The organism is Streptomyces vastus, assembly GCF_039532825.1.
In the GTDB taxonomy this organism is placed as follows: domain Bacteria; phylum Actinomycetota; class Actinomycetes; order Streptomycetales; family Streptomycetaceae; genus Streptomyces; species Streptomyces vastus.
In genome coordinates, this window is sequence record NZ_BAAASJ010000098.1 from 1,651 (window position 1) to 191,072 (window position 189,422).

General features: G+C 70.1%; 175 protein-coding genes and 6 pseudogenes. 90 read left to right on the forward strand and 91 right to left on the reverse strand.

The window, feature by feature from the left end:
• Both ABD357_RS30630 and ABD357_RS44890 read right to left on the reverse strand, forming a co-directional pair.
• Positions 1–1,428 (reverse strand): vanadium-dependent haloperoxidase (locus ABD357_RS30630; protein ID WP_344394261.1); only part of this gene is annotated, 1,428 nt, incomplete at its 3' end.
• Positions 1,425–1,940, reverse strand: a complete 516-nt coding sequence (locus ABD357_RS44890) for a thiamine pyrophosphate-dependent enzyme (RefSeq protein ID WP_425585068.1) — start codon at positions 1,938–1,940, stop codon at positions 1,425–1,427. The genes ABD357_RS30630 and ABD357_RS44890, both read right to left, overlap by 4 nt.
• Before the next feature lie 244 nt (positions 1,941–2,184).
• Between ABD357_RS44890 and ABD357_RS30635 the strand changes: the two genes are divergently transcribed.
• The 6 genes from ABD357_RS30635 to ABD357_RS30660 all read left to right on the forward strand — a co-directional run bounded on the left by ABD357_RS30635 (position 2,185) and on the right by ABD357_RS30660 (position 8,470).
• The gene (locus ABD357_RS30635; protein ID WP_344394262.1) at positions 2,185–3,282 is read left to right on the forward strand and encodes a sugar ABC transporter substrate-binding protein; all 1,098 of its coding nucleotides are present in this window, start codon (positions 2,185–2,187) and stop codon (positions 3,280–3,282) included.
• A 126-nt stretch (positions 3,283–3,408) separates the two neighbouring features.
• Positions 3,409–4,185, forward strand: coding sequence for an ATP-binding cassette domain-containing protein (locus tag ABD357_RS30640; protein ID WP_344394428.1), 777 nt, complete (start codon positions 3,409–3,411; stop codon positions 4,183–4,185).
• Positions 4,182–5,462 (forward strand): sugar ABC transporter permease, encoded by a 1,281-nt coding sequence (locus ABD357_RS30645; RefSeq protein WP_344394263.1) that lies wholly within the window; start codon positions 4,182–4,184, stop codon positions 5,460–5,462. The genes ABD357_RS30640 and ABD357_RS30645 overlap by 4 nt, the downstream gene beginning before the upstream one ends.
• Positions 5,463–5,475: 13 nt before the next feature.
• Positions 5,476–6,681, forward strand: a complete 1,206-nt coding sequence (locus ABD357_RS30650; protein WP_344394264.1) for an ROK family protein — start codon at positions 5,476–5,478, stop codon at positions 6,679–6,681.
• A 285-nt stretch (positions 6,682–6,966) separates the two neighbouring features.
• Positions 6,967–7,935, forward strand: coding sequence for an endonuclease/exonuclease/phosphatase family protein (locus ABD357_RS30655; RefSeq protein WP_344394265.1), 969 nt, complete (start codon positions 6,967–6,969; stop codon positions 7,933–7,935).
• Positions 7,936–8,038: 103 nt separating this feature from the next.
• Positions 8,039–8,470, forward strand: coding sequence for a nuclear transport factor 2 family protein (locus ABD357_RS30660; protein ID WP_344394266.1), 432 nt, complete (start codon positions 8,039–8,041; stop codon positions 8,468–8,470).
• Positions 8,471–8,497: 27 nt separating this feature from the next.
• On the opposite strand, the gene ABD357_RS30665 is transcribed toward ABD357_RS30660, so the two are convergent.
• Both ABD357_RS30665 and ABD357_RS30670 read right to left on the reverse strand, forming a co-directional pair.
• Positions 8,498–9,604, reverse strand: coding sequence for an NAD(P)/FAD-dependent oxidoreductase (locus tag ABD357_RS30665; protein WP_344394267.1), 1,107 nt, complete (start codon positions 9,602–9,604; stop codon positions 8,498–8,500).
• Positions 9,605–9,866: 262 nt separating this feature from the next.
• Positions 9,867–11,474, reverse strand: a complete 1,608-nt coding sequence (locus ABD357_RS30670; protein WP_344394268.1) for a hypothetical protein — start codon at positions 11,472–11,474, stop codon at positions 9,867–9,869.
• Positions 11,475–12,014: 540 nt separating this feature from the next.
• Between ABD357_RS30670 and ABD357_RS30675 the strand changes: the two genes are divergently transcribed.
• From ABD357_RS30675 to ABD357_RS30685, 3 genes are all read left to right on the forward strand, one after another.
• Positions 12,015–12,680 (forward strand): nucleotidyl transferase AbiEii/AbiGii toxin family protein, encoded by a 666-nt coding sequence (locus tag ABD357_RS30675; RefSeq protein ID WP_344394269.1) that lies wholly within the window; start codon positions 12,015–12,017, stop codon positions 12,678–12,680.
• Positions 12,681–12,754: 74 nt separating this feature from the next.
• Positions 12,755–13,585 (forward strand): hypothetical protein, encoded by an 831-nt coding sequence (locus ABD357_RS30680; protein ID WP_344394270.1) that lies wholly within the window; start codon positions 12,755–12,757, stop codon positions 13,583–13,585.
• A gap of 56 nt (positions 13,586–13,641) precedes the next feature.
• A complete protein-coding gene (locus ABD357_RS30685) occupies positions 13,642–14,007 on the forward strand; it encodes a PH domain-containing protein (RefSeq protein WP_344394271.1) in 366 nt (121 codons plus the stop codon).
• Here ABD357_RS30685 and ABD357_RS30690 read toward each other — a convergent pair.
• Together ABD357_RS30690 and ABD357_RS30695 are read right to left on the reverse strand one after the other, a co-directional pair.
• Positions 14,004–15,131 (reverse strand): beta propeller repeat protein, encoded by a 1,128-nt coding sequence (locus ABD357_RS30690; protein WP_344394272.1) that lies wholly within the window; start codon positions 15,129–15,131, stop codon positions 14,004–14,006. The genes ABD357_RS30685 and ABD357_RS30690 overlap by 4 nt on opposite strands.
• Before the next feature lie 52 nt (positions 15,132–15,183).
• A complete protein-coding gene (locus tag ABD357_RS30695; RefSeq protein ID WP_344394273.1) occupies positions 15,184–15,642 on the reverse strand; it encodes an ATP-binding protein in 459 nt (152 codons plus the stop codon).
• An 86-nt stretch (positions 15,643–15,728) separates the two neighbouring features.
• Here ABD357_RS30695 and ABD357_RS30700 point away from each other — a divergent pair, with 86 nt between their 5' ends.
• Entirely contained in the window at positions 15,729–16,553 is an 825-nt protein-coding gene (locus ABD357_RS30700; protein ID WP_344394274.1) for a helix-turn-helix domain-containing protein, read from the forward strand.
• On the forward strand, positions 16,550–16,789 hold the full coding sequence (locus tag ABD357_RS30705) for a DUF397 domain-containing protein (protein WP_344394275.1): 240 nt from the start codon (positions 16,550–16,552) through the stop codon (positions 16,787–16,789). Before ABD357_RS30700 ends, ABD357_RS30705 begins: the two co-directional genes overlap by 4 nt.
• Here ABD357_RS30705 and ABD357_RS30710 read toward each other — a convergent pair.
• Together ABD357_RS30710 and ABD357_RS30715 are read right to left on the reverse strand one after the other, a co-directional pair.
• Positions 16,691–17,255 (reverse strand): annotated as a pseudogene (locus ABD357_RS30710) (MFS transporter); the annotation flags it as partial. The gene ABD357_RS30705 and the pseudogene ABD357_RS30710 overlap by 99 nt on opposite strands.
• Positions 17,240–17,362 carry a hypothetical protein gene (locus ABD357_RS30715; protein WP_344394437.1) on the reverse strand — a complete coding sequence of 41 codons (123 nt, stop codon included), beginning with the start codon at positions 17,360–17,362 and terminating at the stop codon, positions 17,240–17,242. The gene ABD357_RS30715 and the pseudogene ABD357_RS30710, both read right to left, overlap by 16 nt.
• Positions 17,363–17,514: 152 nt before the next feature.
• On the opposite strand from ABD357_RS30715, the gene ABD357_RS30720 reads away from it, so the two are divergent.
• Positions 17,515–19,602, forward strand: a complete 2,088-nt coding sequence (locus tag ABD357_RS30720) for a hypothetical protein (protein WP_344394276.1) — start codon at positions 17,515–17,517, stop codon at positions 19,600–19,602.
• Positions 19,603–19,834: 232 nt separating this feature from the next.
• Here ABD357_RS30720 and ABD357_RS30725 read toward each other — a convergent pair whose 3' ends face one another.
• A complete protein-coding gene (locus tag ABD357_RS30725; protein ID WP_344394277.1) occupies positions 19,835–20,749 on the reverse strand; it encodes an SMP-30/gluconolactonase/LRE family protein in 915 nt (304 codons plus the stop codon).
• Between the two features lie 36 nt (positions 20,750–20,785).
• Here ABD357_RS30725 and ABD357_RS30730 point away from each other — a divergent pair, with 36 nt between their 5' ends.
• Entirely contained in the window at positions 20,786–21,298 is a 513-nt protein-coding gene (locus tag ABD357_RS30730) for a glutathione peroxidase (RefSeq protein ID WP_344394279.1), read from the forward strand.
• A 77-nt stretch (positions 21,299–21,375) separates the two neighbouring features.
• On the forward strand, positions 21,376–22,242 hold the full coding sequence (locus ABD357_RS30735; protein WP_344394280.1) for a MerR family transcriptional regulator: 867 nt from the start codon (positions 21,376–21,378) through the stop codon (positions 22,240–22,242).
• A gap of 151 nt (positions 22,243–22,393) precedes the next feature.
• Here the strand turns inward: ABD357_RS30735 and ABD357_RS30740 are convergent, their stop codons facing one another.
• On the reverse strand, positions 22,394–24,457 hold the full coding sequence (locus tag ABD357_RS30740) for an MFS transporter (protein ID WP_344394281.1): 2,064 nt from the start codon (positions 24,455–24,457) through the stop codon (positions 22,394–22,396).
• Positions 24,458–24,679: 222 nt separating this feature from the next.
• On the reverse strand, positions 24,680–27,727 hold the full coding sequence (locus ABD357_RS30745; protein WP_425585071.1) for a D-alanyl-D-alanine carboxypeptidase: 3,048 nt from the start codon (positions 27,725–27,727) through the stop codon (positions 24,680–24,682).
• Between the two features lie 543 nt (positions 27,728–28,270).
• Here ABD357_RS30745 and ABD357_RS30750 point away from each other — a divergent pair.
• From ABD357_RS30750 to ABD357_RS30760, 3 genes are all read left to right on the forward strand, one after another.
• On the forward strand, positions 28,271–29,029 hold the full coding sequence (locus ABD357_RS30750) for a GOLPH3/VPS74 family protein (RefSeq protein WP_344394283.1): 759 nt from the start codon (positions 28,271–28,273) through the stop codon (positions 29,027–29,029).
• 483 nt (positions 29,030–29,512) lie between these two features.
• Complete coding sequence (locus tag ABD357_RS30755) at positions 29,513–30,385, forward strand: helix-turn-helix domain-containing protein (protein WP_344394284.1); 873 nt, start codon at positions 29,513–29,515, stop codon at positions 30,383–30,385.
• A gap of 200 nt (positions 30,386–30,585) precedes the next feature.
• Entirely contained in the window at positions 30,586–30,777 is a 192-nt protein-coding gene (locus tag ABD357_RS30760; RefSeq protein WP_344394285.1) for a DUF397 domain-containing protein, read from the forward strand.
• 131 nt (positions 30,778–30,908) lie between these two features.
• Here the strand turns inward: ABD357_RS30760 and ABD357_RS30765 are convergent, their stop codons facing one another.
• Positions 30,909–31,763, reverse strand: coding sequence for a hypothetical protein (locus ABD357_RS30765; protein WP_344394286.1), 855 nt, complete (start codon positions 31,761–31,763; stop codon positions 30,909–30,911).
• 82 nt (positions 31,764–31,845) lie between these two features.
• Here ABD357_RS30765 and ABD357_RS30770 point away from each other — a divergent pair, with 82 nt between their 5' ends.
• A complete protein-coding gene (locus ABD357_RS30770; RefSeq protein WP_344394287.1) occupies positions 31,846–32,631 on the forward strand; it encodes an SDR family oxidoreductase in 786 nt (261 codons plus the stop codon).
• 167 nt (positions 32,632–32,798) lie between these two features.
• Positions 32,799–34,373, forward strand: a complete 1,575-nt coding sequence (locus tag ABD357_RS30775) for a sodium:solute symporter family protein (RefSeq protein WP_344394288.1) — start codon at positions 32,799–32,801, stop codon at positions 34,371–34,373.
• 8 nt (positions 34,374–34,381) lie between these two features.
• Here ABD357_RS30775 and ABD357_RS30780 read toward each other — a convergent pair whose 3' ends face one another.
• Entirely contained in the window at positions 34,382–35,497 is a 1,116-nt protein-coding gene (locus ABD357_RS30780) for an ADP-ribosylglycohydrolase family protein (RefSeq protein ID WP_344394289.1), read from the reverse strand.
• Between the two features lie 272 nt (positions 35,498–35,769).
• Here ABD357_RS30780 and ABD357_RS30785 point away from each other — a divergent pair, with 272 nt between their 5' ends.
• Positions 35,770–36,312, forward strand: a complete 543-nt coding sequence (locus ABD357_RS30785; RefSeq protein WP_344394290.1) for a DUF2165 domain-containing protein — start codon at positions 35,770–35,772, stop codon at positions 36,310–36,312.
• Positions 36,313–36,385: 73 nt separating this feature from the next.
• Here ABD357_RS30785 and ABD357_RS30790 read toward each other — a convergent pair whose 3' ends face one another.
• From ABD357_RS30790 to ABD357_RS30800, 3 genes are all read right to left on the reverse strand, one after another.
• Positions 36,386–36,949 carry a hypothetical protein gene (locus ABD357_RS30790; RefSeq protein WP_425585072.1) on the reverse strand — a complete coding sequence of 188 codons (564 nt, stop codon included), beginning with the start codon at positions 36,947–36,949 and terminating at the stop codon, positions 36,386–36,388.
• A gap of 41 nt (positions 36,950–36,990) precedes the next feature.
• Entirely contained in the window at positions 36,991–39,576 is a 2,586-nt protein-coding gene (locus ABD357_RS30795) for a bifunctional FO biosynthesis protein CofGH (protein WP_344394292.1), read from the reverse strand.
• A gap of 77 nt (positions 39,577–39,653) precedes the next feature.
• Positions 39,654–40,499: an LLM class F420-dependent oxidoreductase gene (locus ABD357_RS30800; protein WP_344394293.1), complete on the reverse strand. Its 846-nt coding sequence runs from the start codon at positions 40,497–40,499 to the stop codon at positions 39,654–39,656.
• Positions 40,500–40,726: 227 nt separating this feature from the next.
• Between ABD357_RS30800 and ABD357_RS30805 the strand changes: the two genes are divergently transcribed.
• On the forward strand, positions 40,727–42,238 hold the full coding sequence (locus ABD357_RS30805; protein WP_344394294.1) for a CehA/McbA family metallohydrolase: 1,512 nt from the start codon (positions 40,727–40,729) through the stop codon (positions 42,236–42,238).
• Positions 42,239–42,288: 50 nt separating this feature from the next.
• Positions 42,289–42,684: a nitroreductase family deazaflavin-dependent oxidoreductase gene (locus tag ABD357_RS30810; protein WP_344394295.1), complete on the forward strand. Its 396-nt coding sequence runs from the start codon at positions 42,289–42,291 to the stop codon at positions 42,682–42,684.
• Positions 42,685–42,979: 295 nt separating this feature from the next.
• Here the strand turns inward: ABD357_RS30810 and ABD357_RS30815 are convergent, their stop codons facing one another.
• From ABD357_RS30815 to ABD357_RS30830, 4 genes and pseudogenes are all read right to left on the reverse strand, one after another.
• The gene (locus ABD357_RS30815; protein WP_344394296.1) at positions 42,980–44,698 is read right to left on the reverse strand and encodes a cellulose-binding protein; all 1,719 of its coding nucleotides are present in this window, start codon (positions 44,696–44,698) and stop codon (positions 42,980–42,982) included.
• 364 nt (positions 44,699–45,062) lie between these two features.
• Positions 45,063–45,277, reverse strand: a pseudogene (locus tag ABD357_RS30820) (hypothetical protein); the annotation flags it as partial.
• Between the two features lie 122 nt (positions 45,278–45,399).
• Positions 45,400–46,044: a CBS domain-containing protein gene (locus ABD357_RS30825; protein WP_344394297.1), complete on the reverse strand. Its 645-nt coding sequence runs from the start codon at positions 46,042–46,044 to the stop codon at positions 45,400–45,402.
• A 116-nt stretch (positions 46,045–46,160) separates the two neighbouring features.
• Entirely contained in the window at positions 46,161–46,583 is a 423-nt protein-coding gene (locus tag ABD357_RS30830) for a hypothetical protein (protein ID WP_344394298.1), read from the reverse strand.
• Between the two features lie 95 nt (positions 46,584–46,678).
• On the opposite strand from ABD357_RS30830, the gene ABD357_RS30835 reads away from it, so the two are divergent.
• The 3 genes from ABD357_RS30835 to ABD357_RS30845 all read left to right on the forward strand — a co-directional run bounded on the left by ABD357_RS30835 (position 46,679) and on the right by ABD357_RS30845 (position 47,919).
• On the forward strand, positions 46,679–47,317 hold the full coding sequence (locus tag ABD357_RS30835) for a LysE family translocator (RefSeq protein WP_344394299.1): 639 nt from the start codon (positions 46,679–46,681) through the stop codon (positions 47,315–47,317).
• Positions 47,318–47,392: 75 nt separating this feature from the next.
• Positions 47,393–47,623, forward strand: coding sequence for a hypothetical protein (locus ABD357_RS30840; protein WP_344394300.1), 231 nt, complete (start codon positions 47,393–47,395; stop codon positions 47,621–47,623).
• Positions 47,620–47,919, forward strand: coding sequence for a type II toxin-antitoxin system PemK/MazF family toxin (locus tag ABD357_RS30845; RefSeq protein WP_344394301.1), 300 nt, complete (start codon positions 47,620–47,622; stop codon positions 47,917–47,919). The genes ABD357_RS30840 and ABD357_RS30845 overlap by 4 nt, the downstream gene beginning before the upstream one ends.
• Positions 47,920–47,943: 24 nt before the next feature.
• On the opposite strand, the gene ABD357_RS30850 is transcribed toward ABD357_RS30845, so the two are convergent.
• The 4 genes and pseudogenes from ABD357_RS30850 to ABD357_RS30865 all read right to left on the reverse strand — a co-directional run bounded on the left by ABD357_RS30850 (position 47,944) and on the right by ABD357_RS30865 (position 53,366).
• A complete protein-coding gene (locus ABD357_RS30850) occupies positions 47,944–49,401 on the reverse strand; it encodes an aldehyde dehydrogenase family protein (protein WP_344394302.1) in 1,458 nt (485 codons plus the stop codon).
• A gap of 91 nt (positions 49,402–49,492) precedes the next feature.
• Positions 49,493–51,220, reverse strand: a pseudogene (locus tag ABD357_RS30855) (N-acyl-D-amino-acid deacylase family protein); the annotation flags it as partial.
• A 151-nt stretch (positions 51,221–51,371) separates the two neighbouring features.
• A complete protein-coding gene (locus ABD357_RS30860) occupies positions 51,372–52,490 on the reverse strand; it encodes an LLM class flavin-dependent oxidoreductase (RefSeq protein ID WP_344394303.1) in 1,119 nt (372 codons plus the stop codon).
• 99 nt (positions 52,491–52,589) lie between these two features.
• The gene (locus tag ABD357_RS30865) at positions 52,590–53,366 is read right to left on the reverse strand and encodes an SDR family NAD(P)-dependent oxidoreductase (RefSeq protein WP_344394304.1); all 777 of its coding nucleotides are present in this window, start codon (positions 53,364–53,366) and stop codon (positions 52,590–52,592) included.
• Between the two features lie 309 nt (positions 53,367–53,675).
• On the opposite strand from ABD357_RS30865, the gene ABD357_RS30870 reads away from it, so the two are divergent.
• Positions 53,676–54,419: a hypothetical protein gene (locus tag ABD357_RS30870; protein WP_344394305.1), complete on the forward strand. Its 744-nt coding sequence runs from the start codon at positions 53,676–53,678 to the stop codon at positions 54,417–54,419.
• Positions 54,420–54,470: 51 nt separating this feature from the next.
• The gene (locus ABD357_RS30875; RefSeq protein WP_344394306.1) at positions 54,471–55,283 is read left to right on the forward strand and encodes a hypothetical protein; all 813 of its coding nucleotides are present in this window, start codon (positions 54,471–54,473) and stop codon (positions 55,281–55,283) included.
• Positions 55,284–55,405: 122 nt separating this feature from the next.
• Here the strand turns inward: ABD357_RS30875 and ABD357_RS30880 are convergent, their stop codons facing one another.
• From ABD357_RS30880 to ABD357_RS30890, 3 genes are all read right to left on the reverse strand, one after another.
• Positions 55,406–56,152 carry a helix-turn-helix transcriptional regulator gene (locus ABD357_RS30880; protein WP_344394307.1) on the reverse strand — a complete coding sequence of 249 codons (747 nt, stop codon included), beginning with the start codon at positions 56,150–56,152 and terminating at the stop codon, positions 55,406–55,408.
• Between the two features lie 415 nt (positions 56,153–56,567).
• A complete protein-coding gene (locus ABD357_RS30885) occupies positions 56,568–57,470 on the reverse strand; it encodes an LLM class F420-dependent oxidoreductase (RefSeq protein ID WP_344394429.1) in 903 nt (300 codons plus the stop codon).
• A gap of 20 nt (positions 57,471–57,490) precedes the next feature.
• Complete coding sequence (locus ABD357_RS30890) at positions 57,491–58,723, reverse strand: amidohydrolase family protein (RefSeq protein ID WP_344394430.1); 1,233 nt, start codon at positions 58,721–58,723, stop codon at positions 57,491–57,493.
• Positions 58,724–58,988: 265 nt separating this feature from the next.
• Here ABD357_RS30890 and afsR point away from each other — a divergent pair, with 265 nt between their 5' ends.
• On the forward strand, positions 58,989–61,949 hold the full coding sequence (afsR, locus tag ABD357_RS30895; protein ID WP_344394308.1) for an SARP-family global regulator AfsR: 2,961 nt from the start codon (positions 58,989–58,991) through the stop codon (positions 61,947–61,949).
• A gap of 229 nt (positions 61,950–62,178) precedes the next feature.
• Positions 62,179–62,391 (forward strand): regulatory protein AfsS, encoded by a 213-nt coding sequence (gene afsS / locus ABD357_RS30900; RefSeq protein ID WP_344394309.1) that lies wholly within the window; start codon positions 62,179–62,181, stop codon positions 62,389–62,391.
• A 232-nt stretch (positions 62,392–62,623) separates the two neighbouring features.
• Here the strand turns inward: afsS and ABD357_RS30905 are convergent, their stop codons facing one another.
• Positions 62,624–62,827, reverse strand: a complete 204-nt coding sequence (locus tag ABD357_RS30905) for a hypothetical protein (protein ID WP_344394310.1) — start codon at positions 62,825–62,827, stop codon at positions 62,624–62,626.
• Between the two features lie 157 nt (positions 62,828–62,984).
• On the opposite strand from ABD357_RS30905, the gene ABD357_RS30910 reads away from it, so the two are divergent.
• Complete coding sequence (locus ABD357_RS30910) at positions 62,985–63,620, forward strand: hypothetical protein (protein ID WP_344394311.1); 636 nt, start codon at positions 62,985–62,987, stop codon at positions 63,618–63,620.
• 3 nt (positions 63,621–63,623) lie between these two features.
• Here the strand turns inward: ABD357_RS30910 and ABD357_RS30915 are convergent, their stop codons facing one another.
• The gene (locus ABD357_RS30915; protein WP_425585085.1) at positions 63,624–65,258 is read right to left on the reverse strand and encodes a fatty acid--CoA ligase family protein; all 1,635 of its coding nucleotides are present in this window, start codon (positions 65,256–65,258) and stop codon (positions 63,624–63,626) included.
• A gap of 196 nt (positions 65,259–65,454) precedes the next feature.
• Here ABD357_RS30915 and ABD357_RS30920 point away from each other — a divergent pair, with 196 nt between their 5' ends.
• Genes ABD357_RS30920 through ABD357_RS30930 form a run of 3 tightly spaced genes read left to right on the forward strand, consistent with a single transcriptional unit; the run spans position 65,455 to position 67,849 of the window.
• Positions 65,455–66,615, forward strand: a complete 1,161-nt coding sequence (locus tag ABD357_RS30920) for a lipid-transfer protein (RefSeq protein ID WP_344394313.1) — start codon at positions 65,455–65,457, stop codon at positions 66,613–66,615.
• A 17-nt stretch (positions 66,616–66,632) separates the two neighbouring features.
• Positions 66,633–67,079 carry a Zn-ribbon domain-containing OB-fold protein gene (locus ABD357_RS30925; protein WP_344394314.1) on the forward strand — a complete coding sequence of 149 codons (447 nt, stop codon included), beginning with the start codon at positions 66,633–66,635 and terminating at the stop codon, positions 67,077–67,079.
• A complete protein-coding gene (locus ABD357_RS30930; protein ID WP_344394315.1) occupies positions 67,076–67,849 on the forward strand; it encodes an enoyl-CoA hydratase/isomerase family protein in 774 nt (257 codons plus the stop codon). The genes ABD357_RS30925 and ABD357_RS30930 overlap by 4 nt, the downstream gene beginning before the upstream one ends.
• A 15-nt stretch (positions 67,850–67,864) precedes the next feature.
• On the opposite strand, the gene ABD357_RS30935 is transcribed toward ABD357_RS30930, so the two are convergent.
• The 3 genes from ABD357_RS30935 to kbpA all read right to left on the reverse strand — a co-directional run bounded on the left by ABD357_RS30935 (position 67,865) and on the right by kbpA (position 72,436).
• A complete protein-coding gene (locus ABD357_RS30935) occupies positions 67,865–68,401 on the reverse strand; it encodes a hypothetical protein (RefSeq protein WP_344394316.1) in 537 nt (178 codons plus the stop codon).
• Between the two features lie 673 nt (positions 68,402–69,074).
• A complete protein-coding gene (gene afsK / locus ABD357_RS30940) occupies positions 69,075–71,471 on the reverse strand; it encodes a protein serine/threonine kinase AfsK (protein ID WP_344394317.1) in 2,397 nt (798 codons plus the stop codon).
• A gap of 221 nt (positions 71,472–71,692) precedes the next feature.
• Complete coding sequence (gene kbpA / locus ABD357_RS30945; protein ID WP_344394318.1) at positions 71,693–72,436, reverse strand: AfsK-binding protein KbpA; 744 nt, start codon at positions 72,434–72,436, stop codon at positions 71,693–71,695.
• A gap of 100 nt (positions 72,437–72,536) precedes the next feature.
• Between kbpA and ABD357_RS30950 the strand changes: the two genes are divergently transcribed.
• Positions 72,537–73,184, forward strand: a complete 648-nt coding sequence (locus ABD357_RS30950; protein ID WP_344394320.1) for a TetR family transcriptional regulator — start codon at positions 72,537–72,539, stop codon at positions 73,182–73,184.
• A 178-nt stretch (positions 73,185–73,362) separates the two neighbouring features.
• Here the strand turns inward: ABD357_RS30950 and ABD357_RS30955 are convergent, their stop codons facing one another.
• Both ABD357_RS30955 and ABD357_RS30960 read right to left on the reverse strand, forming a co-directional pair.
• Positions 73,363–73,875, reverse strand: coding sequence for a nitroreductase family deazaflavin-dependent oxidoreductase (locus ABD357_RS30955; protein ID WP_425585075.1), 513 nt, complete (start codon positions 73,873–73,875; stop codon positions 73,363–73,365).
• The gene (locus ABD357_RS30960; RefSeq protein ID WP_344394321.1) at positions 73,875–75,065 is read right to left on the reverse strand and encodes an acyl-CoA dehydrogenase family protein; all 1,191 of its coding nucleotides are present in this window, start codon (positions 75,063–75,065) and stop codon (positions 73,875–73,877) included. Before ABD357_RS30960 ends, ABD357_RS30955 begins: the two co-directional genes overlap by 1 nt.
• A 166-nt stretch (positions 75,066–75,231) precedes the next feature.
• Between ABD357_RS30960 and ABD357_RS30965 the strand changes: the two genes are divergently transcribed.
• From ABD357_RS30965 to ABD357_RS30985, 5 genes and pseudogenes are all read left to right on the forward strand, one after another.
• A complete protein-coding gene (locus tag ABD357_RS30965) occupies positions 75,232–76,407 on the forward strand; it encodes a thiolase C-terminal domain-containing protein (protein WP_344394322.1) in 1,176 nt (391 codons plus the stop codon).
• 36 nt (positions 76,408–76,443) lie between these two features.
• Positions 76,444–76,560, forward strand: a pseudogene (locus tag ABD357_RS30970) (HNH endonuclease); the annotation flags it as partial.
• A gap of 24 nt (positions 76,561–76,584) precedes the next feature.
• Positions 76,585–77,151 carry a hypothetical protein gene (locus tag ABD357_RS30975; RefSeq protein ID WP_344394323.1) on the forward strand — a complete coding sequence of 189 codons (567 nt, stop codon included), beginning with the start codon at positions 76,585–76,587 and terminating at the stop codon, positions 77,149–77,151.
• Positions 77,152–77,311: 160 nt separating this feature from the next.
• Positions 77,312–77,581, forward strand: a complete 270-nt coding sequence (locus ABD357_RS30980) for an XRE family transcriptional regulator (RefSeq protein WP_344394324.1) — start codon at positions 77,312–77,314, stop codon at positions 77,579–77,581.
• Positions 77,582–77,770: 189 nt separating this feature from the next.
• Positions 77,771–78,196 (forward strand): pyridoxamine 5'-phosphate oxidase family protein, encoded by a 426-nt coding sequence (locus tag ABD357_RS30985; RefSeq protein WP_344394325.1) that lies wholly within the window; start codon positions 77,771–77,773, stop codon positions 78,194–78,196.
• A 15-nt stretch (positions 78,197–78,211) separates the two neighbouring features.
• Here ABD357_RS30985 and ABD357_RS30990 read toward each other — a convergent pair whose 3' ends face one another.
• Positions 78,212–79,081, reverse strand: a complete 870-nt coding sequence (locus tag ABD357_RS30990; protein WP_344394326.1) for a GNAT family N-acetyltransferase — start codon at positions 79,079–79,081, stop codon at positions 78,212–78,214.
• A gap of 126 nt (positions 79,082–79,207) precedes the next feature.
• Here ABD357_RS30990 and ABD357_RS30995 point away from each other — a divergent pair, with 126 nt between their 5' ends.
• Positions 79,208–79,864 carry a pyridoxine/pyridoxamine 5'-phosphate oxidase gene (locus ABD357_RS30995; RefSeq protein WP_344394327.1) on the forward strand — a complete coding sequence of 219 codons (657 nt, stop codon included), beginning with the start codon at positions 79,208–79,210 and terminating at the stop codon, positions 79,862–79,864.
• A gap of 36 nt (positions 79,865–79,900) precedes the next feature.
• Here the strand turns inward: ABD357_RS30995 and ABD357_RS31000 are convergent, their stop codons facing one another.
• The 4 genes from ABD357_RS31000 to ABD357_RS31015 are packed head-to-tail and all read right to left on the reverse strand — an operon-like array spanning position 79,901 to position 81,624.
• Entirely contained in the window at positions 79,901–80,086 is a 186-nt protein-coding gene (locus ABD357_RS31000) for a type II toxin-antitoxin system Phd/YefM family antitoxin (protein WP_344394328.1), read from the reverse strand.
• A 32-nt stretch (positions 80,087–80,118) separates the two neighbouring features.
• The gene (locus ABD357_RS31005) at positions 80,119–80,724 is read right to left on the reverse strand and encodes a GNAT family N-acetyltransferase (RefSeq protein ID WP_344394329.1); all 606 of its coding nucleotides are present in this window, start codon (positions 80,722–80,724) and stop codon (positions 80,119–80,121) included.
• 31 nt (positions 80,725–80,755) lie between these two features.
• Entirely contained in the window at positions 80,756–81,175 is a 420-nt protein-coding gene (locus ABD357_RS31010) for a Zn-ribbon domain-containing OB-fold protein (RefSeq protein WP_344394330.1), read from the reverse strand.
• On the reverse strand, positions 81,175–81,624 hold the full coding sequence (locus ABD357_RS31015) for a DoxX family protein (protein ID WP_344394331.1): 450 nt from the start codon (positions 81,622–81,624) through the stop codon (positions 81,175–81,177). The genes ABD357_RS31010 and ABD357_RS31015 overlap by 1 nt, the downstream gene beginning before the upstream one ends.
• 139 nt (positions 81,625–81,763) lie before the next feature.
• Between ABD357_RS31015 and ABD357_RS31020 the strand changes: the two genes are divergently transcribed.
• The 7 genes from ABD357_RS31020 (at position 81,764) to ABD357_RS31050 (ending at position 88,843) form a co-directional block, all read left to right on the forward strand.
• Positions 81,764–82,153, forward strand: coding sequence for a cupin domain-containing protein (locus tag ABD357_RS31020; protein ID WP_344394332.1), 390 nt, complete (start codon positions 81,764–81,766; stop codon positions 82,151–82,153).
• 182 nt (positions 82,154–82,335) lie between these two features.
• Positions 82,336–83,550: a flavin-containing monooxygenase gene (locus ABD357_RS31025; RefSeq protein WP_344394333.1), complete on the forward strand. Its 1,215-nt coding sequence runs from the start codon at positions 82,336–82,338 to the stop codon at positions 83,548–83,550.
• A gap of 520 nt (positions 83,551–84,070) precedes the next feature.
• On the forward strand, positions 84,071–86,296 hold the full coding sequence (locus ABD357_RS31030) for an acetate--CoA ligase family protein (RefSeq protein WP_344394334.1): 2,226 nt from the start codon (positions 84,071–84,073) through the stop codon (positions 86,294–86,296).
• Between the two features lie 193 nt (positions 86,297–86,489).
• On the forward strand, positions 86,490–87,374 hold the full coding sequence (locus ABD357_RS31035; RefSeq protein WP_344394335.1) for an enoyl-CoA hydratase/isomerase family protein: 885 nt from the start codon (positions 86,490–86,492) through the stop codon (positions 87,372–87,374).
• Positions 87,375–87,466: 92 nt separating this feature from the next.
• Positions 87,467–88,087, forward strand: coding sequence for a flavin reductase family protein (locus ABD357_RS31040; protein ID WP_344394336.1), 621 nt, complete (start codon positions 87,467–87,469; stop codon positions 88,085–88,087).
• Between the two features lie 91 nt (positions 88,088–88,178).
• Complete coding sequence (locus ABD357_RS31045) at positions 88,179–88,448, forward strand: hypothetical protein (RefSeq protein ID WP_344394337.1); 270 nt, start codon at positions 88,179–88,181, stop codon at positions 88,446–88,448.
• Positions 88,445–88,843: a PIN domain-containing protein gene (locus ABD357_RS31050; RefSeq protein WP_344394338.1), complete on the forward strand. Its 399-nt coding sequence runs from the start codon at positions 88,445–88,447 to the stop codon at positions 88,841–88,843. Before ABD357_RS31045 ends, ABD357_RS31050 begins: the two co-directional genes overlap by 4 nt.
• Here ABD357_RS31050 and ABD357_RS31055 read toward each other — a convergent pair.
• Complete coding sequence (locus tag ABD357_RS31055; protein WP_344394339.1) at positions 88,830–90,158, reverse strand: MFS transporter; 1,329 nt, start codon at positions 90,156–90,158, stop codon at positions 88,830–88,832. The genes ABD357_RS31050 and ABD357_RS31055 overlap by 14 nt on opposite strands.
• 71 nt (positions 90,159–90,229) lie before the next feature.
• Here ABD357_RS31055 and ABD357_RS31060 point away from each other — a divergent pair, with 71 nt between their 5' ends.
• Complete coding sequence (locus ABD357_RS31060; protein WP_344394340.1) at positions 90,230–91,234, forward strand: GlxA family transcriptional regulator; 1,005 nt, start codon at positions 90,230–90,232, stop codon at positions 91,232–91,234.
• Between the two features lie 27 nt (positions 91,235–91,261).
• Here the strand turns inward: ABD357_RS31060 and ABD357_RS31065 are convergent, their stop codons facing one another.
• From ABD357_RS31065 to ABD357_RS31075, 3 genes are read right to left on the reverse strand one after another with little or no spacing between them, the layout of a single operon-like run.
• Positions 91,262–92,311: a Zn-dependent alcohol dehydrogenase gene (locus tag ABD357_RS31065; protein WP_344394341.1), complete on the reverse strand. Its 1,050-nt coding sequence runs from the start codon at positions 92,309–92,311 to the stop codon at positions 91,262–91,264.
• Between the two features lie 9 nt (positions 92,312–92,320).
• The gene (locus ABD357_RS31070; RefSeq protein ID WP_344394342.1) at positions 92,321–93,487 is read right to left on the reverse strand and encodes an acyl-CoA dehydrogenase family protein; all 1,167 of its coding nucleotides are present in this window, start codon (positions 93,485–93,487) and stop codon (positions 92,321–92,323) included.
• 24 nt (positions 93,488–93,511) lie between these two features.
• Positions 93,512–94,426 (reverse strand): SDR family NAD(P)-dependent oxidoreductase, encoded by a 915-nt coding sequence (locus tag ABD357_RS31075; protein ID WP_344394343.1) that lies wholly within the window; start codon positions 94,424–94,426, stop codon positions 93,512–93,514.
• Positions 94,427–94,524: 98 nt separating this feature from the next.
• On the opposite strand from ABD357_RS31075, the gene ABD357_RS31080 reads away from it, so the two are divergent.
• Positions 94,525–95,451 (forward strand): cyclase family protein, encoded by a 927-nt coding sequence (locus ABD357_RS31080; protein ID WP_344394344.1) that lies wholly within the window; start codon positions 94,525–94,527, stop codon positions 95,449–95,451.
• A 453-nt stretch (positions 95,452–95,904) separates the two neighbouring features.
• Here the strand turns inward: ABD357_RS31080 and ABD357_RS31085 are convergent, their stop codons facing one another.
• From ABD357_RS31085 to ABD357_RS31100, 4 genes are all read right to left on the reverse strand, one after another.
• On the reverse strand, positions 95,905–96,462 hold the full coding sequence (locus ABD357_RS31085; RefSeq protein WP_344394345.1) for an ATP-binding protein: 558 nt from the start codon (positions 96,460–96,462) through the stop codon (positions 95,905–95,907).
• Between the two features lie 486 nt (positions 96,463–96,948).
• Positions 96,949–97,824 (reverse strand): acyl-CoA dehydrogenase family protein, encoded by an 876-nt coding sequence (locus tag ABD357_RS31090; RefSeq protein WP_344394346.1) that lies wholly within the window; start codon positions 97,822–97,824, stop codon positions 96,949–96,951.
• Positions 97,825–97,833: 9 nt separating this feature from the next.
• Positions 97,834–98,988, reverse strand: coding sequence for an acyl-CoA dehydrogenase (locus ABD357_RS31095; protein ID WP_344394347.1), 1,155 nt, complete (start codon positions 98,986–98,988; stop codon positions 97,834–97,836).
• A 15-nt stretch (positions 98,989–99,003) separates the two neighbouring features.
• Positions 99,004–100,197, reverse strand: coding sequence for an amidohydrolase family protein (locus tag ABD357_RS31100; RefSeq protein WP_344394348.1), 1,194 nt, complete (start codon positions 100,195–100,197; stop codon positions 99,004–99,006).
• 158 nt (positions 100,198–100,355) lie between these two features.
• On the opposite strand from ABD357_RS31100, the gene ABD357_RS31105 reads away from it, so the two are divergent.
• The gene (locus ABD357_RS31105; RefSeq protein ID WP_344394349.1) at positions 100,356–101,873 is read left to right on the forward strand and encodes a class I adenylate-forming enzyme family protein; all 1,518 of its coding nucleotides are present in this window, start codon (positions 100,356–100,358) and stop codon (positions 101,871–101,873) included.
• Here the strand turns inward: ABD357_RS31105 and ABD357_RS31110 are convergent.
• Both ABD357_RS31110 and ABD357_RS31115 read right to left on the reverse strand, forming a co-directional pair.
• Positions 101,857–102,369, reverse strand: a complete 513-nt coding sequence (locus tag ABD357_RS31110) for an EF-hand domain-containing protein (protein ID WP_344394350.1) — start codon at positions 102,367–102,369, stop codon at positions 101,857–101,859. The two genes, ABD357_RS31105 and ABD357_RS31110, sit on opposite strands and share 17 nt — an antisense overlap.
• A gap of 255 nt (positions 102,370–102,624) precedes the next feature.
• Complete coding sequence (locus ABD357_RS31115; RefSeq protein ID WP_344394351.1) at positions 102,625–102,999, reverse strand: STAS domain-containing protein; 375 nt, start codon at positions 102,997–102,999, stop codon at positions 102,625–102,627.
• Between the two features lie 438 nt (positions 103,000–103,437).
• On the opposite strand from ABD357_RS31115, the gene ABD357_RS31120 reads away from it, so the two are divergent.
• Both ABD357_RS31120 and ABD357_RS31125 read left to right on the forward strand, forming a co-directional pair.
• Positions 103,438–104,019, forward strand: coding sequence for an RNA polymerase sigma factor (locus ABD357_RS31120; RefSeq protein WP_344394352.1), 582 nt, complete (start codon positions 103,438–103,440; stop codon positions 104,017–104,019).
• A 122-nt stretch (positions 104,020–104,141) separates the two neighbouring features.
• Positions 104,142–105,431 carry an MDMPI N domain containing protein gene (locus ABD357_RS31125; protein ID WP_425585086.1) on the forward strand — a complete coding sequence of 430 codons (1,290 nt, stop codon included), beginning with the start codon at positions 104,142–104,144 and terminating at the stop codon, positions 105,429–105,431.
• A gap of 21 nt (positions 105,432–105,452) precedes the next feature.
• Here the strand turns inward: ABD357_RS31125 and purU are convergent, their stop codons facing one another.
• Together purU and ABD357_RS31135 are read right to left on the reverse strand one after the other, a co-directional pair.
• Positions 105,453–106,346 carry a formyltetrahydrofolate deformylase gene (purU, locus tag ABD357_RS31130; protein WP_344394354.1) on the reverse strand — a complete coding sequence of 298 codons (894 nt, stop codon included), beginning with the start codon at positions 106,344–106,346 and terminating at the stop codon, positions 105,453–105,455.
• A 152-nt stretch (positions 106,347–106,498) separates the two neighbouring features.
• The gene (locus ABD357_RS31135) at positions 106,499–106,999 is read right to left on the reverse strand and encodes an SCO4402 family protein (RefSeq protein ID WP_344394355.1); all 501 of its coding nucleotides are present in this window, start codon (positions 106,997–106,999) and stop codon (positions 106,499–106,501) included.
• A 118-nt stretch (positions 107,000–107,117) separates the two neighbouring features.
• On the opposite strand from ABD357_RS31135, the gene ABD357_RS31140 reads away from it, so the two are divergent.
• A complete protein-coding gene (locus tag ABD357_RS31140; protein WP_344394356.1) occupies positions 107,118–108,404 on the forward strand; it encodes an ABC transporter substrate-binding protein in 1,287 nt (428 codons plus the stop codon).
• A gap of 103 nt (positions 108,405–108,507) precedes the next feature.
• On the opposite strand, the gene ABD357_RS31145 is transcribed toward ABD357_RS31140, so the two are convergent.
• Positions 108,508–110,562 (reverse strand): hypothetical protein, encoded by a 2,055-nt coding sequence (locus ABD357_RS31145; protein WP_344394357.1) that lies wholly within the window; start codon positions 110,560–110,562, stop codon positions 108,508–108,510.
• A gap of 148 nt (positions 110,563–110,710) precedes the next feature.
• A complete protein-coding gene (locus ABD357_RS31150) occupies positions 110,711–112,096 on the reverse strand; it encodes an NsdA family TPR-like regulatory protein (protein ID WP_344394358.1) in 1,386 nt (461 codons plus the stop codon).
• A gap of 324 nt (positions 112,097–112,420) precedes the next feature.
• Here ABD357_RS31150 and ABD357_RS31155 point away from each other — a divergent pair, with 324 nt between their 5' ends.
• From ABD357_RS31155 to ABD357_RS31165, 3 genes are read left to right on the forward strand one after another with little or no spacing between them, the layout of a single operon-like run.
• A complete protein-coding gene (locus ABD357_RS31155) occupies positions 112,421–113,092 on the forward strand; it encodes a bifunctional DNA primase/polymerase (protein ID WP_344394359.1) in 672 nt (223 codons plus the stop codon).
• 36 nt (positions 113,093–113,128) lie between these two features.
• A complete protein-coding gene (locus ABD357_RS31160) occupies positions 113,129–113,920 on the forward strand; it encodes an ABC transporter ATP-binding protein (protein WP_344394360.1) in 792 nt (263 codons plus the stop codon).
• Positions 113,917–115,524, forward strand: coding sequence for a transporter (locus tag ABD357_RS31165; protein WP_344394361.1), 1,608 nt, complete (start codon positions 113,917–113,919; stop codon positions 115,522–115,524). The genes ABD357_RS31160 and ABD357_RS31165 overlap by 4 nt, the downstream gene beginning before the upstream one ends.
• Positions 115,525–115,590: 66 nt before the next feature.
• Here ABD357_RS31165 and ABD357_RS31170 read toward each other — a convergent pair whose 3' ends face one another.
• Both ABD357_RS31170 and ABD357_RS31175 read right to left on the reverse strand, forming a co-directional pair.
• Entirely contained in the window at positions 115,591–116,451 is an 861-nt protein-coding gene (locus tag ABD357_RS31170) for an alpha/beta fold hydrolase (RefSeq protein WP_344394362.1), read from the reverse strand.
• Positions 116,452–117,128: 677 nt separating this feature from the next.
• Positions 117,129–117,821: an iron-dependent transcriptional repressor DtxR gene (locus ABD357_RS31175; RefSeq protein WP_344394363.1), complete on the reverse strand. Its 693-nt coding sequence runs from the start codon at positions 117,819–117,821 to the stop codon at positions 117,129–117,131.
• Positions 117,822–118,128: 307 nt separating this feature from the next.
• On the opposite strand from ABD357_RS31175, the gene ABD357_RS31180 reads away from it, so the two are divergent.
• A complete protein-coding gene (locus ABD357_RS31180) occupies positions 118,129–118,884 on the forward strand; it encodes an SIS domain-containing protein (RefSeq protein WP_344394432.1) in 756 nt (251 codons plus the stop codon).
• A 51-nt stretch (positions 118,885–118,935) separates the two neighbouring features.
• Here ABD357_RS31180 and ABD357_RS31185 read toward each other — a convergent pair whose 3' ends face one another.
• The 3 genes from ABD357_RS31185 to ABD357_RS31195 all read right to left on the reverse strand — a co-directional run bounded on the left by ABD357_RS31185 (position 118,936) and on the right by ABD357_RS31195 (position 122,792).
• Positions 118,936–120,336 (reverse strand): PAS domain-containing protein, encoded by a 1,401-nt coding sequence (locus ABD357_RS31185; protein ID WP_344394364.1) that lies wholly within the window; start codon positions 120,334–120,336, stop codon positions 118,936–118,938.
• Positions 120,337–120,530: 194 nt separating this feature from the next.
• Entirely contained in the window at positions 120,531–121,355 is an 825-nt protein-coding gene (locus ABD357_RS31190) for an endonuclease/exonuclease/phosphatase family protein (RefSeq protein ID WP_344394365.1), read from the reverse strand.
• Positions 121,356–121,691: 336 nt separating this feature from the next.
• On the reverse strand, positions 121,692–122,792 hold the full coding sequence (locus ABD357_RS31195; protein WP_344394366.1) for a citrate synthase 2: 1,101 nt from the start codon (positions 122,790–122,792) through the stop codon (positions 121,692–121,694).
• A 316-nt stretch (positions 122,793–123,108) separates the two neighbouring features.
• Here ABD357_RS31195 and pdxH point away from each other — a divergent pair, with 316 nt between their 5' ends.
• Entirely contained in the window at positions 123,109–123,783 is a 675-nt protein-coding gene (gene pdxH, locus ABD357_RS31200) for a pyridoxamine 5'-phosphate oxidase (RefSeq protein ID WP_344394367.1), read from the forward strand.
• 39 nt (positions 123,784–123,822) lie between these two features.
• On the opposite strand, the gene ABD357_RS31205 is transcribed toward pdxH, so the two are convergent.
• From ABD357_RS31205 to ABD357_RS31250, 10 genes are all read right to left on the reverse strand, one after another.
• Positions 123,823–124,428: a TetR/AcrR family transcriptional regulator gene (locus ABD357_RS31205; protein ID WP_344394368.1), complete on the reverse strand. Its 606-nt coding sequence runs from the start codon at positions 124,426–124,428 to the stop codon at positions 123,823–123,825.
• The gene (locus tag ABD357_RS31210; RefSeq protein ID WP_344394369.1) at positions 124,416–125,150 is read right to left on the reverse strand and encodes an enoyl-CoA hydratase family protein; all 735 of its coding nucleotides are present in this window, start codon (positions 125,148–125,150) and stop codon (positions 124,416–124,418) included. The genes ABD357_RS31205 and ABD357_RS31210 overlap by 13 nt, the downstream gene beginning before the upstream one ends.
• A gap of 87 nt (positions 125,151–125,237) precedes the next feature.
• Complete coding sequence (locus tag ABD357_RS31215) at positions 125,238–126,371, reverse strand: acyl-CoA dehydrogenase family protein (protein WP_344394370.1); 1,134 nt, start codon at positions 126,369–126,371, stop codon at positions 125,238–125,240.
• An 8-nt stretch (positions 126,372–126,379) separates the two neighbouring features.
• On the reverse strand, positions 126,380–128,287 hold the full coding sequence (locus ABD357_RS31220; protein ID WP_344394371.1) for an acetyl/propionyl/methylcrotonyl-CoA carboxylase subunit alpha: 1,908 nt from the start codon (positions 128,285–128,287) through the stop codon (positions 126,380–126,382).
• Positions 128,288–128,300: 13 nt separating this feature from the next.
• Entirely contained in the window at positions 128,301–129,899 is a 1,599-nt protein-coding gene (locus ABD357_RS31225; protein ID WP_344394372.1) for an acyl-CoA carboxylase subunit beta, read from the reverse strand.
• A complete protein-coding gene (locus ABD357_RS31230) occupies positions 129,896–131,629 on the reverse strand; it encodes an acyclic terpene utilization AtuA family protein (protein WP_344394373.1) in 1,734 nt (577 codons plus the stop codon). Before ABD357_RS31230 ends, ABD357_RS31225 begins: the two co-directional genes overlap by 4 nt.
• Positions 131,626–132,423, reverse strand: a complete 798-nt coding sequence (locus tag ABD357_RS31235) for a TIGR03084 family metal-binding protein (protein WP_344394374.1) — start codon at positions 132,421–132,423, stop codon at positions 131,626–131,628. The genes ABD357_RS31230 and ABD357_RS31235 overlap by 4 nt, the downstream gene beginning before the upstream one ends.
• 189 nt (positions 132,424–132,612) lie before the next feature.
• Positions 132,613–132,957 (reverse strand): hypothetical protein, encoded by a 345-nt coding sequence (locus ABD357_RS31240; RefSeq protein ID WP_344394375.1) that lies wholly within the window; start codon positions 132,955–132,957, stop codon positions 132,613–132,615.
• Positions 132,958–133,128: 171 nt separating this feature from the next.
• A complete protein-coding gene (locus ABD357_RS31245) occupies positions 133,129–134,097 on the reverse strand; it encodes an EamA family transporter (protein ID WP_344394376.1) in 969 nt (322 codons plus the stop codon).
• 144 nt (positions 134,098–134,241) lie between these two features.
• Entirely contained in the window at positions 134,242–134,502 is a 261-nt protein-coding gene (locus ABD357_RS31250; RefSeq protein WP_344394377.1) for a GntR family transcriptional regulator, read from the reverse strand.
• A 162-nt stretch (positions 134,503–134,664) separates the two neighbouring features.
• Between ABD357_RS31250 and ABD357_RS31255 the strand changes: the two genes are divergently transcribed.
• Together ABD357_RS31255 and ABD357_RS31260 are read left to right on the forward strand one after the other, a co-directional pair.
• Positions 134,665–134,970 (forward strand): hypothetical protein, encoded by a 306-nt coding sequence (locus tag ABD357_RS31255; protein WP_344394378.1) that lies wholly within the window; start codon positions 134,665–134,667, stop codon positions 134,968–134,970.
• Positions 134,970–135,275, forward strand: coding sequence for a hypothetical protein (locus ABD357_RS31260; protein ID WP_344394379.1), 306 nt, complete (start codon positions 134,970–134,972; stop codon positions 135,273–135,275). The genes ABD357_RS31255 and ABD357_RS31260 overlap by 1 nt, the downstream gene beginning before the upstream one ends.
• Positions 135,276–135,346: 71 nt before the next feature.
• Here the strand turns inward: ABD357_RS31260 and ABD357_RS31265 are convergent, their stop codons facing one another.
• Positions 135,347–135,709: a hypothetical protein gene (locus tag ABD357_RS31265; protein ID WP_344394380.1), complete on the reverse strand. Its 363-nt coding sequence runs from the start codon at positions 135,707–135,709 to the stop codon at positions 135,347–135,349.
• A 98-nt stretch (positions 135,710–135,807) separates the two neighbouring features.
• Positions 135,808–136,293 (reverse strand): ester cyclase, encoded by a 486-nt coding sequence (locus ABD357_RS31270; RefSeq protein WP_344394381.1) that lies wholly within the window; start codon positions 136,291–136,293, stop codon positions 135,808–135,810.
• Positions 136,294–136,368: 75 nt separating this feature from the next.
• On the opposite strand from ABD357_RS31270, the gene ABD357_RS31275 reads away from it, so the two are divergent.
• The 6 genes from ABD357_RS31275 (at position 136,369) to ABD357_RS31300 (ending at position 142,226) form a co-directional block, all read left to right on the forward strand.
• Complete coding sequence (locus ABD357_RS31275) at positions 136,369–136,836, forward strand: MarR family winged helix-turn-helix transcriptional regulator (protein ID WP_344394382.1); 468 nt, start codon at positions 136,369–136,371, stop codon at positions 136,834–136,836.
• A gap of 224 nt (positions 136,837–137,060) precedes the next feature.
• Complete coding sequence (locus ABD357_RS31280) at positions 137,061–138,869, forward strand: ATP-binding protein (RefSeq protein ID WP_344394383.1); 1,809 nt, start codon at positions 137,061–137,063, stop codon at positions 138,867–138,869.
• Complete coding sequence (locus ABD357_RS31285) at positions 138,866–139,288, forward strand: roadblock/LC7 domain-containing protein (protein ID WP_344394384.1); 423 nt, start codon at positions 138,866–138,868, stop codon at positions 139,286–139,288. Before ABD357_RS31280 ends, ABD357_RS31285 begins: the two co-directional genes overlap by 4 nt.
• On the forward strand, positions 139,285–139,641 hold the full coding sequence (locus tag ABD357_RS31290) for a DUF742 domain-containing protein (RefSeq protein WP_344394385.1): 357 nt from the start codon (positions 139,285–139,287) through the stop codon (positions 139,639–139,641). Before ABD357_RS31285 ends, ABD357_RS31290 begins: the two co-directional genes overlap by 4 nt.
• The gene (locus ABD357_RS31295; protein WP_425585080.1) at positions 139,622–140,908 is read left to right on the forward strand and encodes a cytochrome P450; all 1,287 of its coding nucleotides are present in this window, start codon (positions 139,622–139,624) and stop codon (positions 140,906–140,908) included. The genes ABD357_RS31290 and ABD357_RS31295 overlap by 20 nt, the downstream gene beginning before the upstream one ends.
• Positions 140,909–140,975: 67 nt before the next feature.
• Entirely contained in the window at positions 140,976–142,226 is a 1,251-nt protein-coding gene (locus tag ABD357_RS31300) for a cytochrome P450 family protein (protein ID WP_344394386.1), read from the forward strand.
• A 12-nt stretch (positions 142,227–142,238) separates the two neighbouring features.
• Here the strand turns inward: ABD357_RS31300 and ABD357_RS31305 are convergent, their stop codons facing one another.
• Positions 142,239–142,604, reverse strand: coding sequence for a hypothetical protein (locus ABD357_RS31305; RefSeq protein ID WP_344394387.1), 366 nt, complete (start codon positions 142,602–142,604; stop codon positions 142,239–142,241).
• A gap of 21 nt (positions 142,605–142,625) precedes the next feature.
• Positions 142,626–143,852: a helix-turn-helix transcriptional regulator gene (locus tag ABD357_RS31310; RefSeq protein WP_344394388.1), complete on the reverse strand. Its 1,227-nt coding sequence runs from the start codon at positions 143,850–143,852 to the stop codon at positions 142,626–142,628.
• Positions 143,853–144,002: 150 nt separating this feature from the next.
• Between ABD357_RS31310 and ABD357_RS31315 the strand changes: the two genes are divergently transcribed.
• The 6 genes from ABD357_RS31315 (at position 144,003) to serC (ending at position 149,416) form a co-directional block, all read left to right on the forward strand.
• Complete coding sequence (locus tag ABD357_RS31315) at positions 144,003–144,176, forward strand: hypothetical protein (protein ID WP_344394389.1); 174 nt, start codon at positions 144,003–144,005, stop codon at positions 144,174–144,176.
• A gap of 129 nt (positions 144,177–144,305) precedes the next feature.
• A complete protein-coding gene (locus tag ABD357_RS31320; RefSeq protein WP_344394390.1) occupies positions 144,306–144,470 on the forward strand; it encodes a hypothetical protein in 165 nt (54 codons plus the stop codon).
• Between the two features lie 65 nt (positions 144,471–144,535).
• Entirely contained in the window at positions 144,536–146,113 is a 1,578-nt protein-coding gene (locus ABD357_RS31325; protein ID WP_344394391.1) for an asparagine synthase-related protein, read from the forward strand.
• A 28-nt stretch (positions 146,114–146,141) separates the two neighbouring features.
• A complete protein-coding gene (locus tag ABD357_RS31330) occupies positions 146,142–146,672 on the forward strand; it encodes a GNAT family N-acetyltransferase (protein ID WP_344394392.1) in 531 nt (176 codons plus the stop codon).
• A gap of 134 nt (positions 146,673–146,806) precedes the next feature.
• On the forward strand, positions 146,807–148,075 hold the full coding sequence (locus ABD357_RS31335) for an MFS transporter (protein WP_344394393.1): 1,269 nt from the start codon (positions 146,807–146,809) through the stop codon (positions 148,073–148,075).
• 222 nt (positions 148,076–148,297) lie between these two features.
• Positions 148,298–149,416 (forward strand): phosphoserine transaminase, encoded by a 1,119-nt coding sequence (gene serC, locus ABD357_RS31340; protein WP_344394394.1) that lies wholly within the window; start codon positions 148,298–148,300, stop codon positions 149,414–149,416.
• A gap of 84 nt (positions 149,417–149,500) precedes the next feature.
• On the opposite strand, the gene ABD357_RS31345 is transcribed toward serC, so the two are convergent.
• Entirely contained in the window at positions 149,501–150,109 is a 609-nt protein-coding gene (locus tag ABD357_RS31345) for an SMI1/KNR4 family protein (protein WP_344394395.1), read from the reverse strand.
• 140 nt (positions 150,110–150,249) lie between these two features.
• Positions 150,250–150,693 (reverse strand): annotated as a pseudogene (locus tag ABD357_RS31350) (ATP-binding cassette domain-containing protein); the annotation flags it as partial.
• Between the two features lie 130 nt (positions 150,694–150,823).
• Here ABD357_RS31350 and ABD357_RS31355 point away from each other — a divergent pair.
• The gene (locus ABD357_RS31355) at positions 150,824–151,615 is read left to right on the forward strand and encodes a TetR/AcrR family transcriptional regulator (RefSeq protein WP_344394396.1); all 792 of its coding nucleotides are present in this window, start codon (positions 150,824–150,826) and stop codon (positions 151,613–151,615) included.
• A 31-nt stretch (positions 151,616–151,646) separates the two neighbouring features.
• Complete coding sequence (locus tag ABD357_RS31360) at positions 151,647–152,051, forward strand: PPOX class F420-dependent oxidoreductase (protein WP_425585081.1); 405 nt, start codon at positions 151,647–151,649, stop codon at positions 152,049–152,051.
• Between the two features lie 38 nt (positions 152,052–152,089).
• On the opposite strand, the gene ABD357_RS31365 is transcribed toward ABD357_RS31360, so the two are convergent.
• Positions 152,090–153,076 carry a WD40 repeat domain-containing protein gene (locus ABD357_RS31365; RefSeq protein ID WP_344394397.1) on the reverse strand — a complete coding sequence of 329 codons (987 nt, stop codon included), beginning with the start codon at positions 153,074–153,076 and terminating at the stop codon, positions 152,090–152,092.
• A gap of 120 nt (positions 153,077–153,196) precedes the next feature.
• Here ABD357_RS31365 and ABD357_RS31370 point away from each other — a divergent pair, with 120 nt between their 5' ends.
• Together ABD357_RS31370 and ABD357_RS31375 are read left to right on the forward strand one after the other, a co-directional pair.
• Positions 153,197–153,868 (forward strand): SGNH/GDSL hydrolase family protein, encoded by a 672-nt coding sequence (locus ABD357_RS31370; RefSeq protein WP_344394436.1) that lies wholly within the window; start codon positions 153,197–153,199, stop codon positions 153,866–153,868.
• A gap of 72 nt (positions 153,869–153,940) precedes the next feature.
• The gene (locus ABD357_RS31375) at positions 153,941–154,528 is read left to right on the forward strand and encodes a Uma2 family endonuclease (protein ID WP_344394398.1); all 588 of its coding nucleotides are present in this window, start codon (positions 153,941–153,943) and stop codon (positions 154,526–154,528) included.
• 79 nt (positions 154,529–154,607) lie between these two features.
• Here ABD357_RS31375 and ABD357_RS31380 read toward each other — a convergent pair whose 3' ends face one another.
• Complete coding sequence (locus ABD357_RS31380) at positions 154,608–155,603, reverse strand: aldo/keto reductase (protein WP_344394399.1); 996 nt, start codon at positions 155,601–155,603, stop codon at positions 154,608–154,610.
• A gap of 349 nt (positions 155,604–155,952) precedes the next feature.
• A complete protein-coding gene (thpR, locus tag ABD357_RS31385) occupies positions 155,953–156,522 on the reverse strand; it encodes an RNA 2',3'-cyclic phosphodiesterase (protein WP_344394400.1) in 570 nt (189 codons plus the stop codon).
• Positions 156,523–156,637: 115 nt separating this feature from the next.
• Between thpR and ABD357_RS31390 the strand changes: the two genes are divergently transcribed.
• A complete protein-coding gene (locus ABD357_RS31390) occupies positions 156,638–157,225 on the forward strand; it encodes a Uma2 family endonuclease (protein WP_344394401.1) in 588 nt (195 codons plus the stop codon).
• A 13-nt stretch (positions 157,226–157,238) separates the two neighbouring features.
• Here the strand turns inward: ABD357_RS31390 and ABD357_RS31395 are convergent, their stop codons facing one another.
• Positions 157,239–158,615 (reverse strand): MFS transporter, encoded by a 1,377-nt coding sequence (locus ABD357_RS31395; protein WP_344394402.1) that lies wholly within the window; start codon positions 158,613–158,615, stop codon positions 157,239–157,241.
• A gap of 44 nt (positions 158,616–158,659) precedes the next feature.
• Positions 158,660–159,097 carry a MarR family winged helix-turn-helix transcriptional regulator gene (locus ABD357_RS31400; protein ID WP_344394403.1) on the reverse strand — a complete coding sequence of 146 codons (438 nt, stop codon included), beginning with the start codon at positions 159,095–159,097 and terminating at the stop codon, positions 158,660–158,662.
• A gap of 155 nt (positions 159,098–159,252) precedes the next feature.
• Here ABD357_RS31400 and ABD357_RS31405 point away from each other — a divergent pair, with 155 nt between their 5' ends.
• Positions 159,253–159,435, forward strand: a complete 183-nt coding sequence (locus ABD357_RS31405; protein ID WP_344394404.1) for a ribbon-helix-helix protein, CopG family — start codon at positions 159,253–159,255, stop codon at positions 159,433–159,435.
• Positions 159,436–159,439: 4 nt separating this feature from the next.
• Here the strand turns inward: ABD357_RS31405 and ABD357_RS31410 are convergent, their stop codons facing one another.
• Positions 159,440–159,811, reverse strand: a complete 372-nt coding sequence (locus tag ABD357_RS31410; protein WP_344394405.1) for a DUF2530 domain-containing protein — start codon at positions 159,809–159,811, stop codon at positions 159,440–159,442.
• A gap of 152 nt (positions 159,812–159,963) precedes the next feature.
• On the opposite strand from ABD357_RS31410, the gene ABD357_RS31415 reads away from it, so the two are divergent.
• The gene (locus ABD357_RS31415) at positions 159,964–162,360 is read left to right on the forward strand and encodes an HAD-IC family P-type ATPase (protein ID WP_344394406.1); all 2,397 of its coding nucleotides are present in this window, start codon (positions 159,964–159,966) and stop codon (positions 162,358–162,360) included.
• 13 nt (positions 162,361–162,373) lie between these two features.
• Here ABD357_RS31415 and ABD357_RS31420 read toward each other — a convergent pair whose 3' ends face one another.
• The 3 genes from ABD357_RS31420 to ABD357_RS31430 all read right to left on the reverse strand — a co-directional run bounded on the left by ABD357_RS31420 (position 162,374) and on the right by ABD357_RS31430 (position 168,044).
• Positions 162,374–163,300, reverse strand: a complete 927-nt coding sequence (locus ABD357_RS31420; protein ID WP_344394407.1) for a hypothetical protein — start codon at positions 163,298–163,300, stop codon at positions 162,374–162,376.
• A 173-nt stretch (positions 163,301–163,473) separates the two neighbouring features.
• Positions 163,474–166,668, reverse strand: a complete 3,195-nt coding sequence (locus tag ABD357_RS31425; RefSeq protein ID WP_344394408.1) for a sacsin N-terminal ATP-binding-like domain-containing protein — start codon at positions 166,666–166,668, stop codon at positions 163,474–163,476.
• Positions 166,669–167,120: 452 nt separating this feature from the next.
• Entirely contained in the window at positions 167,121–168,044 is a 924-nt protein-coding gene (locus ABD357_RS31430) for a DUF3027 domain-containing protein (RefSeq protein ID WP_344394409.1), read from the reverse strand.
• Between the two features lie 399 nt (positions 168,045–168,443).
• Here ABD357_RS31430 and ABD357_RS31435 point away from each other — a divergent pair, with 399 nt between their 5' ends.
• From ABD357_RS31435 to ABD357_RS31450, 4 genes are read left to right on the forward strand one after another with little or no spacing between them, the layout of a single operon-like run.
• Complete coding sequence (locus tag ABD357_RS31435) at positions 168,444–169,877, forward strand: MFS transporter (RefSeq protein WP_344394410.1); 1,434 nt, start codon at positions 168,444–168,446, stop codon at positions 169,875–169,877.
• Between the two features lie 43 nt (positions 169,878–169,920).
• Positions 169,921–170,427, forward strand: coding sequence for a hypothetical protein (locus tag ABD357_RS31440; protein ID WP_344394411.1), 507 nt, complete (start codon positions 169,921–169,923; stop codon positions 170,425–170,427).
• Positions 170,428–170,446: 19 nt separating this feature from the next.
• Positions 170,447–171,115 (forward strand): futalosine hydrolase, encoded by a 669-nt coding sequence (locus tag ABD357_RS31445; protein WP_344394412.1) that lies wholly within the window; start codon positions 170,447–170,449, stop codon positions 171,113–171,115.
• Positions 171,105–171,956, forward strand: coding sequence for a 1,4-dihydroxy-6-naphtoate synthase (locus ABD357_RS31450; RefSeq protein ID WP_344394413.1), 852 nt, complete (start codon positions 171,105–171,107; stop codon positions 171,954–171,956). Before ABD357_RS31445 ends, ABD357_RS31450 begins: the two co-directional genes overlap by 11 nt.
• Positions 171,957–172,139: 183 nt before the next feature.
• Here ABD357_RS31450 and ABD357_RS31455 read toward each other — a convergent pair whose 3' ends face one another.
• Positions 172,140–172,523, reverse strand: a complete 384-nt coding sequence (locus ABD357_RS31455) for a cold-shock protein (protein WP_344394414.1) — start codon at positions 172,521–172,523, stop codon at positions 172,140–172,142.
• A gap of 185 nt (positions 172,524–172,708) precedes the next feature.
• Between ABD357_RS31455 and ABD357_RS31460 the strand changes: the two genes are divergently transcribed.
• Positions 172,709–172,957, forward strand: coding sequence for a hypothetical protein (locus ABD357_RS31460; protein WP_328769722.1), 249 nt, complete (start codon positions 172,709–172,711; stop codon positions 172,955–172,957).
• A 5-nt stretch (positions 172,958–172,962) separates the two neighbouring features.
• Here the strand turns inward: ABD357_RS31460 and ABD357_RS31465 are convergent, their stop codons facing one another.
• Positions 172,963–173,586 (reverse strand): HAD family hydrolase, encoded by a 624-nt coding sequence (locus ABD357_RS31465; protein WP_344394415.1) that lies wholly within the window; start codon positions 173,584–173,586, stop codon positions 172,963–172,965.
• Positions 173,587–173,708: 122 nt separating this feature from the next.
• Here ABD357_RS31465 and ABD357_RS31470 point away from each other — a divergent pair, with 122 nt between their 5' ends.
• Positions 173,709–174,701 carry a FecCD family ABC transporter permease gene (locus ABD357_RS31470; RefSeq protein ID WP_344394416.1) on the forward strand — a complete coding sequence of 331 codons (993 nt, stop codon included), beginning with the start codon at positions 173,709–173,711 and terminating at the stop codon, positions 174,699–174,701.
• Positions 174,698–175,780 (forward strand): FecCD family ABC transporter permease, encoded by a 1,083-nt coding sequence (locus ABD357_RS31475; protein ID WP_344394417.1) that lies wholly within the window; start codon positions 174,698–174,700, stop codon positions 175,778–175,780. The genes ABD357_RS31470 and ABD357_RS31475 overlap by 4 nt, the downstream gene beginning before the upstream one ends.
• Before the next feature lie 21 nt (positions 175,781–175,801).
• Here the strand turns inward: ABD357_RS31475 and ABD357_RS31480 are convergent, their stop codons facing one another.
• The gene (locus ABD357_RS31480) at positions 175,802–176,860 is read right to left on the reverse strand and encodes an HAAS signaling domain-containing protein (protein ID WP_344394418.1); all 1,059 of its coding nucleotides are present in this window, start codon (positions 176,858–176,860) and stop codon (positions 175,802–175,804) included.
• 658 nt (positions 176,861–177,518) lie between these two features.
• Here ABD357_RS31480 and ABD357_RS31485 point away from each other — a divergent pair.
• Positions 177,519–180,023, forward strand: a complete 2,505-nt coding sequence (locus tag ABD357_RS31485) for a helicase-associated domain-containing protein (RefSeq protein ID WP_344394419.1) — start codon at positions 177,519–177,521, stop codon at positions 180,021–180,023.
• A gap of 524 nt (positions 180,024–180,547) precedes the next feature.
• On the forward strand, positions 180,548–180,748 hold the full coding sequence (locus tag ABD357_RS31490; RefSeq protein WP_344394420.1) for a hypothetical protein: 201 nt from the start codon (positions 180,548–180,550) through the stop codon (positions 180,746–180,748).
• Here the strand turns inward: ABD357_RS31490 and ABD357_RS31495 are convergent.
• A pseudogene (locus ABD357_RS31495) lies at positions 180,726–182,077 on the reverse strand (TIGR00645 family protein). The gene ABD357_RS31490 and the pseudogene ABD357_RS31495 sit on opposite strands and share 23 nt — an antisense overlap.
• Before the next feature lie 229 nt (positions 182,078–182,306).
• On the opposite strand from ABD357_RS31495, the gene ABD357_RS31500 reads away from it, so the two are divergent.
• The gene (locus ABD357_RS31500) at positions 182,307–183,950 is read left to right on the forward strand and encodes a DNA repair helicase XPB (protein ID WP_344394422.1); all 1,644 of its coding nucleotides are present in this window, start codon (positions 182,307–182,309) and stop codon (positions 183,948–183,950) included.
• Positions 183,951–183,983: 33 nt separating this feature from the next.
• Here the strand turns inward: ABD357_RS31500 and ABD357_RS31505 are convergent, their stop codons facing one another.
• Positions 183,984–184,184, reverse strand: a complete 201-nt coding sequence (locus tag ABD357_RS31505) for a hypothetical protein (RefSeq protein WP_344394423.1) — start codon at positions 184,182–184,184, stop codon at positions 183,984–183,986.
• A 395-nt stretch (positions 184,185–184,579) separates the two neighbouring features.
• On the opposite strand from ABD357_RS31505, the gene ABD357_RS31510 reads away from it, so the two are divergent.
• Positions 184,580–186,667, forward strand: coding sequence for a HelD family protein (locus ABD357_RS31510; RefSeq protein WP_344394424.1), 2,088 nt, complete (start codon positions 184,580–184,582; stop codon positions 186,665–186,667).
• 25 nt (positions 186,668–186,692) lie between these two features.
• Here ABD357_RS31510 and ABD357_RS31515 read toward each other — a convergent pair whose 3' ends face one another.
• The 3 genes from ABD357_RS31515 to ABD357_RS31525 all read right to left on the reverse strand — a co-directional run bounded on the left by ABD357_RS31515 (position 186,693) and on the right by ABD357_RS31525 (position 189,264).
• Complete coding sequence (locus tag ABD357_RS31515) at positions 186,693–187,454, reverse strand: YqeB family protein (protein WP_344394425.1); 762 nt, start codon at positions 187,452–187,454, stop codon at positions 186,693–186,695.
• A gap of 138 nt (positions 187,455–187,592) precedes the next feature.
• Positions 187,593–188,282 (reverse strand): copper homeostasis protein CutC, encoded by a 690-nt coding sequence (locus ABD357_RS31520; RefSeq protein WP_344394426.1) that lies wholly within the window; start codon positions 188,280–188,282, stop codon positions 187,593–187,595.
• A 76-nt stretch (positions 188,283–188,358) separates the two neighbouring features.
• A complete protein-coding gene (locus ABD357_RS31525) occupies positions 188,359–189,264 on the reverse strand; it encodes a DUF3800 domain-containing protein (protein WP_344394427.1) in 906 nt (301 codons plus the stop codon).
• Between the last annotated feature and the right edge of the window lie 158 nt (positions 189,265–189,422).

The following is a 189,422-nucleotide window of genomic DNA, read 5'->3' on the forward strand; positions in this document are numbered from 1 at the left end:
GGCCTCGCGCAGGACCCCGATGGCGATCTCCTCGCCCAGCCGGACCGCCTCGGTGTAGTCGGTGCGCCAGTGCACGCCGGCCATGTTGCGGCCGGTGGCGACGTTGGCGGCGACCTTGTTGAGCTCGCCGCCGACGGTGAGCCGGTCGACGTCCGGACCGGTGTACGGCTCCAGAGCGGTGCCGTCGGTGCTGGGCACCACCGGGTCGGGCAAGATGTGCGACTCGTCGAACCACGCCTTGAGCATGGTCACGCACGCACCCGCCACCGTGGCGTGTCCGGAGCCGTACGAGGGATGGGTCGGGCTGCCCTCGGGAAACGCCTGCGGCAGCAGGTAGCTGCCGTACTTCTCGAAGACCCGCTTGACGGCGACGGAGTCCAGCACCCCGGAGTCGATGGGGTACTCGCGCTGCCCGCGCAGCTGCTGGTGGACCCGGCCGCCGAACTCCTCCGGCCGCAGCCGCCGGTGCACGTACCACTTCTGGAACCACACCGCCTTCAGGGCGCGGGTGGCCACCTCGGTGACGAGCGAGAGGATGTGCGGGCCGCCGTACGTCCCGAAGCCGATCTGGTTGCGGGAGAAGTTGTACGGATTGCCCGCGTCGACCGGAGCGTTCAGGCCCATCAGGATGAGGGCGGCGTTGAGGTACGCCTCGTACAGCGCGTCGAAGTGCACGTAGTGCGCCAGATCGCGCGGCGTCTGGATGTACCGTCGGGTCGCGAAGTCCCGCTCGTCCGGCTCGGGTTCGGAGCCGTTCTGCACCTCCAGCCAGTCGCCCCAGGTGGTCAGGTGGTCGACCGGGCGGACCAGGGTGTCCTGCCGCTGCGGGACCAGCAGCGTGCCGTACGGGATGTCCTTGAGCAGGAACTGCGAGAGATACGGCCCGACCAGGTCGCCGCGGGTGTCGCCGCGGAAGATCGTCTGCGGGGTGACCAGGCCGTTCTGCTTGGGTGCCCGGAAGTCCTCAAGACCGCTCAGTTCGGTGGCGGCCTCGGCGACCAGTTCGCTGTCGCCGAACCGGGTGAACAGCACGTCACGGCACAGCGCCATCCAGTACAGCTCGACCGCCTCGGCCGAGTTCTGCGCGCTGTCGATACGCGGCGCAGGCGGTACGGACAACGCCTGAGCGTCCGGGCCCTGCGGGTCGAAGGCCAGTCCCGCCTGCGGGTTGACCAGCTTGCGGGTGTCTCCGAGCGGGATCCGCTCGAAGTCCTCGTAAGCGCCGGTGGCCAGCGCCCGGCGCAAGAGGTTGTAAGCGGCCGGGTCGACCTCTCCGTACTTGTTGTGCGGTAATGCCTTGGAGTAGTTGGCGACGAACGGGTGGTCCGTCTCCTCCCCGTTGGCGGTGTGGACCGGTACGTGGCGCTGGAACTCGGCCTCGGCGGCCCGGATCCGCGCGTCGCGCGCGGCAAAACGACGGTCACTCATATGAATCCCCCGTGTTCCCCCGTGAGTTGTGCGTGGAACGGCTCTCCTTTCCCTTGGAGACGCCCGGGCACGTAGGACTGTTGCGAGGAAACGAGCAATCGCGAGAATTTGCACATATGTAGCATGAACCTCCGCCTCCATATCAGACCGGGCACGGGCGATGACGGCCGGAGGAGACGTCGAAGCGGTCGCGCCCGTCTGTCGGGAGTTCTCAGTCCCGGACCGAACCGGGTGAGCCGCCGAGCAGCAGTGGTCACACGCTGGGCATCTCGGCCACCGGCACCTCGATCAGTGAGGGGCCCGGTTCGGTGAGGCAGTCCTTGAGAGCCGCTGCGAGCCGCTGCGAGCCGCGCCGGGGCCTCGGCCCGGACAGCGGGCACCGAGAACGACTCCGCGAGGCGTACGAAGTCGGGGCTGGACAGGTCCCTGCCGATGAACCGGCCCTCGAACTCGTCCCCCTGGATGCGCCGGACGTTGCCGTAGGCGTTGTCGTTGGAGACCACCGCCGTCATCCACAGGGGGCGGCGAGGCCGCCACGTTGCGACAGCGTCACCTAATTGTTATGGCGGATGACAAATAGCGCCTCCCGCACTCTGGCGCACGGGTTCCAGAGCGCCGTAAGTTCCCGCTCACAACATTCAGCCGGGCGGATCACCCGACACCCGGCAATTCCGCCGAGAGCGCGCTTCTCGCCTTCCTTCTCACCACCCTCGTACGTCCGGTCGTCCGGCCGTAACACCAGAAAGGACCCTGCCCATGCGCAAGGGACTCCTCCTCACAGCCGCCTCGGTGGCGCTCGTCAGCTCGCTCACCGCCTGTGGTGGCTCCTCGTCGAGCGACAGTGACTCCGGCTCCGGCTCCGACGCCAAGCCGAAGATCGGTGTGATCCTCCCGGACAGCAAGTCCTCGGCCCGCTGGGAGACCGCAGACCGCAAGTACCTCTCCGAGGCGTTCAAGGCGGCGGGCGTCGAGTACGACATCCAGAACGCACAGGGCGACAAGCAGGAGTTCCAGACCATCGCGGACCAGATGATCACCAGCGGCGTGAACGTTCTGGTGATCGTGAACCTGGACAGCGGCACGGGTAAGGCGGTTCTGGACAAGGCCAAGGCACAGGGCGTCGCCACGATCGACTACGACCGGCTCACCCTCGGCGGCTCCGCCCAGTACTACGTGAGCTTCGACAACACCGCGGTCGGCAAGCTGCAGGGTGAGGGCCTCAGCAAGTGCCTGACCGACATGAAGGCCGAGAAGCCCATCGTCGCCACGCTCAACGGCTCCCCGACGGACAACAACGCCACTCTCTTCGCCGAGGGCTACAACGGCGTCCTCGACCCGAAGTACAAGTCGGGCGAGTACGTGAAGGGCCCGGACCAGTCCGTCCCGGACTGGGACAACGCCCAGGCCGGCACCATCTTCGAGCAGATGCTCACCAGCGAGCGCCAGATCGGTGGCGTGCTCGCCGCCAACGACGGTCTCGGCAACGCGGCCATCGCCGTCCTGCGCAAGCAGAACCGCAACGGCGAGGTCCCGGTCACCGGCCAGGACGCCACCGTGCAGGGCCTGCAGAACATCCTCGCGGGCGACCAGTGCATGACCGTCTACAAGGCGGTCAAGAAGGAGGCCGACGCCACGGCCAAGCTCGCCATATCCCTCGCCAAGGGCGAGAAGGGCGAGACGAACGCGACCGTCGAGGACCCCGAGGGCAAGCGCAAGGTCCCGTCCGTGCTGGAGACGCCGGTGGCCATCTACAAGGACAACGTCAAGGACGTCGTGGACGACGGCTTCGTCACCAAGGAAGAGCTGTGCACGGGCAAGTACGCCGCCCTGTGCACCAAGGCCGGCATCCAGTAGCCCTGACCGGCCGGCCGGACCGTTACCCCTTGTCCGGCCGGCCCGACCGCGGGCCCCGGGGCTCCCACCCCCCGGGGCCCGCGACCTCACGACCGTAAGGAGCCGTCTTCCATGACAGCGTCTTCCATGACAGCGACCCCGATCCTTCGACTGCGCGGGATCGACAAGAGCTTCGGCGCCGTGCAGGTACTGCACGACGTGTCCTTCGACGTCCACCCGGGGGAGGTGACCGCCCTGGTCGGAGACAACGGCGCAGGCAAGTCCACCCTGGTCAAGTGCATCGGCGGGATCCACCCGATCGACGGCGGCGAGTACTGGTTCGAAAATGAGCAGGTCCAGGTGCACAGCCCGCGTGACGCGGCGGCAATGGGCGTCGAGATCGTGTACCAGGACCTGGCGCTGTGCGACAACCTCGACATCGTGCAGAACATGTTCCTCGGCCGCGAGAAGCGCCGGGGACTCGTCCTGGACGACGCGACGATGGAGGAGATGGCCGCCCAGACCCTCGAAGGGCTGTCGGTCCGCACCGTCAAGTCCATCCGCCAGCAGGTCTCCAGTCTCTCCGGAGGCCAGCGGCAGACCGTGGCCATCGCCAAGGCCGTGCTGTGGAACAGCAAGGTCGTCATCCTGGACGAGCCGACCGCTGCGCTCGGTGTCGCCCAGACGGCACAGGTCCTCGAACTGGTCCGGCGGCTGGCCGACAACGGCCTCGCCGTGGTCCTGATCTCGCACAACATGAACGACGTCTTCGCGGTGTCCGACCGGATCGCCGCCCTCTACCTGGGCCGGATGGCCGCCCAGGTCAGCACGTCGGACGTGACGCACTCCCAGGTCGTCGAACTCATCACCTCAGGCCGCAGCGGGGACCTCGGCCTCGCCCACAGCAACGGAGCCACCGCATGACCGCCGCAGTCGCCCCCGAGAAGCCGGAGCTGCCGCGCGGCCCCGGTACGTCGAAGAAGAACGGAGCGGCCGGGACCGCGAGTCTGCGCTCGGTCGCCCGGAACTACGTCGAGCGGGTACGGGGCGGCGAGTTGGGCGCCCTCCCCGCCGTACTCGGCCTGATCGTCCTGTGCGTGTTCTTCGCCGCCCTGCGCCCGGTCTTCCTGTCCGAGCTGAACTTCGCCAACCTGCTGACCCAGGGCGCGGGCAGCATCGCCATCGCGATGGGCCTGGTCTTCGTCCTCCTCCTCGGCGAGATCGACCTGTCCGCGGGGTACGCCAGCGGGGTCTGCGCCGCCGTCCTGGCCATCCTGCTCACCGACCACGGATGGCCCTGGTACGGCGCGGCCGGCGCGGCGATCCTCACCGGCACGGTCATCGGCCTGCTGCTCGGCGTGCTGGTGGCGAAGGTCGGCATCCCCTCCTTCGTGGTCACCCTGGCCGCCTTCCTCGGGTTCCAGGGCATCGTGCTGATGCTGCTGAAGGAAGGCACCAACATCTCCATCCGGGACCAGACGATCCTGGCCGTCGCCAACAACAACCTCTCCCCTGCGCTGGGTTGGGTACTGCTCGCCGTCAGTGTCGGGGCGTACGCGGCGATCCAGCTCCGGCAGAACCGCAACCGCCGGCGGCGCGGGCTCGCCACCGCTCCCTTCACCCTGCTCGCAGTCAGGATCGGCGGCCTGGCCGTGCTCGGTGCGATCGCCGTCCACCTGCTCAACCAGGAGCGCAGCCGCAACGTCATCGTCGACTCGCTCAAGGGCGTGCCGATCGTGGTGCCGGTCATCGCCGTCCTGCTCGTCGCCGGTACGTTCCTGCTCCAGCGCACCTCGTTCGGCCTGCACATCTACGCGGTGGGCGGTAACGCAGAGGCGGCCCGCCGGGCCGGCATCAACGTGGCGGCCATCCGGATCTCCGCGTTCGTCATCTGCTCGTCCCTGGCCGCGGTCGGCGGCATCATCGCCGCGTCCCGGGGCAACTCGGTCGACCCCAACACCGGTGGCAGCAACGTGCTGCTGCTGGCGGTCGGCGCCGCCGTGATCGGCGGGACGAGCCTGTTCGGCGGGCGGGGCAGGGTCGTTGACGCCGTGCTCGGCGGCATATTGGTCGCGGTCATCCAGAACGGCATGGGCCTGATGGGGTACAGCTCAGGGGTCAAGTACGCTGTCACGGGTTCGGTTCTGCTGGTGGCCGCAGGCGTGGATGCGCTGTCCCGTCGCCGGGCCGTACAACGATGAGGTCTGTGGCTCCATGAAAGCCGGTCCCTCGCAGGAGGAGATTCGCCGGCACAACCTCGGCACGTTGCTCCGTCATGTGCACATCGGCGGATCCATGTCGCGGGCCGTCCTGGCCGAGCGCATGGGACTCAACCGCAGCACCATCCTGGGTCTGGTGAGCGAGTTGGGCTCGGCCGGCCTGGTCCGTGAGGAACTGCCCCGTGAGACCGGCAGGGCCGGCCGGCCGTCCCTGGTCGTACGGCCCGAGTCCGACCGCGTGTACGTCCTCGCGTTCGACGTGGGCGTGGACCGGCTGGCCGTCGCGCGCATCGGCCTGGGCGGGGTCTTCCTCGACCACAGGGAGATCCCCGTACTCCCCGGCAGTCGCGACGCCGGCAAGGTGGCCGAGGTCCTCGCCGGCTCCGCGCTGGACATGGTGGGCACGGCACCGCACGGCACCTACTGCGTCGGCGTGGCCGCCGCCGTGCGCGGGATGGTGCGCCGACCCGACGGCCTCGTCCGCGCCGCCCCCTACCTCGGCTGGGAGGACGAGGAGTTCGGCGAGGACCTCATGCGCCGGCTGGGCCTCGGCCTTCCCGTCTCGGTGGGCAACGAGGCCAGTCTCGGTGCGCTCGCGGAGCACCTGCGCGGTGCCGGCACCGGCTGCCAGGACCTCGTGTACCTGCATGGCGACATCGGCATCGGCGGCGGTGTCATCACCGGTGGCCAACTGCTGGGCGGCGACTCGGGATACGGCGGCGAGATCGGGCACATGGTCGTCAACCCGCGCAATGGCAGGCCCTGTGGCTGCGGGGCGCGCGGCTGCCTCGAAGCCGAGGCAGGGGAGCGCGCCCTGCTGGAGGCCGCGCAGCGCGACCCGTCGGCCACCGGCCGGGAAGCCGTACGCGCCGTCGTCGAAGCGGCCGACCGGGGCGACATCACCGCCCGCGCCGCCCTGCACGACGTCGGCGACTGGCTCGGCATCGGCGTCGCCAACCTGGTCAATGTGCTCAACCCGCGCACGGTCATCTTCGGTGGGACGCTCCGCGAGGTGTTCCTCGGCTCGGCCGCCCAGATCCGCAGCCGTATCAACCGCCTCGCCCTCAGGGCCTCCCGCGAGAGCCTGCGGCTGCGCGTGGGGGAACTCGGCGACGACGCGGTGCTCATCGGAGCCGCCGAACTCGCCTTCTCCGAGATCCTGGTCGGCCCTCTGGAGACGCTGGCCCGCGCCGGCGCATAGCCGGTACGGCGTCGCGACCGGCACGAAGGCCGGACCGCGGCGCCCCGCTCGACGGCCAGGTGCAGCCTGGTGTCAGACGGAGGAAGCCGTCGGGGTGGGCTCCCTCTCCGGGACGGACGGGCCGGCGATGCCGCTCTGAGCGGCCGGCGCCTTCTCCAGTCGCCGGATGTGGCGCGCACGCGCTGACGCTATTCACCGGGTCCCGTCAGCGGGCCCCGTCCACGGCGGGAAGCGGAGGAACCGCCCCGCCGCGATGCGCGTCCTCCGTCCGAGCAAGGAGGGCATGTGGTTTCACAAGTGGTGCGGGCCGTACGGGGAGAGCTACGAAGCGTGCGGCGGTGGGAGTACGGGCTCGTCGTGTGTGCCGTCGGTGTCGCCGGGCTGCTGGTTCTGCACTCCGCCGTGCCCAACCGGGTCGGGCGTCTCGGGAGCGTCCTTGAGACGTTTCTTCCGTGGCTGGGTGTGGCCGTGCCCCTGCTGGGCTGCCTCGCGCTGCTGAAGCGGTCGGTGGTGGGCCTGCTCGCCTGTCTGGCGCCCACACTTGCCTGGCTCTGGATGTTCGGCGCGCTGTGGTTCGGCTCGTCGCCGGACTCGCACGACCTGACCGTCGTTCAGCACAACGTGGCCGACGACAACTCCGACCCCTCCGGCACCGCACGGGCGCTGCTCGGCGCGCGCGGCGACCTCGTGGCCGTGCAGGAGCTGACGCCCGCGGCGCGCGGCGCGTACGAGGACGTCCTGGGCGGCTCCCTCCCCCACCGGGCGGTCCACGGCACGGTCGCGCTCTGGTCCGCGTACCCCCTGTCGGACGTACGGGCCGTGGACATCCGGCCCGCGGGCTTCCCGGACGGCTGGCAGCGCGGACTGCGGGCCACGGTCGCCGCACCCGAGGGAGAGGTCGCGGTGTACGTGGCCCATCTGCCGTCGATCCGGCTCGGCGCGACCGGCCTGGCGTCGGCGGCCCGCGACGAGAGCGCGGCGCTGCTCGGGGCGCGGATCGCGGACGACCCGGCCGAGCGGCTCCTGGTCGTGGGCGACCTCAACGGCACCGTGCAGGACCGGGGGCTCGATCCGCTCACCTCCCAACTGTCCGCTCCCGACTCGGGTTTCGCGTTCAGCTGGCCGGCGTCCCTGCCGGTGGCGCGGATCGACCACGTGCTCGGCAAGGGGGTCGAGGTGACCGAGGTATCGGCCCTGGGCTCGACCGGGAGCGACCACTTGCCGGTGGTCGGCCGCGTACGTCTTGACTCATGACGACGATCCCGTGGCTGCCCAACCCACCGAACTCACCGTCCCGTTCCAGTTCTTACCTCCGACGTAATCGACGCTCCGTCGGCGCCCCGGCAGGCTTGGCCCCATGACAACAGCCACCACGCACACCACCACCGCTGACGCCACCCGAGCCACCGTCCAGAAGTACCTCGCCCTCCGCCTAGCCGGGGACACCGAGGGGCTCGCCGCGCTCTTCGCCGACGAGGTCGACTGGCTGCTCGCCGAGAATCCCGTGGTGCCCTGGATCCGGCCCCGCTCCACCGCAGCCGAATGCGCCGCCCAGTTCACGGAGTTGACCGAGCACACCGTGCCCGAGGACGCCCACGCGTCCGTCGACACCCTCCTCGTCGACGGCACCGACGCCGTCCTGACGGGTCACCTCTCGGGGACCGTCCGCGCGACGGGCAAGTCGTTCGCGGGCCCCTTTGCGCTGCGCCTCACCGTCGAGGGCGGCCGGATCACCCGGCACCACCTGTACGAGAACAGCGTGTCGATCGCGGTGGCGTGCACCCCCTGACGACGCGGGCGGCAACCGGCCAGGGGCTCAGGCCGCTGTGTACCCCAACTGCCGTCGCATGTACGGGGTCATGAGGTTCTTCGCCTTGGCCAGAGTGCTGGTCCGGCCGCCGAGGACCGCCGTCTCGCCGCCCGGTACGGGCAGCATGGTCACCCCGTCCGCCGAGCCGAAGGGCACGATCAGCGGCGTGCGGTGGATCGGCCGGTAGAAGCGGGGCTCCTTGCGATGCTTGCCCGAGCTGTGCAGGTACATACGGATGTTGTGGGCGGCGAGGTCCGCCTGGGCGAGCGCGGCGGGGGTGAGTTTGAGCTCGCTGATGTTGTTCACGTCACCGACCGCGAACACGTCCTTCCACCCCTCGACCCGGAGCGACTTGTCGACCTTGACCTGCCCGGCCGCGTTCAGCCAGTCGCCGTGTCCGGCCAGCCGCAGCCAGAGCGTGTTGGGGGTCGTGCCCGTGGTCCAGAAGGAGAGGTCGGCGTCGATGATGTTCCCGCGGGCGTCGCGGTAGGTGCCGAAGTCGTTGCCGGGGGACATGAAGGAGTCGAGCCGTACCTCCACATCGTGCGACTCCAGCCAGGCGAGGGCCTTGCGCGCGGCCCGCGCGCTGCCCGTGGAGTGGAGCAGCGCAGGGCCGGAGTGGGCGAGCGTGACCCGGGCGTCCGGCCGGGCCAGCCGGATCTCGGCGGCGAGTTCGACACCGGAGGGCCCGCCGCCGACGACGAGGGCGTGCTGGGCGGTCGCGATGTTCTGCTGGTGTTCGGCGAACGACTTGGCCGCCTCTTCGGGGGTGGTGCCGGTGAAGCGGGCCGGTTCGGGGTAGTCGGCGCCGGTGGCGATCACCACCACGTCGTACGGCAGCCGTTCACCGGTGGCGAGCGCCACCTGCCGTTCGGTGGTGTCGATGCGGACCACCTTGCCCACGGCGACCCGGCCGTTGGTGAGCAGCCGGTCGTACGGAATGAAGGGCGCCCCCGTCCACTCCGGATCCACGCCCGCGCGCAGCGAGGCGACGCGGTGGAAGAAGACCTCCTTGCGGTCCACCAACGTGACGCGCGCCTGCCCGTCCAACCGTTTCGCCAGACGGACGCCCGCATAGCCGCCGCCGATCACCACTATGTCGCGGTCACGCACGCCGAATCTCCTGTGCCTTGTGGGGGGAAACGAGGGCCGCGACGCATGCCGCCGCGTTTCGGCCACTCGACTGTTGGCGAGCCTATGACTTGAAACTTAAAGTTGCGGTCTTGTGTTGTGCGAATTCTGTGAAGTGACGGGACGAAGGGGCTGATGTATGGGCCGTCGCCAGCAACGGTCCTGACGAGTGGACAGGTTCCGCCGTTTCGGGCCCCCGGCCGGATCGGACCGCAATGCTCGCTGGGCACGTTTGTCTGCGACGTCAGACCCTCGGCTCGAGGGGCTCGATCGGCTCGATCGGCTCGAGGAGGTCCGGCAGGGTCGGATATCCCGGGTAGCTACTCTCGCTCACCACGTACGTGCAGTTGGTGTACGTGTAGCCGGGATCGATGCTCATGCCGTCCGCTTCGTTCGTCACGTCCTCCGCGTCTGCGTCCGCGTACTTGATGAGCGTGTGGTAATTGCCGGCGGGGAGGCTGAGATAGTCGGTCGGGTAGGCGATGCTGCTGTTCGAGCAGGCGCTGCCCTGGGCCTCCGACTCACTGGAGTACTCGGTGCAGTCGCCGCATGCCGCGAGGGTGATGCGGCCGGTGACCGGGCCGGTGTAGAGGAACTCGACCGCGGTCGGGGCGTCGTTGCTGATCTCCAAGGGCATCTTGGCGCCGCCCGGACTGCGGGACGGCGGCAGCTTCCGGCCCGCCTCGGGCCGCTCCTCGGCGATCTCGGCGGCGATGGCGATCTGCCGGGCGCGCTTCGCGTTCTTGTTGTCCTCGTACTTGTCGGCGAAGGCGTTGAGAGTCTCGGCCGCCGCGCCGAACTTGTCGTCCTCGAACTCGTCGACCCCGCAGGCGTAGGCGCCGGACTCCACCGCGTCGACGGCGTCCGTGCGCAGCCCGTCACCAGGGCTGCCCGCGGGCAGGTCGACCATGGTCTGGCTGATGGCCTGCAACTCCTTGCTGGCCGGGCACGGGTCGTTGCCCTTCAGCGCCTTGGACCGGTTCGCGATCTCCGCGCTGACGGCCGGTCCGACCTTGGCGGCCTGCGCCGAGTCGGGGAACGTTTTCAGGAGGTCGGCCAGTGCGCCGCCGTTCGCCTTCGCTTCGGTCACGGCGTCGGCGCCGAGGTTCGTGACGCCGCACTCGTAGAGCGAGGTGGCGAGGGGCTCCTCGGGCCAGTCGGCGAGGGAGCCGAGCCGCTGCTTGCCCATCGTGTCGGGCAGCTTCCACAGATAGCGCAGCGGTTCCAGCGCCTCGCAGTACTGCTTCTGGCGGTAGGGCGCGGCGACGGTGTCGTAGTACCGGTCGAGGCGGTCGGGGATGCGCTGTGCCGCGCGGGTGCCGGGATGGTCGTCGCCGAGCGCACGGTAGGCCTTCAGCGCCCGCTCGTAGTCCTGCTTGGCCTCGGCGAAGCCGCCGTCCCGCTGAGAGGCGGCGGTGACCAGCCGGTCCGTCTTGGCGAGCCGGTCGAGGAGCATCTGCTGGTACGCCTCTTCCCGCGCCGCCTCGTACCCCACCGCGCCACCGGCCGGCACGGCGAGCAGCACGAGCCCGAGCCCCGCGGCGACCGTCGACCGCCACGGCAACGTCAGCCGCGTACGGCGCGCCAGCCACGCCCCGTGGGCCGCGGCCAGCACCAGTACGAGGCCGTACGCCCACACCGCCCCGCCCGGAACCCCGTCCGGGTCGGCGGGCAGCGCGGCCACCAGCAGCCAGCCGGTCGCGATCCAGCACAGGGCGGCCTGCGGCCAGCGCTGCAGGAGCACGTACCCGAGCCCGAGCCCGGAGAGGTTGAACAGCCCGGCTGCCGCGGCCCGCCACGGGTCCGCGGGCACGGCGTCCTCGGGCTCGTCCTCCGGCAGCGTGTAGGTCAACCACTCGGAGGCCGGCGGGACGGGCGGCGGACTGTCGGGCAGCGGGGGCTGGGGCGGGGGCGATGACGGGGGCTCGGGCGGCGACGGAGGTGCTTCCGGCACGGACGACGGGGGCTCGGGCGGCGACGGAGGTGCTTCCGGCACGGACGACGGAGGCTCGGGCGGCGACGGAGGTGTTTCCGGCGCGGACGACGGTGGCTCGGGTGATGCCGGAGGTACGTCGGGCGGAGGCGGCGCGGGCGGCGGAGGCGACGACGGGGGTGCGGGCGGCGACGTGGACTCCGGCTCCGGTCCGCTGCCCGACGGCTCTCCCGTGCCACCGATACCCGACGGCTCTTCGGACCCACTCATACCGACTCACTCCCCCAACTGCCGTACAGACGGGACCTCTTGCTCCATCGCAGGCCCCCTATGCTCCCGCAGGTGACTGGGGACGGGTCCCGAACGTACGGAAGAAATGCTGAACGGAATGTGACGGCACGATCACTCTCACGCATGCCGCGGAGCGCACACCCGAACCCCCCGGTCGATAATCGGTGCATGGCCCACCCGTACCGTCGCCTGCTCGCCGATGTGCTCACCGCGGGCGCCCCCTATCCGCTCGCACTCACCGGCGGGTACGCGGTGCGGGCACACAGGCTGGTCGAGCGGCTCAGCCAGGAGCTGGAGTTCGCCACAGAGAGTCCTGAGGCCTTGGAGAAGATCGCCGCCGATGTGGCCGCGGCGCTGGAGGAACGGGGCTGGGAGGTAAGGGCCTTGGAGGCGGAACCGCTCGCCGCACGACTGATCGTCGCCGAGCCGGGCACGAGCGAGGAGTGCGAGGTCGACCTGTACAAGGAAGCCCTCTGGCATCCGCCCGTGCAGACCGAGTACGGACTGACTCTCTCCCTCGAAGACGTCGTCGGAACCAAGGTCCGCGCCCTGGCCGACCGCGGCCTCGCCCGCGACCTCGTCGACGTACACGCCGCCGCGGACCACTGGACCCGCCCCGAACTCGAGGAACTGGGCCGCCGCCACGCCCCCGACACCTTCGACCTCAGCGATCTCCAAACCCGCCTGGTCGGCGCGGAGTTGATCGACGACAGACAGTTCGCCGCCCACGGACTCGACAACGAGGCGATCACACACCTGCGCCGCTGGGCTCAGGAGTGGGCGGACGACATCGCGGAGCGGCTTCTGGAGATGGGCATCCCGGAAGACGAATGACCGTACCGAATGCGACTACTGGACCCCTCAGGCAAAGCCCGACGACGGCCGGGTGTCAGGGATAGCCTGACGGCATGACCGATGCCGCAGACGCGTCCTCCGTTCCGGCCACGGACGAGCTCCACAGGTTGTCGCCCCGAGACGAGTCCCGCGTCGCCCTGGCCCTGACCCTCCGTCAACTGGCGGACGCCGTCCTCGATGCCATACCGGTCGAGCCCGACCCGGAGCCCGGCGACCTGCTCCGCACCGCGCTGCGGCTCCAGCGCCGCGTGGAGGACGTGGTACGCGAGGCGGTGGTCGCGGAACGCGAGCGTGGCACCACGTGGTACCAGATCGGCGAGGCCGCCGGCATCACCCGGCAGTCCGCCCACGAGAAGTGGTATGGCGACGTCCATGCCTGGGCGGCCACAGGGCGCAGCGCCCTCCCGCCGCACCTGAAGACCCTCGATGTGGCGGCGGAGGCGGACGCCCGCTACGCCGCCCTGCGCCCGGACCGCCCGCACGCGATCACGTCAGGTCTGGACGCGGTCCGCTTCCCCGGCTCCCACGCGTACGAGGCCAGCCTCCGCACCCGCGGCTCCGCCCTGCACATCCGCCGCATGGACCTGGACGCGCAGGCCGACAAGCTGAACGACGAGTACAGCACGCTGCACGCCCAGGGCCCCGCGGCCCCCTCGTCCACCGACGGTGCCCCCCTCACGCTGCTCACCGCCCACCGCGGCCATGCGAAAGCGGTACGCGCCAACCGGCTCGCCCTCGCGACCGTCCACGACGAGATAGCCACCGTCTACGATCAACTCGTCACCGCCGAACCCTCCCTGGCCGAGGAACACCGCACCCAGGCCGACTGGCACCGCAACGCTTCCGAGCAGACCCGCGCTTATGCCGACCTCCTGCGACACTGAAGAGCAAGCCGGCGGTACGCGAACCGCCAACTTCGCCATCCGATGGGGGACTTCACATGGCACTGTTCGGAAACGCCCACACCGTCGACCCGGGGAAGGCTCAGCACGAGTACGGGCGACTGCTCGGGCAGGATGAGCAGGTGTACGCCGCGTACCTGCTGATCCGCGACACCATCCTCTTCACCGACCGCCGCCTCATCCTCATCGACAAGCAGGGCATCACCGGCAAGAAGACGGAGTACCACTCCGTCCCGTACCGCAGCATCACCCACTTCTCCGTCGAGACCGCCGGCCACTTCGACCTCGACGCCGAGCTGAAGATCTGGATCTCCGGCACCCCGGCGCCAATCGAGAAGACCTTCACCAAGGGCGTCGACATCTACGAAGTCCAGGCGATCCTCACGCAGTTCGTGGCGCGCTAAGGGCTGCGCTTCAGGCTGACGATCACCGATCTGCTCGTGGAACTGCCGTCATGGGCGGCTTCAGCGGAGCCGACGCCGAGGATCTTGTCGGTCCCCGGGACCGCCGCGATGGCGTTCAGCCGGAGCGACTGCTGTGAGCCGGCCTCGATCCAGTCGGCGCTCGGCAGCTCCGACAGCGAGATCCCTTCGCAGTTGCCGCCCGCGGTGAGGTACCGGCCGGCGCTGAGCACCACCCCGCGCTCACCGTCGCGGACCCAGCGGCCGCGATCGGAACACGCTCCGTGCGAGTTCGGCAGCTTGATCCAGCCGGTGCCGTTCCAGCGCGACCGGATGGCCTCCGGTAGGGGGTCGCCTTCGTCGTCCTCGGAGATGGAGGTGTGGTCTCCGTAGACACGTATGTCGTCCTTCGCCAGCGCGACGACCTCGGTGAAGTAGGCCAGCTGCTCGGGCGCAGGGACTGTGTAGTGGTACTCCGGCGTCGGTACGGGCTTCCAGGCGCGGCCGTCCCAGTGCACGGTGGCGGGCTGGGCGCCCGGCAGCCCCAGGCCCTCGTCGGGACCGTGCGGGTGGTGGTAGCCGACCGCCCACAGGTCGTCGGACGCGACGCCGTCGAGTGAGGTGACGGAGACGGGCAGGTCCATGGCAGTCCAGCGGGCGCCGTCCCAGTGGGACGTGCCGGCCTCGCCGTCGAGGACCCAGATGTCGTCCGCTGCGAAAGCCCGCACATCAGCGACCGGGTGGCCGTCGGGCAGCTCGGGCAGCGCCGTCCAGCGCGTGCCGTCCCAGCGGGCCATGTGCGGCGCTCCCCCCTCCTCCATGCTCGCCGTGAGCAGGATGCCGCTGGAGCCCACAGCGTCGAGGCGCACATGCTCGAAGAGGTTGCTGCCGAACGACGCCGGCATGGGACGCCGCTGCCATCCGGTTCCGTCGTCGTGCAGGAGGAAGCTGTCGCCCGCCACCCAGATGTCGTCGTCGGCGGTCGCCATCACGTCGTACAGCTCGCCCGTCTCTTCGAAGACCTTGTCGTACTTCCAGGTCATACCGGAGTCGATCACGGCGCGAAGGCCTGCCACGGTGACGAACAGGAGCAGCATCGCGGCGAGCGCCATGTTGACCTTGAGCATGCGCATGTTCACGTACGGGTAGAGCGGTACGGCAGCGCAACAGTTGCGCCCTTTACGCTTTCTGCACCTGAGGTCGGCCCTCCCGCACGGCGGGCCCGAACTCACACCAGACGATCTTCCCCGGGTCCCGCTCGGCCACGCCCCACTTGTCCGCCACCGTCGACACGAGCAGCAGGCCCCGCCCCGACTCGCCCTCGGACGGCACGACACGCGGCTCCCCGTCGCCGCTGTCGTGGACCTCCACGCGGAGCACTCCGTCGCCGTACGGGAGCAGGCAGAGCCGAAAGCCCCGGCCCGGGGGTACGCCGTGGACAAGGGCATTCGTCGCGAGCTCGCTGACGCACAGCAGGACATCGCCGTACGTCGCTTCCGGTACGCCCCAGTCCTTCAGCGCGGCCTTCGTGAACTCTCTTGCCGCCGGGATCGATTGGCGTTCCCGCCGGTAGAAGCGTTCGCGGGGAGCGGGTGAGTTTTCGTTGTTCACAGGACGAGTGTCACGCTCTGTGTCCATGATGGAGCAGTGCGTGGGCTCGTACGGATTTCTTGTACGGGCCTGTCGCAGTGAACGTACGTACCGCGGTGGGGAGTTGGACCTGTATGAACTCCAGGACGCGTTCGCGCAAGAACGCCTCGGCGATGAAGATGGTCGGCGCGCAGTTGGCTGTGCTGAGGCGGGCGGCCGGTTTCACCCAGCGCACGCTCGCCGAGCGGGCACGGGTGGACGAGGAGACGATCGCGTCGATCGAGCAGGGCAGACGGCCACTGAAGGGGGACTTCGCGGAGCAGCTGGACAAGATCCTAGACACGAAGGGGGTGTTGGCCGCGGCCGTGGACAACATGCCCGAGGTGGACCTCATCCCGCGCTTCGCCGAGGAGTTCGTCGACTACGAGCAGCAGGCGATCGCGATCTCCTCCTACCAGAACCAGGTGCTGCCCGGTCAGTTGCAGACGACGGCTTACGCCCGGGCGGTCTTCCGCAGCCGCGTTCCCGTCTACGACGAGGACGAGATCGAGCAGAAGGTCGCGGCGCGTATCGAGCGTCAGCAGATTCTGCACCGCAAGGTGCCGCCGACCACCAGCTTCGTGATCTGGGAGGCGGTGCTTCAGGACTTCTTGGGCGGCAAGGAGGTGTATGTGGAGCAGTTGCGGCGCCTGCGCGAGTACGCCGAACGGCCCGGACTCGCCCTGCAAGTCTTGCCGTTCGGGCGCACCATGCACGCTGCCCTCGACGGCCCCTTCGTCCTGCTGGAGACGCCCGATTACCAGCGCCTCGCCTACAGCGAAACCCAACGCGGCAGCCAGTTGGTCGGTGATCCAGACGAGGTGGCGATCCTCGCTCAGAAGTATGCGATGCTGCGGACGCAGGCCCTCAACACCGAGGACACCAGGAGCCTGTTGGACCGTCTGCTGGGAGAGCAATGAGCAGCGCACTGCACTGGTTCAAGTCGACCTACAGCGGCGACGAGGGCGGCGACTGCCTCGAAGTCGCCTACGCATGGCGGAAGTCCAGCTACAGCGGCAGCGAGGGCGGCGACTGCGTCGAGGTAGCCACCCACCCCTCAGCCATCCACATCCGCGACTCCAAGACCCCCGACGGCCCGCTCTTCACCGTCACCCCCGCCACCTGGACGTCGTTCCTCACGCTCGCCCGCGACTGACAGCGACAGCGCAACCGTCACCGCGATCGACGCGACGGCCATCACCACCATCGCCGTTGCAGGCGAAGTCAGTTGAGCCACCGCCCCCGCCAGCCCGGCGCTCACCCCCTGCATCGTGAGCATCCCGGCGGAGTGCAACCCCAGGGCGTGACCGCTGAGTTCGGGCGGGGTGAGGGCCATCAGCTGTTCCTGCTGGACCAGGCTCGCGCCGAAGCCGACGGAGGCCACCGCCACCACAACCGCCGCCACCGGCACCCCCGGTCGCAGAGCGAACAGCAGGTACGGCGGAGCCAGGAGCAGGAGCAGCGGGATGCCGAGCCGGGGCCCACTCGGGGCGGGAGAACGCGGCCGACCGTCACATCCCCGGCGAACATCCCGAGCGCCGCACAGGCGAAGAGCAGGCCCGCGTGGTCGGGGCGTACGGGACGTACAGCGACTCGCAGCCGACGATCATGCCGTTCGGGAGCCCGTGATCGTCGCGCGGGGCGGCAGCCGGTCCGCCGACGGCCCGAACATGCTCAGCGCCGAGAGCAGGGGCGAGTCGGTGGCCGCGTACACCAAGGTGTGTTTCACCGGCAGAGGGCAGCCCTGAGCCAGCTCTTCCAGCTTCCTCCTGAGGCGGTTCTCCTCCATCCGCTGATGCACAGACTGGAGTGGGCGTACCTGATGGCTTGCCGACCCGGAATGGGGCATTCGCGGCTAACCTTCCCTCAAGGGGGAGCCGCATGGTCGAGAAGGCACGGGCGGAACATCCACAACAGGCCCGATTGTGGGCGACATTCATCTTCGCGGCCACCGTGGCGCTCGCTGTCGCCGCTGTCGCTGCCCCGTGGACGCCGTGGCGGGACGACGACTTCGGCCGCGCGCCCTGGTGGGTGTGGGGCCCGCTGGTGGCGGCGGCGGTGCTGTTCGTGGCGGGGATGGGGGAGCGGAAATACACGGCGTGGGCCGGGGTGGCCGGCTGCGCGGCCGTGGCGGTGGGGGTCGTGAGTTTCCTGGCCTGGCCCCGCGAGAAAGTCGTCCTGGACGGGCGGCGGCCTGATCAGATCAGTGCCCGGCCCTCGTACGAGGACGTGCCGCCGGAGGAGTGGCACACGGTGTACTCGGCCGAACCGCCGGCCGCGCCGCTGGCCTGTTCCCTGGCCGCCGCCGTGGTCCTGGTGCTGTGTGTCGTGATGCTGGTCCGCCGTCGGCGTCCGCGGACAGCCCCCGCCCCCGACCCCGACCCCAACTCTGGTCCTGGACCTGGACCTGGACCTGGTCCCGAGGACTATGAACGTCCTTATGCGACCGGGGCAACACTGCGGCGGCACGCCCGCCGGGCTATGGCCGCGGGGGTCGCCGGAGTGCTCGTGGGCGGGTTGCTGGGAGCGGGGACCGCCTTCGGGGCCAGCGGACTCCAGCGGGAGCGGAGGGAAGCACTCGGGCCCTGGTGGGGGCAGCTCGCCGACTCCGTGACGGTGCCGGAGGACAGGCTTCACAGGGGGGCGGCCGAATGGGACGGCAGGAAAAAATTCGTCCAGCTGCCGGAGCGGCCGGAGCGCGTGGCGTGGCAGCGCGACTTCAAGGGGCCGGTGACGCTCAGCATGTGCGGCCGCGGCGAGCGGGCACGCGGCACCCTCGTCGCGCTGGAGGAATCCTCGCGGCGCTCCGTGATCGTGGGACACGACGCGCGGGACGGCACCCGGCGGTGGTCCCTCACCGTACGCCGTCAGGACACCGCGGAGCTGACCCAGGTGGCGGTCAGCGAGGGGTGCTCCGTGCTGGTACTGATCGGCACCGTCGTGCTGGCCGTCGACGCCTACACGGGGAAGGTCGAGGGCAGTTCGGTGCTTCCACAGGCACGCCTGGCCACATGGCACTTCATCACGCCGGCCGCCCAGAAGTATCCGTGGCCGCGGCTGGTCAGCCTGTCCGACGCAAAGTACGCGCATCTGACGACCTGGGACGATGCGATCGTGGCCGTACGGCGCAGCGATGCCGAGCCGGTGGCCAGGGCCGACAGGCGGTACGGAAGCTGCATCCACCTCGTCGACTACTACCGCCATGCGCCCGAATCCGGGCAACTGCTCATGGACGACTGTGCGGACCGGTCCGTCTTCGCCGTCCTCCCCGAGCCGGAAGCCCCGGCAGAGCTGCGGACAGAGCGGCCCCCGGCGTACCAGCCTCCGCCTCTGCAACCACTGCTCGCCCACGCGGAGATGCCCGTACCGGCTCCCCCGCGAGGCTGCCGGAGCGGACCCCTGCGGATCCTGTCGGCCTCGGTCACCACCCTGGTGGAGACCGCGTGGGACTGCGCCGGTAAGGCGTACCGGGCGCGGATCAGCCTCTCGGACAGCGACAGAGCACAAGACCAAAGGTGGGCGAAGTCGCCGGTGGCGGATGCGGCGCCCGACGCCACGTTCGTCCGCAGTGACGGGGTGCACCATCTGCTGGAGGTGTGGGGAGACACCGTGAAGATGGTGCACGGCGACGATTTCGACGCGCGGTGGACCGTGGTCCCCAGGCGTGGCGACCCGGTCGCCGGCCTCGCGGACAGCGACGTACTCTTCGAAGCCCGGCGCGGGCGGGATGCCGGACGCAGAGACCTCTACCAGCCGATACTCGCCCTCACACAGTCCGGGACCCTGGTCTCCCTGGCCGCGCACTACGAAGGACCGGGCAAACAACCCGTATGGGTCACCGCTTCCAGCGATGTCGCTCGCCAACCCTGCACCGGGAAGCGAGGGCTGCTGGCCGACAAGATCTCCGGTACGGCCCTCGTGCTGTGCACCACGAACGGGCGCACGCACGTCACGGCCGTCACCGGCTAGAGGCGGAGACTGGCGCGGTAGCTATCTTTCCGTAAGCGTTCCGGGCGCTTTCACGGGAGACGAGGGCGGGCGGCAGCCCGCCGCGGTCGGCGGTGCGCCGGCGCAGGCGGCCTGCCGCGTCGCGGTAGTGGGACAGCCGGCCTCCGCCACCACCTCGTCCCGTCGTGATCCAGCCCTCGAAACCGCTCGCGGGCCCGAGCTCTCCGTGAGCCCGCTCGGCTTCGACGTCCCGTCAAAGCCGCGCAGCGCCCGTAACCGACATCACCAGCGAGTACAGCGAGGTCGTGGCCGTGATGAACATCCGGTTGTTCTTCGGGCCGCCGAACGCGATGTTGGAGACCGTCTCGGGGATCAGCAGGCGGCCGATGAGGGTGCCGTCGGGGTCGTAGCAGTGGACGCCGTCGTCGCAGGCGGCCACCCACAGGCGGCCCTCGTCGTCGAAGCGGATGTTGTCGAAGACCCCGCCGCCGGGGCGGCACTCGGCGAAGACCTTGCCCTCGCCGAGCGTGCCGTTCTCGTGGACGTCGAAAACCCGGACCTGGTTGAGGCGGGTGTCGGAGACGTACAACTGCCGTTCGTCCGGGGAGAGTACGAGCCCGTTCGGGCCGCGGAAGCCGTCGGCTGCCAGGGTCACGGAGCCCGTGGCCGGGTCGAGGCGGTAGACGTTGCAGGCGCCGATCTCGCTCTCCGCCCGGTGCCCCTCGTAGTCGCTGAGGATCCCGAAGTCGGGGTCGGAGAACCACAACATTCCGTCGGAGCGTACGACGGCGTCGTTCGGGCTGTTGAGCCGCTTGCCGTCGTAACGGTCGGCCAGGACCGTCACCCGTCCGTCGTGCTCGGTGCGCGTCACCCGCCGGTTGCCCTGCTCGCACGAGACGAGGCGGCCCTGGCGGTCGACCGTGTTGCCGTTGCTGTGGCCGGCCGGTGTGCGGAAGACGCCGACCGTGCCCGTCGTCTCGTCCCAGCGCAGGAGGCGGTCGTTGGGGATGTCGCTCCAGATCAGCTGGCGCCAGGCGGGGAGGTAGAGCGGGCCCTCGGCCCAGCGGCAGTCGTCGTACAGACGCTCAAGGCGCACGTCCCCGAGCGTGCAGCGGCCGGTGCGGAAGCGGTCGTCGAGTGTCTCGTAGATCCCATTCACTCTCGTCACGCGGGCGACCTTACCCAGCCCGGTTAGCATCCGGGCATGACCAATAACGAGCCGGACCAGACTGATTCCGTGTACGACGTCGACATCGCATCCCTCCAGGGCGGCTCCGCCGATCTGGGCCAGTACAAGGGCAAGGCCGTACTCATCGTGAACGTGGCCTCCAGGTGCGGGCTCACTCCGCAGTACGCGGGCCTCGAGCGGCTGCACGAGCGATACGCCGCGCAGGGCTTCACCGTGCTCGGGGTGCCCTGCAACCAGTTCATGGGCCAGGAGCCCGGCACGTCCGAGGAGATCGCGGAGTTCTGCTCGGCGACGTACGGCGTGACCTTCCCGATGACCGAGAAGGTCGAGGTGAACGGGGACGGGCGCCACGCGCTGTACGAGCGCCTCGTGGCGACCGAGGACGCCGAGGGCCACAGCGGCGACATCCGCTGGAACTTCGAGAAGTTCCTGCTCGGCCGCGACGGCACGGTCCTCGCCCGCTTCTCGCCTCAGACGGAGCCGGAGTCCGCGGATGTCGTGGCAGCGGTGGAGAAGGCTGTCGCGTAACGCCGCTTGACCAATCGCGCTTGACCTTGCCCCTGGGGCAGGGATCACCGTCCTCGTCACCGGGCGGCAGTCGCCCGGTGACGGAGGATGGTGCCGTGGACGAGGACCTGCTGACGATCGGCGCGTTCGCCGCCCGCGCGCGGCTCTCGCCGAAGGCGCTGCGGCTGTACGACCGCCTGGGGCTGCTGACCCCGGCGTACGTCGACGAGACCAGCGGTTACCGCTACTACCGCCACAGCCAGGTCGAACGTGCCCGCCTGGTGTTCCTGCTGCGCCAACTCGACATGCCGCTCGCGCGCATTGCCGAAGTGGTGGCGGAGGCAGACGGGGTACGGGCCGCGGATCTCGTCGCCGCGTACTGGGCGGACGTCGAGGAACGCCTCGCCGGGCAGCGGACACTCGCGCACTATCTCCGTGGACGGCTTTCCGGAAGGAGTTCCGAGTTGTACGCGAAGTTCGAGGTCCACACCGTGGACGTACCCGAGCAGTGGCTCATCACGGAGAAGCGGCACACCGTCGAGGACGAACTGCCCACCTGGATCCCGGCGTCACTGGGGCGGCTCGAGTCGGCCGCCGAGAAGTGCGGCGGGATGACGGGCGCGCCGTTCGTCGTCTACCACTCCGAGGTCGCGGACGTGAGCGACGGCCCCGTCGAATCCTGCATACCCATAGCCGACCCGGAGGCGGCACGTGCCTGGGCCACCGAGCACGCACGAGCATGGGGCGCGACAGCCCGCCTGGAGCCCGCACGCCGCCTCGCCTACACCCGCATCACCAAGGCCCAGGTCGCCGCTCCCCAGATCCACGCGGCATTCGAGGCCGTGGAGGCGTGGATGGAAGGGGAAGGCCTGGACTACGCGGGCCCTTGCCGCGAAATCTACTTCGCGGACTGGGACAAGGCGGGCCCAGAGGACGAGGTATGCGACGTGGCGTTCCCGATTTAAGGACTCGGGGAACAGGTTCAAGCACGGGGTGACGGATTCAAGCACCGGGTGACGGACGCGCCTCCTAGGTGCCCCCTAGGGGGCGCGGGGCGGTGACATTGTGCGGCTCCGCCGCGTGGGCGCGACGAGCCCCCCACCGGAACGCACGCATTCACCGGAACTGCGGAGCAACACCCCCAACCCCGAGGAGCGACTCCCGCAGCTCCTCGGGGCACCCCGTGCCCCGAGGCAGCTGGTACCGCGCCGCCAGGCGATAGGTACCGGCACGCGGAGCCACCAGCTCCGTCCACTCGTCGCCCTTCGCGTCCTCCTCCGCCTCCATCAGGCAGCCGGCGACGTTCTCGAACGTCTTCGGGGCGTCCTCGTCGACCTCCCGCAGCCGTTTGGATTCCTCCGTCTCCTGGGGCGGCTCGACGCTCTTGCCCTCGGCGTCGACGAGGCCGAGCCACGGCGAGTACGGGACGCGGATCAGAACCCGCCCCGCCTCCCTCACCCTGATCGTCATCTCGTCCTGTCCGGCGCGCTCGACGACGGCGGGCGGGTCGGCGAGCGGCGTGGGATCGGTGACCTTGAAGAGCTGCCAGTTCGCGTCGCCCCAGACCTGCTTCAGATACGGCTGGCCGCGCTGCACAAGCTCGCGTTCGCGCTCGCCGCCGTCCCCGTCGGGCTCGTCCTTGGGCAGGACGACGTAGTGGACGGCCCAGCGCTGGAGCCACTCGTGGTAGTTGGCGGAGTTCAGGGTGTCGTCGTAGAAGAGCGGGTTGCGCTCCATGTCGGCCTGCCGGTTCCAGCCGCGGGCGAGGTTCACATACGGGGCGAGCGCGGACGCCTCGCGGTGCGAGCGGGCCGGTACGACCTCCACGCGGCCCTTCTCGGCGCCCACCTCCTGGAGCTGGTCCACTATGGGGGCGAGCTCACGCGCCCAGGATGCGGCGGGCGTCGCGTTCACGGTGTCGTCCACCGCCTTGAAGCCGATCCACGCGACGAACCCCGCGGAGGCCACGACAAGCGCGTACCACCTGCGCGAGCGCGGCATCGTGAACGGCAGCGCCGCCAGCAGTACGACACCCGCGAACAGCATCGCGAGCCGTGTGATGTTGGAACCGATCTGCGAGCTGATCAACCAGACGAGGACCACGGAGAGCCCGTACACGCCGGCCGTGATCCGGACCGTCTTCCACTCCCTCGGAACGAGGAAGTAGACGAAGCCCGAGAACAGGAAGGGCAGCACGACCGACCCGAACAGCATCGGCTGCGTACCGGAGAACGGGAAGAGCCACGCCGAGACGCCCACGACGGCGGCGGGCGCGAGGCCCAGCGCGTAGGCGCCCGGGCGCCGCTTCTGCAGGAACAGCGCCACGGCGACCAGCCCCACGAAGAGCCCCGCCACGGGCGACGCGGCGGTCGCGATCGCGGCCACCGGAGCTGCGCACAGGGCCTTGGCCCAGCGTTTGTAGCGCCAGCGGTGGGGCCAGCAGAAGACGACGGCGGTCGCGCCCAGCGCGAAGACCATGCCGAGACCGAAGGTCACGCGGCCGGACACGGCGTTGCAGAAGAGTGCGAACACTCCGATGAGCGCGGGCCCCCGCAGATCCCTTACGGCCCTGCTGCGCATGAGGATCAGCGTGAGCAGGCCCGCGGAGACCGTCCCCGCGATCATCATCGTCGGACGCACACCGAGCACCGACATGAGATACGGGGACACGACGCTGTACGAGACGGGGTGCATGCCCCCGTACCAGGCCAGGTTGTACGCCGAGTCCGGGTGCCGCCCGACGAACTCCGCCCAGGCGTCCTGCGCCGCGAGGTCGCCACCGCTGTTGGCGAACGTGAAGAACCAGACGACGTGCAGCACACCGGCGAGGGCGGTGGCGAGGGTGACGGGGTGGCGGAGGAAGCGGGGGAAGGAGGTGGGGGGCGCGGGGTGCGCGGGGGTCTCGTCGGACTCACGACGACTTTGACGTGCTGCGCGGCTGTCGTCGCGGGCCTCTTGAGGGGCTCCGCGGGTGCCGTCGCGGGCCTCGTCGCTGCCGTCGTCGCGGGCTTCTTGACGCGCGTCACTGCCGCCGTCGCGAGCCCTTTGACGCGCGTCACAGCCGCCCTCGTGGGTCTCGTCGCGGCCGTCCGCCTGCCGCGCGCGCTCGTGTATTCGCGAGCCGGATCCTCCTCGGCTCGGCTCGGCGTCTTCGGCGTGCGTCGGCTCCGCTGTCGCCACGTGAAAGGCACTCCCCGTGTCCCATTGTTCGCTCTCGGCCGGGCCCCGCGACCGGCGAGCTGCCCCGATCCTTGCGACGCTAGCACGCACCCCGCCGCGGGTCGCCCGGGCGGGATACGGCACGTACGTCGCGCTGTGTCACCGGGACGCACGTGCCGTCAACTCACCTATGGGACCCGCCGGCCGCCCAGCCGGCTGCCCGTCCTGCTGTCCCTCCGGCCGTCAGCTCACGCGGGTGAGCTTGGAGCCGTAACCCGGTTCGGTGAGGTCCGACTGGAGGGCCACCGGGACCTCGACGGCGTCGCCCGTGCCGTCACCGACGCTCAGCGCGCCGACCTTCGTTCCCGCCTTCGCCTCGTGCGGGATCTCCGTACCGTCGTCGCTCAGGTCCAGCTCGACGGTCTTGCCGGCCCAGCCCACGGCGGAGACGTCCTGCGTGACGACGACCGGGGTCCGGCCGCCGAGCCCGTCGTCCACGTACCCGACGACGTCGCCCTTCTTCAGGATCTTCGACGAGGTCAGCGCGTCCTGGGCGGCGACCATCGCGGTCTTGCTGACCGCGTTGACGGTGTCGATGATCGGCGGCTGGTGCTGGCCGAGGATCGCGCCGACGACGGTGACGATCTCACCTTCCACGTCCTCGGTCGCGGCGAACAGCAGGTTGCCGCCGGCCTTGGTGGTGGAGCCGGTCTTGATGCCGATGGCGTTGTCGTACGGGACGAGGCGGTTGTAGTTCTGCCATTCCCGGCCCGAGGGGTCCTTCCAGGTGGGCAGCTTGGTGATGTCCGTCAGCGCCTTCATCTGGACCAGCTCGTTGCCGAGCTTCACCTGGTCCTCGGCGGTGGAGACGGTGGACTCCTTCAGACCGGACGGGTCGGTGTACTTCGTGTTCTTCATCCCGAGGTCCGCGGCGGCGTCGTTCATCTTCTTGACGAACGCCTCCTCGGAGCCGTTGGAGTCCCAACGGGCCAGCAGCCGCGCGACGTTGTTCGCGGACGGAATCATGATGGCCGCGAGCGCCTGCCGCTGGGTGAGGGTGTCGCCCTCTTTGATGGTGTTGAGCGTGGACTCGCCGTCCTTGTCGTAACCGCCCTCCGTCTCGGCCTTCGCGTCGACGGGGATGTTCTTGCCCTCGTCGCCGGGCTTCAGCGGGTGATCCTTGAGGATCACGTACGCGACCATGGCCTTGGCGACGGAGCCGATGGCCACGGGCTTCTGCTGGCCGAAATTGTCGACGGTGCCGATGCCGTTGACGTCCATCCAGCCCTGGCCCTCTTGGGGCCACGGCAGGGTGACCTTGTCGCCCTCGAAGGTGTACGACTTGTCGGCGGTCAGCGCGAGGGCGGGCGTCGGCAGGGGCCGTACCGCCTGCACCACCGCGAACACCACGGCCAGCAGGATGACCAGCGGCGTCCAGATCTTGACCCGCCGCACGATCGTCCGTACCGGCGTCTCCCGAGGCGGCGGCGTGTTCGTCAGCTCCGCCAGCAGGTCGAGCGGCGGCTTGGGCGGGAGAGGCTGCTGCGCGGTCCGCTCCGGCCCGACCTGCGCGATAGCGGCAGTCTCGGCGGCGGGCGGAACGGCGGGCTTCTCCTCAGGCGCAACGGCCGGCTTCTCCCTGGGAGGAGCCGGTCCATCAAGCGGCTTGAGCGCCACGAACTTGCTGGTGCGCTCGGATTCACGCTCGGCGGCAGCGGGCTTCTCGTCCGGCTTGGCATCGCCCACCTTGAGGGTGGTGGTGGGCTGATCGACAGCGGGCGCCCGCACCTTGAAGGCGGCGGTGGGCTGGTCGACGGGACGCTTGGGCTCGTCCTCACCAGCCCCTGTGCCGGGCTCGCCGTCGACGTCCCGACCGGCAGCCGGGGCGTCACCGCCACCGGCACGAGGATCACGCTTCGCGTGGGCGTCCTCGGCGTCCTGGGCGGGCGCGGAGTCGGCCTCCGCGTCGGGGCCGGGGTCGGGAGTGGCTTCGCCGCCGGGAACGGCGTCCGCCTCCGGCTCATCCGCGTCTGCGCTACGACCACCGGCCGGGGTGTCCTCGCCCGAGGGCTCGGCCTCCTCTACGCGCTCGGCGTCGGAGCCGCCCGCACGGCTGTCGTCCTCCACGTCACCGGCAGCACCCTCCGCAGCAGCGCCGGAGACAGACTCCACGTCAGCGTCCTTGAGGGCGGCCGAGACGGCATCCCCGTCAGGGCCGGCGTCCGCCTCTTCCTCGTCAGCACCGGAGCGGCGGCCCTCGGCCGGGGTGTCCTCGCCCGAGGGCTCGGCACCCTCTACGCGCTCGGCGTCGGAGCCGCCCGCACGGCTGTCGTCCTCCACGTCACCGGCAGCACCCTCCGCAGCAGCGCCGGAGACAGACTCCACGTCAGCGCGCTTGAGGGCGGCCGAGACAGCTTCCCCGTCGCCGCCAGAGACGGCGTCCCCCTCAGCCTCCCCCGCACCGGTGCGGCGGCCACCCGCCAGGGCGTCCTCGCCCGAGAGCTCGGCGCCCTCCGCGTCACCAGACGCGTCCTCGCCGGAGGCGGCATCCGTCGCCGACTCCTCCGCACCAGAGCCGCGGCCACCCGCCAGGGCGTCCTCGCCCGTGGACTCGGCGCCCTCCGCGTCACCAGACGCGTCCTCGCCGGAGGCGGCATCCGTCGCCGACTCCTCCGCACCAGAGCCGCGGCCACCCGCCGGGGCGTCCTCGCCCGTGGACTCGGCCGACCGCGGGTCGGCACCGTCCGCCGCCTCGTCGTCCGGCCGCTCGGCATCCTCCGCACGCCGGGCCTCGGAGCCGCCGGCGTGGCGGTCCTCCCCGGCGTCACCGTCGACTGCCGTGCCGGAGGCAAGCTCCGCGTCAGCGTCCTCGGCCGAGGTGGCCGAGGACGCGTCGCCGGGGGCGTCGTCCCCCGCGACGGCTTCGTCCGGCTCGGAGTCCGAACCCTCCGCGGAATCCGAACCTGCCTCCGAGTCCGTACGCGCCTCCTCGGCGCCGACCCCCGCCTCCGGAGCCGTACCTTCATCGCCCGAAGCCGCCGCGTCCCCGTCGCCCTCGACGTCGCCGTCACTCTCCGCCCCGGCCCGCGACTCACGGTCGTCCGAGCCCGAACCGGAACCCGAGCCCTCAGCCCCGGTATCCGCCCCCGCGACCCAAGCCGCCACAGCGTCCCGCAGCCGGGTGTCACCCGGCTTGGAGTCCTTCGCCGCGGGCTCCGAACCCTCCGCGGCATCCTCCGCTTCCGAAGCAGCCGCAGAGTCCTCCCGCCCGGGGGAACCCTCAGCAGTCAAGACCTCCGCCCCTGCCGTATCCGACGCAACCGACCCTGATGCGTCCGTACCCGAGGCACCGGAGGCCGACACGTCCGCAACCCCACGCGTGGAGAACACCGCCGTGGCCGTGTCCACCCTCGCGACGGCCACCGCCTCACGGGCGACCGCGAGCCGCGGATCCGCCCCCGGCGCGGGACGCGCGTCCGAGCCACCCCCACCAGAGCCTCGAGAGGCAGGGCCCGGAACCGGAGCCGTGCTCCCCGACGTCGGTTCTGCCGACGACTCGTGCTGCTTCGACCTGTCGGGGGACTCGCCCGTCACCGATGCCTCCTCCATGCGCCACTCACCGTGCGCCCAACCGAACCATGAACCGTTGAAGAGCCGCCAACAGACGCCCGGAATCGATGTCCGAACCATGTACCAGTGTCCTGTGTGCGGGCTTAACCCCTGCGGTAGACGAGAACGACATACCTACCGGTTCCACTACATTCCGGTCACGCACCCTCGACAGACCGATGTGAGAGGGGTCACCCTGTCATTCATCCACGCGGGGAGGCATGGATGGGCAGGAGCCGCAGAACACTTCCGGAGGAGCTTCTGCTGCTGGCGCTGGACCCGACCACGGGTACCACCGCACAGCCGCAGTCGCTCGACCTTGGTCTGGCCGGAGCACAGCTAGTGGAGCTGGCGCTGGCCGGACGGATAGCCCCAGACGGGGATCGTATCGCCGTGGTAGCACCACGGCCGACCGGAGATCCGACTTTGGACTGCGCGTTGGAGTTGCTGCGAAGGCGTGGCGCTCCCGTGCGTGCCGTTCACTGGATTGGCGGGCCCCGACTGGGGCTGCGCCAGACATATCTCTCGCATCTGGAGCGCTGCGGCATGGTCCATGCCGTCGCGGGACAGATGTGCGGGGTGCTTCCGACGACTCGCTACCAAGCGACGGACACGGAGATCAGCCGGGAGATCAAGGCCCGGCTGGACAGTGCGATCCGCACCGGCGTACCGCCGGACCCGCGGACCGCCGCACTGGCCGCGCTGGCGCACGCCGTCGGCCTGGGCAAGCACCTCTACCCGGGGAACGAAGGGCGCTCCTCGCGCTCCCGCCTCCGGGACCTGATCAGGCACGACCCCATGGGCGGCCTCGTGGCACACGCCGTGATGGACGTCCAGAACGGTGTGGCCGCACAGCCACGCCGCAGCCCGGCCCCATCGCCCGGCCGCCAGGCCGCCGCCGGAGCCAGGCCTGCACCGGAACCCGCACGGGGCGTTCCGATGCAACCGCGCCGAGGATCCATGGCGCGCGCCGTGGCCCACTGAGCCGCTGTTCCACGGCACAGCAAGGCAACACGGCAAGAATGCAGCACAGCACCACCACCGTCAGCGCCGCACCGCAAGTCCCCAAGACCCGGTTCGGGAGCCGCTGAGCCGCGCGGGGTGGCAGGCCGTACGTCCGGACGACGACACGGCCCGCCGCCCCGCGCGGCCATGTGTCCGCGTACGTACGGACAATCGCGAAACGAGTCCGGCGAGAGTCCGGTGCGCTTCCCCCCGAGCCCCGAACCCCGAGCCCCGAAAGGAGGCCGCAGGCCACTTAGGGGCCCGGGGCTGTGACGTATGCGGCTCCGCCGCGATGGGAGTCCCCCTGCGAGCGCCCAGCCACGACGCACCCGCAGGTGGCGCACGGGCACTTCCAGCGGAGCGCTTGCGCTGTTTCCCAGCGCTGGCAAGCACCTTGGTGGCAATCTGCTCAACAGCAGACACGCAAAGTACAGGCCGTACGCAGCCGGAGGTGCACGTCCCGTGGCGTCCAATGTCAATCCCACCGTCAGGCGACGCCGGCTGGGCCAGGAGCTGCGCCGGCTCCGCGAGCTCAAGGGCATGACCGCCGAGGAGGTCGCCGAGCGCCTGCTCGTCTCGCAGTCGAAGATCAGCCGCCTGGAGAACGGCCGGCGCAGCATCAGCCCGCGCGACGTCCGTGACCTGTGCGGGGTGTACGAGGTCGAGGACCAGCGAATGGTCGACGGCCTGATGGAAATGGCCAAGGCCTCGCGCCAGCAGGGCTGGTGGCACGCGTTCGGGGACATCCCGTACAGCGTCTACATCGGCCTGGAGACCGACGCCGAGTCACTGCGGGTCTACGAGCCCCAGATCGTCACCGGCCTGCTCCAGACCCCCACCTACGCCGAGGCCATCGTCCGCGGCGGATCCCCCGAGTCCTCGGACGCCGAGATCGAAAAGCGCGTCCAGGTCCGGCTGCGGCGGCAGGAGCGCATCAACGCCGACAAGGATCCGCTGCGCCTGTGGGTGGTGCTGGACGAGGCGTCGCTGCGCCGCGTGGTCGGCGACAACAACGTGATGCGCGAGCAGTTGGAGCACCTCAACGAGATGGCCCAGCTCCCCCATATCACCGTGCAGATACTGCCGTTCGACGTCGGTGCGCACTCCGGTCTGGCGGGGCAGTACGCGATCCTGGAGTTCGCCGACGCGGCCGATTCGAGTGTGGTGTACATCGAGGGTGTCACCAGCGACCTGTATCTGGAGAAGGCGCCGGACGTGCAGAAGTACAGCCTCATGTACGAGCATCTGCGGGCCCAGGCGCTCAACCCCGAGCAGTCGCGGCAGATCATCGCCGACATCGCGAAGGAGTACGCCCGCGGAAGCGGTCTGGACTGAAAGGGCGCAGGATATACCAAAGCGCGCCCGAGCAGAAGGTTCGGATGGAATATGCCACCCGGACGAGTGAACAGCTCCTCCGGGCGAGGAAGTTGGCGAGTAGCGTCGATCACGCCACTCGATCAACAAAGTTGGCGCGAACTGCGCTGTGGCCCCAATGGCCCGGTGACCTCGGCCAGCGATTCACCATCGGAGCGAACATGGCAATTCTGCAAGGCGCCACGAAGACATGGACGAAGTCCTCGTACTCCTCCCCGAACAGCGCGTGCGTCGAGGTCAAGTCACCCACCCTCTCGGCCCTCGCCGTCCGTGACTCCAAGGCCCCCGAGGGCCCGACCCTGGCCTTCCCGGCCCAGGCATGGAGTGTCTTCGTGACATCGGTCAAGCAGTGAGACCCGAGGGTCCCTGACTCTCGGCCGCCCACTGGCCGAACCAACTCCATAAGGAACCACAGCAAGAGCCCTCTCGACTGGCCGCCGTCACCAGCCGAGGGGGCCGCACTTTGGCCGGTACGCCCGGCAGCTCACCGCAGGCGATCCACGTACCGATCCGTCCCCGGCACCGTAGGAATGAACGGAGCCACCAACTCCACCTTCCCCAGCCCCGCCTCCGCCACCGGCTCCTCCAGCCCCGTGAAGTACCCCTCCCAGCACTCCCTGGGGTCCACCTCCAGGAACCACAGCAACGTCAGCCGCGTATCGACCCCTTCGACCTGCTTCACATACGACATACGGTCGCTGGGAAGCGGAGTCGGCCGGAAGATCGTGACCATCGCGGCGGGCGAGCCCGCGAGCCGCTTCGGCAGGTGCCGGGAGCGCAGCCACTCCAGCAACTCGGCCCGCCGTTCCTGCCCTTCCGCATCGATGACCTCCACGACCAGCCCCGCATACGGATGGTCCAGCGCGTGGAAGTCGCGCGGACCCGCCGCCCCGTCCCGGTACACCGTCGCCTCGTGGTCCTGGAACGCCGTGAAGACGTGCGTACGGTCCTGATAGACCCGGCCGTCGCGATTGAGCCGCTTGTTGATGCCGACGGTCCACTTCATGTGGTCGTCGTAGCGGCCGTCCGTGACCCAGTACGTGGAGATGTAGCAGCCGGCGGTGACCGGCTGGGCGACCGCCGACTTCTCGGGATAGCGCAGGAGTTGGAGGTCGCGGGTGGCGACCCAGCGGCGGCCCGCGTACATCCAGGGCATCGCCATCGCGCCGGCGTAGTAGTGATCATCCTCGTACCATCGGTTGTACGCGTACTCATGGCCCGGATGCGGCTCGACCATGGTGATCAGGGCATGGCCCGGGTGGACGCCATACGGGCCCACGGCGGCCAACTCCGCGTACACCTCGCTGCGGGTCCCCTCGCTGCGGGTCTCCTCACTCATGCCGCTCCCCTTCCTTCCTCCGGCGGACGCCCATACTCTGACGCTCCGTCAGACAATCCGCCAGAGTCAGGGAGGCCTCGGTATGTCACTGCTCGCGGGCAGAACCGTGATCGTCTCGGGAGTCGGCGCCGGGCTTGGTCATCAGGTCGCGGCGGCGGTCGTACGGGACGGGGGCAACGCCGTGCTCGGGGCGCGCACGGAGGCGAATCTCGCCAAGTCGGCGGCGGAGATCGATCCCGACGGCACGCGCACCGCCTTTCGCTCGGCCGACATCACCGACGAGGGGCAGTGCGAGGCGCTGGCCGCGCTCGCGGTCGAGCGGTTCGGGCGGCTCGACGCCGTCGTTCATGTCGCCGCCTGGGACAGCTACTTCGGCGGCCTTGAGGACGCGGACTTCGCCACCTGGCAGTCCGTCATCGACGTGAACCTGCTCGGCACGCTGCGGACGACCCGCGCCTGTCTGCCCGCACTGAAGGACCGCGGCGGGTCCGTGGTCTTCATCGGGACGCAGTCGGCCGTCGCCGCTCCCACGCAGGTCAGGCAGATGGCGTACGCGGCCTCGAAGGGCGCGCTGACGTCCGCGATGTACTCCCTGGCAAGGGAGTTGGGGCCGCACCGGATTCGGGTGAACACCGTGCTGCCGGGGTGGATGTGGGGGCCGCCGGTCGAGGCGTATGTCCAGTTCTCGGCGCATACCGAGGGAGTGCCGGAGGCCGAGGTGCTGGAGCGGCTGACCTCTCGTATGGCGCTCCCGGAGCTGGCTACGGACTCAGACGTGGCCGACGCCGCGGTGTTCCTGGCATCGGACCGGGCGCGGGCGATCACCGGGCAGTCTCTGCTGGTCAACGCGGGGGAGCTGATGCGCTAGCCCCTTTCTTGCGCCCCTTTCGACGCGTTCAGCCACATGAACCGAGGTCAGTAAGCAGAACTATTTTACCTCCTCTTGACGGTACGGGCCGTTGTCGCCGCCATGTCAGCGAACTGACGATGAGCGGGCGCTTCACGACCCTGAGAGGGACCCTAAGAGGGGGGCATATGAACGGTCTCGACTGGACCGTGCTGATCGGCTACTTCGGTGTGATGGTCGCGATCGGCGTCTGGTCCCACAAGCGCGTCGGCAACGTCAGCGACTTCTTCACCGCCGGCGGCAAGATGCCGTGGTGGCTGTCCGGCATCTCGCACCACATGTCCGGCTACAGCGCGGTGATGTTCACGGGCTACGCGGCCATCGCCTATACCTACGGCGTCACTTCCTACGTCACCTGGTCCTTCCCCATCGCCATCGGCATCGCCATCGGCGCCCGCCTCTTCGCGCCCCGGCTCAACCGGGTGCGCGCACGGCTGCATGTGTCGTCGCCGCTGGAGTATCTGAAGAACCGTTACAACCTGCCGACGCAGCAGGCCCTCGCCTGGTCCGGCGTCCTGCTGAAGATCGTGGACGTGGGTGCCAAGTGGGCGGCGATCGCCACGCTGTTGTCGGTGTTCACCGGGGTCTCGCTCAACATGGGCATCCTCATCACCGGTGCGGTGACGGCCGTCTACTGCACCGTCGGCGGCCTGTGGGCGGACGCGCTGACCGAACTCGGGCAGTTCATCATCCAGTTCGTCGCCGGTATCGCGATGCTGATCGCCGTCATGGTCGAGCTGAGCGGCTTCAGCACGCTGTGGAGCGTCTGGGACGAGCCCGCGCTGGACGGGCACACCAAGCCGCTGGCCGGCCCGTACATGATGGTCTTCCTGATCGCGTACCTCTTCATCAAGACCTTCGAGTACAACGGCGGCATGTGGAACCAGGCCCAGCGCTACATGGCCACGGACTCCGCGAAGTCCGCCACGCGCTCGGCCTCCCTGTCCGCCGTGCTCTGGCTGGTCTGGCCGCTGGTGCTGTTCTTCCCGATGTGGGTGGCGCCGCTGATCATCCAGACGGACGTGCCGGCCGACTCGTACGCGCTGATGGCTGAACAGCTGCTGCCGCACGGCCTGTTGGGCCTGGTGATCGTGGGCTTCTTCTCGCACACGATGGCGATGTGTTCGTCGGACGCCAACGCGATCGCCGCCGTCGTCACGCGCGACATCATGCCCGCCGTCTCGCGGAAGGTGCGCGAGTGGGACACCCGGACGGGGCTGCTGGCCGCGCGCTGGGCCACGCTGCTGTTCCTCGGTCTGTCGATGGCCATCGCGACGCAGGTCAACTCCGACTTCTTCGGCGACATCATCACGGTCGTCATCAAGTGGGTCGCCGGTCTGATGGGCCCGATCGCGATCCCGCTGATGCTGGGCCTGCTGCCCTGGTTCCGCAAGAGCGGCCCGACGGCCGCGCTGATCAGCTGGGGCGTCGGCCTCGTCACCTTCTGGCTGGTCAACTACCCGATCCACTGGAACGTCGACGGCGGCGTCCCGCTCCAGTACCAGGTCTCGGTCCCGCTCGCCGTCTCGCTGGTCCTCTACATCCTCATCGGGTACGTGAAGCCGGAGGACACCCCGGAGCGCGACGCCGTACTCGCGAAGATCAACAACGATGACGACGGCGGCCCGGGTTCGGCGACTGCGGCGATCCCGACTCCGGCGGGGGCGGCTGACGACGTGGTGGGGGCGCCGGTGAAGGACTGAGAAGTCCCCTAGACCCGCGGATACCGGGCCAGCCACCCCGGCGACGACCCCGCCGGACCGTGCAGCGCGGGCCCCTGGGTCATCTCCATCGCGAAGTCGTCGGCGAGGACGAGCATCGTGGGGCGGCCCTCCAGTTCGGCGAGCCAGGCCGGTGGGAGGGCCGTCTCGCCGTGCAGGGCGCCGAGCAGGGCGCCGGTGAGCGCTCCGGCGGCGCCCGAGGGGCCGCCGTGGTTCACCGAGAGGCACAGCCCGTGCCGGGTGTCCTCGCCGACCAGCGCGCAGTACACGGCGACCGACAGCAGCCCCTCCGCCGTACCGGCCCCGGCCAGCTCCTCGATCCGGGCCGGCGTGGGCATGCCCTGTCGTACGGCACCCAGCGCGTACTGGAGAGCGTCGGTCACCGGCTGCTGCCCCGGCCAGTCGGCGAGCAACTGCAGCGAGCGCTGTACGGCGGCGTCGAGGCTCTCGCCGCGGGCCAGTCCGTGCACGATCAGGGCGTACGCGCCTGCCGACAGGTAGGCGGTGGGGTGGCCGTGGGTCTGCGCCGCGCACTCGACGGCGAGCTGCATCACCAGCTGCGGCTCCCAGCCGACGAGCAGCCCGAAGGGCGCGGAACGGGCTGCGGCCTCGGCGCCCATTTCCTCCAGGTTCTTGGGGGCGTCCAGGGTGCCCATCACGTCGTCGGCGAGGCCGATCAGGCAGGCGCGGGCCGGGTTTCGGCGTGCGTACAGCCACTCCTCGCGGGCCAGCCAGCCGTCCTCCTTGCGGCGCTCGTCGGGGCCCCAGTCGTGCTGCGTGGCCGCCCATCTCAGATACGCGCGGTGCAGGTCCGTCGGCGGGTGCCAGGCGCCCGTGTCCCGGCGGACCTGGGCACGGATGAGCCCGTCGAGGCTGAAGAGGGTGAGCTGGGTCAGATGCGAGACGGCGCCGCGGCTGCCGTGGCCGAAGGGCAGGTCGATGACACCCTCCGGGCCGTACTCCACGCGAATCTCGTCCACCGAGAGGCCCCCGACCGGCGAGCCCAGCGCATCACCGAGGGCCGCGCCCAGCAGGGTGCCCCGCACCCGGCTACGGAAGTCCTGCTGCTCGGCACGCCCCCAGACGGCACCGGATGTCGCACCCACCGAGGCCTCCTGAAGATCCCGTCCCGTACGGCTGCCGTCCCGTACGGCAGACAGCTCAGCACTGTAATCGAACGGGAACAGTCGGTTGAGGGCCGGAACGGTTTACGAATTCTGGGCGGGAACGTGCAGCAGTGCGAGGTGCGCGCAACCCAGTGGGAAGACGGCGGAAGCGGGGAATAGACGAGAGGCCAACGCCCTTGTTCCTCAAGGGACTTGACCCATCACAGCGGGACTTTCAGGGGGATTCCATTGGGGACTTCAGGGGGACTTTCATGACGAAGACCGGAGGCGGACGGGCACTCCCCGTCACGGCGGCCCTGCTCACCGGCACGGTCGCCCTCTACATGGCGCTGGTCGCGTTCGGCAACATCACCGACTACGGCACGAACCAGCAGTTCGTACGCCATGTCCTGGCCATGGACACCACCTTCAAGGACGACGACCTGATGTGGCGTGCGATCGAGTCCCGCACCCTCCAGGACATCGCCTACGTCGCCATCATCGCCTGGGAGACCCTGGCCGCCCTCGTCCTCATCACCGCCACAGCCCTCTACGGCACGGGCCTGCGCAGCATGGACCTCACCCGCGCCCGCCGCGCGAGCACGGCCGGCCTGCTCATGACGATGCTCCTCTTCGGCGCCGGCTTCATCGCCATCGGCGGCGAGTGGTTCTCCATGTGGCAGTCGGAGGACTGGAACGGCCTGGACGCGGCCCTCCGGGTCTTCGTACTGAGCGGGGTTGTGCTGCTGGTGGTGCATCTGCCGGGGGCGGCGGGGCGTGCGACGGGGGGCGGTGACGTCAGCCGAACGAGGTGACGTTGGGGTCACACAGCCCCGCCTCCGCCCAAGGACACCGAGCGATAACCGGAACTGCTCTTCCGCCGGACGCCTACTCGACCACCGAAACCGTCGTCCCCGTCGCACCGAAATCCCAGATGGCGTCCCCGTCGGCCGCGCGCACGCGGATTCCCCCCGTCTCGACTCCTGCGGCGGGCGGCGGCGACGAGCCGTCCTCGGCGTTGGAGAAGGCGATCGAGACGCCGGAGCGGGTGGAGAAGTAGACGACGTTCTCGATCGGCACCCCGTCGTAGCCGGTCGCGGAGGCATTGCGGAACGTGACCGTGTACGTGCCGGGCAGTGGGCTCACCGAGCCCGGCCACACCGTGAACGTACGGCGGGCGTCCTTGCCGGAGTCGACCAGCCATACCCGCCGCTGGCCGAGGGAGTAGACGATGCGCCGCCCCGTGCCCGAGCCGTCCGGAACCGCCACCGGTGCGGACGGGCTTGCCGAGGCGGAAGGACTTGCGGAAGCCGTCGGCTTCGGCTGGGCCGCCTGCTCGGCGCGTACGGCCAGGACGGCGACCACCACGACGGCACCGAGGGTCAGCGCGGTGACCCAGGCCCATGGGGACAGCCGTCGTCGAGGCGGCCTTCGTCGGGTGGGCACGGGCACGCACCTCCTCCCCCTGCTCGGTGGGACAGCTCAGTCCCGTCTCAGTCCAACACCGGCAGCAGCTCCGGCAGATGCCCGTCCGAAGCCGACGCCGCCCGCTGCCGTTCCTCCGGGACCTCCCCGTACAGCGTCGTGCGCGGACGCGCCGGACGGCCCGCCGCCTCAGCCACCGCGATCAGGTCCTTGATGGATTTGTACGAGCCGTACGACGAGCCCGCCATACGCGAGATGGTCTCCTCCATCAGCGTGCCGCCGAGGTCGTTCGCGCCCGAGCGGAGCATCTCGGCCGCCCCTTCCGCCCCCAGCTTCACCCAACTCGTCTGGATGTTGGGGATATAGGGGTGCAGCAGCAGCCTCGCCATCGCCGTCACCGCGCGGTTGTCGCGCATGGTCGGGCCGGGGCGCGCGATGCCCGCCAAATACACGGGCGCGTTGGTGTGGATGAACGGCAGCGTCACGAACTCCGTGAAACCGCCCGTCTGTTGCTGGATCCGCGACAGAGTCCGGAAGTGGCCGAGCCAGTGGCGGGGCTGGTCCACATGCCCGTACATCATCGTGGACGAGGAGCGGATACCCAGCTCGTGCGCGGTCGTCACCACCTCTATCCAGGTCGCCGTGGGCAGCTTGCCCTTGGTCAGGATCCAGCGGACCTCGTCGTCGAGGATCTCGGCGGCCGTGCCGGGGATGGAGCCGAGGCCGGCCTCCTTGGCGGCGGCCAGCCATTCGCGGATCGACATCCCGGTACGGGTCGCGCCGTTCACCACCTCCATCGGCGAGAAGGCGTGAACATGCATCCCCGGGACGCGCTCCTTCACCGCCCGCGCGATGTCGAAGTACGCGGTGCCGGGCAGGTCGGGGTGGATCCCGCCCTGCATACAGACCTCGACTGCCCCGACGTCCCACGCCTGTTGGGCGCGATCGGCGACTTGTTCCATGGACAGCGTGTAGGCGTCGGCGTCCGTGCGGCGCTGGGCGAAGGCGCAGAAACGGCAGCCGGTGTAGCAGACGTTGGTGAAGTTGATGTTCCTCGTCACGATGTACGTGACGTCGTCGCCGACCGCCGACCTGCGGACGTCGTCCGCGATCCGGGTGAGGGCGTCCAGCGCCGGGCCGTCGGCGTGCAGCAGGGCCAGCGCCTCGTCGTCGGTCAGGCGCGTCGGGTCGTCGGCCGCCGTGGCGAGCGCCGCCCGTACGTCCGTGTCGATCCGCGACGGCACCATCCCGGGCGCCGCCGCCTCCCGCAGCTCCTCCCAGTCGCCGTACACCTCGTCGAAGTCGTTCCGGCGGTCGCCCGTACGCCCCTCGGTGTCGATGGTCCGGTGCAGATCCGTACGGCCCGACGCGGTGAACGCCTCGTCCGGCTCCTGCCACGGGTGGCCCTGGACGACGGCGTCGGGATTCGCCAGGCCGGTCTCCGGGTCGGCCAGGGCCCGTACGTGCGGCAGCAGCCGGGGATCCAGCCAGGGCTCGCCGCGCTGTACGAACTCCGGGTACACACACAGCCGTTCACGCAGTTCGAAGCCGGCCGCCGACGACTGCTCGGCGAGTTGGTCGATCTGCGGCCAGGGCCGCTCCGGATTGACGTGGTCGATGGTCAGCGGTGAGACGCCACCCCAGTCGTCGATTCCGGCGCCGATGAGCCGCCCGTACTCGAAGTCCACGAGATTGGGCGGCGCCTGGAGGCAGGCGGAAGGACCCATGATGTGCCGTGCGACGGCCACCGTGGCGACGAGATCGTCCAGCTCGGCGTCCGGCATCCCGCGCATCGCCGTGTCCGGTTTGGCGCGGAAGTTCTGGATGATCAGCTCCTGGATGCCGTGGTAGGCCCGCGAGACCTTGCGCAGCGCGAACAGCGACTCGGCGCGTTCCTCGTACGTCTCCCCGATCCCGATCAGCAGACCGCTGGTGAACGGCACGGACGACCGCCCCGCGTCCTCCAGCACCCGCAGCCGCACCGCCGGTTCCTTGTCGGGCGAGCCGTAGTGCGGGCCGCCCGGCTCGGACCACAGCCGCGTGGCGGTGGTCTCCAGCATCATGCCCATGCTGGGCGCGACGGGCTTGAGCCGCTGGAAGTCGGTCCACGACATGACACCGGGGTTGAGGTGCGGCAGCAGCCCCGTCTCCTCCAGGATCCGGATGGAGATGGCGCGGACGTACGCGATGGTGTCGTCGTACCCGTGCGCGTCCAGCCACTCCCGCGCCTCGGGCCACCGCTCCTCGGGCTTGTCGCCGAGGGTGATCAGGGCTTCCTTGCAGCCGAGTTCGGCCCCGCGCCGCGCGATGTCGAGCACCTCGTCCGGCGACATGAACATCCCGTGCCCGGCCCGCCGCAGCTTGCCGGGGACGGTGACGAAGGTGCAGTAGTGGCACTTGTCGCGGCACAGCCGGGTGAGCGGGACGAAGACGCTCTTCGAGTACGTGATGACGCCGGCACGTCCCGCGGCCTCCAGGCCCGCGTCCCGCACCCGCCCGGCCGACGCCGCCAGGTCGTTCAGGTCCTCGCCGCGCGCCTGAAGCAGCACGGCCGCCTCGGTGACATCGAGCGCGACGCCGTCCCGGGCGCGTTTGAGGGCCCTCCGCATGGCGTTCGCGGTGGGCCCGGTTCCGGAGCTCGCGGAAGTCGTCATCCTTCGAGCATACGGTCGCATTGATCAGGCACTCCTGGGGCCGTGTCACAAGTAGCGCGGCCCGGCCCCATACCCCACTACACGTACTTCGCGTAGTCGTCCAGCACGCGCAGTACCTCCGCCTCCCCGGCCGGCGGCAGTTGCAGCACGACTTCCTCGATGCCGAGGTCCGCGTAGTGCGCGAGCTTGCCGGAGCTGGGCAGCACGGCGTACGGCACGACCTGGAGCGCCTCGGGGTCGCGGCCCGCCTCGGCCCAGGCGGACCGCAGGACCGGCATCGACTCGGTCAGCCCGCGGCCACCGATCGGCAGCCAGCCGTCCGCGTACTCGCTGATGTGCGAGAAGAGCTTCGGCCCGGCCGCTCCCCCGATCAGCGTGCGCGGCCCGACGACCGGCCCGCGCGGCTTCTGTACGGGTTTGGGATAGGCGTAGCTGGCGCGTACAGACCCGAAGTCGCCCTCGTACGGGGTCGGTTCCGGCGACCACAGCGCCCGCATCAGCGCCATCCGGTCCCGGCCCAGCTCCCGCCGCGTACGCCAGTCGACGCCGTGGTCGGCGGCTTCCTCCACGTTCCAGCCGAAGCCGATGCCGAGCGTGAAGCGGCCGCCGGAGACGTGGTCGAGGGTCGCGATCTGCTTGGCGAGGTCGATGGGGTCGTGCTGGGCGACGAGGGTGATGCCCGTGCCGAGACCGAGCCCCGTGGTGACCGCCGCCGCCTGGCCGAGCGCGACGAAGGGGTCGAGGGTGCGGCCGTACTCGGGCGGCAGCTCACCGCCCGCGGGGTACGGCGTCGTCCGCTCGACCGGGATGTGCGTGTGCTCGGGGAGGTAGAGCCCGGCGAAACCGCGCTGCTCCAGCTCGGCGGCGAGCCGGGTCGGGCTGATCGTCTCGTCGGTGAGGAAGATCGTGGTGGAGATCCGCATGAGGCCTTCCTAACCCGACAAACGCCTGGAGTCCATACCGGCCGGTCGGACGCGCCCACGACGCGTGCCTCCAAAGCACCTCGGAAACGCCTCGGAAGCCATGGGAAGCGCTCCCCGGAAGCGCCGATGAAAGCTGCCGATTCCCTTCCCTTGCACAGGAGTTCACGGCTCAATACGAAGCTGGTACGTGTCATCCCCTGCCACACCCACACCTTGGGAGCAGCAGCATGTGCGAGGACGACCACGGAATCGGCAGACGTGCCCTGTTCGTGACGGGAGCCGCCGCCGCGCTTACGTTGGGAAGCGTGAGTTTCCCGAGCGAGGCCGCCGACGCAGCAGCGGACCACGAGACGAGGACGGTGCGCGGCACACTGCCCACCGGCTCACCCGACTTCGTGTATCTGCCGGTCGAAGTTCCCGACGGCGTACGGGAGATCAAGGTCGCGTACACCTACGAGAAGCCTTCCGTTCCGGCCGGCACCGCGGGCAACGCGCTCGACATCGGCATCTTCGACCAGCGCGGCACGGAACTGGGTGGCAAGGGCTTCCGCGGCTGGTCGGGCGGGGCACGCACGGAGTTCTTCATCCGCGCCGACGACGCCACGCCCGGCTACATCCCCGGCCCGGTCCGCGAGGGCACCTGGTACATCGCGCTCGGCCCCTACACCGTGGCCCCGCAGGGACTCCCGTACGAGATCACCATCACGCTCACCTACGGCGAACCCGGCGCCGTGGTGAAGCCGAAGTACCCGCCCACACGCGCCAAGGGCAGGGGCCGCGCCTGGTACCGCGGCGACTGCCACCTGCACTCCTGGTACTCGGACGGCCGCCGTACCCCCGCGGAGATCGCGGCCCTCGCCCGCGAGGCCGGACTGGACTTCATCAACACCTCCGAGCACAACACCCATGCCGCGCACGCCCATTGGGCCGACGTGGCGGGCGACGACCTGCTGGTGATGATGGGCGAGGAGGTCACGACGCGTAACGGCCATGTCGTCGCGCTCGGCACGGACCCCGGGACGTTCATCGACTGGCGCTACCGCGCCCGCGACAACCGTTTCGGCAAGTACGCGCGCGAGATCCGCCGCTCCGGAGGCCTGGTCGTGCCCGCCCACCCGCACGCCACGTGCATCGGCTGCAACTGGAAGTTCGGCTTCGGCGAGGCGGACGTGGTCGAGGTGTGGAACGGCCCGTACGGGCCCGACGACGAGGTCTCTCTGGCCGACTGGGACGGCATGCTGGTCGCGTCGGTCCGGGAGGGCCGCGGCTGGATCCCGGCAATGGGCAACAGCGACGCCCACCGCCCCCCTGACCCCGTCGGCACCCCGCAGACGGTCGTCCTCGCCGACGACCTCACCCGCGAGGCCATCCAGGAGGGCCTGAAGGCGGGCCGCTCCTACATCGCCGAGTCCAAGTCGGTCTCGCTCGGCTTCACCGCGTACGGCCCAAAGGGCGAACACGCCGGTATCGGCGGCCGTTTGAAGGTGGACCGCGACGACCCGGTCACAGTCCGCCTGGAGGTCTCCGGCGCGCCCCGCTGCACGGCCCGCTTCGTCACGGACCAGGGCGTCCTGCACACCAGCCCCGTCCTGCCGGTCTCGGGCTCCGGCACGGTGGAGTGGCGTACGACGGCCCAGTACGCGGCGTACGTACGGGCGGAACTGCGCCACGAGGCGGCGGTGGCACCGCTGCCGGGGGCACTGGCGGCGTTCACGAACCCCATCTTCTTGGGGCGGTAGGGGGCGCCTGGGAGACTTCTCGGGTCACCGACGAGAAGGACCAGGGCCTTATGTCGCGCTTCCACGATCTCAAGTTCCGCGCCGTCACATCGCTCCAACGATGGGTCGCCAACCCGCTGTCCAGACGACTGCCCTTTCAGACGCTCCTCGAGACCACGGGGCGAAAGTCGGGACAGCCGCGCCGGACCCCACTCGGCGGAAGCCGGGTCGGGGACCAGTTCTGGATCGTCTCCGAGTACGGCGAGAAGTCGCAGTACGTACGGAACATCCAGGCGGACCCGAGAGTCCGGGTCCGCATCAAGGGCCGTTGGCACCACGGAACCGCGCATCTGCTGCCCGAGGACAACGCGCGTGCCCGTCTCAGGTCTCTGCCGCGGATGAACAGCGCAGCGGTGCGGGCGGTCGGCACGAATCTGCTGACGGTGCGGGTGGATCTGGAGGATTGAGGGGCTGTTGAACCACGGGCCTGCGGATCTACCACCTGTGGATCACGGAAGTAGTAGACGACCGTCACCCCCAAACCCGGCGTGTGCGTGCACACGACGGTGATCGCCTCGGCTGAAGTCGTGCCGGTGGGCCGCCCCACGGGTCGGGACCGGTGCCGAGGCAGGCCAGGTCCAGGTCAACGACCCGGGCCTTGTTTGTTTCCTGACCGCCGACGCCGGCGCGGAGGCCGACGGCCCGGCGCGCACGCCACGGGTGGGTGGCGTTGCTGCCGGGCCGTCAGTCACTCACGCGGTCTCACTTCCCGTGCAAACCCCTGCGGCGACGTCCGCGAAGCACCAGCGCGCCGCCGGCAGCGATGACCAGCAGGCCACCGAGGGCGCTGTACGTGACAACAGCGTTGTTCGCCCCGGTGGAAGCCAGGTCGCCGGACGTGCTGCTCGGGGTCGGCCGGCCGACGGGTGCGCCGTTCTCCGCCTGCGCACGGGTGCCGGTCGTGCCGGCGGCGGAGACAACCGGCGTGGGGACGGTCGGCGTGGGGGCGGGCGACGGCTTGTCAGCGCCGGCAGTCCCCGACGCGGGCTTCAGCTGAAGAGTCGTGATCGAGTACGGCGGCAGCTTCTGTGCGACCGCCGTGCCCCGCTTCGCCGTCGTCAGGGCGGTGTCTCCCTTGGCATACGAAACGGTCGTGACCGCCCCTGCGGCCGGGGTGAATCCGGCGTACGAGAGCGACACCTGCGCCGCGTTCTTCGGGCTCTTGTTGATCAGCATGACGTTCAGACCGCCCTTGCTGCTCCGCACCGCGTGCACGGCAACCGACGAGTTGCGCGAGGACGACTTGACCATGGTGTCGCCAGGCTGCGCCAGTGCGGTCAGCGAGCGGATGCCCCAGTAGGTGGGGAAGGGTGTGTCGCGCGGCGGTTCGCACTTCCCCCCGGCGCAGGTTCCGGCGGAGAGCACACCCCCGTCCTGGTAGTCGGTCTCGCCGTGGACGGTGGTGGGTGCTTGGTCCGTGCCGTTGTGCAGGTTCCACCAGTCCACGTGGGTGGCGCCCTGCTCGAACCAGGTCATGTAGGTGTCCGACGCGAACAGGGCCGCGGCCTGGCTGGTCTGGGCGGGCGAACCGACGGCGCCGTTCTCGGTGACCGCGATCTCCACCGAAGCGGCGCGCGAGCCCGTGTACTTGGCGATCAGCGAGCGCAGCGAGGACCTGACACCGGCGATCCGGGTGGGGGTGTTCAGCAGGTCGTCCGTGGTGGTGCCGCCCGGATACCAGTGGACGATGACGAAGTCGATCGAGCTTCCCGCGATGGAGAGCACCGTGTTGTTCCAGTCGGCGGTGTCACCGGGAGCCTTCTCCGCATCCGGCCAGTAGCCGGGGGTGGTGAGCACCGCTCCGATCTTCACCTTCGGGTCCACGGCCTTCATCGCCTTCGAGTAGGCGACGAGGTTCTTCCCGTACTCCTTCGGGCTCTTGTCGGCGTGGTTGTCGGTTTCCCAGCCCTTGCCGTCGCCGTAGTGCCCGTTGCCGTAGACCTCGTTGCCGATCTCCCAGTACTTTACGCCGTAACCTTTGTCGACGTTGGCGTACTTGACCCAGTCGGCGGCCTCCTGGGGGGTACCGGAACCGTAGTTCGCGGTCAGGATCGGCTGGGCGCCGACCCTCTTCGCGGTGGCCATGAAGTGGTCGAAGTCGGTGTTGGAGGGGATCCAGCCGCTGCCGTCGCCGGAGGTGTGGGTCTTCCAGTGGTATACGTCCGCGCCGGAGCCGCCGGGAAAGCGCAGCTGCCGAACTCCCGCGGCCTTCATCAGCGATGACACCTTGGCGTCCCCCATGTGCTCGTCGCCGAAGCCCGTGTTGAGGCCGACACCACTGCTGGGCACCGTGCCCAAGGAGGTACCGGCATCCACACTGATGCCGACGGTCGGCGCGGCGCCCGCGCTGGGCGCCAGGGCGCCGACACCGGCCGAGGCGGCGAGCACCGCCACCGCCCCCACGACAAAATGCCGGAGCATCCGGCTACGGCGGGGCGTGCGACCCCGAGGCATCGGCTGCTCGGCGGATCTCGGGTCGTCTTGTGACACGTGGGGCTCCGATCGGGTGTTGACACAGAAGGCGTAGCGCCGCTGACCACGGCTCGCCCTCGTCGGTACACCCCTAAGTGGCCAGTCAGAGCGGAAAGGTTGCCATCTCAATCATTTTTCGCCGAGACGCGGTTTCACCGTCTCACCGGACCCGGTGACCGGGTGACCCCGTGGCCCGGTGCCCCGGTGACACGCCCGGGCTCCCTTTCCACCTCGACGGCGCGAACCATCACATGCTTCCGGCCGCACACCGCCCCGCGTTGGCCGAGCGGCTGAAGCCGCACAGGAAGCACAGGAAGCGGTGCGAGGAGGACGCGAAGATGGCTTGGCTGACCAGCGCCCGTACAGCTGCTCCAGCACGCACACCACGTAGGCGTCGCGGTCCACCGCGCCCTGCGGCAGATCCTTGTTCGCGTACACCGCCTTGCGCCAGTACGGCGGCACCACCTTGTCGTCGACCTCCCGCATCAGCAGCGGCTTCTTGGTCACCTGGCGACGGCTGAGCGCGGGCTCGGCCTCCTCCAGCGGGGCCTCGCTCATCCGCTGAGAGTGATCGTGGGTGGGCAGGGGCGGTCTCGTGCCGGTATCTGCTCGACTGCACCTGGTGGTCGGCCCTCCCGGGGGCAGAACACTCAGCCCGCCCGGGCGGCGGCGAGGTGGGCGTCCACGGCGACGACACCGTCGACGCCCTGGCAGAGGCCCACGACGACCGGGACGAGACGCGGTTCCGGGACGTGTCCCCGAAGGGTGACGACCCCGTCCCGGACCTCGACCGCGACGGTGCCCTCGTCGAGGCCGAGGATGCGCCCCAGGACGTCCTGCTCAACCTCGCTGCGGACCTCGGCGTCGGCGCGGATGAAGGCATCGAGCAGGTCGCTGCGGGTGACGATGCCGGTGAGGAGCCCGTCGTCGCCGACCACCGGCAGCTGCTTGACGTGCCGCCTGCGGAGTTCCCGCGCGGCCCGGGGGATCGTCCAGTCGGCGCGGGCGGTGAAGACGGGGCTGCTCATGAGCGCGCCCGCGGTTCGGGCCCGGGCCTTGCCCCAGGAGCGCTCGTCGTTCCCGTCCTGACCCTGCGGATCGGGCATGCCGGTCTCGTGCCGCAGCACGTCGGACGCGGACACCACGCCGACGGGAGCGCCGTCGTCGTCGACGACCGGGGCCGCGACGATGTCGTTCGCGTCCAGCAGGGCGGCGACCTCCTGGAACGGTGTGCTGGGGCGGAAGGTGACGACTTCCTCGGTCATCACGTCACCGACCGTGCGGCGGTACAGCATGGCATCGGCCTCCTCCGCTATGCGACGGGGCGGCCGCGGCCGGACCGCCCGGGCAGACCACGCGCGGCGCGCCGGCTTCCGCACCCCTGCCGGCTCGTCCACGCCGTCTTCCCTATTTATGACAGCACCGCGCCGCTCCGGCGACCAGTGACGTCGGCCTGGTGCGCGTGCATCGGGTCCCTCCCCGGCAGGTCCAGACGTACGTAAGCCAGCAGTGTCCCGCGTTTGTACTCCTCCCAGCGGTCCAGCCCGAGGGAGCGGAACGGCGGCTCCTGCCACGGCCTCAGCGCGTCCAGATGTTCCAGCAGGCGCCGCAGGAAGTCCCGTACGGACGGCTCGTCGTGCGGCTGCCAGGACAGGTCCCGCTCCCAGGACTCCTCGGCGAGCGCCGCTTCGATCGAGGCGTACTCCTCCTCCGTGGTGAGGTCGTAGAACGGCTGCTCCAGGATCATGCGAGCGAGGCGCTCGACTTCGCTCTCCCCCAGTTCCCGGCTGAACTGCACGCAGTAAAGGACCGCTACGACCACCCCGAAGTGCATGCGCGCAGTATGACGAACGGCGCCGGCCGCGTCGTCCGGCCGCCCCCTGAGAAAAGGGGATGCACTGGTAGGCCCTCCCTGTGTTGCATGGCCCCATGGTGTCCACCGACCGACTGCTTGCCTTCGCGGCCATGTCCTTCCTGCTGATCGTCGTGCCCGGTCCGAGCGTGCTGTTCGTGATCGGGCGGGCGCTGGCGCAGGGGCGTCGCGCCGCGCTGACAACCGTCGTGGGGAACACGATCGGCGCGTACGTGCTCGTCGTGGCCGTGTCGCTGGGTATCGGTTCCCTCGTGGAGCGCTCCGTCCTGGTCTTCACGGCGCTGAAACTGGCGGGTGGCGCCTACCTCGTGTACCTGGGGGTGAAGGCGTGGCGGCAACGGGGTTCGCTGCAGGCCGCGTTCTGCGGTGACGCGGCCACGGCCGACGGTCTGCGCACGCTGTGGGAGGGGTTCGCGGTGGGGATCGCCAACCCCAAGACCATCGTGTTCTTCGCCGCCGTACTGCCACAGTTCGTCGACCGCGCCCAAGGACACGTCGTGGCCCAGATGCTGCTGCTCGGCCTGGTCTTCAACGTCATCGCTCTGGCGTCAGACAGCGTGTGGGGGCTGGTCGCCGCCACCGCCCGGGAATGGTTCGCCCGGTCACCGCGGCGGCTGTCCCTGGTCGGCGGTGTGGGTGGGCTCACCATGGTGGGCCTCGGGGTCACCGTCGCGGCGACGGGGCGCAAAGAATAGCTGCCTCGCCGATCCGGTCAGGCCGGACGTCCTACGTCGGCCATGCCGTGTGCATGAGGAGAGTATGATGCCCACATGACGATCAACATGACGATGAGTCTGCCCGACGACGTAGCCGCGTTCGTGAAGGCCAAGGGGAACGCCTCCGCGTACACCGCCCGGATACTGCGCCGCCAGATGCTCACCGAACAGTTGGAGAAGTCCGCGCGAGTACGAGCCGAGGCGGGAATAGTGACTACGGCCGCTGAGCCCGCCGAGAGTGAGGAAACCACGCTGGAACGCTGGGCGCGGGTGGCGGGTCGGTGAACCGCGGACACGTCTACCAGCTGTCCTTCGCCGGTGGCCCCGCCCACGTCCTGGTGATTTCGTCCGACGCCCTCAACGCACAGAACAAGACCGCGACCTGCGTACTGATCTACCCGCAGCAGGTGCGCGAGGCGACGCTCGTCGACATTCCGGTCAGCGCCCCCTCGTCGGGCACGATCGTGCTCGGCGAGTTTCGCACCTTGTCCGCCCCTCGCTTCACCGAAGACCTGGGGCCGGTGGACGAACGTGTCATGGAAGCCGTCGAGATCGGACTCCGAGCCGCCTTCGACCTGTAGCGCGGTCGGGTGGCGCAGCCTGCGTCACCCCGGCCAGACGATCGCCTGCAGTTCGCTGTACGCGTGCAGGGCGTACGACCCCACGTCCCTCCCCACTCCGCTCTTCTTGAAGCCCCCGAACGGCGCCTCCATGTTGCGGCCGACCGTGTTCACGCCAACGCCGCCGGCCCGCAGCGACCGCGCCACGCGGAACGCTCTCGCCACGTCCCCCGACCAGACGTAGTCGATCAGGCCGTAGTCGGAGTCGTTGGCGAGGGCGACGCCCTCTTCCTCCTCGTCGAAGGGGATGACGACCACGACCGGGCCGAAGATCTCCTCGCGGGCGACCCGCATGTCGTTCGTGCAGTCCGCGAGGAGCGTGGGAGCGACGTAGAAGCCCGTGTCGTACGCCGGTCGCTCGCCGCCCGCGACCATTCGCGCGCCCTCCTTGCGGCCCAGCTCGACGTACGACTCGACCCTGTCCCGGTGCGCCGCCGAGATCACCGGGCCCACGACCGTGCCTTCGGCTCGCGGGTCGCCCACCTTCAAGTAGCCCGCGTACGCGGCGAGTTGGTCGACCACACGGTCGTACACCGCCCTCTGCGCCAGGACCCGCGTCGGTGCCGTACAGATCTGGCCGCTGTAAAAGGAGAACGTCGTCCCGATCCCCCGCACCGCCGACGCCACGTCCGCGTCGTCGAAGACGATCGCCGCGCCCTTGCCGCCCAGCTCCATCAGCTGGCGTTTCATGTCGCGCCCGCACACCTCGGCGATGCGCTGCCCGACCGCCGTCGAGCCGGTGAAGCTCACCATGTCGACGTCGGGCGAGTCGACCGCCGCCTCGCCGACCTCCGCCCGCGAGCCCGAAACGACGTTCACGACACCCGGCGGGACGCCCGCCGCCTCCAGCGCCTGAGCCATCCGGTAGACGGAGAGCGGGTCCTGGGGCGCGGGTTTGACCACCACCGTGTTGCCCATCGCCAGGGCTGGAGCGATCTTGCCGGCCGGGTTCGCCCAGGGGTTGTTGTACGAGGTGATGCAGGTGACCACGCCCACCGGCTGGCGTACGGCCAGCGCGCCCATGACGGCCGCCTTGCCGAACGGGCCCGCCTCGTTGATCTGCGGGACCAGCGCCTCCTCGACCGGCTCCAGCGCGCCCTTCGCGTACCGCCGGAAACGGGCCGCACCCACCCCCACCTGCATCCCGCGCGCCGTCCCGGTCGTGGCACCGCTCTCGGCCTGGGCGAGTTCGGCGTACGGGACGAGGTTGCGCTGGATGATGTCCGCCGCCCGGTCCAGGATCGCCGCGCGCTCGGAAGGGGACGTACGCGACCAGGGCCCGAAGGCCTCGCGGGCCGCGGCTGCCGCCGCGTGCACCTGATCCCGCGAGGCCTCCGGCGCCAACCCGACGACCCCCTCGGTCGCCGGGTCGATCACCTCGTAGTGACCGCCGTCCGGCTCGACCCACGAACCGCCGACGAACAGCCGCTGTCCCTCGGTCACCTTCGGGTCACCCGCTCTTGTCGTTCCGGGTGCCGTGACCGACCCGCTTTTCCGGCCGGGGGTCCGGGGGTTGTCCTCCGGGAGAATGCAGCGTACTCACCGTCCGCGTGTCCCGACCGGACCGCAGCACCTTCCCCGGCACCGCCCCCGTCACCCGGTCCCCGCGGATCGCCTCCACCCCGTTCACCCAGACCGCCGTGATCCCGATCGCCTTGGAGTCCAGCCGCGGGCTGTCTCCCGGCAGGTCGTGCACCAGCGTGGCCGTACCGGCGGCGATGCGTTCCGGGTCGAACAGGACGAGGTCGGCATGCCATCCCTCGGCGATCCGCCCGCGTTCCCGCAGGCCGAAGAGCTGGGCGGGATCGTCAGTGAGCATCTTCACCGCCTGCTCCAGCGTCGCGAGCTTCCGTCCGCGCAGACAGTCCCCGATGAACCGCGTCGTGTACGGCGCCCCGCACATCCGGTCCAGATGCGCCCCAGCATCGGACCCGCCCAGCATGACGTCCTCGTGCTGCCAGGTCTCGGCGCGCAGCGCCCAGGAGTCGGGGTCGTTGTCGGTCGGCATGGGCCAAAGGACCGTACGCATCTGGTCGTTGGCGCAGATCTCGACGATGCACTCGAAGGGTTCCTGGCCGCGTTCGGCCGCGATGTCCCGTACGACGCGGCCGGTCAGCCCCTCGTTCTCGGGACTGTACGTGTCCCCGATGACGTACCGCCCGAAGTCGGCGAGCCGGCGGAAGACACCCGCCTCCTTGCTGTCCGCGCGACGCAGCATCTCGGTCCGTACGTCCCGGTCGCGGAGTTTCGCGATCCGCTCGGGCACCGGCAGACCGAGGATCTCGCCCCAGCCGGGGATCAGGTTCAGTGCGCAGAAGGTGCCGAGCGACATGTTCATCGGGGTGAGGATCGGCATCGTCAGCGCGATGATCCGGCCACCGGCCTTACGGGCGCGCTCACTTGCGGCCAGTTGCCTCGGCACGCGGTCGGGGACGGCCGCGTCGATGGTCAGGACGTTCCAGTTCAGGGGACGGCCCGCCGACGCGCTCATCTCCACGAAGAGATCGATCTCGTCGTCGCTGAACTGGTCGAGGCAGCCGGCCACGATGGCCTCCAGCTGCGTGCCCTCGTGTTCCGCGACGGCACGGGACAGAGCGAGCAGTTCGGCCGGTTTCGCGTGCCGCGAGGCGACGGGTTTCCCATCGCCGTCGGAGTGCGTGGACGACTGGGTGGTCGACAGCCCCCAGGCGCCCGCATCCATCGACTCATGGAACAGCCGTAGCATCTCCGCCAGTTGCCCGTCGGAAGGCTGCCCGCCCACCGCGTCCGGCCCCATCACATACCGCCGCAGCGCGCAATGCCCCACCATGAACCCCGCGTTGACGGCGATCCGCCCCTCGAGAGCATCGAGATACTCCCCGAACGTATGCCAACTCCACGGCGCCCCCTCCTCGAGGGCCACCAGCGACATCCCCTCCACCTTGGACATCATCCGCCGCGTGTAGTCGGCGTCTTCGGGCCGGGAGGGGTTCAAGGGGGCGAGGGTGAAGCCGCAGTTGCCACCCGCGACGGTAGTCACACCGTGGTTGAGGGAGGGAGTCGCGTACGGGTCCCAGAAGAGCTGAGCGTCGTAGTGGGTGTGGGGATCGACAAAGCCGGGGGCGAGAACGAGCCCGCCGGCGTCCTCGGACGTACGAGCCTCCTCGGTGACCGCTTTGCCGATGACGGCGATACGACCGTCGCGTATCCCCACGTCGGCGGTGTACGCGGGCTTTCCCGTCCCATCCACGACGGTCGCGCCCTTGATCAGGTGGTCGAGCATGACGCATACCTCCTACAGCCGCTCAGGTCCGCTGTGAAAACTCGGTGTGGTGCAGCGCCCCTTTAGGGGCGCGGGGAACTGCGCGACCAGCCACAGACGGCCCGCGCCTGAAGGACGACCCGCAGGTCTCCGGCTCAACCCAGCGGAGCGATCACGCGCCGGCGCGGAACCGCGAGGTCCGATGAACAGGATCCGTATCGATCTTCGGAATCACGTGCTCCCCGACGAGCCGAATCGTCTGCAGAGTGTCCTCACGCGAAATCCCGATCGGCAGCCCGAAGGACAGCTGATCGGCCCCCGCCTGCTCCCACCGCTTGCACTGCATCAGCACCTCGTCCGGATCCCCGCAGATCAACAACTCCTCAGCGATGAGATGCTCGACGATCTCCTCGTTGAACTCGGGAAGCGTCTCCGGCCACACAGGGAAACCCTCCGGCCGAGGAAACGTGTCGTGGTACCGGAAGACCAGCGACTGCAGATAGTGCAGGCCACCGCCGGCGGCAATCCGCACCGCCTCCGCATGCGTAGGCGCACAGACCGCGGTGGACGTCACCATGACGTTGTCGTTGACAAACGCACCCACCGGCTCCGCCTCGACGATCGCCGTCTTGTACTGCTCCAGCACCCACTCCATGTCGGAGACCTTCTGCACGCTGAAGCCGAGCACACCCAGGCCCTTACGGGCGGCCATGGCGTACGAGGGCGGGGACCCGGCCGCGTACCACATGGCAGGGTGCGCCTTCCCGTACGGCTTGGGCAGCACCTTCCGCGGCGGCAGCGACCAGTGCTTGCCCTGGAACCCGACGTACTCCTCCTGGAGCCACATCTTCGGGAACTCGGCGATGGTCTCTTCCCAGATCTCCTTGGTGTAGTTCATGTCGGTGACGCCGGGGATGAAGCCGAGGATCTCGTGCGAACCCGCGCCCCGCCCGCTGCCGAACTCGAAGCGGCCTTCGGAGAGATGGTCGAGCATCGCGACCTTCTCGGCGACCTTCACCGGGTGGTTGACCTGGGCGAGGGGATTGAAGATCCCCGAGCCCAGATGAATCCGCTCGGTAGCGTGCGCCAGATACCCGAGGAAGACGTCGTTCGCCGAGAGGTGCGAGTACTCCTCCAGGAAGTGGTGCTCGGACGCCCAGGCGTACTTGAAGCCGGACTTGTCCGCCTGGATGACGTACTCGGTCTCCTCCATCAGCGCCTTGTGCTCGGCGAGCGGATCGGTCTCGGCCCGCTTGCCCACGTATCCCTGTACAAAGAGCCCGAATTCCAAGGAGGTTCACCGTCCCCAACATCGGTATCTGACGTTGCGTCAGATCTGCTTCGCCGACTGTCGCACCGCACCCGCGAAGGGTCAATAGCTGACGAGGCGTCAGAGAACGCTGACTCCCGCCAGCCAGCCTCCGTCGATCACGAACGGCTGCCCCGTGATGTACGAGGAGTCGTCACCGGAGAGGAAGAGCACCAGCCGCGCCACCTCCTCCGGCTGCCCGACCCGCCCGAGCGGCACGAGCTTGCGGTACAGCCGGTCGATACCTTCGGCGGCCTTCTCCGTGTCCGCGCCGGGATCGAGCTGGGCGGGATTGCTCATGGCGGTGTCGATCGCGCCCGGGCAGACGGCGTTGACGCGGATCCCCTTCCCGGCCAGCTCCAGCGCGGCCACGCGGGTCAGCCCGACGATCGCGTGCTTGGTCGCCGCGTACGCACCGACCCAGGCCATGCCCGTCATCCCCGCGTACGAGGCGGTGTTCACGATCGTGCCGCCGCCCGCCGCCTCGATCTCGGGCGCGACGGTCTTGATGCCGAGGAAGACCCCGACCTGGTTGACCTGCACGATCTGCTGGAACTCCTCCAGCGGCGTGCTGACCAGCTCGTTGAAGCGCAGGATCCCGGCGTTGTTGACCAGCCCGTCGATCCGCCCGTACGCCTCCTTGGCCGCGGCCACCGCGGACCGCCAGTCGGCTTCCTGGCTCACGTCGAGGTGCACGTACCGCGCGCCCAACTCCTTGGCCAGCGCCTCCCCCTGATCGTCCAGTACGTCGCCGATGACGACTTCGGCGCCCTCCGCGACGAAGAGCCGCGCCTCCTGCTCACCCTGGCCGCGTGCGGCACCGGTGATGAGGACGACGCGTCCGTCGAGCTTGCCCATGGGTTTCTCCTTCAGTAGTGGAGGACGCGCGTTGACTGCATTCCTGATGCTTCGTCACACACATGGCGACGATCCCCATGGTCTTAGCTGACGGGCCGTCAGGCAAGAGTTGGCGGCTCCGGTGGGGACAGCACAGCGCCCGCCGAGGCAAGGGGTGACGGCGTTCGAGGCGTGTGGCAATGGACACGCCAAGTGACCGGCCGGTAGGGACATTTGACTCTGTCGGGGCCACGAAGCGAACGCCAATATTTCTCAACGGGAAGGCAAAGGAACTCCCAATAAATCCCCCCCTCAAAGAGAGATCAGAGCGTGGCCAAGAGGCGATTCAAGAACAAGAAGGTCCGGTATGTAGCGATCGGAGCAGCGATCACGACGGGCGCTGCCGTCGCCACGGTGTTACTGCCGTCGGCCAACGCGGCCGAGGAGAAGACGCCGGAGCAGATCCTCAGGATGTGCGAAAGGACCCAGGTCCTCAACGGCAAGAAGCAGTCCCTCGAAGACTTTGGCGGCCATGGGATCGCCGGCCCCGGTTTCGAGTCCGACACCTGCGATTTCGTCGAGACGAACTTCGAGACCTTCGACGGCCCCAAGCAGAAGGTCACGGTCGACTTCCCGAACTGCGAGCCGAACGCCACCGAGCCCGCGAAGGTCGACGCCACTTGGAAGGCGACCGTGGGTCAGGGCGAGGGCAAGTACACCGCGACTCAACAGGGCGCCGGTGGAGGGCTCTTCGGCGCCCTGAGCGGGTCCTGGCTCAAGCACAAGGGAACGACCGACCTGACCCTCAAGACGGTGACCGCCGGTGACAAGGAAACGAGGGAGGTTCCGGTCGGCAAGGTTCTCCACATGGAGTTCACGCCGAAGATGCAGCGCATGACGGGTGTGTGGCGGGTCCGTATCGAGGCCCGCGAGCAGGGCACCGTCATCCCCGCAACCCCGGAGCAGCAGTACGAAGCGGAGGAAGTCGTCGAGGGTCCCGTCACCCTGCCCGGAGCGGCCGGCGCTCCCGGAATCGCGGACGGGACGCCCAAGGCCGTCCTGACCGACTGCTGACGGACGCCCGTAACCCAACCCCCCGCACTTCCCCCCTCAAGGAGACGCACCATGACACGCAGCAGCCGCAAGGGAAATCACCGGAGCAGGAAGAAGCGCATCACCTTCATGCTGGCTCCAGTGGTGGCCGCCGGGGTGGCCGTTCCGCTGATGTACTCGGCGGGTGCCGCCACCCCCTCCGAAGTGTCCAAGGACTGCGCGGAGAACTCCGACAAACTGGAGAACTGCGAATTCGTCGACGTCCAGTTCAAGAGGAACAACCTGGGGCCCAACAAGCGCGTTTCCACCCCCTCCGACAACTGTGGAGCCACGACCGCTCTCGAGAAGAACTTCTCAGTGTCCACGTCGGTGGTCAGGTCCATCACGCTCGAAGACGGGTTCGTCGCCTCCGCCGACTCCAAGCTGGGGAACTCGTTCTTCGAGATCGGCGCCAAGTTCAACACGACGGAATTCAACCTCGAGCGTGACGACACGGGCACCGGCTTCGATTTCTCCAGGACCGACAAGGTGCAGCCCGACCACATCGGCTTCTTCATGTGGTCGGAGAAGCGCACCGACGTGAGCGGGTACCTCAAGGCCACGTACAAGGAGGAGCAGGACGGCCAGAAGGTCTTCTTCTCCCCCAGCGAGGGCGCCAAGACCGTGCATGTCTTCTATCCGCAGATCCTGCAGAACGGCGTCCCCGACGGCCGTCTCTGGCTGCGCAACGTGAAGTGCGGTACGCCGCAGGCCGAGGAAGTCCTGGGCGGCAGCAGCCCGCAGAGCGCCGAGATCCGCGCCGAGTCGCAGCAGCCCGGATTCGGCGAGGGCGGCGCGAATGTCACGGATGTCGAGATCCCGCTGTCCGAGATTCCGGCGCCGTAACTCTTCGGGCGGACGGCCGTAGCCGACGGTGCCGGCATCACGTCCGGCACCAAGCCCCCGCTCGCGCGGGGGCTTCTTCCGTGTCTGTCACGTCGCCCGTGCCCATCACGTCGACGGCAGCGTCAGCGGGCCGCGGACCCCAGGCTGTCGCCGTTCCTGGCGCCCAGCCAGCGCAGCACCGCGTCCGTACTCCCCCGGGCATCCAGCTTGGCGTAGATGTTGCTGAGGTTGTTGCGGACCGTCTTCTCGGTCAGCCTCAGCCGCACCCCGATCTCCTGCGCGCCCAGGCCGGTCGACAGTAACTCCATGATCTGCCGCTCGCGGGGCGAGAGCAGGGCCCGCAGCCGTTGCAGGGCGTCGTCGCGCGGGACCGCCATGCGCTGGGCGCACTCCCTGAGCGCCGCGCACGCCAGGGGCGAGAGATAGGTGTGCCCGGTCGTGGCGGCCACGACCGCCGCGGAGAGCATGCAGGTGCAGTAGTCGCCCTCCGCCAGGTAGCCGGCTCCGCCGCGGAAGACGTCGACGATCACGTCGGGGTCGCGCTCGGGGCTGATGACGATTACTGACGCGTTCATGTCACCCATGGCACCGAGCAGCCTCGGAAAGGCGTCCGCGGGGTCCTCGCAGGGCAGCACGACGACGTCCACGGCCTCGTTGTCCCCGTCACGGGCACGGTCGCGCAGGAAATGGTGGGGAGCCGGGGAGTGCAGCACCCGGCCCACGTACGGATCGTCCGGGGCCGGCCAGTCGTCATGCGGCCAGCCCTCCTCGGCGCAGGCCAGGACGACGGTCAGTCTCCGGGACGAATCGCCAGCTGCAGGGGGATAGGAGGCGTGATTCGCCGTGCTGACGTGCCTGGAAGATCGCATTTCGCGGGCCCTTCCGCCGAAGTCATGACGTCTCTACGTACGGGACTCGGGGCGGGCCTGTTCAAATGTTCAAAGAAATTGCTGTCATGCTGTCAGACAGGCCGTCGGGGAGGGGCGGGGCGCCTACAGGGGTGGTGGGTTCGGTTTGTTGGCGACTGCGGGTGCGTTGTGGTTGCTCGCGCCCCGCGGCGGAGCCGCTGATGTCACAGCCCCGCGCCCCTTGGGTGCGTGGTGGGTGCGGGGCCGCGGGCCGGTGCATCAGCCCGTCGCAGGCCGGGCATACGGCCCGGTGTCTCGGTACACCGTGCGGGTGACCAGAGACAGAACCTGAGCGACGGGCACACGACGCACCGGCCCACGCCCCCTCCCGCCGGTGGAAGGGGGCAGGTAGTTGGGGGTGCGGGCTTTTTCGGGATCAAAGATGCGGAGCTACCTCCGCTCCGAACGTCCCCATCTGGTCCGTTAGTTCGCTTCGGCTTCGGGAGCGGAAGCGGATCTGGATCTGGTGTACGCCCATCGCCTGGTAGGCCCGCAGTGACTCGGCCAGTGCTTCGGGGTGGCCGGAGAGGGTGCGGCGGCCCACGTCCCAGGCCGGGTCCCCTACGTACAGCGGCTCGGTTATGGCGCCGACGACGGCGGGCTCGGTGATGCCTGACTCCTCCCGTATGCGTTTCAGCCGGGCGATCTGGTCCGGCAGGCGGTCCCGGGGGTCGCCCTGCGGCAGCCAGCCGTCGCCCTTGATCGCGGCCCGGCGTACGGCGGCGGGTGAGGAGCCGCCGACCCAGAGGGGTACGTGGGCCTGCGTCGGCCGGGGCCGCTGGCCGAGGCCGTCGAAGTCGTACAACTTCCCGTGGTGCTCGGGGAATTCATCGCGGCCGAGGGCAGACCGCAGCGCGTCGATGCTCTCGTCGAGCACGGATCCGCGCCGTTCGAAATCGACGCCCAGCGCCTCGAACTCCTCCTGTACGTGGCCGGCGCCGACTCCGAGGATCAGGCGGCCGCTCGAAAGGTGGTCGAGGGTCGCGTACTGCTTGGCGGTGATGAGCGGGTGGCGGAGCCCGACGACGGCGACATGGCTGAGCAGCCGTACGCGCTCGGTGACCGAGGCCAGGAACGCGAGGGTGGCGACCGGGTCGTACCAGACGGTGCTCATCGCGGCCGCGAGGCGGCGTGGGATGGCGACGTGGTCGCAGCTCGCGAGGTACGCGAAGCCGGAGCGGTCGGCTGTGCGGGCGATCTCCACGAGGTCGTCGGGGCCGGCCGCCGCCTCCCAGGCCTCGGCGTAGATCGTGCTCTGCGACTGGACCGGGAGTTGCATCCCGTACAGCAGCGGGCTGCTCAACGGGCACCGCCCGGTCCGGCCCAGAGCCCGTCCTCAGTCAGCCCCAGCAGCTCGATCGCGTTCCGCCGTACGATCCGGTCGACGACGTCCGCGTCCAGGTGCCCCATCTGCGCCTCGCCGACCTCGCGGGACTTGGGCCAGGTGGAGTCGGAGTGGGGGTAGTCGGTCTCGTAGAGCACGTTCGGGACGCCGATCGCGTCGAGGTTCTTCAGGCCGAAGGCGTCGTCGAAGAAGCAGCCGTAGACGTGCTCGGCGAAGAGTTCGGAGGGCGGGCGGTGGACCTTGTCGGCGACTCCGCCCCAGCCGCGGTTCTCCTCCCAGACGACGTCCGCGCGCTCCAGGATGTACGGGATCCAGCCGATCTGCCCCTCCGCGTACATGACCTTGAGGTTCGGGAAGCGTTCGAACTTGCCGCTCATCAGCCAGTCGACCATCGAAAAGCAGCAGTTGGCGAAGGTGATGGTGGAGCCGACGGCGGGCGGCGCGTCCGCGGAGGTGGAGGGCATCCTGCTGCTGGACCCGATGTGCATGGCGATGACCGTGCCTGTCTCGTCGCAGGCGGCGAGGAACGGGTCCCAGTCGTCCGTGTGGACGGACGGCAGTCCGAGGTGCGGGGGTATCTCTGAGAAGGCGACGGCGCGTACGCCGCGCGCGGCGTTGCGGCGCACCTCCTGCGCCGCCAGCTCGGCGTCCCAGAGAGGGATGAGCGTGAGCGGTATCAGCCGTCCCTGCGCCTCGGGGCCGCACCACTCCTCGACCATCCAGTCGTTGTACGCGCGCACCCCCAGCAGACCGAGCTCGTGGTCCTTCGCCTCCGTGAAGGTCTGGCCGCAGAAGCGGGGGAAGGTGGGGAAGCAGACGGCGCTCTGGACGTGGTTGACGTCCATGTCGGCCAGGCGCTGCGGGACGTCGTACGAGCCCGGGCGCATCTGCTCGTACGTGATGATCTCCAGCTTGATCTCGTCGCGGGGGTACCCGACGGCGGTGTCGAGGCGGGTGAGGGGGCGGTGCAGGTCCTCGTAGACCCACCAGTCGCCGATGGGGCCGTCGTCGCCGGGACTGCCCATGACGGGGGCGAACTTGCCGCCCAGGAAGGTCATTTCCTTGAGCGGTGCGCGGACGACACGGGGTCCTCGGTCCTGGTACTTCGACGGGAGCCGGTCCCGCCAGACGTTGGGGGGCTCCACTGTGTGGTCGTCCACCGAGATGATCTTCGGGAAGGTCTCCATGGTCTCCATGGGGTCTTACGGTAGCGCTGATCTGACGGTGCGTCAGCTCCCTGTTCGTCGGCTACCTGGCCGGGCCGCCCCTGTATCCGTTCGCGGTGATCGGTCTCTAGGTTGAGGGGACCGTGTGGGGGCCGTGTGAGACGTTTCAGTTCATGGCATGTCCGCCTGTGATCGGCGTCTCCCACGGCTGACGTATCCGGCGTACACAAGGCAAACTGGCCTGGTTGTCATGACAGTTCGACAGGGGTTCGGCAGGGGGACAGCGATGGACGGTGTACCGCGAGTAGAGCCGCTGGAGCAGAGGCGCCGCGAGGAATCGGCCGCGCCGCTCCGCTTCAGCCTGCTCGGCCCGGTACGCGCCTGGCGCGGTGCGGAGTCCCTGCCCACCGGTTCACCGCAGCAGCGCGCGCTGCTCGCGGCACTGCTCCTGCGCGAGGGCCGTACGGCCACGGCTTCCGAACTGATCGACGCCCTCTGGGGCGAGGAGCCCCCCTCCCAGGCGCTGGCCGCGGTCCGTACGTACGCCTCCCGCCTCCGGAAGGTCCTCGGCTCCGGAGTCCTGGTCAGCGAATCGGGCGGGTACGCGATCCGCTCGCTCGGCGAGGGCGCGCTGGACCTGGGCCTGGCCCAGGAACTGGCGGCGGACGCGGAGAAGGCCCGTACCGCCGGGGATCTGTGCCATGCGCGCGTCCTGCTGAACAAGGCGCTGAGCCTGTGGGACGGGGAGGTGCTGGCGGGCGTTCCCGGTCCGTACGCGGACACGCAGCGGACGCGACTGGAGGAGTGGCGGCTCCAACTCGCCGAGACTCGCCTCGACATGGATCTCGAGCAGGGCTGCCATGCGGAGGCCGTCTCGGAGTTGACGGCTCTGACAGCGGCCCATCCGCTGCGCGAGCGCCTGCGGGAGCTGCTGATGCTGGCGCTGTACCGCAGCGGGCGCCAGGCGGAGGCACTCGCGGTGTACGCGGACACGCGGCGCCTGCTGGCGAACGAGCTGGGCGTCGACCCGCGGCCGGGATTGAAGGATTTGCAGCAGCGGATCCTGCAGGCGGACCCGGCCCTGGCGGAACCGTCGGCGCCGGTGGAGGAGCCCGCGGCTGCGCCGGTGAAGCCGGCGCAACTGCCTGCCACCGTCTCGGACTTCACCGGCCGGGCGTCCTTTGTCGCCGAGCTGAGCGAGGTGCTGTCGGCGGCGTCCGCGGCCGAGGGCCGGGTGATGGCGGTGTCGGCGCTGGCCGGCATCGGGGGCGTGGGGAAGACGACGCTCGCGGTGCATGTGGCGCACCAGGCGCGTTCCGCGTTCCCGGACGGGCAGTTGTACGTGGACTTGCAGGGGGCGGGAGCGCGGGCTGCTGAGCCGGAGACGGTGCTTGGTGCCTTTCTGCGGGCGTTGGGGACGGCGGACTCCGCCATCCCGGATTCGTTGGAGGAGCGGGCGGCGCTGTTCCGGTCGGTGCTGGACGGCCGGCGGGTGCTGGTGCTGCTGGACAACGCGCGGGACGCCGCCCAGGTACGTCCACTGCTGCCCGGGACGGAGGGCTGCGCGGCGCTGGTCACTTCGCGCGTACGGATGGTGGATCTGGCGGGCGCGCACCTCGTGGACCTGGACGTGATGTCCCCCGAGGAAGCGCTGTTGCTGTTCACGAAGATCGTCGGCGAGGAACGGGTGGCGTCGGAGCGGGAGGCCGCGCTGGACGTGGTGGCGGCATGCGGGTTCCTGCCCCTCGCCATCCGGATCGCCGCATCTCGGCTGGCTGCCCGTCGTACGTGGACGGTGTCGGTTCTGGCGGCGAAACTGGGCGATGAACGGCGGCGGCTTGATGAGCTGCAGGCCGGGGATCTGGCGGTGAAGGCCACCTTCGAGCTGGGGTACGGGCAGTTGGAGCCGGCGCAGGCTCGGGCGTTCCGGCTGCTGGGGCTGGCGGACGGGCCGGACATCTCGCTGGCTGCGGCTGCGGCGGTATTGGACCTCCCCGTCGAGGAGACGGAGGATCTGCTGGAGTCGCTGGTGGATACGTCGTTGCTGGAGTCTGCGGCTCCTGGGCGGTATCGGTACCACGACTTGGTGCGCCTCTACGCGCGTGCATGTGCGGAGAGGGATGAGCAGCCGCCGAGCGAGCGGGAGGCGGCGATGTCGCGGCTGCTGGACTTCTATCTGGCTACGGCGGCGGGGGTTTACGCGATCGAGCGGCCGGGGGATCGGCTGGTGGATCACCTGGAGCCGACGGAATACGCGGGGCTGCGGTTCACCGAGGGCGCCGCCGCCCTGGACTGGCTGTACACCGAGGCGGCTTCCCTGTTGGCCTGCGTACACCAGTGCGCGGGCACGGACAGGCTGCGGCGTGCGGTCGACCTCCTGTGGATGGCCAAGGACCTGACCGAGTCGGGCGCGAACTCCCACCAGTACGAGACAACGGCCAGAGCGGCGTGCGAGGCCACACGGGCTGCGGGAGACGTACGTGCGGAGGGCAGAGCGCGTACAACCCTCAGCCAAGTCCTCCTGGTCTCCGGACGCATCGAGCAGGCGGCGGAACAGGCCGAACTCGCCATGGAACTCGCGGCCTCCGCGGGGGACATCACCGCGAGGAGCTGGGCGGCCAACGACCGGGGCTACATCTTTCTGCGACAGCAGCGGTACGTGGACGCCAAGACTTTCTTCGACCAGGCGATAGAGGGCTACCAGACGGTCGGTAACAAGCTCAACGAAGCAGTCGCCCTGCTCAACCTCTCCCGAGCCAACCTGGGGATGGGCAACGTCGCGAAGGCGGTCGAGATCGCGCGGCGCGCGCTCGCGGCCCACGTCGAGTTGGGAAGGCCGATGCGCCTCGGCAACGGGCATTACAACCTGGGCATGGCTCTGGCCGGGGCCGGACGTCACGCCGAGGCGCTCAGCGAGTTCTACGACGCCCTGAGCAATTTCGCCGATCATCGACAGCGGCTCTGGGAGGGAACCACCCACTTCCGGATCGCCGAAGTACATCTCGCCCTCCGTCGCCCCGCACGAGCGGCCCAAGCGGCTGAACAGGCACTCGCCATGGGCTGCATCGGCGGCGACTGGATGCGGGGCAACGTCCTGACCCTCCTCGGGCGGGCGCTGTCCGCTCTGGGGCAGGCGGACCGGGCGCAGGCATGCTGGCGGGAGGCTCTCAACCTCTACGAAAAGAACGGCGTCGCCGAGGAAGCCGACGAGGTACGCGCGTTGCTCAGGCCCACCGCGGCGGCCTGATCGTGCCTGAGCGTCAAGAGGCGCTCCAGTGTGTTGCGGGCGTTCAGCATTCGTTTATCGCCGCAAGGCACTGTCATATCTGTCACACCGTCGCGTCGGGGGGCAGACGGTCTGACGAGGAGCCCGACCGGGGGATACGGCTCCACGACGCCCGTCCGGTGGCCCTCGGGGGAGCATCCGGGCGGGCGTTCCTCACTCCGCACTCACCAGAGAAGAGGAAGTTGAGCACATGACCGACAAGGCCAAGGACACGGACCTCAAGCCTCAGGACAACACGCCGCCCAGCGAGCCGGTAGGCAAGGAAACCTTCACCACGCTGGACAACACTCCGCCGAGCGAGCCGGTGTCAGACGGGGGCGCCACGACCCAGGACAACACCCCGCCCAGCCAGCCGGTGTCGGAAGGCGACACCAAGCCCCAGGACAACACCCCGCCGAGCTGACACTTCAAGTAGCCCACTTCCCGACGGGGATCGGCCGCGGCGGCGCGGAGGGGGAGCCGCCGTGGCCGAGGCGTGTCCGATGGGGGCCGAGCCGGGTGGGCTCGGCCCCCATCGGCATGCTCGGCCGACGCCCCACTACAGCCCCTCACCGCCACCCGCCCCCTGCACAGCTTCTTGATGTCGCCCCCGTCCGAGGTGTAGAGCACGACGTTCCCGGCCTGCCGCCCCGCGATCACCGCCAGCGCAGTGCGAGGCCCTGTCCCGGGCAGCGCTGCGCACCGAGGGCCTGGCCGTCGAGGTCGAGGGCTACGCCTACCACGGCACCCGCGAGTCCCACCGCCGCGACATCACCCGCTTCAACGAGGTCCTCCAGTGCCCAGAGGTCCGCACTCTCCTCCGGTTCACCGCCGAAGATGTCTTCCACCGGCCCACTCACATGATCGAGGGGATCCGGGCCGCCCTCGCCCGTCTCCGCCCCGGAGTCGCTCAGCCGAACAGATAATGGAACGAACCCCTCCGTCACTGTCCACGTCCCAGTACCGAACGATGCGGACGCAGGGCATCGCAGAGTACGCAAGGCATCAGGAGGCGACATGGACAAGCGCAGGATCGCCAGGAGCGCGACAGGCGCCGCCGTCACAGCGCTGGCGCTCGGGGCGCTGCAGGGTGCCAGTGCCGCCGGGGCCGACGGCGAAACCAAGGAGGGCGGCGGCGCCCCGGCCGCGCTCGAGCCGGCCAAGGTGTGCATCGGTACGCAGCCGGAGGGGCGGCTCCCCAGTTGGGGGCCCAAGGGGAGCCGCCCCGACGACACTCCGCTGTACCGGGTGTTGGCGTACATCGACAGGATGGGTAAGGCGCACCCGGGAATCTTCACCGGCTTCTCGGTCGACGACGCCAACGGGGCCGCGAACGTCTACCGTGTCCCCGGCAAGGAAGCCGAGAAGTTCGACGCCGACATCTGCGGTGCCGCCGAGAAGGGCGTCACGGTGCGGCTGTACGACACCGAGGTCACCGAGACCGAGCTCAAGGAACTCGTCGATCGCATCGGCGGTGACATGGACCGCTGGAAGGGCACCTTCATGATCTGGACGGTCGGCATGAACGCCCACTCCGTGGTCATGGGCGTCTCCGATCCCGAGAAGGCCGAGCCGGTCCTCCGGGAGGCTTACGGGGAGGAGACCATGCGGCACATCAAGATCGAACGCTCCGGTCAGCCCACCCTGCTCTGAACCTCACACCTCCCGCGCTCTCCCCCGCAGCTCCCCCTTCACCACTTTCCCGCTCGCGTTCCGCGGCAGCTCGCCCACGAACTCCACCGACCTCGGCACCTTGTAGTTCGCCATCTCGCGCCGGGACCAGGCGATCAGGTCGTCCGCGGTCGCCACGGACCCCGGTCGGCGTACGACAAAGGCCTTGCCGACTTCTCCCAGCCGCGCGTCCGGCACCCCGATCACCGCCGCGTCCGCCACATCGGGGTGCAGCATGAGCAGTTGCTCGATCTCCGCCGGGTATGCGTTGAAGCCGCCGACGATGAACATGTCCTTGATGCGGTCGGTGATACGGAGGTTGCCCGCGGAATCCAGGACGCCGACATCCCCCGTACGCAGCCAGCCGTCCGGCGTCAGCACGGCGGCCGTGGACTGCGGGTCCTCGAAGTAGCCCCGCATGACGTTGAAGCCGCGGACCAGGACCTCCCCCGGGGAGCCGGGCGGTGAGGCCGCTCCGGTCGGTCCCACCACCTTCACCTCCGTGTCCGGGATCGCCCGCCCCGACGTGGACGCGATCACCGCCGGCTCGTCCCCGCGGCGGCACATCGTGACGATTCCGCTCGCTTCGGAGAGTCCGTACGCGGTCAGGACCGTCCCGACGCCGAGTTCCGTACGGAGGCGTTCCACCAGGCGTAGTGGCACGACAGCCGCGCCCGTCACCACCAGGCGCAGGGCCGAGAGGTCGTACGCGTCGCGGGACGGGTGGTCCAGGAGGGACTGGTGGAGCGTCGGCGGGCCGGGGAGTACCGAGATCCGTTCCGACGCGATGTTCGCCAGCGCCGTGTCCACGTTGAACACCGGCTGCGGGATCATCGTCGCGCCCCGCATCAGGCAGGCGATGACGCCCGCCTTGTAGCCGAAGGTGTGGAAGAAGGGGTTCACGATCAGGTAGCGGTCGCCCGCACGGAGCCCGGCCAGTTCGCTCCACACCTCGTACGCCCGCAGCGTCTGCGCATGCGTGATCACCGCGCCCTTGGGACGGCCGGTCGTACCCGAGGTGAAGATGATGTCGGAGGGCGAGTCGGGAGCCAGGGCCGCCGAGCGTGCCCGTACCTCCGGCTCGCCGACGCCGTCTCCGCTCGCCAGGAAGTCCTTCCACGTACGGAAGTCGGAGGGTGCATCGTCGGACAGCACCACCACCTGCTCCAGGTGCGGCAGTCCGGGGAGAGGTCCATTGCCCGGCCCTTCCGAACCCGGACCCTTCGGCCCCGGTCCCTCCGAAGCCGCTCGCCGCAACGACGCCACATACGACGTCCCCAAGAACGTCCCCGTCACAAAGAGCAGCCGCGCTCGGCTGCGCGCCAGCACATACGCCGCCTCTGCCCCCTTGAAGCGCGTGTTCAGCGGTACGAGCACCGCCCCGGCCGACACCGCGCCCAGCGCCGAGACGATCCAGTCCAGCGAGTTCGGCGCCCAGATGGCGACGCGGTCGCCGGCCTGGACACCGTTTGCGACGCAGGCGGCAGCCGCTCGCTCCACGCGTGCGCCCAGCTCCGCGTACGAGATGCGTGTACGCCCCTCCACGACCGCCTCGGCGTCGCCGTACCGGTCGGCCGCCGCGTGGACCAGCCCCGGGATGCTGCCCCACGCCCCGCGCATCAAGTCTCCGCGCACCAAGTCCTCGCGCATCGCAAGCCTCCCCAATACCCACAGGCGTACCGGCATACCGACGTACCACTAGCTGACTACCCGTCAGATTAGCTGTACCCTGACGCACTGTCAGCAGTCCGGACCAGTCCGGACCAGTGCGGACCAGTGCGGACCAGTGCGACTCCAGCAGCGGAGGTGCGTGCCCATGGCAGGACTCACGGCGGGGCTCAAGGACGCGACCGCCATCGTCGGGATCGGTCAGACCGCCTTCGCCAAGCAACTCCCGGAGTCCGAGAAGACCTTGGCCTGCCGTGCCGTTCTCGCCGCCCTCGACGACGCCGGGATCCCGCCGAGCGAGGTCGACGCCCTCGCCTCGTACACGATGGAGGAGACCGACGAGGTCGAGCTGGCGAAGGCGATCGGCGCCGGTGATCTCACCTTCTTCAGCAAAGTGGGATACGGCGGGGGCGGTTCGTGCGCCACCGTCGCCCATCTCGCCGCCGCCATCGCCACCGGGCAGGCCTCCGTCGGGGTCGCCTGGCGGTCACGCAAGCGGGGGTCGGGCCCGAGGCCCTGGAAGAACACGACAGCCCAACTGCCCACGCCCGCCCAGTGGACCCGCCCCTTCGGCCTCCTGCGCCCGGCCGACGAGATCGCCATGCTCGCGCGCCGCTATATGCACGAGTACGGCGCGACCCGTGACCACCTCTTCAACGTCGCCCTCGCCTGCCGCAACCGCGCCAACCAGAATCCCGCCGCGATGATGTACGAACGCCCGCTGACCCGCGAGATGTACATGACCTCCCGCTGGATCAGCGAACCGCTCTGCCTCTTCGACAACTGCCTTGAGACGGACGGGGCGTTGGCCTGCGTGATCGTGTCGAAGGAACGGGCCCGCGACTGCCGGCCCACACCCGTGTACGTCCACTCCGCCGCCCAGGGCCTGCCCGCCCAGCACCACGGCATGGTCAACTACTGGAACGACGACCCACTCACCGGGCCGGCCTGGACCGCGGCCCGGCACCTGTGGAAGCAGGCGGACTTCGGCCCCCATGACGTTGATGTCGCGCAGATCTACGACGCTTTCACGGCACTCATCCCGCTCTCCCTGGAGGGCTACGGCTTCTGCGGTCGCGGCGAGGGCGGGGCCTTCACCGAGGGCGGTGCGCTGGAAATCGGCGGACGGCTGCCGGTCAATACGAGCGGGGGCGGGCTCTCCGAGGCGTACGTCCATGGCTTCAACCTCATCAACGAGGGCGTGAAGCAGTTGCGCGGGACGAGCACCGCCCAGGTCCCGGACGCCTCGACCTGCCTGGTCACGGCGGGTGAAGGCGTCCCCACCTCCGCGATCCTCCTACGGAACTGAGGAGTTGGGAGTTGACGATGCCATTGCCGGGAGAGCGCCAGTCCCTCCTGTCCCCCGTCCTCGACGACGACGGCGCCCCCTTCTGGGAGTACGCCGCCCAAGGCGAACTCCGCGTCCAGTCCTGCGCCGACTGCGGCGAACTCCGGTTCCCGCCCCGGCCCTGCTGCCCCCACTGCCAGTCCTTCGCGAGCGAGTGGCGGCTGATGAGCGGGAAGGGTCGGATCTGGTCGTACGTCGTCCCGCATCCGCCGCTCCTTCCGGCATACGCGGAGCTGGCCCCGTACAACGTGATCGTCGTCGAGCTCGCCGAAGCGCCGCACATCCGGCTCGTCGGGAACGTGGTCAGCGGCGCCGACGCCCCCCTGGGCTCCCTTCCGCCGGAACGGATTCGGATCGGGGCGAAGGTACAGGTGGTGTTCGAGCGGACGGCCCGCCTGCCTCAGTGGATCCTGGAGCGCCCATGACCGTACGTCTCACCACCGACAAGGACACCGGCGTCGCCGTCGTCACCCTCGACCGGCCCGAGCGGCTGAACTCGATCGACCTCGCCATGGCCGCCGAACTCACCGCCGCCTGGCGGGAGTTCAGGTTCGACCAGTCCGTACGTTCGGTCGTCGTCACGGGGGCGGGCGAGCGGGCGTTCTGCACGGGGCTCGATCGTGACGCCGAAGTGCCGCAGCCCGGCTCCCCGTACATGGTGGACGAGCCACTCACCATGACCGGGCCGAAGGCGAACGACCTGTGGAAGCCCGTGATCGCCGCCGTGAACGGGATGGCCTGCGGAGGCGCCTTCTACCTGCTGGGCGAGGCCGAGTTCATCGTGGCCGACGAGCACGCCACCTTCTTCGATCCGCACACGACGTACGGGATGGTCAGCGCGTGCGAGTCGATCTACATGGCGCAGAGAATGCCGTTCGGGGAGGTGGCGCGGATGGCGTTGATGGGGACGGCGGAGCGGATCTCAGCCGGGCGGGCGTACGAGGTGGGGCTGGTGTCCGAAGTCACCGCCCCCGGCGAGGCACTCCAGGCCGCCGTACGGTGCGCCGAGGTCATCGCCTCCTACCCGACCGAGGCTGTGCAGGGCACGGTACGAGCCGTATGGGCGGCGAAGGAAGCGGCGCGCGCTCAGGCGCTCACGCACGCGCCGCACCTCATCGCGCTCGGGAACCTGCCTGCGGACCGCCAGGCGGAGCTGTTCACCGCCCGGCGGGCCGGTGGGTACCGCGTCCGATGAGGAGGCGGGTGTCAGTCAGTTCGCGGGTGCGTCCTGGTCGGCCACGCAGCGGTCGACCCGCGTCGCGACGCCCGGACCGGACAGGTCCACCTGTACCGTCGCCGTCTCGTTCGCGGCGACGAACTCGTCCGCGCTCCCCAGCTCCACCCGGTCGGAACCGGCGTCGAGGAAGTCGACCGTGACGGTGAAGTAGGCGCCCTCGGCGTTCGGGTTGGTGACCTCGACCGTCGCGTACGCATCGGTCGGCGTCGCGCAGTCGATCAGCTTCACCGTGGCGTCCTGAAGCGTCGTGGTCGCATCCGAGGAGCCGCTGTCGTCGTACGTGTCGTCGGTGTAGTCGTCGTCATCGTCGTAGTCGCGATACGTCCCCGCTCCCGAGGTCCCCCCGCTCGACGACGAACTGTCGTGAGACTGGCTGGAGCTGCTGCAGCCGCCGCCACCTCCGCCGTCCCCGCCGCTGCGGTGACCGCGTCCCGTCGAGAACCCGGTGAGGGAGAGCACCACCAGTGCCGCCACCGCTGTGAACTTGAGCCTGCGTCCCCGTAGTTGCATGTCGTCACTCTATGCAACGCATGTCACGGGCATGTCACCGGGTGGTGATGGGCACGTACGGAGCGTAGCAACTGGGGCGCGGCCCCGGCGGGGGCGAGGGTCAGAGCCCCGGCGGGGCGAGGGTCAGAGCCCCGGCGGGGCGAGGGTCAGAGCCCCCGGCGGGGGGTCAGAGCCCCCGGCGGGGTCCAGGGGCAGAGCCCCACGGGGCTTGGGGCGCTGCCCCAAGAATTCAGCCCGGGTCCGCGGCAATCCAGCCCCTCCGGCGTTTGAGGAGCGGGGGTCCGGGGGCTGGCCCCCGAACGGGGTCCGGGGCGCAGCCCCGAAAGAGGCCGGGGGCGCGCCCCCTGGCGGGGTCCCGGGCGCAGCCCCGAGGGTGTCCCGGACGCAACCCCCGGCGAGGCCCCGGACGCAACCCCGAGGATGTCCCGGACGCAACCCCCGGCGAGGCCCCGGACGCAACCCCGAGGATGTCCCGGACGCAACCCCCGGCGAGGCCCCGGACGCAACCCCGAGGATGTCCCAGACGCAGCCCCCTGGCGAGGTCCCGGACGCAGCCCCGAAACGGGGTCCGGGGCGGAGCCCCGAGGGGGGCCTGGGGCGCAGCCCCCCAGCGGAGCCGGGGCCGGCCCCGGGATGGGACGGGTAGGGGCGGCGGGGGCGGAACAAACCCCCGTCAAGCCGTCCGTGCCGTCCCCGTCCCCTTCTCCGCATCCAGCGCATACACACACCGGTCCTTGCTGCACGCGTACACCACCCCGTCCTTGACGACCGGAGCACCCGTGATCTCCCCGCCCGTGGCGAGCTTCCAGCGCAGACGGCCGTCGTCCGCCTTCAGGGTGTAGAGGAGATGGTCCGTGGAGCCGAAGTGAATACGGCCGTCCGCGACCGCGGGAGCGCCGACGAGGTCGCCGCCCGCCTGGAAGCGCCACTTCGGGGTGCCCGTGACGGCGTCCAGGGTGTAGAGCCCCTTGCCGCTGCCCACGTGGACGTGCCCGGCCTCGACGAGCACGGGGTCGATCGAGGCACGGGACTCGGTGGCGATACGCCAGCGGTCACGGCCGTCCGTGGCGTCGAGGGCGTACACCGTGCCGAGGTAGTCGGCGAGGTAGATCCCGCCGCCGGTGACCGCCGGGCCGGGCGCGAACGTGGGCGGGCTCAGGAAGACGGCGGGCGCCTCGAAGTGCCAGCGGACGTGGCCGCCGGCGACGTCGATGGCGAGGACGCGGGTGCCGGCGGACACGTACACGTATCCGTCGTCGCCGTGGGTGAGGCGGAGGGGGACGCCACCGCAGGAGCCGGCGTCGCCGATGGGGTAGGACCAGCGTTCGTCGCCCGTGCGCGCTTCGAGGGCGCGCAGACGGGCGTCCTTCCACACGTAGACCGTTCCTTCGTGGACGACGGGCCCGGCCTCGGGCGACTCGAAGTCGGCCTGGGCGCCGGTGAGCTCCCAGAGCTTCTGGCCGCTGGACGCCTCCCAGGCCTGTACGCCGCCGCCGCGGGTGCCGGTGACGACGGTGCCGCGGTCGGCCTTGAGGGAGTACACCCAGGCGTCGGTCGGCAGCCGCCACAGGTCGCCGCCCTCGCGGGCGTCCAGGGCGAAGAGGGTGGGCCCGTCCGAGGCGTGGATACGGCCGTCCGAGACCGTCATCGACCAGGCGACGTCCCGTGTCTTGAAGCGGCGGCGGCCGGTCGCCACATCCAGGGCGTGGACTTCGAAGGAGGTGACGTAGACGAGATCGCCGGCGACGGCGGGCGTACCCCACACGTCGTTCGACATACGGAAACGCCACGGCCGCCAGGACGTGGAGCCGCCGTCCGGCTCGGGCGCCGTCGTGGGCGCGGGTACGGCCGGATCGGCGCCGTTGACGCCGGGGCGCGGCCGGGCCCAGGAGGCGGCGAGTCCCGCGTCCGGAGGTGGTGCCTTCACGGCGGCGGCGCGGGCGTCGGAGACGCGCGGGCCCGGCCCGATGGGCACGGGGGCCCCTGCGAGACGTACGGGCCCGTTGTCGGGCGCACCACCGTGCCGGCCCGTACCCGCACCGACGGGCACGGGCGGGTCATGCGCCGGCGGAGGCGGCAAGGCGGGTGCCGCGGGCCTGGCGGCGGCCCCGGCATCGGGCGCACCCCGCCCGCCACTGCGGCCGCCGCCGGACGACGACGGCTTGGCCGCCGGACGCCCCCCACGCCGCGTCTCGATCAGGCTCACCGCCCGCTCGGGCAGCCACGCGGACGCCGTACCGCTGTCGTCGGAGCCCGAGCCGAAGAGATGCGGTGCGAGCTGGGCCTGGAGGTCGGCGGGATTGGGGCGGGCCGTGGCCTCCATCTGCATACAGGACTCGATCAGCGGCCGCAGTTCCTCCGGCAGGCCTTCGAGGTCCGGGCCTTCCCTGAGCAGCATGAAGACGGTCTCGACGGGGTTCGCGCCGTGGAAGGGCGCATGGCCGGTGGCGGCGAAGACGAGCATCGAGCCGAGCGAGAAGACATCGCTCGCGCCGGTCACGCTGCGTGAGTCCTTGGCCTGCTCGGGCGACATATAGGCGGGGGTGCCGACGGCGACGTTGGTCATCGTCAGCCGGGTGTTGGAGACGCCGGACGCGATACCGAAGTCGATCACGCGCGGCCCGTCCTCGACGACGAGGACATTGGACGGCTTGAGGTCCCGGTGCACGAGTCCGGCGCCGTGGATGGACTGCAGCGCCTCCGCGACGCCCGCCGCCAGCCAGCGCACCGCCTGGGCCGGGAGCGGCCCGCACTCGGTCACTATCTCTTCCAGGGAGGGCGCGGGGACGTACGCGGTGGCCAGCCACGGCACGGCCGCGCGCGGGTCGGCGTCGACCACGGCCGCCGTGTAGAAGCCCGACACGGCACGGGCCGCCTCGACCTCGCGAGTGAAGCGGACCCGGAACAGCTGGTCCTCGGCGAGTTCCGTACGGACCGTCTTGATCGCCACCCGCCGGCCCGAAGCCGAGCGCGCCAGATAGACCAGCCCCATGCCGCCGGCACCCAGCCGTCCCAGCACCTCGAACGGCCCGATCCGCCGCGGATCGTGCTGCGTCAGCTGATCCACCACTTGCCTGCCACCTCCCCGTACGCGGCTGTGTTTCCAGCCACTGCGCAGCGTCTCACCACCGAACCGCTCCGGCGGCACGCACTCCGATTCTTCCTGGCCCGGCCACCGGTTGCGAACCCGGGGCCGGACCTGGATGTCTCAGGGCGTTCCGGGACAATTACGTCACGTCTTTCTCGCCGCTCAGTACCTTTCAGCACCTTTTCAGCGCTTCTCGGCTCTCTTCAGCGCTGGAGCACCGCGAAAGACGCCCCTTGATTGTCAGTGACGACTGCCACACTGCCGTACGACGCTTCGAAGGGAAGCACCTGGATTCGGCCGCCCAGTCGGATCACCGTACCCAGTGCGGCATCGGGGTCCACCACCTGGAAGTGGACAAGAAAGTGCGGCGGCATCTCGGCGGGGAAGACGTCGGCGATGGCGACGCGGCCGAAGTCGGGCGTGGCATCGGGGCCCAGGAGGGTGTCGTGGAAGAGTTCGCCGTAGAAATCGTCGGCGACCTTGGTGTCCCGGGCGTACAGCTCGACCCAGCCGAAGCTGCCCGGCTCGTGCCGCCTTTCGAAACCGGCGTGCTCGCCGCCCTCCCACAGCCCGAAGACGGCACCCTCCGGGTCGGCGGCCAGCGCCATCATGCCGTACGTGTCCACCGGCACCGGATCCGTGATCACCTGACCCCCCGCCTCCCGGATCCGCCCGGCCAGGGCGAAGGCGTCCGGAGTCGCGAAGTACACCGTCCACACGGTGGGCATCCGCCCGTCCCGCTTGGGCGTGAGCTCGGCGACGGCCCGTCCCTCGCTGTACGCCCAGGTGGAGGACCCGTACCCCGCCTCGAAGGTCCACCCGAAGAGCTCGCCGTAGAAGCGCTTGCCCGCCTCCACATCGGGGAGCTGGGCGTCGATCCAGCACGGGACGCCCTCCCCGAAACCGGCGTCACCGGCGTCTGTGGCAGAAGGCTTCGATTCGGCCATACTGCCAAGCTAAGCGCCTCCCCGACATCTCGCAGGCCAGCCGCACCCCATTTGCAGTCGGCCGAATCGCGCCCCGATCACCCCTCGGTAAGCTGACGGCATGACAGGACAAGTGCGTACCGTCGACGGCCGAGTGGCCGGACGGCGTGGGCAGGCGACTCGGCAGAAGCTGCTCGACTGCCTCAGCGAGATGCTCAGCTCGTCGCCCTACCGCGACGTCAAAGTCATTGACGTCGCGCGGAAGGCGGGCACGTCACCGGCGACCTTCTACCAGTACTTCCCAGATGTCGAGGGTGCTGTCCTGGAGATCGCCGAGCAAATGGCCGCGGAGGGCGCGGGGTTGACCGAACTGCTCGAGGGGCGATCCTGGGTCGGCAAGGCCGGCTGGCAGACCGCCCAGGAACTCGTCGACGGGTTCCTCGACTTCTGGCGCAAAAACGATGCCATCCTGCGCGTCGTCGACCTGGGTGCCGCGGAGGGGGACAAACGGTTCTACAAGATCCGCATGAAGATCCTGAACTCCGTGAACAACTCCCTTACGAACACGGTCAAGGAGCTTCAGGCCAAGGGCAAGGTCGACAAGGACGTGAGCCCGGCGGCGATGGCCGGTTCGCTCGTCGCGATGCTCGCGGCGGTGGCCTCGCACCAGAAGGGCTTCCAGTCCTGGGGCGTCAAACAGGCCGAACTCAAGCCGAATCTGGCCCTGTTGGTGCACATGGGCGTGACCGGCAAGAAGCCGACAAGATAGTTCACCGGGTAGTTGTCCGTTCGGTTTGGTACCCCCCACACTCCCCCACGCTTACGTAGGCCCAAATCCTGTCAGGCAGACGGCAGTTCACTTCGGAGTTCGCTCCGGTGAGCTGCCGTCTGTCGCGTTGGGGGGCTTGTCGGCATCGTACGAGTCAGCGTCGTACGAGCCGCACGAGTCAGCGTCGTACGAGCCGGAAGATCCGTATCTCGCGAGTGACCCGGGCCTGGTACGTCGCGTACGGCGGCCAGAAGTCCAGCAACGCCTTCCACACGGCGTCCCGTTCCTCCCCGTGCAGAAGCTGGGCGGTGACCGGGATGTCCCGGCCCTTCCAGTTGATCTCCGCGTCGGGGTGGGCTAGGAGGTTTGCGGTCCAGGCGGGATGGTCCGTACGCCCGAAGTTGGACCCGATGAGAATCCAGGATCCGCCCTCCTCCGGCATGCAGGCGAGCGGCGTACGCCGGGGAAGCCCGCTCCTCGCCCCGCGCGCCGTGAGGATCACGCCGGGCAGCAGCTGGGCGCTGAGCAGGACTTTTCCACGGGTTAGCCGGTGTATCGCGCGGTCCATCGCGGGGACGAGCCGCGGGGCGACGCGGGCGAAGGTGCGGGTCGAAGACACGCTCTGTACTGCCTTCCGTACCGCTTTCGGTACGCGCCGGGCGTTCGGGACGTGCTGTGCTCCGGTGGGCATCAGACCGTCACCTCGCCACTGTCGAAGAGGTGCGCTTCCTCCGCAGCGTATGCCCGCAGCCGGTGCACCGGCCCGAAGAGCAGCTCGTCGCCGGCCGCCCGCTTGAAGTACAGATGCGCCTCGTGTTCCCAGGTGAACCCGATCCCGCCGTGCAACTGGACCCCCTCGGACGCGGTGGCACGGAAGGCCTCCAGGGCCTGCGCGAGCGCCAGCCCACCCACACGCTCGTCACTCGCGGCCGTCGCCCAGGCCGAGTAGTAGGCGGCCGAGCGGGCCGCCTGGACCTGCACATACAGGTCGGCCAGCCGGTGCTTGACGGCCTGGAACGACCCGATCGCCCGCCCGAACTGCTCCCGCTGCCTGACGTACTCGACGGTCCGCTCCAGTACGCGATCGGCGGCACCGACGGCTTCGGCGGCGAGGGTGGCGGCGGCGGTGTCTCCGACGGCGGTCAGCGCGCCGGTGACATCGGCGGACTCCTCGCCGATCAACTCCACGTCCACATTCCGGAGTTGGATACCCGCCTGCGGGCGGGTCCCGTCGAGGGACGTCTGCCGTGTGCGTACGAGCCCGTCGCTCCCTGACCGCACGAGGAACAGCAGCGTGCGGGAACGGGAGAACCCACCGGTGTGCGCGGCCACGACCAGCAACCCCGCACTGTGCCCGTCCAGCACCTGATCGACCTGCCCGTAGAGCCGCCAGGCGCCGCCTTCCGAGCGCTTGGCCTGTACGCCTCCCGCCCGGCCGCCGCCCGCCCAGTCGCCGCGGTTGTCGCCGGTCAGGCCGAGGGCAGTGGCGAGACACGTGCCGGGGACGGCGAGGGCGGCGGTCAGCTCGCCGGAGGCAAGGCGCGGGAGAAGCTCGCTTCGCTGCTCCTCGGTGCCGAGGGCGAGTATCAGGGGGCCGCTCAGTACGGCGGTGGACAGGAGGGGCGAGGGGGCCAGGGCGCGCCCCAGCTCTTCGCTTGCCAGGGCGAGTTCGGTGGTCGAGCAGCCGATACCGCCGTACTCCTCGGGGAGCGCGAGACCCGGCAGTCCGAGCTGCCCGGCCAGGGCTTCCCAGAGCGCGGGGTCGTGGCCGTCCGCGGTTCCCACGGCGGCCCTGACCTCCTCCGGGCCGCAGCGTTTGAGGAGCAGCTCGCGCAGGGTGCGGCGGATCTCGTCCTGTTCGGCGGTGAAGCGGGCGTCCATGGGCCCCTCCTCCTCGAAATCTGACGGCGCGTCATGGTAGAGCGGGCGTCGCCAGATGCACAGGGGTGTGCGGCAGCGGTGTGCGCAGAGGTGCGCTTGCGCGGTTCCGGAAGGGCGTCGCGGCGCCCCTGCCGGAGCCGGCGTTATCTGATGTACCGTCAGATTCATGACTCAGCCTCAGCGGAAGGCGCGGAAGGTGGCGGTGGTCGGCGTCTCCCTCTCCGACTGCGGCCGGGTGGACGAGGCGACCCCGTACGCCCTGCACGCACAGGCGGCCCGCCGGGCCCTGTCCGACTCGGGCCTGACCCGCGAGGTCGTCGACGGTTTCGCGTCGGCGGGTCTCGGCACGCTCGCGCCCATCGAGGTGGCGGAGTACCTGGGCCTGCAGCCGACGTGGGTCGACTCGACCTCGGTGGGCGGCTCGACCTGGGAGGTCATGGCGGCTCACGCGGCGGACGCGATCGCCGCCGGGCACGCGAACGCGGTCCTGCTGGTGTACGCGTCCACGGCCCGCGCGGACATCAAGGCAGGCCGCCGTACCGGGAACCTGTCGTTCGGCGCACGGGGTCCGCTGCAGTTCGAGGTCCCGTACGGGCACACCCTGATCGCCAAGTACGCCATGGCCGCCCGCCGCCACATGATCGAATACGGCACCACCATCGAGCAGCTGGCCTCCGTCGCCGTCCAGGCACGCGCCAACGCGGCGCTGAACCCTCAGGCCATGTTCCGCGATCCGATCACGGTCGAGGACGTGCTGTCGGGCCCGATGATCGCGGACCCCTTCACCAAGCTCCACTGCTGCATACGTTCCGACGGCGGCGCGGCGGTCCTGCTGGCGGCCGAGGAGTACGTACGGGACTGCCGTACGGAGCCTGCATGGGTTCTCGGAACCGGGGAGCACGTCTCGCACGCCGCCATGTCCGAGTGGCCCGACTTCACGGTGTCCCCGGCGGCGGTGAGCGGACGACTCGCCTTCGAGCGGGCGGGCGTACGGCCAGACGAGATCGACTTCGCAGAGATCTACGACGCCTTCACCTACATGACCCTGGTGACGCTCGAGGACCTGGGCTTCTGCGAGAAGGGCGAGGGCGGCGCGTTCGCCGAGAAGGGCCGGCTGCTGGTGGGCGGGGACCTGCCGGTGAACACGGATGGGGGCGGCCTGTCCGCCCAACACCCAGGCATGCGGGGGCTGTTCTTGCTCGTGGAGGCGGTGCGGCAGTTGCGGGGGGAGGCGGGGGCGCGCCAAGTACGGCGAAAGGGTGGGGAGTTGCCCCGGTTGGCCGTCGCGTCCGGGACCGGGGGGTGGTTCTGCTCGTCCGGGACGGTGATCCTGGGCAGGTAGTGACTCGCCAAGTGGAACCGAAAGTGCGCCTACTGCGGGACGTCAAGGGTCCCGCTGAACATCGACCACATCCACCCCCGAAGCCGGGGCGGCTCCAACCGCGTCAGCAACCTGACGCTGGCCTGCATCCCCTGCAACCAGAGAAAGAACAACACCCCCGTCGAGGACTTCCTCAAGGTGAGACCCAAGCAGCTCGCGCGCATCCTCGCTCAGGCGAAGGCCCCGCTGCGGGACGCCGCCGCCGTCAATGCCACCCACTGGGCGCTATGGCTCGCCCTCGACCAGGCGTTCCCGACCGTACGGACCGCATCCGGCGGCCGCACCAAGTGGAACCGGCAACGCACCGGGCTGCCCAAGACCCACACCCTCGACGCCCTCCACGTCGGCCAGTTGGGCACCGTCGGCCAGCACCCGAGGACGCTTCTGGCCGTGACCGCCACCGGCCGCGGTACCTACACACGCACCCGCACCGACAAGTACGGCTTCCCCCGCCTCCACCTGCCCAGGCAGAAGGCGTTCTTCGGCTTCCAGACCGGAGATCTGACCCGAGCCGTCGTGCCGATCGGCAAGAAGGTTGGTACCCACACCGGGCGCGTCGCCGTACGGGCCACCGGAAGCTTCAACATCCGCACCGCCCACGGACTCGTCCAAGGCATCCGGCACAAACACTTCCGCCTACTCCAACGGGCCGACGGATACGCCTACACTACCCGGCGCGAAGGAGAAGCCCATGCCACAATCTGACAAGTCAGAAACCCGCTCAGGCTCTCACAACCCTCCCACGCTCCCATCTGCTCTCCGGGCCGAAGCCCCGAGTATCGAAGGGAAGGCCCGGACCACGACCGTCAGCTGGGAAGAAGTCAAGCGCCGGGTCCACGAGCAGCAGAGGGCTGCGGGGATCCCGATGATGACGCCCGAGGAGAAGCAGGCTGCCAAGGAGCAGCTTCTCGCCGAAGTGCGGGCGTACAAGCTGGCGGAGATCCGTCGCGAGCAGGACCTCACCCAACGGGACATCGCCGACTCGATGGGGGTCTCCACGCCTCGGATCCCGGCGATCGAGCACGGCGAGATCGACCGGACGGAAGTGGCCACTCTGCGCGCCTACGTACGCGCCCTGGGTGGCGAGCTCCGAGTGGTGGCCGACTTCGGGGGCGCCGCATACACGGTTGGCTGAGCCACGGCAGGCGGAGATATCCGCGAACGTCACCACCATGTTCTGAGCGCCTTCCGGTCCATGGGGCCCGCCGACGACATGCTGGCGGGCTCGGGCCGTCACCGACGGACTGTCGGAATACCGAGCAGTACGGGGCACGCTGACGCAGAGGGAGACTGTCCGAATCCTAGAAGGCTGGAGGACACCGATATGGCCCTGAGTCGCGAAGAGCGTGAGCAGTTCCTGGCGGAGCCCCACATCGCCGCGTTCGCGGTGAATGCCGGGGAGGGGCGGGGTCCGGTCACTGTGCCGGTCTGGTATCAGTACGAGTCCGACGGCACCGTATGGATCCTGATCGGGCTCGATTCCCGCAAGAACCGGCTGCTCGGCACGGCGGGCCGGTTCTCCCTGCTGGTCGACCGGCTCGAACCCACCATTCGGTACGTGTCGGTCGAGGGCCCGGTCATCGAAACGATCCCCGCCACCATCGAGCACCTCCGGGAGCTCGCCGCCCGCTACCTCCCGGCCGACAAGGTCGACGGCTATGTCGACTACGCCTGGAAGGAACACGGCGAGCAGGTGATCGTCCGCATGCGCCCCGAGCACTGGCTGTCGTCGGACCTCGGGACGGTCTGAGGCAGGTACGAAACATCACGTACGGAACGTGTGGCGGGCGAAGTCCCGTACCGGCCGATAACCGATCCGCTGATACAGCCCGTTGCTGGTCGGATTGGCGAGGTCGGTGAAGAGCAGCACCTCGTCGGCCCCTGCGGCCTGCGCGGCGTGGCTGACCGCGGCGGTGGCGGCAGCGGCGTAACCGCGGCCCCGCAGAGCGGGAGGTGTGTAGACGGGCGCGATACGGATCTGCCCGGCGACCTTCGGTAGGGCGCCCGCCATCGAGACGGGTGTGCCCTCCGGGGTCTCCCAGAACGTGATGCCGCCGCGGGCGAGCCGGTCCTCGGCCCAGCGGTCCGGGTCGCGCATGGGCCGCCCGTCGGCCGCCGTGGAGAACTCGGCCTTCCACCGCGCGACCAGCACACGGTCGTCCCCCGCCGCGACCCTTGCTCTGCCGGCCGGGGCGGGCTCGGGTGGTGTGAGTGTGCCGAGCCGGTAGAGCCGCTGGCTCATCGTGAGCTCGGCGGTCGCCCCGGTACGGCGTTCCCATGCGGCCGCGAAATCCGCGGCCGTGTGCGCCGGGCCGTTGACGCCCGGGAGCGTATGGCCGGCCTCCGCGAGCCGTGCGGCGAGGGCGTCGGCGGCCTCGGGGGTCGTGGCGGTGAGATTCAGTTCGTACGGCGGTGTCCTGAGAGCGGTGGCCCGTACGGCACCGTCCCGGCCCGCGAGCCACGCGAAGTACGGCGCCTCCGCCCCGAACGCGGCCGACCCCGACCTGCCCAGCGCGTCCGTGACCGTCAACTGCACTGTGTGCAGGGCGGGTTCCGAGCGCAGGAAACTCCCGGCGCGGTCGAGGAAGACCTCGAGGTCACGGGTGGTGTGCCAGTCGGGCGAAACGGAATCCATACGCAATGGTCCCGTGGACCACCCCCACCACGCTCGCGATTTACGCCGGACCCGAGCCGCCGGTCTTCCCCGCTCCCTATCTCCCGCTCCCGATCTCCCGCTCTCTCGTCGAGCGATACTCACCGTATGGAAACGGATCTTCACGAGCTTCTGCGTTCCCTGCGCGTGTGGGACACCGAGCTGCCCGCCTTCGACCTGTCCGAGGCACCCGACGAGCCCCTGCCCCTCTTCGTGCGCTGGCTCACGGAAGCCGTGGCGGCCGGTCAGACCGAGCCGCACACCACGTCGCTCGCGACGTCGGACGAGGACGGTCTGCCCGACGTCCGCACGGTGATGCTGCACGGCGCCGACACGAACGGCTGGTCCTTCGCCACCCACGCCACCAGCCGCAAGGGCCGCCACCTGGCCACCCGTCCATACGCGGCACTCGGCTTCTACTGGCCCGTGCAGGGCCGCCAGGTACGCGTACGCGGCCCGGTGACGCTCGCTTCACCGGAGGAATCCCAGGCAGACCTGCACGCCCGATCCACCGGCGCCCTGGCAGCGGCCCTGGTCGGCCACCAGAGCGAAGTTCTCGGCTCAGTCGGGGAGTTGGGGCGAGCGTCGGACGCCGCTTGGGAACGAGCGCAGCGTGAGCCGGACGCCCAGGTCTCCTCCTGGACCCTGTACCGCGTCCAACCGGACGAGGTGGAGTTCTTTCAGGGGGACGCACGGCGACGGCACATACGGCTCGACTATCGCCGTATGGACGAGGGTTGGGTCAGGCAGCTGCTGTGGCCGTGAGGGCGGAGGGGCTATCGCCCAGCGCGTCGGCGACCGTCAGCGGGCGGAGACTTCGTTCTCCGGGTCGGGTTCCTTCCCATCCGTGACGCGCCGGGACCCGGGCGGTCGGAGTTCGGCGAACGCTCGGCCCGCACGCGTAATCAGGTAGGTCTCACCGGCCTCGACGTCGGCGATGACGGGATCCGGATCGTGCTCGAACTCCCGGCGGGAGATGATCTTCATGAGGCAAGTGTGCCCTCTTCGCACCCGGCGCTTCATCGCGGAGCGGCAGGCTCCGGATCCGTGGCGAGCCGCGCGTGCAGGTGCACGTCCCGGAACGCGTCGCGGTGGCCCTCCTCGAACATCGCGTCGCGCAGGGTGCCCTCGGGAAGGAAGCCGCAGCGGTTCGCGATGCGGCAGGAGGCGTCGTGGCCGAGAGCGTGGCCCAACTCAAGGCGGTGGAGGCTGAGTTCGGTGAGGGCCCACCGGGAGGCGAGCGCCAGTGCGCACGTGGCGACCCGGTGACCGCGAGCCTCTGGAAGGACCCAGTAGCCGACGCGGGCGCAGCGTGTGACGGTGTCGATCTCGTTGACGCCGATGTGGCCGAGTGTCGCGCCGGTGTCCGCGTCCGTGACGCGGAAGGAGGCCGCGCTGCCGTCCGCCGCGCTCTCGGCCCGCGAGAGGAGCGCGGCCCGGGCGCCGTCGATGTTGGTGACTTTCCTGAGCGGCGAGTTCCAGCGCTGGAACTCCGGGTCGGTCCTGCCGCGCAGCCACGCTTCGACATCACGGTCGGACTCCGGGTCCCAGGAGCACAACCGCAGTCCGTAGCCGCGTAGTTCGGGGAACGGATTGACGAGGAACCGCGTGCGAAACCGGGCCATCGCTCCATTGAAACCCGTACGTCTCCACGCCTCACACCCGGGGCCGGAACACCGGCACGACGACCTCCCCCGCACCCTCTCCCGCCTCCCGAAACGTCACCTCAAGACCCATCCCGGCCCGCAGCGCGCTCTCCCCGCACTCCACCACCTCGGTCATCATCCGCGGCCCTTCGGCTAGATCGACGACGGCGGCGACGTACGGCGTACGACCGCCGAAGGGCGGGAGATCGTTACGGTGGACGACGGACCAGGTGTAGAGCGTGGCGCGCCCGCTCGCCCGCTCCCAGGCCACGTCCTCGCTCCAGCAGTACGGGCAGAACTCGCGCGGGTAGTGGTGGGCCCGACCGCACCCACCACACCGCCGTAGGAGCAACTCACCTCGCCCGGCCGCCTCCCAGTAGACGCGCGTGAAGGCATCCACCTCCGGCACATCGAACCGCGCCGCCCCCATCAGAAAAGCCCCAACGCGCTGTCCAGCGACCACGTCTGCCACGACATCCCGAAGAGGGCCACCAGAGAAATCAGCGCCATCATCGAGTTCTGCCCCTGCTCGGCCCAGTCGTGGATCATGAGAACGAGGTAGAGGAGATTGAGGAGCAGGCCGCCGACCAGGGCGATCGGGGTCAGGAATCCGGCGATCAGTCCCAGCCCCAGGGCGAGTTCCGCATACACGACGACGTACGCCATTGCCCTCGGCCGAGGCGCCACGACGACGTCGAAGCCGCTGCGCACGGCGGTCCAACGGTGCTTCGCCGCGACATCCGCCGCCCAGGCGATCCCCGTCCCCCGCTCGAACCACCCCTTCTTGTCCTTGTGCCGCCAGCTCTCCAGCCACCACAGCCCGAGTCCGATACGCAGCACGGCGACCCATTCCGCACCGGTGAGCCAGATCGTGTCCATGGACTTCCCTGCGGTCGAAGGAATCTGACGATACGTCAGTTCAGCGGATGTGCGCCGGTCACGCAAGACCGTGAGGCGGCGAGACTCTGCCCATGCCCGGCCAAGGGGGCCCGGTCGGCCGGTGTTAGCGTTCCGCCGCATGGGCGACGGCGTGTACGTGGGCAACGCGGGCAAGGACGCGGCGCTGGACCGCGGGTGGCTGCTCGGGCACTTCAAGGACGCGGGTGATCCTCGTCAGAGCGACGCCGTGGAGATCAAGTGGGGTGTCCACCCCAGCGGCGACAAGCGAGCGCAGTGGGTGCGGGGCGAGGAACGCACGGCCCTGCTGGTACTCATCAGCGGTCGCTTCCGGGTCGAGCTTCCCGGCCGCAGCGTTCTGCTGGAGCGCCAGGGCGACTACGTCGTATGGGGCCACGGAGTGGACCACTCCTGGGTCGCTGAGGAGGAGTCGGTGGTGCTGACCGTGCGGTGGCCGTCCGTTCCCGGGTACGCGGTGCCACAGGAGGAGCACACGGCGTCGAGTGCATGAGCGGGAGGGCCCGTGCAGTGGCGGACCCGGCCTCGTGACTCTTCACGCGCCTCATCGGCCCCACACTCCGAGGCGCCCGCGCCACGAATCCCACCCACTCTCCCCACAGCCGTGATCGATTCGCAATCGATTCCGGGCTTGACCGATACCCATCAAGTGACGTGGTGAATACGCTCTGGCACATGGCCGACTCTTCCGACGCGACGCGTTCTCCGGCGCACCACGCGGTGCCCTCCCACGAAGACCGACCCGTGTACGTCATCGGTGGCGGCCCGGGCGGACTCTCCGCGGCGTACGCCCTGCGCGCCCAGGGTGTACGAGCCGTCGTACTGGAGAGATCCGAGCATGTCGGGGCGTCCTGGCGGCGGCATTACGACCGGCTGCATCTGCATACGACCCGGCGGTTGTCGTCCCTGCCGGGCCTGGCGATGCCGCGCTCGTTCGGGCGCTGGGTCTCGCGGGACAACGTGGTGCGGTATCTGGAGAAATACGCGGAGCACCACGAGCTCGAGGTCGTGACCGGGGTGGAGGTTTCCCGCGTGGAGCCCGCCGCGGACGGCACCGGCTGGCTGTTGCGGGCGACCGGCGGGCGCGCGCTGACCGGTAGCGCGGTCGTGATCGCCACCGGCTACAACCACACGCCCCACGTGCCCGACTGGCCGGGCCGCGACGCGTACAGCGGCGAGCTGCTGCATGCCGGCCAGTACCGCAACGCCACCCCCTACGCCGGCCGCGACGTCCTCGTCGTCGGCATCGGCAACACGGGTGCCGAGATCGCCGTCGACCTCATCGAGGGCGGGGCCTCGCGCGTACGGCTCTCGGTGCGGACCGCGCCGCACATCCTGCGCCGGTCCACGGCCGGGTGGCCCGCCCAGCGCACCGGGATTCTCGTACGCCGGCTGCCGGTCGCCTGGGTGGACCGGCTGGCCGGTCCGGTGGGGAAGATCAGCGTGCCGGATCTGTCGGCCCACGGCCTGCCCCGGCCCGACACCGGGCTCTACTCCCGCGTCAACGAAGGCTCGATCCCGGTGCAGGACGTCGGCCTGATCGACGCCGTACGCAAGGGGCAGGTCGAGATCGTGGCCGCCGTCGACGGTTTCGAGGACGGCAAGGTCGTCCTCGCGAGCGGCGACCGGATCGGCCCCGACGTCGTCATCGCCGCGACCGGCTATCGCCGCGCCCTGGAGGACCTCGTCGGCCACCTCGGCGTCCTGGACGAACGCGGCCGCCCGGTCGTCCACGGCGCCCACACCCCGAAGAACGCCCCCGGTCTCTACTTCACCGGCTTCACCAACCCCATCAGCGGCATGCTCCGCGAACTCGCCCTGGACGCCCAGAAGATCGCGAAGGCGATTGTGAAGGCAACTGCCCAGGCGGATGCGGGGGCGCGGAGCTAGCGGGGGCGCGGAGGCGGGGCGCCCTCTGACGCATCCGAGGGCTGACCCATCCGACGCGGGCACGCACTTCCGCGTGCTGCGCGTCCTGCGCGTCCGAGGGCTGACCGGCCCGGCTCACTCCGGCGCGTCCGGGGCAAGCCGACCCAGCCGACACTCCAGTCGGCCCGCGCACCCGGCATCCGGGGCCGCCCAAGCGTTTTGGTGAGGTCCGGTGCGGTACGGCGCCCCGTGGGGGTCCCCCGCTCATGGGGTCCCCCGCTCATGGGGTCCCCCGCTCGAGCGAAGCCGAGCGTGGGGAGCGCCCAGCCCCCACCGGCCCGCAGCCTCATCACTGCAATTCCAGCGGAGCGCTTGGCGCACCCCGGATGCCGTCCGCCCACGTTCCCCTGACGACCGTCGCGGGTACCAACCATGTGTCCGCCACAAGTTCTTTGCATGCAGGCCGGTTCCTGACGTGGCGTCAGTTCAGTAATCTGACACAGCGTCAGTTATTGGCAGTCACACAGGAGCGGGCGGACCGATGCTTGGATCAACCCACGGCACCCTCACCACCGACTCCCGCCGGGCCCGGGTCATCGCCTGCGGCGAGCAACCGGCGCCTGCCGTGCACGGCAGGCCGGCCGACACCGACGATCTCGACGTCAGCGGCCGGCCGCTGTACGCCGGCGTACCCGACCTCGACCGCTTCTTCCGCCCCGAGTCCGTGGCCGTCGTCGGCGCCTCGGATGCCGAGGGGCGGCCGAACACCGGCATCACCAGGCAGTTGCTCTCCTGGGCCGAGCGTGTCGGTGCCCGGCTGCACCCGGTGCACCCCACCCGTCAGTCCGTCTTCGGCATATCCTGCGTCCCTTCTGTCGCAGGCTTGCCCGAACAGGTCGATCTGGCCGTGGTGCTGGTCTCCGACCCCCTCCCTGTGATCGAGGAACTCGCCGAGACCAAGGTGAAGTTCGCGGTCGCCTTCGCCTCCGGTTTCGCCGAGACCGGAGCGGAGGGCGCCGCCGCGCAGGCCCGCCTCGCCGCCGCCGTGGAGCGCTCCGGGCTGCGGCTGCTCGGACCGAACACAAACCTCAACGCCTTCGAGAAGTTCCGCGACGACCTGGACGGGCCGGCGATCGCGCTGATCACCCAGTCCGGGCACCAGGGGCGTCCCGTCTTCACGATGCAGGAGCTGGGCGTACGGCTCTCGCACTGGGCGCCCACCGGCAACGAGGCCGACCTGGAGACCGCCGACTTCATTTCCTACTTCGCCGAGCAGCCGGAGGTCGGCGCCATCGCCTGCTACGTCGAGGGGCTGAAGGACGGCCGCGCCTTCATGCTCGCCGCGGACCGGGCCGCCCGGCGCGGTGTCCCCGTCGTCGCGGTCAAGGTCGGCCGCACCGAGACCGGGGCCCGCACGGCCGCCTCACACACCGGCAAGCTGACCGGCGCCGACGCGGTGGTGGACGCGGCGATGCGGCAGTACGGCGTGATCCGCGTCGACGGACTCGACGAACTCCAGGACACCGCGGCCCTGTTGGCCCGCGCCCGCCCCTTGAGCGCCGACGGTGTCGTCGTGTATTCGATCTCGGGCGGCACGGGCGCGCACTTCTCGGACCTGGCGACCGAGGCGGGTCTGCTTCTGCCCCGGCTGTCGGACGCCAAGCAGGCCGAGCTGCACCAGTGGATACCGGAGTACCTCGACGTCGCCAATCCCGTCGACAACGGCGGCCACCCCGTGGGCGACTGGCGCGGCCGCAAAATCATCGACGCGATCCTCGACGACCCGGCGGTGGGCGTGCTCATCTGCCCTATCACCGGGCCCTTCCCGCCGATGAGCGACCAGCTGGCGCAGGACCTGGTGGACGCGGCGGAGCAGACGGACAAGCTGGTGTGCGTGGTGTGGGGATCGCCGGTCGGCACCGAGTCCGCGTACCGCGACACCCTGCTGGGGTCCTCCCGCGTCGCCACCTTCCGCACCTTCGCGAACTGCATCACGGCTGTCCGCGCCCACCTCGACCACGCCCGCTTCACCGCTTCGTACCGCTCCCCCTTCGACGAGGCGCCGCGCACGCCCTCGCCCTCCTTCCGCAAGGCGCAGGCGCTGATGCGGCCGGGACAGCAGCTGAGCGAGCACGCGGCGAAGCAGCTTCTGCGGGCGTACGGAATCCGCGTACCGCGCGAGCAGTTGGTGACCAGCGCGGCGGCGGCCGTGCGGGCGGCCGGGCTCGTCGGCTACCCCGTCGTGATGAAGGCCTCCGGCGCGCAGCTCGCCCACAAGACCGAACTGGGTCTGGTGAAGGTCGGGTTGACCTCCGCCAGTCAGGTCCGCGACGCCTACCGTGAGCTGACCGACATCGCCCGCTACGAAGGTGTCTCGCTGGACGGGGTCCTGGTGTGCCAGATGGTCGATCCCGGAGTCGAGATGGTCGTGGGCGTCACGCAGGACGATCTGTTCGGGCCGACCGTGACGGTCGGGCTCGGCGGCGTGCTCGTGGAGGTGCTGCGGGACACGGCCGTACGCGTGCCGCCGTTCGGCGAGGAGCAGGCGCGGGCCATGCTCGGCGAGCTGCGCGGTCGGGCGCTGCTCGACGGGGTCCGCGGGCGCCCCCTGTCCGACCTCGACGCGCTGGTCGAGGTCGTGCTCCGGGTGCAGCGCATGGCGCTCGAACTCGACGGCGAGCTGGCGGAGCTCGACATCAACCCGCTGATGGTGCTGCCCAGGGGGCAAGGGGCCGTCGCGCTGGACGCGATGGCGGTGTGCCGCTGAGACAAGCGGCCCTCGCCATCGCCACCCCCACGTCCACGCAGCCGCGCGCACGGCTCCCGCGACCCCGCGTACGACGCCGACGGTCCCGCGTAGGGCGCCGACGATCCCACATACGGCGCTGGCGGTCCCACGTACAGCACCGCACGTTTCGCGCACGGCGCCCTTCATCCCCCGTACGAAACGGAGCACCCCCATGTCCGACTCCCCCCGTGAATCCTGCGAATCCCCTGACTCATCCCGCTCGTCCCGGAGCGCCGGTCCCGACCAGCGCTCCGGCCCCGAAATTTCCCTCGAGTCATTGGTACGGCACGCCACTGACAATCAGGTCGCGTGGATCACCCTCAACCGGCCCGAGGCGATGAACGCCATCACCTCTGAACAGCGAGAACGCCTGATCCAACTTTTTTCCGAAGCCTCCGCCGACCCGGACGTACGGGCCGTCGTCCTCACCGCGACGGGCCGCGGTTTCTGTGCGGGCGCCGACCTGCGCGGCGGGCCGGTCGCCACGGAACGGGTCGCCGGCGATGTTGCCCGGGTCATCCGTCTCGGCGCCCAGCGCCTCATCGCCGCGGTCCTCGACTGCGAGAAACCGGTGATCGCAGCGGTGAACGGCACCGCGGCGGGAATCGGCGCGCACCTCGCGTTCGCCTGCGACCTGGTGCTCGCCGCCGAAGGGGCCAGGTTCGTTGAGGTGTTCGTACGGCGTGGTCTGGTCCCCGACGGGGGCGGCGCGTACCTCCTCCCCCGGCTGATCGGACCGCAGCGGGCCAAGGAGCTGATGTTCTTCGGCGACGCGCTGAGTGCCGCGGACGCGGAACGCCTCGGGCTCGTCAATCGTGTCGTACCGGCCGAGGAACTGGAGAAGACGGCCCGCGAGTGGGCCGAGCGCCTCGCCGCGGGGCCGACCCGGGCCCTCGCTCTGACGAAGCAGCTCGTGAACGCCTCCCTGGACACCGACCGTGCCACCGCGTTCGCCGCCGAGGCCGCCGCGCAGGAGATCAATATGACGACGGCGGATGCGAAGGAAGGGGTGGCGGCGTTCGTGGAGCGGCGCGGGGCCGAGTTCAGCGGGCGTTGAGGGTTCGGAAGGTTCCTGGGGGAGGTTGGAGTGTTCCTAGGGGGCTTGGAGGGTTCCTATCTGACGGATCGTCAGGTTCAATGGAAGGCGTGATGGGACACGCAGGGATGGCCGCCGCTGCCGTCCGCTACCTCAGGTCGGCCGGGGCCGCCACCGTCGCGGGACCCGTGGAGGCCTTGCCGCGGCCGGATCTGCGGGCTGTCGGGGACGATGAGCGGGCGCCGGTCGATCAGGCCGAATTCCGGCGCGTACTGGGGAACTTCGCGACCGGGGTGACCGTTGTCACCGCCCCCGCCGCCGACGGCGAGGACGGCCCCGCCGGCTTCGCCTGCCAGTCCTTCTCCTCCCTCTCGCTCGATCCGCCGCTGGTCGTGTTCATGGCCGGTCGCACGTCGACGACGTGGCCGCGGATCGCTCGCGCGGGCGTGTTCTGCGTGAACGTACTGGGGGCGCACCAGGGTGAGTTGTGCCGCGGGTTCGCGGTGAGCGGGGCGGACAAGTTCGCGGGCGTCGCCTATGACGCGGCGCCGGCGTCCGGGTCGCCGCGGCTGGACGGGGCGCTCGCTTGGATCGACTGCACGATCCACGCCGTGCACACCGGTGGGGACCATCTGATCGTGGTGGGGCGGGTGGAGGCGTTGGGGACGACCGACGGGAACGGCGCGACGCCTTTGCTGTTTCATCGGGGGCGGTTCGGACGCTTGAGCGACTGAAGCGGGGATTTCCCGGGAGCCGTTCATCAGTGAGAGTGATTCGTAGGACCAGGGTTGTCACTGTGCGTGTGGGTCGGCTTACTGTCGAGGCATGAGCGAACCAACACGGATCGAGATGTCCGAGCTCAATGAGCCCGGCGTGATGACCCGCCTCGTCGCGGGACCCGGCCCCATCGAGGTCACCGACCACGGCGAGGTCATCCACGTACTCGAGCGGTATGACCGCCCCATGCGCGCCGAGGAGCTCATTGAGTTCTGGGAATCGGGCGGAGGCATCGACCGGGAGATGCTGGACGAGATCGACGCCTTGTTCTCCGGCTCGGACGAATACACCGAGAGCGGAGACGAAGCCGCTTCATGAGCGCCACCTACGCACTCGCGGACACGTCGGTCTTCGTGGCCCGCGAGGTCGGCCGCACCATGGCCTCTCCGCTCCCGCGCAACATCTTCATCTCTCCGGTCACCCTGGCTGAGCTGTCCCTGGGCGTCCTGGCCTCGCGCGACGACGCGACGCGAGCCCGCCGCCTGGCCACCCTCACGGTCGCGTCGAGATATACGGTGCTCGCCCCCGATCGCATCGTCGCCTCCGTGTGGTCACAGATGATGACCGAAATCGCCAAGGCAGGCCGACCGATGCCCAAATCCCGCGTCAACGACGCCTGGATCGCGGCCACAGCCCGCATGCACGACCTCCCCGTCATCACCCAAGACGCCGGCTTCACCGCCTTCCCCGGCGTCCAGGTCATCCGGGTGTGACCGCGAGGCCGACCCTCACCCCCGGCCTCCTCCGGATCACCAGCGCCATCAGCGCCGCCGCCGCGCACAGCGCCCCGGACGCGTACCAGACCACGTCGTACGAGCCGAAGGTGTCGCGGGCGACGCCGCCGAGAAAGGCGACAAGGGCCGCGCCCACCTGGTGGGAGGCCAGGACCCAGCCGAAGACGATCGCACTGTCGTCGCCGTACTGCTCGCGGCACAGGGCGAGGGTCGGCGGGACGGTGGCCACCCAGTCGAGGCCGTAGAAGACGATGAAGAAGACCATCGGGAGCTGCACCGAGGGCGCCAGCAGCATCGGCAGGAACAGCAGCGATACGCCGCGCAGGGCGTAGTAGACGGCCAGCAGCCGCCGCGGATCGAAGCGGTCGGTGAACCAGCCGGAAGCGATCGTGCCGAGGACGTCGAAGACCCCGATGACCGCCAGCAGCGAAGCCGCCGCCGTGATCGGCATGCCGTGGTCGTGGGCGGCGGGCACGAAGTGCGTCTGGATCAGGCCGTTAGTCGACGCGCCGCAGATCGCGAAGGTGCCGGCCAGCAGCCAGAAGGGGCCGGTGCGGGCCGCCGAGAAGAGGACGTTCACCGTGCGGCGGGCGGCGCCGGGCACGGGCGGCGGCTTCTCCACGAACTCCGGTGCACCGTACGGCTTCAGCCCCACGTCCGCCGGATGGTCCCGCAGCAGCAGCCATACGAAGGGGACGACGGCGAGGGCCGCAAGCGCCACCGTCACGGCCGCGGGACGCCAGCTGTGCTCCGAGACGATCCACGACAGCAGCGGCAGAAAGATCAACTGACCCGACGCCGACGCCGCCGTGAGGATCCCCGTCACCAGTCCGCGCCGCTCGGTGAACCAGCGGTTGGTGACCGTCGCCGCGAACGCCAGTGCCATCGAACCCGACCCCAGCCCGACCAGCAGCCCCCAGCACAGGATCAGCTGCCACGCCGCCGTCATCCACACGGTCGTGCCCGAGCCGATCGCGATCACGAGCAGCGCGACCGCGACCACCCGGCGGATCCCGAACCGGTCCATCAGAGCGGCGGCGAACGGCGCGGTGAGCCCGTACAGCGCGAGATTGACGGACACCGCGAGCCCGATCGTGCCGCGCGACCAGTGGAACTCCTGGTGCAGCGAGTCGATGAGCAGGCCCGGCAGGGAGCGGAAGGCCGCAGCGCCGAGGATCGTCACGAAGGTGACGGCGGCGACGAACCACGCACGGTGCACGCGCGTGCGGCGCCGCTTTCTCTCGCTCTCGGACTCCTGGTCCTGGACGGCTGAGGCTTCGGTCGTCTGAGTCACGCCAAAGAGCATCTGTGCTGCGATGACCGCGATCGAGTGGCCCGAAGGACAGTGTTCGTTAGGATCGGGCCATGAGTGGTTATCAGGCTCGGCACCGGGTCGTCGTCCTCGCCCTGGACGGACTCCTTCCCTTCGAACTGGGCATCCCGCAGCGGATCTTCGGCCGCGCCAGGACCGCCGAGGGGCGGCAGCTGTACGAGGTCGTCACCTGCTCGGTCCGGCCGCCCGGCCGGGTCGAGACGGACGCCGACTTCGCCGTGCTCGTCGAGAACGGTCCCGAGGCGCTGGCCACGGCCGACACCGTCGTCGTACCCGCCTCGTACGAACTCGGCCCGGTCTTCGAGGAGGGCGTACTCACCGACGAACTGGCCGCCGCCCTCGGCCGCATCCGGCCCGGCACCCGCCTCGTCTCCATCTGCACCGGGGGTTACGTCCTGGCCGCCGCCGGCTACCTCGACGGCCGCCCGGCGACCACGCACTGGTTCCACGCCGAGCACTTCCAGCGGCTCTTTCCGAAGATCAAGGTCGACGCGGACGTGCTCTTCGTCGACGACGGGGACGTCCTCACCTCCGCCGGGGTCGCGTCCGGGATCGACCTGTGCATCCATCTCGTACGCCGTGATCACGGCGCCGCCGTCGCCAACGACGTGGCACGCAGCACCGTCGTCCCGCCGCACCGTGACGGCGGGCAGGCGCAGTACATCCAGCGGCCGGTGCCCGAGCCGCAGGTGGCGACCACGACCGCCGCCCGCGCCTGGGCGCTGGCCCGCCTCCACGAACCGATCCAGCTGCGCGACATGGCGGAGCAGGAGTCCATGTCCGTACGTACCTTCACGCGCCGTTTCCGCGAGGAGGCCGGCATCAGCCCCGGCCAGTGGCTCACCCAGCAGCGCGTCGAACGCGCCCGTCACCTCCTGGAGTCCACCGACCTCTCCATCGACCAGGTGGCCCGCGACGCCGGCTTCGGCACGGCCCAGTCGATGCGGCAGCACCTCCAGGCGGCGCTCGGGATCACACCGAGCGTGTACCGGCGTACGTTCCGATCGGACAACGGCCGTGTCGGCAGCGGGAGTTGACGCGGACGAAGACCTCGGCGCCAGGAGTCAGAAGGTCAGCACCCCCCGCGCCACCCGCCCCGCCTCCGCGTCCGCCTTCGCCTTCTCGAAGTCCTCGACCGGGTACGTCGCCGTCACCAGCTCGTCCAGCAGCAGGCGGCCTTCGCGGTACAGCTGGGCGTACCGGGCGATGTCCCGCTGTGGGCGCGAGGAGCCGTAGCGGCAGCCCAGGATGGACTTGTCCAGGTACATCGAGGAGACGAGGAAGGACGCCTCCGCGGTGGCCGGGGGGACGCCCAGCAGGACCGCCTGGCCGTGGCGGTCGAGCAGGTCGACGGCCTGGCGGATGAGTTCGACTCGGCCCACGCACTCGAAGGCGTGGTCCGCGCCCGTCGGGAGGATGTCCCGCACGCCCTCCGTCGACGTCAGGAAGTGCGTCGCGCCGAACTGCCTCGCCGCGGCCTCCTTCGCCGGGTTCGCGTCCACGGCGACGATCGTGGACGCGCCCGCGATACGGGCCCCCTGGATGACGTTCAGCCCGATCCCGCCCGTACCGATCACCACCACGCTGTCCCCGTGGTCGACGCGTGCGCGGTTCAGTACCGCGCCCACGCCCGTGAGCACCCCGCAGCCGATCAGTGCCGCGGAGGACATCGGAATGTCCTCGGGGATGCGGACCGCCTGGACGGCCTTCACCAACGTGCGTTCCGCGAAGGCCGAGTTGGACGCGAACTGGTACACCGGCCGGCCGTCCCGCGAGAACGGCCGCCCCGGTCGCCCGATCGCCTTGCGGCACATCGTCGGCCGCCCCCGGTCGCACTCCGCGCAGGCACCGCAGTTCGCGAGCGTGGAGAGCGACACATGGTCTCCGGGCCGGACATGCGTGACGCCCGCGCCAACCGCTTCGACCACACCCGCGCCCTCATGCCCGAGCACCACGGGAACGGGGAACGGAATGGTCCCGTCCACCACCGAGAGGTCGCTGTGGCACAGCCCCGCCGCCGAGATCGCCACCAGCACCTCGCCCGGCCCCACGTCCCGTATCTCCAGGTCATCCGCGACCTGGGCCTGCTTCCCGTCGAAGATCACGCCCCGCATATGGCCACCTCAGCCCTTCGGTTCCCTCGGCAGACCGAGCACGCGCTCGGCGATGATGGTGCGCTGGATCTCGTCCGAGCCGCCGTAGATGGTGTCGGCCCGGCTGAACAGGAACAGGTGCTGCAGGGCATCCAGTTCGTACGGTGCTGAAGGCGCCCAGTCCGCCGGCCCGACCGTCGCCTCGGCGCCCCGTACCTGCATCGCCAGCTCGCCGAGCCGCTGATGCCAGCCGCCCCACAGCAGCTTGGCGACGCTGGGAGCCCCCGCGTCCCCGGGTGCCTCCGGCTCCGAACCGCCCCGACTTCCCAGGGTCCGCAGCGCGTTCCACCGCATCGTCCGCAGCTCGGCCCACTGCCGCACCAGACGATCGCGCACGACGGGATCGTCCGCCGCGCCCGTGGCGACTGCCGTCTCCAGAACCCGCCCCAACTCCTGTGCGAAGCCCACCTGCTGGGCCAGCGTCGAGACCCCCCGCTCGAAGCCGAGCAGCCCCATCGCGACCCGCCAGCCCTGCCCCTCGCCCCCGACAACGTGCTCCACGCGCGCGTGCGCCCCGTCGAAGAAGACCTCGTTGAACTCACTGGTCCCCGTCATCTGCCGGATCGGCCGCACCTCGATCCGCCCCGGCTGGTCCATCGGAACCAGCAGAAAGCTCAGCCCGTGGTGCCGGCGCGACCCCGGCTCGGTACGGGCCAGCACGAAGCACCAGTCCGCCTCATGGGCCAGGGAGGTCCAGATCTTCTGGCCGGTCACCCGGTACGACGTCCCGTCGCGTACGGCCGCGGTGCGCACCCCGGCGAGATCCGACCCCGCCCCCGGCTCGCTGTACCCCTGGCACCACAGTTCCTCACCACGGGCGACCGGCGGCAGGAAGCGGCTCTTCTGCTCCTCGGAACCATGCGCGAGGAGCGTCGGAGCCAGCAGGTTCTCCCCGATGTGACCCGACCGGGCGGGGGCGCCGGAGCGGGCGTACTCCTCGGCCCAGACGACCTGTTGGACGAGACTCGCCGTGCGGTTGCCATAGCCGTCGGCACTCCATCCGAGCCCGATCCAGCCGGCCCGCCCGAGCTCCCGCTCCCACTCCCGCCGGGGCAGGTTGCCGGCAAGGCGCGTACGCAGCCAGGCCCGTACCTCACTCCGGAAGGCCTCGTCCTCAGCGCCGAACCCGAACTCCATAGGTCCCCAACCCCTTGTGCGTTCTCATGCGTTCGGCCGCGCTTTCTCCGAAGCCGCCCGGGCCATCGCCTCCAACTGCTCCAGCATCGGCATCGGATCCACCCCCACCGTCCCCGGCAGGAAGTCCGCGATCCGTTCCGGAGTCCAGCCCGCGCCCTCCGCGTACGCCGCCCGCAGCTCCCTCGGCTGCGCCCACACCGCGATCTTGGGCCCGGCGATCGTGTAGACCTGCCCGGTGATCCCCTCGTCGCGGGCACGGGCCGACAGCAGGTAGACGACCAGAGCGGCCACGTCCTCCGGTTCGCCGATCTCCTTGAGCTCCATGGGTACGTTCGCCGACATCCGCGTACGGGCGACGGGTGCCACCGCGTTGGCGGTAACCCCGTACTTGTGCAGGCCGAGCGCGGCGCTCCGGACCAGCGAGATGATCCCGCCCTTCGCGGCGCTGTAGTTGGCCTGGGAGACGGACCCCTGGTGGTTACCGCTGGTGAAGCCGATCAGCGCGCCCGAGCCCTGTTTCCGCATCACCGCCGAGGCCGCCCGGAAGACCGTGAACGTGCCCTTCAGGTGGGTGGCGAGGACGGGGTCCCACTCGTCCTCGGACATGTTGAACAGCATGCGTTCGCGCAGGATCCCGGCCACGCACACGACTCCGTCGAGCCGCCCGTACGACGACAGCGCGGCGTCGACGACGCGCTGTCCTCCCGCCATCGTCGAGATGTCGTCGGCGACGGCGACCGCTTGGCCCCCGGCCGCCAGGATCTCCTTCACGACGGCGTCGGCGACGTCGCTCGCCGGTGAACCGCCCTCCACGGAGACTCCGTAGTCGTTGACGACGACCCGCGCTCCCTCGGCGGCTGCCGCGAGCGCGACGGCGCGTCCGATGCCCCGCCCCGCTCCGGTCACGGCGACGACCTTGTCTGCCAAGAAGTTCCCCACACCGGCCCCTTCCCGTCCCGCAGTTTCTGACGGACCGTTAGATCCAGTGAGATTCTACGACCCGTCAGATACCTGGAGACAAGCCCCGGGGAGGCCCGATGTCACTGCCGGCCGAGTTCCACGAGATCGCCAAGCGCGTGAACAACTGGGGCCGTTGGGGCACCGACGACGAGATCGGCACACTGAACCTGATCAGCGAGGAGGTTGTACGCGAGGCCGCCGCGGCCGTCTGCACCGGCCGTCGTATCCCGCTCGCGCTCCCGCTCCAGCAGGACGGCGTACAGACGGGGATGATCCCGGGGCGCGTCAACCCCCTGCATGCCATGGTGCAGATCAACCAGGAGATCTTCGGTCCCGGCACGGTCGCCTGCAGCGACGACGCCGTGACGATGGGGCTGCAGGCGGCGACCCACTGGGATGCGCTCACCCATGTCTCGCACTCGGGGATGATCTACAACGGCCGCCCGGCCGGCACCGTCACGGCGCACGCCGGCGCCGAGTTCAGCGGGATCGACAAGCCCCGGCACATCGTCTCGCGGGGCGTCCTGCTGGACGTGGCTCGCGCGCGCGGGGTGGATCGCCTGGCGGGCGATCACGCGGTGACGCCGGAGGACCTGGAGGCGGCCGAGGAGTTCGCGGGCGTCCGTGTGCGCTCCGGTGACATCGTTCTCGTACGCACCGGACAGATTCAGCTCTACCTGGCGGGCGACAAGCACGCGTACGCGTACCCCTCGCCCGGGCTGTCCGTCCGTACTCCGGAGTGGTTTCACGCGCGCGACGTCGCGGCGGTCGCCAACGACACCCTCACCTTTGAGGTGTTTCCGCCGGAAATAGAAGGGTTGTGGCTGCCCGTCCATGCCCTCGATCTCGTCGAGATGGGGATGCTCCAGGGTCAGAACTGGAATCTCGAAGAGTTGTCCACAGCTTGTGGACAAGAATCACGCCATACGTTCCTGCTGTCGGCGATGCCCGAACCGTTCGTCGGCGGCACGGGTACCCCCGTGGCGCCGGTCGCCATTCTCTGAGTTCGCACCGATACGGTGTCGCACTGATCGGTTGGCGGCGCGCTCCGCTGCCCCGAGCACGGCACTGCGCGCCGCCATCCGGCTCCGGCGTACCCGCCCTGCCCCTCGGACGACCCCCGCTCGAGCGAGGACACCCCGTGGCCCTGTAGGAGCCGACGCCGAATCACGACCCGCACTCGTCGAGGGCTCCCCGTCACCGAAACCCTCGTCGTCCCCTCACGGCGAATCGCTGACCACAAGCGTGATCAAACGGACACGCCACGTCAACACCTGTTCGGAGATTCATCACTTACGACCGATTTGTGAGTGCACGTACGGAGGCATTGACCGGCGCACTGGCGCTCCGCCGGGTAGCGCGTTTCGAGGCTGCGGGTCCGTCGTGGCTTGGCGCGCAGTTCCCCGCGCCCCTGAGGGGCCTGCGGCCCCCTCGGGGCGCGATGGCCGCACGCCCGCTCAGACCGCCTCGTACGCCAGGTCCTCGTACGCCGTCGCGCCACCCCGGTACGCCGCTGTGCCGCCCTCGTACGCCGCTGGAGCCGCGTCGGACGTCGCCGTGGCCGCGCTGCAGGCCGAACTGCGGTCCACCTCGCACCAGATGCGTTTGCCCGCCCCCTCGGGGCTCCAGCCCCAGCGGTCGGCGAGGCCGTCGACGAGGGCCAGGCCGCGGCCGTTGGTCTCGTCGCCGTCGGCGCAGCGGGGGCGTGGCGGGCGGGCGCTGGTGTCGGCCACCTCCAGACGGACGGTGGCGGCTTTGGCGGCCTCCGCCGAAGTACCGTCCCCCGCCCCCGCGTCGGTCGCCGCACCCGGCAGGGACAGACGCAGTACAGCCGGACTGCCGGTGTGCACCACGGCGTTGGTGACCAGTTCGGAGACGAGCAGGATCAGCGTCTCGGCCAGCGGCTCATCGACTCCTATGGCCGACCCGGCGATCCGCGAACGGACCCATCTCCGGGCTCGCCCCACCTCTGCGGGGTCGGGCCGGATCTCCAGCTGCACTTGAAGCACCTGCACCGTTCACACCATCCGAACCGGCGGACACATCGCCTCGTGACCGAGGGCCACGATCATGGGCAAAACAGGGATCACGGAACGTGATTCCCTTGCGTGACAGCATGGTTGACGTACAGTCACCCCAACAAGCGCTTCGGGCATATTCCAGCGCGAAGGAGTATGCGTACGGCATACTGTGCGACGCTCGTCACGGGGAGTCGAACGGGCTGGACCGGGGCTTGATCCCGCCCTGCGAGGGCGGCGCACCGCCGGATCCGGAGCCGCCTCAGGGGCAACACCGGGACGGCTCGGCCTCAGAACCACTCGCATCCCACACAAGGTACCGGAGCACACCGCCGACTCCAGGCCGTGACGAGTCACACCTCGGACACAACCCGATATCGACGCACGGTAATTCCGGTATGCCACATTCCGCGGCATCAGTCCGTTTCGGGATGCCACGATCGGCGACAAACGGTTCGGGCGGGGGCCGTTCAAGGTGCTCGCCTACCGCGCCGAAGGGGACAGCAGTTCCTCCGCGAGTGCCTCCTCGGCGTCCGCCGCGCCGCGGCCTCGCCGGGCCCGCAGCCAGGCCCGTTTCAGATGAAGGTGCACGTCGGACTCCCATGTGAAGCCCATGCCGCCGTGCACCTGGAGGCAGTCTCGGGCGCCCTGTTCGGCCGCCTCGTCGGCGAGCAGTCCGGCCGCCGCGATATCGAGCGGGTCGGCCGTGACGGCGGCCGCGTACACCGCCACGCGAGCCACTTCAACGCGCACCAGCATCTCCGCGCACAGGTGCTTGACCGCCTGGAAGGCCCCGATCGGCTGCCCGAACTGCTCGCGCGTCCGGGCGTGTTGCACGGCCAGCTCACAGGTACGGGCCGCCGAGCCGAGTTGCTCGGCGGCGGTGAGCAGGGCCGCCACGGGGTCGGCGGGGGCGGCCCTGGGCACCCTGTGGAGGGGCGTCAGCGGGTCCGCCGAGCGCATCGCGACCGCTCCCGTCATGTCCCCGCGTACGACGTCCGCCTCGTCCAGCCACTCCACGAGGGTGCCGTCCACGGATGCGACGACACACTCGCCGGTGGCTGCTCCCGGGACCTCGCCGGCCGCCAGGTGCGTGGCCACCAGAGGGCCGCGCAGCAGGGCGCGGCCCGCCTCCTCGAAGGCCAGGACCGCCTCCGGCAGCCCGAGTCCGACACCGCCGTCCGCCTCGGGGAGCCGCAGCGCGAAGAATCCCGCCTCGCCCAGTTCGCGCCACAGTTCGCGGTCGAGGCCCGGGGTGTCCAGCGCGGCCCGGAGCTGTTCGCGTCCGAAGCGGCGGGTGAGGAGTTCGCGTACGCCTGCTTGCAACGCCCGCTGGTCCTCCGTGAGCTGGAAGCGCATGTCGGGAGGTCACCGTCCCTTCGGAAGGCCCAGGATCCGCTCGGCCACGATGTTCCGCTGGATCTGTGAGGTGCCGGCCGCGATGGTGTACGAGAGGGACGACAGCCGGTCCAGGGTCCACTCGCCGGACAGGTCGAGGGACTCGGGGCCGAGGACGTCGGCGGCCGTGTCGTACAGCTCCTGCCGCGCATGCGAGTACCTCAGTTTGAAAACCGAACCGCCGATGCCCGGGACGCCACCGGTCCGTTCGGACTCAGCGACGTTCCACTGCGTCAGCCGCCACAAGGCGCGGAACTCGGCGTTCAGCCTGCCCAGCCGGCGTCGCAGCACCGGGTCGTCCCAGCGGCCGTTCTTCCGCGCCTCGCGGGCGAGTTCGCCCAGTACGCGACGGCAGGCCACGACCTCGCCGACGAAGGCGGTGCCGCGTTCGAAGGAGAGGGTCACCATGGTCACGCGCCAGCCGTCGTTCTCGGGGCCGACCCGGCCCGCCACCGGCACCCGCACCTCGTCGAGGAAGACCTCCGCGAACTCGGTGGAGCCCGCGAGCGTACGCGAGGGGCGGACCGTGACCCCCGGGGCGTCCATCGGCATCGCGAGCCAGGAGATGCCGCGGTGTTTGGGCGCCTGCGGATCCGTACGCACCAACAGCTCGCACCAGTCGGCGACTTCCGCATGAGAGGTCCAGATCTTGGACCCACTCACTACGTAGTCGTCGCCGTCCCGCCACGCGCGCGTGCGCAACGCCGCGAGGTCCGAGCCCGCGTCCGGCTCGCTGAATCCCTGGCACCACACCTCTTCGCCGCGCAGCACGGGCGGCAGCCAGCGCGCCCGCTGCTCGGCGGTGCCCTCGGCCGCGATGGTCGGCCCGGCGTGCAGCAGGCCGACGAAATTGGCCCCTACGTAGGGGGCGCCCGCCTTCTCCGTCTCCTCCAGGAAGATCAGATGCTGCGTCGGGGTGGCTCCTCGGCCGCCCGCGTCGACGGGCCAGTGCAGGCCCGCGTACCCGGCGTCGTACAGCATGCGCTGCCAGCCGAGGTCGTACGCGCGCCGGGCCGGCCAGTCGTCGGGGGACGGCTTCGGGGGCAGTGTGGGGAGCACCTTGCCCAGCCACTCACGCAGCCGCGCGCGGAACTCCTCCTCTTCGGGCGTGTACGCGAGGTCCATGACGCGTCCGCTCGTCTACTTGTCGAAGTCCAGGTCCAGCATGCGGATCGCGTTGCCGCGCATCAGCTTGTAGACCGTCTCGTCGTCGAGGCCCTTCACATGGTCGAGGGCGACCTCCTTGGTGTGCGGGAAGGTCGAGTCGACGTGCGGGTAGTCGGTCTCGAAGGTCGCGTTGTCGCGGCCGACCACGTCCAGCGAGGCGACGCCGTGCTTGTCGCGGAAGAAGCAGCAGAAGATCTGCCGGTAGTAGTACGTCGACGGGGGCTCGGGGATCAGGTCCCGGACGCCGCCCCAGGCCCGGTGCTCCTCCCAGACGTCGTCGGCACGCTCCAGGGCGTACGGAATCCAGCCCATCTGCCCTTCGGAGTAGGCGAGTTTGAGCTGTGGGAACTTCACCAGGACGCCGCTGAACAGGAAGTCCATCATCGAGGCCATCGCGTTGTTGAAGCTGAGCGAGGCCTGGACGGCGGGGGGCGCGTCCGGGGAGGCGGCGGGCATCTGGGAGCTGGACCCGATGTGCATGTTGACGACCGTTCCGGTCTCCTGGCAGATCGCGAAGAAGGGGTCCCAGTAGCCGGAGTGGATGGACGGCAGCCCCAGGTGGGTGGGGATCTCGGAGAAGGTCACCGCCTTGACGCCGCGGGCCGCGTTCCGCTTGATCTCGGCGACCGCGAGGTCGATGTCCCACAGGGGGATGATGCACAGCGGGATGAGGCGGCCGCCGCTGTCGCCGCACCACTCCTCGACCATGAAGTCGTTGTACGCGCGCACGCAGGCCAGAGCCACTTCCTTGTCGTGCGCCTCGGCGAAGGTCTGCCCGCAGAAGCGCGGGAAGGTGGGGAAGCACAGGCTGGCCTCGACATGGTTGGCCTCCATGTCCTTGATGCGCTCGACCGGGTCCCAGCAGCCCGGCCGCATCTCCGCGCGCGTGATGCCCTCCAGCGTCATCTCGTCGCGGTCGAAGCCGACGGCCGCGATATTGCGCTTGTACGGGAACTTGAGGTCTTCGTAGATCCACCAGTCGGCCGGCGGTCCGTCCGGGTCCATCGTGATCTGGTACTTGCCACCCACGTACGCGAGTTCCCCGATGCCGGCGGTCAGCGGCTTCGGCCCGCGGTCCTGGTACTTCTTCGGCAGCCAGGTCTCGAAGAGGTGCGCGGGCTCGATGACGTGGTCGTCGACGCTGATGATCCGAGGCAGTTCGGTCATGGGTTCAGTCCCCTCCGGCGGGCGGGTGCGAGGCCCGTATCTGATGGACCGTCAGAAATAAGGCTAGCTTCGCACCCCTGGACCGACAAGGCGGCGCGGCCTACGCTCCTGCCTACGATCTGACTCACCGTCAGTTTTAGGCCTCTTGGGGAGCCGTCGTGACTGATACCGCGCACGCCCTCGGTACCTCGCGCACCTTCTGGGAGCTCGTCGAACGCCGTGCCGCGCTCACGCCCGACCGTCCCGTCCTCCTCCAGGACGACCGCACCCTCACTTTCGAGGAGCTGCGTTCTGGGGCGGAGCTGGCGGCTGCGGGCTTGTACGGCATGGGTGTGCGGCCCGGCGCGGTCGTCGCCTGGCAGCTACCGACGCGGATCGAGACGGTGCTGCTGGCCATGGCCCTGGCGCGGCTCGGGGCCGTGCAGTCTCCGGTCATCCCCTTCTACCGGGACCGTGAAGTCGCCTTCGCGGTGCGGGAGTCCGAGGCCGCGTACTTCGCCGTGCCGGGCGAGTGGCGCGGCTTCGACTACACGGCGATGGCACACCGTATCGGGGCGCGGGGCGTTTTCGAGGCGTACGACTCCCTCCCGGACGGCGATCCGGACGTACTGCCTCCGCCGCCCTCCGACGGCACCGAGGTGCGCTGGATCTACTGGACCTCGGGCACGACCTCCGACCCCAAGGGCGTGCTGCACACGGACCGTTCCCTCATCGCGGGCGGGTCGTGTCTCGCGCACGCGCTGCGTCTTTCGGCCGACGACGTCGGCTCGATCGCGTTTCCCTTCGCGCACATCGGCGGCCCGGACTATCTGGTGATGCTGCTGCTGTACGGGTTCCCGGCGGTGCTCTTCGAGAAGTTCGCGCTGCCGGAATCCCTGGAGGGGTATCGCAAGCACGGGGTGACGGTGGCGGGCGGGTCGACGGCGTTCTACTCGATGTTCCTCGCCGAACAGCGCAAGCAGCCCGGCACTCCCATCATCCCGACGCTGCGGCTGCTCGCGGGCGGCGGGGCGCCGAAGCCGCCCGAGGTGCACCACGCCGTCGTACGCGAGTTGGGGGTTCAGCTCACGCACGGGTACGGCATGACCGAGGTGCCGATGATCACGATGGGGTCGCCGGACGACACTCCCGAGGACCTCGCGACGACCGAGGGGCGGCCTCCGGAGGGCATGGAGATACGGATCGTGGACGGCGAGGTGCGGCTGCGCGGGGAAGCCGTCTGCCAGGGCTATCTGGACCCGGCGCAGACCGCCGAGGCCTTCGACGAGGACGGTTTTCTGATCACCGGGGATCTCGGGCATCTCACGGAGAGCGGCCATCTGGTCCTCACCGGACGCCTGAAGGACGTCATCATCCGCAAGGGCGAGAACATCTCGGCCAAGGAGATCGAGGATCTGCTGCACCGGCATCCGGGCGTGGGCGACGCCGCGGTGATCGGGCTGCCGGACGCCGAGCGCGGGGAGCGGGTCTGCGCGGTGGTCGAACAGCCCCCTGGGGCCTCGGCGTTGACGCTGGAGACGGTGACTTCGTATCTCCGCGCGGAAGGGCTGTCCGTGCACAAGCTGCCGGAGCAGCTGGAGGTGGTGGACGCCCTTCCGCGCAACGAGACGCTGCGGAAGGTCCTCAAGTACAAGCTGAGGGAGCGTTTTTCGGGATCGACTACTCCGGCACCGTGAAGTAGCGGGCGAAGGCGGTCACGACTTCCGGCTCGGTGATGCGGCCGTCGGCGTCCGCGTCGAGGGCGCGGGCCGCGGTGGTGGCGATGCCTTCGGGGACGCCCAGGACCTTGAGGACGCGCGCGGTCTCATCGACCGTCACCGCGCCGTCCTGGTCGCTGTCGGCCACGGCGAGTACCGCGTCCAGGAACGGGCGGGCGATCTCGGCGAACCGGTCCGGGTTGTCCCGCAGCCGCTTGACAGCGCCGTTCACGAACTCCTCGCGGGTGATCCGCTGGTCGCCGTCCCGGTCCGCTATCCCGGCCATGCCCTGCCAGAAGGCCTCCGCGCCGATGTAGAGGGCCTGTCCTCTGTCGGACCGGGCCGTCGTATCGAACTCGGCGAGCAGCGCCTTGGCCGCCGCGCTGAAGTCCTCGCGGTCGATGTAGCCGTTGCCGTCCTGGTCGAAGGTGGCGAACCGGGCGGCGATCCGTCGCTCGTACTCGGTGCTGACCATGTCTTTTCAGGCCGCCTTACACATCAGATGGGGTGCGTCTGGCAGGGAGCGTACGACGCCGAGGGCTCCCGAGGAGCGGAAAACGACGCTTGTGCCAAGACCGGGGGAATTCCGCGACAACGGCGTCGCGAAGTTTCAAGGGCGATATCTCGGTGGCGGTGGACGTTCACGCGTGACGAAGATCACGCCAACAGAAACCGTCCCCGGGGGTCGGCCCGAACAGGATCGGTCCGAACAGGATCGGTCCGAAGGGCCTCACGCCGACAGTGGGCTCGACTCGTCGTCCACGGCCGCGCCGACGTCCGGGTAGACGTCGAAGAGGCGGCGGACGCCGAGGGCGCCGAGGACGCGGTTGACGTGTGAACCGTCCACCGCTCCCTGGGCGGGGAGGATGAGGCGGAGACGGCCCTGGCAGGAGCGGATCAGCCGGCGGGTGGCTATGAGTACGCCGACGCCACTGGAGTCGCAGAACAGCACTTCGGAGAGGTCGAGTACGAGGCTGCGGCGGCCGTCGGCCACGGCGTCGTGCACGCGCTGGCGCAGTACCGGTGACGTCACCAGATCCATCTCGCCCGTCACCTGGAGCACGGCCCAGCCGCCCTGCTCGCCGTCGGTCACCCTGAGCGTCACGCGCCTGCCTCTCCCTCGACGTTGCTGACCCCGAATCGGGCCCGATCCGCGCCCCAAAGGTCCCTATATCCCGACAGGTCATCAAAGACCCGGGAACAGAAGCGGAAGTGATTCCTACACTTCCCTGGGTGCGCGGCTGCCCGGCCTTCGCTCCGTGAAACACCCGGATCCTGAAACGAATTGCGTCCCGGGCGCCCCGTTTCGGTCGTACGCGGTCTACTTCGATCCTGTCTGATCAGAACGAGAAAGGGTAGGCGCATGCACAGCGTAAGGAGAGCACTACCATCCGCGGCCCTCTCAGGAACGCGCATTGCCGTAAAGGGGCATGCGCCGTCAGGGCCGCCGACTACATTCGGGAAGATGCCGGGGACGGGAAACTGACGAGAAACCGGTGAACAAGGGACACGTGCCGGGCACGACCGGGGGTGAGGAGGCCGCATGGCCGACAGGGACACGCCACCCCGCTGGGACCGCAAGATGCAGCAGCGGCTCACACGGGGGGAGGCTGCCGCGCTCGGTGAGCTTTACGACCGCTTCTCTTCACTTGTGCACGCACTCGCCCATCGCGTACTCAAAGACGAACACGCCGCCGACAGCGTCACCTGCGAGGTGTTCGCCCACGCCTGGGAGAACCCGGACGCGTACGACCCCAGGCAGGGCCCCCTCCGCTCCTGGATCGCCACGCTGACCCACCGTCTCGCCGTGCAGCGCCTTCGGGAGACCGAGACCGCCGCACTCGCCGGTGGCGGCCCGGGCAGCACGGAGGAGTTGGAGAGCAGGGTGCGACGCGCCTCGGTGGCCGCCCGCGCCGACTACATCGTCACGGCCATGCCCGCCCCGCTGCGCGCCGCCCTGGACCTGGCGTACGTACAGCGCCGCGACTATCGCCAGGCCGCCGCCGACCTGGACGTCACAGAGGACGAGGCCCGCCGCCGGCTGCGTCTCGGCCTCCAGCTGCTGGCCACCGCCCACGACAGCGGACCGTCCGGGGCACAGCCCGAAGACGGGGGTGGACGGTGAACGACGCGGACCACTTCGGGGCGTACGACGGGGACGAGAGGGACGACGACGTGCGGGCCGCGCACGGGGAGCACGAACCGCACGGGGAGCACGCGAAATCGGAGGACGAGCACCACGGTCCTGTGGGTGCCCAGGGCAACGGCCCGCCGGGCCGGGACAGCGGTGACGGACCGCAGGGGCCGGGCGGCACCAAGGGACCCGGCAACGGTCAGGAGCCGGACGGGCCGCCGCGTATCCCCATGCCGCGTTCCTCCGTGGAAGACAGCGGGCTGCCGCTGCCCGATCCGCCGCCGGCGCCGCTTCTGCTCGAACACCGGGTGCTCCAGTCGCTGCTCGGCGCCTGGGCGCTGGCCGCATGCTCGCCTCAGGAGACAGCGGCCGTGGAGGACCACCTCGGCCTCTGCGGAGCCTGCGCGGACGAGGCGCTGCGGCTGCGCGAGGCCGTCGGGCTGCTGCACAAGCCGGAGAGCCTCGACCTGGACCCGAGGCTGCGCACCCGGGTCCTCGAGGGGTGCCTCGAGCGACGGCCGCCCCGTATCCCGGTGCCCGAGTGGGCGGTCCCGTACGACTCGGAGGCCGCCCGTCTCGACGCGCTGCTCCAGGACTTCGGCGACGCCGAGTGGCACGCGCCCGTACGGCTGCACTGGTTCGAGGGCGACAAACCCACGAGCCGGCGTACGACCGTCGCCAAGGTCATCGCCCACCTGCTGGCCGTCGACGGCCTCGTCGCCCTCGCCCTCGGCCTCGACGACCCGCTCGGCGACATCGGCGCCGACGTGCAGACCCCGGCGGGCCGCACCGAGGCCTTCTGGCAGGCGGCGCACTTCCCGCACACCCGATCCGTACGCGGACCGTGGCGCGAGCAGAGCCACAGCCTCGTGCGTACGGTGTCGTTCGCGGCCGGAGGTTCCGGGCAACTGTCCGTGTCCTACGGCGACTTCGAGCTGCCGTTGCCGGACGCGATGCTGGACCGGGCCTTCGAGTGCTGGGTGCACGCCGGGGACATCGCGGACGCTGTGGACTATCCGTACGAGCCGCCCGCTCCGCGGCAGTTGCACCGGATCATCGAACTCGGCGCCCGCAAGCTGCCCCACGCGCTGGCCGCCCGCCGCCAGGCGGGCCTGGCCGGACCCGGCAGCGCGCGGCATCTGGTCCCGGCCGGTACTCCTGGGCGCAGCCTGCGCCTGGAGATCGAGGGCTCCGGCGGCGGCGAGTGGCTCATCCCGCTCGACTCCCCCGGCGCGCTCGCGTCCGCCGACCTCGAAGTGGCCCATGTGGCGCTCGACGGCGTCGAGTTCTGCCGCCTGGCGGCCGGGCATGTCTCACCCCTGGAGGCGGCGGCCGGGCAGAACGGGGACCGGGAGGCGATCAGGGACGTACTGTTCGCGGCGGCATCACTGAGCCGGATGTAGTCGGCTCAGGGCGCGTTCGGGTCAGGGGAAAACGACCGTCCGCCGTCCGTTCAGCAGGATCCGGCGCTCCGCGTGCCACTTGACCGCCCGTGCCAGCGCCTGGCACTCCACATCGCGGCCCACGGCGACGAGCTGTTCCGGTGTGACCTGGTGGCCCACGCGCTCGACCTCCTGCTCGATGATCGGGCCCTCGTCGAGGTCGGCCGTCACATAGTGCGCGGTGGCGCCGATGAGCTTCACGCCCCTCGCGTGCGCCTGGTGATACGGCTTCGCGCCCTTGAAGCTCGGCAGGAAGGAGTGGTGGATGTTGATGATCCGGCCGCTCAGCTGCTTGCACAGATCGTCGGAGAGGACCTGCATATAGCGGGCGAGGACGACCAGTTCGACCTTCTCCTCGCGCACGAGCTCCAGAAGCTGCGCCTCGGCCTGCTGCTTCGTGTCCTTGGTGACCGGGATGTGGTGGAAGGGGATGTCGTACGAGGCGACGAGTTCGGCGAAGTCGGTGTGGTTGGACACCACAGCGGCGATCTCGACGGGCAGCGCGCCGATCCGGGCGCGGAAGAGCAGATCGTTCAGGCAGTGGCCGAACTTGCTGACCATGAGGACGATGCGCATCTTGTCCTCGGCACGGTTCAGCTGCCAGTCCATCTGGAAGGAGTCACCGATCGCGGCGAAGCTGGCGCGCAGCTTGTCCAGGCTGACCGGCGGTTCCGCGGAGAAGTGGACCCGCATGAAGAACAGTCCCGTGTCGTGGTCGCCGAACTGCTGGCTGTCCTCGATGTTGCACCCGGTCATGAAGAGGTAGCTCGACACGGCGTGCACGATCCCCTTCTTGTCCGGGCACGAAAGGGTCAGCACGTACTGGTCGGCCTGGTCGGCGGCGGGCTCGGCCCCGCGGACGGACTGCTCGGTCATGCAGGCCAGGGTCCCATATCGGTATGACCCGGTGAGCACACGTCCACTTCACGGACGTGCAGCTGGACATTCACGGACGCACAGCTGGACATGTTCACGGACATACAGCTGGAATTGCGGCCGTACATGCGGACGTGCCGTCGTACGTACGGTCAGGCCGACCGCGTCATGATCCGGAGCACCTCGAGCGTGCGCGGCGGCGCGTCCGGGTCCTCCCCGTCGCTCGCCGCCATCCGCACATGTGCGTCCCGGGCGGCCCGTACGGCCTCCGGCCACGCCTGGTGGTCGAGGTACGCGGAGACGGGCGCGTCCGGGCCCACCTGGTGCATGATCCGCAGCACGCGCAGTACGGCGGTGTCGACGAGCGCCGCCTCCTGCGAGTCCCGGAAGATCGTGCCGACGTATTTCTCGGCGGACCAGTTGTCCAGCCAGGTGTCCTCGACGAGGCGGTACACGGCGTCGGTGACGTCGCCGTACCCGTCCACGCCCGCGAGCCAGACGTTCTGCTGGAAGCCGGGGTCGGAGAGCATGTGCAGCGCGGAGCGCACATTGCTGCGCCAGCGCCACCACGGCATGTCGTTGAGTGGCATGCCGCCCATGGTGGATGAGCGGCGGCCGTGACGGGAAGACTTCTCCGAACCTTGCACGGTCACCGATCGTACGTTCCTGCCCGATTCCGCTCTCACGGACCCCCGCTATTCACCTTCGCGTTACCGAATGTTGAGCCAAGATCGCGCGGGCATTTGGATTGTGGCGGAATCGTGCGTGTTCATGACCGGCAGGCGCAGCACCCCCACTTCTCTCCGCCCCCGACACATCAGGGCCAGCATGCTGTCCGCGGGCGCCTTGGTGGCGTGTGCGTCCCTCGCCGCTGGTTGCGGGGTGGTCTCCGGGGTCACGGGGGGCTCCGGAGACGACACCGTGACCGTCATGACCATGGCACCGGAGAAAACCAAGGCGACGAACAAGCCTGGAATGCCCGCCATGGCGAAGGCCTATGCGCGCTGGGTCAACAAGGGCGGCGGCATCAACGGCCAACAGCTGAACGTGATCACCTGCAACGAGCGCAACGACTCGGTGAGCGCCGCCGAGTGCGCCCGGCGCGCGGTCAAGGAGGACGTCGTCGCGGTCGTGGGCTCGTACAGCCAGTACGGCCGTTCCTTCCTCTCCCCGCTGGAGGCGGCCGGCATCCCGTACATAGGCGGGTACGGCCTCACCGACGACGAGTTCACCAGCCCGCTCTCCTATCCCGTCAACGGCGGCCAGCCCGCGCTGCTGGCCGGCCTCGGCCGGGAGCTCGCCAAGAACTGCGGCCCCGTCACGCTCGTACGCCCGGACACGATCGCCGGTGACGAGCTGCCGGTGCTGCTCGACTCCGGGCTCTCCGCCGGAAGGCACGCGGAGGCCGGCGATCAGCGGGCTGCCGAGGACGCCACGGAGTACTCGCGGCATGCCGAGCGGGCCATCGAGCAGGCCACGTCCGACCCCACGGGCAAGAAGGGGTGCGTGGTGCCCGCGCTCGGCGACCGCACCAGCACCTTCATGGACTCCTTCCGGCGCATCGCCGACGAGCACCCGCCGGTGCGGACCGCGACCGTGCTCGGCAGCGTCGACCAGTCGGTGATCAACGCCACGGGCCGTACGTACGAGGGGTCGTACGTCACCGGCTGGTACCCCGCGTCGAGCGACGCGCGCTGGGACGCGATGCGCGATGTGATCCAGAAGGAAGCCTTCGGCGACAACCGGATCGACGCCGCGGACGCGGGCGTGCAGACCACGTGGATCGCATACGAGGTCCTGCGGAAGACGGTCGAGTCGCTGGGCGACGGTGAGGTGACCGCGCGCACGGTGCGGCGGGCGCTCGACGACGGGCTGAAGATCGAGACGGGCGGGCTGACGCCGACGCTGAGCTGGGCGTTCTCGGATCTGATCGCGGCGAGTGGGTTTCCTCGGGTGATCAACTCGAACGTGACCTTCCAGGTGGTGCGGGAGGGGCAGTTGGTGGCGGCTCGGAAGGGGTTCACCAACGTGTCGCAGATCCTGGAGAACGTGAGTTAGCTCCGCTGGTTGGGCGGTTGGGTTCGTTTTTGGCGACGGGCCCGCAGTCGCCCATGAACCGAACCCACCACCCCGGTAGGCGCCCCCGCTCGACCGCCGAAGGTCAGAGCTGGGTCGGCTGGCGTTCCGTCAGGCCGTAGGTCTGGGCGATGGCGTTCCACAGCGGAGCGGCCTTCGCCTTCTCGGTGGTCGCGGTGCCGCTTTCGCGGTTGCCTGCCCGGGTCTGGGGTGTGGTGCGGGCCTTGCCCTTGGGGCAGCCCTTCTTGGCGGCTACCTGGTCGGCCCAGGCCGCGTAGTGGGTGTCCGCCGAGGCGGAGGCCTTCCAGGCGCTGTTGAGCGCGGCGGTCAGCTGGGTGTGGTTCGGCAGCTTGTCGACGGAGAGGCCCGCGAGACGCGTGACCAGTCCGTTGCGCTGCTCGGCGGCGTTACGCAGATCGGTCGCGGCCTGGCCGAGGTTGGTGCACGCCCGTACGTTGGCTACTGCCTTGATCACCGCGTCACGGCTGTCGTTGCTGTCCGCCAGGAGCTTGTCGAGGGCCACGGCCTGCGCCTTGGCCGGGTCGGCGGAGGCGGACGGGGACTCCTTCTCGGTGGGGGCCGTGGCGGCCGCGGTCTTGTTCTCGTCGCCGCCGTCGTCGCCTCCGCCGCTGAGCATGGCGCCCGCGCCGATGCCGAGCACGGCGATGCCCACGCCTACGGCGGCGATGAGGGGTATGCGGCCGCGGCTGCTGCCGCCGTTGCCACGGCCGCTGTCCGCCGCGCCGCGCTCACGCCGGGCGGCGCGTCCGCCGGGCGCCGCCTGCGGGTCGAACTGCGGCAGTTGCTGCGTGGCGTCCGGGCCGGACGACTCCCGGAAGAGGTTGTCGAACTCGGCCGGCGGCTGCCGGTCGCCGGGCCCACCCGGCCGTATCCCGTACGCCGCGCCTGCCCCTCCGGGCTGCGCGGGAACGGGCGGGATGTACTGCGTGGCCTGGGCGTCCGGGTCGGCGGCGGTAGGCATGGGTCCGGCGCCCGCCGCTGCGGCCGTGGCTCCCGCGGCGGGCATCGGCCCAGGGCCGCCCTGCCGAACCCGGCCGAGGAACCGCGTCGCCTCGGCCGCGGAGGGCGCCGGGGCCTCCGGCGGCAGAGCACCCGGGCTCACGGGAGGGATGTACTGGGTGGCACCCTCATCGCCGGGCGCCCCCGCCGCCCCGGACGCGACGGGCGGCAGGTACTGGGTGGCGCCTTCGTCCGCACCGGATGCGAGAGGCAGCGGCGCGGAGTGCCTGCCCGGCGCGGTGGCCTGCGACTGCGGCTGCGCCGCGTGCTCGGCGGGAGGAAGGGGCGCGGGGCCGGCCCCCTGCGCGGCGTGGCCGCTCTGAGCCTGCGGCCCACCCGGCATCTGCGGTGCCGAGTGCTCGGCAGGCGGCAGTGGCGCCGCCTGCCCATGGGGAGCCTGCGGCGTGCCGTACGCAGCCGGCGCCTGCGAGCCCTCATAACCGCCGTTCGCCTGTTGAGCGGTGGGGCCGCCGGGACCCTGTGGGGCCCCATGCCTGCCGGAGCCATGCGGTGCCGATTGGCTGGAGAAGTCCGACGAGGGGGCGTAGCCGCCGTGCGCTCCGTACCCCTCCGTCCCCTGTGGCGGCGGGGTCGGGCCCTGTGGAGAGAGCCCACTCGTGTCTGCCGACTGCTGTGTCGGGGGAGCCGGTGCGTTGGCCTGAGGCGGCAGGTGGCCGCCCTCTCCGCTCGCCGCCGGCGGGGCGCCCCACTGGGACTGGGTGTCGGCGTTCTGCGTCCCGTACTGCGGCGCCTGGTCGTGGGGCTGCGCTCCGTAACCCCCTGCTCCCTGGGCTCCGTATCCCGGCCCCTGGTCGCCGCCCCAGCCTGACGCGGAGTCGGACGGTGCACCCCAGGCCGGAGCCGGTGCACGCCCGTCCTGTGCCGGGCCCGGCCAACCCTGGCCCTCGCCATGGTCCTCCCCCTGGCCCTGGCCCTGGCCCTGCGGAGACTGCGGTGGCCGGCCGGGGCCCCAGGGCTGGTCCCAGGACTGGCCGCCCGCCGGCGTCGTGTGGTCCGGTGGGATGTCCGGCAGGAGGGGTGCGCTGCCGTCGGACGGCAGCACGATGCCTTCGCGCGCGGGGCGCGGCGAGGGCTCCTCGCCCTGACCGTTCTGCGTCACCGGGACTCCTACGAATGGGGGATCTACGGAATCGTCGGTTCACGCTACCGGGTCCCCACAATCCGATGCCACGCAGCTCAGGACGTGGCCCTCGCCCCACCGCGCACTTGTGACAGAATCGCCGCGCGAAACGCTGTTGATGGCCCCGTCACGCAGCCGCCTGCAGATCCAGCCGCGCCCCGAACTCCCGTACCGCAGGCTCGTCCTGGTACGGCTCCAGCCGCTGCTGGAAGTCCTCCAGGTACTCGGCACCACGGTTGGACCGGAGCGTGTCGAGGAGTTCGACGGCCTTCATCCCCGTATGGCAGGCCTGTTCCACCTCACGCTGCTGCAACTGCGCGGTGGCCAGCAGGACGAACCCGATCGCGCGCCGCCGCGCGCGCGACTCCGGATGCCCGGCGAGGGACTCCTCCGCACTCCGAGCGGCCGCCTGGGCCTGCCCGAGGTCCCGATGACAATGCGCCAACTCATCGGCCAGATATGCCCCGTCGAAGTGCGCGATCCACCGCGGATCGTCCCCGGAGGCGTCGTCGGCCGCCTCCATGGCGTTGACCGCACGCCCCGACGCCACCTGGGCCGCCCGTGCGTCGCCCATCAGCGCGTGCCCACGCGCCTCGGCGGCGTGGAACATCGCCTCCGCACGCGGCGTCACACGCCCGCGCGCCCCCTCCTGCGCCGCCCGCGCCAACTGCGCGATCTCCCGCGGATTCCCGAGCTGCGCGGCCAGGTGGCTCATGGACGCGGCCAGTACGTACCCGCCGTACCCGCGGTCGCCCGCCGCCTGCGCGAGCCGCAGTGCCTGGATGTAGTAGCGCTGCGCGAGCCCCGGCTGCCCGGTGTCGACGGCCATATAGCCCGCCAGCTCCGTCAACCGCGCGACCGCCGCGAACAGTTCACGCCCGACGGCTTCCCGGTACGAGCCCGCCAGCAGCCCGGAGACGACGCTGTTCAGGTAGTGCACGACCACCGGGCGTACGTGTCCGCTGCCGTGCTGGTGGTCCAGATCCACCAGCGCCTGTGTCATCGCCTTCACGGCCGTCACGTCCGCCGACCCGACCCGCGGTCCCGCCGAGCGCGCCACCTGTGCGTCCGGCGAGGAGATCAGCCAGTCGCGGCTCGGCTCGACGAGCGCGGAGGCGGCGACGGACGATCCGGACAGGAAGTCCCGACGCCCCACGTCGCTGCGCCACAGCTCGCAGACCTGCTCTATGGCGCCGAGGACGGTCGGCGAGAACTGCAGGCCCACCCCGGAGGCGAGGTTCTTGCCGTTCGCCATCCCGATCTCGTCGATTGTGACCGTCCGGCCCAGCTTCCGGCCCAGCGCCTCGGCGATGATGGCCGGCGCCCGCCCGCGTGGCTGCTGCCCGCGCAGCCAGCGCGCCACGGACGTTTTGTCGTAGCGCAGATCGAGACCGTGTTCCGCGCCGCACATGTTGACCCGGCGGGCCAGCCCGGCGTTCGAGCAGCCCGCTTCCTGGATGAGCGCCTGCAGTCGTTCGTTCGGCTGCCTTGCGACGAGCGGCCTTGCGGCCATGGCGTACCCCCTGTGGCTGCGGTGCCTGCCCACGCACCGAGTAGACGTGTCCTCAGCGGCCGCAACCTCAGGCTTCTATGAAAGGAGCGAAAAGTTCCGGCCTCGAAGATCAATGCCCCGCCGACATACCGAAGATGCGGGACATATGAGGATTGCTGGCGTAATGGCTGGTGCCGTCCCCCACACGTGGCTACCCAGCCCCCGCTGCCGTTGCCCGTGCGCGCCCCCACCCATGCATCCATGCGCCCCACATGCGAAAACGGTGCTCCCCCACCGCGCACGTCGGGGCCGTAACGCCAGGTGGGTGCGGGAGTTGAGCTGAGCATGGAAGAGACGATCACGAGCACCGAAACCGCGCGGATCCCCAAGCAGCGCGGGGAGACTCTGCAGGACATCGCCGTGCGCTATGCCGAAGAGCGCCACTGGGACGTGTTTCCCGGCACTTGGCTGGAAGCTGTCGACGGGGTGCAGCGCTGCTCGTGCGGCGAGCCCTCCTGCATCGCACCCGGCGCGCATCCGGCGCGGGAGGACTGGCCGACGCAGGCGACGGGCAGTGCGACCGTCGCGCGACGGCTGTGGGTCAAGCAGCCGACTGCTTCGATCCTGCTGCCCACGGGGCGTACGTTCGACGCGATTTCCGTTCCGGAGACCGCGGGGTTTCTTGCCCTGGCCCGGATGAAGCGGATGGAACTGTCGCTGGGGCCGGTGACATGTACTCCGGATCGGCGGGTGCAGTTCTTCGTGCTGCCGGGGGCGAGTGTGAAGGTTCCCGATCTTGTACGGAAGTTGGGGTGGCCGCTCGCCTCGCTCGATCTGGACGTGCTCGGGGAGGGGACGTATGTGGCCGCGCCGCCTACCCGGTTCGGGGCGCACGGGCGGGTTCAGTGGGCCTGCCGGCCCACGCCCGCCAATCGGTGGTTGCCTGATGCGGAAGAGTTGATCTCGCCGATCGCTTACGCGTGTGGGCGGGATGTGCGGCGGTCGCTCCGCGGGTAGGCGGCTTACGGGACCTCTCCCCGTATCGTGCACCCCATGACGGAGGGAACCAGGGTGGGCGAAGTCGCCGTACGCGTACAGGGGTTGTGGAAGCGGTTCGGGGAGCAGGTCGCTGTTGCGGGGGTTGATCTGGAGTTGCCCGCGGGGCGGTTCATCGGGCTGGTCGGGCCCAACGGGGCCGGGAAGACCACCACGTTGTCGATGGTGACCGGGCTGCTGCGGCCCGACCAGGGGTCCGTCGAGGTCGTCGGGCATGACGTGTGGCGGGATCCGGCTCAGGTCAAGGCCCGTATCGGTGTACTGCCCGAGGGGCTGCGGCTGTTCGAGCGGCTGTCGGGGCGGGAACTCCTCGCGTACACCGGGCGGTTGCGGGGGCTGCCCGGTGCCGAGGTCGACAAGCGGGCCACCCAGCTCCTGGACGTACTCGACCTGGCCGGTGCCCAGCACAAGCTCGTCGTCGACTACTCGACCGGGATGCGGAAGAAGATCGCCCTCGCCTCGGCACTCCTCCACAACCCCGAAGTCCTCTTCCTGGACGAGCCGTTCGAGGGCGTCGACCCCGTCTCCGCGCAGACCATCCGTGGCGTCCTGGAGCGTTACACCGCCTCCGGCGCCACCGTCGTCTTCTCCTCCCACGTCATGGAGCTGGTCGAGTCGCTGTGCGACTGGGTCGCCGTGATGGCCGCGGGCCGCATCCGCGCACACGGAACGCTCGCCGAGGTGCGCGGCACGGAGCGCTCCCTCCAGCAGGCGTTCCTCGAACTCGTCGGCGCGAACGGCCGCGACACCGCCTCCGACCTCGACTGGCTGGGCGGCGGAGCCCGATGACCACAGCCGCCTCCGTCGAATCGGTCACCCCCGTCTTCGTACGCCTGAAGCTGTCCCTGCTGCGCAACGGTCTGCGCCAGTCTGCCGGACGGCGGGCCGCGTACGTCGCGTCGATCGTCTTCACCCTGCTCTTCGCCGCGCTCCAGCTCATCGGCCTGATCGCGCTGCGCGGCAACACGCACGCGGCGAGCGTCACCGTGCTGCTCACCGCCATCCTGGCGCTCGGCTGGGCCGTGATGCCCCTGTTCTTCCCCAGTGGCGACGAGACGCTCGACCCCACCCGCCTGGTGATGCTGCCACTGCGCCCGCGCCCGCTCGTGCGTGCCCTGCTGGTGGCCTCGCTGGTCGGTATCGGGCCGCTGTTCACGCTGTGCATGTTCGCCGGTTCCGTGATCGCGATGGCGCACGGCGCGGCCGCGTACGTCACCGGGGTCGTCGCGATCGTCCTCGCGCTGCTCATCTGCGTGGCCCTCGCGCGGGCCGTCGCCGCGGCCAACGTCCGGCTGCTTACCAGCCGTAAGGGCCGCGATCTCGCCGTGCTGAGCGGCCTGGTGATCGCCGTGGGCGCACAGTTCGTCAACTTCGGTGCGCAGAAGCTCGGTTCCTCGGGCCTGTCCACACTGGATCCGGCGGCCGAGGTGCTGCGCTGGGTGCCGCCCGCCTCGGCGATCGGCGCGGTGGACTCGGTGAGCGAGGGTTCGTACGCCACTGGGGTCGCCCAACTCGCCCTGAGTGCCGGAGCGTTGGTGGGCCTGCTGGCGCTCTGGCAGCGGAGTCTGACCCGGCTGATGACTTCGCCGGACGGCTCCACCCTCCAGGCCGCCGAGCCCACGCGGGACAAGGCGGGCCGCTCGTCCGGCCTGTCCCGGCTGCTGCCCGCCGGGCGCACGGGCACGGTCATGGAGCGCAGCCTGCGGTATGTGTGGCGCGATCCGAAGACGAAGGCCGCGTGGGTGACCTCGCTCGCGATCGGGCTGATCGTGCCGGTGTTCAACGCGCTGCAGGGCACCGGCTCGGTCTACTTCGCCTGCTTCGCCGCCGGGATGCTCGGAATCCTGATGTACAACCAGTTCGGGCAGGACACGTCCGCGTTCTGGATGGTCGCGCTGACCATTTCCTCCACACGGGACGCGTATGTCGAGCTGCAGGGCCGGGCGTTGGCGCTGCTGCTGATCACGCTCCCGTACGCGACCCTCGTGACCGTCCTGACCACGGCGATGCTCGGCGACTGGCCCGCCCTGCCCGAAGTCCTCGGCCTGTCTTTCGCGCTGCTCGGCACGATGCTGGCCACCGGCGCCTGGTCCTCCGCGCGCTTCCCGTACTCGATCCCGCAGGAGGGCTACAAGAACGTGGCCCCCGGACAGGCCGGCCTCGCCTGGATCTCCATCTTCGGCGGCATGGTCGCGGCAGCCCTGCTGTGCGCACCGGTCATCGCACTCACGATCTGGCTGCACGTCTCGGCGAACGGCGAGGACTGGACGTGGCTGCTGCTGCCGCTCGGAACCGCGTACGGGGCGGGGATCACACTGCTGGGGCTGCGGCTGGCCGCACCGCGGACGGCAGCGCGGCTGCCGGAGATTCTGGCGGCGGTCAGCAAGGGGTGAGGCAGAGGTGCGATCAGGGATAGGTCAGGGGTGAACCCGAGGCGTCACCCCTGATCACTCGTCGTTTCACCCGGTGAGCACTCCATCCAAGAACGGCTCGATCGCAGCTCGCCAAGCGTCCGGCTGGTCGTAGTGCACGAGGTGGCCTGCGTCGGCGACCTCGGCGTACTGGCCGTGGGGGAGGACGCGGACCATCTCCTGGGACTCGGCGCGGCCGAGCTCGCCGTCGAGGCCGCGTACGACGAGGGCGGGGCAGCGGACCTGGGCCAGTTCCTCCCAGTGGGCGTCGTAGACCCAGGTCTCGCGGGACTTGAGCATCTGCCCTGGCTCGAAGACGGGGCGCCAGCCGTCCTCGGACTCGGCCATGACCTCGGCGTAGAACTCGCCACGGGACGGGTTCGGGCGCTCCACCCACGGGTCGTCCTCGCCGAACCACTTGCGGACGTCGGCGAGTGTGGCGAAGGGGACGGGCCAGGACTTGAACCATGCCTCCCATTCGCGCTGTGAGGCCACGCCGAGCGCGGAGGCCCGCATATCGCAGATGATCAGGCCGCGGACGAGGTCGGGGCGCTTCGCGGCGAGCTGCCAGGCGGTCAGCGCGCCCATGGAGTGGCCGATCAGGACGGCCGGGGCGAGACCGAGCTGTTCGAGCGCGGCCTCGGCGTCCTCGACGTACGCGTCACGTGTGTACGGGCCCTCGGGGGGCTTGTCGCTCTGGCCGTGGCCGCGCTGGTCGAGTGCGACGGCGCGATGCCGCTCGGAGAGCCAGCGGGCGGTGGACGCCCAGTGCGAGGCACGGCCCATCAGGCCGTGCAGTAACAGCACGCCCGGCGATCGCTCGATCTCCCCGGTCTTGGGAGGATCGGCGAACTCCCAGGCGGCGAGGCGTACGCCGTCTGCTCCGGTCACGTCGATGCGCCGCACCATACGTTGGCACCCCCCTTGATCCACTCGGCCGGCTCGTCCCGCACGAGTGGCCGCTGGGCTCGTACTGGCTCGTCGTGCCGCTGCTCCTGTTGGTTGTGCTCGCTGGCCGTGCCCGTTGCTTGTTCCAGCGCTCCGTGCGGTGGTTCCGTCACCACGCTATCGAATACACATTCGAAAATGCGCTCTCTGCACGGTAACACCCCTCGTTCGAGTGACCTCGTTCAGTGATTGACCGCCGCCGCCGAGGGGAGATCTTCAGCGGGAGGCGGGCCGCTCGGGGAAATCGGTCCGCAGGGGATGACCCTGAGAGCTCGGGGCTCCGGGTCAGCACAGGGGAGGACAGGCCCCGGCGCCGCAGGGCGCCGGGGCCCTCGAACATTCCGTGGCGCATATGCCTCCCCCCTCCTCCCAGAGACAGACTTACACGCAACCCATGAATGCGCTGCGCTTCGGAACAGTCAACTGCCCGCAAAGAAAGGCGAGTTGGCGGTCGTGTCAGGTCGGGTCATCGATGGCTTCGATGCTTGTGGTGCGTCCGGCCACCCCCGTGGCAGGAGTGAACCGACCGGGCCCCACCCCCTCCGATCGGCGCCCGGGGCAACCTCCCCACGCCGGAGTCGCCCCTTCGGCCGACCCTGCGAGGAGGTTGGAACCCTAACCCGCCCGATCACTCGGCGTCAGCGCTTCGCTACGAAAACATGTGAGGCGATGTCCGCCTCCAGCTCGGCCGCCTCGCCACCGCTGCCCACCAGGACGCCGCCCGCCGACTCCGTCACGCTGACCACCGAGCCGGGCTGCACGCCGGCCCGCCGCAGCGTGTACATCAGCTGGGCGTCCGTCTGGATGGGCTCGCCGATGCGGCGCACGACGACCGTCTTGCCGTCGGTCCCGGGGTCCAGGTCGGCCAGCGAGACCATGCCCTCGTCCAGGAACGGGTCGGCGCCGTCCTTCTCGCCCAGCTCCTCCAGGCCCGGGATCGGATTCCCGTACGGCGACTCGGTCGGGTGGCGCAGCAGCTCCAGTACGCGGCGCTCGACCGCCTCGCTCATCACGTGCTCCCAGCGGCAGGCCTCGGCGTGCACCTGCTCCCACTCCAGACCGATCACGTCGACGAGCAGGCACTCCGCGAGACGGTGCTTGCGCATCACGCGTGTGGCCAGCCGACGGCCCTCGTCCGTGAACTCCAGATGCCGGTCGGTGGCGACCGCCACCAGACCGTCGCGCTCCATCCGCGCCACCGTCTGGCTGACCGTCGGCCCGCTCTGGTCGAGCCGCTCGGCGATCCGGGCGCGCATGGGGACCACACCTTCCTCCTCCAGCTCGAGGATGGTGCGGAGATACATCTCCGTGGTGTCGATCAGTCCGGACATACGTGCCCCTTGATGAGATCTGCCGGAGGCTGAGTGGCTCACCGGCGTGTGCGCTGGCCCTGACGTCAATTCTGACGCATCTGACTGACAACCGTGCCGCGCGGGCGAAAGCAGAGGGTTACGAGTTCTCCGTGGCGGGAACGGGACCGCCTCCGCGCCCGGCCTCATCGGCCGTATTGACAGCGCACTGGTCCAGACCGCAACGTGATCCGCGGCACGATGGGGAGTACGGCTGTGGCGGGGCGGCGGTTCAGTGGCTCCCCGACGGGCTCAGCGACGCGACTTCGAAGGGGCTTCGCCGGTGACGATCAGTGGGAGCGAGCTGGGCGGGCGTTTCTTCGATGCCGCGATCGGCCTGCTGCAGCGGGTGCGGGACGAGGAGGCCGAGGGCATCGCGGCCGCCGGGACCCTGATCGCCGACACGGTCGCCGCCGAGGGACGGCTGTTCGCCTTCGGCGCCGGACACTCCTCGCTGGCCGCGCAGGAGATCGTCTACCGGGCGGGCGGCCTCGCGCTCATGAACCTGCTCGGCGTACCGGGCGCCGTCGGCGTGGACGTCATGCCGGCCACACTCGGCTCCGCCCTGGAACGCGTCGACGGCCTCGCGGGCGTCGTCCTCGACTCCAGCCCCGCGCGCGCGGGAGACCTCCTCGTGATCATCTCCCTCTCCGGACGCAACTCCCTCCCCGTCGAGATGGCCATGAACGCCCGCGCCAAGGGCCTCAAGGTCATCGGGGTCACGTCGGTCGCGTACGCCTCCGAGACGAAGTCCCGGCATGTCTCGGGTACGTACCTCAAGGACCACTGCGACATCGTCCTCGACTCGAAGATCGCGGTCGGCGACGCGGAACTCACCCTCGACACCGTCCCCGCCCCCTTCGCGCCCGCCTCCGGCGTCGTCACGTCGGCGCTCCTCCAGGCGGTCATGGCCACGGCGGCCGGCGCTCTCGCGGACCGCGGCATCGAGCCCCCGCTCCTGCGCTCGGGGAACGTGGACGGGGGCCACGAATGGAACGCCCGCGTCTTCGAGGAGTACGCGGAGCGGATCTTCTACCGGCGGTGAACCGGTACCGGCACCGAACCGGCACCGGCAGTCAGGTGCCGGCGGCGCAGCTCAGCCCCGCTCCCGCCCCTCCACAAGGCGCTCATCCGCCAGGTCCAGCAGCGCGGCGATCCGCACCCCGACATCCTCCGCGTACATGGCGTCGGCCCGCTCGAACTGCGTACGGCTGGCGCCCCGCAGGAACGTCACGACGCCCAGGGTCCGGCCCCGGCTGCGCAGCACCGCGCACAGCGCGTGCACCGCGTCGGCCGGCCACTGGCGGGCGACGGCCCACTCGCGGATCTGCTCGGGATCGGACGCGCCGGCACTGGCCCGTACGGAACCGATCCGCTCCACGCACTGAAGGGCGGGATGCCCCTCGGCGTACCGCACGGGCAGTCCGGCACGTCCGTCGGCCGGCAGGCTGGGGCCCGGAGCGCCCGAGGGCGTGGCGGCGGCCCGCACGAGGCGTACCGTCTCCTCGCCGTCCCGTACGGAGCCGCCCGCGACCCGGTCGATCAGCGCATGGTCGGCGAACCCGGCCAGCGAGAAGTCCAGGTGGACGACCGCGGCCTCGGCCGGGTCCTCGCACTCGGCCGCCGCGCGCGCGGCACGGTGCAGCTGGTTGGCCCGGAACCGCAGCTGCGAGGCCTCCTGCTCGCCCTGCTTGCTCTCCGTCACGTCCTGGAAGAGCCAGCCGACACCGAGCGGAACGGGCTCTTCCGCGAGCGGCGAGGACAGCCGCAGGAAGCCGCTCCGCCAGCACCGCCGCTTCTCGCCCTCCGGCGTCCGCACGGTCACCCACATCTCGGCGAGCGCGGGCGGCGCCCCCTCGGCGAGCACATGCGCCAGCGCGCTCTCCAGCTCCTCGACACCCTGCGCGAGCAACTCGCCCAGAGGGCGCCCCAGTACGGCCGTACGCCCTATGCCGAGCGCGCGAGCCGCGTGCGCGTTGACGACGGCGGGCCGCAGATCGGCGTCGACGAGTACGACGCCCCATGACGCGTCCTCGAGCAACGCCTCGCTCAGGGCGATCGACCGCTCCAGATCTATCTGCGCGTGCACCTCGCTGAAGGCGCAGTAGACCCCTGCGGGCTTCCCGTTGGGCCCGCGCACGGCCGCGGACTGGGTTCGTACGAGGACCCGTCCGCCGTCCTTGGTGAGCAGCGCGAACTCGTGCACCTGCCGGCCCGGGGCGTGCATCGCCGACATCAGCCGGCTCTCGACCTCCTCGGCGTCCGCGGTCCGCACGGCCCACCCGGCGAACCCGTGCCGCCCGACCGCTTCCTCCGCGCTCCACCCGAGAATCCGCTCCGCCTCACGGTTCCAATGGGTCACGACACCGTCGGCGTCAAAAGCGCACAACGCCGCGTCCATCCCATCCAGCAAAGCGGCAAGCAGATCGGACCCGTCCCGCTCGGGCTCCTGCGGCCCCAGCTCGTCCGTGGTCCCACTACGCCGGGAAGCACTCACCTGGCACCCCCTGCAGGTCGTGTCGGCGTGTCCTGCGCGGTTCGACCGCGCGTCCGTTCCCACACTGCGAATCACTCACTAGTAATCATTCAACTCGAACGTGACGCAGCACACACCGGGTTCCCACAAGATTGAAGAAAATCGTTGCACGCCAGAAACGCACCTCACAGGTCCCCTCGGCTCCGCGCCGGCTACTAGCCGTTCGGGGCTGAGGCCAGGTCCACGACGACCGCCGCGTGGTCGGACGGCCATACGCCGTCGACGGGGCCGTCGCCCGCGCGGTGGACCGAGCGGACGTGGCCGAGGGCGTCCGGGCCCGGCGGTCCGACGTGGATGTAGTCGAGGCGGACGTCGGGGTTGCCGGGCTTGATGTAGGGGTTGGCCGCGGCCCAAGTGGCCGCCGGGGCCCCTGGAGCCGCGTACTCCCAGGCGTCGAGGAACACCTGCCCGGGGACGACCGGTGCCGTTTTGTAGCCGCCGAACAGGCGGATTTCGTCCGAGTCGGGCCAGGCGTTGAAATCCCCGGTGATGACCGGCGGAAACGCCGTCCCGCCGCGGTGATCCGCGACGAACCCGGCCAGAACCCGGACCTGTTCGCACCGCACTGCTGAAGCCTCAGTGCGGGAGGTCAGGTGTGTGGTGAAGAACGGCACCGGATGGCCCGGCGCATCCAGCCGTGTATACAGCGCCAGCCGCCCGTCGTCCTCCCCGTCAGGCTTCGGCAACCGCACCAGCGCCCGGTCCACGACGGGCCACCGGCTGAGCACGGCATTGCCCAGGTCGACCGTCGAGTCCCCGAGCCGCCGCTGCCACCACCCGGGCGCCTCCGAAGCGGCCCACGTCCAGTACAGCCCCAACTCGTCCGCCAGCCACTCCGCCAGGTTCTCCCCGCCGCAGGCCCACACCTCCTGCAGCCCGACCACATCCGGCCGCAAGTCCCGCAGAACGGCCAGAATCGCCTTCCGCCGCTGCTCCCACGGCCCGAACCGCCACCACAGGTTCCACGTCACCACGCGCATGCGCTGCCCCGCCCTCCCAGAGTCCGCAGGTTCGTGGCGTACCCAAAAACCGGTTGAACGAAGTCCGAGCGGTTCCTAAGGTGCTGCGTACGTGGAAAGGAGGTGGTTCGGCTAATGACGGAAATCCGGACACGCGAGGTGACTGCGGGCTAGCGGCCCGCCGTCGTACTCAGTTCGGCGCCGGACCAGCGCGTGAGACAAGCGCGCAGCCGGCCAATCCAACGCAGTCACCCGACCCGCGAGCTCGCCGGTAAGTCCGGCCGGCTCCCTCCTCGGAGGGGACCAGAGCTCGCGGGTCGTCTGCGTTCTGCGGCCGCGCTCTGTGCGCGTAAGGGCTCAGTGGGCGATGTCCCCGTAGCCCTCGATTTCGCGCGGGTCGCGCGTGCCGGGACCCACATAGCGCGCGGACGGCCGTACGAGGCGGCCCGTGCCCTTCTGTTCCAGGATGTGCGCGGACCAGCCTGCCGTGCGGGCGCAGGTGAACATGGACGTGAACATGTGGGCCGGGACCTCGGCGAAGTCGAGGACGATGGCGGCCCAGAACTCGACGTTGGTCGCGAGGACGCGGTCGGGGCGGCGGGCGTGGAGTTCCGCGAGGGCGGCCTTTTCCAGGGCTTCGGCGATTTCGAAGCGGGGGGCGCCGAGTTCGCGGGCGGTGCGGCGGAGGACTCGGGCGCGGGGGTCCTCGGCGCGGTAGACGCGGTGGCCGAAGCCCATGAGGCGTTCGCCCTTGTCGAGGGCCTGGCGTACGTAGGCTTCGGCGTTCCCGGTGCGTTCGATCTCCTCGATCATGCCGAGTACGCGGGAGGGGGCGCCGCCGTGGAGGGGGCCGGACATGGCGCCGACCGCGCCGGAGAGTGCCGCCGCCACGTCTGCGCCGGTGGAGGCGATGACGCGGGCGGTGAAGGTCGAGGCGTTCATGCCGTGTTCGGCCGCCGACGTCCAGTAGGCGTCGACCGCGGCCACGTGCTTGGGGTCGGGTTCGCCGCGCCAGCGGATCATGAAGCGTTCGACGACGGACTGGGCCTTGTCGATCTCGCGCTGGGGCACCATGGGCAGGCCCTGGCCGCGGGCGGACTGGGCGACGTAGGAGAGGGCCATGACGGCGGCGCGGGCGAGGTCCTCGCGGGCCTGCTGTTCGTCGATGTCCAGCAGGGGTTTCAGGCCCCAGACCGGTGCAAGCATGGCGAGGGCCGACTGGACGTCCACGCGGATGTCGCCGGAGTGGACGGGGATCGGGAAGGGCTCGGCGGGCGGCAGGCCGGGGTTGAATGCGCCGTCGACGAGCAGCCCCCAGACGTTTCCGAACGAGACGTGGCCGACCAGATCCTCGATGTCGACGCCCCGGTATCGCAGGGCGCCGCCCTCCTTGTCCGGTTCGGCGATCTCCGTCTCGAAAGCGACGACTCCCTCGAGTCCGGGTACGAAGTCGGACATCAGGCGGCTCCTCATGATGTGTGCGACGGATGGCGCTGCGGGGTTTGCGTTTGGGGTTGCCAGGTGTGCGGACGTCAGTGATGGGCGGGTTGCCGACGTGCGGTTCCACGGTCGCTGGTGGACTCGCGGTCCGTACGTACGTGCGTACCCCGGTGATGCCCGCTGCGGCGGGTGCTCACCCGCTTCGGGCACAGGACGATATCCCTTGGTGCCACCTTTGGGGAGAGTTCGCGGCACTCAGTGCCACGTGTGACGAAGCACACGCCCGCCGGGGACTCCTCGGTGTGCGGCGATCGGGATACGGCAAGATGACCGCGTGACCGACCATGACCCCGTCCTCGACCCGGCCCTGATGCGCAAGCAGTACCGGGCCGAGGGACTCGACGAGTCCGAGCTGGCCGACCACCCGATGGGGCAGTTCGCGCACTGGTTCAGGCAGGCGGCGAAGGCCGCGGCGCAGGGCGCTGTGTACGAGCCGAACGCCATGGTCGTGTCCACGGTGGACGCGGAGGGCCGGCCGAGTTCGCGCACGGTGCTGCTGAAGCAGTACGACGAGCGGGGCTTCGTCTTCTACACGAACTACGAGTCCCGCAAGGCGCGCGACCTGGCGGAGAACGCGTACGTCTCGCTGCTGTTCCCCTGGCATGCGCTGGCCCGCCAGGTCGTCGTCGGCGGTGTCGCACGGCGTACGGGTCGCGACGAGACGGCCGCGTACTTCCGGACTCGCCCGCACGGCTCCCAGCTCGGCGCCTGGGCCAGCGCGCAGTCCACGGTGGTCTCTTCGCGGGCCGAGCTCGACGCGGCGTACGCGGAGTTGGCGGCGCGTTACCCGGAGGGCGAGCAGGTCCCGGTGCCGCCGAACTGGGGCGGTTTCCGTGTGGAGCCGCGGACGGTGGAGTTCTGGCAGGGGCGCGAGAACCGGCTGCACGACCGTCTGCGCTATGTCGCGACCTCCGACGGCGGGTGGCGGGTGGAGCGGCTCAGTCCCTGAGCGGTCGGGGCCGGTGTGCGGGAAGGGGTCCGTGCGCGGTCAGTCGAGCACGCCGCCCAGGATTTCCCCCCACTGCGCGACGACCCGCTCCCGCCTCGCCCCGTCGCCCGTGAGCAGGTTCGCGAGGCCCAGGCCTCGGGCCATGTCCAGCAGGCCTTGGACGGTTTCGCGGACGCCGGGGCGGGATTCGTCAGCGCCGAGCAGTTCCACGGCGATGTGGTGGGTTTCACGGCCCACGCGGGCCTCCAGCTCCGTGACGCGGGGGCGGAGCTGGTCCTCGTTGGAGGCGGCGACCCAGAGGTGGAGGGCGGCGCGGAACAGTGGGCCCGTGTAGAGGTCGACCAGGGCGCACACGACTGCGTGGCGGTCAGCGGGGCCGTCGGGGAAGAGGGCGCGCAGGGCGGTGGAGCGCTGTTCGGCCACGTACTCGACTGCTGCCGTGAAGAGGTCTTCGCGGGTCGGGAAGTGGTGCTGGGCGGCGCCGCGTGAGACGCCGGCGCGTTCGGCGACGACGGAGACCGTGGAGCCCGCCCAGCCGTGTTCGGCGAGGCAGGCCACGGCGGCCTCCAGCAGGCGCTGCCGGGTGGCGCGGCTGCGGTCCTGCTTGGGGGCGCGGTCCACGAGCCCGGCGTTCACAGCACCCATGCGGGATCCCGTCGTTCGAGGAAGGCCGTCATGCCCTCGCGGGCGTCGGCGGAGGCGAACAGGCGGGCCGAGAGCCCTGCCAGTTCGCCGGCGTCCCGGTGGAAGGACTCCAGCACCTTAGCCGTGAGCAGCCGCTTGGTCTCCCGCAGCCCTTGGGGGGAGGCACGGCGCAGGCCGTCGAGGACGGGTTCGAGCACCTCGTCGACGTCGCTGCCGACCGCCGTGAGCAGGCCGATGCGTGCCGCTTCGGTGGATCCGAACTCCTCGCCGGTGAGGTAGTAGCGGGCCAGGGCGCGCGGGTCGGTGCGGGGCAGAAGCGGCAGGGAGATGACGGCGGGCGCGACGCCGATGCGTACCTCGGTGAAGGCGAACGTGGCTTCGGCGGAGGCGGCCGCGATGTCGCAGGCGCCGAGCAGGCCGAGGCCGCCCGCGCGTACGTGCCCGGTGACGCGGGCCACTACGGGTTTGTACAGCTCGATGATCTGCCTCAGCAGCCGGACGAGCGCTTTCGGCTCCGGAGGGTCGCGGAGGTCGGCGCCCGCGCAGAACGTGTTCCCGGTGTGAGTGAGGACGACGGCGCGTACGTCGCCGTCCTTGCCGCACTGCTTCAGCGCGTCCGCCAGTTCGTCGACGAGGGCGGCCGACAGGGCGTTGCGGTTGGCCGGTGAGTCGAGGGTGAGGGTGGTGATGCCGCGCTCGTGCGACCGGCGCACCAGGGTCATGCGCGCTCCCTTGGTTCCTGGCGCAGGACTGCGTACTCGCTGCGGAACATGGTTCCTCCTCGCGCGGATGACACAGCGACATGCTGGTCAGTACGACTTGGGCAGGCCCAGGGTCTGGTGGGAGACGTAGTTGAGAATCATCTCCCGGCTCACCGGCGCGATACGAGCCACGCGCGCGGCTGTTATCAACGAGGCGAGCCCGTACTCGCGCGTGAGTCCGTTGCCGCCGAGGGTGTGCACCGCCTGGTCGACGGCTTTCACACAGGCCTCGCCTGCCGCGTACTTCGCCATGTTGGCGGCCTCTCCGGCGGCGGTGTCGTCGCCCGCGTCGTACAGGGCGGCGGCCTTCTGCATCATCAGGCGGGCGAGTTCGAGGTCGATGTGCGCCTGGGCGAGGGGGTGCGCGATGGCCTGGTGGGCGCCGATGGGCTCCTTCCACACGGTGCGCTCGCGGGCGTATTCGACCGCCCTGGAGAGCGCGTAGCGGCCCATGCCGATCGCGAACGCGGCCGTCATGATGCGCTCCGGGTTGAGGCCTGCGAAGAGCTGGAGCAGGCCGGCGTCCTCGTCTCCGACGAGGGCGTCCGCGGGCAGGCGTACGTCGTCGAGGGTAAGCTCGAACTGGTACTCCGTGGTGTGGAGTTCCATGTCGATGCGGCGGTGTTCAAAGCCGGGGGCTTCGCGCGGGACGATGAACAGGCAGGGCTTGAGCCTGCCCGTGCGGGCGTCCTCCGTGCGGCCGACGATGAGGGTGGCGTCGGCCTTGTCCACGCCGGAGATGAAGACCTTGCGGCCGGTGAGGAGCCAGTCGGTGCCGTCGCGGCGGGCTGTGGTGGTGAGGCGGTGGCTGTTGGAACCGGCGTCTGGTTCGGTGATGCCGAAGGCCATGAGGCGAGAGCCGTCTGCCAGGCCTGGGAGCCATTCCTGTTTCTGGGTGTCGGTGCCGAAGCGGGCGATTACCGTGCCGCAGATCGCCGGCGACACGATCATCATGAGCAGGGGGCAGCCTGCGGCTCCCAACTCCTCCAGGACTATGGAGAGTTCGGATATGCCGCCGCCTCCGCCTCCGTATTCCTCGGGGAGGTTGACTCCTAGGTAGCCGAGTTTGGCTGTTTCCGACCAGAGTTCGTCGGGGGCGTGGGTGCGGCCGTGGCGTTTGCCCAGGGCTGCGACCGCTGCTCGCAGGGCTGTGTGTTCTTCGGTTTCCACGATGGGGGGCATGGGGCTCCTCAGGGCTCGTTGTCCTGGACCACCGCCAGCAAGGTGCCGACCTCTACCTGCTGGCCTGGAGTTGCGTGCAGGGCGCTGAGCGTCCCTGAGGCGGGGGCTGAGATCCTGTGTTCCATCTTCATTGCCTCCAGCCAGATGAGGGGCTCTCCTGCCCGTACAGGGGATCCCTCGGTGAGGCCCTCGGCGACCCGTACGACCGTGCCCGGCATCGGTGCGAGCAGGGAGCCCGGCTCTTGCTGGGCCGTGGGGTCGGGGAAGCGGGGCAGGGCCGTGAGCGCGGTGCTGTTCACGTACACCTCGTCGCCGTACCTCGTCACCTCGAAGTGCCGCCGTACGCCGTCTACTTCGAGTACCACCAGGTCGGTGGCCGTGTGCATGACGCGTACCCCGTCAGCGGTCAGGCCGTCCCGCGTGTGCCGGTAGCGGACCTCGTGCTCGGTGCCGGTCGCCTCGTCGCGGTAGCGCTTGAGCTGAGGCTGCGAGGGGAGGTTGCGCCAGCCGCCGAAGCGGGAGCGGCCGTGGGCGTCGGCGAGGGCGGCTGCCAGGGCAACTAGAGGTGGTCGCGCAGCAACTCCGTTGAGGGCGGTGGTGGGAGACGGGTGGGCGTACGGGTCGCCCGACCCAAGGCTGGTCAGCTCCGTCAGGTGCCGGTCGTAGAAGCCCGTGTCCATGCGGGCCGTCGCGAACTCCGGGTGCCTGAGCGAGCGTACGAGGAGGTCCCTGTTGGTGACCGGACCGTGGATCGTCGCCCTCTCCAGGGCGCCCGCGAGCTTGCGCAGGGCCTCCGTGCGCGTGGGGGCGTAGGCGACGGCCTTGGCGAGCATCGGGTCGTAGTGGACGCCGATCTCGTCGCCGTCCGAGTAGCCGGTGTCCAGGCGGACGTCGGGGACGGTGAGGCGGTGCAGGGTGCCGGTCTGCGGGGTCCAGCCGTTCGCCGGGTCCTCTGCGTAGAGGCGGGCCTCGACGGCGTGGCCACGCGCGCGTGGAGGGTCGCTTTCGAGGGGTGCGCCTTCGGCGACCCGGATCTGGAGGGCCACCAGGTCGATCCCGAACACCGCCTCCGTGACGGGGTGTTCGACCTGGAGGCGGGTGTTCATCTCCAAGAAGTGCGCCGTGCCGTCGGCGACGAGGAACTCGACCGTGCCCGCGCCCGCATAGTCGACCGCACGGGCCGCCCGTACGGCCATCGCGTACAAGGAGTCGGTCAGTTCGGAGGTCAAACCCGGGGCCGGGGCTTCCTCGATCACCTTCTGGTGGCGGCGCTGGAGGGAGCAGTCTCGGGTGCCGAGCGGCCACACCGTGCCGTGCGTGTCGGCCAGGATCTGCACCTCGACGTGCCGGCCGCCCTCCACATAGGGCTCGACGAAGACCTCGCCGTCTCCGAAGGCGCTCTGGGCCTCTGCCCGCGCTGCCGCCAACTCGCCTTCCAGATCGGCGAGTCGGCGTACGACGCGCATGCCGCGCCCGCCTCCGCCCGCGGTGGCCTTCACCAGGACGGGCAGATCGCCCTCCTTGATGTCGGCCATCGACGCGAGCCCCATCAGCTCCTTGGCACGTGTCTTGGAGGCCATCGCCTCGATCGCCTCAGGGTGCGGGCCGATCCAGAGGAGGCCCGCGTCGAGGACGGCTCGCGCGAAGTCGGCGTTCTCGGAGAGGAAGCCGTACCCGGGGTGCACGGCGTCCGCGCCCGTGCTCAGCGCCGCCTTCACGATCAGCTCGCCGCGCAGATACGTCTCCGAAGGCGCCGCACCGGGGAGCCGTACCGCCGCGTCGGCCACGCGCGTGTGGAGGGCGTTTTCGTCGGCGTCCGAGTACACGGCGACCGTTCGGATTCCCAACTCACGGCAGGTGCGGAAGACTCGGCAGGCGATCTCGCCCCGGTTGGCGACCAGCACACTGGAAATCACGGGTGTTCCCCCCTCACATCCGGAAGACGCCGAAGCCACCGCGTACGCCCTCATAGGGAGCCGTGTGGATCGCGGACAGGCACAGGCCGAGGACGGTGCGGGTGTCGCGCGGGTCGATGACCCCGTCGTCGTACAGCCGCCCGGACAGGAACTTCGGCAGGGACTCGGCTTCGATCTGCTGCTCCACCATGGCGCGCAGCGCCGCGTCGCCCTCCTCGTCGTACGGCCGGCCCTTGGCGGCGGCCGACTGCCGGGCCACGATCGACAGGACCCCTGCCAGCTGCTGAGGCCCCATGACGGCCGACTTGGCGCTGGGCCAGGCGAACAGGAAACGCGGGTCGTACGCGCGCCCGCACATCCCGTAGTGACCGGCCCCGTACGAGGCCCCCATGAGCACGGAGAGGTGCGGGACCGTCGAGTTGGACACCGCGTTGATCATCATCGCGCCGTGCTTGATGATGCCGCCCTGCTCGTACTCCTTGCCGACCATGTAGCCGGTGGTGTTGTGCAGGAACAGCAGCGGGATGTCGCGCTGGTTGGCGAGCTGGATGAACTGGGCCGCCTTCTGGGACTCCTCGCTGAACAGCACCCCTTGGGCGTTGGCCAGCACGCCCACCGGATAGCCGTGGAGCGTGGCCCATCCGGTGGTGAGGCTCGTCCCGTAGAGCGGCTTGAACTCGTCGAAGTCGGAGCCGTCGACGATGCGGGCGACGACCTCGCGCGGGTCGAAGGGCACCTTCAGGTCGCCGGGGACGATCCCCAGGAGCTCGTCCTCGTCGTATTTGGGGGACGCGGCGGGCCCGGGATCCTCGTACGCCTTGCGGTGGTTGAGGCGGGCGATCACGCGGCGCGCCTGGCGCAGGGCGTCCGGTTCGTCGACCGCGAAGTGGTCCGCGAGACCCGACACGCGCGCGTGCATCTCGGCGCCGCCCAGGGACTCGTCGTCGCTCTCCTCGCCGGTGGCCATCTTCACCAGGGGCGGCCCGCCGAGGAAAACCTTCGCCCTCTCCTTGACCATGATCACGTGGTCGGACATACCCGGGATGTACGCGCCTCCGGCGGTCGAGTTCCCGAAGACGACCGCCACGGTCGGGATCCCGGCGGCGGACAGCCGGGTGAGGTCGCGGAAAATCGCTCCCCCCGGGATGAAGATCTCCTTCTGGGAGGGCAGATCGGCGCCACCCGACTCGACCAGGCTGATGCACGGCAGCCGGTTGGCGAGGGCGATGTCATTCGCCCGCAGCGCCTTCTTCAGGCTCCATGGGTTGCTGGCTCCGCCGCGTACGGTCGGGTCGTTCGCGGTGATCAGGCACTCCACGCCCTCGACGACGCCGATCCCGGTGACGAGCGAGGCGCCGACGGTGTACTCACTCCCCCACCCCGCCAGCGGGCTGAGTTCCAGGAAGGGCGTGTCCGGGTCGAGGAGCAGCTCGATGCGTTCGCGGGCGAGCAGCTTGCCGCGCTCGCGGTGCCGGGTGACGTACTTCTCGCCGCCGCCCGCGAGGGCCTTCGCGTGCTCGGCGTCGAGTTCGGCGAGCTTGGCGAGCATGGCTTCGCGGTTGGCTGTGTAGTCGGGGCCGGCCGTGTCGAGCGCGGACGCCAGGACGGTCACAGCAGTACCTCCGGGATGTCCAGGTGACGGGAGCGGAGCCATTCGCCGAGGGCCTTGGCCTGCGGGTCGAAACGGTGCTGTGAGGCGACGCCCTCGCCGAGGAGTCCCTCGACGACGAAGTTCAGGGCGCGGAGGTTGGGCAGTACGTACCGTACGACGGTCAAGTCGGCGGCTTCCGGGAGGAGTTCGCGGAACCGGTCGACGGTGAGGGTGTGCGCGAGCCAGCGCCAGGCGTCATGCGTGGAGGCCCACACTCCGACGTTCGCATCGCCGCCCTTGTCACCGCTACGGGCGCCGACGACGCGCCCGAGCGGCACCCGCCGCACCCGGCCGTCAGGCAACGGCTCGGGCAGCAACGGCTGTTCGCCGGGACCAGCGAGCGCGCGAGTACGGGCCGGCGGATCGATGCGTACGCGACTGCCGTCGGGCAGTACAGCTGTGTGCTCGACAGCGCCCTGCTCGACGTAAGCGGCCTCGAACACCCCGTACGGGCTGCCCTTCCCGGGCGGCGCCGTGACATGGAATCCCGGATAACTGGCCAGCGCCAGCTCGACCGCGGCCCCGCTCAGCGCACGCCCCACCACCTCCGGATCGGCGTCTCGCACCACGAGCCTGAGCAGCGCGCTCGCGGTCTCCTCGGTCGGGGCGTCGGTCCGGTCGGTGCGGACCAGCTCCCAACTCACCTCGGCGGGACGGGACTTGGCCTCGGAGAGGGCGGCTTCCATCTGGTCCCGTACGAGGGCCGCCTTCTGCTCGATCTCAAGTCCCGTGAGCACGAAGACGACTTCGTTGCGGAAGCCGCCGAGACGGTTGAGGCCGACTTTGAGGGTGGGCGGCGGCGGCTCGCCGCGTACGCCGTCGATGCGCACCCGGTCAGGGCCCGCCCCGGTGAGCCGTACGGAGTCGAGCCGGGCGGTGACGTCGGGCCCCGCGTACCGGGCGGCGCCCGTCTCGTACAGCAGCTGCGCCGTGACCGTGCCGACGTCCACGACGCCACCGGTGCCGTCGTGCTTGGTGATGACGCTGGAGCCATCCTCGTGAAGTTCGGCGAGCGGGAACCCGGGGTGGAGGAAGGTGCTCCGGTGATGGTCGGTGAAGTGGGCGTAGTTGCCGCCGGTGGCCTGCGTCCCGCACTCCAGGACGTGCCCGGCGACGACGGCCCCCGCGAGCCGGTCGTGGTCGTCCTGCCGCCAGCCGAAGTGGGCGGCGGCGGGCCCGCTGACCAGCGCGGCGTCGGTGACACGGCCCGTGACGACGATGTCGGCGCCCGCGTGCAGACAGGCGGCGATGCCGAAGCCGCCGAGGTAGGCGTGGGCGGCGAGGCGCCCCGGACAGCGGGGGGTGAGGTCGTCGCCTTCGACGTGGGCGACGCGTGACGGAATGCCGAGACGGCCGGCCAACTCCCTTACGGCGTCGGCGAGTCCGGCCGGGTTGAGACCACCGGCGTTGGCGACGATGCGTACGCCTCTCTCGTGCGCGAGCCCGAGGCACTCCTCCAGCTGGCGCAGGAAGGTGCGGGCATACCCGGCACCGGGGTCTCTTTGCCGATCCCGTCCCAGGATGAGCATGGTGAGTTCGGCGAGGTAGTCGCCGGTGAGGACGTCCAGGGGACCGCCGGTGAGCATCTCGCGCATCGCGTCGAAACGGTCGCCGTAGAACCCCGAGGCGTTGCCGATGCGGAGGGGCGGGGCCTTTTCCGAGCTCGTTTCCGGGCTCGCTTCCGGGCTCACCCCGTGGCTCCCTTGGGTTCGCGCCCCGCGCCCGGCGGTCCCGCGAAGGCTTGGGCGATGTCCAGCCACCGGTCCGCGTCCGGCCCTTCGGCATGCACGGCGAGGTCGGCGCGGTGGGCCCGCCGGGTCACCAGCAGGCAGAAGTCGAGCGCGGGCCCGGTGACGCGCTGGGGTGCGTCTTCGGGGCCGTACGCCCATACGTCGTCCCCCGAGGGCGCCACGAGCTCGACGCGGAACTCCTCCTCCGGCGCGCTCATCCCCCGTACGGAGAAGGCGAAGTCGCGGGCCCGGACGCCGATGCGTACGACGTGGCGGAGGCGGTTGGTGGGCTTGCGTACGGCGCCGAGCGCGTCGGCGATGTCCTGCCCGTGAGCCCACGTTTCCATGATCCGCCCGGTGGCCATGGAGGCGGTGGACATCGGCGGCCCGAACCAGGCGAAGCGCGCGCCGGTCGGTGCCGCTCGCAGTGCGACCTGGAGGAGCGCCCGGCCCTTACGCCACCGCGCGAGCAGCTCGGCGGGCGGGAGTCCGGCACCCTCCTCTGCCCCCTCGTCCACGAAGGTGTCCGAGGAGACGAAGGCCTTCTGCACTTCCCTCGCGAAGGCCTCCGGGTCGGTCACCGCGAGCTGTGCGGCCCGGTCGGTCCAGGCGAGGTGCGCGATCTGGTGGGCGACGCTCCAGCCGGGTGCGGGCGTCGCACGCGCCCACTGCTCCTCGCTCAACTCCCTCACGATCCGGTCGAGTTCGTCGCTCTCCTCGCGCAGGTCGTCGAGTACGGGCGTGGGGTCGGACACGGGGCGCTCCCTGAGGGGACGGCGGTGTGCGGCGGGCGCGGTGTGTCCTGGAGCATGGCAGCGGTCGCAAAAACAAGCAAGCGTGCTTGGAAATTTTCTCGGTGTGGTGCCGCCGACAGGTCCGAAGACCCACGAGGGCCCGCACGCGTGTGGCGTGCGGGCCCTCGTACTCTGCGCCGTTCCCGTCCGTCAGACCGGGCGGTGCTCCGCGCTGATCTCACCGATGCCCGTGCTCAGCGACGGGCAGGCCGCGACCGCCTGTGCACCCGCGCCGGGATCCAGGCGGACCCACTCGCTGGAGACGTCGGCCGCCCAGCCGCAGACGAGGTTCACGCGGAACTCGACCGGGCCGGCGGTGTTGTTGTCGCAGAAGGCGTAGCCCTCCAGGTCGTCGCTCTCGCTGATGCCGGTGCTGCAGTTCACGTCCTGGGCCTGAACGTCCCCCGCGTCCTGCGCCACCGCGGCGGGCCCGGCGAGACCGAGCGTGGCGACGGCTCCGGCGGCAACGGCGAGGAGGGAAAGGCTCTTTCGCATGGTGATCCACCCCGTGATGTGGTCGGCGTTTGCTTCGGTTTGCTTCTTTCGCGCATGCGGTCACATGCACTTCCGACACGACGGGGGCCGTTCCCTCGTATGACACCCACACCTGTGGCGCGCGTCACAGATATGGGTATCGATGGGCGTCGATGGGCGTCGTACGACGGCTCAGGTGACGTTCCGGGCCTTCCCCCGCCCGACCTGGGTCCGCACCGCGCCCATGCTCGCCCCGATGACCAGGCCGATCGCGAGGGACTCCGTCACGGTGAGGGTCTGACTGAGGACGAGGAAACCGGCGAGGGCGGCGACGGCCGGTTCGAGGCTCATCATGATCGCGAAGGTGGAGGCGGGCAGACGGCGCAGGGCGAGGAGTTCGAGCGTGTACGGGAGGACGGAGGAGAGCACCGCGACGGCGGCGCCCAGGGCGATCGTGGTCGGGTTCAGGAGCTTCGCTCCCGACTCGACGATGCCCAGCGGGAGGAACAGCACCGCCCCGATCGCCATGGCCAGCGCGAGCCCGTCGGCCTGGGGGAACCGGCGGCCCGTACGCGCGCTGAAGATGATGTACGCGGCCCACATGGCCCCCGCGGACAGGGCGAACGCGACGCCGACCGGATCCAGCGTGCTGAAGCCCCCGCCACCGAGAAGGAAGACGCCGGCGAGGGCAAGACCGGCCCAGACGAGGTTGATCGCGCGACGTGAGGCCAGGACGGAGAGCGCGAGGGGGCCGAGCACTTCGAGGGTGACGGCGGCGCCGAGCGGAATGCGGGCGGCCGCCTGGTAGAAGAGCCCGTTCATGGCGGCCATGGTGATCCCGAAGAGGACGACGGTCCCCCAGTCTGCCCGCGAATGCCCGCGCAGCCGGGGCCGGCAGACGACGAGCAACACGACGGCGGCGACCACAAGCCGCAGGCTCACCACGCCGAGCGCCCCGGCCCGCGACATCAGACTCACGGCAAGCGCCCCACCGAATTGAACGGACACGCCTCCGGCGAGCACCAGCCCGACGGGGCCGAGGGAGCCCCATCCGCGCCTCGGGCCCGGTCCACCTCCGGGCGCCGCGACGACCTCCGGCTGCGTGGCGGCGCCCACGGCCGCGTCAGCTGACGGGGACCGGTCTGCGCGGGGGAGATTCACGGGGGCCTTCCAAGACGACGAACCGTTCATCATGCTGCACTTCAACGTACACAGTAATGGACTACGCAAGGAGCGTAAACCCACTTAGCAGCTTACGAACGACGTCAACCGGAGCCGGGTGGCCTTGTACGCCGACCTGGCGCCCTACGCTCCGGCCTCTTCGGAGGGCTTCGCGGGCTGCTCGGCGACGAAGGAGCCGAGGCCCGGCTCCGTATACGTCAGCCCTTCCTCGCGCAGCGCGCTGAGAACCTTGTGCGCAGTCGCGTTGGCGATCCCGAACTCCGCGGTGAGCTGGACAACGGACGGGACACGCGTGCGCGGCGGATAGGTGCCGTCGGCGATCCGGCCGCGCACCACCTCGGCCACCTGGCGCCAGCGGGGGATGTCGGGAACAAATTCGATCACCGCTCCAGCATGCGCATGCCTAGGCTTCTACGCGATACAGGGAATACGTAGAACACCTAGCATGCCTAGCGTGCCTCGAGTACGGTGAGGCCATGAAGAAACCCCCGCGACGGGAGCAAGCCGTCCGGAGGCGCGGCCACCAGCTGAATCGGAGCTGACGACATGACCGACCTTATCCACCGCATCACCGCCTGGGTGAGCCTCCTGTTCATCCCACGCGGAGCGCACCGCGTACGCCCGCCCCATCCCGCACCCACCACTGTCCCGCCGCAGCCAGAGGCCGTGCAGCTCCCGGCCCACCGAAGCCCGTACGGGCTGGACACCCCGCTCGACGCCACCGCGACCAGGCCCGTACGCCCGTACGTGATCGCCCACGAACAGCGGTGGCGGCGTCGTGAACTGGCCCTGGCCACCCTGGGGTTGGATGCGCCCGGCCCGTACTGGATCCACGGAGTGGAGGTCGCCTGATGGGACAGGAGTCACCGCAGCCACAGCTGGCGCGTGAGGGGCGCCTGCTGCCCTGGTCCGGTGCCGGAGGCAAGCCCTGCTACCTGCTCACCGACGAGTGCGGCGGACCCGTGTCCCGCCTGGCCGACGTCACTGAGTCCATCCAACTCGGCATGGGCACACAACTCCTTGCCCACGCCCACGCCATGCTCCCGGACACCCCGCCGGGCGACCTCCGCTTCCTCGCCGAGCGGCTGACCGAGGCCCTCCGCGACGCACTCCGGGTCGCCGAAAGCCGCGGCCGACGGTTGAACCACCTGAACTGAGCGCGACGGAACCCCGGCGCGAGATGAACACGCCGGGGTTCGACTGCAGGCTCAGACCGGGTCGGCCAGGTTCAGTAGCGCGTGGGGAACAGTTGCAGCCTGGCCTTGCTGCCGGAGACCGACTTCACCCAGATCTTCAGGTTGTTGAACTGGACGACGCCGCCGGGGCTGGTGCTGCCGGTGAGTGCCCCGCCGGCGGCCGACATGCGCACGGATCGGGAGCTGATGGACGTGATCTTCAACTTCCCGAACCCGAACTTGCTGCTGTTGACCTTGATGGTCTTGGGCGCCGACACGCTGCCCTGGCACCGCCCGTCGTAGCAGGGCCCGTTGGCGGCAGACGCGGCCGGTGCCATCAGGCCGAAGCCCAGCGCGCCCGCCGTGGTCAGCGTCAAGGCAGTCTTCGCGGCTCGCCGGCTCATACCCGTACTCATCAGTGGACCTCCTGCTTTGAAGGTGGGAATCCGCCCGGCAGTTCTAACCCGCGGGCCTGGGGACCCCTCCCGAGGAGGCATACCTGCTCGCCATGACGTCAGGCCGGCTTCGCCTCACCGGCCGGGGGCACTGCCGGGCCGTTCGGGCCGGACACCGCGCCGAGTTGGGTGAGGCCGTCGAGAACGTCCGTACAGGTCCAGTACTCGACGAACTTGCCGTCGGCCACGCGCAGGACATCGTGGCCGCTGAACGCGATTTTGGTGCCGGTCGGCGCCGTGGCGTGGGCGAGGCCACCCGCATAAGTGGCACGCATGGTCCACCGGGCCGCGATCAGGTCACCGTCGACGATCGGCCCGACGTCCACGGTGACGGTGATGTCGCCGAACGCCGCCCTGGTCTGCTCGATCTCTGGGAGCAGCCGAGCGGGGCCTGTCGTCGACTCGGAGTCGCTGCCGTCCGGTCGCGCCTGGTGAACGACGAAGTCGGGAGCGAGGATCTCGCCGGCCTGGCTGAAGTCGCCGCGCCACAGCTCGGCCCAGCGGCCGTACAGCTCGCGAAGCCGGGCAGGGGCCAGTGTGCTCACAACGCTCTCCCTCGGTTATTATTTGTGCCACACATAATCTGCGTGACGCAGATAAATTAGGAGGGGTGTCAGGGCATGTCAAACCGGAATCGTGCGGAACTGCTCGCGGCCGTCACCGCCGCCGCCCGGCGGCAGCACGCCGCCTACACCCTGTTCAATCAGGCCTTGGCCGACCGGCTCGCACTGCATCCGACGGACCTGCAATGTGTGAGCCTCCTCGGCCTCGAACCCGAACCGCTCAGCACAGGCCAGATTGCGAAGCTGACAGGCTTGACGTCGGGTTCGGCCACCCGGCTCGTGGATCGGCTGGAGCGGGCCGGCCTCGTCGAAAGAAGAACCGACCCGCACGACCGGCGGAAAACCCTGGTCTCGCTGAGCCCCCAGCGCGGCCCGGAACTCGAGGCCGCCTGGAAGGCGCCCGGCAGCGCCTTCGCCGAGACGCTCGATGAGTTCACCGACGAGGAGCTCGCCGTGATCGAGCGGTACCTGTGGCGCACCACCCAGGTGGGCGACGAACATGCCGCGCGATCGCAGATGCACTAACCAAAAGAGGCCGCCCTGACGGTCCACCGCACAACCTCAGCATGAGGTGGGAGGGGCTCACCGCCTGACGGCAGTGCGGGCCTCGGACCCACCCTTCCGTTCGTGCCCGAGTCGTGAAGGCGACTCCCGAACCTTCCCAGTACGATCACGAACTCCCATATAGTGACCGCTAGTTGAGCACCAGGTGTCGCTTCCCGCCCAGGACACGACCGAGGACACGATTCATGACCGCGCCCATCCCCCCAGCGCGCCCGAGCACAGATCGACCGTCCCTCGCGCACCCCAGAGGCGAACGTCCCAGCCTGCGTGCCGTCGCGCCCGCGCCGCTGATCACCGCCGTACCGGCCGCCCTCGCCGTCGTCGGGGCGGTCGTCGCGGCCCCCGAGTCGTTCCGCGTGCCTCTCGCGTGCGGTGCGGGCGCCGCCGCCCTGCTGTTATGCGCGGTCGTCGCCTTCGCGAGCCACGCCACGCAGAAGGCGCGCCTGTTACGCCGCCGCCTCGAAGCCGTCACCGACGACGCCCGGCGGCTTCTTCAGGAACGGGCGCGTATCGCCGAGGAGTCCACGCGCGAACAGGACCGGCTCACCGAGGAGTTCGAGCGTGAACGCGTACACGAGGCTGATCAGTTCACCCAGGAGAAGACGCGCCTGAGTGCCGAACTCGCCCAGGAGCGCGCCCGCCTCGGCGCGGAGAACGCCCGTCTGGCCGAGGAGTTGCGCCGGACCAGGACCGAGGGCGGCGCCGCCGTCTCGGCCGCCGCCAACGCCGCCGGGCGGATGCAGGCCCTGGCCACGAGCATGCTCGCCGATCTGCGGGCCATGGAGGAGAAGCACTCCGACGAGGACGTACTCACCGACCTCCTCCACCTCGACCACCGCACCGCGCAGGCGGGCCGTCTCGCGGACTCCGTCGCCGTCCTCGCGGGAGCGCGTTCGGGGCGCCGCTGGGCGCGGCCCATCGTCATGGAGTCGATCCTGCGCGGCGCGATGGGCCGGATCGGCGGCTACCAGCGCGTGCGCCTCCACTCGGCCAGCGAGGCCGCGGTCGCCGGGCACGCCGCCGAAGGCGTGATGCACGCGCTCGCCGAACTCTTCGACAACGCCGCGAACTTCTCGCCGCCCACTGCCGAAGTGCACGTCTACGTCGAGGAAGTGCCGGCCGGCGTCATCGTCTCCGTCGAGGACGCGGGCCTGATCATGGGCGACGTACAGCTGCGCCGCGCCGAACGCGCCGTCGCCGGGCTGCACGCCGGGCTCGGCGGCCTCACCGGCACCCGCCTCGGCCTCGCCGTCGTCGGCCGCCTCGCCCGCAAGTACGGGCTGAAGATCTCCTTCCGCCCCTCCGCGCGCGGCGGCACGGGCGTCCTCGTCCTCATCCCCCAGGACATCCTCGCCGACCCGGCCGCCCCCGAGCCCGCACCCGCCCTGCCGCGGACCAGGCCCGGGTGCCAGGTTCAGTCCCAGGCCCAGGCTCCAGGGGCGTACCGCCTCACCGGACCCGCCGCCCCGGAATCCGCACCCGCCTCGCCGCGGACTACGCCAGGGCTCCCGTTCCCGGTCTCGGCCCACACTCCGGAGTCGTACGCCACTGCCCGCGCCCTCCCCGACCTGGACCCGGAGCCCGTCCCCACCCACGAGTCCCCAGAACGCACCGGCGAGAGCGAGACCGGGAACGGCAGCGGCGGTGGCGGCGAGCGCGACACCACCAGCGGCCTCCCCAAACGCCGCCGAGGCCGCACCCTCGCCGAAGCCCAAGCCGCAGCGGCAGCCGCATCCGAGGCTGACGTCGAACGCGCCCGCCCCGCAGCCGTCGCCCCCTCGCCCCGCCCCACCCACGCCGAAAGCGCCCGCATCCGCGCCGCCCGCTTCGGCACCTTCCGTCAGGCCGTACGGGGCACGGCAGCGGACGAGGCCGTACGAGCCGATGCCGCCGATCACGTCGTACGAGACACCACGCCCGTCACCGAGCCGACCGCGACCCCCCAAGCCCCCGCCCACGCGACCCCCCACCCGGAAGGCGACCCCACCCCATGACCGGCACCACCGCGACCGCGACCGTGACCGCCGACGAGAAGCTCAGCTGGCTCATCGAGGGCCTGCTGGAACGCACTTCGGGCGCCCGGCACGCGCTCGTGCTCTCCCGTGACGGGCTGAAGCTGTGCCGTACGGGAGGGCTCACCGCGGACCAGGCCGACCAACTCGCCGCGATCGCCGCCGGGATCCAGTCGCTGACGCACGGAGCGTCCATGGAGTTCGGGGACGGCAGCGGAGGCATCCGGTCGGCGATGGCCGAGTTCTACGGCGGGGTCCTGTTCATCGTCGAGGCGGGCTCGGGCGTACACCTCGCCGTGGTCACCGACGAAGAGGCGGACGCCGGGGTCGTCGGGCACAACATGAGCGAGTTCGTGGAACAGCTCGGCGGACATCTGAGCGCGCTGCCGCGTACGTCATGAGCCGCCCGGGCAGGGACGACGCGCCCGACCGGCTCTACACGCTCACCGGAGGGCGCAGCCGGTCCGCGCCCGACATCCCGTTCGACCTGGTCACGCTGATCGTCGCCGAGTGCGATCCGGCGCCGGGCATGCAGTCCGAGCACGCGGCGATCCTGCGGCTGTGCGAGCGGCCGACGGCGGTCGTGGAGCTCGCCGCCGAGCTGCGGCTGCCGCTGAGCATCACCCGGATCCTGCTCTCCGACCTCCTCGCCGTGGGCCGCGTCCGCGCCCGCCATCCGCGCCGGGGCGATGCGGGCGGCGCCCCCGATCCCGACGTACTGGAGCAGGTGCTCGTTGGACTCCGAAACCTCTGAAACCTCAAAAACCTCTGAAATAGCCCCCGGAACCCCGGGAACCTCTGCGACGGAACCCGTTGCCCTCGGCGGGCACCGGTTCCAGACCGAACCCGCCGCGCTGTACCGGGAGTTGCGGCGCGAGCACGGTGCGGTGGCGCCGGTGCTGCTCGACGGTGACGTACCGGCGTGGCTCGTTCTCGGCTACCGCGAGCTGCACCAGGTCACCGGTGATCCCGTGCTGTTCAGCCGGGACTCCGACCTGTGGAGCCAGTGGCCGCGCATCCCCGACGACTGGCCGCTGCTGCCGATGATCGGCCGTAAGCAGCCGTCGATCCTCTACACGGTCGGCGAGCGGCACCGCGAGCGCGCCGCGATGATCAGCGACGCGCTGGAAGCCGTCGACGCCTACGAACTGCGGAGCCACGCCGAGAAGTTCGCCGACGAGCTGATCGACGCGATCTGCGCCAAGGGCGAGACGGACATCGTCGCGGACTACGCGATGCCGCTGCCCGTGCGCCTACTGGCGACCCTGTACGGGTTCGCCGAAGAGCAGGGGCCCGGTCTGGTCACCGCCCTCAACGACATGATCAACGGGCGCGAGAACGCCCTCGCGGGGCAGCGGCATCTCGCCACGTCCATGGCGCGCCTGGTCGCGGACCGGGCGGCGCGGCCCGCGGACGACGTCGTGAGCCGCATGCTGGCCGACGGCTCGGACTTCACGTACGAGGAGATCACCCAGGACCTGATGGTGATGATGGCCGCGGGCCATCAGCCGACGGCGGACTGGATCGGCAACTCGTTGCGGCTGATGCTCACGGACGACCGTTTCGCGGCCTCGCTGTTCGGCGGCCGGCACAGTGTCGCCGAGGCCATGAACGAAGTGCTGTGGGAGGACACCCCCACCCAGAACGTGGCCGGGCGCTGGGCCTCCCGCGACACCCAGCTCGGCGGTCGCCGTATCCGCGCGGGCGATCTGCTGCTGCTCGGCCTCCAGGCCGCCAACAGCGACCCGCAGGTACGCGTCGACGGCTCCGCCCTCACCGGCGGCAACAGCGCGCACTTCTCCTTCGGCCACGGCGAGCACCGCTGCCCGTTCCCGGCCCAGGAGGTCGCCGAGGTGATCGCGCGTACGGGCATCGAGGTGATCCTCGACCGGCTGCCCGACCTCGACCTGGCCGTACCGGCCGACTCGCTCACGCGCCGCCCGTCGCCGTGGCTGCGGGGCCTGACGGAACTGCCGGTGAGATTTACGCCGAGGCACGCACTGGGCGGCAGCACGCTCTGACCGTCACAGCCACTGCAAGCGCCGTACGAACCGACCGCCGTACGACCGACCTTGGAGGCCTCTGCCCATGACCAGCGAGACGAGCCCGGCCCGTATCGCCCTCGATCCCTTCGTCAGCGACCTGGACGGCGAGAGTGCCCGGCTGCGTGCCGCGGGGCCGCTCGCCGCGGTGGAGTTGCCGGGTGGTGTTCCGGTGTGGGCGGTCACGCATCACGCCGAGGCCAGGCAACTCCTCACCGATCCACGGCTGGTGAAGGACATCAATGTCTGGGGCGCCTGGCAGCGCGGCGAGATCCCGCCGGACTGGCCGCTGATCGGGCTGGCGAACCCCGGCCGTTCGATGCTCACCGTGGACGGTGCGGAGCATCGCCGGATGCGTACGCTCGTCGCGCAAGCGCTCACGCCGCGGCGCGTGGAGCGGATGCGGGAGCGGATCACCAAGCTGACGACCGACCTCCTCGACGCGCTTCCCCACGGCGCCGGCGCCCCCGAAGTCGTCGACCTGAAGGCGGCGTTCGCGTACCCGCTTCCCATGTACGTCATCGCGGACCTCATGGGCATGGACGACTCCCGACTCCCCCGTCTCAAGGAGCTGTTCGAGAAGTTCTTCTCGACCCAGACGCCGCCGGAGGAGGTCATCGCCACACTGACCGAGCTGGCGGGGATCATGGCGGAGACGGTCGCGACGAAACGCTCCGCTCCCGGCGACGATCTGACCAGTGCGCTGATCCTCGCCTCCGAGGACGGTGACCGTCTCACCGACGAGGAGATCGTCTCGACGCTGCAGTTGATGGTGGCGGCCGGTCACGAGACGACGATCTCGCTCATCGTCAACGCGGTCGTGAACCTGTCCACGCATCCCGAGCAGCGCGAGCTGGTGCTGGCCGGTGCGGCCGACTGGTCGTCGGTGATCGAGGAGACCCTGCGCTGGTCGACGCCCACGTCTCACGTCCTGATCCGTTTCGCGACTCAGGACGTCCCGGTCGGCGACAAGGTCCTCCCGGCGGGCGACGCCCTGATCGTCTCGTACGCCGCGATCGGCCGCGACGAGAAGGCCCACGGCCCTTCGGCCGGTGACTTCGACATCACACGCGTCCCGGAGAACCGCCACATCTCCTTCGGCCACATCTCCTTCGGCCACGGCCCGCACGTCTGCCCCGGCGCGGCGCTGTCCCGCCTGGAGGCGGCGGTCGCGCTGCCCGCGCTGTACGCCCGTTTCCCGGAGCTCGACCTGGCGGTCCCGGCGACGGAACTCCGCAACAAGCCGGTGGTGACGCAGAACGATTTGTTCGAGCTGCCGGTGCGGTTGGATGGCTGAGGGCTTCGCCGACTAACGCCGCATCTGATCCTCGATGGCGTCGAAGATGTCGGCATCCGTCTCACGCTGCCACTCGGGCAGGTCGGCGTAATCGGCGACGTATCCGGGCTTCGGGTCTTCGATGTGCTTGTGGATTTGAGCGATCCAGCAGGTTGCGATGAAGTGGCCGCGCTGCTCGCGGGTGAGCTTCTGCGTCATGCCGCCGCTGATCTCGATGAACTGGCGTACTTGTTCGTACACCGCCGCAGCCGCTGACCTCTCCCAGTCCGGGGTGTCGTCCCAGGGGGTGATGTAGCCGGGCTTGGGCTCGCCGGGATAGTGCTTGATGACTCCGGCGATCCAAGCCTCGCGGAAGACGCGGCCGTTGTCGTTGCTCAAGATGCTTCCCTCTCGGCTGAGTCAGACGGCTGAAGCCAGCTCCGTGATCCGGTCATTGAGATCACTTACGCGTCGGTCAGGCAGGAATGGAGTGAGTCTCGGCTGCAAGCTACATAGCCTGCGTGCGACATAGCCTGATGCGCTCTGCTGGGCGAGATCAAGGGCGTCTCCGGCATAGCTGATGATCTGGTCCACATCGCGCCGCTGGGCTCCCAGGAGGGCAAGATCTGTCAGCACGCTTCCCCGGCGCCGCATGGACAGCTTCATCTTCAACGCCTCGGTCAGGGCTCCCTCTGCCAGGTCGAAGCGCCCGAGCCGCACAAAACAGGTACCGCGTTCCTCGGCGAGGCGGGAGCCGTCAAAGCGAAGCCAGCCGCCGTTGTGCATATCCCCGCTGAGGGCGTGGACTTCCGCAGCCTGGTCCAGAGCGCGCTTGCAGGCGTCCAAGTCCCCTATCCCGGCGTACGCCTCTGCCTGGACGGCTGCCACCCAGTGACGCGTGGACAAACTGGTGTCTCCACGTTCCGCGACAGCGCGAGCCAGTTCCAAGAGCGGAACGGTCTCCCGGTACTTCTGGTCGCCGTACAGGCCGACGAAGGCGTGCCGAGTCAGTGCGCAGGCCCAGAGATCAGGGTTACCCGCTTCCTTTGCGGCGCTTGCCGCGAGGGTGTAGCAGTGCGCGGCATCGGTGTAGTGACTGCCGTCGAACAGGACCTCCCCGGCGAGCTGGAACAGGTCCCCGGCCTCCTGGCACAACCGCTTACGGGTCGCCTCGGTGATGGCACCGTGCAGGGCGGTGGCCAGCTCGGCGGCCTGGTCGCGTACGAGGGGGTACACGGATCGTTTCGAGGGCACCAGCGAATACACCTTCCACAGGTGCTCGTTCATCGGCCGGTAGCCGTGACTACGGTCTGCGGCGTCCGCCGGGGCAGGCAACGCCGTGGCTGTCGCCGTCACGGTCATCAACTGGAGGAAGTCTCGTCGGATCACGTCGTCAAGGTCACCCCCCTTCGTCTCCATTACCCCCCTGGGCAAGGCTGGCTCTGGATGCAACAGCTTGTCCAGCTCTGAAGGGGTCACCTTGAGCAGGCCGGCCAGCTTGGGCCACAAAAACGCCTGAGGGTCCGTCTCGCCGCGTTCCCACCGGCCAATGGAGGTGCGGTCCACGCCAAGCAGTTCAGCCAGCTGCTCCTGACTGTAGCCGCACACCTTTCTGCGGCGGGCGAGCCGATCACGCCTGGCTCTCATAGCCAGACCTCCCGTGTGTGACGATGCAGCAGCTCACGGTAACGGATGCAGCCAACGTGCCGCACAACTGCGGCAGTTCTGCCGTGGTCCCTATCGGCGCATGGTCCTTCACTGGTCCTCATACCCGGTCCATCGTGAGGAGCAGCGGAGATGACCAGATCAGCCCCGATCAAGCCCGTCGTCATCGACGGCGAAGAGATCAAGAGGTGCCCCGGCTGCTCCTGCCTGGTGATCTGGGAAGACAAGACCGCACGGTGCGTTCACTGTCGGACGCCATTGACCGCCAACCAGCCCGAGGCGGCGCGCGAGGCCAGCGAGCCCTGAAGAACTGCCATCCGATGCCGGAGCCATGCCGTCCCGCACCGGATGGTGCATCACCTCGCCGCTCTCTCCCCAATCAGCGGGCGAAGCGCGACGACATCAACCCGGGAACCGAGAGAAACAGGAGAAGCAATGACGCACCTAGAGCAACAGACCGCGCTGGCGACCCAGATCGGCAGCCGCATCTTCACGGATGAACCGCTCTACCACGTACCGGAGTTGGCCGAGCGTTACGCCTACAAGAAGGATCCCGGCTCCAGCGACACCAACCACCAGTACGACTCCATCCGCGTCTGAACCAGGGCGGGACGGTGCGGGGCACTGCTCGCGCACCGTCCCGCCCGCGATCCTGGAGAGAGACCGTGTTGAAGCTGCAGATCAACCCGCAGAGCCTGGATGGGGCTTGGACATGGAACGGGAGTCGCCTCGAGTCCGGCAGGTCATGGATCGAACCCATCGCCCATCCCGCCCTGGACTGCCTAACCGTGGCCGACCGCTCGACGGGTACAACGTTCGTCACCGTCCGTGAACTCCCCTTGGACCGGGAGGACCACGGGCGACGGGCGGTGGTCGAACTTCCGACGGACGGATACCACCGCCTCCTGGACGAAGCCCGCCGATGGCCGCTCGACTTCCTCACCGTGGAGACCACCAGGACCGGCCAGGTATCCCTCAGTGCCGGAACCCACGGCACCGCACCCGTCTACCTCACCGCCAACGACGGGATGCTGTATGGCTCGTGGAACATGGCCGACGCCGTCCGCCACCTGCCAACCGTGGCCCTGGACGTAGTGGAAACCACCCGCCTACTGGCCCTGTGGTTCCGCTACACCCACCGCACCAGCTTCACCGGCCTGTACCGGCTCACCGAGCGAGCCACCGCCACCTTCGGCGGCGGCTCCCTCTCCTTTCGGATGCCCGAGGCAGCCCGCCACTCGACCGCCCGCGAACTCCGGCCGGACGCCGATGTCCTGGCCGCCTACGAGAAGCTGCTGGACGGAGTCCTGGACCGGCATATCTTCGTCCCGGACACCACCACCGCGCACCTGTCCGGCGGCATGGACTCGGCCGTCACCGGCACCCACGCCGCGCTCCGCCACCCCGGCCGTATCCTGGCCTCCGCCATGCTGCTGCCCGGCCCCGGCGGAGTGCAGCAACGCCGACGCCGCCAGGAGATGATCCGACGCGCCCAGTTCCGCGCGGACGTGACCACGGACGCTGATGCCCTCGCACCCCTGCACCCCACCGGACGCCGGGCGCTCGGCAGCTTCGTCAATCCATACGAGGAGCCGTACCAGGAGGCGACAGCCGCCCTGGTGGAAGTGCTCACCGCTCACGGAGTCCGCACGGTGATCACCGGTATCGGCGGTGACGAGATGCTGGCACTGACCCCAACCGAGGCCCCACACCTACCAGTCGGCCCAGCCCACCAGCCCACACCCTGGCTCGGGCCCGTCGCCCGCGAGGTTCTCCACGACGCCGAAGCCGACACCGCCCCGCCCTCGGTCGTCAACGAAATGACCCTGCTGGCGCTGGCCTCCGCCGCGCCGCTGCTGCTGGACGCGGGGATGTGGCCCATCCACCCCTTCGCCGACCCGGCCGTGATCCGCTTCGGTGAGTGGCTGCCCTGCGAATGGCGCTCGGACAAGACCCTGCACCGCAGGCGGCTCGCCCACCTCGGCCTGTCCGAAGACGTGGTGCGGCCTCGGCTCCCGGAGAACTTCACCCACGTCATGCACAAGGCCCTGCGCGACCACATCCCGGCGCACGCCGACCGCATCCTGAAAGACGGCTCTCCGCTCATCGACGCCAAGCTGATCGACCCCGACGCCTTCGCCGAAACTCTCCGCCGCATCCGCCAGGGCGCCATCCTGGAGACAGACGACCGGCTCGCCGACGTCATCGCCGCCGACCTCGCAGCCCGCAACGCCCGCTCGTGACCCGCCCTGGAGAGACACCGTGTATGTCATGCGACCGGCCACAGGAGCCGACGTTCCCGCCTACGCCGCTCTGATCCGTGACCGTGCCGCATGGATGGTCCGTCGCGGCCTGGAGGGCGGCGAGGAGCTGCCGGACCGCGCCGACCAGATCGCCGCCCGAGCCGCCGACGACCACACTCCGGTCTGGGCCATGACCGACGCCGAGGGGCGCCTGATCGGCTGCACCAGCCTGTACGAGGAGACCCCACACTGGGGCTGGACCGACACCGAGCGTGCCGAACCGGCCCTCTTCCTCGCCACCACCTTCACCGACCCCGCCCACAGAGCCGAACGCCCGGGTGCACTGATCGCCTGGTGGGCACTCGGACACGCGGCCCGCATGGACAAGGAGTGGGTACGGCGCGGCTGCGGACACCTCGGCCTGGTCCACTACTACCGGGACGTGCAGGGCTTCGAACTCGTCCACACCACCGAACGCCACGGACACCCCGCCTACCTCCTGGCCCGCAAGGCCGAAGAGCTCGCCGATCTGCCCATCCGATCGACCATCAATGCCTGACCCGTGGCGCCTCGGCGCCGAGCTGACGAAAAGCGTTTGTCTCGGCGGGGAGCCGCGCCGGAACATGACAGGTCGTGACGCCCTCCGACGACGCTCCCTCTTCTCCGCCTGCCGCCAGACGCTTACGCACGCTGTTGCCGGACCTGGCCCCATGGCGGACCTCCCCCGACTTCCGACGGCTCTGGGTGGCCGGAATCGTCACCAACTTCGGCAGCTTCCTCACCTTCGTGGCGCTTCCGGTGCAGATGAAGGAGCTCACGGGGTCCGCGGTGGCCGTGGGCGCGATCGGCGCCGCGGAACTCGTACCGCTGATCGTTTTCGGTCTGTACGGCGGCGCTCTGGCCGACGCCCTGGACAAACGGAAACTGATCCTCTGCACGGAGGCGGGTCAGGGACTGCTCAGCGCCGGTCTGCTGCTCAACGCGCTGCTGCCGCATCCGGTGGTGTGGCCGCTGTACGCGGTGGCCGCGCTGTCCGCCGCGCTCGTCGCAATCCAGCGGCCGGCGCTGGACGCGCTCGTGCCGCGCATCGTCGCGCACGAGCACCTGCCGGCGGCCGCCGCGCTCAACTCCCTGCGCTGGACGGTCGGCGGCGTCGCCGGCCCGGCCGTCGCGGGTCTCGTCGTGGCGTACGCGGGGCTCGGCTGGGCCTACGCCGCGGACCTCGTCACTTTCGCGATCTCAGTCGCCCTGGCCCTCGGCCTGGCCGCGTCGCCGGCCGCTCACGAGGCGGCCAAACCGTCCCTGCGGTCCATCGCGGAAGGGGCGCGCTACGCGTGGAGCCGCAAGGAGCTCCTGGGCACGTACACGATCGACCTGGCCGCCATGTTCCTCGCCTTCCCCCTCGCCGTCCTCCCGTTCCTCGCGGACGACTTGGACGCCGAGTGGTCCCTCGGCCTCATGTACGCGTCGGTCCCGGCCGGCTCGCTCCTGGTCAGCCTCACCAGCGGCTGGACCTCACGGATCCACCGCCACGGCCGGATGGTGGTCCTGGCGGCGGCGTGCTGGGGCCTGGCCATGGTGGCCGCGGGCGCGGCCCACAACGTCTGGCTGGTGCTCGGCTTCCTCACCCTGGCCGGCGGCTTCGACATGATCAGCGGAATCTTCCGCGCGGCCATGTGGAACCAGACGATCCCGGACGAGCTGCGCGGCCGCCTCGCCGGCATCGAACTCCTCTCCTACTCGGTCGGCCCCCAGCTGGGGCAGGTCCGGGCCGGCACCATGGCCGCCTGGACGACCGTACGAACCTCGATCTGGTCCGGCGGCGTGCTCTGCGTCGCAGCGGTAGGGGCTCTGGCCCTCTGCCTCCCGAAGCTCATGACCTACGACGTACGTACGAACGAACACGCGGCAAGGCTGAGGCAGACCCGTGAGGCAGCCGCACCCGCGGGGCGCGCATCCTGAGGCTGAGAGGCGCCGGGCGGTCTTGACCGCGTCGGCGGTCGGGCGCCTCCTCGGGAGTGGTCGCAAGGGGGCTGGGGGCGCAGCCCTCAGCGGGGCCCGGGCCGGCCCCGGGATGGGACGGGTAAGAGCGGCGGGGCGAACGCACCCCTGCACCACCCACCCCTCGTCTCACCGGACGGACGACGTTTCGCCCAGGTTTCCGGGAGCGGATAGGCTCCCAGCGTGGCTGAGATCCAGATTCCCGCTGACATCAAGCCCGCCGACGGACGATTCGGCTCGGGCCCCTCCAAGGTGCGGACGGAGGCGCTGGACGCGCTGGCCGCCACCGGTACGTTCCTCATGGGCACTTCCCACCGCCAGGCCCCGGTCAAGAACCTCGTCGGCAAGGTCCGCGAAGGCGTGCGCGACCTGTTCTCCCTCCCCGAGGGGTACGAGGTCATCCTCGGCAACGGCGGCTCCACCGCGTTCTGGGACATCGCGACCCACGGCCTGATCGAGAACAAGTCGCAGCACCTGAGCTTCGGCGAGTTCTCCTCCAAGTTCGCAAAGGCCGCCAAGCTCGCCCCCTGGCTGGCCGAGCCGACGGTCATCGCGAGCGACCCGGGCACGCACCCGGACCCGCAGGCCGAGGCGGGCGTGGACGTCTACGCGTTCACCCACAACGAGACCTCGACCGGCGTCGCGGCCCCCCTCAAGAGGGTCCAGGGTGCCGACGAGGGCGCGCTGGTACTCGTGGACGCGACGAGCGGCGCCGGCGGCCTCCCCGTCGACATCGCCGAGACGGACGTCTACTACTTCGCCCCGCAGAAGTCCTTCGCCGCCGACGGCGGCCTGTGGATCGGCATCTTCTCCCCGGCCGCCATCGAGCGCGCCGAGCGTATCCACGCGAGCGGCCGCCACGTACCGGAGTTCTTCTCGCTCCCCACCGCGATCGACAACTCCCGCAAGAACCAGACGTACAACACCCCGGCCCTCGCCACCCTCTTCCTCCTCAACGACCAGCTGGAGTGGCTCAACGGCCAGGGCGGCCTGGACTGGTCGGTCCGCCGCACCGCCACCTCCGCCCGCACCCTCTACGGCTGGGCCGAGGACCTCAAGTACGCGAACCCCTTCGTCACCGATCCCGCCAAGCGTTCCCAGGTCATCGGCACGATCGACTTCTCGGACGAGGTCGACGCCGCCGCCGTCGCCAAGGTCCTGCGCGCCAACGGCATCGTCGACACCGAGCCGTACCGCAAGCTCGGCCGCAACCAGCTCCGCGTCGCGATGTTCCCGGCGATCGACCCGGCGGACATCGAGGCCCTGACGAAGTGCATCGACTACGTGATCGAGCGTCTCTGACCGCTCACGTACGACCCTGAAGGGCGCCCGGTGACCACCACCGGGCGCCCTTGTCGTGCGGCTCAAGTGATGCGCGCCCGCGCGTCAGGAGCCCTTGCCGTGGCTGCCGCCGAGGGGCCCGAATTGGCGGGCAAGACTGTCCATGTCCCAGTCGACAGGTCCGTTGGGTTCCTCAGTCCACGAGAGGGTGCCCGGGAAGTCAGCATCCTGATGCGTCGCCTCCCACTCTTCCTCGCCCGGCAGCATCGCTATCCACGGCGGCGGGGAATCCAGAACATCTGCCACGAACGCCAGCACAGTTGAGAATGACGCCCAGAGCGGATCGTCCCCCCAGTAAAACCCCTGCTCGGGGTCGTGGCCCCCGATGCGCCCCGTCCTGGTGTCGACGATCTTCTCCGACGGGCCGATGTTGCCGATGGGCACGTACGCACTCTCTTCGCCCTTGGTGAAATGCCCCTTGAAGCGCGCGATCTCGTCGGCGCCATACAGGAGGAAGCCAGGCGGGACGATCGTGACGAGTCCCGATCCGTTGTGCCGCAGCAACGACTGCTCGACGTCCGGCGGAAGTTGGACGCCGATCTGATCGGAAAGTCTCGCGATGTCGTCCAGACCGGCCGGCCCCGGCAGCTCCTCTTCAGGCGCATACCGTGCCAGCCACCGCTCGATCTTCTTCCACGACTCATCGATCGTCACCGGGCTACTCCCTCGGGTGTCATGCGGCTACCGCGATCCCTCGCTCACGTGCGCCGCTCCTCCTGAGCCGTGTGCAGTGTGACGTAGAGCCGCACCATGGCGCTTACACCTTCCAGTGCCGCGCCGGTGTCCGGCCCGCCAACGTCCGCTACCTCGCGGGCGCCACCCCCCGCGGCGCCTGGCGCTCGTGAGCGAAGCGCCCGGCACTTTCCCGTGCTGGGCGCCTCCTCACCGGCCCGCAGGCGTGCCCTGCGTCCGCCCAGGTGGAACAGCCGGCCGAACATCTCCAGGTTCTGCCGCCCCGTCAGTACCTCGTCCACAGCCGCGTACTGACCGGTGAGACCGATCCGTGCCCGTACCTCCCGCGGCTGGCGCGCCACGTCCAGTCCGGCCACCTGCGCCTGCCCGCCGTCGAGCCTGATGAGCGTCGACAGGATGCGGACGGCGGTGGTCTTGCCCGCGCCGTTCGGCCCGAGCAGGCCGTGGACGGTTCCCTCCCGCACCGCCAGGTCGAAGCCGTCGAGTGCCCGCTTCTCCCCGTACCTCTTCTCGAGCCCCTCGGCCCGGACCGCGTAGCCGCTCATGTGCACCCCTCCCGTGAATCCAGAAAGCCTGAACCCTGAAATCCCTGCGGCAACCCGAAACTGAGTACGCCGTACCCTTTTGAGAGTACACCGTACCCAGTTTCTGGGCCAAGGGATTATCCTGAAGCACATGGCGAGCACGTCGGGTCCGGACACCAGTGGCAGCGGAGACATCGTCCGCACCCTCAACCTCCTCTGGGACACGGGCAAACGCCCCAGCCGCGGCCCGAAACCGGGACTGACACTCGACCGGATCGTGGAAGCGGCCATCCAGATCGCGGACGCGGAGGGCCTGGAGGCGGTGTCGATGCGACGGCTGTCCACGGAACTCGGCACCGGCACGATGTCCCTGTACCGCTACGTCCCCGGCAAGGGCGAGCTGCTCGACCTGATGCTGGACCGCGTACAGCGCCCGTCCGGGGACGAGGCCGCGCTCGGCGCGGACTGGCGCGCGACTCTGGAGGCCCTGGGCCGCGAGACCCTCGCTCTTTACCGTCGCCACCCCTGGCTGCTGCAGGTGAACCAGACCCGTCCGGTGCTCGGCCCCGGCGCCCTCGACGGCATGGAGATGGTGCTCGCCCGCATCAAGCCCATGGGCCTGACCGACCCCGAGCTGGTCTCGGTGATCATCATGATCGACGGGTACGTCATCGGCGCCGCCCGCACCCAGCTGTACCAGAAGGAGGCGGAGCGGAAGTCGGGCCTGACGAACGCGGAGTTCTGGGAGGCCCAGGCCCCGGTCCTGGAGAAAGCCATGACCAGTGGCCGCTACCCCGTCCTCGCCTCGCTCAGCGAAGACGCCTTCGGCACCGACTTCGACCACTTCGAGTTCGGGCTGCAGCGGCTCCTGGACGGGCTGGAATCGCTCGTCGCCCGGCGCAACGAAGCCGGGCACAGCGAAGCCCGGCACAGCAAAGGGTGACAAACAGGGCGGTCGGTGCATCTATGGAGGCATGAGTATTCCCGTTACGCGCCCCGAGCTCATCCCCTTCGCCAGGCAGTGGGCCGCGCTGCTGACCACCCACAAGAAGGACGGCACGGGCGTGGGCACCCCGGTGAATCTCGTCGTGGAGGGCGATCACGCGTACTTCCGTACGCCCGGCAAGGCGTCGAAGGTCAAGCGGCTGCGCAACAACCCGGAGGTGGAACTCGCCCCCGCCACCCCGCGCGGCACCCCCGTCGGACCGCAGATCCACGCCCGGACCCGGCTGCTGGAGCACGGCAGCGAGGAGGACCGGCACGCGGCGAAGCTGCTGCGCCGCAAGCACCCGTTCCTGCAGGGCGTCCTCGTGCCGGTCGCCCACAAGGTGATGCGGACGCCGACGTTGCACTACGAGGTGCGGCCGATGGGGAAGTGAGGCGCGCGCCCGGCGGCTTCCCGGCACCCGTCAGCCGGTCAGGACCCGCGCCTCAGCAGCCGCCTGAGCCCGTAGATGACGACGAGCCCCGCGCCGAGAGCGATGGCGGCCATCTTGAGGTTGTCGTTGGGCCCGTCACCGGCACTGTCCTCGTCGGCGGCCGAACTCCCGTCTCCCGAGGGGGACTTGCCGTCCGCCGCGCCGGGGACGCTGCCGGGCTCGACGGGGCTCTCCTCCCCCTCGGTCCCGTACAGCAGCGTGGACCCGTCCGGGGTGTACGTCACCGACTCGCCCTGCCTCTGGAGCGGCACGCTCAGCCGGCCCTGTCGCTTCGGCTTCCCGTCGTTCCACTCGTACGCGATCCCGCCGAAGTAGCCGCGTACGGCGAGCTGTCGACCGTCCGGGGAGAAGGCGGCGTCGGTGGTCCACAGGTCGATGGGGGCGATGGGCTTGAAGACGTTCGTGCCGGAGGTGGAGAGCTGCGCCGGCCCGTCGTACAGGTGGCCGCCGTCCTCCTGCTTGTCGATGATGTAGACGCGGCCGGTCTTGGGGTGCACGGCGAGCGACTCGGCGTCGCGGGGGCCGTCGGAGTACTTCACCACGTACTGCGTGGCCCGGACCGTCTGGTCCTTGAGCTGCTTGGGTTCGGGGAGCCGGTAGACCCACACATAGGGCCATTCCACACCGTCGTTGTCGCCGATGTCGCCGACGTAGATCTCGTTGTCCGGGCCCATGGAGATGGCCTCGATGTCGCGCGGGGTGCCGACCCCGGTCATGGTGATAGTCGCGACGGTGTCGCCGGTCTTGCTGTCGATGGCGTAGAGGTAGGCGCCCTCGTCCTGGTCGTTGTGGGTCCAGTAGATGCCCTTGTGCCGGTGGGAGGCGGCGAGGCCGCTGGATTCGGTGATCCCCGGGTCCTTGATCGTGAACCCTTCCGAACCGTCGTCGCCGTCGGCGGCGACGACGGGCGCGCCGAGCGCGAGGACGAGCAGGGCTGAGGCGAGTAACGGCAGCGAACGGCGCATGCCCCCAAGCGTGCCATCCCCGCCCGGCGTTCACGCAGGGTGTTCAGCTTCACACCCCTGATCGCACTTTGATCAGGGATCCGGCAGGGATCTCGCGCCGTGGTCAAGGATGATGAGCGGATGCTCAGGTTCATGCCCGTAGGCGACTCGCAGACCATCGGCAGCGCGGGTGAACACACATGGCGTTACCGGATGTGGCAGCACCTGCGCGCGACGTACGGCGGCCCGTTCCGCATCGTCGGCCCCCGGGAGACGCTCTACGACAAGGCGACGGACACGGCCGACTCGTACGAGTACGCCGACCCGGAGTTCCCCCGTTCCCACCTGGCGGGCTGGGGTGAGGGCTGGCACCACATGACCCCGCTGATCGCCGAAGCGGTACGCACGCAACGGGCGGACGTCCTGCTGGTCTCGCTGGGCCTGATCGACCTGGGCTTCTACACGGACTCGGACCGGACAGCGGCGAACGCCCGCTCCTTCATCGCGGAGGCCCGCTCGGCCAACCCCCGCGTGGCGATGGTCTTCCTCCCGGTGATCCCGAACGTGAGGGCGGACTCGGACGCCGCCTTCGCCGCCGAGGTGGCCCACTTCAACGAGCTGCTGGCAAAGGCGGTCGCGGACCTGGACGCACTGTCGTCCCCGCTCCTGCTGGCCTCGGCCCCGGAGTCGTACGACCTCAGCCTGGACACACACGACGGCACCCACCCGAACGCCTCGGGCGAGCACAAGATCGCGGCCGCTTTCGCCGAAGCGATGTACCAGGCCTGGGACTTGGGCGAGCCGTACGCGTGACCTGGTCACCGTGCGTATCGTTGTACTGCGCGGCTGCACTCGACCGGGTGACAGCCGGGGAGGAGCGCCACGATGACCGTCCTTGAAGACAGGATCGCGATGGCCGAAGACAGCGGCGAACTGACGCTGGACGTCATGTTCGAGTGGCTCGAGAAGATGCCCATCCCCGAGGGAACGAAGGTCGAGATCGTCGGGGGGAACATCTTCATGTCACCGCAGCGGCAGACCCACTGGGAGATCATCTTCAACATCCTGGAGCAGCTGCGCCCCAAGTACCCCATCAACCGGCTGGCGTCGGATGTGCGGATCGACTTCCCGGGCCACCTGAACGGCTTCGCCTGCGACGTAGCCGCGCTGGCCGACCGATCGGTGAAGGACAGCAAGGGGCGCTGGCGCTACCAAGACGTCGAATTCATCGCCGAGGTCATCTCCAAGGACACCGCTGCCAACGACTACGGCCCCAAGATGACCGCGTACGCCGTCGCCGGAGTCCGTGTCTACCTCATCGCCGACCCTTACGAGGGCAAGTGCCACCTCTACACCCAGCCCAAGGACGGCGAGTACCTCAGCGAACTCTCCATCGCCTTCGGCACGGACGTCGACATGACGAACACCCTTGTCGGCGTCACCCTCAAGACCGACAAGTTCCCCCGCGACTAGCAAGCGACGGTCGGTGGCCACCGCTCTCCGGCCATCTGCCGGTGTTGTGGCGGCCACCCCCGGCAGTCGACCTACGCCGTCACCACGCGAACGCCTCCGGAGACGGCCCGGGTCCCGGGAAGATCTCGTCCAGGCCGGCCAGCAGCTCCTCGCTCAGCTCCAGCTCGAGGGCCCCCAGGGCGGAGTCGAGCTGTTCGGCCGTGCGCGGGCCGACGATCGGGCCCGTCACGCCCGGGCGGGTCAGGAGCCAGGCGAGGCCCGCCTCGCCCGGTTCGATGCCGTGCTTGTCGAGCAGGTCCTCGTACGCCTGGATCTGCGCGCGCATGGCGGTGTTGGCGAGGGCGTCGGCGGCCCGGCCGCTCGCCCGGCGGCCTCCCTCGACCTCCTTCTTGATTACGCCGCCGAGCAGACCGCCGCGCAGCGGGGACCAGGGGATGACGCCCAGGCCGTATTCCTGCGCGGCGGGGATGACCTCCATCTCGGCGCGGCGCTCGGCGAGGTTGTAGAGGCACTGCTCGCTGACGAGGCCGATCGTGCCGTGGCGGCGGGCGGCGATCTCGTTGGCCTGGGCGATCTTGTAGCCGGGGAAGTTGGACGACCCCACGTACAGGATCTTCCCCTGCTGGACGAGGGTGTCGATCGCCTGCCAGATCTCCTCGAAGGGAGTGCGGCGGTCGATGTGATGGAACTGGTAGAGGTCGATGTAGTCGGTCTGCAGCCGCTTGAGCGAAGCGTCCACCGCGCGCCGGATGTTGAGCGCGGAGAGCTTGTCGTGGTTGGGCCAGGGGCCGGCGCCGTCCGGGGCCATGTTGCCGTAGACCTTGGTGGCCAGGACCACCTTGTCGCGGCGGTCACCGCCCTTCGCGAACCAGTTCCCGATGATCGTTTCCGTACGGCCCTTGTTCTCGCCCCACCCGTAGACATTGGCCGTGTCGAAGAAGTTCAGACCCGCGTCCAGTGCGGCGTCCATGATGGCGTGACTGTCGGGTTCGTCGGTCTGCGGGCCGAAGTTCATGGTGCCGAGGACGAGTCGGCTGACCTTGAGTCCGGTACGTCCGAGCTGCGTGTACTTCATGGAGCAACAGCCAACTCCTTGGAGTCCACTCGAAGCAAGGGCGTCCCGTCCGCTGTGCATCCGTGCGCACCGGCCCCGCCGACTGTGCTTCAGCCCTTGGCGCATCTGGCTGTTCGTGCACGCGTGACGGTCACCCGGCAGACCTGTGCAGGCGCGCGGTGGCCCCGTCCGCGCGGTTGCCGCCGATGCGACGCGACCGTTCGGCGCCGCTCGCTGTCGCTTGCCGAGCCGGCTACTGGCCGCCGAGCGCCGCCGCCAGCGCCACCACCACGAGCATCAGCACCAGTACGCCGGCCATGATCCGGTTACGTGTCTTGGGGTCCACGTCATCGAGCCTAACCGGACACCCTCAGCCGCCCGAGCCGAGGGCCCAGCGGGCGATCGTCTCGTAGCGGGGGCGTTCGCCCGGTACGCCCGACCTGGGAAGATTGCTGCGGACCAGGCACAGCTCGGCCACGGTCCACGGCCGCCCGGCGAAGTCGTTCAGCAGGGCGGTGTACGGCGCGAAGTCCGCCGGGCCCCGGCTCCGGGCGACGGTGAGGTGCGGGTGGTAGCGGCGGTGCTCCTCCATCGGGACGCCCGCCTTGCGGGCCGCCGCCTCCGAGCGCTCGGCGAGCAGCCGCATCGTACGGACGTCGCCGGTCGCGCCGACCCACAGCGCCCGGCGCCCGAAGTGGCCTCCGGCCCGCAGTTCCAGCGCGAACGGATCCGTCCGGTGTGCCGCCCGCTCAAGCCTCGCCGACAGATCCGGTACGAGTGCGTCGTCGACCTCGCCGTAGAACGCGAGCGTGAAGTGCCAGCCGGGGCGGCCCGTCCAGCGCAGGCTCTCGGCGCCCGGCAGCTCCCCCAACTCATCGACGACCGCGGCGAGTTCGGCGGTCACATCCTCCGGTGGCAGAACGGCGGCGAAGAGTCTCATGGATCCAGTCTCCCCGGCTGTGCGCCTTCGCGCCGGAGCGTGACCCGGTCACCGTGCGTATCGTTGTACCGCGCGGCTGGACTCGAACGAGTCGCAGCCGGGGAGGAGCGCCACGATGACCGTCCTTGAAGACAGGATCGCGATGGCTGAAGACAGCGGCGAACTCACGCTCGACGCGATGTTCGAGTGGCTGGAGAAGATGCCCGTCCCCGAGGGATACAAGGTTGAGATCGTCGGGGGGAACATCTTCATGTCGCCGCAGCGCCGCACGCACTGGCGGATCATCTTCAGCATCCTCAAGCAGCTGTGCGCCCGGTACCCCGACGAGTGCCTGATGTCCGACGTCCGCATCGACTTCCCCGGGCATCTCAATGGGTTCGCGGCCGACGTGGCCGCCCTCGCGGCGGACTTCGAGCCGGACGAGAAAGGCCGCTTGCGGCATGAGGACGTCGAGTTCGTCGCCGAGGTCATCTCCAAGGACACCGCCCGCAACGACTACGAGCCGAAGCTGGCCACGTACGCCGCAGCCGAGGTGCCGGTGTACCTGATCGTGGACCCGTACACCGGCAAGTGGCACCTGCACACGCTGCCGAAGGACGGCGAGTACCGAGGGCACCAGAGCCTCGACTTCGGCTACGAGATCGACCTGACCGGGACCGTGGTCGGCCTCGTCCTCAAGACCGACGAGTTCCCCCGCGACTGAGTACGGGCCCGCCCTACGCCACCGTCGCCAGCTCCCGCTCCGGCTTCTCCTCCCGCGGCACGAAGCGGACCCGCGGATGACCGTGGTCCCAGCCCACCGACAGCCGCAGGCCGCCGACGCGGGCGAGGATCAGGCCGACCGTCGCCGCCGCGAGCAGTGAGATCAGACCGCCGAAAGCGAAGCCGATGCGGGCGCCGAACGTGTCGGTGATCCAGCCGACGATGGGCGCCCCGAGCGGCGTACCGCCGACGAAGACCATCATGAACAGGCTCATGACGCGGCCGCGCATGGCCGGGTCGGTGGCCATCTGGACGCTGGCGTTGGCGGTGGTGTTCACGGTCAGGGCGGCCATGCCGGTGGGGATCATGAGCAGGGCGAAGAGCCAGTACGACGGGGACAGTGCCGCAGCGATCTCCAGTACGCCGAACAGCAGGGCCGCGCCCACCAGGATCCGCAGCCGCACCGAGCCGCGGCGGGCGGTGAGCAGTGCTCCGGCGACCGAGCCGACCGCCATGAGGGTGTTGAGGAAGCCGTACGTCCCGGCGCCCGCGTGGTAGACCTCGTCGGCGAACGCGGTGAGCCAGATGGGGAAGTTGAAGCCGAAGGTGCCGACGAACCCGATGAGCACGATCGGCCAGATCAGTTCGGGCCGGGAGGCCACGTAGTGCAGGCCCTCGCGCAGCTGGCCCTTGCCGCGCGGCACCCGCTCCACCTTGTGCAGCTCCTTCGTACGCATCAGGAGCAGGCCGGTGATGGGCGCGAGGAAGGCGAGGCCGTTGATCAGGAAGGCCCAGCCGCTGCCGACCGTCGAGATCAGGACGCCCGCGACGGCGGGGCCGATGAGGCGGGCGGAGTGGAAGTTGGCCGAGTTGAGGCTGACGGCGTTGCGCACCTGGTCGGGGCCGACCATCTCGGAGACGAAGGTCTGCCGGGTCGGGTTGTCGACGACGGTGACCATGCCGAGCAGGAACGCGATCAGATACACGTGCCAGACCTGCACCTGGCCGCTGAGCGTGAGCACGGCGAGCGCGAGACCGCACAGGCCCAGCGCGCCCTGGGTGAAGAACAGCATGCGGCGCTTGGGGTAGCGGTCGGCGATGACTCCGCCGTACAGGCCGAAGAGCAGCATCGGCAGGAACTGCAGCGCGGTCGTGATGCCGACCGCGGCCGAGGAGCCGGTCAGGCTCAGCACCAGCCAGTCCTGGGTGATGCGGGACATCCAGGTGCCGGTGTTGGAGACGATGGCTCCACTGGCGAAGAGCCGGTAGTTCCGGATGCGCAGTGAGCTGAAGGTCGACGACTTGGCCGACTGGGCCGTTGCGGTGACGGTGGTGGGGGAATCGGGGGTGTTCGGTCCGGGGGCGGAGGTTGCTCCGGGTCCCGTACTCAACAGGGTTCGCCTCCTTTGACTGGGGATGCGGCCCGCAGGGCCCGCTACAGGTGCGCCAGCTTCTCGAGGACGGGCGCGGCCTCGCGGAGCTTGGCCCACTCGTCCTCGTCGAGGCCGTCGACCAGTCCGGCCAGCCACACGTTCCGCTTGCGGCGACTCTCCTCGAGCATCGCCTCGGCGCGCTCGGTCTGCGCGACGACCTTCTGACGCCGGTCCTCGGGATGCGGCTGAAGACTGACCAGGCCCTTGGCTTCGAGCAGCGCGACGATGCGGGTCATCGAGGGCGGCTGCACATGCTCCTTGCGGGCGAGCTCGCCCGGCGTGGCCGTGCCGCAGCGGGCGAGGGTGCCGAGCACCGACATCTCGGTCGGGCTCAACGACTCGTCGACCCGCTGGTGCTTGAGTCGGCGCGACAGGCGCATCACGGCGGATCGCAGAGAGTTCACGGCGGCAACGTCGTCGCCATGGGTGAGGTCAGGCATGTTGTTTAGGGTAACTCATTACTCTCGCTAAATACCACCTGGACGGCCGCCCTATGCCCGTGACCCCGGACACTGAACCCTGCCATCACCCATATGAGTGAGCCCGCGCCGAAAAATGACCCGCGGCACGGCCGGCGGCGGCAACCCTCGTACCCATGGGGACCAGCGTGCTCAGTCTGCGGATGGACAAGGAGCTGCTCGAACGGCTCCGGGACCGTGCGGCGAAACGGGGGATGAGCGTCCAGGACTATGTCGTCCAGATGCTTGTCCGGGATGACTTCGACGCGCGGTTCCAGACCGCGGTCGAGGAGACGGAGAGGTTCTACGGGGTTACGTGAGGCCCTACGGGGTCACGTGACGGTCCTCCGCCGCGGTGGCGTTGGAATCGGCGCCCGCATCGGCGCCCGCATCCGCCTGGGCTCCCGCATCGGCAGCGACATCCGTCCGGGCATCGGCGTCAGCCTCCGCCTCGGCCTCTGCGCGCTTGATCGCCGCATCCCGCCTGCGTACGTACCAGATGCCGATGAACCCGAGTCCCCCGCCGGCCAGGCACGTCCACAGCCACCACAGATACCCGTGGTCGTCGAACCAGCCGTAGAAGGGAAGCTGCGCCAGGAAGAGGACGAACCAGAGGACCGTGCCACCCGTGATGGTGGCGACAACGGGCCCCTCAAGGGGTTCCGGTGCCTCGTGCCTGGGTGTCCACTTCGCCATGGGGACAGCTTACGGGGGTTCCGGGGCGGCCCCCGGGCCCCGGGCGCCCCGTACAACTACGGCACCATTTCCCCGCGTTCCCGTCCTCCCCTGGTCGGATCTTTGCCGCGCTGGGCGTGTGAAGCCCCAAATCGCACCGTACCGTCGTCTGCATGACGCACATCGACGCGGGCGCCGAACTCGATCCCGTGCACCCTGTGCCGGCTCCCCTCCCCCGTGCGAGAGGCCTGACCGCCGCCGAGGTCGCCGAGCGGGTGGCCCGGGGCGAGGTCAACGACGTCCCCGTGCGCAGCAGCCGCTCCACGGTCGACATCGTCCGCGCGAACGTCTTCACCCGCTTCAACGCGATCATCGGCGTCCTCTGGGTGATCATGCTGTCCGTCGCGCCGATCCAGGACAGCCTGTTCGGCTTTGTGATCCTCGCGAACACGGGCATCGGCATCATCCAGGAGTGGCGCGCGAAGAAGACCCTGGACTCGCTCGCGCTGATCGGCGAGGCACGGCCGACCGTACGCAGGGACGGGGCCGCCGCGGAAGTCGGCACCTCCGAGATCGTGCTCGGGGACCTGATCGAGATCGGACCGGGCGACAAGATCGTCGTGGACGGCGAGTGCGTCGAGACCGACAGCCTGGAGATCGACGAGTCGCTGCTCACCGGTGAGGCGGACCCGGTCGTCAAACAGCCCGGCGACCAGGTCATGTCGGGCAGCTTCGTGGTGGCGGGCGGCGGCGCGTTCACCGCTACGAAGGTGGGGCGCGAGGCGTACGCGGCGCAGCTGGCCGAGGAGGCGAGCCGGTTCACGCTGGTCCACTCCGAGCTGCGTTCCGGCATCTCCACGATCCTCAAGTACGTGACGTGGATGATGGTCCCGACCGCGATCGGCCTCATCATCAGCCAGCTCGTCGTCAAGGACAACGACTTCAAGGACTCGGTCGCGCGGACCGTCGGCGGCATCGTCCCGATGGTCCCCGAGGGTCTCGTGCTGCTGACGTCGGTGGCCTTCGCGATCGGCGTCATCCGGCTCGGCCGCAAGCAGTGCCTCGTGCAGGAACTCCCCGCCATCGAGGGTCTCGCCCGCGTCGACACCGTCTGCCTCGACAAGACGGGCACGCTGACCGAGGGCGGCATGGACGTCCGCGAGCTGCATGCGCTGGACGGCAACGACGAGACGTACGTACGCACCGTCCTCGGCGCGCTCGGGGACTCCGACCCGCGGCCGAACGCGTCCTTGCAGGCGATCATCGAAACCTACCCGAACGGCTCGGGCTGGCGCTGCCTTCAGGCGCTGCCGTTTTCCTCGGCACGCAAATACAGCGGGGCGTCCTTCAGCGAGGGCGACGGCGAGTCGAGTACGTGGCTGCTCGGGGCGCCCGACGTACTGCTGCCCGACGGGGACCCGGCGCTCACCGAGACCGAGCGGCTCAACGAGGAGGGGCTGCGGGTGCTGCTGCTGGCCCGGGCCGGGCGCGAGCTGGACGATCCCTCGGTCGCCGAGGGCGCCGAGCCGACCGCCCTCGTCGTCCTGGAGCAGCGGCTGCGGCCTGACGCCGCGGACACACTGCGGTACTTCGACGAGCAGAACGTACGGGCCAAGGTCATCTCCGGCGACAACGCGGTGTCCGTTGGCGCGGTGGCCGGAAAGCTGGGGCTCACGGGGAACGTCGTGGACGCGCGCCGGCTGCCCGCCGAGCAGCACGAGATGGCCGAGGCGCTGGACTCGGGCACCGTCTTCGGGCGGGTCACCCCGCAGCAGAAGCGGGACATGGTGGGCGCGCTCCAGTCGCGCGGGCACACCGTCGCCATGACCGGCGACGGTGTGAACGACGTGCTGGCCCTCAAGGACGCCGACATCGGCGTCTCCATGGGGTCCGGGTCGGAGGCCACGCGGGCCGTGGCGCAGATCGTGCTGCTCAACAACAGTTTCGCGACGCTTCCCTCCGTGGTGGCAGAGGGGCGGCGGGTGATCGGCAACATCACCCGGGTCGCGACGCTGTTCCTCGTCAAGACGGTGTACTCCGTGCTGCTGGCGATCATGGTGGTGATCTCGCAGGTCGAGTATCCGTTCCTGCCCCGGCATCTGACGCTGCTGTCGACCCTGACGATCGGGGTGCCGGCGTTCTTTCTCGCGCTCGCGCCCAACAAGGAGCGGGCTCGGCCGCACTTTGTGCGGCGGGTGATGCGGTATGCGATTCCGGGGGGCGCTGTTGCCGCGTTTGCCACCTTTGCCACGTATCTGATTGCTCGGGAGTACTACAGCGGGCCGGGGTCCTTGGCGGCGGAGACCAGTGCGGCGACGTTGACGCTGTTTCTGATCTCCATGTGGGTGCTGGCGATCATCGCCCGGCCGTATACGTGGTGGCGGGTGGGGCTGGTTGCGGCGATGGGGGCCTGCTTTCTGCTGGTGCTCGTTGTGCCGTGGCTCCAGGACTTCTTCGCTTTGAAGCTGGTGGGGGCGCCGATGCCGTGGACTGCCGTCGGGATCGCGGTGGTTGCGGCGGTCACCTTGGAGTTCATGTGGAAGTGGGTGGACCGCCGCTTTCCCGCGTAGAGCTCCCGCCGGCCTATCGCACGTCGACGTAGTCACCCGTGGCGGAGACAGCCGGAGTGGTCGAGGTGCCCTCGAAACGGAAGCGCCAGTAGCCGTCGTAGTTGGCGGTGGCGGTCGCCTTCACGTTGCCGTACGAGTCCGAGTACACCGTCTTGACGGTGGTGTACGTGCTGGTGCCCACCTTGCGGAACTGCAGCCTGACCGGCTGGTTGGTATAGCCCTTATAGGTGTTGGTCTCCCAGTTGGCGCGGGTCAGCTTGCCGGTGGCGGTCAGGGTCTTGCCCTTGTAGAGCGGCTCGGGGCTCGCGTTGACGGTCAGCCGGGAGTAGCGCTGGACCTTTGTGGAGGCGAGGTCGCCCTGGTCCGCGTAACCGACCTGGCTGATGTCGAAGGAGCCGCTGGACGGGTCCTGGCCGTTGAAGGTGATGGCCATCGCGCCGCCCTTCCAGCTGCCGGCGTCGGCGTTGATCAGGTCGCCGTAGGCCGGGTAGACGTCGATGGTGCCTTTGCAGGTGGCGGTGGTCGACGAGGTGGCGGTGCAGGTGGCCGACTCGTCGCCCATGAGGACGTTGTCCGGGGAGTCGAACGAACCCTTGTAGATGTAGGGGTCGGTGAAGAAGTCCCCGGCGGTGATGTCGACGTCGGCGCCGTGGGTCATGGTGTAGGTGACCGGCACGGTGACCCGGTTGGTGGTGCCGACCTTGATCGCCGAAGCGATCTTGAAGTTCGAGAAGGTGACGTCCATCGCGTAAGGCTCGTCCGCCGCGGCGGCGGAGGTGCTGAACGCGGTGTCGCCGGAGGAATCGGCGTGGGCGGCTTCCCGGATGTCGGCGACGTCCGCGCGGGAGGCGGCGGCGTCGTCCGCCTGCGCGGCCGGAAGGGCGAGGGCGGAGAGGGCCAGTGCGCCGGAGGCGGCGACCACGGTTGCTCGAATGCGCATGCGTTCCCCTGACGGAGAAAGGGGTCCCCACGGTGTCGTCTTCACGTGGGGCCCAAGTGATCGTGGAGTCTGTTGACTCAGTGATCAGATCCCTTACAGGGGTGAGTGGTTGTAGGGCGATGAAATTCCATGAATGTGATCAAGATCACATCGTTCGCCGCGGCCCCATTTCCTCAGTCGAACCAGCGGTCCCGCGCCAGCTCCTCGGTCCTTGACGGGTCTTCGAGCAGTGCGGCGACCTCGAAGCGGCGTGGCCACTGTCCCGCCGCCCAGGCGAGGCCCGCGGCGATACCCTCCAAGGTGGCGGCGTGCAGGACGCCGTCACGGGTGCGGCGCCAGTCGATCTCGATGCCGTCGATGAAGAGTTCCTCGTGTTCGACGTACGTCTCGAGGGTCGACGGTCCCAGCAGGACGCGTACGGAGTCGGGGACCTCGTGCTCGACGCCCTCACTGGTGACCTCGCCGGTCACCGACTCGCTCAGGCGCCGCACCTGGAACAGTTCGGCGAGGTCGGCGGCGTGTGAGGGCCGTACGGGCAGCAGCGGGACCCCGGCCGTGAACGGGAGCAGGTCCGGGGAGTCCACCACCACCGCGTCGGCCGCGTCCACGACCACGATCTCGCCGTCCCGCACGGCCCGGAGGTCGTCCGGGAGCGTTACCTGCTCGGGGTCCAGGTCTGCCAACGCGCCGTACAGGGCGTGCAGTTGGGGAGACGAAACCTCGCGGTCCGGGTCGGCCAGGCGGTCCAGGAGTTCGGCTGCGCCGCCCGGTTCGCCGAGCAGGGCGGCCACCGATGTGCGGACGCCCAGGGCCCGTAGCACCTGCTCGTCCTCGAAGCCGGTCGCGTCGGCGGCGTCGTACAGGCCGTGGAGAAGCGGGTCTCCCGCCCGTCGCCCACCACCACCCTCATTCGAATGCCCTTCGGGCTCTTCTTTGAACGCCGCTCGCAGGCCGGCCGGGCGGCGGCCGTCCAGGACCGGGTGGCCACGCAGCCACCACGCCGTGTACGGGCGGACGATCTCGTGTGTGCCGTCCGGAAGCAGGACGCGTACCGGCTGGGTGAGAGCGTCGCGCAGGGGCGGGCGGGAGAGCAGGGCGAGGGCCTGGGGCCAGCGGTCGTCGTCCACCAGGTCGAGGTCCCGTACGGCGGTGATCTCCGTGGCGACCGGGGGCACGGGTGTGTCGGGCAGCCGGTCGAGCACGTCCTCGCACCAGACGTCCACGGCGTCCAGCAGGCCGACGTCGTCGGGTTCGGCGTAGTCGCCCTCGCGGGGTTCCAGTTCGTCCGGGTCCAGGACGACATCGGTGGCGCGTACGAGGGTGAAGTTGGCCAGTACGCCGCAGGCGGCCAGCGGCTGCTCGCCCCAGCGTTCGGCCAACTGGGCGTCCACGGAGGCGAGTTCGTCCTCGCGCATGACCTGGGCGAAGGGGCTGCCGGGGAGGACGAGTTCGGCGGCCGGGGCCAGTTCGCCCTCGTCGTCGGGGAGGGCGAGGGCGCCCAGCCAGGGTTCGTCGCCGGGTTCCAGGCCCGCGTCGCGTACGAGGGCAAGGACGGTGTCCGCGAGTTCCTCGGCGTCCGGGGCGTCCTCGTCCCAGCCGGCGTCGTCGTCGAGGGAGGCGGCGACGGCCGCGCGTACCTGCGGGGTGGTGAGGATGGCGCGCGGGGTGGCGGGCAGGGCGCCGAGCTTCTCCAGGAGGGGATGGGCGGCGTCCTGGTGCGCGACCTTGAGGCCCAGGCGGGCGAGGATTTCGGAGGTGGCGGCCCAGGTGTCGTGGGGGGTGGGACCGTCGGGGAGGGGCACGAGGATGTGGCGGGGACCGATCGTCGTACGTCCGTCGGCGAGCGGCACGGGCAGTCCCGAGAGCCGGTCCGGGTCGACCCCGGCGAGGCTGTCGTACAGCCGCCGCCACCAGCCCGGTTCCTTCTCCAGGCCCGCGAGCCGGTCGATCGCCTCGGTCAGCGGTACGCGCGCGACGCCCAGCGTCCGCAGCTCCACCCGCCGTTCGAGCCCGGCGGGGAGGAGGCTGGGCAGCACCTCGGCGAGTACGCGTACCGTCTCGGCGCCCGCCGACTCGACGACCTCGGCGTCGCGGGGCCGGAGCGCTTCCGGCAGGTCGGTGTCCTCCGCGGCCGGAGTGACCGCCGGGGGCAGGAAGGCGGTACGGGGCAGCCGCTCCAGGATCGCCTGCCGCAGCGCACCGTCCAGCTCCCCCTTTCCGAGCGGGCCCGGCACCAGGTCGATGATCCCGGTACCGACCGGCCGCCAGTCGGCGAGCAGTTCGGCGTACGCGTCCGCCGCCCGCTGCACGAGGAAGTCGGTCAGCGGGCCGGGGGCGGCATGGCGGCGGGTCGTGTCGAGGGGGAACGAGGCGATGAGCAGGGCGGGCACACCGAGGGCCTCGTCGCTGGGCGTGGGCGCGTGGACCACGGGGCTGGTGCGGGGGCGGGCCGGGGCGCCGTCGGCGTCGACGGGTACGGCCCAGGTGACCGACCACTGCGGGCGCAGCCGCTCCTCGACGGGCCGGTCGGCGAGCAGGGCCGCTTCGAGAGGGCCGTACGCAGAGACGGTGCGCCAGCGCGTCGTACCGTCCCGCGAGTCCTCGACGGTGACGATGCCGCCTTCGCTGTGCCGCCGCAGCGTCCGTACGCCCTCGTCCCCCTCACCGGTCTCCACGACGACCTCCTCCAGGCCGGGCAGGGCGAGGAGCAGGGCGTCGTCGACCGAGTCGAGGAGGCGTTCGGTGAGGTCCTGGGCCGCCGGGTCGCGCAGCGGGAGGATCACGACGGTGTCGTACGGGTCCGGGGCTGTGCCCTCGGCGGCGAACGGCAGCCTCAGCAGGGGCACATGACCGTCGCGGCGGCGGATCTCGTCGCCCAGGCCCGGGGTGCGGCGGGCGGTGTCCATGGCGAGTTCGCGGGCCTCGGCGAGGGACCAGCGGGCGCCGCCGTGACGGCCGACGATGGCGGGCTCGTCGGTCACCGCGAGCACGGCGGCGAAGCCGACGCCGTAGCGGCCGACCGTGCCTTCGTGGTCCTCGCGCTTGGCGGAGGCACGGAGGGTGGACAGCGACTCGACGCCGGCCGCGTCGAGAGGGGCGCCTGTGTTGGCGGCGACGAGGACGCCGCCGCGGAGGGTGAGCCGCAGGCGGCCCGGTACGCCGGCGCGGGCCGCGGCGTCGGCGGCGTTCTGCGCCAGCTCGACGACGAGGCGGTCGCGGTAGCCGCCGAGGGCCAGGTCCTCCTCGGCGTTCGCGTCCTCCCGGAACCGTGCCGGGCTGGCCGCCCAGGCGTCCAGCACCCCACGCCGCAGCCGCCCCGTCCCGAACGGGTCCGCGCCCTCGGCCGCCGGCCGCACGAACTTGGTCACGGTTCAGTCTCCTTCTTCGGGGGGTGCGGCCGGGGGTGGTGCCTTTCGGTCGCGGCACCGAAGGTACCGGTTGTCTCCGGCGGTTGGGCGGGTTGGGTTCGTTGTCGGGTGCGGGTTCGTTGTGGCTGGTCGCTCCCCCACTCTCGGCTTCGCCCGAGCGGGCCCCATCGCGGCGGAGCCGTTGATGTCACAGCCCCGCGCCCTGGGGCGCGTGGTGAGTCGGGGCCATGGGCCGGTGGGAGGCTGCAGGCACATCGTGGCTGGTGAGCATGATTGCTGACGGCTCCTGGAGCGCCCCGTCAGGGGCGCGGGGAACTGCACGACCAGCCACGACGGACTGGCAGCCGCGACACGAGTGTCACCCCACCCCCTGGCGGGGCCTGGGGGCGCAGCCCCCAGTTTCGGGAAGGGGCGGGGCTGGGGAAGAAAACCCCGCGAACAGACCCCGGTGGTCAGGAGTGACCCAGTTCCGCCGACGACTCGTCCGAGGCGACCGGAACGGACCCCGAGTCCGGTGACGGACGAAGGGGGAACGGGTCGACCCGGGTCTCGTCGATCACCGGAGGAGCCGGCCGCGGAGGCGCAGGCATGACCGCCGCCTCCGAGTGCCCCCCACACCCATACGCCAGCGACACCACACGCCCGTCCGCCGGCGAGAACTCATTGCCGCAGACACCGAACGCCTGCCCCAGCGACCCACCGATGGGATACAGGAAACCGCAGCTCACACACGAGGCCGGCGCCGCCTGAGCCATCGCGGTCTTGGGACCGTGCGAGTCCTCCCAGCGATCGGCCGCGGTGTGCAGGCCGTACCGGGACAGCACACGGGCCCGCCGCAGCCCCAGCTCCTCCGCGACGGCGGCGATCGAACCACGCGAGGGCACGACGGGCAGCGTCGCCGGCGCCCCGGCCGTCACCTCGAGGTCCTCCGCCTCGACGAGCTCGGCCATCTCCTCGGAGACGGGCGAGTTCGGCGCGGGCTCGTCCTCGCCGGTGAAACCGGGCTCGAGCCGGAGATCCTCCGCGTCCGTGGGGAGCAGATCCCCCGGCCCCATGTCCCCGGGCCGCAGCCGCTCACTCCACGGCACCCACTCGGGAGCGAGCAGCGCGTCGGGGCCGGGCAGCAGCACCGTCTCGTCGAGCGTGACGAGCTTCGCCCGCGAGGCCCGTGCGACGGTCACCGCCCAGCGCCACCCGCGATAGCCCGGCTCCTTGCACTCGAAGAAGTGCGTGACGACGCGGTCCCCTTCGGAGACGAGCCCGGAGTGCTCCCCGACGACACCGGGCGCGGCGGCCTCCTCGGCGGCGGCCCTGGCGAGGTCGACGGCCTCGGCGCACAGACGGTCGGGGGTGCGGCTTCGCGTTGTCGCGCTCACAGGTATCGCTTCTCTCCTACGCCGTCTCACGAGTGCGCCATCCCTCGCCGGGGGTGCGGACGGAGCGGCTGGGGGCACCTCCCAGACCCTTCAGGCACCGGGGGAGGGCCGCGTCGACGTCCGCGCCCGATCGCACTCGGGCGCACCTACACCATCCATTCTGCGGGATGACCGTCAGGCGCGCGGCCGAGAACCACCGTCGCGGGGCGCGCTACGCACGCTACCCTCTCGCCGCCGCCGGGCACACACCGAGTCGGCAGCCGTTGCCGGAGCGAGCCGTTGTCCCGCACGCCGCGCCGGCTTCCCGTGCCGGCCCCACCGGGCCACTCGGCCGGTCCACTCGGCTCTCATACGCGCGGTAACGCACTATCACCGCCCAACAAGGGGCACTATGACGGAGTGGCAAGCGCGAGGTCGTCCCAAGGTGCCGCCGGACTCGGTGGAGGCGGTGCCGAGGGAAGTGGCGGGATGAGCGGAGCGGGTCCGGTGCGCGGGGCTCTCCGTTCCGTCGGGCGTGCCCTCCACCTGCCGTTCACGGGGACGGCGCGGGGCATCCGGAAAGCGACACACGCGCACGGAGCGGGCGAATCAGGGCTCGGCAAGCTGATCGAGCTGCACGGGGTGAACGGTGCCGGGGACATGATGATCACCGTGGCGCTCGCCTCGACGGTCTTCTTCTCGGTCCCGACGGACGAGGCCCGTGGCCGAGTGGCCCTGTACCTCGCGATCACGATGGCTCCGTTCACGCTGCTCGCCCCGGTCGTCGGCCCTCTCCTGGACCGTCTCCCGCACGGCCGGCGCGCCGCCATGGCGGGCGCGTTCATGGCGCGCGCGTTCATGGCCCTGCTGCTCTCGGGCGCGGTCGTCACAGGCAGCATCGAGCTGTATCCGGCCGCCCTCGGCGTCCTGGTGGCGTCGAAGGCGTACGGCGTCGTCAGAAGCGCGGTCGTGCCACGGCTGCTGCCGCCCAACTTCTCGCTGGTGAAGGCGAACTCCCGGGTCACGCTGGGCGGGCTGCTCGCCACAGGGGTGGCGGCGCCGATCGGGGCGGGGCTTCAGGCGCTGGGGCCGCGCTATCCGCTGTACGGAGCGTTCGTGATCTTCGTGGCGGGTACGTTCCTGTCGTTCTCGCTGCCGTCCAAGGTCGACTCCGCGAAGGGCGAGGACAAGGCGCTGCTGGCGGCGGACGAGCAGCATCTGCACGGGCCGCACCTGAAGCCGCCACAGCGCCCCGGACTGCGTACGGTCGGACCCGCGGTCACCCACGCGCTCGCGGCGAACGCGGCCTTGCGCGGACTCTCCGGGTTCCTGATCTTCTTCCTGGCGTTCCTCCTGCGCGAGCATCCGCTCGGGGGCCAGAGCGCGGCCGTCTCGCTGGGCATAGTGGGCGTCGCTGCGGGCGTGGGCAACGCGCTCGGCACGGCCGTCGGGGCGGCCCTGAGATCGCGGGCGCCGGAGGTGATCATCGTGACGGTGATCGCGGTCGTGCTCGGGGTGGCCATCACGGCGGCGGCCTTCTTCGGGGCGGCCGTGGTGGCGGTGCTCGGGGCGTTCGCGGGCTTCGCGCAGGCCCTGTCCAAGCTGTCGCTGGACGCCCTGATCCAACGCGACGTGCCCGAGCTGGTCCGTACATCTGCCTTCGCACGCTCGGAAACGCTGCTGCAGATGTCCTGGGTGGTCGGCGGCGCGATCGGCATCGCGCTGCCACTCAACGGCACCCTCGGCATGTCGATGGCCACCGCCATCGTCGCCGCCGGCTGGCTCACCACGGTCCGCGGACTGCTGAGCGCGGCCCGGCACCGCGGGGACCGCCCGCGCGCCCGGGTGGCCTGACCCAGTTGGCGGGGGCACCCCCCACGCCAGATAGCCTGCCCCCATGACCTCCCTGCCCCGCGGCAGTGCCGCTACTGCACACGGCCACGTTCGCCGTCGTCGCGCCGTCACCGCCGTCGGCGCTGTCTGTGCCGGACTTCTCGTCCTGGCCGCCTGTGACAAGCCGACGCCGATGGCGACCGTCACGGTCGGCAAGACCTCGAAGAGCGCCGAGGCCGAGTGCTACAAGGACGGCAAGACCATCGCCCGTGCCAAGGCCACCGAGTGCACCCGGGAGAAGGCCGCGGACACGCTCAGGGTGCCGCAGGGCGAGACGCTGCGCATCGGCGTGGACCCGGAGATCGCGGACGAGGGCTGGTCCCTGTGGATCAACGGCCAGCAGGTCATCTCACCCCTCAAGAAGACGTACTACGCCTTCCAGGGCGTCGACCTCTTCGCCGACCAGCAGGGCACGCAGGCGCCCGACGAGCTGAACATCAGCGTCGTCCAGCAGTCCGGTGACGACATCCAGGGCGTGTGGAACTTCAAGCTCGAGAACGCGGACGCCTGAGGCGCTCGGTCCACTGCCCATGCGCATCCTCGTAGCCACCGCGGTCCCGGTCGAACGGGACGCGGTGGCTTCGGCTTTCGGCGGCAGCGGTCCCACCACCGTTGACGTGCTCGTCGCGGGCGTGGGCTCGGCGGCCGCCGCCGTCTCGACCGCGACCGCCCTCACCACCGCCGCGCTGGCCGGGACCCCGTACGACCTGGTCGTCTCGGCCGGCATCGGTGGCGGCTTCCAGCCCGAGGCACCCCTGGGATCCCTGGTCCTCGCCGACGAGATCACCGTCGCGGACCTCGGCGCCGAGACCGCGGACGGCTTCGTGCCGGTCACCGAGCTCGGCTTCGGGGCCGTCACCCACCGGCCGCCGGAATCACTCGTACGAGAAGTCGCGGCCGTCACCGAAGCCCGTACCGGCACCGTCCTCACCGTCAACACCGTGACCGGAAGCGCCGAGCGGGCCGTCGAGTTGCGGCGCCGTCATCCGGGAGCGCTGGCCGAGGCGATGGAGGGGTTCGGGGTCGCCGAGGCGGCTGCCGCGCACGGTGTGCCCGTGCTGGAGCTGCGCGCCGTGTCGAACCCCGTCGGCCCCCGCGACCGTGCCGCCTGGCGCATCGGCGACGCGCTCGCGGCGCTCACGGAGGTGTTCGGGAAGCTCCCGCCCGTACTGGAGAGTTGGAACCCACATGTCCGCTGAGCAGCCAGTGCAGATCGCCTACTCCCCCTGCCCCAACGACACCTTCGTCTTCGACGCCTGGGCCCACGGACGGATCCCCGGAGCGCCCGCGCTCGAGGTGACGTTCGCGGACATCGACATCACCAACGGCATGGCCGAGCGAGGCGAGCTGGATGTGCTCAAGGTGTCGTACGCCGTGCTGCCGTACGTCCTCGACGAGTACGCCCTGCTGCCCTGCGGGGGCGCACTGGGGCGGGGCTGCGGGCCCTTGGTGCTGACGCCGGAGGCGGGCGTCGACCTGACGGGCCGTACGGTCGCGGTGCCCAGCGAAAGGTCGACGGCGTATCTGCTGTTCCGCCTCTGGGCGGCCGACACGCTCCCGGAGGGCGTCGGCGAGATCGTGGTCATGCCGTTCCACGAGATCATGCCCGCCGTACGGGACGGGCGGGTCGACGCGGGGCTCGTCATCCACGAGGCGCGGTTCACGTACCAGAAGTACGGGCTGCACAAGCTCGCGGACATGGGCGAGCACTGGGAGGACACCACCGGCCTGCCGATCCCCCTGGGCGCCATCATCGCCAAGCGGTCACTGGGCGCGGACGCGCTGCGGCTGCTCGCCGACTCGATCCGTACGTCCGTCCGCGCCGCCTGGGACGACCCCGAGGCCTCCCGCCCGTACGTCCTGGAGCACGCCCAGGAGATGGACCCGGCGGTCGCGGACCAGCACATCGGGCTGTACGTCAACGAGTTCACGGCAGACCTCGGCGAGGACGGCTACGCGGCGGTCCGCGGGCTGCTCACGCGGGCGGCGGCCGAAGGACTGGTCCCGCCGCTCGGGCCTGACACACTGGCGTTTCCCTGACCAAAACCGACGGAACGGAGTCCGGCGCAGGCGTCCGCAGTGCTCGATGTGCCGCTACCGCGGCGTGGCTGCGAAGCAGTGCGAGGGCGGCCAAAAGAGGTGCCGCGGGCGGCGGCGGAGGGGCTGATTCCGCCTCTCGCCGCCGACGCGCCGGCGCATCCGTAAAGGGCCTCGCAGGAGTCTCTACACGTCCAGTTGGTCTGCCACCGCCCGCAGCAGGCCCGCGATCTTCTTGCCGGAGGCCTTGTCGGGGTAGCGGCCCTTTTCGAGCATGGGCGTGATGTTTTCGAGCACCGTGGTCAGGTCCTGGACGATCGACGCGAGTTCGTCCGGCTTGCGGCGCTGGGCTGCCGCCACGGAGGGGGTCGGGTCCAGGATGGTCACCGAGAGTGCCTGGTCGCCGCGCTGGCCTGCCACGACGCCGAACTCCACGCGCTGGCCCGGCTTGAGAGCATCGACTCCGGCGGGCAGGACCGAGGAATGAACGAAGACGTCGCCGCCGTCGTCGCGGGAGAGAAAGCCGAAGCCCTTCTCAGAATTGAACCACTTGACCTTGCCGGTAGGCACGTCTGTCCTCGTCCTCGTAGTCGTCGGTTGGTGCTCTGGCTGAATGATGAACGATTTGGGAAAACTGCTCTGGATAGCACTACAGCGGGTCGTGCCCGACCCGCCGGTACCAAGGCTAATGGTCCGGCGGCGGCTGACAAGACGTCCCCGGATTGTTCCTTCGCGCAGGGAACTACCCTGGTCGAGTGCGTGACAAAACCCAAGCGAATTCCGCCGAACCCGGTGACCGACTGGTCCGTACCGGCGGCATAGTCTTCTTTGTAGGGGCCGTGGCCACTCTGGTCACCGTGGCCCCGCTGCTGCTCGGCAAGTCGCCCTTCCCGGCGTACATGTTCGGCCTGAGCATGCTGATGGGCGTGGGCTTCCTGATCGCGGGAGCGGGTGTGCTCCGAACGGTGGCGGCGCAGCGCCGCCGGGCGCGCTCCGTGCAGTAAGGAGTCTAGGAGCGGTACCGGTCCAGCCAGTCGGGGAACGCCGTCAGGTCCGCGAGTACGACATCCGCGCCCGCCGTACGCAGTTCCTCCGCGTCACACGGCCCGGTGGCCACCGCCACGGACAGCGCGTCGGCGATCCGCGCACCGCGTACGTCACCGGTGTGGTCGCCGACGTAGACACCCGCCCCGTACTCGCGCAGCGCCTCCGCCTTGCGCTCGGCCCACAGGTCGCCGATGACGGCGTCGGCGGCGATGCCGAGGTGCTTCAGGTGCAGCTTGGCGTTGGGTTCGTACTTGGCGGTGACGACGACCGCGCGCCCGCCCGCCGCCTGCACGGCCGCGATCGCCTCGTGGGCGCCGGCCATCGCGGGCGTCGCGGCGATGGCGTGTGTGGGGTACATCTCGCGGTAGACGTCGGCCATGGCGGCGACCTGGTCGCCCGGGAACCAGTTGACCAGCTCCTCCTCCAGCGGCGGACCGAGCCGGGTGATGGCCAGATCGGCGTCGATGAACGTCCCCGTCCGCTCGGAGAGTGCCAGGTAGCAGGCGTGGATGCCGGGGCGGGAGTCGATGAGGGTCATGTCGAGGTCGAAGCCGACGGTCAGCACCGGAGAAGTCATATGGGCCATTGTGCCCAGGAGGTCGTATGAGCCATGCGCCCGACCGCCGGGCCCTCACAGCCGCCCCATACACTCAGCGAAGCCTTACCAAACTCTTCAACCACCGTTCCCCCTCGCGGAGTCACCGGACCATGGCAGTCAGACGCGCACTCGCGATGGCCGCCGCCCTCGTGGCTCTGCTGCTCGCGGTGCTGTTCAGCCTGGCCGTGGGCGCCCGTGCGATCGCGCCGACGGCGGTCCTGGACGCACTGCTGAACGGCGGTCACAGTGACGCAGCCGAGGTCGTACGGGGCCTGAGGGTGCCCCGTACGCTCATCGGCCTGATGGTCGGCGCGGGCCTCGCGCTGGCCGGAGCCGTGCTCCAGGGCATCACTCGCAATCCGATCGCCGACCCCGGCATCCTCGGCATCAGCCAGGGCGCGTCGGTGGGCGTGGTGCTGGCGATCGCGTTCGCGGGGATCCACACGCTCACCGGGTATGTGTGGTTCGCGTTCGCGGGGGCGGGGATCGCGTCGGTGGTGGTGTACGCGATCGCGTCGAGCGGGCGGGGCGGGGCGACGCCGGTCAAGCTGGCGCTCGGCGGCGCGGCCGTGAACGCGCTTCTCGTGTCCGTCACGACCGCCGTGCTCACCACCAAGGCTTCCGCGCTGGACGAGTTCCGCTTCTGGCAGGTGGGCGCGCTGTCCGGGCGAGACGCGGAGATCGTCGGGCAGGTGTGGCCGTTCCTGCTCGTCGGGTTCGTACTGGTGCTGTCCGTGGCCCGCGGCCTGGACGCGCTCGCGCTCGGCGAGGACGTGGCGAAAGGGCTCGGGCAGCGGGTCGCGACGGTACGGGTCGTCGGCGGGCTCGGCGCGACGATCCTCACCGGCGTCGGGGTCGCGGCGGCCGGGCCGCTCGCCTTCATCGGGCTCGCGGTGCCGCACGTCGCCCGCGCGATCGTGGGGCCCGCGCACCGCTGGGTGCTGCCTCTCTCCGCTCTCCTCGGACCGACGATGCTGCTCGTCTCGGACACGGTCGGCCGGATCGTGTTCCCGCCGAGCGAGGTTCCGGCCGGGGTGATGACGGCACTGATCGGGGTGCCGTTCCTGGTGGGGCTCGTCCGCAGGAAGGCGGTGTCGGTGTGACGGCGGCGCCAACGGCGGTGACGAAGACGGCGGTTGCGGCAGCCGGCTACACCGTGGTCCGCGCCCGGCGGGTCACGGTCCTGCTGCACCGGCGGGCGGTCGCGGTGGCCGCGGGTCTGGCCGGGCTGCTGGCCGCGGCCTGTCTCGCGTACCTCTGCGTCGGCGAAGCCTTTGTGGCGCCCGGCGAGGTCCTGAAGGTCCTGACGGGCCGGCCGTCCGCGAACGAACTCGTCGTCGGAACCCTGCGCGCACCCCGGCTCGTCGTCGGACTGCTCGTCGGCGCCGCCTTCGGGGTGGCGGGCGGGCTGATCCAGACCGTTGCCCGCAATCCCCTCGCCAGCCCGGACATCATCGGCATCAGCCAGGGCGCGAGCGCGCTGACGGTGGGCGCGATGACGTTCGGCGTGACGTCGTACGCGGTCCTGCCGTATCTGTCGGTCACCGGCGGCATCCTCGCGGCGGCACTCGTGTACGCCTTCGCCTGGCGCGGCGGTCTGCACGCCACCCGGTTCGTCCTGATCGGCATCGGGTTCGCGATCGCCCTGCGCTCGCTCACGACGCTCTTCATGACGAAGGGCGACTATCTGGTCGCCCAGCAGGCGCAGATCTGGATGACGGGTTCGCTGAACGGTCGCGGCTGGGCGGAGGCGGCGCCCCTCGGCTGGACGCTGCTGGTCCTCCTGCTGGCGATGGCGTGGGCGGCCTGGGCGCAGCGGATGGTCGGGCTGGGCGACGACACGGCGACCGCGCTCGGCGTACGTCTGAACCAGGTGCGTCTCGGACTTGTCGTGATCAGCGTCGTACTCGCCTCGGTGGCGACGGGCGCGGCGGGCCCCGTCGACTTCGTGGCGCTGCTGGCCCCGCAGATCGCCCGCCGGATGACGCGTACCGCGCAGATTCCCCTCGTCTGCTCGGCACTGCTCGGCGCCGTCATCGTCGTACTCGCGGATCTGCTGGCGCGGCGGCTGTTCTCGCCGACGGAGGTGCCGGTGGGGGTGCTGACGGCGGCGGTCGGAGCGCCGTATCTGATCTGGCTGCTCGTCCGGAGCCGTTCGGTGCGGTCTGACGTCGGGGCGTGACTCGGCCGCTTTGACGTAGCCCTACGACCGTTGCCGCTGCGACCTCCACACCAGGTAGATCGCCGAGGCGACGGCCGCGCCCTTGAGGACCCAGGGCCAGGTCTCGGCGATCGCGTCGCTCATCTGGCCCTTGGCGATGGGGTCGCCCCAGCGCCCGGCCGTCCGCCCCCACAGCCAGGTGATGCCCGCCGCGGCGACCAGGCCGGGCACCCCCAGCACCACGAACTTCGACTCGGCCGGAGTCAGACGCCGCGACAGGTAGGCGATGAGCCAGCCGAGGGCGAGGACGACGAGGTTGCCGATGACGGCACCGGCGACGAGGAGCGCTGCGGCGAGCAGAAGAAGGGGGCTGGGGAGGCCGCCTCCGGTATGGGGGCGGGTGCGGGCCGAAGGGAGGAAACGGCGCCGCTTCTTCGCCGTACCGGCCGTTTCCGCGGGCTCGGCCGCCTCGACCGGGACCGGCTCCTTGACCAGCTTCTTCGGCGCGGCTTTGTCGGTGCCCTCGGTGTCCTTGGTGTCCTTGGTGTCCTCGGTGTCTGGGGGCGGCGGCTTGAGCAGCTCCGGGATCTCCACGCCTCCCGTGAACCCCGGCACGCTGTCCGTCAGCCCGAACGGACTCCGGTCCACCCGCCACCAGTCGGGCTGCCCGGACCCGAGCTCCTCCGTACTCGCGAGGTGCGGCGGAGAGGGGACGTCACCAGAAATCGTCGGTACGTCACCGGCCGCGGACGGCTCCGCGGAACGGGGCCGTGGGACGAGGCGCCGCAGCCCCTTCGAGCGCTCCTCGGCTTCCTCGGCACGCTGGACGGGGACGGCGGCATTGGACTCCCGTCCCCCGCCCTCGCTTTCCCCGCTGCCGGTGCCCGCGGCGGCGACGACCTCCTCCGGGGTGCCGAGCCGCGCGAGGATGCGGCGCACGGAAGCCGGGCTGTCGGTCGCCTTGGACCGGCGCCGGTCGATCTCGCCGCGCAACTCGGTCACGAGCCGCATCCGCGTGCCCGACGGCAGCTGTCGGCTCTGGGCCAGGTCACCGACGCGGCTCAGGTAGTCGAATACGAGCTTGTCGCTCTCGATCCCCACGAAGTCCCTCCGGGGGCGGCAGTGTTGGCGTGGTCCTCAGGTCCCCTGACTACCGACCGTATCGCGCCGGGTGCCTACGGGGGTGGGAGTCGGGGTGCACCTGGCGACTGCGGGTTGGTGGGTGGTTGCTCGCGCAGTTCCCCGCGCCCCTGGATGGGTGGTGGGTCGGGGCCGTGGGCCGGTGCGTCAGCCCGTCGCAGGGTGGGCATACGGCCCTCCGACTCACACAAGGCGCAGGTGACCTGAGACAGAACCTACGCGACGGGCATACGACGCACCGGCCCACGTCCCCTCCCGCCGGTGGGAAGCTGCGGGTAGTTGGGGGTACGGGCTTTCAGGGCGCGGGGTTGCTCGCGGCGCCGGAAGTCGCAGGCTTTTGCTTTTCAGTCGCAGGCTTTTGCTTTTCAGGGGCACGGGGCTGTGTCGATCTGCGGCTCCGCCGCGTGGGCGCGACCAGCCACGACGCACCCGCAGCCGCGCCACGACTGTCACCCCCCACCCCCTCGCGGGGGGCCTGGGGCGCAGCCCCCAGTTTCGGGAAGGGGCGGAGCTGGGGAAAGGAAACCCTCCGCCAACGGACCCCGGCGGTCAGGAGTGACGCAACCTCCACGAACCCAACCCGCCCAACCGCCGGAGGCAACCCGCTACCGTGGGCAGGATGAGCGTCAACCACCGGCCCCCAGAGGAACCGGCCCAGCCCAGCGCAGCGCCACGCTCGCTCGCAGAGCAACTGCGGGCCCGCGACGACGCCTCCCTCGCCGCTCTCCTCCAGGTCCGCCCCGACCTCATCACCCCCGTCCCCACCGACCTCACCCAGCTCGCCACCCGCGCAGGGACCCGCGCGTCCGTGGTCCGCGCCCTCGAGCACCTGGACCGGTTCGCCCTGCAGACGGCGGAGGCGTTGGCCGTGGCCCCGGACCCGGCGGCGTACGACACGCTGCTGGCGCTCCTGGCCGGCGACGAGGGCGACCCGGAGGTCACCGGTGCCCTCCCGCGCGCCCTGGCGACACTTCGCGAGCAGGCGCTGGTGTGGGGCGCGGACGACCGGCTGCGTCTGGTGCGTACGGCTCGCGAACTGCTCGCGCCGTCGCCTCAGCACCCGTCCCCGACGGGGCTCGGCCCCACGGTCGCGGAGGCGACGGCGGGCATGTCGCCGGGCCGTATCCAGGAGATCCTCGCGACGGCCGGGCTGCCCACCACACATGACGCGGTGTCGGCGGTGGCGGCGCTGACGGAGTTGTTCACCGACCGCACCCGGATGCGGGCCCTGCTCGACGAGGCCCCGGCCGACTCCCTGGAGGTGCTGTCGCGGCTGGTCTGGGGCCCGCCGTACGGGCAGGTCACGGCCGACCCGGCGCCTCGCCTGCGCTGGCTCCTCGACCGCGGACTGCTGCTGCCGACGGCACCCGGCACCGTCGTAATCCCCCGCGAAGTCGCCCTGCATCTGAGGGCGGGCCGCGCACACCGGAAAACGGAGCCTCTTCCTCCGGCCGTCGAGCCCGCCGTCACGCATCGCCCACAGGCTGTGGACGCGACGGCGGCAGGCCAGGCGTACACAGCGCTCGCGACCGTCGAGGAGCTGCTGAAGGACTGGGACGAGGGCGGCCCGGCCGTCCTGCGCGCGGGCGGGCTGAGCGTACGGGACCTCAAACGCACCGCGGTGGCCCTGGACGTACCGGAGCCGATCGCGGCCTTCTGGATCGAACTCGCCTACGCGGCAGGCCTGTTGGCCTCGGACGACGAGGCCGACGAGCAGTACGCCGCGACCCCCGCGTACGACGCGTGGCTGGAGCTGCCCGCGGCCGAGCGCTGGACGCGGCTGGCCACCGCCTGGCTGACCGCGACCCGCACACCGGGCCTGGTCGGCGGCCGGGACGCCAAGGACCGTACGCTCTCGGCGCTGGGCCCGGGCCTCGACCGCTCCGCCGCGCCCGAGGTCCGCCACCGCGTCCTGGCCCTGCTCGCCGCCCTCCCCGAGGGCGCCTCGGCCGCCGCCGACTCCCTGATCGCCCGCCTCCACTGGGAACGCCCGCTACGTAACCCCGAGTCCCAGGCCCGTACGGACGATCTGCGCACCCGCCTCGCCCGATGGGCCCTGTCCGAGGCGGAGTTGCTCGGGATCACCGGCCGGGGAGCACTGTCCACGCACGGCCGGGCCCTGCTCGCGACGCCGCCCGACGCGCCCCTCACGGGAGCCGAACTCGCCGCGGCCGCCTCCCGCGCCGGCCGCCTCCTCGCCCCCCTGCTCCCCACACCCCTCGGCCACGTCCTGCTCCAGGCCGACCTCACGGCGGTCGCGCCGGGCCCTCTGGAGCGCCCGCTGGCGGACATGCTCGGGGTGCTCGCGGACGTGGAGTCGAAGGGCGGAGCGACGGTGTACCGGTTCACGCCGGGTTCCGTACGGCGGGCCCTTGACGCGGGCCGTTCGGCCTCCGACCTGCATGCTTTCCTCGCCGCGCACTCGAGTACGCCGGTGCCGCAGCCTCTCACTTACCTGATCGACGACGTCGCCCGCAGGCACGGCCATCTGCGGATCGGCGCCGCGTCGGCGTACGTCCGCTGCGACGACGACGCCATGCTGAACGAGATCCTCGCCGACAAGCGCTCCGCCGACCTGCGTCTGCGCCGACTGGCGCCCACGGTGCTGGCCGCAGGGACCGACCCGGCCACGCTTCTGGAGGGCCTTCGCGCGATGGGCTTCGCGCCCGCCGCCGAGTCGACGGAGGGCGACGTACTGATCGCTCGCGCCCACGCGCACCGCACGCCGCCGCGCACCGCCCCCGAGCCCGTCCCCGAAGGCCCGCCGGTCCCCGACGCCACCCTGCTGACCGCCGCGATCCGCGCCATCCGCGCCGGCGACCTGGCTTCCACGGCTCCCCGCAAAGCCGCCGCCCCGGCCGCGAACGGTTCCCTCCCCCGCACCACCTCCGCCGAGACCCTCGCCACCATGCAGGCCGCCGTCCTCACCGGCGAGCCCCTGTGGATCGGCTACGTCAACGCCGAGGGCTCCGCCAGCCAGCGCGTCATCGCCCCGATCCGCGTCGAGGGCGGCTTCGTGACGGCGTACGACCACACGGCGGACGAGGTCCGCACGTTTCCGCTGCACCGCATCACGGGTGTCGCGGAACTCGCCGACGAAAACGCTCCGCTGGAAGCGCAGTAGTGAACCCGCGGGCCGGAGGGGGCTGGTCGCGCCCACGCGGCGGAGCCGCATATGTCACAGCCCCGCGCCCCTAAGGGGCGCGACGCACCCTGAGTTCATCTGTCGCCCGTACGGGCGTACGCGCTGGATCATGCACGCCACGCCGGAGACTTCGCTCCCTTGAGGGACATCCGGACACCTCTCGCATCGCGGCGCGAGTCGGCGGGCAGCCACGGGTTGTCCTGATCAAGACCGCACCGCCCGGCTGAAGTTCGGGCGAGTGCCGCAGAAAGGAAGTCCGTCCATGCGTGTCGCCCGCCGTGTCGCCACTGTTCTGACCGCCTCAGCCGTGATGACCGGCGCTTTCGCCACACAAGCTGCCGCCGTCGGCATCGAGCTCGCCGGGCTGGTCGTCAAAACGCCGCCGATCTGCCCCGCCCCCGCACACCCCTCGGGCCGGACTCGGCACACCGAGTCCGGCCCGTCCCCGCCTGAGTTGCCCGACTGGGCTTCCGACCGTATTTCCGAAAGGCCTGAAAGTAGTCATGCGTTCTCGTGCCGTCGCCACCACCACCCTGTTCGCCGCGGTCGCCCTCGTCGGCGTACTCGGTTCTCAGGCCCAGGCCCAGACCGCGCCCGCGCTGCCGCTGCCCCTGCCGGCCCCCGCGGCCGAGTCCCTCATCACGGAGGGGCTCACCGTAGAGGGGCCGCTGGTCAACAACATCAGTCTGCCCACGACGAAATAGCCCGCCGCATGCGGTAGCGGTCCCCGTCGATCCGGACAATCTCCGCGTGGTGCGCGAGACGGTCGACCAGGGCGGGGGCGGCGCCGCCGAAGATCTCCTCCCAGCGGCCGAGGGGGCAGTCGCTGGTCACGATCAGCGAAGCCCGCTCGTAGCGGTGGGCGACGAGTTGGAAGAGAAGGTGGGCGGCGGCCGCGTCGAAGGGGGCGTAGCCGACCTCGATGATCAGCAGAGGGTACGCGTCGAGGGCGGCCAACTCCTCGGCGAGCCGCCCGCCGTCCCGTGCCCGGGTCAGCCGGTACGCCCACTCCGCGGCGGTCGCGAACAGCACTCCATGCCCCGCCTGGCAGGCCCGTACGCCGAGCCCGACGGCGAGATGCGTCTTGCCGGTGCCGGGCGGCCCGACGAACACCACGTTCCCGCGGGCGGTGACGAAGTCCAGCTTGCCGAGGCGGACGACGGTCTCGCGGTCGAAGGACCTCGGGTGACTGTCGTCGAACTCCTCCAGCAGCTTCCGGGAGGGGAAGCCGGCGTCCCGGATGCGGGTCTCGGTCCCGGGGACGGTCACAGGGCGTTCGTACGGCGCGGAGGGCTCGGCGGAGGAGGGGAACGCCGAGTGGACTGCCGGCCGGGCCGCCGAGCGGTCGGCCGACTGGGCCGGAATGGAGACGGGCGGAGTCGAGACGGCGGAAGCCGGGACGGGCGTGGGCATCGGCTCCGGCGTGGGCTTCGGCTCAGGCTCCGGGGAAGCGTGGACCTCGGGCGCGTCGTGACCCGCGTGGGCAGCCACCGCCCCGGCCGCTCCCGACCCGGACATGTACCAGAGGATCGCCGCCGAGACGATGAACGCCATGTGGATCACCGTCCCCCACATCAGCGAGTGGCGGGGCGTGTGGTGGACGTCCACGAACATCTGGAGCAGGTGGACGGAGGAGATGCCCACGATGGCGGTTGCGAGCTTCACCTTCAGCACGTTGGCGTTGACGTGCGAGAGCCACTCGGGCTGGTCGCGGTGGCCCTGGAGTCCGATACGCGAGACGAAGGTCTCGTAGCCGCCGACGATCACCATGATCAGTAGGTTGGCGATCATCACGACGTCGACGAGCTTGAGCACGGCGAGCATGACGTACGTCTCGGTCGCCTGCCCGCCCACGATCCGGAGGATTAAGTTCCACAGCTCGTTGAAGAACTTGTAGACGTACACGGCCTGTGCGGCCACCAGGCCGAGTACAACGGCGCTTGAAGCCATCTGGTGGCGAACAGGGCGTAGCCGAGCGTCGTGGTGGGCGGGGATGCGGTGGGCCTCAGAGGCTGCCTGCGAGTTACCTGCACGGTCCGCCATTTTTCGGAACCGAAGCCGCAAATCAGAATTCCCACCACTCATTGGAATGAAAAGACATCCAATAGGACAGGACATGGAGGATGTAGGGCAGCGGTCTGTTACGTCCGCGGACCGGACGCGACCAGGGAGCACCGGCCGCAGACGTCCACCCCGTCCACGACCGCAGGCGCCGACGATCAGGCACACTGGACGTTTGGCCGACCGGAGAGGGTGCCTCGTGTGAATGGTCCACTTATTGTCCAGAGCGACAAGACTCTGCTGCTCGAGGTCGATCACGAGCAGGCGGACGACTGTCGTCGGGCCATCGCGCCGTTCGCGGAGCTGGAGCGGGCGCCCGAGCACATCCACACGTATCGGGTGACGCCGCTGGGGCTGTGGAACGCGCGGGCCGCCGGGCATGACGCCGAGCAGGTCGTGGACGCGTTGGTGCAGTTCAGCCGGTACCCGGTGCCGCATGCACTTCTGGTCGACATCGCGGAGACGATGGACCGGTACGGGCGGCTGACCCTGTCCAAGCACCCGGCCCACGGGCTGGTGCTGACGACGACCGACCGGCCCGTACTCGAGGAGATCCTGCGCTCGAAGCGGATCATGCCGCTCGTGGGCGCCCGGATCGACCCGGACACCGTGGCCGTGCACCCCTCCGAGCGCGGCCAGATCAAGCAGACACTGCTGAAGCTGGGCTGGCCGGCCGAGGACCTCGCCGGGTACGTCGACGGCGAGGCCCATCCGATCGAGCTGGCCGAGGACGGCTGGGCGCTGCGGCCGTACCAGAAGCAGGCCGTGGAGAACTTCTGGCACGGCGGTTCGGGAGTTGTCGTACTCCCCTGTGGCGCCGGGAAGACGCTGGTCGGCGCCGGTTCGATGGCTCAGGCGCAGGCCACCACCCTCATCCTCGTCACCAACACCGTCTCCGCCCGGCAGTGGAAGCACGAGTTGGTGCGGCGCACGTCGCTGACGGAGGACGAGATCGGGGAGTACAGCGGTACGAGGAAGGAGATCCGGCCGGTCACCATCGCCACGTACCAGGTGCTGACGACGAAGCGGAAGGGCATCTATCCGCACCTGGAGCTGTTCGACTCCCGTGACTGGGGGCTGATCATCTATGACGAGGTGCACCTGCTGCCGGCTCCCGTCTTCAAGTTCACGGCGGATCTGCAGGCGCGCCGTCGGCTCGGCCTGACGGCGACGCTCGTACGGGAGGACGGCCGTGAGTCGGACGTGTTCTCGCTCATCGGCCCGAAGCGTTTCGACGCCCCCTGGAAGGAGATCGAAGCGCAGGGCTACATCGCGCCCGCGGACTGCGTCGAGGTCCGGGTGAATCTGACGGACGCCGAGCGGCTGGCGTACGCAACGGCCGAGACCGAGGAGAAGTACCGCTACTGCGCGACCACCGAGACCAAGCGGAAGGTCACGGAGGCGCTGGTACGCCGCTTCGCGGGGCAGCAGACGCTCGTCATCGGCCAGTACATCGACCAGCTCGACGAGTTGGGCGAGCATCTGGATGCGCCGGTCATCAAGGGCGAGACCAGCAACGCTCAGCGGGAGAAGCTCTTCGAGGCGTTCCGGCAGGGTGAGATCGGCGTGCTGGTCGTGTCGAAGGTCGCGAACTTCTCGATCGACCTGCCGGAGGCGACGGTCGCGATCCAGGTCTCGGGAACATTCGGCTCCCGCCAGGAGGAGGCGCAGCGCCTCGGTCGCGTACTGCGTCCGAAGGCGGACGGACACCAGGCGCACTTCTACTCGGTGGTCGCTCGCGACACGCTCGACCAGGACTTCGCCGCTCATCGGCAGCGGTTTCTGGCGGAGCAGGGGTATGCGTACCGGATCGTGGACGCGGACGAGTTGCTGACGGAGAACTGAGCCGGGAGGAAGGGGGCTCCGGTGGAACCAGGCTCATCGCCGGCGGCGTACGCCCGCTTCCTCGCCGTACTCCCCGAGCACGATCACACCGAAGGCGGCGGTCGCGAAGACCTTGACGGCGTGCAGGGCGTCGCCGAGGAGATGGCGGTGGTGACGGTCGTCGAGGGCGGTCGCACCGGCCGGCGGACCGTGCCGGGCGGGCCCGGAAGCTGGGGTGAAGGTCGCTGCACTCATGTTTCCATGATGCGATTCGGCCATCCGGGTGACATCGGCCTAAGGGTCCAACCTCCGCGACCTCCACATACGCCTCTGGGCCCACCCGTCCCCCTAGGGACCCACTAGGGGGAGTACCCGCCAGGGAATACCCCAGGAGGAGGGGCCGCGCAATAAATCATTGGCCCCGTCATCCGCCCCTGCCCTAAAATCTCCGCTCTTGCCCGCCTCCCCCGTGGATGGCCGCCGCCCGGACGGAAACCGGCCGGTCCCGCCCCGCCGTACGGCACGTACAGGCACGCACAGGCACGTGCGAACACGTACGAACTCGTACGGCGACGAGGCACACCCACGCAGCAGAACGCCATGCAGCCGAACCCCTGCATGGCCCCTGACCACGCCCGGAGGCACCCGCCGTGTCCACCCCGCCCGCCGACGACCCTCTCGACCCCCACGACCCGCTCTCCCGCGAGCGCGCCCACCTCGCCGGTTCCCGTGCCGCCCTCCGTGCCATGCGCGAAGACGTCGAGTCCCTCGACATCCGGGACGTCACCGCGAACTGGGTCAACGCGGAAGCCCTGACCCATCAGATCGACGAGCGCATCAAAGCCCTGGCGGACCTCGCCCACACCCCGCTGTTCTTCGGCCGCCTCGACTACCTGCACGAGCCGGGCGCCGAGCAGGCAGAAGGGGCAGACGGCGAGCGCCCGCAGCCGGAGGCTGCTTATCAGACACTGCACATCGGGCGCCGCCACGTCCACGACGCCGACGGCGACCCCATGGTCATCGACTGGCGCGCCCCGGTCTCGCAGCCGTTCTACCGGGCCTCCAAGAAGGACCCGATGGACATCGCGCTGCGCCGCCGCTTCGGGTACACGGGCGGGGACCTCACCGCGTACGAGGACGAACACCTCACCGACCCCACAGAGGCCGACATCACCAGCAAGCTGCTCCAGCAGGAGATCGAGCGCCCGCGCGTCGGCCCGATGCGCGACATCGTGGCGACGATCCAGCCCGAGCAGGACGAGATCGTACGCAGCGGACTGGGCGGCACCGTATGCGTGCAGGGCGGTCCGGGCACCGGAAAGACGGCGGTGGGTCTGCACCGGGTCGCGTATCTCCTCTACGCCCACCGCGACCGGCTCGCCCGCACCGGCACCCTCGTCATCGGCCCGAACCGTTCCTTCCTCCACTACATCGAGCAAGTGCTCCCCGCGCTGGGCGAGTTGGAGGTCAAGCAGACGACGGTCGACGACCTCGTGGCGCACGTCGAGGTACGGGTCACGGACGACGCACCGGCCGCCCTCGTCAAGGGCGACGCCCGTATGGCCGAGGTCCTGCACCGCGCCGTGCGCTCGCACGTCACGATGCCGACCGAGCCGGTCGTCGTCGTACGCGGCTCACGACGCTGGCGCGTCCCGGCGTACGAACTCGAGGACATCGTCCAGGAGTTGCTCGACCGCGACATCCGCTACGGCGCCGCCCGCGACGCCCTGCCGCAGCGCATCGCGCACGCCGTGCTCGTCCAGATGGAGCGGTCCGGCGAGGCCCCGGACGACCGCGTACAGGACGCCGTGGCCCGCAACTCCGCCGTGAAGGCGGCGGTGAAGGCGATCTGGCCGCCGGTCGACCCGGCCCGGCTGGTGCTACGCCTGCTCTCCGACGCCGAGTTCCTCGCCGTACACGCGGACGGTGTCCTCACCGAGGACGAACAGAAGACGATCGTGTGGTCCAGGCCCGCACGGTCGCCGAAGTCCGCCAAGTGGTCCGCCGCGGACGCCGTGCTGATCGACGAGGCCACCGATCTCGTCCAGCGCACGCACTCGCTCGGGCATGTGGTGCTCGACGAGGCGCAGGACCTCTCCCCCATGCAGTACCGGGCGGTGGGCCGGCGCTGCACGACGGGTTCGGCGACCGTGCTCGGCGATCTGGCGCAGGGCACCACGCCCTGGGCGACGCGCAGCTGGGACGAGGCCCTGGCCCACCTGGGCAAGCAGCAGGCGGTCGTCGAGGAGCTGACGGCCGGCTTCCGCGTCCCGACGGACGTCATCACATACGCGTCCAGGCTCCTCCCGCACATCGCGCCCGGGCTCACTCCGGTGACCTCGGTCCGCGAGAATCCGGGTTTCTTCGAGGTACGTACGACTGCCGGCGACACCGAAGTGGTGGACGCCTGCGAGGAGTTGCTGCATCAGGAGGGCTCGGTCGGCCTGATCGCGGCCGATGCCCGTATCCCGGCACTGGCCGATGCGCTGACGGCGATGGGGATCACGTATCTCGGCCCGGGCGAGGAGACGACGCACGAGACCCGCCTCACCCTGGTCCCGGCCACGCTCGCCAAGGGCCTGGAGTACGACTACGTGGTCCTGGACGAGCCCCGTGCCATCGTCGACGCCGAGCCGGACGAACGCACCGGCCTGCGCCGCCTGTACGTCACCCTGACCCGAGCCGTCTCGGGCCTGATCGTGACGCATTCGGCACCGCTGCCGCTCCAACTGACCTGAGCCACAGGACAGTTCACAGCTCAATTCACCGGGACGGCAGCCGCCAGGTCTGCCGTTTCTTCTCGTCGCGCACGACGACGCCGAGCCGTACCAGCTCCCTGCGCAGTTCCCGCGCGTCCTCGGCGTCGCCCTGCTTCTTGAGAGCCTTCTCGCGGGCCTTGAACAGGGCGTTCGCCCCTTCGGGCAGGCCCGGGGCGCCCGGGACCCAGCGCCGGAACTCGGCCAGGTGCGGGTCGGCGTCCGCCCAGGCGTAACCGTGCTCGGTGAAGGCGTCGGCAAGGCGTCGCTTGTCCAGGCCGCAGTCCTCCCGGGCGAGTTCCTCGCTGTGGTGGCCGAGCAGCACGAGTTGCTTGCCGTCTTGAAAGGCCAGACGGACCTTGTCCCGCGCGAACTCCTCGGACTCGTCCCGGATGGTGAGCACCACGCGACGGTCGGAGACGCGGACGGACAGCGACTCGTGCAGCAGGACGAAAGCCGCGAAGAGGCCCAGCAGCGCGCCGACTGCCACCGCGCCGACGCTCACCCACGGCTCGGGAATCGAGTCCAACAGCTTCGCCGGGCCCTTGAACGGCGCCCAGCGCAGGGTCACGAGCCACCCGGCGAGCAGCCTGACCAGCTCACCGACCACGGCTCCGGCCACGACGCAGAGGGCCAGAACGCCCCAGGTCGACTCGGCGAGCACGGTGGGCTGGTCGGCCTGGGCAACCCCGTCGCCCCGGCCCGGCCGGCCGGCCCGGTCCCCCCGGCCTGCCCGTGCGTCCGGCTCCTTCTGCATATCCACGCTCATGCGCCCTCCACCCGTTTTCTGCTGCGCAGCCCTCAGTGTGGCGAGGGGCGGGGCCCCCGTCATCAGCCGATGGTCTACGGCACTGCCACTTTGGTATGCGGCTCCCGGTGAGCGCCCTGAGCCACCCGCCCGCAGCGGCTACTCGTCCATCGCCGCCCGCCACTCGCGTACAGCGGCGGAGGAGACGGGATGCGCCCATCCGCCGGGCCGTGCCGCCCCGCCGATGTGGAAGGCGTCCACTCCGGCGGCCCGCAGCCGGGGTACGTGGTCGAGCCGGAGCCCTCCGCCCACCATGAGCCGCTGCTCATAGCCCGGCTCCCCGCGCCGCGCCGCCTCGGCGAGCAGCGTGGGCAGGCCGTCGTCCACACCGGCCGCCGAGCCCGCCGAGAGGTATGTATCGAGCCCCGGCAGATCCGCGAGCTGCTTGCGCAGGGCGTCGCGGTCCGCCGCACGGTCGATCGCGCGGTGGAACGTCCAGCGGCAGCCGTCCAGTTCGGCGACGATCCGTTCCACCGCGGAGACGTCCACGCCGTCGCCGTCGTCCAGGAACCCGAGCACGAACTCGTCGGCCCCCGCACCCCGCAACTCCCGTGCGGCGCACACCAGTTCCTCGATGTCACCGGCGGCGAACCCGTCCCCCAGCCGCAGCATCACGCGCAGCGAGATGTCGACGGCGACCCGGATCTCCGCGAAGGTCCCGACCGACGGGGTGAGCCCGTCGGCCGCCATGTCGGAAACGACTTCGAGGCGGTCCGCTCCCCCGGCCCGAGCGGCGACCGCGTCCTCAACGTCGAGGGCGATCACCTCCAGGACTGCACGCTTGCTCATCGGGCCTCTTCCCTTGGGCGGCTACAGGTCTAGTCCAATCCAAGGGTACGTGGTCGAAGAGCTCAAGGGACCAGGCTTACAGCCCGCTCGGCACCTCGCCCCCGTCCGCCTGCTGCCCGGGAATGAGGATCTCCGGCACGGCGGGCTTCGCCGGCCCGAACATGAGGCTGGAAGGCTGAGCGGTCCGTCGATCGGAGACCACAATGCCGCCTCGCCATTTGCCGACGGGGTCCTGGTAGCGGAACTGGAGCTTCTTCAGGCGTGCGCCGAATTGCTCGCGCAGCGGCTGGTACGCGTCGTCGCAGTGCACGTTCCATGTCACATCGTTCAGGTAGGCGTGACAGGCGATCGGGAACAGCAGTGAGGAGACCACCAGGTCCGCGAGCTGGAGGAGTGTATGGGTGTCGCTGTGGCCGAATACCGGGGACTCGATGATCCCGCGCAGGCTGTCCCCGCCCGCACGGTATTTGCGCGTGGTCACGGCATGCACATTGGGGGCGTTCTTCACCTTGGTCCGGCTGTCGAGCACCATCATGCCGCGCGAGTGCTCATGGGCCAGCTGAGCCTGAAAGGTTTCGTTCAGGGCAGCAACGGAGGCCGGGTACACGCCTGACTCATTGAACGCGCGCCCCTCCTCCTTGATCCAGACACGGGCCAGCACGCGAGCGTCATGAGCTTCCAGTATGTCGAGCAGCGAGGCCACCAGTTCCATGGCCGCTCGCCGCCAGTTGTGGTTGCCCTCGCGCAGGTTCTTCCGGACGTCCGAGCCCTTGATCTCGTGCTGGATCCGCTCGGACAGCTGCCCGGCATTCCGTAACTGAGGCCGATAGTGCTTCTTGGCGCTCAAGAACCCCCAGGTCAGATCCTTGAGAGCGGATCGAGGAACGGTGAACCCACCGACGACGAGGACAGGAGGCGCATCAGGTCTCGCAGGGTCGAGCGTCTGTCCATTGCCGGCCTCGTCGATGTAGCACAGGTGCACCGATTCCTTCTGAATCGAGTAGGAGGGACGGGTCGCCCGTCCCTCCTCTCACACCACTGGACATGCGGGCCACGCATCCGGCGGTTCATCCAGCTGATCTCAACCGTTGCCAGGTCGGCTTGAGCGTTCGTAGACCCAGGTCGTCCCAGTAGGAGATG

Bases quoted from the DNA above. Each gene is read 5' to 3' on its own strand.
- ABD357_RS44890 (WP_425585068.1), bottom strand. From the start codon at position 1,940: ATGACGGCGGTGGTCTCCAACGACAACGCCTACGGCAACGTCCGGCGC.
- ABD357_RS30635 (WP_344394262.1), top strand. From the start codon at position 2,185: ATGCGCAAGGGACTCCTCCTCACAGCCGCCTCGGTGGCGCTCGTCAGC.
- ABD357_RS30640 (WP_344394428.1), top strand. From the start codon at position 3,409: ATGACAGCGACCCCGATCCTTCGACTGCGCGGGATCGACAAGAGCTTC.
- ABD357_RS30645 (WP_344394263.1), top strand. From the start codon at position 4,182: ATGACCGCCGCAGTCGCCCCCGAGAAGCCGGAGCTGCCGCGCGGCCCC.
- ABD357_RS30650 (WP_344394264.1), top strand. From the start codon at position 5,476: ATGAAAGCCGGTCCCTCGCAGGAGGAGATTCGCCGGCACAACCTCGGC.
- ABD357_RS30660 (WP_344394266.1), top strand. From the start codon at position 8,039: ATGACAACAGCCACCACGCACACCACCACCGCTGACGCCACCCGAGCC.
- ABD357_RS30675 (WP_344394269.1), top strand. From the start codon at position 12,015: ATGGCCCACCCGTACCGTCGCCTGCTCGCCGATGTGCTCACCGCGGGC.
- ABD357_RS30680 (WP_344394270.1), top strand. From the start codon at position 12,755: ATGACCGATGCCGCAGACGCGTCCTCCGTTCCGGCCACGGACGAGCTC.
- ABD357_RS30685 (WP_344394271.1), top strand. From the start codon at position 13,642: ATGGCACTGTTCGGAAACGCCCACACCGTCGACCCGGGGAAGGCTCAG.
- ABD357_RS30690 (WP_344394272.1), bottom strand. From the start codon at position 15,131: ATGCTCAAGGTCAACATGGCGCTCGCCGCGATGCTGCTCCTGTTCGTC.
- ABD357_RS30695 (WP_344394273.1), bottom strand. From the start codon at position 15,642: ATGGACACAGAGCGTGACACTCGTCCTGTGAACAACGAAAACTCACCC.
- ABD357_RS30700 (WP_344394274.1), top strand. From the start codon at position 15,729: ATGAACTCCAGGACGCGTTCGCGCAAGAACGCCTCGGCGATGAAGATG.
- ABD357_RS30705 (WP_344394275.1), top strand. From the start codon at position 16,550: ATGAGCAGCGCACTGCACTGGTTCAAGTCGACCTACAGCGGCGACGAG.
- ABD357_RS30720 (WP_344394276.1), top strand. From the start codon at position 17,515: ATGGTCGAGAAGGCACGGGCGGAACATCCACAACAGGCCCGATTGTGG.
- ABD357_RS30730 (WP_344394279.1), top strand. From the start codon at position 20,786: ATGACCAATAACGAGCCGGACCAGACTGATTCCGTGTACGACGTCGAC.
- ABD357_RS30750 (WP_344394283.1), top strand. From the start codon at position 28,271: ATGGGCAGGAGCCGCAGAACACTTCCGGAGGAGCTTCTGCTGCTGGCG.
- ABD357_RS30760 (WP_344394285.1), top strand. From the start codon at position 30,586: ATGGCAATTCTGCAAGGCGCCACGAAGACATGGACGAAGTCCTCGTAC.
- ABD357_RS30765 (WP_344394286.1), bottom strand. From the start codon at position 31,763: ATGAGTGAGGAGACCCGCAGCGAGGGGACCCGCAGCGAGGTGTACGCG.
- ABD357_RS30770 (WP_344394287.1), top strand. From the start codon at position 31,846: ATGTCACTGCTCGCGGGCAGAACCGTGATCGTCTCGGGAGTCGGCGCC.
- ABD357_RS30775 (WP_344394288.1), top strand. From the start codon at position 32,799: ATGAACGGTCTCGACTGGACCGTGCTGATCGGCTACTTCGGTGTGATG.
- ABD357_RS30785 (WP_344394290.1), top strand. From the start codon at position 35,770: ATGACGAAGACCGGAGGCGGACGGGCACTCCCCGTCACGGCGGCCCTG.
- ABD357_RS30795 (WP_344394292.1), bottom strand. From the start codon at position 39,576: ATGACGACTTCCGCGAGCTCCGGAACCGGGCCCACCGCGAACGCCATG.
- ABD357_RS30800 (WP_344394293.1), bottom strand. From the start codon at position 40,499: ATGCGGATCTCCACCACGATCTTCCTCACCGACGAGACGATCAGCCCG.
- ABD357_RS30805 (WP_344394294.1), top strand. From the start codon at position 40,727: ATGTGCGAGGACGACCACGGAATCGGCAGACGTGCCCTGTTCGTGACG.
- ABD357_RS30810 (WP_344394295.1), top strand. From the start codon at position 42,289: ATGTCGCGCTTCCACGATCTCAAGTTCCGCGCCGTCACATCGCTCCAA.
- ABD357_RS30815 (WP_344394296.1), bottom strand. From the start codon at position 44,698: ATGCTCCGGCATTTTGTCGTGGGGGCGGTGGCGGTGCTCGCCGCCTCG.
- ABD357_RS30825 (WP_344394297.1), bottom strand. From the start codon at position 46,044: ATGCTGTACCGCCGCACGGTCGGTGACGTGATGACCGAGGAAGTCGTC.
- ABD357_RS30830 (WP_344394298.1), bottom strand. From the start codon at position 46,583: ATGCACTTCGGGGTGGTCGTAGCGGTCCTTTACTGCGTGCAGTTCAGC.
- ABD357_RS30835 (WP_344394299.1), top strand. From the start codon at position 46,679: ATGGTGTCCACCGACCGACTGCTTGCCTTCGCGGCCATGTCCTTCCTG.
- ABD357_RS30840 (WP_344394300.1), top strand. From the start codon at position 47,393: ATGACGATCAACATGACGATGAGTCTGCCCGACGACGTAGCCGCGTTC.
- ABD357_RS30865 (WP_344394304.1), bottom strand. From the start codon at position 53,366: ATGGGCAAGCTCGACGGACGCGTCGTCCTCATCACCGGTGCCGCACGC.
- ABD357_RS30875 (WP_344394306.1), top strand. From the start codon at position 54,471: ATGACACGCAGCAGCCGCAAGGGAAATCACCGGAGCAGGAAGAAGCGC.
- ABD357_RS30880 (WP_344394307.1), bottom strand. From the start codon at position 56,152: ATGCGATCTTCCAGGCACGTCAGCACGGCGAATCACGCCTCCTATCCC.
- ABD357_RS30885 (WP_344394429.1), bottom strand. From the start codon at position 57,470: ATGCAACTCCCGGTCCAGTCGCAGAGCACGATCTACGCCGAGGCCTGG.
- ABD357_RS30890 (WP_344394430.1), bottom strand. From the start codon at position 58,723: ATGGAGACCTTCCCGAAGATCATCTCGGTGGACGACCACACAGTGGAG.
- afsR (WP_344394308.1), top strand. From the start codon at position 58,989: ATGGACGGTGTACCGCGAGTAGAGCCGCTGGAGCAGAGGCGCCGCGAG.
- afsS (WP_344394309.1), top strand. From the start codon at position 62,179: ATGACCGACAAGGCCAAGGACACGGACCTCAAGCCTCAGGACAACACG.
- ABD357_RS30910 (WP_344394311.1), top strand. From the start codon at position 62,985: ATGGACAAGCGCAGGATCGCCAGGAGCGCGACAGGCGCCGCCGTCACA.
- ABD357_RS30915 (WP_425585085.1), bottom strand. From the start codon at position 65,258: ATGCGCGGGGCGTGGGGCAGCATCCCGGGGCTGGTCCACGCGGCGGCC.
- ABD357_RS30920 (WP_344394313.1), top strand. From the start codon at position 65,455: ATGGCAGGACTCACGGCGGGGCTCAAGGACGCGACCGCCATCGTCGGG.
- ABD357_RS30925 (WP_344394314.1), top strand. From the start codon at position 66,633: ATGCCATTGCCGGGAGAGCGCCAGTCCCTCCTGTCCCCCGTCCTCGAC.
- ABD357_RS30930 (WP_344394315.1), top strand. From the start codon at position 67,076: ATGACCGTACGTCTCACCACCGACAAGGACACCGGCGTCGCCGTCGTC.
- ABD357_RS30935 (WP_344394316.1), bottom strand. From the start codon at position 68,401: ATGCAACTACGGGGACGCAGGCTCAAGTTCACAGCGGTGGCGGCACTG.
- kbpA (WP_344394318.1), bottom strand. From the start codon at position 72,436: ATGGCCGAATCGAAGCCTTCTGCCACAGACGCCGGTGACGCCGGTTTC.
- ABD357_RS30950 (WP_344394320.1), top strand. From the start codon at position 72,537: ATGACAGGACAAGTGCGTACCGTCGACGGCCGAGTGGCCGGACGGCGT.
- ABD357_RS30955 (WP_425585075.1), bottom strand. From the start codon at position 73,875: ATGCCCACCGGAGCACAGCACGTCCCGAACGCCCGGCGCGTACCGAAA.
- ABD357_RS30960 (WP_344394321.1), bottom strand. From the start codon at position 75,065: ATGGACGCCCGCTTCACCGCCGAACAGGACGAGATCCGCCGCACCCTG.
- ABD357_RS30965 (WP_344394322.1), top strand. From the start codon at position 75,232: ATGACTCAGCCTCAGCGGAAGGCGCGGAAGGTGGCGGTGGTCGGCGTC.
- ABD357_RS30980 (WP_344394324.1), top strand. From the start codon at position 77,312: ATGATGACGCCCGAGGAGAAGCAGGCTGCCAAGGAGCAGCTTCTCGCC.
- ABD357_RS30985 (WP_344394325.1), top strand. From the start codon at position 77,771: ATGGCCCTGAGTCGCGAAGAGCGTGAGCAGTTCCTGGCGGAGCCCCAC.
- ABD357_RS30990 (WP_344394326.1), bottom strand. From the start codon at position 79,081: ATGGATTCCGTTTCGCCCGACTGGCACACCACCCGTGACCTCGAGGTC.
- ABD357_RS30995 (WP_344394327.1), top strand. From the start codon at position 79,208: ATGGAAACGGATCTTCACGAGCTTCTGCGTTCCCTGCGCGTGTGGGAC.
- ABD357_RS31000 (WP_344394328.1), bottom strand. From the start codon at position 80,086: ATGAAGATCATCTCCCGCCGGGAGTTCGAGCACGATCCGGATCCCGTC.
- ABD357_RS31005 (WP_344394329.1), bottom strand. From the start codon at position 80,724: ATGGCCCGGTTTCGCACGCGGTTCCTCGTCAATCCGTTCCCCGAACTA.
- ABD357_RS31010 (WP_344394330.1), bottom strand. From the start codon at position 81,175: ATGGGGGCGGCGCGGTTCGATGTGCCGGAGGTGGATGCCTTCACGCGC.
- ABD357_RS31015 (WP_344394331.1), bottom strand. From the start codon at position 81,624: ATGGACACGATCTGGCTCACCGGTGCGGAATGGGTCGCCGTGCTGCGT.
- ABD357_RS31020 (WP_344394332.1), top strand. From the start codon at position 81,764: ATGGGCGACGGCGTGTACGTGGGCAACGCGGGCAAGGACGCGGCGCTG.
- ABD357_RS31025 (WP_344394333.1), top strand. From the start codon at position 82,336: ATGGCCGACTCTTCCGACGCGACGCGTTCTCCGGCGCACCACGCGGTG.
- ABD357_RS31030 (WP_344394334.1), top strand. From the start codon at position 84,071: ATGCTTGGATCAACCCACGGCACCCTCACCACCGACTCCCGCCGGGCC.
- ABD357_RS31035 (WP_344394335.1), top strand. From the start codon at position 86,490: ATGTCCGACTCCCCCCGTGAATCCTGCGAATCCCCTGACTCATCCCGC.
- ABD357_RS31040 (WP_344394336.1), top strand. From the start codon at position 87,467: ATGGGACACGCAGGGATGGCCGCCGCTGCCGTCCGCTACCTCAGGTCG.
- ABD357_RS31045 (WP_344394337.1), top strand. From the start codon at position 88,179: ATGAGCGAACCAACACGGATCGAGATGTCCGAGCTCAATGAGCCCGGC.
- ABD357_RS31050 (WP_344394338.1), top strand. From the start codon at position 88,445: ATGAGCGCCACCTACGCACTCGCGGACACGTCGGTCTTCGTGGCCCGC.
- ABD357_RS31060 (WP_344394340.1), top strand. From the start codon at position 90,230: ATGAGTGGTTATCAGGCTCGGCACCGGGTCGTCGTCCTCGCCCTGGAC.
- ABD357_RS31065 (WP_344394341.1), bottom strand. From the start codon at position 92,311: ATGCGGGGCGTGATCTTCGACGGGAAGCAGGCCCAGGTCGCGGATGAC.
- ABD357_RS31070 (WP_344394342.1), bottom strand. From the start codon at position 93,487: ATGGAGTTCGGGTTCGGCGCTGAGGACGAGGCCTTCCGGAGTGAGGTA.
- ABD357_RS31080 (WP_344394344.1), top strand. From the start codon at position 94,525: ATGTCACTGCCGGCCGAGTTCCACGAGATCGCCAAGCGCGTGAACAAC.
- ABD357_RS31090 (WP_344394346.1), bottom strand. From the start codon at position 97,824: ATGCGCTTCCAGCTCACGGAGGACCAGCGGGCGTTGCAAGCAGGCGTA.
- ABD357_RS31095 (WP_344394347.1), bottom strand. From the start codon at position 98,988: ATGGACCTCGCGTACACGCCCGAAGAGGAGGAGTTCCGCGCGCGGCTG.
- ABD357_RS31100 (WP_344394348.1), bottom strand. From the start codon at position 100,197: ATGACCGAACTGCCTCGGATCATCAGCGTCGACGACCACGTCATCGAG.
- ABD357_RS31110 (WP_344394350.1), bottom strand. From the start codon at position 102,369: ATGGTCAGCACCGAGTACGAGCGACGGATCGCCGCCCGGTTCGCCACC.
- ABD357_RS31120 (WP_344394352.1), top strand. From the start codon at position 103,438: ATGGCCGACAGGGACACGCCACCCCGCTGGGACCGCAAGATGCAGCAG.
- purU (WP_344394354.1), bottom strand. From the start codon at position 106,346: ATGACCGAGCAGTCCGTCCGCGGGGCCGAGCCCGCCGCCGACCAGGCC.
- ABD357_RS31140 (WP_344394356.1), top strand. From the start codon at position 107,118: ATGACCGGCAGGCGCAGCACCCCCACTTCTCTCCGCCCCCGACACATC.
- ABD357_RS31150 (WP_344394358.1), bottom strand. From the start codon at position 112,096: ATGGCCGCAAGGCCGCTCGTCGCAAGGCAGCCGAACGAACGACTGCAG.
- ABD357_RS31155 (WP_344394359.1), top strand. From the start codon at position 112,421: ATGGAAGAGACGATCACGAGCACCGAAACCGCGCGGATCCCCAAGCAG.
- ABD357_RS31160 (WP_344394360.1), top strand. From the start codon at position 113,129: ATGACGGAGGGAACCAGGGTGGGCGAAGTCGCCGTACGCGTACAGGGG.
- ABD357_RS31165 (WP_344394361.1), top strand. From the start codon at position 113,917: ATGACCACAGCCGCCTCCGTCGAATCGGTCACCCCCGTCTTCGTACGC.
- ABD357_RS31170 (WP_344394362.1), bottom strand. From the start codon at position 116,451: ATGGTGCGGCGCATCGACGTGACCGGAGCAGACGGCGTACGCCTCGCC.
- ABD357_RS31175 (WP_344394363.1), bottom strand. From the start codon at position 117,821: ATGTCCGGACTGATCGACACCACGGAGATGTATCTCCGCACCATCCTC.
- ABD357_RS31190 (WP_344394365.1), bottom strand. From the start codon at position 121,355: ATGCGCGTGGTGACGTGGAACCTGTGGTGGCGGTTCGGGCCGTGGGAG.
- ABD357_RS31195 (WP_344394366.1), bottom strand. From the start codon at position 122,792: ATGTCCGACTTCGTACCCGGACTCGAGGGAGTCGTCGCTTTCGAGACG.
- ABD357_RS31205 (WP_344394368.1), bottom strand. From the start codon at position 124,428: ATGGGTGCTGTGAACGCCGGGCTCGTGGACCGCGCCCCCAAGCAGGAC.
- ABD357_RS31210 (WP_344394369.1), bottom strand. From the start codon at position 125,150: ATGACCCTGGTGCGCCGGTCGCACGAGCGCGGCATCACCACCCTCACC.
- ABD357_RS31215 (WP_344394370.1), bottom strand. From the start codon at position 126,371: ATGCCCCCCATCGTGGAAACCGAAGAACACACAGCCCTGCGAGCAGCG.
- ABD357_RS31240 (WP_344394375.1), bottom strand. From the start codon at position 132,957: ATGCGAAAGAGCCTTTCCCTCCTCGCCGTTGCCGCCGGAGCCGTCGCC.
- ABD357_RS31255 (WP_344394378.1), top strand. From the start codon at position 134,665: ATGACCGACCTTATCCACCGCATCACCGCCTGGGTGAGCCTCCTGTTC.
- ABD357_RS31260 (WP_344394379.1), top strand. From the start codon at position 134,970: ATGGGACAGGAGTCACCGCAGCCACAGCTGGCGCGTGAGGGGCGCCTG.
- ABD357_RS31265 (WP_344394380.1), bottom strand. From the start codon at position 135,709: ATGAGTACGGGTATGAGCCGGCGAGCCGCGAAGACTGCCTTGACGCTG.
- ABD357_RS31275 (WP_344394382.1), top strand. From the start codon at position 136,369: ATGTCAAACCGGAATCGTGCGGAACTGCTCGCGGCCGTCACCGCCGCC.
- ABD357_RS31280 (WP_344394383.1), top strand. From the start codon at position 137,061: ATGACCGCGCCCATCCCCCCAGCGCGCCCGAGCACAGATCGACCGTCC.
- ABD357_RS31285 (WP_344394384.1), top strand. From the start codon at position 138,866: ATGACCGGCACCACCGCGACCGCGACCGTGACCGCCGACGAGAAGCTC.
- ABD357_RS31290 (WP_344394385.1), top strand. From the start codon at position 139,285: ATGAGCCGCCCGGGCAGGGACGACGCGCCCGACCGGCTCTACACGCTC.
- ABD357_RS31300 (WP_344394386.1), top strand. From the start codon at position 140,976: ATGACCAGCGAGACGAGCCCGGCCCGTATCGCCCTCGATCCCTTCGTC.
- ABD357_RS31310 (WP_344394388.1), bottom strand. From the start codon at position 143,852: ATGAGAGCCAGGCGTGATCGGCTCGCCCGCCGCAGAAAGGTGTGCGGC.
- ABD357_RS31315 (WP_344394389.1), top strand. From the start codon at position 144,003: ATGACCAGATCAGCCCCGATCAAGCCCGTCGTCATCGACGGCGAAGAG.
- ABD357_RS31320 (WP_344394390.1), top strand. From the start codon at position 144,306: ATGACGCACCTAGAGCAACAGACCGCGCTGGCGACCCAGATCGGCAGC.
- ABD357_RS31330 (WP_344394392.1), top strand. From the start codon at position 146,142: ATGCGACCGGCCACAGGAGCCGACGTTCCCGCCTACGCCGCTCTGATC.
- ABD357_RS31355 (WP_344394396.1), top strand. From the start codon at position 150,824: ATGGCGAGCACGTCGGGTCCGGACACCAGTGGCAGCGGAGACATCGTC.
- ABD357_RS31360 (WP_425585081.1), top strand. From the start codon at position 151,647: ATGAGTATTCCCGTTACGCGCCCCGAGCTCATCCCCTTCGCCAGGCAG.
- ABD357_RS31365 (WP_344394397.1), bottom strand. From the start codon at position 153,076: ATGCGCCGTTCGCTGCCGTTACTCGCCTCAGCCCTGCTCGTCCTCGCG.
- ABD357_RS31370 (WP_344394436.1), top strand. From the start codon at position 153,197: ATGCTCAGGTTCATGCCCGTAGGCGACTCGCAGACCATCGGCAGCGCG.
- ABD357_RS31375 (WP_344394398.1), top strand. From the start codon at position 153,941: ATGACCGTCCTTGAAGACAGGATCGCGATGGCCGAAGACAGCGGCGAA.
- ABD357_RS31380 (WP_344394399.1), bottom strand. From the start codon at position 155,603: ATGAAGTACACGCAGCTCGGACGTACCGGACTCAAGGTCAGCCGACTC.
- thpR (WP_344394400.1), bottom strand. From the start codon at position 156,522: ATGAGACTCTTCGCCGCCGTTCTGCCACCGGAGGATGTGACCGCCGAA.
- ABD357_RS31390 (WP_344394401.1), top strand. From the start codon at position 156,638: ATGACCGTCCTTGAAGACAGGATCGCGATGGCTGAAGACAGCGGCGAA.
- ABD357_RS31400 (WP_344394403.1), bottom strand. From the start codon at position 159,097: ATGCCTGACCTCACCCATGGCGACGACGTTGCCGCCGTGAACTCTCTG.
- ABD357_RS31405 (WP_344394404.1), top strand. From the start codon at position 159,253: ATGGGGACCAGCGTGCTCAGTCTGCGGATGGACAAGGAGCTGCTCGAA.
- ABD357_RS31410 (WP_344394405.1), bottom strand. From the start codon at position 159,811: ATGGCGAAGTGGACACCCAGGCACGAGGCACCGGAACCCCTTGAGGGG.
- ABD357_RS31415 (WP_344394406.1), top strand. From the start codon at position 159,964: ATGACGCACATCGACGCGGGCGCCGAACTCGATCCCGTGCACCCTGTG.
- ABD357_RS31420 (WP_344394407.1), bottom strand. From the start codon at position 163,300: ATGCGCATTCGAGCAACCGTGGTCGCCGCCTCCGGCGCACTGGCCCTC.
- ABD357_RS31440 (WP_344394411.1), top strand. From the start codon at position 169,921: ATGACCTCCCTGCCCCGCGGCAGTGCCGCTACTGCACACGGCCACGTT.
- ABD357_RS31445 (WP_344394412.1), top strand. From the start codon at position 170,447: ATGCGCATCCTCGTAGCCACCGCGGTCCCGGTCGAACGGGACGCGGTG.
- ABD357_RS31450 (WP_344394413.1), top strand. From the start codon at position 171,105: ATGTCCGCTGAGCAGCCAGTGCAGATCGCCTACTCCCCCTGCCCCAAC.
- ABD357_RS31465 (WP_344394415.1), bottom strand. From the start codon at position 173,586: ATGGCCCATATGACTTCTCCGGTGCTGACCGTCGGCTTCGACCTCGAC.
- ABD357_RS31470 (WP_344394416.1), top strand. From the start codon at position 173,709: ATGGCAGTCAGACGCGCACTCGCGATGGCCGCCGCCCTCGTGGCTCTG.
- ABD357_RS31485 (WP_344394419.1), top strand. From the start codon at position 177,519: ATGAGCGTCAACCACCGGCCCCCAGAGGAACCGGCCCAGCCCAGCGCA.
- ABD357_RS31490 (WP_344394420.1), top strand. From the start codon at position 180,548: ATGCGTTCTCGTGCCGTCGCCACCACCACCCTGTTCGCCGCGGTCGCC.
- ABD357_RS31505 (WP_344394423.1), bottom strand. From the start codon at position 184,184: ATGAGTGCAGCGACCTTCACCCCAGCTTCCGGGCCCGCCCGGCACGGT.
- ABD357_RS31515 (WP_344394425.1), bottom strand. From the start codon at position 187,454: ATGAGCGTGGATATGCAGAAGGAGCCGGACGCACGGGCAGGCCGGGGG.
- ABD357_RS31520 (WP_344394426.1), bottom strand. From the start codon at position 188,282: ATGAGCAAGCGTGCAGTCCTGGAGGTGATCGCCCTCGACGTTGAGGAC.